192 protein-coding genes (1 of these 192 running past the window's edge) are annotated in these 227495 nt (G+C 68.1%); 113 read left to right on the top strand and 79 right to left on the bottom strand.

Features of this window, described 5'->3' with window-relative positions; genetic code table 11:
• The 5 genes in view from nuoL to AC1RVY_RS16765 are tightly spaced (at most 26 nt apart) and all read left to right on the top strand, a layout consistent with a single transcriptional unit that may run on beyond the window.
• A protein-coding gene (nuoL, locus tag AC1RVY_RS16785) for an NADH-quinone oxidoreductase subunit L (protein ID WP_492807280.1) crosses the window boundary here: on the top strand, nucleotides 1–509 show its end. It extends 1528 nt beyond the left edge of the window; only the last 509 of its 2037 coding nucleotides appear in the window; its start codon lies beyond the left edge, outside the window; the stop codon is at nucleotides 507–509.
• Between the two features lie 12 nt (nucleotides 510–521).
• Nucleotides 522–1997: an NADH-quinone oxidoreductase subunit M gene (locus AC1RVY_RS16780; protein ID WP_492253606.1), complete on the top strand. Its 1476-nt coding sequence runs from the start codon at nucleotides 522–524 to the stop codon at nucleotides 1995–1997.
• A gap of 24 nt (nucleotides 1998–2021) precedes the next feature.
• Nucleotides 2022–3515 carry an NADH-quinone oxidoreductase subunit NuoN gene (gene nuoN, locus AC1RVY_RS16775; RefSeq protein WP_218295506.1) on the top strand — a complete coding sequence of 498 codons (1494 nt, stop codon included), beginning with the start codon at nucleotides 2022–2024 and terminating at the stop codon, nucleotides 3513–3515.
• Between the two features lie 26 nt (nucleotides 3516–3541).
• The gene (locus tag AC1RVY_RS16770) at nucleotides 3542–3847 is read left to right on the top strand and encodes a DUF2818 family protein (RefSeq protein ID WP_218340163.1); all 306 of its coding nucleotides are present in this window, start codon (nucleotides 3542–3544) and stop codon (nucleotides 3845–3847) included.
• Nucleotides 3848–3871: 24 nt separating this feature from the next.
• A complete protein-coding gene (locus AC1RVY_RS16765; RefSeq protein ID WP_218340164.1) occupies nucleotides 3872–4357 on the top strand; it encodes a DUF1178 family protein in 486 nt (161 codons plus the stop codon).
• Nucleotides 4358–4499: 142 nt separating this feature from the next.
• On the opposite strand, the gene AC1RVY_RS16760 is transcribed toward AC1RVY_RS16765, so the two are convergent.
• Nucleotides 4500–6314: an ABC transporter transmembrane domain-containing protein gene (locus AC1RVY_RS16760; protein ID WP_492807278.1), complete on the bottom strand. Its 1815-nt coding sequence runs from the start codon at nucleotides 6312–6314 to the stop codon at nucleotides 4500–4502.
• A gap of 445 nt (nucleotides 6315–6759) precedes the next feature.
• On the opposite strand from AC1RVY_RS16760, the gene AC1RVY_RS16755 reads away from it, so the two are divergent.
• The 5 genes from AC1RVY_RS16755 (at nucleotide 6760) to AC1RVY_RS16735 (ending at nucleotide 11542) form a co-directional block, all read left to right on the top strand.
• Nucleotides 6760–7530, top strand: coding sequence for an ABC transporter ATP-binding protein (locus AC1RVY_RS16755; RefSeq protein ID WP_218295502.1), 771 nt, complete (start codon nucleotides 6760–6762; stop codon nucleotides 7528–7530).
• Nucleotide 7531: 1 nt separating this feature from the next.
• On the top strand, nucleotides 7532–8257 hold the full coding sequence (locus AC1RVY_RS16750; RefSeq protein WP_218340166.1) for an ABC transporter ATP-binding protein: 726 nt from the start codon (nucleotides 7532–7534) through the stop codon (nucleotides 8255–8257).
• A gap of 56 nt (nucleotides 8258–8313) precedes the next feature.
• Nucleotides 8314–9510, top strand: a complete 1197-nt coding sequence (locus AC1RVY_RS16745) for an ABC transporter substrate-binding protein (protein ID WP_218340167.1) — start codon at nucleotides 8314–8316, stop codon at nucleotides 9508–9510.
• A 133-nt stretch (nucleotides 9511–9643) separates the two neighbouring features.
• Nucleotides 9644–10528, top strand: coding sequence for a branched-chain amino acid ABC transporter permease (locus AC1RVY_RS16740; protein WP_218295499.1), 885 nt, complete (start codon nucleotides 9644–9646; stop codon nucleotides 10526–10528).
• A gap of 12 nt (nucleotides 10529–10540) precedes the next feature.
• Complete coding sequence (locus AC1RVY_RS16735; protein ID WP_492807276.1) at nucleotides 10541–11542, top strand: branched-chain amino acid ABC transporter permease; 1002 nt, start codon at nucleotides 10541–10543, stop codon at nucleotides 11540–11542.
• Nucleotides 11543–11592: 50 nt separating this feature from the next.
• Here the strand turns inward: AC1RVY_RS16735 and AC1RVY_RS16730 are convergent, their stop codons facing one another.
• The 6 genes from AC1RVY_RS16730 to AC1RVY_RS16705 all read right to left on the bottom strand — a co-directional run bounded on the left by AC1RVY_RS16730 (nucleotide 11593) and on the right by AC1RVY_RS16705 (nucleotide 21024).
• The gene (locus AC1RVY_RS16730; protein WP_492807275.1) at nucleotides 11593–12765 is read right to left on the bottom strand and encodes a lipocalin-like domain-containing protein; all 1173 of its coding nucleotides are present in this window, start codon (nucleotides 12763–12765) and stop codon (nucleotides 11593–11595) included.
• 20 nt (nucleotides 12766–12785) lie between these two features.
• Nucleotides 12786–13850, bottom strand: coding sequence for a PLP-dependent cysteine synthase family protein (locus tag AC1RVY_RS16725; RefSeq protein ID WP_369642952.1), 1065 nt, complete (start codon nucleotides 13848–13850; stop codon nucleotides 12786–12788).
• 43 nt (nucleotides 13851–13893) lie between these two features.
• Entirely contained in the window at nucleotides 13894–14964 is a 1071-nt protein-coding gene (locus AC1RVY_RS16720; protein ID WP_492807273.1) for a tetratricopeptide repeat-containing glycosyltransferase, read from the bottom strand.
• 1431 nt (nucleotides 14965–16395) lie between these two features.
• Nucleotides 16396–17466, bottom strand: a complete 1071-nt coding sequence (locus AC1RVY_RS16715; RefSeq protein WP_492807272.1) for a hypothetical protein — start codon at nucleotides 17464–17466, stop codon at nucleotides 16396–16398.
• A 26-nt stretch (nucleotides 17467–17492) separates the two neighbouring features.
• Nucleotides 17493–18188, bottom strand: coding sequence for an IPTL-CTERM sorting domain-containing protein (locus AC1RVY_RS16710; protein ID WP_492807270.1), 696 nt, complete (start codon nucleotides 18186–18188; stop codon nucleotides 17493–17495).
• Nucleotides 18189–18357: 169 nt separating this feature from the next.
• Nucleotides 18358–21024: an ABC transporter permease gene (locus AC1RVY_RS16705; RefSeq protein WP_492807269.1), complete on the bottom strand. Its 2667-nt coding sequence runs from the start codon at nucleotides 21022–21024 to the stop codon at nucleotides 18358–18360.
• Between the two features lie 142 nt (nucleotides 21025–21166).
• On the opposite strand from AC1RVY_RS16705, the gene AC1RVY_RS16700 reads away from it, so the two are divergent.
• Nucleotides 21167–22849, top strand: coding sequence for a serine hydrolase (locus AC1RVY_RS16700; RefSeq protein WP_492807267.1), 1683 nt, complete (start codon nucleotides 21167–21169; stop codon nucleotides 22847–22849).
• A 98-nt stretch (nucleotides 22850–22947) separates the two neighbouring features.
• Here AC1RVY_RS16700 and AC1RVY_RS16695 read toward each other — a convergent pair whose 3' ends face one another.
• A complete protein-coding gene (locus AC1RVY_RS16695; RefSeq protein ID WP_369642947.1) occupies nucleotides 22948–24138 on the bottom strand; it encodes a helix-turn-helix transcriptional regulator in 1191 nt (396 codons plus the stop codon).
• Between the two features lie 118 nt (nucleotides 24139–24256).
• Between AC1RVY_RS16695 and AC1RVY_RS16690 the strand changes: the two genes are divergently transcribed.
• The 4 genes from AC1RVY_RS16690 to AC1RVY_RS16675 all read left to right on the top strand — a co-directional run bounded on the left by AC1RVY_RS16690 (nucleotide 24257) and on the right by AC1RVY_RS16675 (nucleotide 29422).
• Nucleotides 24257–24877, top strand: coding sequence for a hypothetical protein (locus tag AC1RVY_RS16690; RefSeq protein WP_369642946.1), 621 nt, complete (start codon nucleotides 24257–24259; stop codon nucleotides 24875–24877).
• 263 nt (nucleotides 24878–25140) lie between these two features.
• Nucleotides 25141–25662 (top strand): hypothetical protein, encoded by a 522-nt coding sequence (locus AC1RVY_RS16685; protein ID WP_369642945.1) that lies wholly within the window; start codon nucleotides 25141–25143, stop codon nucleotides 25660–25662.
• Nucleotides 25663–25691: 29 nt separating this feature from the next.
• Entirely contained in the window at nucleotides 25692–26060 is a 369-nt protein-coding gene (locus tag AC1RVY_RS16680) for a hypothetical protein (RefSeq protein WP_369642944.1), read from the top strand.
• A gap of 1385 nt (nucleotides 26061–27445) precedes the next feature.
• Nucleotides 27446–29422 (top strand): IPTL-CTERM sorting domain-containing protein, encoded by a 1977-nt coding sequence (locus AC1RVY_RS16675; protein WP_492807266.1) that lies wholly within the window; start codon nucleotides 27446–27448, stop codon nucleotides 29420–29422.
• Nucleotides 29423–29530: 108 nt separating this feature from the next.
• Here the strand turns inward: AC1RVY_RS16675 and AC1RVY_RS16670 are convergent, their stop codons facing one another.
• From AC1RVY_RS16670 to AC1RVY_RS16660, 3 genes are read right to left on the bottom strand one after another with little or no spacing between them, the layout of a single operon-like run.
• Nucleotides 29531–30193 (bottom strand): ABC transporter ATP-binding protein, encoded by a 663-nt coding sequence (locus AC1RVY_RS16670; RefSeq protein WP_369642942.1) that lies wholly within the window; start codon nucleotides 30191–30193, stop codon nucleotides 29531–29533.
• Nucleotides 30190–31197, bottom strand: coding sequence for a tRNA (adenosine(37)-N6)-dimethylallyltransferase MiaA (gene miaA, locus AC1RVY_RS16665; RefSeq protein ID WP_492807505.1), 1008 nt, complete (start codon nucleotides 31195–31197; stop codon nucleotides 30190–30192). Before miaA ends, AC1RVY_RS16670 begins: the two co-directional genes overlap by 4 nt.
• A 2-nt stretch (nucleotides 31198–31199) precedes the next feature.
• Complete coding sequence (locus AC1RVY_RS16660; protein WP_218295491.1) at nucleotides 31200–32432, bottom strand: multidrug effflux MFS transporter; 1233 nt, start codon at nucleotides 32430–32432, stop codon at nucleotides 31200–31202.
• A 244-nt stretch (nucleotides 32433–32676) separates the two neighbouring features.
• Between AC1RVY_RS16660 and AC1RVY_RS16655 the strand changes: the two genes are divergently transcribed.
• A complete protein-coding gene (locus tag AC1RVY_RS16655; protein ID WP_492807504.1) occupies nucleotides 32677–33972 on the top strand; it encodes a serine hydrolase domain-containing protein in 1296 nt (431 codons plus the stop codon).
• A gap of 31 nt (nucleotides 33973–34003) precedes the next feature.
• Here AC1RVY_RS16655 and AC1RVY_RS16650 read toward each other — a convergent pair whose 3' ends face one another.
• Both AC1RVY_RS16650 and gdhA read right to left on the bottom strand, forming a co-directional pair.
• Complete coding sequence (locus tag AC1RVY_RS16650) at nucleotides 34004–34837, bottom strand: alpha/beta hydrolase (RefSeq protein ID WP_369642940.1); 834 nt, start codon at nucleotides 34835–34837, stop codon at nucleotides 34004–34006.
• A gap of 138 nt (nucleotides 34838–34975) precedes the next feature.
• Nucleotides 34976–36319, bottom strand: a complete 1344-nt coding sequence (gene gdhA / locus AC1RVY_RS16645) for an NADP-specific glutamate dehydrogenase (RefSeq protein WP_492244087.1) — start codon at nucleotides 36317–36319, stop codon at nucleotides 34976–34978.
• A 244-nt stretch (nucleotides 36320–36563) separates the two neighbouring features.
• Between gdhA and AC1RVY_RS16640 the strand changes: the two genes are divergently transcribed.
• Complete coding sequence (locus tag AC1RVY_RS16640) at nucleotides 36564–37727, top strand: glycerophosphodiester phosphodiesterase (RefSeq protein WP_218295488.1); 1164 nt, start codon at nucleotides 36564–36566, stop codon at nucleotides 37725–37727.
• Between the two features lie 115 nt (nucleotides 37728–37842).
• On the opposite strand, the gene AC1RVY_RS16635 is transcribed toward AC1RVY_RS16640, so the two are convergent.
• The 3 genes from AC1RVY_RS16635 to mutL form a co-directional block, all read right to left on the bottom strand.
• A complete protein-coding gene (locus tag AC1RVY_RS16635; protein WP_492807262.1) occupies nucleotides 37843–38919 on the bottom strand; it encodes a phosphotransferase enzyme family protein in 1077 nt (358 codons plus the stop codon).
• A gap of 122 nt (nucleotides 38920–39041) precedes the next feature.
• The gene (locus tag AC1RVY_RS16630) at nucleotides 39042–39707 is read right to left on the bottom strand and encodes a PA4824 family protein (RefSeq protein ID WP_492807260.1); all 666 of its coding nucleotides are present in this window, start codon (nucleotides 39705–39707) and stop codon (nucleotides 39042–39044) included.
• Between the two features lie 80 nt (nucleotides 39708–39787).
• Nucleotides 39788–41776: a DNA mismatch repair endonuclease MutL gene (gene mutL, locus AC1RVY_RS16625; protein ID WP_492807258.1), complete on the bottom strand. Its 1989-nt coding sequence runs from the start codon at nucleotides 41774–41776 to the stop codon at nucleotides 39788–39790.
• 108 nt (nucleotides 41777–41884) lie between these two features.
• On the opposite strand from mutL, the gene AC1RVY_RS16620 reads away from it, so the two are divergent.
• The gene (locus AC1RVY_RS16620) at nucleotides 41885–42535 is read left to right on the top strand and encodes a DedA family protein (RefSeq protein ID WP_218295484.1); all 651 of its coding nucleotides are present in this window, start codon (nucleotides 41885–41887) and stop codon (nucleotides 42533–42535) included.
• 132 nt (nucleotides 42536–42667) lie between these two features.
• Here the strand turns inward: AC1RVY_RS16620 and AC1RVY_RS16615 are convergent, their stop codons facing one another.
• A complete protein-coding gene (locus AC1RVY_RS16615; protein WP_218295483.1) occupies nucleotides 42668–42907 on the bottom strand; it encodes a YMGG-like glycine zipper-containing protein in 240 nt (79 codons plus the stop codon).
• 304 nt (nucleotides 42908–43211) lie between these two features.
• Here AC1RVY_RS16615 and AC1RVY_RS16610 point away from each other — a divergent pair, with 304 nt between their 5' ends.
• Nucleotides 43212–44777: a methyl-accepting chemotaxis protein gene (locus AC1RVY_RS16610; protein ID WP_492807256.1), complete on the top strand. Its 1566-nt coding sequence runs from the start codon at nucleotides 43212–43214 to the stop codon at nucleotides 44775–44777.
• A 229-nt stretch (nucleotides 44778–45006) separates the two neighbouring features.
• Here the strand turns inward: AC1RVY_RS16610 and AC1RVY_RS16605 are convergent, their stop codons facing one another.
• The 3 genes from AC1RVY_RS16605 to tsaE all read right to left on the bottom strand — a co-directional run bounded on the left by AC1RVY_RS16605 (nucleotide 45007) and on the right by tsaE (nucleotide 47477).
• Nucleotides 45007–45345, bottom strand: a complete 339-nt coding sequence (locus AC1RVY_RS16605; RefSeq protein ID WP_218295481.1) for a cupin domain-containing protein — start codon at nucleotides 45343–45345, stop codon at nucleotides 45007–45009.
• A gap of 115 nt (nucleotides 45346–45460) precedes the next feature.
• Complete coding sequence (locus AC1RVY_RS16600) at nucleotides 45461–46888, bottom strand: N-acetylmuramoyl-L-alanine amidase (RefSeq protein WP_492807255.1); 1428 nt, start codon at nucleotides 46886–46888, stop codon at nucleotides 45461–45463.
• 61 nt (nucleotides 46889–46949) lie between these two features.
• A complete protein-coding gene (gene tsaE / locus AC1RVY_RS16595; RefSeq protein ID WP_492807253.1) occupies nucleotides 46950–47477 on the bottom strand; it encodes a tRNA (adenosine(37)-N6)-threonylcarbamoyltransferase complex ATPase subunit type 1 TsaE in 528 nt (175 codons plus the stop codon).
• Nucleotides 47478–47489: 12 nt separating this feature from the next.
• Here tsaE and queG point away from each other — a divergent pair, with 12 nt between their 5' ends.
• A complete protein-coding gene (gene queG / locus AC1RVY_RS16590; protein ID WP_492244081.1) occupies nucleotides 47490–48539 on the top strand; it encodes a tRNA epoxyqueuosine(34) reductase QueG in 1050 nt (349 codons plus the stop codon).
• A gap of 78 nt (nucleotides 48540–48617) precedes the next feature.
• On the opposite strand, the gene AC1RVY_RS16585 is transcribed toward queG, so the two are convergent.
• On the bottom strand, nucleotides 48618–49304 hold the full coding sequence (locus AC1RVY_RS16585; RefSeq protein ID WP_492807251.1) for a GDSL-type esterase/lipase family protein: 687 nt from the start codon (nucleotides 49302–49304) through the stop codon (nucleotides 48618–48620).
• Entirely contained in the window at nucleotides 49301–50206 is a 906-nt protein-coding gene (locus tag AC1RVY_RS16580; protein WP_218295476.1) for an AEC family transporter, read from the bottom strand. Before AC1RVY_RS16580 ends, AC1RVY_RS16585 begins: the two co-directional genes overlap by 4 nt.
• Nucleotides 50207–50329: 123 nt before the next feature.
• Here AC1RVY_RS16580 and AC1RVY_RS16575 point away from each other — a divergent pair, with 123 nt between their 5' ends.
• From AC1RVY_RS16575 to AC1RVY_RS16565, 3 genes are all read left to right on the top strand, one after another.
• On the top strand, nucleotides 50330–51295 hold the full coding sequence (locus AC1RVY_RS16575) for a tripartite tricarboxylate transporter substrate binding protein BugE (protein WP_218295475.1): 966 nt from the start codon (nucleotides 50330–50332) through the stop codon (nucleotides 51293–51295).
• Nucleotides 51296–51358: 63 nt separating this feature from the next.
• Nucleotides 51359–52258 carry a site-specific tyrosine recombinase XerD gene (gene xerD / locus AC1RVY_RS16570; RefSeq protein ID WP_492253594.1) on the top strand — a complete coding sequence of 300 codons (900 nt, stop codon included), beginning with the start codon at nucleotides 51359–51361 and terminating at the stop codon, nucleotides 52256–52258.
• Between the two features lie 57 nt (nucleotides 52259–52315).
• Nucleotides 52316–53278: a Bug family tripartite tricarboxylate transporter substrate binding protein gene (locus tag AC1RVY_RS16565; RefSeq protein WP_218295473.1), complete on the top strand. Its 963-nt coding sequence runs from the start codon at nucleotides 52316–52318 to the stop codon at nucleotides 53276–53278.
• Between the two features lie 320 nt (nucleotides 53279–53598).
• Here AC1RVY_RS16565 and AC1RVY_RS16560 read toward each other — a convergent pair whose 3' ends face one another.
• From AC1RVY_RS16560 to AC1RVY_RS16550, 3 genes are all read right to left on the bottom strand, one after another.
• On the bottom strand, nucleotides 53599–54879 hold the full coding sequence (locus AC1RVY_RS16560; protein WP_218295472.1) for an EAL and HDOD domain-containing protein: 1281 nt from the start codon (nucleotides 54877–54879) through the stop codon (nucleotides 53599–53601).
• A 165-nt stretch (nucleotides 54880–55044) separates the two neighbouring features.
• Nucleotides 55045–56310: an EAL and HDOD domain-containing protein gene (locus tag AC1RVY_RS16555; RefSeq protein ID WP_218340185.1), complete on the bottom strand. Its 1266-nt coding sequence runs from the start codon at nucleotides 56308–56310 to the stop codon at nucleotides 55045–55047.
• A 91-nt stretch (nucleotides 56311–56401) separates the two neighbouring features.
• Nucleotides 56402–57205: a ferritin-like domain-containing protein gene (locus AC1RVY_RS16550; protein WP_218295470.1), complete on the bottom strand. Its 804-nt coding sequence runs from the start codon at nucleotides 57203–57205 to the stop codon at nucleotides 56402–56404.
• A gap of 95 nt (nucleotides 57206–57300) precedes the next feature.
• Here AC1RVY_RS16550 and AC1RVY_RS16545 point away from each other — a divergent pair, with 95 nt between their 5' ends.
• The 3 genes from AC1RVY_RS16545 (at nucleotide 57301) to AC1RVY_RS16535 (ending at nucleotide 59500) form a co-directional block, all read left to right on the top strand.
• The gene (locus AC1RVY_RS16545; RefSeq protein WP_218340187.1) at nucleotides 57301–57825 is read left to right on the top strand and encodes a gamma carbonic anhydrase family protein; all 525 of its coding nucleotides are present in this window, start codon (nucleotides 57301–57303) and stop codon (nucleotides 57823–57825) included.
• 26 nt (nucleotides 57826–57851) lie between these two features.
• The gene (gene hslO, locus AC1RVY_RS16540; protein WP_218295468.1) at nucleotides 57852–58847 is read left to right on the top strand and encodes an Hsp33 family molecular chaperone HslO; all 996 of its coding nucleotides are present in this window, start codon (nucleotides 57852–57854) and stop codon (nucleotides 58845–58847) included.
• 164 nt (nucleotides 58848–59011) lie between these two features.
• A complete protein-coding gene (locus AC1RVY_RS16535) occupies nucleotides 59012–59500 on the top strand; it encodes a CZB domain-containing protein (RefSeq protein WP_369642929.1) in 489 nt (162 codons plus the stop codon).
• Nucleotides 59501–59520: 20 nt separating this feature from the next.
• Here AC1RVY_RS16535 and AC1RVY_RS16530 read toward each other — a convergent pair whose 3' ends face one another.
• The 6 genes from AC1RVY_RS16530 to pyrG form a co-directional block, all read right to left on the bottom strand.
• Nucleotides 59521–60075: a hypothetical protein gene (locus tag AC1RVY_RS16530; protein ID WP_492253592.1), complete on the bottom strand. Its 555-nt coding sequence runs from the start codon at nucleotides 60073–60075 to the stop codon at nucleotides 59521–59523.
• A 53-nt stretch (nucleotides 60076–60128) separates the two neighbouring features.
• Nucleotides 60129–60407, bottom strand: coding sequence for a septum formation initiator family protein (locus tag AC1RVY_RS16525; protein ID WP_218295465.1), 279 nt, complete (start codon nucleotides 60405–60407; stop codon nucleotides 60129–60131).
• A 104-nt stretch (nucleotides 60408–60511) separates the two neighbouring features.
• Nucleotides 60512–61798 carry a phosphopyruvate hydratase gene (gene eno, locus AC1RVY_RS16520; protein WP_218295464.1) on the bottom strand — a complete coding sequence of 429 codons (1287 nt, stop codon included), beginning with the start codon at nucleotides 61796–61798 and terminating at the stop codon, nucleotides 60512–60514.
• A 183-nt stretch (nucleotides 61799–61981) separates the two neighbouring features.
• Entirely contained in the window at nucleotides 61982–62272 is a 291-nt protein-coding gene (locus tag AC1RVY_RS16515; protein WP_492807245.1) for a DUF1330 domain-containing protein, read from the bottom strand.
• A gap of 3 nt (nucleotides 62273–62275) precedes the next feature.
• A complete protein-coding gene (gene kdsA, locus AC1RVY_RS16510) occupies nucleotides 62276–63133 on the bottom strand; it encodes a 3-deoxy-8-phosphooctulonate synthase (RefSeq protein ID WP_492253591.1) in 858 nt (285 codons plus the stop codon).
• Nucleotides 63134–63143: 10 nt separating this feature from the next.
• On the bottom strand, nucleotides 63144–64802 hold the full coding sequence (pyrG, locus tag AC1RVY_RS16505; protein WP_492253590.1) for a CTP synthase: 1659 nt from the start codon (nucleotides 64800–64802) through the stop codon (nucleotides 63144–63146).
• 91 nt (nucleotides 64803–64893) lie between these two features.
• Between pyrG and coaBC the strand changes: the two genes are divergently transcribed.
• From coaBC to AC1RVY_RS16485, 4 genes are all read left to right on the top strand, one after another.
• Nucleotides 64894–66117 (top strand): bifunctional phosphopantothenoylcysteine decarboxylase/phosphopantothenate--cysteine ligase CoaBC, encoded by a 1224-nt coding sequence (coaBC, locus tag AC1RVY_RS16500; RefSeq protein ID WP_492807243.1) that lies wholly within the window; start codon nucleotides 64894–64896, stop codon nucleotides 66115–66117.
• 22 nt (nucleotides 66118–66139) lie between these two features.
• Nucleotides 66140–66604: a hypothetical protein gene (locus tag AC1RVY_RS16495; RefSeq protein ID WP_492253589.1), complete on the top strand. Its 465-nt coding sequence runs from the start codon at nucleotides 66140–66142 to the stop codon at nucleotides 66602–66604.
• Entirely contained in the window at nucleotides 66604–67050 is a 447-nt protein-coding gene (gene dut, locus AC1RVY_RS16490) for a dUTP diphosphatase (protein ID WP_218295459.1), read from the top strand. Before AC1RVY_RS16495 ends, dut begins: the two co-directional genes overlap by 1 nt.
• A gap of 192 nt (nucleotides 67051–67242) precedes the next feature.
• Nucleotides 67243–67749, top strand: coding sequence for an outer membrane lipoprotein (locus AC1RVY_RS16485; RefSeq protein WP_218340193.1), 507 nt, complete (start codon nucleotides 67243–67245; stop codon nucleotides 67747–67749).
• A 71-nt stretch (nucleotides 67750–67820) separates the two neighbouring features.
• On the opposite strand, the gene AC1RVY_RS16480 is transcribed toward AC1RVY_RS16485, so the two are convergent.
• Nucleotides 67821–68345, bottom strand: coding sequence for an FKBP-type peptidyl-prolyl cis-trans isomerase (locus AC1RVY_RS16480; protein WP_218295457.1), 525 nt, complete (start codon nucleotides 68343–68345; stop codon nucleotides 67821–67823).
• A 53-nt stretch (nucleotides 68346–68398) separates the two neighbouring features.
• On the opposite strand from AC1RVY_RS16480, the gene AC1RVY_RS16475 reads away from it, so the two are divergent.
• From AC1RVY_RS16475 to AC1RVY_RS16465, 3 genes are all read left to right on the top strand, one after another.
• Nucleotides 68399–69529, top strand: coding sequence for a cupin domain-containing protein (locus AC1RVY_RS16475; RefSeq protein ID WP_218340194.1), 1131 nt, complete (start codon nucleotides 68399–68401; stop codon nucleotides 69527–69529).
• 31 nt (nucleotides 69530–69560) lie between these two features.
• On the top strand, nucleotides 69561–70082 hold the full coding sequence (locus AC1RVY_RS16470) for a hypothetical protein (protein WP_218340195.1): 522 nt from the start codon (nucleotides 69561–69563) through the stop codon (nucleotides 70080–70082).
• Nucleotides 70083–70283: 201 nt separating this feature from the next.
• Nucleotides 70284–70547: a hypothetical protein gene (locus tag AC1RVY_RS16465; RefSeq protein ID WP_218295454.1), complete on the top strand. Its 264-nt coding sequence runs from the start codon at nucleotides 70284–70286 to the stop codon at nucleotides 70545–70547.
• 153 nt (nucleotides 70548–70700) lie between these two features.
• Here AC1RVY_RS16465 and AC1RVY_RS16460 read toward each other — a convergent pair whose 3' ends face one another.
• From AC1RVY_RS16460 to AC1RVY_RS16435, 6 genes are all read right to left on the bottom strand, one after another.
• Complete coding sequence (locus AC1RVY_RS16460) at nucleotides 70701–71492, bottom strand: MBL fold metallo-hydrolase (RefSeq protein ID WP_218340196.1); 792 nt, start codon at nucleotides 71490–71492, stop codon at nucleotides 70701–70703.
• A gap of 104 nt (nucleotides 71493–71596) precedes the next feature.
• Nucleotides 71597–72691 carry an NlpB/DapX family lipoprotein gene (gene bamC, locus AC1RVY_RS16455; RefSeq protein ID WP_369642921.1) on the bottom strand — a complete coding sequence of 365 codons (1095 nt, stop codon included), beginning with the start codon at nucleotides 72689–72691 and terminating at the stop codon, nucleotides 71597–71599.
• Nucleotides 72692–72736: 45 nt separating this feature from the next.
• Nucleotides 72737–73633, bottom strand: a complete 897-nt coding sequence (gene dapA / locus AC1RVY_RS16450; RefSeq protein WP_218295451.1) for a 4-hydroxy-tetrahydrodipicolinate synthase — start codon at nucleotides 73631–73633, stop codon at nucleotides 72737–72739.
• 30 nt (nucleotides 73634–73663) lie between these two features.
• Entirely contained in the window at nucleotides 73664–74218 is a 555-nt protein-coding gene (locus tag AC1RVY_RS16445) for a class I SAM-dependent methyltransferase (RefSeq protein WP_218340198.1), read from the bottom strand.
• Between the two features lie 80 nt (nucleotides 74219–74298).
• On the bottom strand, nucleotides 74299–74469 hold the full coding sequence (locus tag AC1RVY_RS16440; RefSeq protein WP_492244071.1) for a hypothetical protein: 171 nt from the start codon (nucleotides 74467–74469) through the stop codon (nucleotides 74299–74301).
• Between the two features lie 27 nt (nucleotides 74470–74496).
• Entirely contained in the window at nucleotides 74497–75714 is a 1218-nt protein-coding gene (locus AC1RVY_RS16435) for an MFS transporter (protein ID WP_218295449.1), read from the bottom strand.
• Nucleotides 75715–75954: 240 nt separating this feature from the next.
• Between AC1RVY_RS16435 and AC1RVY_RS16430 the strand changes: the two genes are divergently transcribed.
• The 4 genes from AC1RVY_RS16430 (at nucleotide 75955) to AC1RVY_RS16415 (ending at nucleotide 82391) form a co-directional block, all read left to right on the top strand.
• Nucleotides 75955–77940 carry a DNA topoisomerase IV subunit B gene (locus AC1RVY_RS16430; RefSeq protein WP_492807238.1) on the top strand — a complete coding sequence of 662 codons (1986 nt, stop codon included), beginning with the start codon at nucleotides 75955–75957 and terminating at the stop codon, nucleotides 77938–77940.
• Between the two features lie 90 nt (nucleotides 77941–78030).
• Nucleotides 78031–78816 (top strand): lytic transglycosylase domain-containing protein, encoded by a 786-nt coding sequence (locus AC1RVY_RS16425; protein ID WP_492253584.1) that lies wholly within the window; start codon nucleotides 78031–78033, stop codon nucleotides 78814–78816.
• Nucleotides 78813–81170, top strand: coding sequence for a DNA topoisomerase IV subunit A (parC, locus tag AC1RVY_RS16420; protein ID WP_218340201.1), 2358 nt, complete (start codon nucleotides 78813–78815; stop codon nucleotides 81168–81170). The genes AC1RVY_RS16425 and parC overlap by 4 nt, the downstream gene beginning before the upstream one ends.
• Nucleotides 81171–81287: 117 nt before the next feature.
• Nucleotides 81288–82391: a DNA glycosylase AlkZ-like family protein gene (locus AC1RVY_RS16415; protein ID WP_218340202.1), complete on the top strand. Its 1104-nt coding sequence runs from the start codon at nucleotides 81288–81290 to the stop codon at nucleotides 82389–82391.
• A 29-nt stretch (nucleotides 82392–82420) separates the two neighbouring features.
• Here the strand turns inward: AC1RVY_RS16415 and AC1RVY_RS16410 are convergent, their stop codons facing one another.
• A complete protein-coding gene (locus tag AC1RVY_RS16410) occupies nucleotides 82421–82804 on the bottom strand; it encodes a hypothetical protein (protein WP_369642914.1) in 384 nt (127 codons plus the stop codon).
• Nucleotides 82805–83221: 417 nt separating this feature from the next.
• On the opposite strand from AC1RVY_RS16410, the gene AC1RVY_RS16405 reads away from it, so the two are divergent.
• Nucleotides 83222–85000, top strand: a complete 1779-nt coding sequence (locus AC1RVY_RS16405) for a methyl-accepting chemotaxis protein (RefSeq protein ID WP_492244066.1) — start codon at nucleotides 83222–83224, stop codon at nucleotides 84998–85000.
• A gap of 113 nt (nucleotides 85001–85113) precedes the next feature.
• Here AC1RVY_RS16405 and AC1RVY_RS16400 read toward each other — a convergent pair whose 3' ends face one another.
• The 5 genes from AC1RVY_RS16400 to AC1RVY_RS16380 all read right to left on the bottom strand — a co-directional run bounded on the left by AC1RVY_RS16400 (nucleotide 85114) and on the right by AC1RVY_RS16380 (nucleotide 91435).
• Nucleotides 85114–85995, bottom strand: coding sequence for a LysR family transcriptional regulator (locus AC1RVY_RS16400; RefSeq protein WP_218295443.1), 882 nt, complete (start codon nucleotides 85993–85995; stop codon nucleotides 85114–85116).
• 21 nt (nucleotides 85996–86016) lie between these two features.
• Nucleotides 86017–87102 (bottom strand): ABC transporter ATP-binding protein, encoded by a 1086-nt coding sequence (locus AC1RVY_RS16395; RefSeq protein WP_218295442.1) that lies wholly within the window; start codon nucleotides 87100–87102, stop codon nucleotides 86017–86019.
• 131 nt (nucleotides 87103–87233) lie between these two features.
• Nucleotides 87234–88319 (bottom strand): ABC transporter ATP-binding protein, encoded by a 1086-nt coding sequence (locus AC1RVY_RS16390; RefSeq protein ID WP_218295441.1) that lies wholly within the window; start codon nucleotides 88317–88319, stop codon nucleotides 87234–87236.
• 34 nt (nucleotides 88320–88353) lie between these two features.
• Nucleotides 88354–90105: an ABC transporter permease gene (locus AC1RVY_RS16385; RefSeq protein ID WP_492807235.1), complete on the bottom strand. Its 1752-nt coding sequence runs from the start codon at nucleotides 90103–90105 to the stop codon at nucleotides 88354–88356.
• A 10-nt stretch (nucleotides 90106–90115) separates the two neighbouring features.
• A complete protein-coding gene (locus tag AC1RVY_RS16380) occupies nucleotides 90116–91435 on the bottom strand; it encodes an ABC transporter substrate-binding protein (RefSeq protein WP_218295808.1) in 1320 nt (439 codons plus the stop codon).
• A 375-nt stretch (nucleotides 91436–91810) separates the two neighbouring features.
• Between AC1RVY_RS16380 and AC1RVY_RS16375 the strand changes: the two genes are divergently transcribed.
• The 4 genes from AC1RVY_RS16375 to eno (AC1RVY_RS16360) all read left to right on the top strand — a co-directional run bounded on the left by AC1RVY_RS16375 (nucleotide 91811) and on the right by eno (AC1RVY_RS16360) (nucleotide 96462).
• Nucleotides 91811–92515, top strand: a complete 705-nt coding sequence (locus AC1RVY_RS16375; RefSeq protein ID WP_218340205.1) for an acid phosphatase — start codon at nucleotides 91811–91813, stop codon at nucleotides 92513–92515.
• A gap of 149 nt (nucleotides 92516–92664) precedes the next feature.
• Nucleotides 92665–93627, top strand: coding sequence for a porin (locus AC1RVY_RS16370; protein ID WP_369642911.1), 963 nt, complete (start codon nucleotides 92665–92667; stop codon nucleotides 93625–93627).
• Nucleotides 93628–93706: 79 nt separating this feature from the next.
• Nucleotides 93707–95164 (top strand): pyruvate kinase, encoded by a 1458-nt coding sequence (gene pyk, locus AC1RVY_RS16365; RefSeq protein ID WP_492807233.1) that lies wholly within the window; start codon nucleotides 93707–93709, stop codon nucleotides 95162–95164.
• Nucleotides 95165–95169: 5 nt separating this feature from the next.
• Nucleotides 95170–96462 carry a phosphopyruvate hydratase gene (eno, locus tag AC1RVY_RS16360; RefSeq protein ID WP_492807231.1) on the top strand — a complete coding sequence of 431 codons (1293 nt, stop codon included), beginning with the start codon at nucleotides 95170–95172 and terminating at the stop codon, nucleotides 96460–96462.
• Nucleotides 96463–96511: 49 nt separating this feature from the next.
• Here the strand turns inward: eno (AC1RVY_RS16360) and AC1RVY_RS16355 are convergent, their stop codons facing one another.
• Nucleotides 96512–96976 (bottom strand): RidA family protein, encoded by a 465-nt coding sequence (locus AC1RVY_RS16355; RefSeq protein WP_218295435.1) that lies wholly within the window; start codon nucleotides 96974–96976, stop codon nucleotides 96512–96514.
• Between the two features lie 156 nt (nucleotides 96977–97132).
• Between AC1RVY_RS16355 and AC1RVY_RS16350 the strand changes: the two genes are divergently transcribed.
• From AC1RVY_RS16350 to AC1RVY_RS16340, 3 genes are all read left to right on the top strand, one after another.
• A complete protein-coding gene (locus AC1RVY_RS16350) occupies nucleotides 97133–99682 on the top strand; it encodes a DNA internalization-related competence protein ComEC/Rec2 (protein ID WP_492807229.1) in 2550 nt (849 codons plus the stop codon).
• 116 nt (nucleotides 99683–99798) lie between these two features.
• Nucleotides 99799–101310, top strand: a complete 1512-nt coding sequence (locus AC1RVY_RS16345; protein ID WP_218295433.1) for a circularly permuted type 2 ATP-grasp protein — start codon at nucleotides 99799–99801, stop codon at nucleotides 101308–101310.
• A 1-nt stretch (nucleotide 101311) separates the two neighbouring features.
• Nucleotides 101312–102271 (top strand): alpha-E domain-containing protein, encoded by a 960-nt coding sequence (locus AC1RVY_RS16340; RefSeq protein ID WP_218295432.1) that lies wholly within the window; start codon nucleotides 101312–101314, stop codon nucleotides 102269–102271.
• A 54-nt stretch (nucleotides 102272–102325) separates the two neighbouring features.
• Here the strand turns inward: AC1RVY_RS16340 and AC1RVY_RS16335 are convergent, their stop codons facing one another.
• Nucleotides 102326–103288 (bottom strand): LysR family transcriptional regulator, encoded by a 963-nt coding sequence (locus tag AC1RVY_RS16335; RefSeq protein ID WP_492807227.1) that lies wholly within the window; start codon nucleotides 103286–103288, stop codon nucleotides 102326–102328.
• Nucleotides 103289–103370: 82 nt separating this feature from the next.
• Between AC1RVY_RS16335 and AC1RVY_RS16330 the strand changes: the two genes are divergently transcribed.
• Nucleotides 103371–104294: a carbon-nitrogen hydrolase family protein gene (locus AC1RVY_RS16330; protein WP_492244061.1), complete on the top strand. Its 924-nt coding sequence runs from the start codon at nucleotides 103371–103373 to the stop codon at nucleotides 104292–104294.
• 49 nt (nucleotides 104295–104343) lie between these two features.
• A complete protein-coding gene (locus tag AC1RVY_RS16325) occupies nucleotides 104344–105543 on the top strand; it encodes a trans-sulfuration enzyme family protein (RefSeq protein ID WP_492807225.1) in 1200 nt (399 codons plus the stop codon).
• A gap of 12 nt (nucleotides 105544–105555) precedes the next feature.
• Here AC1RVY_RS16325 and AC1RVY_RS16320 read toward each other — a convergent pair whose 3' ends face one another.
• Nucleotides 105556–105891, bottom strand: a complete 336-nt coding sequence (locus tag AC1RVY_RS16320; RefSeq protein WP_218295428.1) for a VF530 family protein — start codon at nucleotides 105889–105891, stop codon at nucleotides 105556–105558.
• Nucleotides 105892–105922: 31 nt separating this feature from the next.
• Nucleotides 105923–106840, bottom strand: a complete 918-nt coding sequence (locus AC1RVY_RS16315) for a LysR family transcriptional regulator (protein WP_218295427.1) — start codon at nucleotides 106838–106840, stop codon at nucleotides 105923–105925.
• Between the two features lie 186 nt (nucleotides 106841–107026).
• Between AC1RVY_RS16315 and AC1RVY_RS16310 the strand changes: the two genes are divergently transcribed.
• From AC1RVY_RS16310 to AC1RVY_RS16275, 8 genes are all read left to right on the top strand, one after another.
• The gene (locus tag AC1RVY_RS16310) at nucleotides 107027–107929 is read left to right on the top strand and encodes an alpha/beta hydrolase (protein WP_492807223.1); all 903 of its coding nucleotides are present in this window, start codon (nucleotides 107027–107029) and stop codon (nucleotides 107927–107929) included.
• 447 nt (nucleotides 107930–108376) lie between these two features.
• Complete coding sequence (locus AC1RVY_RS16305; protein WP_218295425.1) at nucleotides 108377–109633, top strand: efflux RND transporter periplasmic adaptor subunit; 1257 nt, start codon at nucleotides 108377–108379, stop codon at nucleotides 109631–109633.
• A 28-nt stretch (nucleotides 109634–109661) separates the two neighbouring features.
• Nucleotides 109662–112895: an efflux RND transporter permease subunit gene (locus AC1RVY_RS16300; protein ID WP_492807221.1), complete on the top strand. Its 3234-nt coding sequence runs from the start codon at nucleotides 109662–109664 to the stop codon at nucleotides 112893–112895.
• 91 nt (nucleotides 112896–112986) lie between these two features.
• Entirely contained in the window at nucleotides 112987–114483 is a 1497-nt protein-coding gene (locus AC1RVY_RS16295; RefSeq protein ID WP_492807219.1) for an efflux transporter outer membrane subunit, read from the top strand.
• Between the two features lie 208 nt (nucleotides 114484–114691).
• Nucleotides 114692–116128 carry an NAD-dependent succinate-semialdehyde dehydrogenase gene (locus AC1RVY_RS16290; RefSeq protein ID WP_218295422.1) on the top strand — a complete coding sequence of 479 codons (1437 nt, stop codon included), beginning with the start codon at nucleotides 114692–114694 and terminating at the stop codon, nucleotides 116126–116128.
• A gap of 235 nt (nucleotides 116129–116363) precedes the next feature.
• Nucleotides 116364–116924, top strand: a complete 561-nt coding sequence (locus tag AC1RVY_RS16285; protein ID WP_492807217.1) for a MarR family winged helix-turn-helix transcriptional regulator — start codon at nucleotides 116364–116366, stop codon at nucleotides 116922–116924.
• Complete coding sequence (locus AC1RVY_RS16280; protein WP_492807215.1) at nucleotides 116921–117604, top strand: GNAT family N-acetyltransferase; 684 nt, start codon at nucleotides 116921–116923, stop codon at nucleotides 117602–117604. The genes AC1RVY_RS16285 and AC1RVY_RS16280 overlap by 4 nt, the downstream gene beginning before the upstream one ends.
• Before the next feature lie 230 nt (nucleotides 117605–117834).
• On the top strand, nucleotides 117835–118026 hold the full coding sequence (locus AC1RVY_RS16275) for a hypothetical protein (protein WP_492807213.1): 192 nt from the start codon (nucleotides 117835–117837) through the stop codon (nucleotides 118024–118026).
• 109 nt (nucleotides 118027–118135) lie between these two features.
• On the opposite strand, the gene AC1RVY_RS16270 is transcribed toward AC1RVY_RS16275, so the two are convergent.
• The 6 genes from AC1RVY_RS16270 to AC1RVY_RS16245 all read right to left on the bottom strand — a co-directional run bounded on the left by AC1RVY_RS16270 (nucleotide 118136) and on the right by AC1RVY_RS16245 (nucleotide 127519).
• A complete protein-coding gene (locus AC1RVY_RS16270; protein ID WP_492807212.1) occupies nucleotides 118136–120313 on the bottom strand; it encodes a TonB-dependent siderophore receptor in 2178 nt (725 codons plus the stop codon).
• Nucleotides 120314–120419: 106 nt separating this feature from the next.
• Complete coding sequence (locus tag AC1RVY_RS16265) at nucleotides 120420–122549, bottom strand: TonB-dependent siderophore receptor (protein WP_492807210.1); 2130 nt, start codon at nucleotides 122547–122549, stop codon at nucleotides 120420–120422.
• Between the two features lie 258 nt (nucleotides 122550–122807).
• A complete protein-coding gene (locus AC1RVY_RS16260) occupies nucleotides 122808–123542 on the bottom strand; it encodes a TonB-dependent receptor (protein ID WP_492807208.1) in 735 nt (244 codons plus the stop codon).
• Between the two features lie 217 nt (nucleotides 123543–123759).
• A complete protein-coding gene (locus AC1RVY_RS16255) occupies nucleotides 123760–126000 on the bottom strand; it encodes a TonB-dependent receptor (protein ID WP_492807206.1) in 2241 nt (746 codons plus the stop codon).
• A gap of 35 nt (nucleotides 126001–126035) precedes the next feature.
• Nucleotides 126036–126314, bottom strand: coding sequence for a hypothetical protein (locus tag AC1RVY_RS16250; RefSeq protein WP_492807204.1), 279 nt, complete (start codon nucleotides 126312–126314; stop codon nucleotides 126036–126038).
• Nucleotides 126311–127519, bottom strand: a complete 1209-nt coding sequence (locus tag AC1RVY_RS16245) for a PepSY-associated TM helix domain-containing protein (protein ID WP_492807202.1) — start codon at nucleotides 127517–127519, stop codon at nucleotides 126311–126313. Before AC1RVY_RS16245 ends, AC1RVY_RS16250 begins: the two co-directional genes overlap by 4 nt.
• A gap of 469 nt (nucleotides 127520–127988) precedes the next feature.
• Between AC1RVY_RS16245 and AC1RVY_RS16240 the strand changes: the two genes are divergently transcribed.
• Entirely contained in the window at nucleotides 127989–128537 is a 549-nt protein-coding gene (locus AC1RVY_RS16240) for a hypothetical protein (protein WP_492807200.1), read from the top strand.
• A gap of 54 nt (nucleotides 128538–128591) precedes the next feature.
• Here AC1RVY_RS16240 and AC1RVY_RS16235 read toward each other — a convergent pair whose 3' ends face one another.
• The 7 genes from AC1RVY_RS16235 to AC1RVY_RS16205 form a co-directional block, all read right to left on the bottom strand.
• The gene (locus AC1RVY_RS16235; protein ID WP_492807198.1) at nucleotides 128592–130721 is read right to left on the bottom strand and encodes a TonB-dependent siderophore receptor; all 2130 of its coding nucleotides are present in this window, start codon (nucleotides 130719–130721) and stop codon (nucleotides 128592–128594) included.
• Between the two features lie 113 nt (nucleotides 130722–130834).
• Nucleotides 130835–132994 carry a TonB-dependent receptor gene (locus AC1RVY_RS16230; protein WP_492807196.1) on the bottom strand — a complete coding sequence of 720 codons (2160 nt, stop codon included), beginning with the start codon at nucleotides 132992–132994 and terminating at the stop codon, nucleotides 130835–130837.
• Nucleotides 132995–133167: 173 nt separating this feature from the next.
• On the bottom strand, nucleotides 133168–133500 hold the full coding sequence (locus AC1RVY_RS16225; protein WP_218295410.1) for a DUF3325 domain-containing protein: 333 nt from the start codon (nucleotides 133498–133500) through the stop codon (nucleotides 133168–133170).
• A 3-nt stretch (nucleotides 133501–133503) separates the two neighbouring features.
• The gene (locus AC1RVY_RS16220) at nucleotides 133504–135279 is read right to left on the bottom strand and encodes a PepSY-associated TM helix domain-containing protein (RefSeq protein WP_492807503.1); all 1776 of its coding nucleotides are present in this window, start codon (nucleotides 135277–135279) and stop codon (nucleotides 133504–133506) included.
• 47 nt (nucleotides 135280–135326) lie between these two features.
• The gene (locus AC1RVY_RS16215) at nucleotides 135327–135635 is read right to left on the bottom strand and encodes a DUF3649 domain-containing protein (protein WP_492807194.1); all 309 of its coding nucleotides are present in this window, start codon (nucleotides 135633–135635) and stop codon (nucleotides 135327–135329) included.
• A 483-nt stretch (nucleotides 135636–136118) separates the two neighbouring features.
• Nucleotides 136119–136595 carry a bacterioferritin gene (bfr, locus tag AC1RVY_RS16210; RefSeq protein ID WP_218295408.1) on the bottom strand — a complete coding sequence of 159 codons (477 nt, stop codon included), beginning with the start codon at nucleotides 136593–136595 and terminating at the stop codon, nucleotides 136119–136121.
• Between the two features lie 267 nt (nucleotides 136596–136862).
• Nucleotides 136863–137666, bottom strand: coding sequence for an FTR1 family protein (locus AC1RVY_RS16205; RefSeq protein WP_492807192.1), 804 nt, complete (start codon nucleotides 137664–137666; stop codon nucleotides 136863–136865).
• Nucleotides 137667–138011: 345 nt separating this feature from the next.
• Between AC1RVY_RS16205 and ahpC the strand changes: the two genes are divergently transcribed.
• The 14 genes from ahpC to AC1RVY_RS16135 all read left to right on the top strand — a co-directional run bounded on the left by ahpC (nucleotide 138012) and on the right by AC1RVY_RS16135 (nucleotide 154414).
• Complete coding sequence (gene ahpC, locus AC1RVY_RS16200; protein ID WP_218340229.1) at nucleotides 138012–138587, top strand: alkyl hydroperoxide reductase subunit C; 576 nt, start codon at nucleotides 138012–138014, stop codon at nucleotides 138585–138587.
• A 176-nt stretch (nucleotides 138588–138763) separates the two neighbouring features.
• Nucleotides 138764–140380, top strand: coding sequence for an alkyl hydroperoxide reductase subunit F (gene ahpF, locus AC1RVY_RS16195; RefSeq protein WP_492807190.1), 1617 nt, complete (start codon nucleotides 138764–138766; stop codon nucleotides 140378–140380).
• Between the two features lie 360 nt (nucleotides 140381–140740).
• Complete coding sequence (locus AC1RVY_RS16190; RefSeq protein ID WP_492807502.1) at nucleotides 140741–142951, top strand: TonB-dependent hemoglobin/transferrin/lactoferrin family receptor; 2211 nt, start codon at nucleotides 140741–140743, stop codon at nucleotides 142949–142951.
• A 47-nt stretch (nucleotides 142952–142998) separates the two neighbouring features.
• Nucleotides 142999–143355, top strand: coding sequence for a hypothetical protein (locus tag AC1RVY_RS16185; RefSeq protein WP_369642890.1), 357 nt, complete (start codon nucleotides 142999–143001; stop codon nucleotides 143353–143355).
• A complete protein-coding gene (locus AC1RVY_RS16180; RefSeq protein ID WP_492807188.1) occupies nucleotides 143352–144485 on the top strand; it encodes a hemin-degrading factor in 1134 nt (377 codons plus the stop codon). The genes AC1RVY_RS16185 and AC1RVY_RS16180 overlap by 4 nt, the downstream gene beginning before the upstream one ends.
• Nucleotides 144475–145359: a heme/hemin ABC transporter substrate-binding protein gene (locus tag AC1RVY_RS16175; RefSeq protein WP_492807187.1), complete on the top strand. Its 885-nt coding sequence runs from the start codon at nucleotides 144475–144477 to the stop codon at nucleotides 145357–145359. Before AC1RVY_RS16180 ends, AC1RVY_RS16175 begins: the two co-directional genes overlap by 11 nt.
• Complete coding sequence (locus tag AC1RVY_RS16170; RefSeq protein ID WP_492807185.1) at nucleotides 145356–146438, top strand: FecCD family ABC transporter permease; 1083 nt, start codon at nucleotides 145356–145358, stop codon at nucleotides 146436–146438. The genes AC1RVY_RS16175 and AC1RVY_RS16170 overlap by 4 nt, the downstream gene beginning before the upstream one ends.
• On the top strand, nucleotides 146435–147247 hold the full coding sequence (locus tag AC1RVY_RS16165) for a heme ABC transporter ATP-binding protein (RefSeq protein WP_492807184.1): 813 nt from the start codon (nucleotides 146435–146437) through the stop codon (nucleotides 147245–147247). The genes AC1RVY_RS16170 and AC1RVY_RS16165 overlap by 4 nt, the downstream gene beginning before the upstream one ends.
• A gap of 112 nt (nucleotides 147248–147359) precedes the next feature.
• A complete protein-coding gene (locus AC1RVY_RS16160; RefSeq protein WP_255594722.1) occupies nucleotides 147360–147737 on the top strand; it encodes a hypothetical protein in 378 nt (125 codons plus the stop codon).
• A 186-nt stretch (nucleotides 147738–147923) separates the two neighbouring features.
• Complete coding sequence (locus tag AC1RVY_RS16155) at nucleotides 147924–149138, top strand: TolC family protein (RefSeq protein WP_492807501.1); 1215 nt, start codon at nucleotides 147924–147926, stop codon at nucleotides 149136–149138.
• A gap of 37 nt (nucleotides 149139–149175) precedes the next feature.
• Nucleotides 149176–149733 (top strand): hypothetical protein, encoded by a 558-nt coding sequence (locus tag AC1RVY_RS16150; protein WP_492807182.1) that lies wholly within the window; start codon nucleotides 149176–149178, stop codon nucleotides 149731–149733.
• A complete protein-coding gene (locus AC1RVY_RS16145) occupies nucleotides 149730–150851 on the top strand; it encodes an efflux RND transporter periplasmic adaptor subunit (RefSeq protein WP_369642883.1) in 1122 nt (373 codons plus the stop codon). The genes AC1RVY_RS16150 and AC1RVY_RS16145 overlap by 4 nt, the downstream gene beginning before the upstream one ends.
• 13 nt (nucleotides 150852–150864) lie before the next feature.
• Nucleotides 150865–153984: an efflux RND transporter permease subunit gene (locus AC1RVY_RS16140; RefSeq protein WP_492807180.1), complete on the top strand. Its 3120-nt coding sequence runs from the start codon at nucleotides 150865–150867 to the stop codon at nucleotides 153982–153984.
• Nucleotides 153985–154024: 40 nt separating this feature from the next.
• A complete protein-coding gene (locus AC1RVY_RS16135) occupies nucleotides 154025–154414 on the top strand; it encodes a hypothetical protein (protein WP_492807179.1) in 390 nt (129 codons plus the stop codon).
• An 80-nt stretch (nucleotides 154415–154494) separates the two neighbouring features.
• Here the strand turns inward: AC1RVY_RS16135 and AC1RVY_RS16130 are convergent, their stop codons facing one another.
• Nucleotides 154495–154716 (bottom strand): hypothetical protein, encoded by a 222-nt coding sequence (locus AC1RVY_RS16130; RefSeq protein ID WP_369642881.1) that lies wholly within the window; start codon nucleotides 154714–154716, stop codon nucleotides 154495–154497.
• Nucleotides 154717–154935: 219 nt separating this feature from the next.
• On the bottom strand, nucleotides 154936–155757 hold the full coding sequence (gene ppsR / locus AC1RVY_RS16125) for a posphoenolpyruvate synthetase regulatory kinase/phosphorylase PpsR (RefSeq protein WP_218295395.1): 822 nt from the start codon (nucleotides 155755–155757) through the stop codon (nucleotides 154936–154938).
• A 196-nt stretch (nucleotides 155758–155953) separates the two neighbouring features.
• Between ppsR and ppsA the strand changes: the two genes are divergently transcribed.
• From ppsA to AC1RVY_RS16105, 4 genes are all read left to right on the top strand, one after another.
• On the top strand, nucleotides 155954–158344 hold the full coding sequence (gene ppsA / locus AC1RVY_RS16120) for a phosphoenolpyruvate synthase (RefSeq protein WP_492807177.1): 2391 nt from the start codon (nucleotides 155954–155956) through the stop codon (nucleotides 158342–158344).
• Between the two features lie 195 nt (nucleotides 158345–158539).
• Nucleotides 158540–158872 carry a DUF4212 domain-containing protein gene (locus tag AC1RVY_RS16115; protein WP_369642880.1) on the top strand — a complete coding sequence of 111 codons (333 nt, stop codon included), beginning with the start codon at nucleotides 158540–158542 and terminating at the stop codon, nucleotides 158870–158872.
• Nucleotides 158873–158874: 2 nt separating this feature from the next.
• Nucleotides 158875–160965 carry a VC_2705 family sodium/solute symporter gene (locus AC1RVY_RS16110; RefSeq protein WP_218295392.1) on the top strand — a complete coding sequence of 697 codons (2091 nt, stop codon included), beginning with the start codon at nucleotides 158875–158877 and terminating at the stop codon, nucleotides 160963–160965.
• A gap of 189 nt (nucleotides 160966–161154) precedes the next feature.
• Nucleotides 161155–161664 carry a hypothetical protein gene (locus AC1RVY_RS16105; protein ID WP_218295391.1) on the top strand — a complete coding sequence of 170 codons (510 nt, stop codon included), beginning with the start codon at nucleotides 161155–161157 and terminating at the stop codon, nucleotides 161662–161664.
• A gap of 167 nt (nucleotides 161665–161831) precedes the next feature.
• Here AC1RVY_RS16105 and AC1RVY_RS16100 read toward each other — a convergent pair whose 3' ends face one another.
• From AC1RVY_RS16100 to AC1RVY_RS16090, 3 genes are all read right to left on the bottom strand, one after another.
• Complete coding sequence (locus tag AC1RVY_RS16100) at nucleotides 161832–162191, bottom strand: FKBP-type peptidyl-prolyl cis-trans isomerase (RefSeq protein WP_218295390.1); 360 nt, start codon at nucleotides 162189–162191, stop codon at nucleotides 161832–161834.
• A gap of 132 nt (nucleotides 162192–162323) precedes the next feature.
• Nucleotides 162324–162632, bottom strand: a complete 309-nt coding sequence (locus AC1RVY_RS16095; RefSeq protein WP_218295389.1) for a winged helix-turn-helix transcriptional regulator — start codon at nucleotides 162630–162632, stop codon at nucleotides 162324–162326.
• A 202-nt stretch (nucleotides 162633–162834) separates the two neighbouring features.
• Nucleotides 162835–163740: a LysR family transcriptional regulator gene (locus tag AC1RVY_RS16090; RefSeq protein ID WP_218295388.1), complete on the bottom strand. Its 906-nt coding sequence runs from the start codon at nucleotides 163738–163740 to the stop codon at nucleotides 162835–162837.
• A gap of 174 nt (nucleotides 163741–163914) precedes the next feature.
• On the opposite strand from AC1RVY_RS16090, the gene AC1RVY_RS16085 reads away from it, so the two are divergent.
• The 3 genes from AC1RVY_RS16085 to AC1RVY_RS16075 all read left to right on the top strand — a co-directional run bounded on the left by AC1RVY_RS16085 (nucleotide 163915) and on the right by AC1RVY_RS16075 (nucleotide 167249).
• On the top strand, nucleotides 163915–164856 hold the full coding sequence (locus AC1RVY_RS16085; protein ID WP_492244247.1) for a hydroxymethylglutaryl-CoA lyase: 942 nt from the start codon (nucleotides 163915–163917) through the stop codon (nucleotides 164854–164856).
• A 62-nt stretch (nucleotides 164857–164918) separates the two neighbouring features.
• On the top strand, nucleotides 164919–166163 hold the full coding sequence (locus tag AC1RVY_RS16080) for a CaiB/BaiF CoA transferase family protein (protein ID WP_492807176.1): 1245 nt from the start codon (nucleotides 164919–164921) through the stop codon (nucleotides 166161–166163).
• Between the two features lie 69 nt (nucleotides 166164–166232).
• A complete protein-coding gene (locus tag AC1RVY_RS16075; protein ID WP_218295387.1) occupies nucleotides 166233–167249 on the top strand; it encodes a tripartite tricarboxylate transporter substrate binding protein in 1017 nt (338 codons plus the stop codon).
• A gap of 207 nt (nucleotides 167250–167456) precedes the next feature.
• Here AC1RVY_RS16075 and AC1RVY_RS16070 read toward each other — a convergent pair whose 3' ends face one another.
• From AC1RVY_RS16070 to dnaG, 4 genes are all read right to left on the bottom strand, one after another.
• On the bottom strand, nucleotides 167457–169037 hold the full coding sequence (locus AC1RVY_RS16070; RefSeq protein ID WP_492807173.1) for a methyl-accepting chemotaxis protein: 1581 nt from the start codon (nucleotides 169035–169037) through the stop codon (nucleotides 167457–167459).
• A 217-nt stretch (nucleotides 169038–169254) separates the two neighbouring features.
• Nucleotides 169255–170292, bottom strand: a complete 1038-nt coding sequence (locus tag AC1RVY_RS16065; protein ID WP_492807172.1) for a Bug family tripartite tricarboxylate transporter substrate binding protein — start codon at nucleotides 170290–170292, stop codon at nucleotides 169255–169257.
• 260 nt (nucleotides 170293–170552) lie between these two features.
• Nucleotides 170553–172922, bottom strand: coding sequence for an RNA polymerase sigma factor RpoD (gene rpoD / locus AC1RVY_RS16060; protein WP_492807170.1), 2370 nt, complete (start codon nucleotides 172920–172922; stop codon nucleotides 170553–170555).
• A gap of 259 nt (nucleotides 172923–173181) precedes the next feature.
• Nucleotides 173182–175260, bottom strand: a complete 2079-nt coding sequence (dnaG, locus tag AC1RVY_RS16055; RefSeq protein ID WP_492807168.1) for a DNA primase — start codon at nucleotides 175258–175260, stop codon at nucleotides 173182–173184.
• 87 nt (nucleotides 175261–175347) lie between these two features.
• Between dnaG and AC1RVY_RS16050 the strand changes: the two genes are divergently transcribed.
• The 3 genes from AC1RVY_RS16050 to AC1RVY_RS16040 are packed head-to-tail and all read left to right on the top strand — an operon-like array spanning nucleotide 175348 to nucleotide 179806.
• A complete protein-coding gene (locus tag AC1RVY_RS16050; RefSeq protein ID WP_492807167.1) occupies nucleotides 175348–176424 on the top strand; it encodes an ABC transporter substrate-binding protein in 1077 nt (358 codons plus the stop codon).
• 15 nt (nucleotides 176425–176439) lie between these two features.
• Entirely contained in the window at nucleotides 176440–178098 is a 1659-nt protein-coding gene (locus tag AC1RVY_RS16045) for a diguanylate cyclase domain-containing protein (protein WP_492266996.1), read from the top strand.
• A gap of 49 nt (nucleotides 178099–178147) precedes the next feature.
• Entirely contained in the window at nucleotides 178148–179806 is a 1659-nt protein-coding gene (locus AC1RVY_RS16040) for an acyl-CoA synthetase (RefSeq protein WP_492807164.1), read from the top strand.
• A 9-nt stretch (nucleotides 179807–179815) separates the two neighbouring features.
• Here the strand turns inward: AC1RVY_RS16040 and AC1RVY_RS16035 are convergent, their stop codons facing one another.
• The 3 genes from AC1RVY_RS16035 to AC1RVY_RS16025 all read right to left on the bottom strand — a co-directional run bounded on the left by AC1RVY_RS16035 (nucleotide 179816) and on the right by AC1RVY_RS16025 (nucleotide 181671).
• The gene (locus tag AC1RVY_RS16035; RefSeq protein ID WP_218295380.1) at nucleotides 179816–180079 is read right to left on the bottom strand and encodes a hypothetical protein; all 264 of its coding nucleotides are present in this window, start codon (nucleotides 180077–180079) and stop codon (nucleotides 179816–179818) included.
• Nucleotides 180076–180573 carry a hypothetical protein gene (locus AC1RVY_RS16030; RefSeq protein WP_492807163.1) on the bottom strand — a complete coding sequence of 166 codons (498 nt, stop codon included), beginning with the start codon at nucleotides 180571–180573 and terminating at the stop codon, nucleotides 180076–180078. The genes AC1RVY_RS16035 and AC1RVY_RS16030 overlap by 4 nt, the downstream gene beginning before the upstream one ends.
• 210 nt (nucleotides 180574–180783) lie before the next feature.
• Nucleotides 180784–181671 carry a helix-turn-helix transcriptional regulator gene (locus AC1RVY_RS16025; RefSeq protein WP_492253543.1) on the bottom strand — a complete coding sequence of 296 codons (888 nt, stop codon included), beginning with the start codon at nucleotides 181669–181671 and terminating at the stop codon, nucleotides 180784–180786.
• A gap of 150 nt (nucleotides 181672–181821) precedes the next feature.
• Between AC1RVY_RS16025 and AC1RVY_RS16020 the strand changes: the two genes are divergently transcribed.
• Nucleotides 181822–182388, top strand: coding sequence for a carboxymuconolactone decarboxylase family protein (locus tag AC1RVY_RS16020; RefSeq protein WP_218340249.1), 567 nt, complete (start codon nucleotides 181822–181824; stop codon nucleotides 182386–182388).
• A gap of 21 nt (nucleotides 182389–182409) precedes the next feature.
• On the opposite strand, the gene AC1RVY_RS16015 is transcribed toward AC1RVY_RS16020, so the two are convergent.
• On the bottom strand, nucleotides 182410–183339 hold the full coding sequence (locus tag AC1RVY_RS16015; RefSeq protein WP_492807160.1) for a LysR substrate-binding domain-containing protein: 930 nt from the start codon (nucleotides 183337–183339) through the stop codon (nucleotides 182410–182412).
• Between the two features lie 92 nt (nucleotides 183340–183431).
• On the opposite strand from AC1RVY_RS16015, the gene AC1RVY_RS16010 reads away from it, so the two are divergent.
• Nucleotides 183432–184073, top strand: coding sequence for a pyridoxamine 5'-phosphate oxidase family protein (locus tag AC1RVY_RS16010; RefSeq protein WP_492244029.1), 642 nt, complete (start codon nucleotides 183432–183434; stop codon nucleotides 184071–184073).
• Nucleotides 184074–184100: 27 nt separating this feature from the next.
• Here the strand turns inward: AC1RVY_RS16010 and AC1RVY_RS16005 are convergent, their stop codons facing one another.
• Entirely contained in the window at nucleotides 184101–185078 is a 978-nt protein-coding gene (locus AC1RVY_RS16005) for a LysR substrate-binding domain-containing protein (RefSeq protein WP_492807158.1), read from the bottom strand.
• Between the two features lie 184 nt (nucleotides 185079–185262).
• Between AC1RVY_RS16005 and AC1RVY_RS16000 the strand changes: the two genes are divergently transcribed.
• The 8 genes from AC1RVY_RS16000 (at nucleotide 185263) to AC1RVY_RS15965 (ending at nucleotide 198001) form a co-directional block, all read left to right on the top strand.
• The gene (locus tag AC1RVY_RS16000; RefSeq protein ID WP_492807156.1) at nucleotides 185263–186018 is read left to right on the top strand and encodes a sulfite exporter TauE/SafE family protein; all 756 of its coding nucleotides are present in this window, start codon (nucleotides 185263–185265) and stop codon (nucleotides 186016–186018) included.
• Nucleotides 186019–186179: 161 nt separating this feature from the next.
• On the top strand, nucleotides 186180–186617 hold the full coding sequence (locus AC1RVY_RS15995) for a cupin domain-containing protein (RefSeq protein ID WP_255591121.1): 438 nt from the start codon (nucleotides 186180–186182) through the stop codon (nucleotides 186615–186617).
• Between the two features lie 143 nt (nucleotides 186618–186760).
• Nucleotides 186761–190606, top strand: coding sequence for an ATP-binding protein (locus tag AC1RVY_RS15990; RefSeq protein ID WP_492807155.1), 3846 nt, complete (start codon nucleotides 186761–186763; stop codon nucleotides 190604–190606).
• A gap of 153 nt (nucleotides 190607–190759) precedes the next feature.
• Nucleotides 190760–191848 carry a DUF8740 domain-containing protein gene (locus tag AC1RVY_RS15985; RefSeq protein ID WP_492807153.1) on the top strand — a complete coding sequence of 363 codons (1089 nt, stop codon included), beginning with the start codon at nucleotides 190760–190762 and terminating at the stop codon, nucleotides 191846–191848.
• Nucleotides 191849–191870: 22 nt separating this feature from the next.
• Nucleotides 191871–192473 (top strand): phage tail protein, encoded by a 603-nt coding sequence (locus AC1RVY_RS15980; protein ID WP_255591122.1) that lies wholly within the window; start codon nucleotides 191871–191873, stop codon nucleotides 192471–192473.
• An 8-nt stretch (nucleotides 192474–192481) separates the two neighbouring features.
• Nucleotides 192482–193090, top strand: a complete 609-nt coding sequence (locus AC1RVY_RS15975; protein ID WP_492244023.1) for a phage tail protein — start codon at nucleotides 192482–192484, stop codon at nucleotides 193088–193090.
• A 17-nt stretch (nucleotides 193091–193107) separates the two neighbouring features.
• Entirely contained in the window at nucleotides 193108–193677 is a 570-nt protein-coding gene (locus AC1RVY_RS15970; protein WP_492807151.1) for an Ig domain-containing protein, read from the top strand.
• Between the two features lie 271 nt (nucleotides 193678–193948).
• The gene (locus AC1RVY_RS15965; RefSeq protein ID WP_492807149.1) at nucleotides 193949–198001 is read left to right on the top strand and encodes an IPTL-CTERM sorting domain-containing protein; all 4053 of its coding nucleotides are present in this window, start codon (nucleotides 193949–193951) and stop codon (nucleotides 197999–198001) included.
• A gap of 9 nt (nucleotides 198002–198010) precedes the next feature.
• Here the strand turns inward: AC1RVY_RS15965 and AC1RVY_RS15960 are convergent, their stop codons facing one another.
• From AC1RVY_RS15960 to AC1RVY_RS15945, 4 genes are all read right to left on the bottom strand, one after another.
• The gene (locus AC1RVY_RS15960) at nucleotides 198011–199849 is read right to left on the bottom strand and encodes a gamma-glutamyltransferase family protein (RefSeq protein ID WP_218340256.1); all 1839 of its coding nucleotides are present in this window, start codon (nucleotides 199847–199849) and stop codon (nucleotides 198011–198013) included.
• A gap of 157 nt (nucleotides 199850–200006) precedes the next feature.
• Nucleotides 200007–201539: an alkaline phosphatase D family protein gene (locus AC1RVY_RS15955; RefSeq protein ID WP_492807148.1), complete on the bottom strand. Its 1533-nt coding sequence runs from the start codon at nucleotides 201537–201539 to the stop codon at nucleotides 200007–200009.
• Between the two features lie 204 nt (nucleotides 201540–201743).
• On the bottom strand, nucleotides 201744–203291 hold the full coding sequence (locus AC1RVY_RS15950; protein ID WP_218295365.1) for a GGDEF domain-containing protein: 1548 nt from the start codon (nucleotides 203289–203291) through the stop codon (nucleotides 201744–201746).
• 106 nt (nucleotides 203292–203397) lie between these two features.
• Nucleotides 203398–204372 (bottom strand): NADPH:quinone oxidoreductase family protein, encoded by a 975-nt coding sequence (locus AC1RVY_RS15945; protein ID WP_492807146.1) that lies wholly within the window; start codon nucleotides 204370–204372, stop codon nucleotides 203398–203400.
• A 146-nt stretch (nucleotides 204373–204518) separates the two neighbouring features.
• On the opposite strand from AC1RVY_RS15945, the gene surE reads away from it, so the two are divergent.
• From surE to AC1RVY_RS15830, 23 genes are all read left to right on the top strand, one after another.
• Nucleotides 204519–205307 carry a 5'/3'-nucleotidase SurE gene (surE, locus tag AC1RVY_RS15940; RefSeq protein WP_218295363.1) on the top strand — a complete coding sequence of 263 codons (789 nt, stop codon included), beginning with the start codon at nucleotides 204519–204521 and terminating at the stop codon, nucleotides 205305–205307.
• Nucleotides 205307–206074 (top strand): protein-L-isoaspartate(D-aspartate) O-methyltransferase, encoded by a 768-nt coding sequence (locus AC1RVY_RS15935; RefSeq protein WP_492244018.1) that lies wholly within the window; start codon nucleotides 205307–205309, stop codon nucleotides 206072–206074. The genes surE and AC1RVY_RS15935 overlap by 1 nt, the downstream gene beginning before the upstream one ends.
• A 12-nt stretch (nucleotides 206075–206086) precedes the next feature.
• Nucleotides 206087–207007, top strand: a complete 921-nt coding sequence (locus tag AC1RVY_RS15930) for a peptidoglycan DD-metalloendopeptidase family protein (protein ID WP_218295361.1) — start codon at nucleotides 206087–206089, stop codon at nucleotides 207005–207007.
• Between the two features lie 38 nt (nucleotides 207008–207045).
• Nucleotides 207046–208053 carry an RluA family pseudouridine synthase gene (locus AC1RVY_RS15925; protein ID WP_492807499.1) on the top strand — a complete coding sequence of 336 codons (1008 nt, stop codon included), beginning with the start codon at nucleotides 207046–207048 and terminating at the stop codon, nucleotides 208051–208053.
• A 147-nt stretch (nucleotides 208054–208200) separates the two neighbouring features.
• Nucleotides 208201–208953, top strand: coding sequence for an SMC-Scp complex subunit ScpB (gene scpB, locus AC1RVY_RS15920; RefSeq protein ID WP_492807143.1), 753 nt, complete (start codon nucleotides 208201–208203; stop codon nucleotides 208951–208953).
• Complete coding sequence (locus tag AC1RVY_RS15915; RefSeq protein WP_492807141.1) at nucleotides 208953–210554, top strand: pseudouridine synthase; 1602 nt, start codon at nucleotides 208953–208955, stop codon at nucleotides 210552–210554. The genes scpB and AC1RVY_RS15915 overlap by 1 nt, the downstream gene beginning before the upstream one ends.
• Before the next feature lie 92 nt (nucleotides 210555–210646).
• On the top strand, nucleotides 210647–211072 hold the full coding sequence (gene ndk / locus AC1RVY_RS15910; protein ID WP_008905954.1) for a nucleoside-diphosphate kinase: 426 nt from the start codon (nucleotides 210647–210649) through the stop codon (nucleotides 211070–211072).
• Between the two features lie 87 nt (nucleotides 211073–211159).
• On the top strand, nucleotides 211160–212284 hold the full coding sequence (gene rlmN, locus AC1RVY_RS15905) for a dual-specificity RNA methyltransferase RlmN (protein WP_218340260.1): 1125 nt from the start codon (nucleotides 211160–211162) through the stop codon (nucleotides 212282–212284).
• 36 nt (nucleotides 212285–212320) lie between these two features.
• Complete coding sequence (gene pilW / locus AC1RVY_RS15900) at nucleotides 212321–213154, top strand: type IV pilus biogenesis/stability protein PilW (RefSeq protein WP_218295357.1); 834 nt, start codon at nucleotides 212321–212323, stop codon at nucleotides 213152–213154.
• Nucleotides 213147–214058 carry a helix-turn-helix domain-containing protein gene (locus AC1RVY_RS15895; protein WP_492807139.1) on the top strand — a complete coding sequence of 304 codons (912 nt, stop codon included), beginning with the start codon at nucleotides 213147–213149 and terminating at the stop codon, nucleotides 214056–214058. The genes pilW and AC1RVY_RS15895 overlap by 8 nt, the downstream gene beginning before the upstream one ends.
• Nucleotides 214059–214078: 20 nt before the next feature.
• Nucleotides 214079–215338 (top strand): flavodoxin-dependent (E)-4-hydroxy-3-methylbut-2-enyl-diphosphate synthase, encoded by a 1260-nt coding sequence (gene ispG / locus AC1RVY_RS15890; protein ID WP_492807497.1) that lies wholly within the window; start codon nucleotides 214079–214081, stop codon nucleotides 215336–215338.
• A gap of 153 nt (nucleotides 215339–215491) precedes the next feature.
• Nucleotides 215492–216757 (top strand): histidine--tRNA ligase, encoded by a 1266-nt coding sequence (hisS, locus tag AC1RVY_RS15885; protein ID WP_218295795.1) that lies wholly within the window; start codon nucleotides 215492–215494, stop codon nucleotides 216755–216757.
• Nucleotides 216758–216771: 14 nt separating this feature from the next.
• Nucleotides 216772–217458 (top strand): YfgM family protein, encoded by a 687-nt coding sequence (locus AC1RVY_RS15880; RefSeq protein ID WP_492807136.1) that lies wholly within the window; start codon nucleotides 216772–216774, stop codon nucleotides 217456–217458.
• 41 nt (nucleotides 217459–217499) lie between these two features.
• Nucleotides 217500–218627: an outer membrane protein assembly factor BamB gene (bamB, locus tag AC1RVY_RS15875; protein WP_492807495.1), complete on the top strand. Its 1128-nt coding sequence runs from the start codon at nucleotides 217500–217502 to the stop codon at nucleotides 218625–218627.
• Between the two features lie 13 nt (nucleotides 218628–218640).
• Entirely contained in the window at nucleotides 218641–219984 is a 1344-nt protein-coding gene (gene der, locus AC1RVY_RS15870; RefSeq protein WP_492807135.1) for a ribosome biogenesis GTPase Der, read from the top strand.
• Between the two features lie 105 nt (nucleotides 219985–220089).
• On the top strand, nucleotides 220090–220344 hold the full coding sequence (gene hfq, locus AC1RVY_RS15865) for an RNA chaperone Hfq (protein WP_218295353.1): 255 nt from the start codon (nucleotides 220090–220092) through the stop codon (nucleotides 220342–220344).
• Nucleotides 220345–220413: 69 nt separating this feature from the next.
• Nucleotides 220414–221583, top strand: a complete 1170-nt coding sequence (hflX, locus tag AC1RVY_RS15860) for a GTPase HflX (RefSeq protein ID WP_492807133.1) — start codon at nucleotides 220414–220416, stop codon at nucleotides 221581–221583.
• 54 nt (nucleotides 221584–221637) lie between these two features.
• Complete coding sequence (gene hflK, locus AC1RVY_RS15855) at nucleotides 221638–223011, top strand: FtsH protease activity modulator HflK (RefSeq protein WP_492807131.1); 1374 nt, start codon at nucleotides 221638–221640, stop codon at nucleotides 223009–223011.
• Between the two features lie 9 nt (nucleotides 223012–223020).
• A complete protein-coding gene (gene hflC / locus AC1RVY_RS15850) occupies nucleotides 223021–223932 on the top strand; it encodes a protease modulator HflC (protein WP_218295350.1) in 912 nt (303 codons plus the stop codon).
• 34 nt (nucleotides 223933–223966) lie between these two features.
• Nucleotides 223967–224149: a DUF2065 domain-containing protein gene (locus tag AC1RVY_RS15845; protein WP_492253525.1), complete on the top strand. Its 183-nt coding sequence runs from the start codon at nucleotides 223967–223969 to the stop codon at nucleotides 224147–224149.
• Nucleotides 224150–224238: 89 nt separating this feature from the next.
• Complete coding sequence (locus tag AC1RVY_RS15840) at nucleotides 224239–225387, top strand: ATP phosphoribosyltransferase regulatory subunit (protein ID WP_218295348.1); 1149 nt, start codon at nucleotides 224239–224241, stop codon at nucleotides 225385–225387.
• A gap of 27 nt (nucleotides 225388–225414) precedes the next feature.
• The gene (locus AC1RVY_RS15835; RefSeq protein ID WP_492807129.1) at nucleotides 225415–226791 is read left to right on the top strand and encodes an adenylosuccinate synthase; all 1377 of its coding nucleotides are present in this window, start codon (nucleotides 225415–225417) and stop codon (nucleotides 226789–226791) included.
• A gap of 47 nt (nucleotides 226792–226838) precedes the next feature.
• The gene (locus tag AC1RVY_RS15830; protein ID WP_369642849.1) at nucleotides 226839–227363 is read left to right on the top strand and encodes a phosphoribosyltransferase; all 525 of its coding nucleotides are present in this window, start codon (nucleotides 226839–226841) and stop codon (nucleotides 227361–227363) included.
• The last annotated feature ends 132 nt before the right edge of the window (nucleotides 227364–227495 follow it).

Below are 227495 nucleotides of genomic sequence, written 5' to 3'. Positions count from 1 at the left end.
TGCTGTTCGGCGACTTCTTTAAGAACGTGATCTTTGTCGATGCGGTCAAGCATCCGGCCATGGCGAAACTGGCTGAAATTTTCCACGGTCCGGTGGCCATGGCGGTGCACGGACTGCAGACCGCGCCGTTCTGGCTGGCGCTCGCTGGCGTGGTTGCTTCGTACTACATGTACATGATCAACCCCGCGCTGCCGGCCGGCATCAAGGCCCGCGTGCAGCCCCTGTACATGCTGCTGGAAAACAAGTACTACCTCGACTGGATCAACGAGAACATCCTGGCCCGCGGCGCGCGTGCCCTGGGCGTCGGCCTGTGGAAGGGTGGCGATCAGGCCATCATCGACGGGGCCCTCGTGAATGGCTCCTGGAAGCTGGTGCGCGGGGTTTCCGGCATCGTCCGCTGGATGCAGTCGGGCTTCATCTTCCACTATGCGCTGGTGATGATTCTGGGTGTCTTCGCATTGATGACCTGGTTTGTCTGGGGCGATGCTTTCTTGCAGCTCATCAAATAAGGAAAACAACAAATGGGTCTGTTGAGTCTTGCAATCTGGACACCGATTGCCTTCGGTGTGCTGCTGCTGGCCATTGGGCGGGATGAGCATGCCCGCGCGGTGCGGTGGCTGGCGCTGGTCGGGGCCGTGATCGGCTTCCTGGTGACTTTGCCCCTGTACGATGGCTTCAAGCTGGGCACGGCGGCGATGCAGTTTGTCGAGAAGGCCGCCTGGATCGAGCGCTTCAATGTCCACTACCACCTGGGCGTGGATGGCATTTCGTTCTGGTTCGTGCCGCTGACGGCTTTCATCACCGTCATCGTGGTGGTGGCTTCCTGGGAATCCATCACCGAGCGCGTGAACCAGTACATGGGCGCGTTCCTGATCCTGTCAGGCCTCATGGTCGGAGTGTTCACGGCGCTGGACGGCATGCTGTTCTACGTGTTCTTCGAAGCCACGCTGATCCCCATGTACCTGATCATCGGGATCTGGGGCGGCCCCAACAAGATCTACGCGGCGTTCAAGTTCTTCCTGTACACGCTGCTTGGCTCGCTGCTGATGCTGATCGCGCTGATCTTCCTGTACAACCAGTCGGGTGGCAGCTTCGACATCGCGACGTGGCACCAGCTGCCATTGAGCGGCCGCGCGCAGACGCTGCTGTTCTTCGCCTTCTTCGCGGCCTTCGCCGTGAAGGTGCCCATGTGGCCAGTGCATACCTGGCTGCCCGATGTGCACGTGGAAGCCCCCACCGGCGGCTCGGCCGTGCTGGCCGCCATCATGCTCAAGCTCGGCGCCTACGGTTTCCTGCGGTTTTCGATGCCCATCGCTCCCGACGCTTCGCGCGAATGGGCGTGGCTGATGATCGCGCTGTCGCTGATCGCGGTGATCTATGTGGGCCTGGTGGCCATGGTCCAGAAGGACATGAAGAAGCTGGTGGCCTACTCGTCGGTGGCGCACATGGGCTTCGTGACCCTGGGTTTTTTCATCTTCAACGACCTGGGCGTCTCCGGCGGCCTGGTGCAGATGATTGCCCACGGCTTCGTCTCGGGTGCCATGTTCCTGTCCATCGGCGTGCTGTACGACCGCGTGCACTCGCGTGAAATCGCGGCCTACGGCGGCGTGGTCAACACCATGCCCAACTTCACGGCCTTCGCGCTGCTGTTCGCCATGGCCAACTGCGGCCTTCCGGGCACCGCCGGTTTCGTCGGCGAATGGATGGTGATCCTGGGGGCCGTCAAGGCCAACTTCTGGATCGGCATGGCAGCCGCCACGGCGTTGATTTTTGGCGCCGCCTACACGCTGTGGATGTTCAAGCGGGTGTACCTGGGACCTGTCGGCAACGACAACGTCAAGGGCCTCACCGATATCGACAGCCGCGAGTTCCTGGTGCTTGCACTGCTGGGCATCGCCGTGCTGGCCATGGGCTTGTACCCGCGCCCCTTCACCGATGTGATGGACACCTCGGTGGCCGAACTGCTCAAGCATGTCGCGCTGTCCAAGCTGAACTGACCAGACTGAACTGAGAGATTCGAGATGATTGACAACATCAGCTGGCTCGCGATTTACCCCGAAATCGTGCTATTGACCATGGCCTGCGTGATTGCGCTGGTCGATCTGGGCGTGCACAGCGCACGCCGCACGGGCACCTATGTGCTGACCCTGCTCACGCTGGCCGTGGTGGCGGCATTGCAGGCCATGTACGCCAGCAGCGGCAACACCTTCTACGGCTTTGGCAACATGGTGGTCAGCGACGCCATGGGCAACTGGCTCAAGTGCTTCGCCACCGTGGCGATGATGATCACGCTGGTCTACGGCCGTCCCTATGCGGCGGACCGCGGCATGATGCGCGGCGGCGAGATGTTCACGCTGTCGATGTTTGCGCTGCTGGGCATGTTCATCATGATCTCGGGCAACAACTTCCTGGTGATCTACCTGGGCCTGGAACTCCTGACCCTGTCGAGCTACGCCCTGGTGGCCTTGCGCCGCGACAACGCCACGGCGACGGAAGCGGCGATGAAGTACTTCGTGCTCGGCGCCATGGCCAGCGGTTTCCTGCTGTACGGCCTGTCCATGATCTACGGTGCCACGGGTTCGCTCGACATCGGCCAGGTGTTCAAGGCGGTCAATTCGGGCCAGATCCGCCATCAGGTGCTGGTCTTCGGCCTGGTGTTCGTGGTGGCTGGCCTGGCTTTCAAGCTGGGCGTGGTGCCGTTCCACATGTGGATTCCCGACGTGTACCAGGGTGCCCCCACGGCCGTCACGCTCATGATCGGTGGCGCGCCCAAGCTGGCAGCCTTCGCGATCACGATCCGCCTGCTGGTGGACGGCCTGCTGCCCCTGGCCATCGACTGGCAGCAGATGCTCGCGGTGCTGGCCATCGGCTCGCTGCTCGTGGGCAACCTGGCCGCCATCGCGCAGACCAACCTCAAGCGCATGCTGGCCTACTCCACGATCTCGCAGATGGGCTTCGTGCTGCTGGGCCTGATGTCGGGTGTGGTGAATGGCAATGTGGATGCTACGGCCGTCGAGAACGCCTACAGCGCCTCCATGTTCTATGTGGTGACCTATGTGCTCACCACGCTGGCCGCGTTCGGCGTGATCCTGCTGCTGGCGCGCGAGGGCTTCGAGAGCGAAGAAATCTCGGACTTTGCGGGCCTGAACCAGCGCAGCCCCCTGTATGCGGGCGTGATGGCGGTCTGCCTGTTCTCCATGGCCGGCATTCCCCCGCTGGTGGGTTTCTACGCCAAGCTGGCGGTGCTGCAGGCGCTGGTGGCCTCCGGCCAGGGCCTGTACATCGCGATGGCGGTGTTCGCCGTGATGATGTCGCTGATTGGCGCCTTCTACTACCTGCGGGTGGTGAAGGTCATGTACTTCGACGCTCCGCTGACGGCTTCGAACGTATCGGCGCCCGTGGACGTGCGCGTGGTACTGACGCTCAACGGTGCACTTCTTCTGGTGCTGGGCCTTCTGCCCGGCGGTCTGATGGCGCTGTGCGCGGACGCTGTCGTGCGCGCGCTGGCGACCTGAGCGCCTCGCCGCTCTCGTTCGTTCCTGTGTCTCTTACCGGGTCCGTCTGGCTGGTCATCGTGGCGGCCTTCATCGCCGCCAACCTGCCGTTTGTGAACCACCGCTGGCTGGTGGTGGGGCCCGTTGCCGGGCAGCGCAAGCCGCTCGTAGGCCGGCTGGCTGAGCTCCTCCTGCTGTATGTCCTGGTCGGCGGCCTCGCGCTCTTGCTGGAGCGCCGCGCAGGGCAGATCGCGCCGCAAGGCTGGGAGTTCTATGCCATCACCGGGACGCTGTTTCTCACGCTGGCCTTTCCAGGTTTTGTCTACCGGTACCTGCTGCGCCGCCACGGGTGACGGCCGGCGCGTTCAGGTGTTGCCATGAAGGTGCTTGATCTCCAATGCCGGCTCGGCCATGTCTTTGAAGGCTGGTTCGGATCGGAGGATGATTTCCAGGGCCAGAAGCAGCGCGGGCTGGTGCAATGCCCCCTGTGCGCGGACGCCCACATTGAAAAGCGCCTGAGCGCTCCGCGCTTGAATCTGGGCGCGCGAGATCCAGCCGTCGCCACACCCACCGTGACAACGCCGTCTCCCGTGCCCGGAGCCGGAGGGGCGCCGGCCGATGCCGGCGTGCTTGCGCCCGCGCTGCAGGCCGCCTGGCTGGAACTGGCTCGCAAGATCGTCGCCAGCACCGAGGATGTGGGAGGGCGTTTTGCCCAGGAAGCCCGCCGCATGCACCATGGCGAGGTGCAGGAGCGTGCGATTCGTGGTCAGGCCACCCCCGACGAGGCCCTGGAGTTGCTGGAGGAGGGCATTGCCGTCCTGCCCCTGGCATTGCCCGCGGCGTCCAAGGAAACCCTTCAATAGCCTTCCCGGCGCTGCCTGGCCGCCAATATGTTGTGGCCATTTTGGTCGCAAACGCTTGATGCGCAAGCGCAATAAGCTATTGTATTTATAGCGATTTCCCGAAGCCTGTGAAGCTCCGCCCGTGCCCCCGGGGCGCCCGGTGCTACACCGTGAACTGCAATGCCGCCAGGCGGGCATAGACGCCGCCTTGCGCCAGCAGGGCCGTGTGGGTGCCCTGCTCGACGATGCGCCCATGGTCCAGTACCACGATGCGGTCCGCGTTCTGCACGGTGGCCAGCCGGTGGGCGATGACCAGCGTGGTGCGACGGCCTGTGTGGCGCTGCATGGCGGTGTCCAGTGCCGCCTGGACCATGCGCTCGCTCTCGGCGTCCAGCGCGCTGGTGGCCTCGTCCAGCAGCAGCAGTGGCGGGTTCTTGAGCATGGCCCTGGCGATGGCAATGCGCTGGCGCTGGCCGCCTGACAGGCGCACGCCGCGCTCTCCCAGGAAGGTGGCATACCCTTGCGGCAGCGCGGTGATGAAGTCGTGCGCGAACGCGGCGCGCGTGGCGGCCACCACCTCCTCGTCCGTCGCGTCGGGGCGCCCGTAGCGGATGTTGTCCATCGCGGAGGCCGAGAAAATCACCGCGTCCTGTGGCACGGTGCCCGTGTGCGAGCGCAGGGCCTTGAGCCGCAGCGTGCGGATATCCACGCCATTGAGACGGATGCGCCCCTGCGGGACGCCGTCGGCATCGGAGTCCACGTCGTAAAAGCGCTGCAGCAGCTGGAACACGGTGGTCTTGCCCGCGCCGCTGGCGCCCACCAGCGCCACCGTTTCGCCGGGCGCCAGGCGCAGGGAAAAGTCGTGCAGGGCGGGTTGATCGGGGCGCGAGGGGTAGTGGAACTGCACCTGCTCGAACTCCACCTCCAGGCCGCGTTCGGAGAGCGGAAGTTCCTGGGGCTCGTCCGGGTCCGCCACGGGGGAGCGGCTCCCCAGTAGCTCCATCAGCCGCTCCGTGGCGCCCGCGGCGCGCAGCAGGTCGCCGTAGACCTCGCCCAGCACTGCCACGGCGCCGGCCAGCAGGATCACGTACACCACGGTCTGCCCCAGATGGCCTGCAGTCATCTTGCCCGCCAGCACGGCCTCCGTGCCGCGGTACAGGCCCCACAGCAGCAGCGCGGCGTTGGCAATGATGATGAAGGCCACCAGAAGGGCCCGGGCACGGGTGCGCTTGATGGCGACCTGGAACGCATTTTCGGTGGCCTGCATGAAGCGGGCGGACTCGCGGGGCTCGGCCGCGTAGCTCTGCACCACCGGCACGGCGTTGAGCACTTCCGCCGCGATGGCGCTCGAGTCCGCCACCCGGTCCTGGCTGTCGCGCGACAGGCGCCGCACCCTGCGCCCGATCCACATGGTGGGCAGCACCACCAGCACCACGGCCAGCAGCACGACCGACATGACATAGGGATTGGTCCACACCAGCATGGCCAGCGCGCCCACGCCCATGACGGCATTGCGCAGGCCCATGGACAAGGACGAACCGACCACGGTCTGGACGAGCGTCGTGTCGGCGGTCAGGCGCGACAGCACTTCCCCGGTCTGCGTGGTTTCAAAAAACTGGGGGCTTTGGCGCAGCACATGGCTGTACACGGCGTCGCGCAGGTCCGCGGTCACGCGCTCGCCCAGCCAGCTCACCATGTAGAAGCGCGCGGCGGAGAACACCCCCAGCGCCACGGCCACGGCGAACAGGGCCTCGAAATGGTTGCGCAGCGCCATGGTCTGGGCCCCCTTGTCCGCGCTGACAAGGCCGCCGTCCACCAGGTTGCGCAAGGCCAGTGGAAACGCCAGGGTGGCGAGGGCCGCGAGCACCAGGAACACCACCGACAACGCGATGCGGGCCCGGTACGGCCGCAAAAATGGAAGCAGGCCTGTCAGGGAGCGGGGCGCCCCGCGGGCGGGTTGGGAAGGGGTGGAAGCCATGGATGCAGTGTAGGTTCCCATCCCCGGTCCCCGCACGCGGCGGGGCAATCTCCAAGGCCACGGGAGTGTTTGCCAGAAGCGCGCCGGGCGGCGGGGGGCTGCCCATCCGCAGCCCTGCGGGGCCCCCGACGCTGCAGGTGTAAGTAAAAAGTCAGTGTCTTGCCGGACCGCGCCTGCCGGACAGAACCCTCGCCATGGGGCCTGCCGAGACGGCCAGGGCGGCAAAAAGCGCGATGGCGGAAGGGCGGGTGCCTCGCCCTGGACGGAGGCGGCGCGCATGCGCTTGCCTGGTGCGCCAGAAGGCATAGGCGTTTATACATAGGCATTAGTCCCAGTATCTACCGCAGGGTAGGGGGGCATACGATGCACTGCGACAAAAACGCACGCATGAAGTCCTTGCCGCAAGGCTTCTTCCCCCAGCACCCAACGGAGCGACCCAGGCGCAATGAGCGACGTCATTCTTGAAACCCACAGCCTGACCAAAGAGTTCAAGGGCTTCACCGCCGTCAGCGATGTGAACCTGGCCGTGCGCCGGGGTTCCATCCATGCGCTGATCGGTCCCAATGGCGCAGGCAAGACCACATGCTTCAACCTGCTGACAAAATTCCTCACGCCCACGTCGGGCACCATCCGTTTCAACGGGCACGACATCACCCGTGAGCAACCCGCGCAGATCGCCCGGCGCGGCGTCATCCGCTCGTTCCAGATCTCGGCCGTGTTCCCGCACCTCACGCTGATGGAGAACGTGCGCCTGGGCCTGCAGCGCAAGCTGGGTACCTCATTTCACTTCTGGCGCAGCGAGCGCACCCTGCACCAGCTGGACGACCGGGCCATGCAGCTGCTGACCGAGGTGGGCCTGGAGGATCTTGCCGACGAGGTCACAGTGAACCTGCCGTACGGCCGCAAGCGCGCGCTGGAGATCGCCACCACGCTGGCCATGGAGCCCGAACTCATGCTGCTGGACGAACCCACGCAGGGCATGGGCCACGAGGACGTGGACCGCGTCACCCAGCTCATCAAGAAAGTCTCGGCCGGCCGCACCATCCTGATGGTGGAACACAACATGAAGGTGGTCTCCACCATCGCCGACCGCATCACGGTGCTGCAGCGCGGCGCCGTGCTGGCCGAAGGCCCGTACGCCGAGGTGTCCAACAACCCGCAAGTGATGGAAGCCTACATGGGCACCACCGATGGCCAACTGCAGGGAGCACATTGAGATGGCGACCACCGCATCCAAGACCCCTGCCCTTGAAATCAGCAACCTCGAGGCCTGGTACGGCGAGTCGCACGTGCTGCATGGCGTGGACATCGTCGTGCAACCCGGCGAGGTGGTCACGCTGCTGGGGCGCAACGGCGCGGGCCGCACCACCACCATGCGCGCGATCATGGGGCTGACCGGCGCGCGCAAGGGCTCGGTCAAGATCAACGGCGTCGAGACGATCCACATGCCCACGCACCGCATCGCCCACCTGGGCGTGGGCTACTGCCCGGAAGAGCGCGGCATCTTCTCCAGCCTGTCGTGCGAGGAAAACCTGCTGCTGCCGCCGGCGCTGAAGACCGGCACGCCCGGCATGTCGGTGCAGGAGATCTACGCCATGTTTCCCAACCTGGCCGAACGCAGGAACAGCCAGGGCACGCGCCTGTCGGGCGGCGAGCAGCAGATGCTGGCCGTGGCCCGCATCCTGCGCACGGGGGCCAACCTGCTGCTGCTGGACGAGATTTCCGAAGGCCTGGCGCCTGTCATCGTGCAGGCGCTGGCCCGCATGATCACCATGCTGCGCGAAAAGGGCTACACGGTGGTCATGGTGGAGCAGAACTTCCGCTTCGCCGCGCCGCTGGCCGACCGCTTCTACGTCATGGAGCACGGCCGCATCGTCGAGAAGTTCGGTGCGTCCGAGCTTGAGGCAAAGATGCCCGTGCTCACCGAACTGCTGGGCGTCTGAGCTGTCCAGGTGACCTCTTTCCCGTTTTCTTCCACCACACCCACAGGAGACAATCCATGAAGAACAAACTCAAAGTGCTGGCATTGATGCTGGGCGCAGCGGGCCTGGCCACCTCGGCCGCGCACGCGCAGGACAAGGTCAAGATCGGCTTCATCACCGACATGTCCAGCCTGTACGCCGACGTGGAGGGCAAGAACGGGGCCGTGGCCATCCAGATGGCCATCGACGACTTCGGCGGCAAGGTGCTGGGCATGCCCATCGAGCTGCTCACCGCGGACCACCAGAACAAGGCCGACATCGCGGCGTCCAAGGCGCGCGAGTGGATCGACACCCAGGGCCTGACCATGCTGTTTGGCGGCACCAATTCCGGCACGGCCCTCGCGTCCGCCAAGGTGGCCGCCGAGAAGAAGCGCGTGTACATCAACAACGGCGCCGCATCCTCCGCACTGACCAACGAGCAATGCAGCCCCTACACGGTGCACTACGCCTACGACACCGTGGCGCTGGCCAAGGGCACGGGTTCGGCCATCGTGGACACCGGGGGCAAGTCGTGGTACTTCCTCACCGCCGACTATGCATTCGGCCATGCGCTGGAGGCCGACACCAGCACGGTGGTCAAGGCCAAGGGCGGCACCGTGGTGGGCACCGTGCGCCATCCGCTCAACGCGTCGGACTTCTCGTCGTTCCTGCTGCAGGCGCAGAACTCCAAGGCGCAGATCCTGGGCTTGGCCAATGCCGGTGGCGACACCATCAACGCCATCAAGGCCGCCAAGGAATTCGGCATCGGCAAGAGCATGAAGCTCGCGGGCCTGCTGATCTTCATCAGCGACGTGCACAGCCTGGGGCTGCGCAACACCGAAGGCCTGCAGTTCACCACCAGCTGGTACTGGGACCTGAACGACGACACGCGCAAGTTCGCCGCACGCTTCTTTGAAAAGACCAAGCGCATGCCCGGCGAGATCCAGGCCGCCGACTACTCCGCCACCATGAACTACCTCAAGGCCGTGGAAGCAGCCAAGAGCATCGATGCCGACAAGGTCATGACGACCTGGCGCGGCATGAAGATGAACGACTTCTTCGCGTCTGGCCAGCTGCGTCCCGATGGCCGCTACGTGCATGACATGTACCTCATGGAAGTGAAGAAACCCGCCGAATCCACCAAGCCATGGGACTACTACAAGCTCATCAAGAAGCTGCCGGGCGACACGGTGTTCACCACCAAGGCAGAGAGCAAGTGCGCGCTCTGGAAGTAAACCGCTGAGAAAGAAAGAAGGCCCCGGGTGCGCGTGCGCGCGCCCAGGGCCGGTCCGGTGGCCCTCAGGGGCCTGCCCGACACCCTCTTTCCTCCCGACCTGAACCGTTCACCCCCACCTGCAGCTGCCTCCCATGGAAATCTTTGGTGTCTCATTGCCGGGCCTGTTGAGCCAGCTCCTCCTGGGGCTGGTCAACGGCTCGTTCTATGCCATTCTCAGCCTGGGGCTGGCCGTGATCTTCGGCCTGCTCAACGTCATCAACTTCGCCCACGGGGCGCTGTTCATGACGGGAGCCCTGATGACCTGGATGGCGATGAATTACTTCGGCATCAACTACTGGTGGATGCTGGTGCTGGCACCGCTGGCGGTGGGGTTGTTCGGGGTGCTGATCGAGCGCCTGCTGCTGCGCTGGATCTACAAGCTCGATCACCTGTACGGCCTGCTGCTCACGCTGGGCCTCACGCTGCTGATCGAGGGGGTGTTCCGCTCGATCTATGGCGTCTCCGGACTGGGGTATGACACGCCCGAGCTGCTGGAGGGCGCGACCAACCTGGGTTTCATGATCATGCCCAACTACCGCGCCTGGGTGGTGGTGGCCTCGGTGGTCGTGTGCCTGGCCACCTGGTACGTGATCGAGAAGACCAAGCTCGGCGCGTACCTGCGCGCCGGCACCGAGAACCCGCGCCTGGTGGAGGCCTTCGGCATCAACGTGCCGGTGATGGTGACGCTGACCTATGCCTTCGGTGCCGCGCTGGCCGCGTTTGCCGGCGTGCTGGCGGCGCCGGTCTACCAGGTCACGCCGCTCATGGGGCAGAACCTCATCATCGTGGTCTTCGCCGTGGTGGTGATTGGCGGCATGGGCTCCATCATGGGCTCCATCCTCACCGGGCTGGGCCTGGGTGTCATCGAGGGCTTCACCAAGGTGTTCTACCCCGAAGCGTCTTCCACCGTGGTGTTCGTCATCATGGTCATCGTTCTCCTCATCCGCCCCGCCGGCCTGTTCGGCAAAGAAAAATAAGGGGCCGTCCGCATGAATACCAAGAACCTTGCCTCCATCGGCTACGGCCTGCTGCTGCTGGCCCTGATCGCCGCGCCCTTCCTTGGCGCCTATCCCGTCTTCGTGATGAAGCTGATGTGCTTCGCGCTGTTCGCTTCCGCGTTCAACCTGCTGCTGGGCTACACCGGCCTGCTGTCATTCGGCCATGCCGCCTTCCTCGGGGGCGCCGCCTACGTGGCCGGCCACGCCATCAAGGTCTGGGGCCTCACGCCCGAGATCGGTCTGCTGCTGGGCACGGCCGGTGGTGCGCTGCTGGGCCTGCTGTTCGGCTGGCTGGCCATCCGCCGCCAGGGCATCTACTTCTCGATGATCACGCTGGCACTGGCGCAGATGTTGTTCTTCGCCTGCCTGCAGGCGCCGTTCACCGGGGGCGAGGACGGGCTGCAGGGCGTGCCGCGCGGCAAGCTGTTTGGCATCATCAGCCTGCAGAGCGACCTGGTCATGTACTACGTGGCGTTGGTGATCGTGGTGCTGGCGTTCCTCGTCATCGTGCGCACCATCCATTCGCCGTTCGGCCAGGTGCTCAAGGGCATCAAGGAGAACGAGCCTCGCGCCATCTCGCTGGGCTACGACACGCACCGCTTCAAGCTGCTGGCCTTCGTGCTGTCGGCGGCGCTGGCAGGCCTTGCCGGTTCGCTCAAGACGCTGGTGCTGGGTTTCGCCACGCTGTCCGACGTGCACTGGACGGCTTCGGGCCAGGTCATCCTGATGACGCTCGTGGGGGGGCTGGGCACCCTGTCGGGCCCGCTGATCGGCTCGGCCGTGGTGGTGTTGCTGGAGAACAAGATCGGCGAATTCGGCAACCTGCTCGCTGCGCTGACCAGCGTGGAGTGGTTCAAGACCCTGGGCGAATCCGTCACCATGGTCACAGGGCTGATCTTCGTCGTCTGCGTGCTAGCCTTCCGCCGCGGCATCATGGGCGAGATCATCGCGTGGCTGGCGCAGCGCCGCGCGGGCAACTCCGCCAAGCACTGAGGCGATACGGCCGCCTCTGGCGGCCCTCCCATCCCCAGCCGCTGCCGCCGTCACAGGCGCAGCGGTTTTGCATATCCGGTCATCTCCAGGTAGCCCCGGCCCACGGGCAGGCCTGCGTGGTCCACCAGCTCGGACAAGCCTTCCCAGTAGATCGCGCCCGTCGATCCGCTGCTGTCCAGCTCCTGGTTGTCCAGCACGGTGCGCACTTCAAATACGCCAGCGGGTGTTTGCACCCGCCATTGCACCGGATAGCGCGCGCCGCTGCGCGGGCTGCTCCACCACCGCTGCGGCGTGAACACCACGGACCGCGCGTCGAATGCCTGCACGGGCTGCCCTGGCGCGCGCAGCGATCCCCCCGCCCACAGCGCCGAGCCATCGGCACGCCGCAGGCGGAACGCGGTGAGCGCGCTGCCATCGTGCAGGTTCATCCCGATCCAGTCCCAGCCCTGGGCTTCGGGGTGCAGCAGGGCCTCGCTCCATTCGTGGTCCATCCAGGCGCGGCCGGTGCCGGGTGTGACATCCAGGCGGCGGCCCCCCACCGTCAGGTGGCCGCTGACCGCCAGCTGCGGCTGGCTGTAGTAGTAGCTGGCCTGCGCCGCGCCAGGCCCCTTGCGCGACAGGCCTTGCTGGCCCTGCAGCAGCACGGGCTGGGTGCTGTCGAACTGCAGCTCCAGGCCGAATTCACTGCCTGCGATCCGCGCCGTGTAGCGGCTGAGCGCCAGGTGGGGCTTGCCGTGCGCCATGTCGCTGCGCTCCAGCGTCCAGTCCTGCAGCCGGATGCGGGTATTGGCCTCGCTGGCCTGCGCCACGCCAAAACCCGTGCGTGCGATGCGCTGGTCGTGCACCAGACGCTGGCCCTGCACGTCCGTGACGGCGGCATGCGCGAACAGCAGCTGCTTGGCGGCAAACGCGGACTGCAGTGGCTGCGTGGCGTCCACCCGTGACCGAAAGAACGTGAGCTGAAATCCCCAGGGCTGGCCCCGCGCCTGCACATGCCCCGTGATGTACCACCACTCGGTGCGCAGCTCCGGGTGGCTGCCATGGTCACGCGGAAAGGCCAGCGTGCGTGCCGGCAGGGCGGATGCCGGACCGGGCAGCCAGCCCGCCGCCCCTCCCGCCAGCGCCATGCCCAGCGGCAGCTGCCTGGCCAGCCACTGGCGGCGCGTGGCAGCGGGGCCGGTGAATGGCCCGGCAGGGCCCGGGGACAGGGCGGTGGAGGGCATGGTGCAGTGCGTGGCTGGCATCAGCCGATCAGGCCATCTACCTTCTGCTGCGCTGCCGAGCAATCGCCGAACGTGCGGTCCACCCATTCGGTGTCGAAATAAGTGGGTAAATACCGCTCGCCCGCATCACACAGCAGCGACAGGATGGAGCCGCGCTCGCCCCGCTCGCGCATCTCGCTGGCCAGCGTGAGCATGGCCACAAAGTTGGTGCCGGTGGACGGCCCCACGCGCCGCCCCAGTAGCTGCGACAGTGCGCGCATGGCGGCAATGGATTCGCAGTCCGTCACATCGACCATGCGGTCCACCAGCGTGCGGATGAAGCTCGGCTCCACCCGTGGGCGCCCAATGCCTTCAATGCGGGATCCTGGCGCCGTCAGCTGCGCATCGCCCGTGCGGTGGTAGGCACTGAACACCGAACCCGCCGGGTCGGCCACGCACACCTGCGTGGCATGGCGCTGGTAGCGTACATAGCGGCCAATGGTGGCGCTGGTGCCGCCCGTGCCCGCGCCCACCACAATCCAGCGCGGTACCGAGTGCGGCTCGCGCGCCATCTGCGTGAACATGCTCTCGGCAATGTTGTTGTTGCCGCGCCAGTCTGTCGCGCGCTCGGCATAGGTGAACTGGTCCATGTAGTGGCCGCCCGTCTCCTCGGCAATCGCATGGGCCGCCTCATACACCGCTCCCGCGCTGTCCACAAAATGGCAACGCCCGCCATGGAACTCGATCTGCGCGACCTTCTCGGGCGAGGTGCTGCGCGGCATCACCGCCACAAACGGCAGCCCCAGCAGCCGCGCAAAGTAGGCTTCGCTCACCGCAGTGGAGCCGCTGGACGACTCGACGATGGTCGAGCCTTCACGCACCCAGCCGTTGCACAGTGCATACAAGAAAAGCGACCGCGCCAGCCGGTGCTTCAGGCTGCCCGTGGGGTGGGTGGATTCGTCCTTGAGGTACAGGTCAATGCCATGCGCGGCAAACGCGGGCAGCCGCAGCGGGATCAGGTGCGTGTCGGCGCTGCGCTGGTAGTCGGCTTCGATGCGGGCGATGGCTTCGTGGAGCCAGCGGGAAGGAGGGGAGAGAGTCTGCATGCGAGCATTGTCGCAGCGCCTCCAGCCTGGGCCGCAGAGATGGTCACAGACCGTAGAAAACCTGATTTGCTTCGATGCGTTGGGCTTGGTCCGCCGGGTATCGGCGCTCGGCCAGCAGCCGCTGCAGCGCAGCACGACCCAGGTCTCGGTGGGGGGTGTAGAAGGCGCTGACGGCCAGCTCATCCAGTGCACGCCATGTGTACACCTGTGTATCCACAAAAAGAATGTCCGCAGGTTGCGGAATCTGTGATGCCTGCAGGGCAAACACGGTGGCCAGTGCATGTTCGGCCCGTTCGCGGTGATAGCGGGCCAGTTCGCAAAGGGGCTCAGCCCTCTGCGGGCGGGCCGCGTAGGCAGCCAGATAAGCATCGCGCACGGTGGCGGGTGGGGCCTGGTTGCGCTCATGCAGCACGGCGATCTGGAACAGGGCATACCAGCGCTCTTCGTCCCATCCCCCCATGTCGACCCGGCGCTGGTACCACAGCAGGCTGGGCTCGATCTTCCCGGCATCGCGGCAGCTCTGGGCAAGGTAGAACACATTGCGCGTGTTCGTGGGGTCGTCCCGCACGGCCTGTTCCAGCAGCGCCATGTCACGCAGATAGGTCTCGGGGTCGCGCGCGCGGGCGCCATCGTGAGACACATGGATGACCGGTCCCTGCAGCGTCTGCCAGGGGCCGTGCTGCGCGGCGGTCAGGTACTCGTGCAGCACACCCTCCCAGCGCCAGCCGATGCGGGTGGCCACCAGGCTGTTGCGCTGGTATTCCCAGCCGTCCATGTGGCAGGTCAGGGTGTATCCATCGGCCGTGAGTTCGGGCCAGGTGAACTGCGGCGGCACACGCAGCTGCTCATCGGCATCGATGAACAGCAGATAGGCCCCATGGGGGCGCGCCAGTTCGAGCGCCTCGTTGCGGTTGTGCGCGAAGTTCTTCCAGGGCCGTTCGTGCAGCGTGCCAGGCACGTCCTGCATGAACGCGCGGATGAGGTCCTGCGTGCCGTCGGTGGAGCCCGTGTCCACAATGACCCAGTGGTCCACCCAGGGCTTGACCGAGCCGAGGCACCGGGCGATGACCGGGGCCTCGTTCTTAACAATCATGTTGAGGACGACGCGAGGCATATGTCTTTAGCGAGGGCTTTGGAACCTGGGTGTGTATCCCCCGTACTGCGAGCAGCCCCTGGTGTCCAGCCTGCGCGCAGTTCGGGAGAGGCGCAGGCTGTCGTCCGCCAGGGTTCTGTGTCGCAATCCTACTTGGAGGCGAATGATCAGGAAGTGCGATATGGCATCTTTTTTGGGCTTGGCACAGGCCGATGCAAACCTCCTGAATCACTCGCAGCGCATGGCGTCGATTGCGACTCCTTCAATCGCGTTTCTATCGGATGTAAATCCGCCAACGCTGGCCCTGCTCATATGCCACGCAGGATCGTTAGTAGGCAGAGGGCCGCAGCTGCACTGGTGCAAGCGGCCCGCCGGTGTGTTGCTCATGGAGGAACTCAGTCCCGTGGATGCTCCATTCTTGTACAGCGTAAGCGTGGCTGAGGCCAGCGCATCCTACTGGCAGATTGCATAGGCTTGCGCTGACAGTGCACCCCAAATTGAGTATTCACACGTCCATTTGTCGGCCGCAGAGGGGTAGCCACCTCCAAAATAGCTGCCGCTGGCCCCTGCGGTAGCGCGGCAGCCCCCGCTAACCACTGTTTTTCCTGCTGAGCAAGTTGCGGTCACCGCGACTTGGTCACCTCCTGCTGGATCGCCCACGCCGCCGAAGGACCAATTGTCGCTGTTGGAGACAGTGGTCAGTGTCACTGTTCCTGCCCCGGTGGCGCCAGTGGCCCCAATGGGGCCTGTGGGACCTACAGGGCCTTGAATCCCCTGGACGCCTTGTGGTCCGGGCACGGCGCTGTCGGCCCCTGTTGGACCGATGGGGCCCATGGCTCCCATGGCTCCTGTGGCTCCAGCAGGTCCTGTCGAGCCGGTCGCACCAGTAGCTCCTGCCCCGGTAGCGCCAGTTGCACCCGTGGCGCCCGTGGGTCCCGCCGCTCCCGTCACACCGGTCGCACCGGCAGCACCCGTGACCCCCGTGGGCCCTGTCACTCCGATCGCTCCGGTGGGGCCCGTGGGGCCGGTGGCGCCAGTCGCCCCGGTGCCGATGCCCCCTGCGCAGGGCCCCAGGCGGCCGGTGGGCCCGTCAAAGCAGGTGAGATTGTTGTTGGGCGTCGCGCCGAGCAGGCCAGGGGCCCGCACTTCGCCGCCGTCCTGCACGCGAAAGTGCTCCTGGGTGCCGATGGAGTTCTTGATCACGAACCCGCCGCCGCTGGGCACGGTGGCGGAGATGTCGGCGGCCAGGGCCGTGGGGCTGTGCAGGGCGTAGGCTGTGCCCAGGGCGACAAGAAGTGGCTGGTATCTGAGCTTCATGGCAGGCGGGAGTAAGAGGTGGAGATTCGTGAGGCGCCATGGACCTTTGGAGGCCGACACCCTACCGTGTGCTGGGGGACTTCACTGATGGAACGCTTCTATGAACCGCCTGTCTTGTCTGCGTGCTCGTGGCACTCAGGGCGTGAACGAAAGTGGTGCTGCTATGCTGGCCGGCAGCCCCACGGCGGCGGGCGCGACCAAGGTCAGCGGGAACATGTGCTGGGTAGAGACCGACGAATTGCAAGCCCCCGACACGTTGTCCTCGATGGAGGCCACGGTGATACCCAGCGTGGCCTGCGAAACGGGAGTGGCCAGGCCATTGGCGTCAGGGTTGGCCAGGGTGTAGAGCTGCCCTGTCGTGCGGTAGACCACGGTTTTCGCAAAACGCTGGTTGCCCGAAGTGCCCCCACTGCCACCATACGGCGTGCCCGTGCAGTCGCTAGAAGTGAAGTAGATGGAAGATTCGTTCTGAATCGTCCCATTGAAGCGCAGCTTGACGTAGTGTTTTGTGGAGGTCAGGAAGGCCACATAGGACTGGCTGCTCACCGACACGTCGATGACGGTGCCAAGGTTGGCGCCGTTGCTGTCTTGAACCACTACGCCACCGCTCGATGCGCCGGCAGCTCCCGTGGCGCCGGTCGCACCCGTGGGGCCTGTGGCGCCTTGAATCCCTGGAGTCCCCTGGATGCCCTGTGGCCCGGGCACCACGCTGTTTGCTCCGGTGGGGCCGACCGGGCCTTGGATCCCCTGGATGCCCTGGGGGCCAGGCACGGCGCTGTCCGCTCCGGTGGCTCCGGTGGGGCCAGCGGCACCCGTGGGGCCGGTGGTGCCCGTCGGCCCTGTTGCGCCCGTGGCGCCAGTGGCTCCTGCCCCGGTGGCGCCGGTTGCACCGGCAGGTCCCGTGGGCCCGGTGGCACCAGTCGCCCCGGTACCGATGCCCCCTGCACAGGGCCCCAGGCGGCCGGTGGGCCCGTCAAAGCAGGTGAGATTGTTGTTGGGCGTCGCGCCGAGCAGGCCAGGGGCCCGCACTTCGCCGCTGTCCTGCACGCGGAAGCGTTCCTGGGTGCCCGTGGAGTTCTTGATCACGAACCCGCCGCCGCTGGGCACGGTGGCGGAGATGTCGGCGGCCAGGGCCGTGGGGCTGTGCGCGGCGTAGACGGCGCCCAGGGCAACGATCAGAGGCAGGGAGTGGAAGCGGTATTTCATTGTGTGGTGTTCCTGGCCTCAATCAATCAAATGCGCTGCGCTGCGCGGCTGCGGCGGTGCTGCCAGAAGGCCGCCATGCCCATCAACAGTGCCAGCAGCATCAGGCCATACTCGCTCAGCGTGGGGATGCTGGTGGCAACCGCTGCGCCACCGATCTGCACGTTGCCTGCCACGGAGGCGAAGCTCTGGTTCACCGTGGCGCCGGGGGCCAGGTTGATGACTGCCGTGCCGCCGCCCGAGGAGACCAGCTGGATGTTCTGCCCCGGGGCGCCCTGCAGCGTCAGGGTGCCGAGCACGGTGATGTTGGTGCCTGCGGGGATGACAAAGGTGCGGCCTGTGGCGCTGGACAGGGTCAGGTTCTGGAAGACCATGGTGCCTGACAGCTGGCTGGTGTTGCCGGTGCAGCCGTCCGTGAGGGCCACCGTGCCATTCCCGGCGTTGAAGGTGCCGGTGCTGCTCAGGTCACCGCCCACCGCGAGCACGCCGGAGCCTCCGTTGAAGGTGCCGGTGCCTGCCACATTGAGGTTGCTGGTGGTCGAGAACTGGCCCGCGATGATGTTCAGCGAGCCCTCCACCTCCACGGAGAGGCACCCCAAGTCCATGGAGCCACCCGGCACGTCGAACGAACCTCCGGAAGGAATGATGAGTTGTGCCCAGGCGGGTGCGGCCAGGCCACAGCAAAGCATGGCCATGGCGGCCAGTTGGCGGACTATCGATTTCATGGATCTCCCTCTGCGTCTGCACCCTTGAACCAAGAGCTCGGCGCATCTGATGTTGGCGGGACTGGCTGCGATCCGGCACTGGACCGGGGCTGGCGAATCCCGAGGCGCTTGTTTGATGGTGGATGATCATCAATATTTGCAATGATTGCAAACAATATTTAACAGTCGGCTACCAGTCTTCCTTTACCGCCAGAACGGCATCCCTTCCCGCCGCGGCGCGTCCAGCGAGCCACGCCGTGAGGGTGCCGGATGCGGCCACGGCCATGCACAGGGCGCCCAGCCGTCCCACCGGAACCGCCAGGTCCATGGTCCAGTGAAAGCTCTGCGGGTTGACCACGTGCACCAGGACCACCGACACGGCCAGGCCCAGCAGCAGGCCCGCCATCGCGCCCACACCCGTCCAGGCGGCGCCTTCGCCGGCCACCACGGCCAGGATCTGGCGGCGCGTGAGGCCCAGGTGCGCGAGCAGGCCGAACTCCTTGCGGCGCGCCAGGATCTGGGCACTGAAGCTGGCGGCCACGCCAAAGAGTCCGATGCCGATCGCCACCGCCTGCAGCCAGTAGGTGACCGCGAAGCTGCGGTCGAAGATGCGCAGCGAGCGCGCGCGGATCGTGCCGGAGGAGACGAACTCCAGCAGCGCCGCCGGCTGCAAGTCAGCCAGGGGCGCGGCGTCCGCCGCACCCGCCCTCCGGGGTTCGCCGGCATGCGCCGCGGCCACGGCCTGGATGGATTCCTGCAAGGCCTGCAGATCGGCCCCTTCACGGGGCCACAGGGCCAGATCGCTGGTGCGGGCATCACCGGTCAGGCGCAGCCAGACCGCACGGTCCATCACCACTGCGCCCGATTGCCGGGCATAGTCGCGCCAGACGCCTGCTATATAAAAGATAGCTTCCTGCGCTTTATCACCAAGGGCGGGAGGGCTGAAAGCCCTGGAGAGGGCTGGCCATTCCATGCCCGGGCGCATGCCATACAGGTCCACCACCGCCTCGCTCACGTACACCCCGGTGTACCCCGCGGGCACGGGCAGCGCATCGCCCACCAGGGGCAGCTGGCGCGCGGGATCATTGCCCAGCGGGCGGCTGATGACCGTGAGCGCGGGACGGGCGGCATCGAGCTGCAGCGGACTGGCCCGCAGGGGTTGAACGCGCTCCAGCCCGGGCAGCTGGGCGACCGCCTCCGCAAAGCCGGCGGGCAGCAGCGCGGCGTCGCTGCCCGGGGCGTTGATGGCCGGGCGCACATACAGGGGCGAGGGCAGCACCGCGTCCAGCCACTGCGTGACCGAGCCGCGAAAGCTCGACACCATCACCGTCAGCGCGACCGCCAGGCTCAGGCTGGCCACCACGCCCCCCACGGCGATGGCCGCCGTGCCGCGCATGCGCCGCGCGCGCTCCACCGCCAGCAATGGCAGGGCATGGCGTGCGGCCAGCGGCTGCAGGCGGCGCAGCAGCCAGGCCATGCCCCAGGGCAGCAGGGCAATGCCGCCGACGAGCAGCAGGCCGATGGCCGCATAGGCCGCCAGCGGTATGCCAAAAACAGGTGGCGCCATAGCCAGCAGCGCACCCGTTGCGGTCAAGATGAGTCCCATCGCGCCATTGGCGGATTGCCGGGATGCCGTGCCCAGGCCCTTGAGCGTCTGCGCGGGCGGCAGCGCCTGCGCGGCACGCGCGGGCCACCAGCCACCCACCAGCGCGGCCACCACGCCCAGGGCGCCATAGGCCAGGGCCGCCGAGGCGCTCCATTGCAGCGCGGGCTGCACGCCCGCGAAGTAGCCGCCGCCCAGGTCGCCGCCCAGCAGCCGCAGCGCGGCGGCGGCCAGGGCCGAGCCCAGTGCGATGCCGGCGGCGCTGCCCACCAGCCCCAGCGTGGCAGACTCGGCCAGGACCAGCCACAGGCGCTGGCGCGGCGTTGCGCCCAGCACGGCCAGCAGCGCGAACTGCGGCGCGCGCTGCGCCACGCTGAGCGCCAGCACCGAGAACACCAGGAACGCCCCCGTGAACAGCGCCACCAGCGCCAGCACGGTGAGGTTCACCCGGTAGGCGCGCGAGAGGTTGCCGATGCGCTGGGCCGCGTCGCCTGGCTGGGCGAACACCACATCGGCGGGCCAGCCCGGCAGGGCGCGCACGGCCTGCTCCCAGGCGCTGCGGTCCGTGCCGGGCTGCAGCTGGATGTCGATGCGGCTCAACTGCCCCGTGCGGCCAAACAGGTCCTGCGCGGCGCCGATGTCCATCACCGCCAAGGGGGCGCCGCCGGCCGCCACCGTACCGGCCACGTGCACCGTCCACTGCCGCAGGCCGGCCTGCAGCAACAGCCGCGGCGCAGGGCCGGTGGGGATTGCTGGCAGCCCCAGCGCCTGGAGCGCGGCGGCGTTGAGGAACACCGTGGCGGGGGCGAAGACCGCGAGGCGATCGGCGCCCGGCCACGGCCGGGGCATCAGCGCGGGCGCCATCGTGGGCACCAGCAGCGCATCGGCGCCCAGCACCCGCAGCGGCGTGCCGGGCGGCGGGGGCGCTGGCGGCGCTTCGGCATCCTGCCGCACGGCGGCCCGTGCCACCGCCGCCAGCTCCAGCAGCGGACTGGCCCGCGCCACCTGAGGATGGGTGGCGAGCTGTCCGTACAACGCCTCGGGCAGGCTGCCCTGCATGGCGCGCAGCTCCAGGTCGGGCTGGCCGTTGACCGCCCGCACCGCCTGCGAGAACTCGTCCAGCGCGGACGCATTGATCACATGCACCGCAAAGGCCAGCGCCACGCCCAGCATCACCGCGGTCACGGCCGCGGCGCTGCGCCAGGGATGGTGGCGCAGATCCTGCCAGGAGAAGGTGCGAAGCAGTGCGAGCATGGCGGGATTGTGCGGCCTGGCCTTGCGCGAACGCATTGAAAAGGATCCGGGAACACCGCGCCCTTAAGCTGGCCCACAGCCAGCGCATGCGACCATGCCGCCATGGCACCCGCCCCGTGGTGCCGTTCAGGGAGGCGATGGAATGGCATGCTGTGATGGAACCCTTCTCCCGGCGCCCCGCCTGGCGCGGCACATCCTCGCCTCGGGAGTGTTGTGGATGGCGCTGGCGGGACATGCCGCCCCGCCGCCAGGCTTCGACTGGTCGGGACCCGCGGACACCATGGCCGCTGCCGCGCTGGGCCCGTTGCGCGGCGCCGCCGAAGTGGGGGTGTGGCACGGTGGCCAGGCCCGTTTCGGCACGGCCCGCAACCGTGTGGCAGAGGCACCTGCCCAGGCGCTGTTCGAGGTGGGCTCGATCAGCAAGGTGTTCACCGGCCTGCTGCTGGCGCAGGCCGTGGAGCGCGGCGACATGGCGCTGGACGACACGCTGGGCGGGCTGCTCAATGGCACGCCCGCACTGGCGCCGGCCTTGCCCGTCCCGGTGGCCGCCATCACCCTGCGCCAGCTGGTCACGCACACCTCCTGCCTGCCACGCCTGCCGGCGGACTTCCGCCGCGATTCGGACGCCGCCAACCCCTATCTGCGCTACGACCGCCCCCGCCTGTGGCAGACCTTGGCCGATGCACGCCTGGCGCAGTCGCCGCCGTGCGCGGGCGTGTACAGCAACCTTGGCTTTGCGGTGCTGGGCGAGGTGCTGGCGCAGCGCTATGGCCAGCCCTGGGCCACGCTCGTGCACGAGCGCATCACCGGCCCGCTGGGCATGCAGGACACGGTGCAGTCGCTGGGCGGCAAGGCGCCGCGCCTGGCTGCGCCACATGAAGGCGAGACGCCGGTGTCGGTGTGGGAGTTCGATGCCTTTGCCGGTGCGGGGGCCCTGCGCTCCACGGCGGCCGACATGCTGGTGTTCAGCCGCGCGCTGCTGGCCGGCGCGCGGGGGCCCCTGGGCCCGGCGGCCGAGCGCCTGTTCACGCCGCTGGCGGACCACGACGGCGGCCAGATCGGCTACGCCATCATGCTGCGCGAGCGCGACGGGCTGCGCACCTGGCTGCATGGCGGCGGCACGGGGGGCTTTCGCAGCGTATGGCTGCTGGCACCCGACCGGGGCGAGGCGGTGATCGCCCTGGTGGCCAACGCACGGGCCGCGCAGCAGGATGTGATGACGCCGCTGCTGGCGCTGCGCTACCCCGTGCCGCCCGGCCAGCCCGCCACCGACGCGGTCGCGTTGGCGCCGTACGAAGGGGTCTACCGCGCGTCGCCTGCGGTGGCCCTGAGCCTGGCCCTGGTGGATGGCCAGCTGCAGCTGCGGCCCACTGGCGGTGTGTTCGAGCCGCTGCAGGTGCTGGGGCCCGACGCCTTCACGCAGCCCGCATCGGGCCGGCAGCTGCGCTTCGAGCGCGACAAGGAAGGGCGGCCCGCGGTGCTGCGCTACACGCGTTTTGGCGCGCGCTTGACGGCCCTGCGCGCGGAGGAACCGCTGGTTGGCCTTGCGCCGCCACAGTCGGACGAGGTGCTGGCCCCGTACCTGGGTCGCTACCGCCTGCGCGGCGGCAATGTGCTGGATGTGCAGGCCACGGGTGGCCGCCTGCAGGTGCGCCTGGGCTCCCAACCGCGCTACACGGTGTACCCGCTTCCCGGCCAGCAGGACCGGTTTGCGTACGACGCGGTGCGGGCGGAACTGGAGTTCGAGCGTTATTCCAGCGGCGAGGTGCGTGCCGTGGTGCTGCACCAGAACGGGCGCTTCCGCGCGCCCCGCCTCGAACCGTGATGCGGGTGTTGCGGGTCAGCCGCTCGCGCTGATGCCGTCGCTGCGCAGCCGCAGCGCGTCGGTGAGACCCACCGCGCTGCCGAGGGAACTCGTTTTCGTCAAATCAGATCGCCCTGGCCCGCGTCCCAGCGCAGCATGGCAGGGCCTGTGAGGATTGTGCGCACGAAGTCCGCCTGACGTCCCGTACCTACTTTGGTGGCGGCAGTCTTGAACTGGCTGCGGGCGGTGTGGATGGAGATGCCACGTAGGTCTGCATACTCCTTTAGCGATAGGCCATTGGTCAGAGCTTGTGCAAGCTGCGCCTCGGCTGCGCTGAGACTATAGAAGGTGCGTAGTACATCCACTGGCGCCTTTGCCGGACTAGCAGGATCACTGATAAATGCTGCGCCGGCTGCCTGCTCGCCAAACGGCGACGACCAGCGCGGTAGCGGTGCCACCATCACCTGCAATTGCGCACCAAGGTTGCCCCGCAGTCGCAACGCACGACCGGCATCTAGCGCCGTGCCGCGTCCTGTTGCAACTGCCAGGCGCAGGGCGCGCTGCAGCAGCGCGTCGTCGCTGGCGGCGCTTGCGCTTAACGTGCCTTGGGCATCGAACCGTAGTAGGCCCGTGGCACGTGCCAGGGCATGCGCCTGGCTGTTGGCATGCAGCACACGGGCCTGCCCGTCAATCAATACCGCGCCCATTGGCAGATTCTCTAGCACCGCTACCGATGCGTGAGCCAGCGCCTCGGCACGATGCAAGCGCCGATGCAGGGCGAATGCTGTCTGCAGATGGGGTACCAGCATGCGCAGGCGGGTTTCCTCAGCCTCGGTATAGGGGCCGCAACGCTTGCTACGCACCGCCGTCACGTTGAAAGAGCGTTGCGCACGTTTTTCTACCACTGCTGCCAGCGTATAGAACAGGTCCTGTGGCCGCAGCCAGTCGGTATGCCATTCGGTGCGTGGCAGACGTGCGTCAGGATAGAACTTGGAGCCGTTGACCAACTGCCCCTCATGGTGCAAGCGCTCGTCTTCCGTCCAGACGTTGGTACGGCAGTAGTGGGTAGAAAAGCTCTGCATGAAGTCTTCCCCGATCCCATGGTGGGCCGCCAGCGACGCAGATGCGCCCGTTACTTCCACCGATCGATCGGAGAAATCCTGCCCAAAGATCATCGTTGCCTGCGAAGAGAACTCTGCCGCGAACCGAATCAGAAACTCCTGCCAACGGCTGGCATCAAGCGCAGCGTCATAGACACAGCGGATCAGCCCTGGCATGCCGATGTCGTCGCAGCTATAGGTGGTGAGCATGCGCTGTTTTGTGGTGTGTTTTTCGCCAAGTGTGCCGGTTCATCCATCTGGGGGATGTCGGGAAATGTACGTATGGATACAAACAGCAACGTTATCTACGTAAATCATGGAGCGCTGTATGCTTGTACCCAATACCCCACGCTTTCTTCTTATGTCAGAGACCAGCCGCGTATGCCGGTTGGCCGTGATGGTTGGCCTGATGGCCTCGCTGGCCGCCTGCGGCGGGGGCGATAGTTCCAGCAGCGTTGGATCTGGTGGCGGCAGCAGCACAGGTAGCGGAGGGGGGGCGAATGGCGGCTGCAACTATCCGGACAAAATCACTGCGGCCGAGCGCCAGCAGTCCAACGCCTGTGGCATCCAGGTGTCAGGCGCCTACGGTGCGGCAGACGCCCGCCTGCAGCAAATCATCCAAGCTTGCCAATTGGGCCAGAAAGCGGCGGCGGATGCGGACTATGCGGGGCCATACGCCAAGCTCGTGCAATTTGCGCGCGACAATGCCAAGGCACTGAACTGCGGCGGTGACAACGGCCCCACTCTGCCCAACCCCTCCACGCAGACGTACTACAACTTCTGCGCCAAAACCACTTCCAGTATGAAATACGGCAGTTGCTTTGGGCCGGTTTACAAGGACGCAGGTGGATGCGGCTCGGGCGAGTACGCTTCCTATACGTACATGAGCCAATTCAGCAGCGCTAGCGCTTGCATCACGGCCCGCGACAAGTGGCTTAACGCGCGCTGAGCAGCATGCCGTCCTTGTCGCGAAGTCTGCAACGGCTGCCCGCCGTTGCGTTGGCGCTCACACTGGCTATCCCCGTGGCAGCTTACCTTGCTTTGGGGACTGACCCTGGAGTTGAAGCCCTGGGTGGCTCTGCCCGGCAACAGGCGGCGAAGGCTGAGTGGCCTCCAACTTCATTGGTGCCACTCGTAGCGGTCTCCGCCCCTGAGCAGGGTACCTTTGTGCGTAGCGCGGCCATCGGCAATCGCGCGGCAGGGGGATCGCACTTGCTGGATGAGTTGCTGGACCACTCCCGTCTGCAAGCTCACTGGCTGGAATCCCACGGCTTCACGCGCGGCAGCGCGGCGCTGCAGCGTCTGCACGGCCTGCTGGACGGCCGGGCGACCTTATGGGCGGGTGCCGCCACGCCCGTCGCTTTCGGCCCGCAAGGCGGCACATCCACATTGCCTGCGGGCGAGGTGCCCGTGCTGTCGCACCACGAGCGCTACGTCGAAGCCGCCGTGCCGCCGAACCTTCTGGGCGGCGACTCTGTGATCCTGCGCTGGCGCAATGCCAGCAACAATGAAGTGATCGACCTATCGACCCAGGCCCTTCCCTCCGGCGCGAACGAGGCCGTGCCCGTGTGGATGCACTCCTCGGTGGACTGGCCGCCTGGCCGCTATCGCGTGGAGGTCATTGCGCCCAATCCCGACCTGTCACTGCTGGCCGCGGGCGAGTTCGAGATCGCCGCACCAGGTGCAGCGATCACGCCCTTTGCCTTCCATGGGCAAGCGAATAGGGCGCCGTAGACGATTTAAGCCAAAAAGAGGTATTCACCATGAAAACAATCATTGCAGTTGTTTTACTGTTCGTCGGCATAAGTGCACATGCCAAGAACCCAGGAGAAAGCGCGATGCACTGCATTGAAGCGAAATCAGGTAATGGGGAGGTGATCTTCGTGAACAACTGCGGCGAAAAGGTGTTTGTGATTTATTGCGGTGACTTGAAATACGCCAAAAAGAGATGCGGCGATGGATCCAATGGCGGTTACTACACCCATTCCCAGAATATCGCCGCAGGTGCGGAGGGGAAAATCCATATCCAAGGCCGTTACAGATATTTTTCGTGCAAAGGATCCATCGGTTTTGGCAACGGCGGAACCTACCGCGAAACGGGAACAGACAGTGTCGAATGTCTGGAGCGCTGAGGTTGTGCCGAGTTCCATGGCCTCTGCTGGCATGGTCAGGGGCGGGCATCCCATATTCGCGAGGTTCGGGGTTTGCAGCGATTGTTTGCGATTTGTGAGCGTTTCTTCGCAACCCACTACTCCCGGAGGAAACTGGCAGCCCACCCGGGCGGCTCGTTCGCGCCACAGGTGTGCTACCACGACGTGCACGCTCAGCTCCTTTCCTGCATTTACAGGGTAACGGGCGAGCGGAAGTTGGTGGAAGACAGCGAAAGGCGTGCGGGATTTTCGATGGCCTGCTCAAGGCGGCCAGTGGATATTTCAAGCCATTGTGCTGCACTGGCCCCACGTTCAATCCTTGGCAGGTGATGGTTCCCGGTCCCTGGGGAGTGTTTTTTACATTCTTCATTTTTTTGTAAATTAATATCAAAATGAGAGCTTCTATTGATTTTTCTGTGAGCGCGGGGCACCAAACACGTATTAAATCTCCAGAAGTCTCGAGGCTGGCGCGCTGGATACGGATGCCACTGTTATCCAGCCTGCTGGCGCTAATGGCGTGGCCTGCGGGGGCGGCGATGGGGTGGGTGCCAGCCAGTACCGGAATCACGAACCAGGCCATCATTGCGTTGGCGGTCGATCCGGCGACGCCAACGAAGATCTATGCGGGAACGGGAGACGGGATTTTTAAAACCGTTGATGGCGGAGCGAATTGGACATCCGCTAGCGTAGGCCTTCCTGTAGGGAGCTGGGTGAACAACGTCGCGGCCCTGGCCGTGGATCCCTTCAACGCGGCCATTGTCTATGCCGGTACTGCCAGCGCAAACAGCACGGGCGCTTACAAAAGTACGAATAGCGGAGCGAGTTGGACTCAGATCAACAATGGGTACCCAGGCACCCGTGTGCTCTCTATCGCGATGGACCCTGTCACTCCCAACGCCCTCTACATGGGTACGGATTTGGGGATATTCAAAAGCGTTGATGGTGGGGCAGCATGGTGGAGCGTCTATGGCGTCAGCAATGCGTGGACCGTTGTTGTGGACCCTGTGACTCCGGCGACGGTTTATGCCGCGGCGTATGAAGGGGGCCTTTTCAAAAGCACCAATAGCGGCGCGAGCTGGACAGCCATCGGTAGCGGCATGGGCAGCGCTTCGCTGTACGTGTACAGCTTGACCATCGACCCAAATAGTCCTGCCACAATTTACGCTGGTACGCAGACCGGCGGCGTATTCAAAAGCGTGAATGGAGGGGCAACTTGGGTTGCGATGAACACTGGAATCAGCTCTACCCATGTGCTAGAAACTCTTGTGAGCCCTCTTGAGCCTGCAACGCTTTTTGCCGGAACGGCTTATCAAGGCTTCAATAAGAGCGTGGATGGAGGGGCCAACTGGGTGACCTTCAACGGTGGCTTGAATAATTCCAACGAGCGTTCGATCAACGCCATGGTGCTGGCCAGCACACCCCAGCGTACAACGATCTATGTTGGAACGAGTGGCGGAGTCTTTCGAAGTGCAACGGAACCCGATGCTCCTGCGGGGCCGGTTGCCACACATGGCGATAGCCAGGCCACCGTCACCTGGGCGGCCCCTGCGGACAACGGCAGTGCCATCACCGGCTACACCGTCACGGCGGTGCAAGACAACAGCAGGCAATGCACACCCAGCCCTGCCACGGACACGAGTTGCACCGTCACCGGCTTGACCAATGGCACAGCCTATACCTTCACGGTAACGGCGACCAATGCCATGGGCACGGGCAGCGCATCGGTCGCTTCTGCGCCTGTGACGCCTGTGGGCGTGCCCGCAGCCCCCGCAGGGGTTACAGCGACCCCCGGCGCGCCTGGCAGCGGCCAAGTCACGCTGAACTGGCTGCTGTCCGCTCCCAACGGCAGTGCCATCACCGAGTATGTCGCCACCATCAACGGAGGCCCTGTGCAGACATCGTGCGGCACGGCCATACCTTGCACTTTGTCGGGTCTGGCTAATGCCACGCAGTACAGCTTTACCGTTCATGCCATCAACGGCGTGGGGCCGGGTGCGGCGTCGGTTGCCAGCACCGCCGTGTGGCTGCAGGGCACGCAGGCCATCAACTTCCCCGCACAGGCAGGCCAGACCTACGTGCCGGGCGGCAACTTCGCCATCAACCCGCTGGCCAACGCCACGTCGGGTCTGGCCGTGGTTTATGTTGGGAGCCAAACTCCAAGCGTGTGCACGGTGTCGGGCACTGTCGTCACCATGGTTGGCGCAGGCACTTGCACGATCATGGCCAATCAGGCTGGCAATTCAGCCTGGACCGCCGCGCCGCTGGCCACGCAAAACGTCGCCATCGGCCCAGGCGCGAATGCCATCGTCTTCCCCGCACAGGCGAATCAGGTTTTTGTCCCGGGCGGCAGCTTCGCCATCAGCCCGGCGGCCACCGGCCGTTCCAGCGCGGCGGTGGTCTACACCAGCCTGGCGCCGGGCGTGTGCTCGGTGGTGGGCAGCTCGGTGACGATGGTGGGCGCGGGCATGTGCACCCTGGCCGCCAACCAGGCGGGCGATGCGAACTGGGGCGCGGCGCCCCAGGGTACGCAGGGCGTGCAGATCGCCGCCACGGTTCCCGGCGCCCCGGCATCCGCCACGGCCACGCCGGGCAACGGCCAGGCTGTGGTGGACTGGACGGCCCCCGCCGCCACGGGCGGAGGCATCACGCAGCACAGCGTGACGGCCCCGGGCACCGCGGGTTGCACGGCCGCGTGGCCCGCCACCAGCTGCACCGTGCCGGGCCTGACCAACGGGGCGACCTACACCTTCAGCGTGAGTGCCGAGAACGGCGCGGGGGCCGGCGCCCCGGCGGTTGCGCCGCCGGTCACGCCGCTGGCGGACAGCAAGGCGTTCTCCGCGCCGTCGCTCACGGGCAGCGGCACGGTGGGCGTAGCGGTATCGGGCGGCGGCGCCACCTGCGCCTTCGAGCGCGTGCAGGTGCTGCAGGCCAGCAGCGCCAGCACCGCGCCGCCCGCCAACGTGCAGTTTCCGTACGGGTTGCTGGACTTCGTGCTCGCGGGCTGCAACCAGTCGAACGTGGCCGTCACCATCACCTACCCCGGCCCGTTGCCGCAAGGCGCGCAGTACTGGAAGCTCTCGGGCGGCGCCTGGGCGCCCTATGGCGGTGCCACGGCGGCAGTGGGCTCCACCACGGCCACGCTGGTGCTGGCGGATGGTGGCCAGGGCGACGACGACGGTCAGTCCAACGGCCGTATCGTGGACCCCGGACAGGTGGGGGTGGTGGCCGCCCTGCCGCCGGACCCGTCTGGCGTGGCGGCCATCCCCACGCTGTCGGAATGGGGGCTGGTGTTGCTGGCGGCGCTGGTCGGGGGGCTGGGGGTTCGGCGGCGGCTGTGGGAGTAGCCGGTCGGTGCCACGCCGTCCCCGCGCCGGCGCTGTTGGGGGCAGCGACTTAAATAGGTATCAAACGAACTGGCATCCAGCCATTGCTGGGCAAGCGCAAGCAGCTCGTCAATTGATAGCGTTTTCGGCCATGCCGTGCGCCGTCAGCCGCAGCACCCGGTCGGCGCGGGCCGCAGCGGCGTCCGAATGCGTGACCAGTACCAGCGACGCCCCATGCCCGCGCGTCTGCGCGAGCAGCAGGTCCATCACGCGGGCGGCGGTGGTGGGGTCGAGGTTGCCGGTGGGTTCGTCGGCCAGCAGCAGGGCGGGGCGATGGACCAGCGCGCGGGCGATGGCCACGCGCTGCAGCTGCCCGCCGCTCAGTTGTTGCGGCAGGCGCGCGCCCAGTGCGCCCATGTCGACGGCGTCCAGCATCTGCTGAACACGCGCCGGGTCGTTGCGGCCCAGCAGCATCAGCGGCAGGGCCACGTTCTGCGCCACGTCCAGGTGCGGCAGCACGTGGAAGGCCTGGAAGACAAAGCCCACGTGGGCGCGGCGCCACAGGGCGCGCCCCGTGTCGTCGAGCTCGCCCAGGTCGGTGGTGCCGTGGGTGATGCGGCCGGTGTCCCAGCTATCCAGCCCGGCCAGGCAGTTGAGCAGGGTGGACTTGCCCACGCCCGAGTCGCCCACGATGGCCACGAATTCGCCGGGCGCCACGGTGAACTGCACTTGGGCGAAGACCGGCGTGTCGCCGTAGCGCTTGCCCAGCTGTTCGGCGCGCAGCAGCGTCATGGCGCGGCCTGCTCGCGCTGCGCGAGCCGCCGCAGCACGGCCTGCACGAGCCGGGCCGTGGCGTCGGGCTGGTCGCACGCAATGGTGTGGCGCCCCGGCATGCCGCGCAGCCAGGTGATCTGGCGCTTGGCGAGCTGGCGCGTGGCGGCAATGCCGCGCTCGCGCAGGTGGGCCAGGTTCAGGGGCGTGCCGGGTGCGCGGGTGGCCTGGAAGTCCAGCTCTTCCCACGCCTGGCGGTAGCCCACGCAGCGCATGGAGGGCAGGTCCGGATGCAGGTCGCCGCGTGCGCGCAAGGTCCGCACTTCGTCGAGGAAACCTCCAGCGAGCATGGCGTCAAAGCGCTGGGCAATGCGGGCGTGGAGCCAGGCGCGGTCCTCCGGTTCCAAGGAAAAGAGGGCTGTAGCGCTTGCTGGATCTGCGCCTGAAGCTCTCTTTTTTGTAGTGTGAAAGCTCGACAGGGGCTGGCCGGAGACATGCCACACCTCCAGCGCGCGCTGGATGCGCTGGCTGTCGGCAGGCGCCAGGCGGGCGGCGGTCACGGGGTCGACCGCCGCCAGTTCCGCATGCAGCGCGGGCCAGCCCAGTTCGGTGGCCCGCGCTTCGATCCGCGCGCGCACGGCGGGGTCGGCGGCGGGCATGTCGTCGATGCCGTCGAACAGCGCCTTGAAGTACAGCATGGTGCCGCCCACCAGCAGGGGCAGCGCGCCGCGCGCGCGGATCTCGCCGATGAGCCGCGCCGCGTCCTGCACGAACTCGGCCGCGCTGTAGGCCTGCAGCGGGTCGCGGATGTCGATGAGGTGGTGCGGCGCGGCGGCGCGTTCCTCGGGGGCGGGCTTGGCGGTGCCGATGTCCATGCCCCGGTAGACGAGGGCGGAGTCGACGCTGATGATCTCCACCGGCACGCCCTGGCTGCCCAGCACGGCGGCCAGCGCGAGCGCGCCCGCCGTCTTGCCGGAAGCCGTGGGACCTGCCAGGGCGATGGCGGGCAGCAGGGGCTCGGGCAGGGTCACGCGCGGGCTCCGAACTTCTGCACCAGCGTCCACGAGATGAGCGCCAGCGCGGCCGACCAGAACCAGATGCCGTTGACGAGGGGCCACACGGTGCCGTCCAGGCGCGCGCCCAGCCAGCCGCCGATGGCAAAGGCGGCCAGCATCATCATGAAACCATTGAGCGCCGACGCCACGCCCGCCGCCTGCGGAAACGGGCCGACAGCGCCGCTTTGCCCGCAGGGCTGGTGGATGCCGTGGCCCAGCATGAAGAGATAGAAGGGCAAGGTCAGCGCCCAGGGCTGGTGCCAGCCCAGGTGCGCCACCAGCGCCATCAGCGTGCCGCCGCTGATGCTCAGTGCCCCCGCGATGGCCACCGTGCGCTGCAGGCCGAAGCGGGCCAGCAGGCTGCGGCACAGGAAGGTGCCGCCAAAGTAGGCCAGGCAGGCAGACGCCATGGTCCAGCCGTACTGCGTGCGGGTGAGGCCCAGCACGTCGATATAGACGAACGAAGAGGCTGCCAGGAAGGTGAACAGGCCGCCGTAGGTGGCCGTGGTCTGCAGCGAGAACGCCCAGAAGGTGGGGTGGCGCAGCACCTGCATCCAGGTGCCCAGCAGCACACGGGGCTGCAGTGCCTGCGGGTTGCGCCGCGCCAGGGTCTCGGGCATGCGCAGCGCCACCAGGGCCAGCGTGACGACGGCATACACCGTGAGCGCCAGCAGCGCCGCGCGCCAGCCCAGCCATTCGCTGAGCAGCCCGCCCATGGGCGCGCAGATGCAGGCCACGATGCCCAGCCCCGTGAGCGCCTTGGACATGGCGCGCGCGCCGTCGAGCGGCGTGTACAGGTCGCGCACGATGGCCCGCGCGCACATCACCACCGCGCCCATCGCGGCGCCCTGGGCGATGCGCCACACAATGAGCAGCGCCATGGTGGGTGCAAATGCGCTGCCCAGCGATGCCAGGGTGTAGATGCCGAGCCCCGCCAGCAGGATGGGCCTGCGTCCGAAGCGGTCCGACAGCGGCCCCCATACCATCTGCGAGCAGCCAAACGCCAGCAGCAGGCCGCTGAGCGTGAGCTGCGCGGCCGCCATGGGTGCGCCCAGGCTGCGCGTGAGGGCGGGCAGGGCGGGCAGGTACAGGTCGGTGGTGACGGGCTGGATGGAGAGCAGCAGCGCGAGCACCAGGATGGCCAGGCCGGGCTGGATGGAGGCGGAAGCAGCCGTGGGCACGGCGGTGGCGGAGGGGGCAGACATATCTGTCTGAGGGTACCAGATGGGGCATGGGCGCCTTGCCGGGCGGGGCTTGTGAGAGATGGTGAGAGTTGGTGTGTGACGCGCGTCGCGCGGGTGACAGGGCGCGAGGCCGGTGGCGCAGCACCATGGTGGTGCGGCTGGCCGGATCCAGGCCGCCGCACAACAACACACAACACAACAAGCCAGGAGACATCCCATGCACAAGATCACAACCCGCCGAGGGTCCCAGGGCTGGCGCCCCGCCATGACCACCCGGCTGCGCAGTGCGCTGGCGCTGGCCGCCCTGGGCACCGCCCTGGCCGCCCAGGCCCAGGCTCCGGCCCTGCCCGCGCCAGAGAGCGTGACGCTGGACAAGCTGGGCTACATGACCACCTTCCCGCCCGAGGGCGCGCAGCGTGTGGACCTGAGCAATTCCTTCAAGTACCCCCAAATGCGCTGGGCGCTGCAGCACCTGCGCGAGCTGCAGCCCACGCACAACATCCGCCGGGGTGGGGCGGCTGCATCGGCCCTGCCTGCAGACCCCAAGCCCCTGGGCGGCGTGGTGTTTGATGACGACAAGGGGCAGCCCATCACGGTGGACCAGTGGCTCACCCGCACCTACACCGATGCGCTGGTGGTGGTGCACAAGGGCCGCGTGGTGTACGAGCGCTACGACAACCAGATGAAGCCGTACACGCCGCACCTGCTGTTCTCGGTCACCAAGTCGTTCACCGGCCTCATGGCCGCGCAACTGGCGCACGAGGGCAAGATCGACCCCAGCGCGCTGGTCACCAAATATGTGCCCGAGCTGGCCGACTCGGCCTGGGGCGACATGAAGGTGCGCGAGGTGATGGACATGACGGGTGCCGTGCGTTTCCGCGAGGTCTACACCGACCCCGCCACCGAAATTTTTGGCTACAGCTGGTCCAGCGGCATGCTGCCACGCCCGCCGGGCTACCAGGGGCCGACCACTGTGTATGACTTCCTGAAGACGCTCAAGAAGGAAGGCGAACACGGCGCGGGTTTTGTGTACCGCACCGTGCATTCCGAGGTGCTGGGCTGGATCGTTTCGCGCGCCACCGGCAAGCACTGGGCCGAACTGATGAGCGAGAACATCTGGCAGAAACTGGGCATGGAAGAAGACGCCCACGTGATGGTGGACAGCGCGGGCACGCCGCTGCAGGGCGCAGGGCTCAATGCCACGGCGCGCGACCTGGCGCGGTTTGGCGAAATGCTGCGCCTGCGCGGCAGCTACAACGGCCAGAAGATTTTTGACAAGGCCGTGATCGACGATACCGCCAAAGGCGGTGACCGCGAGAAGTTCAAGATGGGCGGCATGGCGTTTCGCCCCGGCTACAGCTACCGCAACCAGTGGTGGGTGCTGCACAACGCCGATGGCGCCTGGGAGGCCGCAGGCATCCATGGCCAGTTCATCCATGTGAACCCGGCTGCCGAGATGGTGGTGGTCAAGCTCTCGTCGCACCCGGTGGCGGGCGCGGGCTTCACCCACCCGCTCACGCTCAAGGCCTGGGCGGCACTGGCGCAGGCGGTGCGGCGCTGAGGTTGCAGCGCCTGAGCTTCGGCCTTGGCGCTTACTTCAGCTTGAAGAGGGCCACCATGGCCTCGCGGTAGAGGCCCTGGCCCACGGCGTTGGTGGTGTGGTGCGATCCACCCTCCACGAGCACAAACCGCTTGGGCTCGGCCGCCGCCTCGTACAGCTTGCGGCCCAGGCTGGGCAGGATGAGGCTGTCTTCGCTGCCATGCACCACGAGCAGGGGCGAGCCGATTTCGGAGACCTTGCGCACGGATTCGAAACGCTGGGTGATGAGGGCCGACACGGGCAGCCACCCCCATTTGAAGGTGCTGACCACCTCGGGGATGCTCGTGAACGTGCCTTCGACGATGGTGCCCTGCTCGTCGGGGACCTGGCGGGCCAGGTCGATGGCGATGGCCCCGCCCAGCGAGTGCCCGAAGATGTAGCGCGGCGTGCCCGGCGCCTGGCGGGCGAGCCAGTCCCAGGCGGCGCGGGCGTCCTCGCCGGCCGTGACCTCGGAAGGCAGCGCGGCGCTGCTCTGGCCGAACCCCCGGTAGTCGATGGCGAGCACCGAGAACCCCAGTTCCTGCATGCGGCGCATGCGGCCGGACGAGCCCGCCACGTTCCAGCGCGCCCCGTGCAGGTACAGCATCACGGGGGCGTCCGCGCGCGCATGGGCCAGCCACAGGCCGTGCAGCCGGCCAGGCTGGCCGGTGGCCTCGGACTGGAAATCGATCCACACGTCCTGCATGTCCTCGGTGGACTGGGGGCCGCCCCAGCTGCGGTCGCTGGGCTGGAAGATCCACTCGCGCTGCTTGGCGTCGAGGGTCGCGCAGCCCGCCGAGACGGCGATGGCCAGCGCCAGGGAGATCAGGAGGGGGGTGCGTTTCATGGAAAGGAGAGAGTCGCCATCGTGCCGGAAAGTTCTCGCACGGAAAGCAGGGTTTGTGCCCACCTTCCCGCAGAGCCCGCCAACTGCCCGGCAACTGCCCTTCTTTTCACCGCTTCTGAAACGCTTCCCGAAGAAAGGTCAGACCACGCCCTGCGCCAGCATCGCGTCGGCCACCTTGACGAAGCCTGCGATATTGGCGCCGTCCACGTAGCTCACGCTGCCGTCGCTGCGCTTGCCATAGTGCAGGCACGCGGCATGGATGCCCTGCATGATCTGCAGCAGCCGCGCATCGACCTCTTCGCGGGGCCACGACAGGCGGGCGGCGTTCTGGCTCATCTCCAGGCCCGAGGTCGCCACGCCGCCGGCGTTGCTGGCCTTGCCGGGGGCGTAGAGCACGCCTGCCGCCTCGAAGGCCTTGGCGGCATCGATGGTGGAAGGCATGTTGGCGCCTTCCGCCACGCAGACCACGCCGTTCCTGATCAGGGTGGCGGCGTCCTGGGCGTCCAGCTCGTTCTGCGTGGCGCAGGGCAGGGCCACGTCCACGGGCACGTGCCAGGGGCGCACACCGGCCTCGAAGCGGGAGCCCGTGCGGGCTGCGTAGTCGCTCACGCGGCCATACAGATGGTTCTTCACCTCCATCAGCTCGGCCAGCTTCTGCGGGGTGAAACCGTCCTCGTCCACGATGGTGCCGCTCGAATCCGACACGGTGACCACCTTGGCGCCCAGCTGCAGGGCCTTTTCGACCGCGTACTGCGCCACGTTGCCCGATCCCGAGACCGAGACGCGCATGCCGTCGAGCGAGCGGCCCCGGGATTTGAGCATCTCCTGCGCGAAATACACGGTGCCATAGCCCGTGGCCTCGGGGCGGATCAGCGATCCGCCGAACGACAGGCCCTTGCCGGTGAACACGCAGTCCGCCCGGTTGCTGAGCTTCTTCATCATGCCCGCCATGAAGCCCACCTCGCGGCCGCCCACGCCGATGTCGCCCGCCGGCACGTCGGTGTCGGCACCCACGTGGCGGAACAGCTCGGAGACGAAGGCCTGGCAAAAACGCATGACTTCACCGGGGCTCTTTCCCTTGGGGTCGAAGTCGGAGCCGCCCTTGCCGCCGCCCATGGGCAGCGTGGTCAGCGCGTTCTTGAAGGTCTGCTCGAACGCCAGGAACTTGAGCACCGACAGGTTCACCGAGGGGTGAAAGCGCAGGCCGCCCTTGTAGGGGCCGATCGCCATGCTGTGCTGGATGCGGTAGCCGCGGTTGACCTGCACGGTGCCATGGTCGTCCACCCACGACACGCGGAACATCACGATGCGCTCGGGCTCGACGAGCCGCTCCAGCAGGCCATGCTCGGCATAGCGGGGGTGCTGGGCGATGAACGGCCACAGGCTTTCCATGACTTCAGTGACGGCCTGCAGGAATTCGGGCTGACCCGGATTGCGGTGGGCCACGTGGGAAAGGAAGCTGCCTGCGGACTCGTATTTCATGTTCAAAAAGCTTTCTGCGTCAAAAAGCAGGCAATGGCGCGCTGCAACATCGAATTATGTTCAAAAGTTATACGTTTATGCGCATGCCTATGCACAATGGTGGGGAATGTGGCGGGTGAGTTGCCATATGTTGGTGCGGCGGGGGGCTGGCGTGGGCTGTCACCGGCGCGCAAAACGGGAGTCATCGCCTTGTCACAGGCGGCGGCCACAGTTCGGCGGTTCTAAACACAACGAGGAGAAGAGCATGCACATTCCTGGTGCGAAGTTGGGTGCGCTGGCCTTGCTGGCCACGCTGGCGGCCTGCGGCGGCAACGATGACAACCCCTATCCCACGCTGAATGGCGACAAGCCGCTCGTGATCGGCCACCGGGGGGCCGCCGGTTACCTGCCCGACCACACGCTCGAGGGCTACAAGCGGGCCATCGACATGGGCGCCGACTTCATCGAACCCGACCTGGTGGCCACCAAGGACGGCGTGCTCGTGGCGCGCCACGAACCCAACATCACCGGCACCACCGATGTGTCCACCCGCGCCGAGTTCGCGGGCCGCAAGACCAAGAAGATGGTGGACGGCGTGGAGGAAGAGGGCTGGTTCGTGTCGGATTTCACCCTGGCCGAGATCAAGACCCTGCGCGCCGTCCAGCCCCTGTCGGACCGCGACCAGTCGCACAACGGCAAGTACCAAATCCCCACCCTGGAAGAAGTGCTGGACCTCGCCAAGAACGAAGGCGCCAAGGCCGGCCGCACCGTGGGCGTGTACCCCGAGACCAAGCACCCCACCTTCCATGCCAAGCTGGGCCTGCCGCTGGAAGACCGCCTGCTCGCCACGCTGGCCAAGTACGGCTACACCGCCAAGAGCTCGCCGGTCATCGTGCAGTCGTTCGAGGTGTCCAACCTCAAGTACCTGCGCACCAAGACGCAGATCCGCCTGGTGCAGCTGGTGGACGCGAACGACGTGAACCCCGACGGCAGCATGGACCTGACCGCCCCCTACGACAAGCCCTACGACTTTGCCGTGGCCGGCGACGCGCGCACCTTCGCCAGCCTGCTCACCCCCGCGGGCCTCAAGGAGGTCAAGACCTATGCCGACGGCATCGGCCCCTGGAAGCCGTACCTCATCCCCTCCAAGCAGGTGGACGCCAACAAGGACGGCAAGGCCGATGACCTCAATGGCGACGGCAAGATCGACGAACGCGACCGCGTGATGATGGCGCCCACCGATGTGGTGAAGAATGCCCACGCCGCGGGCCTGATGGTGCACCCCTACACCTTCCGCAGCGAGGCCAAGCGCCTGGCCTCGGACTTCAAGGGCGACCCCAAGGCCGAGTACAAGCTGTTCTACAACCTGGGTGTGGACGGCGTGTTCAGCGACTTCCCGGACACGGCCAAGGCGGCGCGGGACAACTGATCCGCCAACGGCCACGGGCCCTGGCCCGGTGCCAGGCTGAAACCACACGACAAGGCCCGCCGCCGCGGGCCTTGTCCTGGGCGGAGGGCCAGGGCGCCCTGGCGGGCCCCAGCGTTCAATGCGCCTGTGCGGCGGGCGCGGCCACGGCCGGTGCCGCAGCCACCAGCCCCTCGGCGGTCGGCAGGTCCATCCATGCCTGCATCAGCGGGATCTGCTTGCGCAGCCAGTGGGTGGGCATGGCCTGGGTGCCCCACACGGGGATACGGCCCGCGTATTCGCCCATCACCCAGAACTGGCGCACCGCCAGGCAGGGCGCAATGGCCGCCAGATCCTGCGGCGGTACGGGGCGCACGCCGGTGTAGCCCGCCAGGTAGCGCTGCCAGCGTTCCCGCAGGGCGGCGGACAGGGGTGTTTCCAGGCTGCGCGGCAGCAGCACCCACAGGAACACGCTCAGCTCGTAGGCCAGCAGGCCCGGACCCGCATCGTCGAAGTCGAAGAAGGCTGCCACGCGGCTGCTTTCGTCTCCCTGCCCGGGTCCGTCGCTCATGAAGTTGTTGCTGCCATGGCAGTCGCCGTGGCAGTGCACGCGGGTGAGGTCGGGCCATGCGGCAAAGCGCTGGCGCAGCCCGCCCGCCAGCGCGGCAAACTCGCGTCCCAGCGCCGCGTCCACCGTGGGGGCGGCGAGCATGCGTTCCAGCGATGCATCGAGCAGCAGGGAGAGGTCCAGCGTGTAGCGGCTTGGCGGGCCGTGGTAGTCCTGTGCGGCGTTGTGCATCCGGGCCAGCCCCCGGCCGGTGGCCTCGATGTCCACCAGCGACTCGCCGGGGGGATCTCCCGCCAGAAAGTCGAACAGGAGCAGCGCGCGGCCACCCTCTGGCAGGGCGAGCGCCACGCTGAAGCTTCCATCGGCCGCCGGCAGCGGGGCGGCGACCGGGATACCCCCGCGCCGCAGGTGCGTGAGCAGGGCGGTCTCGTAGGCGATGTTCGGCGCGCCGCGCGGCCTCTCGGCGCACAGGCGTGCGATGGCGTGCTGGCCGCTGGCAAAGCGCACTTCGTACACCTGGTTGAAGCCGCGCCGCAGCAGCACGCAGTGCTCCACGGGACCGAGCGCCCAGCCGGCCGCCACGGCCCGGGCAATGGCGTCGCCCGTGGGGGTGGTTTGTGCGATGGACTGGGCGTCGAAGGCCATCATGGGCAGGGTCCTTGGGGGCAGGGCGGCCGATTCTGCCGGCAAAGCCGCGCTCCGTGCCTTAAGGCCAGCCAAAGAAGCACCTCGGCGCCCGCCTCGGGGGGCGCGAGATCGCGGGCCGGCTCCTAGAACCCCAGCGCGAATCCCACGCTCAGCCAGGTGCGCCCCTGCTGGCGGCCGATCGTGGCGTCCAGCTGCCGGCCGGGCGCCCATTCCCACCGGGCACCGGTCTGGAAGGTGGGCGCGCCGTGCTGGGTGCCAAAGGCTTCCAGATGGGGGGTGACTGCGCCCCAGCCGTGCTCCACCGATGCCCCCCAGGTGGCCCGCCAGGATTGCCCGCGTTCCCGCTGGCTGCCCAGGTTGGCGTTGATCACGCCCCAGGGCGCCGCGCAGGTGCCGATGAGGTTCAGCGCCACCAGGCTGCCGGCGGTTTGTCCGGGGCTCTGGCGCCGGTGGGTGATGCCCGCGCTGCTGCCCGCGTTGCAGCCCTGTTCCTGTGCCGGGCTCCACAGCCATTTGGCCTGCAGGCCTTGCAGGGTATGGCGCTCGTCCCGGTCGCGGGCCAGCAGCGCGCCCAGCTCCCATCCCTCGACAGGGGTGAATGCCGGGGCTGCGTAGACGGTGCCATGCTGGCCGCGCCCGCCTTCCCACCACACTTCGATGTGGCCGTGGCCTGCCTCGTCCACGCCGGCGTCGTCCACCGACAGGGGGCGCCCCGCATGGGCGGGCAAAGCCACCAGGCACAGGGCGGCAGCGGCCAGCAGCAGGTGCGGGGCGGTGGGGTCGGTCATGGGCGGCGCGGTGACAGGGCGATGGCTGGAGGACGGGGCTCGGGCGATGTCGCAGGCGGTGGTGGTGCCGGCCGCTGGGGCTAGCGCCCGCGCAGGAACAGCGCGTCCAGCTCTTTCATAGACAGCTGCCGCCACGTTGGCCGCCCGTGGTTGCACTGGTCGCTGCGGTCGGTGGTTTCCATCTGGCGCAGCAGCGCGTTCATCTCGTCGATGGTCAGGCGCCGGTTGGCTCGCACCGCGCCGTGGCAGGCCATGGTGCCCAGGATCTCGTTGCGGGCGCGCTGCACCACGGTGGTGGCGTCGTGCGCGGCCAGTTCGGCCAGCACGCTGCGGGCCAGTTCCACCGGGTCGCCCTGGGCCAGGGTGGTGGGCACGGCGCGCACGGCCAGCGTCTTGGGCGAGAAGGGCACCACTTCCATGCCCAGCATGGCCAGCACCTCGGCGGATGCCTCGGCCGTGGCCACTTCCTCGGGCGTGGCGGCGAAGGTGGCCGGGATCAGCAGCGGCTGGCTGGCGATGCGGGCGTCGCCATCCACCTGGGCCTTGAGGCGCTCGTAGACGATGCGCTCGTGGGCGGCGTGCATGTCCACGATGACCATGCCCTGGGCGTTCTCGGCCAGGATGTACACGCCATGCAGCTGGGCCACCGCGCGGCCCAGGGGCCAGGTGGTCTCGCTGCCGGCGGGGGCAGCCGCAGGGCCGTTGCCGTGCGGGGCATCGGCCGTGCCCGGCAGGGGCTGCGATGGCGCCGCGGTGGGCAACACGGCGGCTGGCGCTTCATGGCCCATGGGCCCGGTCTCCCTCCGGGGGCCCCACAGCGCCTGCAGGTCCGCCACGTGGTGGCCACGATCTTCAAATTTGATAGCTGACTGCGCTTTCCAGTGAAGGGCTGGAGGCTGATTGGGCCTGAAGTCCTCGGTGGGGCCCTGCGCCGTGGCGCCCGCGTCTGGCGCGGCTGCCCCCGCAGCAGCCGCAGCGACGGCCGCGAGCGCGGCGGCGCGCGGTGCGGCCAGCGCGTTTTCCACGGCATGGCGCACGGCCTGGTGCACCTCGCGGCTGTCCCGAAAGCGCACCTCGATCTTGGTGGGGTGCACGTTCACGTCCACGCGGGCCGGGTCGATCTCGACATACAGCGCATAGATGGGCTGCTTGTGGCCGTGCAGCACATCCTCGTACGCGCTGCGGGCGGCATGGGTGAGTACCTTGTCGCGCACGAAGCGGCCGTTCACGTAGCAGTACTGGTGGTCGGGGCGCGAGCGGGCGGCGTCGGGCAGGCCCGCGCGGCCTGTGACGGTGACGGGGCCCACGCGGTGCTGCACGGCCACGGATTGCGTGACGAAGTCCTCGCCCAGCACGTCGGACAGGCGGCGGGCCAGCGCGTCCTGGGCATCCCCCTGTCCGGGCACGAAGGTGGCGCGCCACTGCTCCACCAGCTTGCCTTCGTGCCAGATGGCAAAGCCCACATCCGGCCGCGCGAGCGCGTGGCGCCGCACCGATTCGATGCAGTGTGCGAGTTCGGTGGCGTCGGTCTTCAGGAACTTGCGGCGCGCGGGGGTGGAGAAGAACAGCTCCTTCACCTCCACCGTGGTGCCGGTGCTGCGCGCGGCCGGGCGCAGCTCGCCGCTGCGTGCGTCCAGCAGGAAGGCATTGGGTTGCGCCGCCGGGCGCGAGAGCAGGGCCATCTCCGACACCGAGGCAATGGCGGCCAGCGCCTCGCCCCGAAAGCCCATGGTGGCCACGGTCTCCAGGTCGTTCAGGCTGGTGATCTTGCTGGTGGCATGGCGGCGCAGCGCCACGGGCAATTCTGCGTGTGGAATGCCCCCGCCGTCGTCTTCCACGGTGATCAGGCGCACGCCGCCAGCCGACAGGCGCACGGTGATCTGCGTGGCGCCCGCGTCCAGCGCGTTGTCCACCAGTTCGCGCACCACGGAAGCGGGGCGCTCGACCACCTCGCCGGCGGCGATCTGGCTGATGAGCTCATCGGGCAGGTCGCGGATGGGGCGCCGGGCCGTGGCGATGGGGGTGGTGGCGGGCTGCGCCGCCGCGAGGAGGGGAGTGGTGTCGTTCACCCGTGGGATTTTAGGGCGGGGGCCGCGCAGGGGTATCGGGCCGGGGCGGGGCCCGATGGGGATAATGCGCCCACCTTTTTGCTGCCCGGCGTCCGGCCTCGCCCTTCCATGGAACTTGTCACTTTTCTCATCGACTTCATCCTGCACGTGGACAAGTACCTGGAGGCCTTCGTACAGGCCTACGGCATGTGGGTGTACGCCCTGCTGTTCGCCATCGTGTTCGTCGAGACAGGGCTGGTGGTGATGCCGTTCCTGCCGGGCGATTCGCTGCTGTTCATCGTGGGCGCGCTGTGCGGCGCGGGGATGATGAGCTTTCCGCTGGCCTGCGCGGTGCTGCTGGCGGCGGCCATCCTGGGCGACCAGTGCAACTACTCGCTGGGCCGCTACTTCGGGCCCAAGGTGTTCCAGTGGGAAAACTCGCGCTGGTTCAACCGCCGTGCGTTCAACCAGGCGCATGACTTTTACGAGCGCTATGGCGGCATCACCATCGTGATCGCGCGCTTCATGCCCTTCATCCGCACCTTCGCGCCGTTCGTGGCGGGTGTGGCGGAGATGGGCCGCGCCAAGTTCACCGCGTTCAACGTGGGGGGCGCGCTCCTGTGGGTCCTGGGCATCTGCTCGGCGGGGTATTTCTTTGGCAACTTTGCCTGGGTCAAGGAGAACCTGGACAAGATCATCTGGGCCATGATCTTCATCCCCGGCCTGATCGCCATCTTTGGTGCCTGGCGCGCCGGGCGGCAGGCCAGGACCGCACCTTGACCTTGAATCAACGGGTGCTATGAAAAAAGAAGCTGCCAGCGCTTGTGTGACAAGCGCTGGCAGCTTCTTTTATGCAGAACTCACCGGCAGCCCGGTTCGGCCGCAGGGGAGGTTGCCCGGCGGCCGGGAGGATCAGCGGCGATAAGGCCGGCGCTGATCGCGGTCCTCGCCGATCTCATGGCCGATCAGGGCGCCGGCGGCGGCACCGCCAATCGTGCCTGCGGGGCCGCCGAAGACGGCATTGCCGGCGACACCACCGACCACGGCGCCCACGCCGGTGCCCACCTGTGCGCTGGTGGGGTTCGAAGCGCAACCACCCAGTGCCAGGGCTGCGGTACAGGTGGTCGCAAGAAGGATGTGACGGATTTTCATGGCAAGAGTCCTTTGTGAATGGAATCAGGCCTGGGAGTCCGGCTGCGGCTGCAGACGGGCTGGACCTGTGGCTTCACTATCCGTCGCCCGGCGGGCCCCCCGCGTAGGCAGCCGTGGGATGCCGCTGTAGGACATGCGACCTCATGGGGGACGCCCGCCGCGTTGCCAAGTGCCGGCGGTTCCCGTGGTGCGCGGGCATCACGTTCCCCCTGGGGCGGGTTTACGTGGCATCGCCGGTGGTTGCCAACCGGCGGGCGGCACCAGATCATTTCTAATGCAATCCATTCGTATAAGGACACACACCATGGACCCTCAAACATCCCGCACGGGCCCGCAGCTGACGGTGGCGCAACAGATCGGCCTGATCGTGGGTGTGGCCGTCCTGGCGCTCGTGCTCATCCTGGCGTTGAGCCTGGTGCGCGTGCAGCACCTGGGCAGGACGGTGGACGGCCTGGCCAATGAGCAGGTCGAACGCCTGCAGCTGGCCCTGCGCTGGCGCAGCAACATCGCGGTCAACTCCACGCGGGTGTTCTCGGTGGTGCAGTCCGAAGGCGACGACCTGCAGAACTTCTTCAAGGACCTGATCGCCACCACCACGGCCGACACGTCCAAGGTTCAAAAGCGCTACAGCGAGCTGGAAACCAGCCCCGAAGGCCTGCGCATCCAGGAGGAGCTGGCGGCGGTGCGCACGCCGTACCTCGCCACGCGCGACAAGGCCCTGGCACTCAAGAAGGCAGGCGACATGGCACAGGCCAAGTCGTTTGCCATGTCCACCTTCGTGCCGGTGGTCAACCAGTACAACGCGGTCGCGGACAAGATGGTGGAATACCAGATCCAGCGGTCGGCCGACCAGGCCGCCGAGGCCGCGGGCCTGATCGGCTCCTACCGCGCCGCCGTGCTGGCGGCGGGCATCGCGGGGCTGGCGCTGCTGGTGCTGCTGTCCTGGGTGGTGGTGCGGCGCATCCGCCGCTCGCTGGGCGAGGTGGCCGCGGTGGCCCGGCGCATCGGCGAGGGCGACCTGTCGCGGCCCATCCACGCGCAGGGGCGCGGCGAGGTGGCGCAGATGATGCAGGCCATGGAAACCATGCAGGCATCGCTGGTGCGCATCGTGGGCGACGTGCGCCACAGCAGCGACTCCATCGCCACCGGCTCCAGCGAGATCGCCTCGGGCAATGCCGACCTGAGCCAGCGCACCGAGGAGCAGGCCAGCAACCTCGAGCAGACGGCCGCGTCCATGGAGCAGATCACCAGCACCGTGAAGAACAACGCCGACACCGCGCAGCGCGCCGCCGTGCTGGCGGGCGCGGCATCGGCCGCGGCGGTGAAGGGGGGCGAGGTGGTGGGCCAGGTGGTGGCCACCATGCAGGACATCTCGGCCGCGTCGCGCAAGATCACCGACATCATCGCGGTGATCGACGGCATCGCGTTCCAGACCAACATCCTGGCGCTGAACGCGGCGGTGGAGGCGGCGCGCGCGGGCGAGCAGGGGCGCGGCTTCGCCGTGGTGGCCAGCGAGGTGCGCAGCCTGGCGCAGCGCTCGGCCTCCGCGGCCAAGGAGATCAAGGCGCTCATCAGCGACAGCGTGCAGAAGGTGGAAAACGGCACCCAGTTGGTGGGGGATGCCGGCCACAGCATGGAAGACATCGTCGCGCAGGTCCAGCGGGTGAGCGACCTGATTGGCGAGATCTCCAGCGCCACGGGCGAGCAGACCATCGGCATCAGCCAGGTCGGCGAGGCGGTGACGCAGCTCGACCAGGTCACGCAGCAGAACGCCGCGCTGGTGGAGCAGAGCGCCGCCGCCGCCGACAGCCTCAAGCACCAGGCGGCGCGGCTTGCGGAGGTCGTGAGCGTGTTCCGCCTGGAGCGGTGAGGCGAACCCCCTCTGAGTCGATTCGCGCCTCGGCCCTCAGCCCCTCTCTCGCCTCGCCGTGCGAGCCGGGAGGGAGATGCTGCCAGCGTATGCAAGCGAAGCGCCGCATGCGCGGCCGGGCGGCCCTTGCGCGGGGCGCACTCGCGCTGGCTGCGCCAGCTGCATTCGTCGCCGGTGGCGCACGGCCCGATGAATAGTGGCTACGCCAAAACAGGGATCTGAAAAAACCTCAGCGCCCACCCGCCAGCAGGCACAGGGTGACCAGCAGGGACGCGTGCTCCACCGCCTTGAGCGAATGCAGCGCGCGCGGCGCCAGGTGCACGAAGTCGCCGGGATGCAGTTGCTGGATGCCGTCCTCGCTGACGAACTCGACCACGCCCTCGATGCACTGCACCGTGGCCTCGCCGGGGGTCTGGTGTTCCTTCATGGATTTGCCCACGGGGAGCACGACGCGCATGACTTCGAGCTGGCCGGCCTTCAGGATGGCGGTGGTGATGGCCTCGGGCAGGCGGTCGCCCAGGGGGCGCACGCTGACGATCTGGCCGGATTGGGCGTGGGGCAGTGCCATGGCGTTTCTCCTTCCGTCCTCCCCGGTGCGTGCCGGTGTGCAGGAAGCACATGCCTGCACGCCGGGGCGTGGGTGATGAAGGCTACTTTGCCTGCACTTGGCGGTCCGCGCAAGGCTAGACGGAACGGCTGCGCGCCAGTGGCGGGTTCTTGGCGAAGTAGCGCGTGATGCCGCGCATCAGCGCGTCGGCCAGCTGCTCCTGGTAGGCGCTGCTGCGCAGGCGCTTTTCCTCGTCGGGGTTGCTGATGAAGGCGGTTTCCACCAGCACGCTGGGGATGTCGGGGGCCTTGAGCACCGCGAAGCCCGCCTGCTCCACGCGCGGCTTGTGCAGCTTGGCCATGCCGCCGATCTCGCCCAGCAGCACGGAGCCGAGCTTGAGGCTGTCGTTGATCTGCGCGGTGGTGCTCATGTCGAGCAGCGCGCGCTGCACGTGCTGGTCCTTGGACTGCACGTTGATGCCCCCCACCAGGTCGGCCTGGTTCTCCTTGTTGGCCAGCCAGCGCGCGGCGGTGCTGGAGGCGCCGCCCTGGCTCAGCGCGAACACGCTGGCGCCGCGCGCGGCCGGCGTGGTGAAGGCATCGGCGTGGATGCTCACGAACAGGTCGGCCTGCACGCGCCGGGCCTTCTGCACGCGCGTGCCCAGGGGCACGAAGTAGTCGCCGTCGCGCGTGAGGAAGGCGCGCATGGGATTGCCACCCACGGTGGTGGCGTTGATGCGGTCGCGCAGCAGGTGGGCCACGCGCAGCACCACGTCCTTCTCGCGCGTGCCCGAGGGGCCGATGGCGCCCGGGTCCTCGCCGCCGTGGCCGGGGTCGAGCGCGACGATGATGATGCGGTCGGTGTGCGTGGATGTGGCCCGGTTGCCCGGCGGGCGCGTGGTTTCGGCCGGGGCCGCCACCACCGGGGGCGCCGCCACGGGCGGGTGCTCTGCCGGGACGGGGCGGGTGGTGCGCTGCGCGATGAGGTCGCCGAGCGGGTCGTGCTCGGCGGGCGGCGTGGGGGCTTTGGGGGTGGCGGCGGCCGTGGCCACGGGGGCATCGCGCAGGCGCTCCGCGATGAGGGCCTCCAGCGGGTCCACCGGCGCGGCGGGGTAAAGGTCGAACACCAGGCGGTGCCGGTACGCCGCCACGGGGGGCAGCGTGAACACCTGCGGCATGGCGGGCTGCTTGAGGTCCACCACCAGGCGCACCACCCCGGGCGCGTTCTGCCCCACGCGGATGCCCGCGATGTTGGGGTCGTCCGGCTTGACCTTGGCGACCAGTTCGCGCAGCTCGGGGCTGAGGTCGATGCCCTCGATGTCCACCGCCAGGCGCGGCGGCGTGGTCACGAAGAACTGCTTGGCCACCAGCGCGCCGTCGGACTCGATGGTCACGCGCGAGTATTCGGGCGCGGGCCAGACGCGCACGGCCAGGATGGTGGCGCCGCGCGCGATCTGCTGCGTGCCCAGCAGCAGCACGAGGCTGCCCGCCTGCAGCACGGCCCGGCGCGAAGCCACGCCCCGGGCTGCGGCCTGGGGCGTGCCGCTGGCGCTGCCGGGGCTCATCGCGGGCCTCCCGTGCGGGGCGCGCGGGGGCAGGCCGGGGTCGGTGCGGCCGATGGGCGGCTCATGGGTTCAGCAGCCCTTGCAGCATGTGGCGGCCGTTGGCGGTTTGGGCGTGCACCGTGATCTTCCTTTCGGTGTCGTCAATTGCTTCAATGTGTATAGCAAGGTCCGCAGGCGGCGTAAGCGCTGCAGCCTTTTCCGGCCATTCTGCCACCTTGAGCCCCGGGTTGGCAAAAATGTCCCTGAAGCCCGCGTCCTCCCATTCGCGCGGATCGTCGAAGCGGTAGAAATCAAAGTGCCAGATCGCCAGGCCCGGGGCCTCGTGTGGCTCCACCACGGCGTAGGTGGGGCTCTTGATCCGGCCCTGCACGCCCAGGGCGCGCAGCAGGTGGCGCACCAGCGTGGTCTTGCCCGCGCCCAGGTCGCCGTGCAGCGTGACGAAGGCGTTGGACAGCCCCGGCTGCGCGGCCAGGCGCTGCGCGAAGGCGGCGGTGTCATCCTCGCTGCGCCAGGTGAAGGGGGGGGCGGGTTCGGCCGGGGCGGCCGTGCCGCTTCCTACAATCTGGCCGGTATGTGGTGCAACAGTCAACTCGTTCCTCAAATGCAGGAGTGGGCCCGCGAACTGGGATTTTCCCAAATCGGCGTGGCGGGGGTGGACTTGTCCGCCGCAGAGCCCGGCCTTTCGGCCTGGCTGGCGCAGGGCTTCCATGGTGACATGCATTACATGGCATCGCACGGCATGAGGCGCGCGCGCCCGGCCGAACTGGTGCCCGGCACCGTGAGCGTGATCACGGCACGCATGGATTATTTGCCGCGCGATACGGGCACGGGTGCGTCCGGCGGCTGGCAGGCTTTCGAACTGGGGCGCCTGGCCCGCCCGCAGGAAGGGATCGTCTCGGTCTATGCCCGGGGGCGCGACTACCACAAGGTGCTGCGCGCCCGCCTGCAAAAACTCAGCGACCGCATCGCCGAGGCCATCGGCCCCTTCGGCCACCGCGTATTCACCGATTCCGCGCCGGTGCTGGAGGCCGAGCTGGCCTCGCGCAGCGGCCAGGGCTGGCGCGGCAAGCACACCCTGGTGCTCAACCGCGAGGCGGGCTCGATGTTCTTCCTGGGCGAGATCTACGTGGACATGGCGTTGCCTGAAAGCGCCCCGGTCACCGCGCACTGCGGCAGCTGCAGCGCCTGCATCGACATCTGCCCCACGCAGGCCATCATCGCGCCGCACCGGCTCGATGCGCGGCGCTGCATCTCGTACCTGACCATCGAGCACGCGGGGCCCATCCCGCTGGAACTGCGGCCGCTCATGGGCAACCGCATCTACGGCTGCGACGACTGCCAGCTCATCTGCCCCTGGAACAAGTTCGCGCAGGCCAGCCGGCTGCCCGACTTCGACGAGCGCAAGGGCCTGGCGGGCCAGCAGCTGGCGCACCTGTTCGCATGGGACGAGGCCACCTTCCTGCGCATGACCGAAGGCGGCCCCATCCGCCGCATTGGCCACGAGCGCTGGCTGCGCAACGTGGCCGTGGCGCTGGGCAATGCGCTGCGGGCCACGGGCGATGGCGCGGTGCGTGCGGCGCTGCAGTCCCGTGCCCAGGAGCCCAGTGAACTCGTGCGCGAACATGTGGCCTGGGCGCTGGATTTTGAATGAAAGTAGGCTCTAGCGCTTGATAATTAAGCGCTGGCAGCTATCAAAAAATGAGTATTCAGGCCGAGGCTCTGTGTGGCTTTACCGCGCCAGCAGCCCGGCGTCCCTGAGCGTTTCCACCAGCCCTTGCGCAAACCGCTCGTAGCCGGCCGCATTGGCGTGGATCTGGTCGGACCGCAGGCGGGCGTCGGACAGCACGCCGGACCAGCCTTTGCTGTGCAGTGGAATCTTCAGCTCGGTCGCCACTTCTTCGTACAGCGCGTGATCGCCCAGCCGGCCGGTGGAGGCCGCCAAGAGAGACAGCTCGGGCACGGCCACCAGCAGCACCTGGGCGCCGCTGGCGCGCGCCTCCGTACAGATGCGCACGATGTTGGCGCGGGTGGTGCTGGCGCTCTGGCGGCGCAGAAAGTCGTTGCCGCCGATGCCCACGATCACCAGCGCGGGCTGGTGCGATTGCAGCAGCGCCGGCAGGCGTTCGAGCGCCTGGGCCGAGGTGTCGCCCGACACGCCGGCGTTGACCACTTTCCAGCCCGTCAGGCGCGCCAGCACGGCAGGGTAGGCGGTGTCGGCCGATGCGCCCACGCCGGAGGTCAGCGAATCACCCAGCGCCAGCACCGTGGCGCCGGTGGGCACCGCCTGCGCGCGCGGGGCCTTGCGCCCGCAGCCCGCCAGCGGCACAAGCGCCACGGCCGCCACGCCCGCCATCAACGCGCGGCGGCGTGCTTGGACCAGGGCGGCGGAACGCAGGGCAGGGTGTGGATCGGTCATCGCAGAAATCCCAGGGCAAACGGCAGGCTGACCATGCCCAGCAGGGTCGATAGCGTGACCAGCCCCGCCACGTACGGTCCGTTGTAGCCCATGCGCGCCGCCAGCACATAGCAGGTGGAGGCGGTGGGCAGCGCGGAGAAGGCGAGCAGCATGGTGGTCTGCACCGGGTTCAGCCCAAAGAGGCGCGCCATGCCGAACGCGAGCAGCGGCTGCAGCAGGTGCCGGATGGACAGCACCGCCACGCTCAGCGCCTTGCCGCGCGTGAGCAGGCCAAACTGCAGGCCCGCGCCCGCGGCCATCAGCCCCAGCGCCAGCGATGCCGCGCTGATGCGGCCCACCGTGGGCGCGGCCCAGTCGGGAATCCTGAAGCCCAGCAGGTTGGCCACCAGCCCCGATACCGTGGCGACGATCAGCGGGTTGCGCACCAGCTCCCGCGCGAAGCTGTGCTGGCCGTGCCGCGCCATCGGCCACACGGCCGCCACGTTGAACAGCGGCACGCACACGCCGATCAGCACGGCGATCATGAGCAGGCCCTCGGAGCCCGCCAGGCGCTCGGCAATGGCCAGGCCAATGAACGAGTTGAAGCGGAACGCGACCTGGGCACTGGCGGCATGGTCGCGCGCGTCGATGCGCCGGCCCAGCCAGGGCCAGTGCGGCAGGCTGTAGGCCAGCGCGATCCCGATCAGGCCGGAGATCAGCCCGGCGGCGATCAGCCCCGATGCGGCGCCGATGTCCACCGGGCTCTTGACGATGGACTGGAACAGCAGCACGGGGAACAGCAGGTAGTACACCAGGCTCTCCACCGGCTGCCATACCGAGCGGTTCAGGGCGGTGTAGCGGCAGATGAGGTAGCCGCACAGGATGAGGGAGAAGTCGGGAAGCAGGAGCTGGGCGTAATTCACGCACGGAGAATACTTGATCCGTGTCGTGTTCTGCGGGTTAGCCCTTATGTGGAATCCGCAGGCTGCCAGGACACCGGTTGCGCATACCATCCAGGCTGTCTGTCACCCATGAAGGAGAACTCAATGCATCGTCGTCAATGGCTCGCGCTGACCGTACTGGCTGCCGCCGCAGGGTCCGCTGCCGCCCAGGGCTACCCCAACAAGGTCATCAAGCTGCAGGTGCCCTTCGCACCCGGCGGCACCACCGACATCATTGCGCGCGTGATCGCCGACCCGCTGGGCAAGGCCCTGGGCCAATCCGTGATCGTGGAAAACAAGGCCGGTGGCGGCGGCATCGTGGGCGCGGCCGAAACCGCCCGTTCGGCGCCGGATGGCTACACGCTGGGCGTGGCCACCGTGTCCACCACGGCGGCCAATCCCGCCATCAACCCCAAGACGCCGTACAACCCGCTGACGGACTTCACGCCCATCATCAACATCGCGGCCACGCCCAACATCATTGCGGTGCACCCCAGCTTCCCCGCCAAGGACTACAAGGCGTTCGTGGCCGAGATCAAGAAGTCGCCCGGCAAGTATTCGTACTCCTCGTCCGGCACGGGCGGCATCGGCCACCTGCAGATGGAGCTGTACAAGAACCTCTCGGGCACCTTCGTGACGCACATCCCCTACCGCGGCGCGGGCCCCGCCCTGAATGACACGGTGGCCGGCCAGGTGCCCATGATTTTCGACAACCTGCCCTCGGCGCTGCCCTTCATCAAGGAAAACCGCCTGGTGCCCATCGTGGTCGCCGCGCCGCAGCGCGTTGCCGCCCTGCCCAACGTGCCCACGTTCAAGGAAATGGGCCTGGAGCCCGTGAACCGCATGGCGTACTACGGCATCGTGGGCCCCAAGGGCCTGTCCAAGGAGGTGGTGGACAAGGTCAACGCCGCCGTGCGCAAGGCGCTGGAAGATCCGGCCGTGAAGAAGCGCATCGAAGACACCGGCTCCATCGTGCTGGGCAACACGCCCGAGCAGTTCGCCGAGCAGATCAAGGCGGAATTCGCCGTGTACAAGGACGTGGTGGTCAAGCAGAAACTGGCGCTCGAATAATTCCGTGCGCACTCCAGAAGCCGCCCGCGCCCGGGCGGCTTTTTTACGTGCTATCGTTTTTGGATGCTTGCCCCCAGCCTGAACGCGATCGATGCCTTTGTGGATGCCCTGTGGCTGGAGGACGGCCTTTCGCGCAACACGCTGGCGGCCTACCGCCGCGACCTGACGCTGTACGCGCAGTGGCTGGCCGCGCAGCAACCCGCCCTGGCGCTGGACGGCACGGCCGAACACCACCTGCAGGGCTACTTCGCGGCGCGCCACGCCGAGACCCGCGCCACGTCGGCCAACCGGCGCCTCACCGTGCTCAGGCGCTACTTTCACTGGGCGCTGCGCGAGCGGCGGATCGCCGCCGACCCCACGGTGCGGCTCACCGCCGCGCGCCAGCCCCTGCGCGTGCCCAAGACCTTGTCGCAGGCGCAGGTGGAGGCACTGCTCGCGGCGCCGGACCTGGGCAACCCCCTGGGACTGCGCGACCGCACCATGCTGGAGCTGATGTACGCCAGCGGCCTGCGCGTGACCGAACTGGTCACGCTCAAGACCTTCCAGCTGGGCCTGAACGAAGGCGTGCTGCGGGTGATGGGCAAGGGCAGCAAGGAGCGGCTGGTGCCGTTTGGCGAAGAGGCGCGGCAGTGGCTGGAACGCTACCTGCGGGAATCGCGTGGCGAGATCCTTGCGGGCCAGCAGACCGACGACCTGTTCGTGACCCAGCGCGGCAGCGGCATGACCCGCGTGATGTTCTGGGTCATCGTCAAGAAGTGGGCGGCCGTCGCCGGCATCACCGCGCCGCTCTCGCCGCACACGCTGCGGCACGCGTTCGCCACGCACCTGCTCAACCATGGCGCCGACCTGCGCGTGGTGCAGCTGCTGCTGGGGCATGCGGACATTTCCACGACCACCATCTACACCCACGTGGCGCGGGAGCGGCTCAAGTCGCTGCACGCGCAGCACCATCCACGCGGCTAGCGCAGCAGGCAGACAGGCCGCGTGACCGACCCCCTCGATACCAACCAGGAGACATGCATGAAAAAAATGATTGCCGGCGCGCTGCTGCTGGGCGCCGCCACCCTGTCCATGGCGCAGGCCTGGCCCGCGGCCAAGCCCATCCGGCTCATCGTGGGCTACCCGCCAGGGGGCGGCATCGACTTTGCCGCGCGCACCGTGCAGGTGCCGCTGCAGGAAGCGCTCAAGCAGCAGATCGTGGTGGACTACAAGCCGGGCGCGGGCGGCATGCTGGCCGCCACGGAGCTCACGCGCGCGGCGCCGGACGGCTACACCATCCTGCTGGCCAATACCGGCCCTTTCGCCATCGCGCCCTACCTGCAGCGCAAGATGCCCTATGACCCGCTCAAGCAGTTCAGCTACATCGGCCAGATCAGCCAGGGCAGCTACATCGCGGTGACCCGGCTGGACCACCCGGCCAAGGACCTCAAGGAATGGGTGGCCTGGGCCAAGGCCAACGCCGGCAAGGTGAACTTCGCCTCGGGCGGCGCGGGCACGTCCACCCACCTCAATGGCGAGCTCATGAACCAGGCCACCGGGCTGGACGTGACGCACGTGCCATACAAGGGCAGTGCGCCCGCGGTGCAGGATCTGATCGGCGGCCAGACGCAACTGCTCATCGACGCGGGTACGGTGCTGCTGCCCCAGATCAAGGGCGGCAAGCTCAAGGCGCTGGCCGTGACCGGCCCCCGGCGCGATCCACAGCTGCCCGATGTGCCCACGGTCGGTGAGCTGGGCTTCGCGGCGATGGAGTCCGTGGGCTTCCAGGGCCTGGTGGGGCCGGCCGGCATGCCCAGGGACACCGTGGACAGGCTGGCCGCCGAACTGGCGAAGGTGCTGGCGCAGGCCGACGTGAAAGCCAAGTTCGCGTCCACGGGGTCCGAAGTGCATTCGCTGGGCCCTGTGGAGTTCTTCAGCTTCGTGAAGGGCGAGAACGAGAAATGGGCCAAGCTCATCCGCGAGCGCAAGCTCGAACTCGATTGATGGATTCTCCTGCCGCCCGAGGGCGCGGTCTTTTCAGCACCTGAAGGCAAGGCGGGCAGGCTCCAGCCGCTGGCGGTGGGAGCGCCCGCACGGCCCGATCTGCCGTCGCCGGTTGGCATCCATGTCCCCGCGCAGGCGCCTTCCGCCATCCTGGCCCTGGGGGACATCCGCCGCAAGCTGGATGCCGCCGGCAACGCGCGCACCCTCCGCATGGCGGGCATCCGGGGGCACAATTGACCGGTATGACAACGCAGCGGGCCCTGGATGACCAGGGCCCGGGTGTGCGAATGCCGGGCCAAGGGGCCCCGCGACGGCGTGCCTCAGTCTTCGTTGAGGCTCTCGGCCCAGGTCAGGGCCTGCAGGTGGGCCCAGTTGACCTGGCGGTTGGACAGGTGCAGCGCGTCGGCCGCCTTGGCAAAGGCCACCTCATCGCCGCTCTCGCAGGCCTTGGTCAGCTCCAGGAAGGGCGCGAACACGCCGCTGCCGCGCAGCAGCGCGTCCATCACCGGTTCGGGCAGGGCCACGGATTCCAGCGCCTTATCGAGCGGCACGCCCAGCATGGTGTCGAGCAGGGAGAACACGCCCACCACGAAGGCGTTGTCGCATTCCTCGGGCGGCAGCAGTTCGGCGGCCAGCAGCTCCATCAGGCGGCCGCGCACCACGGCGGTCTGGCCCACCGCCGGTGGCACGCCGCCCGCGCGCGAGGTGGTCATCAGGAGGGCCGCCCAGCGGAACAGCTTCTTGAGGCCGAGGATCATCACCGCGTGGCGGAACGAGGTGATCTCGCACGAGAGCCCGAAGCCCGAGGAGTTGATGAAGCGCAGCAGGTTGAAGGACAGCGTGGGGTCCTTCTTGAGCAGGTCCTCGATCTCGGCGGTGGTGGCCTGCTTGCGCACCAGGTTGAGGAGCTGGATGATGGTGGCCTGCGAAGGGCGGATCGTCGTGGCCTTCACGAGCGACGGCTGGGCGAACCAGAAGCCCTGGAACAGCTTGACGCCCAGGCCCCGCATCAGTTCGTACTGTTCGGCGGTCTCCACTTTTTCGGCCACCAGCGTGGCCTTGCTGTGGGTGGTGGAAAACTTGACCAGCGGCCCCGCCAGTTCGGGCTTGAAGGCCATCATGTCCAGCTTGATGAAAGCGGCCAGCGGCAGCCAGCTGGTGTAGGCGCGGCGCAGCGCCTGCTGGTCGAAGGCCAGGCGAAAGCCGCGGGTGCGCAGGGCCTCCAGGGTGGGCACCCGGCCTTCGATTTCCTCGGGGGTGGCCGTGTCGTGCAGCGGCGGTACTTCCAGCACCACCTTTTCGGGGTGGATCAGTTCCAGGTGGCCGCCGGAAAGGCTGTCGTGGGTGCAGTTGATGAACACCGTCTTCTTGCCGACCAGGGCTTCGGTGCCGGCGTACGACAGGGCGTTGAAGAGCAGCGCGGCATCGCTGGCCGCCGTGTGGGAGTCCGAGGCCGTGGACCGGTCGAACAGCTCGTAGCCATAGACGGCGCGGGATTCGTCCACGATGGCCTGTCGCGCAATGATGGCAATGTTCTCATCCACGGGTTCAACCGCGGGTGAATCAGCTTGCGGGGCGTCTTGTTCAGGTGTGCTCGACATGGGGTCCGCGGTGGTGAAGGGCTGGGGTCTGCACTGATTCTAGACCGGCATGCCACGTCGCGAACTGGCCGCGCGGATTTAGATGGCGGCCAAGGCGGCTGCGGCCAGCGTGCCCCGTGCGGCCCCGCAGGCCGCGCGGCGGGGGCGTGGGACGCGAACCGGGGCTCAGTCCGCAAGCTGGTCCGCCCAGGCCAGGGCCTGCAGGTGCGCGAAGTTGATCTGCTGGCTGGTGAGGTGCAGCAAGCCGGCCGTGCGGTCGAACACCACGTCGTCGCTGGATTCGCAGGCTTCGGCCAGCGTGAGCAGGTCTCCGAGGAATCCTTCGCGACGCAGCAGCGCCGCCGCCACGGGCTCGGGCACGTTGAGCAGCCCCAGCGCGGATTCCATGGGCATGGACAGCATCACGTCGAGCAGCGAGAAGATGCCCACCACGAAGGCCTGGTCGGCTTCCTCGGGGGGCAGGGTTTCCAGGGCCAGCAGCTCCATCAGGCGGCCGCGCACCACGGCGGTCTGGCCGACGGAGGAGGGGGTGCCACTGGTGCGCGACGCGGTGAGCAGCAGCGCCGCCCAGCGGAACAGTTTCTTGAGGCCCATGAGCATCACGGCCTGGCGGAAGGAGGTGATCTCGCGCGACAGGCCGAATCCCGCGGAGTTGATCAGGCGCATCAGGTTGAAGGCCAGGCCCGCGTCCTTCTTGAGCACTTCCTCGATGTCGTCCGTGCTGGCCTGCTTGCGCACCTGGTTGATGAGCTCGATGATGCTCGCCTGCGAGGGCGTGAGCAGCTTGGCCTCGACCAGGGCTGGGCGCGCGAACCAGTAGCCCTGGAACATCTGCACGCCCTGGCTGGACACCATGTCGTACTGCTGGGCGGTTTCCACCTTCTCGGCGATCAGCTCGGCCTGGCAGTGGCGGCCTGCGTAGCTGATGAGCACGGCCAGCTGGTCGGGCGCCAGCACCGACAGGTCGAGCTTGATGTAGTCGGCCAGCGGCAGCCAGGGGGCATAGGCCGACTGCAGCACCGTGTGGTTGAACGCCAGGTGGAAGCCGCGCTCGCGCAGTTCGGCCAGAATGGGCATGCGCGTGGCGACCTCTTCGGCGGCGGTGTGGCCCAGGGGCGGAATCTCCAGCACCACCTTGTCGGGGTCCACCAGTTCGAGGTGGCCGCCGGAGAGGCTCTCGTGCGTGCAGTTGACGAAGATGAGCTTCTTGCCCACCAGCTCTTCGGTGCCCGCGTGCGAGAGTGCGGTGAAGACCAGGATGACGTCGGTGGCGGCCGTGTGCGCCGCGCCGCTGCGCGAGCGGTTGAACAGCTCGTAGCCGACCACCACCTGCTGCGCGTTGACGATGGCCTGCCGCGCGATCATCGCGACCGAGGACTGGGTGCCGGGGGGCGGGGCGAGGGAGGCCCCAGGGGCGGAGAGTGAAGTCATGGTCAGAGGTTCGGGTGAGTGTGTTGCCGCTTCAGCGGCCGCAGGCGCCGCGGATTGTAGGAGCCATCGCATGTCGGCGCATGGTGGTGGATCAGACCTGTTGCAGCCACCGCAGCTCGGCGTCGGTAAAGCCGGCGCTGCGGCGCGCTTTTTCATTGAACGGGGGTTTCAGGCGGGGGGCCTCGTATTGCCTGACCAGGGCGCCATAGTGGGTTTCAGGGTCCACGCCCCGGCGCTCGCACAGCCAGCGGTACCAGTGGTTGCCGATGGCCACGTGGCCGACCTCCTCGCGCAGGATGGTGTCGAGAATCTCCACGGCGGCCAGCGCATCGGGCGTGCCCACCTGGCGCAGCTTGGCCTGGATCTGCGGCGTGGCGTCCAGGCCGCGCGCCTCCAGCGTGCGTGGCACCAGCGCCATGCGCGCCAGGATGTCGTGCCGCGTCTTCTCGCACATCGTCCACAGGCCTTGGTGGGCCGGGAAGTCGCCGTAGTCGTGCCCCTGGCCGCGAAGGTGGTCGCGCAGCAGGCGGAAATGCTGTGCCTCCTCGCCCGCCACGCGCATCCAGTCGGTGTAGTAGGCGCGGGGCATGCCGTCGAAACGCCAGACCGCGTCCAGCGCCAGGTTGATGGCATTGAATTCGATGTGCGCGATGGCATGGATGAGGACTGCGCGCCCCTCGGCCGTCGCGGGCGAGCGGCGGGCCACCTGCGTGTGGCGCAGCAGCAGGGGCCGCTCCGGCCGGCCGGGCAGGGCCGCGGGATCCAGCGGGGCCTCAGGGGCTTTGTCTGCTATGGAAAGAATAGCTGCTTGCGATTGCAGATCAAGCGCTGCGGCCGCTTTTTGTTCAGGGTCTGCAAGGCACAAAACCTGCAATGCACGGTGGCGAAGCTCCATCCTTACAATTCTAGGCCCTGCCACCCGGAACACTGCACACGCTTTGTAACCATTGGCAGGCCCGGTTCCGGCCTTCATTTTTCTGGAGTGTTTGCATGGCGATTTACGAACTCGACGGCGTGGCGCCGCAGCTGGCGGCTTCGGCCTGGGTGGCGGAAGGCGCCCAGGTCATGGGAAACGTCGTTCTTGGCGAGGATGCCAGTGTCTGGTTTGGGACGGTGGTGCGTGGCGACACCGAAAGCATCACCATCGGCGCGGGCTCGAATATCCAGGACGCGAGCGTGCTGCATGCCGACATCGGCAAGCCGCTGGTCATCGGCGAGCGCGTGACGGTGGGCCACCAGGTCATGCTGCACGGCTGCACCATCGGCGACGAGTCGCTGATCGGCATCGGGGCCATCGTGCTCAACGGCGCCAAGATTGGCAGGCACTGCCTGGTGGGCGCGGGCGCCCTGGTGACCGAGGGCAAGGAGTTTCCCGATGGTTCCATGATCATCGGCAGCCCGGCCAAGGCCGTGCGCGAACTCACGCCCGAGCAGATCGAGGGCCTGCGCCAGAGCGCCCAGCACTACATCGACAACGCGCGCCGCTTTCAGCGCGGCCTGCACAAAATCGGCTGAACGCCGACCCTTTCTGGAACCCTTGCGTGTCTGAACTCCACAAGTTTCTCTTCGACGGCCTGCCAGTGCGCGGCATGATCGTGCGCCTGACCGATGCCTGGACCGAGATCCTGCGCCGCCGCGCGGGCAATACCGGCACCGGTGCCTACCCCGCCCCGGTGAGCGAGCTGCTGGGCGAGATGGCCGCCGCCGGCGTGCTGATGCAGTCCAACATCAAGTTCAACGGCGCGCTGGTGCTGCAGGTGTTTGGCGACGGCCCCGTGAAGCTGGCCGTGGCCGAGGTGCAGTCGGACCTGAGCCTGCGCGCCACCGCCACGGTCAACAGCGAGGTGCCCGAGGGCGCGCCCCTGAGCCAGATGGTGAACGTGGGCGGCGGTGGCCGCTGCGCCATCACGCTCGACCCCAAGGACCGCCACCCCGGCCAGCAGCCCTACCAGGGCGTGGTGCCGCTGTATGGCGACCGGCACGAGAAGCTGGAACGCCTGTCGGATGTGCTGCAGCACTACATGCTGCAGTCCGAGCAGCTGGACACCATCCTGGTCCTGGGCGCGAACGAACAGGTGGCCGCGGGCCTGCTGATCCAGCGCATGCCGATCAAGGGCGAGGGCAACCTGGCCGAGGGCCTGACCCACCGCGAGAACGAAGACCAGATCGGCCACAACGAGGACTACAACCGCATCGCGCACCTGGCTGCCAGCCTGACGCGCGAGGAACTGCTGACCCTGGACGTGGACACCATCCTGCGCCGCCTGTTCTGGGAGGAAAAGCTGCTGCGCTTCGAGCCCCAGCAGGGTGCCAGCGGCCCGCGTTTTGCCTGCACCTGCAGCCGTGAGCGCGTGAGCAACATGCTGCGCAACCTGGGCAGCGAAGAGGCCGAGAGCATCCTGTCCGAGCGCGACGACATCGAGGTCGGCTGCGAATTCTGCGGCCAGCAGTACCGTTTCGACGCCGTGGACGCCGCGCAGATCTTCGTGCCGCCGTCCTCCAGCCAGCCGCCCGGGCCGAGCGGGATCCTGCAGTAGCCCGCCGCGCCGGCTGACCATCGTTGACAATCGCCCGCCGCCATCGCGCCTAAGATCGGCGCTCTCCACACGGCCCCGGGCGTTGCCGCCCGCGATGTCCGCCGGTCGCCGCGCACTTGGGGTGCGCGTGCGCCGCCTGTCCGTGTGGCGCAGCAAGAGGGGCTATGGATTTTTTTCGTCGTGTATTTGGCGCCCGCGGGCGGGAGGCCGGGCCGTCGCTGGAGCTGTGCGACAGCGGCAGCGCAGGGGCACAGGATTCGCAACGCGCGGACACCGTGCTCGCAGCCCTCGACATCGACGCAGCCATCAATGCCCACGAACGCTGGAAGGCGCACCTCATGGACTACCTCGAAGGGCGCACCACCCAGGGCCTGGACCCTTCGGAGGTGCGACGCGGCGACCGTGGCGCGCTGGGGCGGTGGCTCCATGGCGTGGGCGGTGAACTGCTGGGCGACCAGCCCGCCTATGCCGTGCTGATGGCGCGCCACCAGTATTTTCACGAACAGGCCGCAATGCTGGTGGCACTGGCCCAGCAGGGCGAATGGGACAAGGCCGTGCAGGTGCTCAACGGCGGATACCGCTACGGCTCCAGCCAGGTCGTGCTGCTCCTCAAGGAACTCAAGCGTGGCCTGGTGCAGCAGCCACTGCCCTGACGGAATGGCCGGATGGCGGGTCAGGCGCCGCGGGCGTTCCGGCCGGTCAGGGCGGTGAACAGGCGGTGCTCGCACTCCGGATCGCTGCACTTCTCGCAGTTCCAGGCGCGCAGGCGTGCCGTGCGCGCGGGCCGAGCAGCCGGTGTGGGGGCAGAAGTGCTACCGGTGGTCCACAGACTGGCGTCCGGAGCCATGTTTTTGATGGCGTTCAGCGCATTGGCGAGCCGCTGATCGCCATGGCCATACACCACCTGATAGCCCATCTCCCGCTGGGCGAGGTCCGTGCGCAGGCGCGCATCGGCGGCTTCCTGTTCGGGCCGGTCGCGCGCGGGGCAGGGCAGATCGAGCCCCATCAGCAGCACGTGGCGGGTGGCATCGGCCTGGCCCGGGGAGTGCAGGCCGCCCAGGTCGTGGCTCCACAGAATGCGCACCGCCCCGGGGGGCAGGTGTTCCTGCAGCGCGGCGGCCAGCGCCTGCGCGCCGGTGCCGGGCGCGCCGAGCAGGACAACGAGGGTGGGCTGGGACGGCACGATGACAGGAGGGCGAGAGGTGGAGATGTGGAGAGGAGGGGGCACCCCCCTGTCCAAGGCCGGGGCCGGGGCCGGGATAGCGCCGCGGTGGCCGCGGCTCAGCGCGGCGTGAACTGCACGTAGACCTCGTTGGGCTTGACCATGCCCAGCTCGCTGCGTGCCTTTTCTTCCACCATGTCGAGCCCTTCCTTGAGGTCATGCACCTCGGAGGACAAGCGTTCGTTGGCCTGCCGGGCCTGGTCGTTGGCCGCCTTCTGCACGTCGATCTGCCGCTGCATCTCGTTGACGCGCGGCACGCTGCCCCGCCCGAGCCAGAGCTGGGCGTGCAGTGCTGCGAGCAAGGCCAGCAGGATGACGGGAACAATGCGGGAGACCATCGCTTACCCCTTGGCGTGGGGTTTTGCCACCGGGCCGCCCCAAGGCAACACGCGGCCCCCTGGGGAGGCAGGGAGCCACAGGCAGTGGGCGACCGTGGGGGCCATTACTTCAGGTTATAGAACGCAGCGCGGCCGGGGTAGTGCGCGATCTCGCCCAGGTCTTCCTCGATGCGCAGCAGCTGGTTGTACTTGGCGATCCGGTCCGAACGCGACAGCGAGCCGGTCTTGATCTGGCCCGCATTCGTGCCCACGGCGATGTCGGCGATGGTGCTGTCTTCGGTTTCGCCCGAGCGGTGCGAGATCACGGCGGTGTAGCCGGCGCGCTTGGCCATCTCGATGGCGGCGAAGGTTTCGGTCAGCGTGCCGATCTGGTTGATCTTGATCAGGATCGAGTTGGCGATGCGCTTGTCGATGCCTTCCTTCAGGATCTTGGTGTTGGTCACGAACAGGTCGTCGCCCACCAGCTGCACCTTGTCGCCCAGGCGTTCGGTCAGGTGCTTCCAGCCATCCCAGTCGCCTTCGTGCATGCCGTCTTCGATGCTGATGATGGGGTACTTGTCCACCCAGGCCGCCAGCATGTCGGTCCATTGCTGGGCGGTGAGCTTCAGGCCGCCTTCGCCTTCGAGCACATACATGCCGTCCTTGTAGAACTCGCTCGCGGCGCAGTCCAGGCCCAGGGCGATCTGCTCGCCCGCCGTGTAGCCAGCGGCTTCGATGGCTTGCAGGATGAGGCGGATGGCCGCTTCGTGGTTCTCGACGCTGGGGGCAAAGCCGCCTTCGTCGCCCACGGCGGTGCTCATGCCCTTGTCGTGGATGATCTTCTTGAGAGCGTGGAACACCTCGGCGCCCCAGCGCACGGCTTCGCGGAAGGTCGGTGCGCCCACGGGGATGATCATGAACTCCTGCAGGTCCAGGCTGTTGTTGGCGTGCGCGCCGCCGTTGATCACGTTCATCATGGGCACGGGCAACTGCACGCTGCCCATGCCGCCCAGGTAGCGGTACAGCGGCAGGCCGGACTCTTCGGCGGCGGCGCGGGCCACGGCCATGGAGACCGCCAGCATGGCATTGGCGCCCAGGCGGCTCTTGTTCTCGGTGCCGTCGAGGTCGATCAGGGTCTTGTCCAGGAAGGCCTGTTCGGAGGCATCCAGGCCCAACACGGCTTCGCTGATCTCGGTGTTGATGTGCTCCACGGCCTTGAGCACGCCCTTGCCCAGGTAGCGGCTCTTGTCGCCATCGCGCATTTCAATGGCTTCGCGGCTGCCGGTGGACGCACCGGAAGGCACGGCGGCACGGCCCATCACGCCCGATTCCAGCAGCACGTCGCATTCGACGGTGGGGTTGCCGCGGCTGTCCAGCACTTCGCGGCCTACGATGTCAACAATGGCACTCATGATTTTCCTTGAGGTTTTTGAAATTCATTCAGACGGGCGGGACGGGCTTTGCTTGTTCAGGCCAAATGGCAAAATGGCCGCTTGGGCGCGTCTGTAGTCATTTTATGCTACTGATTTGATAGTGAATCAGCCTGCAGGTACGAACCGGGTACAACCCGACCGGCGTGAGCTGGCCGCCGCGTATCAGACGCCCTCGACGCACACCATGCGCATGATGGCGGCGCCTTCGCGGGCGGCCTTGGCTTGCTGGTATTCGGGTGTGTCGTAGAAGGCGCGCGCGGCCTCGAAGCTGGGGAACTTGAGCAGCACGGTGCGGCCGGGGTTCCAGTCGCCCTCCAGCACTTCCACCTTGCCGCCGCGAATGCACACCTCGGCGCCATGCGCTTGCATGGCCACGGTGCTCCACTTTTTGTACTCTTCGTACTGCTCAGGGTTGGTGACGGTGACGGATGCGATGACGTAACCACTGCTCATGTCTCAGGCTCCAAAGTTGTTTTCGAGGAATCCATTTTTCTTGGTGATGTCGTCCAGCGCCACCAAGGTCTCCAGCAGCGCCTTCATGTGCTTCAAAGGCACAGCATTGGGGCCGTCCGACCAGGCCTCGGCGGGCCGGGGGTGGGTTTCCATGAAAAGGCCCGCCACGCCCACGGCCACGCCCGCGCGGGCCAGCACCGGCACCATGTCGCGCGCACCACCGCTCACGGCGCCCAGGCCGCCGGGCTTCTGTACCGAGTGGGTCACGTCGAACACCACCGGCGCGCCGGAGTTGCGCATCTCGGCCAGGCTGGTCATGTCGGCCACGAGGTTGTTGTAGCCAAAGCTCACGCCGCGCTCGCAGGCCAGGAAGCGGTCTTCCGAGAGGCCGGCTTCCTGCGCGGCCGCGCGGGCCTTGTCGATGACGTTCTTCATGTCCCAGGGCGCGAGGAACTGGCCCTTCTTGATGTTCACCGGCTTGCCGGACTGCGCCACCGCGCGGATGAAGTCGGTCTGGCGGCAGAGAAAGGCCGGGGTTTGCAGCACGTCCACCACGCTGGCCACCTCGGCCACGTGCGAGGTGTCGTGCACATCGGTCAGGATGGGCAGCTGCAACTGGCGGCGCACTTCATCGAGGATCTTCAGGCCCGCCTCCAGCCCCACGCCGCGCTTGCTGGTGCCGGAGGAGCGGTTGGCCTTGTCGAACGAGCCCTTGTAGATCAAGGGGATGCCCAGCGCCGTGCAGATCTCCTTGAGCTGGCCCGCGACGTCCAGCGACATCTGCTGGCCTTCGATGGAGCAGGTGCCCGCGATCAGGAAAAAGCGCTGGTCCAGGCCAACATTGAATCCGCACAGCTGCATAGGTCTCCAATCAGGCTTTAGTAGCCGCTTGCTGGTGTTCGACGGCCGCCTTGATGAAGGCGTTGAACAGCGGGTGGCCGTTCCACGGCGTCGACTTGAACTCGGGGTGGAACTGCACGCCGATGAACCAGGGGTGCACGTTGTTCGGCAGCTCCACGATCTCGGTGAGCTGCTCGCGCTGGGTCAGCGCGGAGATCACGAGGCCCGCCTTGCGCAGCTGGTCCAGGTAGTTCACGTTGGCTTCGTAGCGGTGGCGGTGGCGCTCGGTCACCACGTCGCCATAGATGCTGTGGGCCAGTGTGTTGGCCGACACGTCGGAGCTTTGTGCGCCCAGGCGCATGGTGCCGCCCAGGTCGGAGTTCTCGTCGCGCTTCTTGATGGTGCCGTCGGCGTCCTTCCACTCGGTGATCAGGGCGATCACGGGGTGGGGGGTGGTGGCGTCGAACTCGGTGCTGTTGGCGTTGACCAGGCCCGCCACGTGCCGGGCGTACTCGATGGTCGCGACCTGCATGCCCAGGCAGATGCCCAGATAGGGCACCTTGTGCTCGCGGGCGAACTGGGCGGTGGCGATCTTGCCTTCCACGCCCCGCACGCCGAACCCGCCGGGCACCAGGATGGCGTCGTACTTGGCGAGCTTGGCGGCGGCATCGGCGCCATCGATGGTCTCCGAGTCGACGTGGTCGATCTTCACGCGCACATGGTTGCGCATGCCGGCGTGGCGCAGGGCCTCGTTGACGGACTTGTAGCTGTCCGACAGGTCGACGTACTTGCCCACCATCGCGATGGTGACTTCGCCCTGCGGGTGCTCGGTTTCATGCACCAGGTCGTCCCAGCGCTTGAGGCTGGTGGGCGGCGTGTTCAGGCGCAGCTTGTCGCAGATCAGGCCGTCGAGGCCCTGCTCGTGCAGCATGCGCGGCACCTTGTAGATGGTGTCCACGTCCCACATGCTGATCACGCCCCACTCGGGCACGTTGGTGAACAGCGAGATCTTGGCGCGCTCTTCCTCGGGAATGCGGCGGTCGGCGCGGCACAGCAGGGCGTCGGCCTGGATGCCGATCTCGCGCAGCTTCTGCACGGTGTGCTGGGTGGGCTTGGTCTTGAGCTCGCCGGCTGCTGCGATCCAGGGCAGGTAGGTCAGGTGCACGAACGCCGCATTGTTGGGGCCCATGCGCAGGCTCATCTGGCGCACGGCTTCCAGGAACGGCAGCGACTCGATGTCGCCCACCGTGCCGCCGATCTCGACGATGGCCACGTCCACGGCATCGGGCGTGCCGATGCCGGCGCCGCGCTTGATGAATTCCTGGATCTCGTTGGTGACGTGCGGGATGACCTGCACGGTCTTGCCCAGGTAGTCGCCGCGGCGTTCCTTCTCCAGCACGGACTGGTAAATCTTGCCCGTGGTGAAGTTGTTGGTTTTCTTCATGCGCGTTTCGATGAAACGCTCATAGTGGCCCAGATCCAGGTCGGTTTCTGCGCCGTCGTCGGTCACGAAAACCTCGCCGTGCTGGAACGGCGACATGGTGCCCGGATCTACGTTGATGTAGGGGTCAAGCTTGATGAGGGTGACTTTGAGTCCCCGCGATTCGAGGATCGCGGCAAGGGAGGCTGAGGCGATTCCCTTACCGAGGGAAGACACCACACCGCCGGTGACGAAGACAAATTTGGTCATGTCTTTTTTGGTGGTGGGAAATTGGGATTATAGATGGCGCCCCGGCGACACCCCTGCCGGCAGGGACACCCCCGTCTGCTAAATTCGCCGCATGAATGAGCTTGCTGGCAAACACATTGTTCTGGGTCTGAGCGGGGGCGTGGCTTGCTACAAGGCAGCCGATCTGTGCCGCCAGCTCATCAAGGAGGGCGCCACCGTGCAGGTGGTGATGACCGAGGCGGCCGCGCAATTCATCACGCCGGTGACCATGCAGGCCCTGTCGGGGCGGCCCGTCTACGGCTCGCAGTGGGATGCGCGCGAGCCCAACAACATGCCGCACATCAACCTCAGCCGCGAGGCCGATGCGATCCTGATCGCGCCCTGCAGCGCCGATTTCATCGCGCGGCTGGTGCAGGGCCGGGCCGACGAGTTGCTGAGCCTGCTGTGCCTGGCACGCCCCATCGACCGCGTGCCGCTGCTGCTGGCCCCAGCCATGAACCGCGAGATGTGGGCCCACCCCGCCACAGCGCGCAACCTGGCCCAGGTGGCCAGGGACGGCGCCCGCGTGCTGGGCGTGGGCAATGGCGACCAGGCCTGCGGAGAAACCGGCGACGGCCGCATGCTGGAGCCTTCAGAGCTGCTCGAGGAGCTGGTTGCCTTCTTCGCGCCCAAGGTGCTGGCGGGGCGCAAGGTGCTGGTCACCGCTGGACCGACCTTCGAAGCCATCGATCCGGTGCGCGGCATCACCAACCTCTCCAGCGGCAAGATGGGCTTTGCCATCGCCCGCGCGGCGCGCGAAGCGGGGGGCGATGTCACGCTCGTGGCCGGTCCCGTGCATCTGCCCACGCCGCGCGGGGTGCAGCGCCTGAATGTCCAGTCTGCACAGGAAATGCTGGCAGCGGTTGAAGGGCAAGCGCACGACGCTTCTATTTTCATAGCAACGGCGGCGGTGGCAGACTGGCGGCCTGCTGCGCCGTCCACACAGAAGATCAAGAAAGACGGCTCCGGCCAGACCCCCACCCTGGGCTTTGTGGAGAACCCCGACATCCTGGCGGGCGTGGCGCGGTCGCCGCGTGCGCAGGCGGGCAAGCTGTACTGCGTGGGATTTGCCGCCGAGAGCCACGATCTCCTGGCCCATGCCACGGCCAAGCGTGCGCGCAAGGGGGTGCCGCTGCTGGTGGGCAATATCGGGCCCGCCACCTTCGGACAGGACGACAATGCCCTGCTGCTCGTGGATGCCGATGGGCACCGCGAGCTGCCCCGCGCATCCAAGCGGGTGCTGGCGCGGCAGCTCATCGAGGACATCGCGGCGCGGTTGCCGCCATCGGATTCGTGACGTTCGTTTCCCCGGAGGTTGTATGAAAACTGGCTCCACCAAGCCTGAATGGGATACTCCGCCCGACGGCGACTTTGCGCGCTATGTGGAGCGGCTGACCGCGCCGGCCCCGTCCAGGACGGCGCAGGTCCTCTCTCCGGGGGCCACCGGCCCTGCACCACCGGTGTCCGCGGGCGGCTCCCGGTCGACCCCCCGCGCCGGTCCGCCCGATCTCGCGCAGGCGCTCGGGCCCCTGATGGGCGTGCTGCGAACCGTGCGCGTGGTGCTGTTGCTGCTCATCGCCGCGCAGGGGATCGTGCTGTTCCTGTTCAGCCAGGGGTCCTTGGCCGGCCTGGTCGCCATGGCGGCCATCTGGTGGGCGCTGGGCTGGCTGATGGATGCGGCGCCCAGGGCCATTTCATCCCCAGGCGCCGCGCCAGGCGTGCAACCATTGCAAGAGCGACTGCGGCAAGTGGCCCAGCAGCGCAAGACAGGAAAGAAGAAGTAGTGAAGATCGATGTCAAGATTCTGGACCCGCGCATGGCGGATCAACTCCCCTCCTATGCCACGCCCGGCAGCGCGGGCCTGGACCTGCGGGCCTGCCTGGACGCGCCGCTGACCCTGCAGCCGAACGCATGGCAGCTGGTACCCACGGGCATCTCCGTGTACATCAAGGACCCGGGATATGCCGCGCTCATCCTGCCGCGCTCGGGCCTCGGCCACAAGCACGGCATCGTGCTGGGCAACCTTGTCGGATTGATCGACAGCGACTACCAGGGCCAGCTCATGGTGAGCGCCTGGAACCGCAGCGGCACGGCATTCACGCTGGAGCCGATGGAGCGGCTGGCGCAACTGGTGATCGTGCCGGTGGTGCAGGCGCAGTTCAACGTGGTGGCCGAGTTCGCGGCGACCCAGCGGGGAGAGGGCGGCTACGGGTCCACCGGCAAGGCCTGAAGGGGCGGGTCCCTCTGGCCTGGGAGCTGGCGCCTGTCAGACACGGCTTACTTTTCGAAGGGTCTGTTACGGACAGGGCCTCAGCCCCTTGTCCACGCGACAAGACCCTTGCGCGTTGTTCCAATCAAGGCATGCGTACCCGGACCGGATTGTCGGACCATGCGCCAGCCCCTGACTTTAGGAGATTGAAAAATGCTGCAATTTAAGCGTTCGTTTGCCATTGTGGGCGCCGTTGTCCTCGTGGGATCCCTGGCGGCCTGCGGCCACAACCGGTCGGCCCCCCAGCCCCAGTATTCGGGAGGCTATTCGGGCGGATACCAGTCTGCGCCCGCCTACCCGAACAACCCGGCGGGCACCGAGTATGGCCGTGTGTCGAACATCGAAGTGCTGCAGGGCCGCTCGCAAGGGCAGACCTCGGGCGCAGGCGCCGTGCTGGGCGCGGTCGTGGGCGGGGTCCTGGGCAACCAGATCGGCAAGGGTTCCGGCCGCGCGGCGGCCACTGGCGTGGGCATCCTGGGCGGTGCCGTGGCAGGCAATGCCATCGAAGGCCGCAACAACAGCCAGGAATATGCCCAGGGCTATCGGCTCTCTGTCCAGCTGGACCAGGGCGGCTATCGTGCCTACGACGTGAGCAGTCCGGGCGATCTGCGCATCGGCGACCGCGTGCGCCTCTACAACGGCCAGATTTCGCGCCTGTAAACCGAACCCCCCAGCCGCCACCGCGGGAATCCTGAGCTGTTCAGGATTCCCGGCCTGGCTCACCCGCTCAATCAATGCAGCAGGGAGCCGCCGGGCGCCTGCGGCTGTACCCGAAAGAAGCCGGTGCCCGCGGTGCCCCGGCCAATCTCATCTTCCGTGGCTTCGCGCACGGCCTGCACCGTCAGCTGCAGCCGCAGGGCGATGCCCGCGAGCGGGTGGTTGCCGTCCAGAACCACGTGCTCTGGATAGATCTCCGTCACGGTGTACAGCCCGCTGCGCGGTGCATCGGGGTTGCAGCCCTCCGGCAGGGCCATTCCGTCAAACGTCATCCCTTCTTCCAGCTCCGCCGGAAACAGGGACCGGGGTTCCAGAAAAAGCAGTTGATCGTTGAAGTCGCCAAAAGCGTCCTCGGGTTCCAGGTGCAGAGCCAGCGTGGCCCCCGGGCCGTGGCCTTGCAGGGCTTCCTCGATGCGCGGCAGCAGGTCGTCGCCCCCTACCAGGAACTCCACGGGGTCATCGAGAACATCCAGTTCTTCGCCAAGGGTGTCTTTGAGCGTCCAGGTCAGTGCGACCACGCATTGTTGGGTAATTTCCATAGGAGAATTGTCGCAGTTTGACCAATGCCTCCGCAAAGGGGCGCCACTCTCCCATGGATATTCAGCAACCCCTTTCCCTGCTCGGCGGCATGACCCCCGCGCAATTCATGCGCCGCCACTGGCAGAAGAAGCCTTTGCTGGTGCGGCAGGCCATCGCGCAGTTTTCGCCGCCTGTACTGCGTGCCGAGCTTTTTGCGCTGGCTTCCCAGGAGGGGGTGGAGTCCCGCCTGGTGCAGTTGGCCAAGGGCGCCTGGAAGCTGCGCCACGGACCGTTCAACCGCCGCGCCCTGCCGGCGCTGCAGCAGCCCGACTGGACCCTGCTCGTGCAAGGTGTGGACCTGCACAACGACGCGGTGCACGCGCTGATGCAGCAGTTCCGTTTTGTGCCCGAGGCGCGCCTGGACGATCTCATGATCAGCTATGCCGCCGACGGCGGGGGCGTGGGTCCGCATTTCGACAGTTATGACGTCTTTCTGCTGCAGGCCCACGGAAAGCGGCGCTGGCGCATTGGCCGCCAGAAGGACTTGTCGCTGCGCGATGACATTCCGCTGAAGGTGCTGGCCCACTTCGAGCCGGAAGAGGAGTTCGTTCTCGAGCCTGGCGACATGCTCTACCTGCCGCCCCGCTATGCGCACGACGGCATCGCCGAAGGCGAATGCATGACTTATTCGATAGGCTTTCGGGCGCCGGCCCGTGCCGAGCTCGCGCAGGAGCTGCTGGTGCGTCTGGCGGAGGATGCAGGCGATGAAGAGGGCAGTCCCTTGCTGTACCGCGATGCGCAGCAGGCGGCGGTTGCCCAGCCCGGCGCCATTCCAGCGGGGCTGCACGATTTCGCGCGGACCGCTCTGGCCCGCGCCTTGGCGCAACCCCTGGTGCTGGAGCGTGCGCTCGGGGAATATCTGACCGAGCCCAAGCCCAGCGTGTGGTTCGAGCCCGGGGACGCGGGCGTGATGCTGGAAGGCGTGCGCCTGGATCGCCGCAGCCGCATGATGTATGACGCCCACCACGTGTTCATCAACGGCGAAAGCTACCGTGCCGCGGGCCGCGACGCGACGCTGATGCGCCGCCTGGCGGACGAACGCCAACTGACTGCCCGCGAACTCGCGCGCGCGAGCGACGATGCGCTCGAGCTGCTGTCGTCCTGGTGCGATGCCGGCTGGGCGCATGCATGGGCTGAAGGCTGAAAAGACTGGTGTATCCCAAGGAGACGCTCCCATGACCGAGGCTTCCTCCACCCCCGCGGATCCGCTGCGTGAACTGCCGTCCGGGCGGTTCAGCGGCCGTGAGGCGTTTCAGCAACTGGTGCGCGACGCGATGGCCACGGCCGCACGCGACGGGTGGCCGGAAATCGTGATCAGCGACGCGAACTTCCACGACTGGCCGCTGGGTGAGCGCAGCGTGGCAGAAGCCCTTCAGCACTGGGCGCACGGGAGCCGGCGCTTGACGATGCTGGCGTGCAGCTATGACGATGTGGTTCGCCGCCACGCCCGTTTTGTGCGCTGGCGTGGTACCTGGGACCACATCATCACGTGCCGCCGCAGCCCCGCGGCGGACCCGCTCGATATCCCCAGCGCGTTGTGGTCCCCGCAGTGGGTGCTGCAGCGCCTGGACCCCGAGCGGTGCGTGGGCGTCACGGGCAGCGAACCCGATCGGCGGGTGCTGCTGCGCGAGAATCTCAACGAGTGGGTGCGTGGCAAGAGTTCGCCCGGTTTTCCCGCCTCGACCCTGGGTCTGTAGATGAAATACCTGCTTTGCGCCGTGTCAATGGGGTGTAAAGCTTTCGTCAGTGTTAGTCAGTATTGACTAAATACCAATATAATTAGCGGCTGCGCCGAAAAGGTGCAAGCCAAAGCGCATTGTGCCGACGCGTTCCGAGGCTTCCAGGAGCCCGACGCCGCGGCTTTTCAAGATTCTGTCTGTCCAACTAGGAAAATCGAAATGAAGAACTCTCTCGTTCTGGCCGCCCTGATCGCTGCTGCAGCACTCGCCGCTTGTGGCAAGAAGGAAGAACCCGCTCCAGCACCAGCACCTGCTGCCGTGGAAGCACCAGCTCCTGCACCCGCACCTGCTCCTGCCGCCTCCGATGCAGCTCCTGCTGCTTCCGACGCCGCTTCGGCTGCCGCTGCACCTGCTGCTGACGCTGCCAAGGCTGCTGCCGACGCTGCTGCCACCGCTGCCGCTGGCGCTTCCGCAGCCAAGTAATTTGCTGCAGGCCCTGGCTGGTTGCAAGACCAGCCACTGCCCGAAGGCCCCGCACTGCAAGGTCGGGGCTTTTTCTTTTCCGGGCGCGGAACGTGTTTTTGTGGTGCGCCGTCCGTGGGGGGGCGGGCGGGGTAGCCGGTGGGCGCGCTCGTGTCAGATCGGCGCCTGCGCTACCGGCAGCCATGCCGTGCCCGCCGTGGGGCAGGCCACGGCGATGGCCTCCACGGGCCAGTCCATGGCAGGGGCCAGCGCCTCACGTGCGATGGAGGGCGCATTGTTCTTGGCGCTCAGGTGGGCCGCCACCACCGTCCGCAGGCCCGGATGGCGGACGGCGCGAAGGATGTCCGCCGTGACCCGGTTGGCCAGGTGGCCGAAGGGGCCGCCTACGCGGCGCTTCAGAAAGAGGGGGTAGCGGGATGCCGCCAGCAGCGCGGGGTCGTGATTGGCTTCGATCATCAGCGCGTGGCAGCCCTCGAGCTGCTGCAGCACATGCTCGCTGGCATGGCCCAGGTCGGTCAGCACCCCCAGGTGGGCGGCGCCGTCGGAGCAGCGCAGCTGCAGCGGCTCGCGGGCGTCATGCGGCACGGTGAAGGGCCGGGCCTCGAACGTGCCCAGGTCGATCGGTGCCATGTCGTGCGCGACGCGCAGCATGTCGCCAAAGTCCGGCTGGCCCAGGGCGGCGTAGGTGCCCTGGCTCATCCAGACGGGAATGCCGTAGCGCAGGGCCACGGCCTGCGCGCAGCCGATGTGGTCGGAATGTTCGTGGGTGATGAAAACCGCGTCCAGGTCCTCGATCTGCAGCTGCGCCTGCGCCAGCCGGCCCTGCAGTTGCCGGATGCCGAAGCCGCAGTCGATCAGGAGGCGGCGCACCTGCGTGTCGCAGCGGCCTTCCACCACGGTGGCATTGCCGGTGCTGCCGCTCCCCAGGTTCTTGAAACGCAGCATGGAGGGCGAGGATATTGCGCCGTGCCGCGGGGCGGACCGGGGCCGGTCCTCGCGGACTCCGCGCAGCACGCACGCAGACGCGTGCCGCGCGGCGATGCGGCGGGTTACTTGAGGTCGTCCGCGATCACGCGCACGATGCGCTCGGCGTTGGCCGAGGACTCGGGGGCGCCTGCTTCGTTGAGTACCGACACGGTGGTGGATTCGCCCTGGCTGCGCACGACGATGCGGTACTTGAGCGGGGGCGTGGCCGACGAAGAGCCGCTGAACAGCTTGCCGAAGAACCCTGGTTCCTTCTTGTCGGCGTTGGGCGCCACATAGCGGACGAAGTAGGTGCCTTCATTGCGGTTGCGGTCTTCGACCGTGAAGCCGGTGCGGTCCAGCGCCAGGCCCACGCGGCGCCATGCGCGGTCAAAGCCTTCGTCCAGCTGGACCACGGGCTTGTTGTCCACGGTGGCCATGCGAGCGGATTGCGTGCGCAGGGCGGGGGCTGCCACCACGGCCTTGGACTGTTCCTGGCTCACGCCCAGCTTGACCATCAGGCGGCGCAGGAATTCGGTTTCAAGCTCCGGGTCCGACGGGCGGGGCTGCCAGACGGTGTTGTCCTTGGTCTGCGTGCCATACACCTCGATCATGCCCCGGTGGGTGATGTAGATCTCGGTGCCGCCATTGGCATTGCGCTCCAGGCGGGTGCGGAATTTGTCGCGCTCGCCGGTGGAATACAGCGAATCCAGGAGCTTGCCGATGGTGGAGCGGATGAAGTCCTGTGGCAGCTTGGCGCGGTTCTCGGCCCAGTCGGTTTCCATGATGCCGACGTTGGGCTCGGCCTGGGCCAGGTTGAAGCCGCTTTCCTGCCAGAAGTCGCGCACGGGCTCCCAGAGCTTGTCCGCCGGGCGGTTGACCACCAGCCAGCGCTGGTTGCCATCGCGCTCGATGCGCACGTCGCCCAGTTGCATGGCGGCGGCGTTGGCGGTGCCCGAGGGCTGCGCGGCCTGGCCGGCCTGCATGGCGGCCGCCGAGACGGGGCCGCCGGGTACGGCATAGCGCGAATCGCGCGACAGCTGCGTCAGGTCGGGCGGAACCTCCAGGGTCGAGCCCTTGGCGGCGCTCTTGTAGTCGATCTTGTCGCCCTCCAGGGCGGCGCAGGCGGACAGGGCCATGGCAAGGGCCAGCAGGCTCAGGCGGGTGGTAGCAGCTTTCACGCGGAAATCCTTGGAGAGTGTCTCGGGGAGCGGGCGCAGCCCGGATTAGATCAGGCCGCTGGTGCGCAGCGCGGATTCGACCACAGCCTCGTTGCTGCTGGCCAGCGGTGTCATGGGCAGGCGCATGGTGCCACCACACAGGCCCATGCGGGCCACGGCCCACTTGACCGGGATGGGGTTGGCTTCGACAAACAGGTTCTTGTGCACGGGCATCAGCTGGAACTGGATCTGCATCGCGCGCTGCACATTGCCTGCCAGCGCTGCCACGCACAGCTCGTGCATGAGGCGCGGCGCCACGTTGGCCGTCACGCTGATGTTGCCGTGGCCGCCGCACAGCATGAGCGCCACGGCGGTCGGGTCGTCGCCCGAATACACGGCGAAGCCCTTGGGCACATCGCGGATGAGCCACTGCGCACGCTCGATGTTGCCGGTGGCTTCCTTGATGCCGATGATGCCGGGCACCTGGGCCAGGCGCAGCACGGTGTCGTGCTGCATATCGGCCACCGAGCGGCCGGGCACGTTGTACAGCACGATGGGCAGGTCGCCCGTGGCTTCGGCGATCGCCTTGAAATGCTGGAACTGGCCCTCTTGCGTGGGCTTGTTGTAGTAGGGCACGACCTGCAGCTGGCTGTCGGCCCCGACGCCGCGCGCGAACTTGGCCAGTTCGATGGCTTCGGCGGTGGAGTTGGCGCCGCAGCCCGCCATGATGGGCACGCGCTTGGCGGATTGCTCGACGGCCACGCGGATGATTTCGCAGTGTTCTTCGACATTGACGGTGGGCGATTCGCCCGTGGTGCCCACCACACCGATGCAGTCGGTGCCTTCGGCGATGTGCCAGTCGATCAGTTTGCGCAGGGCCGGGTAGTCCACGCTACCGTCCTCGTGCATGGGGGTGACGAGGGCGACGATGCTGCCGGTAAGGGGGACGGAGGAAGAGGTCATGTCCGCAGTGGTAAACGGTAAAAGGGCATTCTAACTAGGCGGCATGGCCAAAAGATTCCGCGAGGGGCCGCCAGCGTGCGGGAGTTCCCGCACGGCCGTGATGCGTTGCACGAAACGGTCGGGGTTTTGCAGGAAGCCGTCCTCGTAGGCCACGGTGCGCAGCCCGGCGCAGGCGCTCAGCAATTCCCCGGGCGCCAGCAGGAATTCCGGCCGCGCAGGGCGGCCCACGGTGCCGTTGCCGTGCGCAAAGGTTTCGTAGATCAGCACGCCACCCGGTGCGACGCTCTCCACCAGGGTGGCCAGCAGGGGCCGCCACAGGTAGTTGGTGACGACCACGGCGCCAAACCGGCGGCCCGCCAGCGGCCATGGGCCGTTCTCGATGTCGGCCAGGACGAGTTCCCCCAGCCCCTCGCAGGCGGCCAGGGCCTCGGCAGAGCGGTCCACCCCCACCACGGGGTGGCCCAGGCCATGCAGCCAGCGCAGGTGGCGCCCGGCGCCGCAGGCCACGTCGAGCACCGTGCTGCCCGGCGCGATCAGGTGGGACCAGCGGCGGACCCAGTCGGAAGCGGCTTCGTTACCGTGCATTTGCTATTGAAAATATAGCTATCAGCGCTTATTCATCAAGCGCTGGCGGCCAAAAAGATTTGAAAGTGGATGGCGCGGGCTCAGAAACACGCCCACATCTGGTCGGCCAGCATCACCATGAAGTCCGGCACCGTGTACATGCCAAACACCGCCAGGCACAGCACCACGGCAACTGTCCAGGCCAGCCAGCGCCAGGCCCGTGGCATGCCGTGGCCGGGCGAGGTCGAGGGGGCGCTGCTGGCGGTGGACATGGGGATGTTCGGATGCAAGGGCCGTGTTCAGGCGGGCTGGGCGGCGCCGCGCGGGATGGGGCTTTCCCGGACCGGCAGGTTCACCAGCCCGGCAAACACCCCCAGCGCGATGGCGATGTACCAGACGATATCGTAGCTGCCCGTGGCGTCATACAGATAGCCGCCCAGCCACACGCCCAGGAAGCTGCCGATCTGGTGGCTGAAGAACACGAAGCCGCCCAGCATCGACAGGTGCTGCACGCCAAAGATCTGCGCGATGGTGGCGTTGGTGGGCGGGATGGTGGACAGCCACAGCGTGCCCATCACGGCCGAGAACACATACACCGACAGCGGCGACAGCGGCACGAGCAGGAACACGGTGATCACCGCCGCGCGGGCAAAGTAGATGAAGGCCAGGATGAACCGCTTGGGCATGCGCTGGCCGAGGGTGCCGGCCACGTAGGTGCCCAGCACGTTGAACAGGCCGATCAGCGCCAGCGCGTAGCTGGCCACCTGGGGCGACAGGCCGTGGTCCTTCAGGTAGCTGGGCATGTGCACCCCGATGAACACCACCTGGAAGCCGCACACGAAATAACCGGCCATCAGCAGGTTGAAGCTCGGGTAGCGGAACGCCTCGCCCAGCGCCTGCACGATGGTCTGCTCGCGCTTGGGCGGCGCGGCGCCCTTGAAGCCCGGCTCCCGCAGGCCAAAGGCCAGCGGCACGATGAGCAGTACGGCCATCGACAAGGCCAGCAGCGCCTGCTGCCAACCCAGTCCGGCGATCAGCCAGCCCTCCACGGGCACCATGAGGAACTGGCCGAACGAACCTGCGGCCGCCGCCACGCCCATGGCCCAGGACCTGCGCTCCGGCGCGATCTGGCGGCCCAGCACACCGTAGATCACGGCGTAGGTGGTGCCCGCCTGCGCGGCGCCGATCAGTACGCCGGCCGTCAACGCAAACAGGGTGGTCGTGGGCGACAGCGCCATGCCCGCCAAACCCAGGCCATAGAGCACCGCGCCGCCGATGAGCACGCGGAACGCCCCGAACCGGTCTGCCGCCATGCCCGCAAAGATGCCGATCAGGCCCCAGGACAGGTTCTGGATGGCGATGGCCAGCGCGAACGACTGGCGGGTCCAGCCCATCTCCTGCGTGATGGGCAGGAGCCAGAGCCCGAACCCATGGCGGATGCCCATGGACAGGGTCACGATGGCCGCGCCGCACGCGAGCACCTGGAACATGGACAGTTTGGGAGGATTCATATGCATGCGCAGGAATGTAGCGAGATTGGGCGAAACGCGCTGATACACCGGGGACCAATACAGTTGGCAGCGGGGTCGCCGCCAGGCCTGCTGCGCGGGACCGTCCTTTGTGTTGCAACCCGCCCCCAGCCACTCTGTCTGCCGCCGCCGCCCCCGGGCCTGGGGGGCCCGGAGCACGCTGCCAGTGTTGTCATGACTGTTTTTTCATCCAGCTATTGCGCTGCTGCCGCACTACAATCCGCCGCTATGTCTGCCAAACCGTCTTCCGTGTCCACCAGTAGTGACTATTCCGAAGGGTCGATCCGCGTGCTCAAGGGCCTGGAGCCCGTCAAGCAGCGCCCGGGCATGTACACCCGCACCGACAACCCCCTGCACATCATCCAGGAGGTGCTGGACAACGCCGCCGACGAGGCGCTGGCCGGCCATGGCAAGAAGATCAAGGTCACGCTGCACGCCGACGGCTCGGTGAGCATCGAGGACGACGGGCGCGGCATCCCCTTCGGCATGCACCCCGAGGAAAACGCGCCGGTGATCGAGCTGGTCTTCACCCGCCTGCACGCGGGCGGCAAGTTCGACAAGGGCAAGGGCGGTGCCTACAGCTTCTCGGGCGGCCTGCACGGCGTGGGCGTGAGCGTGACCAACGCGCTGGCCACCCGCCTGGAAGTGAGCAGCCACCGCGAAGGCAAGGTCGCCCGGCTGGTGTTTTCGGCCGGCGATGTGGTCGAGCCCCTGGTGACCCGCGCGCTGGAAGCGGGCGAGCGCAAGCAGGGCACGACCGTGCGCGCCTGGCCTGATGCCAAGTATTTCGAGTCGAGCGCGCTGCCCATGGGCGAGCTCACCCACCTCTTGCGCAGCAAGGCGGTGCTCATGCCCGGCGTGTCCGTGACCCTGGTCAACGAGAAGACGCGCGACACCCAGACCTGGCAGTACAAGGGTGGCCTGCGCGACTACCTGATGCAGACGCTCAGCGGCGACCCGGTGATCCCGCTCTTCGAGGGCGAAGGCTATGCCGACCGCAACAACGAGAGTTTTGCCGAGGGCGAGGGCGCCTCCTGGTGCGTGGCCTTCACCGAAGACGGCCAGCCCATGCGCGAGAGCTACGTCAACCTGATTCCCACCAGCGCTGGCGGCACGCACGAAAGTGGCCTGCGCGACGGCCTGTTCAACGCCGTCAAGAGCTTCATCGAACTGCACAGCCTGCTGCCCAAGGGCGTCAAGCTGCTGCCCGAAGACGTGTTCGCCCGTGCCAGCTACGTGCTCTCGGCCAAGGTGCTCGATCCTCAGTTCCAGGGCCAGATCAAGGAGCGGCTGAACTCGCGCGACGCGGTGCGCCTGGTCAGCGGCTTCGTGCGCCCGGCGCTGGAGCTCTGGCTCAACCAGCACGTGGACTACGGCAAGAAGCTGGCAGAACTCGCCATCAAGGCCGCGCAGACGCGCCAGAAGGCCGGCCAGAAGGTCGAAAAGCGCAAGGGCTCGGGCGTGGCCGTGCTGCCCGGCAAGCTCACCGACTGCGAAAGCCGCGACATCGCCCACAACGAAGTCTTCCTGGTCGAGGGCGACTCCGCCGGCGGCAGCGCCAAGATGGGCCGTGACAAGGAAAGCCAGGCCATCCTGCCGCTGCGCGGCAAGGTGCTCAACACCTGGGAGGTGGAGCGCGACCGCCTGTTCGCCAACAACGAGATCCACGACATCTCGGTGGCCATCGGCGTGGACCCGCACGGCCCGAACGACACGCCCGACCTCACGGGCCTGCGCTATGGCAAGGTCTGCATCCTGTCGGACGCCGATGTGGACGGCTCGCACATCCAGGTGCTGCTGCTCACGCTGTTCTTCCGCCACTTCCCCAAGCTCATCGAGACCGGCCACATCTACGTGGCGCGCCCCCCGCTGTTCCGCGTGGACGTGCCCGCGCGCGGCAAGAAGCCCGCCGCCAAGATGTATGCGCTGGACGACGGCGAGCTCACCGCCATCCTCGACAAGTGCGCCAAGGACGGCGTGGCCCGCGAGAAGTGCCAGATCAGCCGCTTCAAGGGCCTGGGCGAGATGAACGCCGAGCAGCTGTGGGAAACCACGCTCAATCCCGACACCCGCCGCCTGCTGCCGGTGCAACTGGGCGACATGGACTTCGCCGCCACCGAAGGCCTGATCACCAAGCTCATGGGCAAGGGCGAGGCGGCCTCGCGGCGCGAGCTGATGGAACTGCACGGCGATGCGGTCGAGATCGACATCTGACCGGACCCGCCACCCACGGTGTCTGTGATGAAGAATCCACACAAAAACAGGCTCTTGCGCTTGTATTTATTGGGCTTGCTGCTATGTTTTATGCAGCAATCGGCCCAGGCGGACCTGTGGGCGCACGTGGACGAGCGGGGCGTGACGCATTTCGCCGCCGAGCAGGTGGACACGCGCTACCAGCTGTTTTTTCGTGGCAATGATTTCGACTCGACCCGCGACGCCCCGGCCAACGCACCGCCCATGCCCTACGCGCTGCCTGCGGCCGGTGCGCGCTTGCTGGCCTTTTTTGACATCGCGCCCGACTACAAGCGCGTCAAGCACCACCTGCGCGCCGCCGCCAGCAAGCACGGCGTGGACTACGAATTGCTGCAGGCCGTGATCGCCACGGAATCCGGCTTCGACGCCACGGCCGTGTCGCCCAGGGGCGCCGTCGGGCTCATGCAGGTGATGCCCGCCACGGCCAGCCGTTTTGGCGTGAGCGCGGATGCCAGGCGCTCGGTGGAGCAGAAGCTGGCCGACCCGGCCGTGAACGTGCCCACCGGCACGCGCTACCTGCGCCACCTGCTGGACCTGTTCCCCGGCCGCATGGACCTGGCCGTGGCCGCCTACAACGCCGGTGAAGGCGCGGTGCAAAAGGCGGGCAACCAGATTCCGGCCTTCAAGGAAACGCAGAACTATGTGCGCACCGTGCTGGGCCTGTACGCCCAGCTCAAGCCGCCAGCGCCGGTGCTGGCGCAGCGCGCCGTGCCCGGCCGCGTGCGCATGGAGCTTTCGGGGGGCGCGCAGAACCGGGGCAACCTGCCGCCCACCCGCGTGGCGCAGACGCAAAGCGCCCCCCAGAACGTGAACCCAGAAACTGTACCCAACGAATGAGCGACCAACCCACTCTCGATTTCACCACCGCCGGCGATGACGGAGGCGACTCCCTGGGCCTGGCGGGCTATGCCCAGCGCGCCTATCTGGAATACGCGCTGTCGGTCGTCAAGGGCCGTGCGCTGCCCGACGTGTGCGACGGCCTCAAGCCCGTGCAGCGGCGCATTCTGTATTCGATGGACCGCATGGGCCTGGGCTACAGCGGCCCCACGCGCAACACGGCGGCCAAGCCGGTCAAGAGCGCCCGCGTGGTGGGCGACGTGCTGGGCCGCTTCCATCCGCACGGCGACCAGTCGGCCTACGACGCCCTGGTGCGCATGGCGCAGGACTTTGCCCAGCGCTATCCGCTGATCGACGGCCAGGGCAACTTCGGCAGCCGCGACGGCGATGGCGCCGCGGCCATGCGCTACACCGAGGCGCGCCTGTCGCGCATCACCAGCCTGCTGCTCGACGAGATCGACGAGGGCACGGTCGATTTCATGCCCAACTACGACGGCAGCACGGAGGAGCCGCGCCAGCTGCCCGCGCGGTTGCCGTTCGCGCTGCTCAACGGCGCCAGCGGCATCGCCGTGGGCCTGGCCACCGAGATCCCGAGCCACAACCTGCGCGAGATCGCCGATGCCTGCATTGCGCTCATCAAGACACCTTCGCTCAGCGCCGAAGACCTGCTGGCCCTGGTGCCCGGGCCCGACTACCCGGGTGGCGGGCAGATCATCAGCGCTGCGTCCGACATCGCCGACGCCTACCGCACCGGCCGCGGCAGCCTCAAGGTGCGTGCGCGCTGGAAGATCGAGGAACTCGCGCGCGGCCAGTGGCAGCTGGTGGTCAACGAGCTGCCCCCGGGCGTGAGCTCGCAGAAGGTGCTCGAGGAGATCGAGGAAATCACCAACCCCAAGGTCAAGGCCGGCAAGAAGGCGCTGAGCCAGGACCAGACCCAGCTCAAGGCCAGCATGCTGGCCGTGCTGGACGTGGTGCGCGACGAGTCGAGCAAGGACGCGCCGGTGCGCCTGGTGTTCGAGCCCAAGACCGGCAAGACGCCGCAGCAGGAGCTGGTCACCGCGCTCCTGGCCCACACCAGCCTGGAGACCTCGGCGCCGATCAACCTGACCATGGTGGGCCTGGACGGCCGGCCGGTGCAGAAGTCGCTGCGCCTGATGCTGGAGGAGTGGATCTCCTTCCGCCAGGGCACCATCACCCGCCGCTCGCAGCACCGCCTGGGCAAGGTGCTGGACCGCATCCACATCCTCGAGGGGCGGCAGACCGTGCTGCTCAACATCGACGAGGTGATCGCCATCATCCGTGCGGCCGAGGATCCCAAGGCCGCGCTGATCGCGCGCTTCAGCCTCAGCGATCGCCAGGCCGAGGACATCCTTGAAATCCGCCTGCGCCAGCTCGCGCGGCTCGAAGCCATCAAGATCGAGCAGGAGCTCAAGGAACTGCGCGAAAGCCAGGGCAAGCTCGAGGACATCCTGAACAACCCGGGTTCGCTGCGCCGCCTGATGGTCAAGGAGATCGAGGCCGACGCCAAGACCTTCGCCGACGCGCGCCGCACGCTGATCCAGGCCGAGAAGAAGGCCGTGGCCGAGGTCAAGGTGGTGGACGAGCCCGTGACCGTGGTGGTCTCGCAAAAAGGCTGGGTGCGCGCGCGCACCGGCCATGGCCACGAGGCGGCGAGCTTCGCCTTCAAGGCCGGCGACGGCCTGTACCGCACCTTCGAGTGCCGCACGGTGGATACCCTGCTGGCCTTCGGCAGCAATGGCCGGGTGTACTCGGTGCCGGTGTCGGTGCTGCCCGGCGCGCGCGGCGACGGCCAGCCCGTGACCACGCTGATCGAGCTCGAGTCGGGCACGCAGCTCCTGCACTACTTCGCCGGGCCGGCCAGTGCCAGCCTGCTGCTGTCCAACTCGGGCGGCTATGGCTTCCTGGCCTCGGTGGAGAACATGGTCTCGCGCCAGAAGGGCGGCAAGGCCTTCCTCACGCTGGGCGAGGGCGAGACCGTGTGCCCCCCTTCGCATGCGGCGGGCAGCACCGGCGGCCAGCCGCTCGCGCCGGCCACGCACGTGGCCTGCGCCTCGGCGGGCGGGCGCATCCTGACCTTCGAGATCACCGAGCTCAAGACCATGGCCAATGGCGGCCGTGGCCTGATGCTGATCGACCTGGAGGCCAAGGACACGCTGGCCGGTGCCGCGGCCTACACGCGCAGCATCCGCATCGAGGGCATCGGCCGGGGTGGCAAGGAGCGCGAGGAGACCCTGGAGATCCGCTCGCTCAACAACGCCCGGGCCGCGCGCGGGCGCAAGGGCAAGGCGGCCGACCTGGGCTTCAAGCCTGCGGCCGTGGCGCGCGTGGAGTAACAGCGTGTTCAATGCCTTCTGGGAGGTTGCATTGGAGTGCAATCGCCCGATTTCACTCCAACCCTTGGGTCAAGGTACTTGTGCGACTCCAAAAAGACGTTGAACACGCTCCAAGCGATGGCGCGCTCACCCACGCTGGATGAGCTGCGCCGCTACGCGATTGCACGCAGCCTGTTCAAGCCACTGACGCTGCCCGGCGCGATCCGCAAGCTTGGTTTTGTGCAGGCCGACCCGATGCGGGCGCCCGCGCGGGCGCAGGACCTGATCCTGCGCATGCGGGTGCGCGGCTACCGCGCCGGTGACCTGGAGCGCCGCTACGAACGGCTGGGCATCGAGGAAGACGCCTTCGTCAACTACGGCTTCGTGTCGCGCGACATGCTGGCGCTGCTGCACCCGCGCACGCCGCGCCGGCCCTGGGATGCGGCCACCACCGGGCGCGCGCGCGAGGTGCTGGCCTTCGTGCAGGAGCGGGGCGTGGTGCACCCGCGCGAGGTCAGCGAGGCGTTTGCGCACCATGGCCGCGTGGCGGGCTATTGGGGCGGAGAGCTCAACGCGAGCACCCGCCTGCTGGATGCCATGCACCACCACGGCTGGCTGCGGGTATGCCGCCGCGAATCGGGCACCCGGGTGTATGCGCCGGTGGAGCACCCCGGGCAGGATGCCAGCCCCGCCGCCCGCATGGCGCGTGCCGAAGCCCTGGTTGACCGCATCGTGGCCCTGTATGCGCCGCTGCCCGCGCCCAGCCTGGGCTACCTCGTCACTTTGCTGCGGTACGGCGCCCCACAACTGGCGGCCGAAGCGCGCGCGGTGGCCAAGGCCGCGCAGTCGCGCTACGGCCATGCGGTGGTCGACGGCACGGCGTGGTTCTGGCCCGCGCAGGAGAACCCGGCATCGCGCCGCCACCAGCCGGACGCGGGCGTGCGGCTGCTGGCACCGTTTGATCCCGTGGTCTGGGACCGCCGCCGCTTCGAGATGCTGTGGGGCTGGGCGTACCGGTTCGAGGCGTATGTGCCCGCCTCCAGGCGCACCATGGGCCACTATGCGTTGCCCGTGCTGTGGGGCGAACAGATGGTGGGCTGGGCCAACCTGCGCATGGAGCGCGGGCAACTGCGGCACGCGCTGGGTTTTGTGGCGGGCCGCCCGCCCCGCGGCGCGGTTTTTCGGCGCGCGCTGGACGAAGAGCTGGCGCGCTTCGAAACCTTCCTGGGCGCCGGGGCCTGACGGCCTGCTGCCGTGCCTGGATCAGCGCTTCAGCATTTGCCCGCGGCTTTGCTGAGCGCGTTGCAGGAGGCCGGGGCGGCTGCAGGTGCCGCCGCCTTGCCCGCCATCGGCGTGCAGATGGCATCCGAATTCGGCGTCTGTCCGAACGACATGGCTTTCTGGAACCCCGTGGCGGAGTACATGTAGCACTGGTAGGTGGCGCCGTCGGTGGTCTTGGCGGTGTAGTTGATGCGTCCGCCGGTTTCTTCGCTCTTGTGGGTGATGGTGAAGGCGCCCACCTGGCGGCCTATGGCCGCCGAGGTGCGCTGTTCCAGGCCCTCCTGGCTGATGGTGGCGGCGCATCCGGACAGGCCCAGTGCGATCAGGAAGGGGGCGCCGAGTTGCGCGCGGCGGAACGTGCGGGAGGTTGTCATGTGATGGTGGCCTTGGGAGATGGATTCGGGCCAGTTTGACGGCTGCGCCGCCGCGCGTGAACCCGACCACGGTAGGGTTGCCATGCCGGTCCGTGAAAGACCGGTGTTGATCCTGCCGCCGGCTTGGCGGCAAAGCGGCCCGTGCGTGCAGCCCAGTGCGTGGGCCTCGCCCATTGCCAGCTATCTCGCAGACTGCCCGATTCGCCGCCCTGGAAGGGCCGGGTGGCTGGGCCAGGTGGCACCCGGGCGCCCCTGTTGCCCTGAGCCCTTGCGCAGCGTGGTTCGGGGCTGCAATGCGGGGCCTTGCCGTGCAGCGCGGGCCCTGGGGATGACCCTCATGCATCAGGCCCGGGTTTGTGCAATGGTGTAACAGCGTGCAAATATCTGCGCGCCAACACAAGGCTGCAGGAGAACACCATGCCCAAGCGATTCCGGATGGCCCATAAACTCTGGATGGCGGTCTTGCTGATCGTGGTGCTGCTGGCGGCGGTGGTGGGGTTTTCCGGCTATCGCTCGGCCAAGGTGCAGGCCGAGGCGGACATGATGACCAAGGACATGGAGGCGCGTGTGCAGGCGGCGCTGCGCTGGTCCGGCCTCACCGAGACCAATGCGGCGCGCACGCAGGCGCTGATCGTGAGCAGCGACACCGCCGTCGAGGCCGAGTTCAAGGACCTGATCGCGGCGACTTCCGCGCAGATCAGCGAGGTGCAGAAATCGCTCGAATCCATGGCGCTGTCCGAAGCCGACAAGGCGCAGATGGCCAAGATCGCCGCCGCCCGCAAGACGATGACGGACCTGCGCGGCCAGGCCCGCAAGCTCAAGGGCGATGGCCAGCAGGACCAGGCGGTGGTGCTGGTCAAGCAGTCGTACAACCCGGCCGTGGCCGCCTACCTGCAGACACTGCGGGACTTCGTGCAGCAGCAGCAACAGACCGCCGAGGTCCGGCAGCGGGAGATGGCCGCGTCGCGCATGCTCACCGTGAAGATCGCTGCCGTGGCCGTGGGCCTGCTGCTGCTGGCCATCGTCGTGGGCGCCTACTACCTGATCGGCAGCATCCAGCGGCCGCTGGAGCAGGCCAGCGGGCTGGCCGAGCGCATCGCGGGTGGCGATCTGAGCATGCAGGAATCCGTGACCCGGGGCGATGAGTTCGGTGACCTGCTGCGCTCGCTTTACACCATGAGCAGCGCCCTGGGCCGGATGGTGCACCAGGTGCGCCAGAGCACCGACAGCATCGCCATCGCCAGCGCCGAGATCGCCACCGGCAACCATGACCTGTCGTCCCGCACGGAGCAGACCTCCAGCAACCTGCAGCAAACAGCCGCGGCCATGGAGCAGTTCACGAGCACCATCCAGCAAAGCGCGGGCAGCGCGCAGCAGGCCAGCAGCCTCGCGGCGGGCGCCACGGGCGTGGCGCGCCGTGGCGGCGAGGTCGTGACCCAGGTGGTGGTCACCATGCAGGACATCAACCACAGCAGCAAGAAGATCGCCGACATCATCGGCGTGATCGACGGCATCGCGTTCCAGACCAACATCCTGGCGCTCAACGCGGCGGTGGAGGCGGCGCGCGCGGGCGAGCAGGGGCGTGGCTTCGCCGTGGTGGCCAGCGAGGTGCGCAGCCTGGCGCAGCGCAGTGCCGAGGCCGCCAAGGAAATCAAGCAGCTCATCAGCGCATCGGTGGAAAAAGTGGAGGCGGGCTCGCGGCTGGTGACCGATGCCGGCACCACCATGACCGACATCGTGCAGTCGGTGCAGCGCGTGACGGACATGATTGGCGAGATCACCGCCGCCTCCTCGGAGCAGAGCGCCGGGGTCTCGCAGGTCAACCAGGCGATTGGCAACCTGGACCAGATGACCCAGCAGAACGCGGCGCTGGTGGAGGAGAGCGCCGCCGCCGCGCAGAGCCTGCGGGAGCAGGCGGACCAGCTGGCGCAGGTGGTGTCGATGTTCAAGGTGAATGCCGCCAGCCATGGACCGGCGCAGGCGGCCATTGGCGCCGCCCGTGCCGCGGCCGCCCAGCGGGCGCCCCTGCCCGCGGCTTCCGCTACGGCACCGCGGCCTCCCTCCGCAGCCCCGGCGGCCAAAGCGGCCCACCGGCCGGCGGCGGCCAAGGCGCAGGCGGCGCCTGCCGTGTCCGGGCCTTCCAGCCGCAAGCCGGCGGTGGCCCAAGGGTCTGAAGAGGAATGGGAGTCTTTCTGACCCCTGCTGCCTGTGTGCGGTGATTGGGCCGCCGCGGGGCATGCCGCGCGGCCGGGCCACTCGATCTGGCTGTCCAGCATTGCGGGCACGGGCAGCGCGGCGTTCCCGCCCGCCTATTGATTCCAGACCCCGCGGATCATCGACGTCAGCGCCACCGTGAGCGGATCGCTGGCCCCTTCCGCCGAGGTGACGAGATAGAGTTTTGCATCAAGCTGCGCAGGCCCCCAGATCATCCAGTCCTGGCGCTCGCTGCCCCGGACTGCGACCTCTTCGCGCAGCAGCGCGCACCCGCTGCCAGCGCGCACATAGGCGTCCAGCCCGCTGGTTTCCTCTGCCTGCATGACAATGCGCGGCGCCAGGCCCTGGCGCTCGAACAGTGCCCGCATCAACTGGTGGATGTGGGAGTCGGCCAGGCCGTCGACCCAGGGCAGTTCGGCCAGCGTGCGCCACCCGCCCCGCTGCACGGACTCGCTCATCCGCACAGGCACCGCCACCCGGTAGGTCACCGAACGCAAGGCGACCCATTGCAGGTCGCGCGGCGGATTGGCGTCGATGAAGTAGCCCGCGGAAAGTGTGCCGGCGCGGATGAGGTCCAGCAATTGCAGCGATGAGTAGCTGCGCGTGCGCAGCTCCACCAGGGGCAGTGCCTGGTGCACGCTGGCGGCCATCTCGCCCAGCCGCAGGAAGTCGGCAGGCTCGCTGGGCAGGCCGAAGTCAATGCGTCCCGTCAGCTCGCCGCGCAGCTGCCGGGCCACCGAACTCAGTTCGCTGCCCGCGGCCAGCAACGCCTCTGCCTTGGGCAGCAGCAGTTCACCGGTGCGCGTGAGCGTGAGCCGGCCGGCGCTGCGGTCGAACAGGGTCACGCCCAGGCTCTGCTCCAGGCTCTTGAGTTGTCCGGTGACCGCCGGCTGGGTGACGTGCAGTGCTTCGGCCGCCTTGGTGACGTTGCCGATGCGCGCGACGGTGACAAAGGCCCGGACTTGATAGAGTTCCATCGCTCACACGCTGCGCACGGCTCATCTGCTGTACAGGCGGACCAGGGAGGGATCGATGCCGACCGACACCGCACCGCCGGCCGGAAATTTCGACAGGCCTGCGTGGTGTGGCTGGTCGATGACCACGGCATGCGGGCCGACCTGCACCTGGTAGCGCGCAAATGCACCGTGGAACTCGACCGTCTCGACCATGCCTGGCAGCCACACGAAGCGCGCGTCGAGCCGCGCGTCCGCCACGTCGAGCCGGATGGTCTGCGGCCGGATGGCCACGATGACGCGGCGGCCATCCTCGGGCACCGCATCGGAGCTGATCACGATCTCGCCCCAGCCCGGGACGTCAAGGGAAACGGCGTTTCCGCGGCTGCAGCGGACGGTTCCCTCCAGCATGTTCATGGTGCCGACAAAGCCGGCGACGAACGGGGTGGCGGGGTAGTCGTAGAGCGCGATCGGGGTGCCGATCTGCTGCACACGCCCGTTGTTCAGGACGGCAATCCGGTCGGCGCTGGTCATTGCTTCTTCCTGGTCGTGTGTCACAAAAATCGTGGTGATGCCCAGCCGCCGCTGCAGCTTGAGCAGTTCCTGGCGCATCTGCACGCGCAGTGAACGGTCGAGGTTGGACAGGGGCTCGTCGAGCAGCAGCACCTGGGGCTGGGTTACCAGCGTGCGCGCCAGCGCGACCCGCTGCTGCTGGCCGCCCGACAGCTGGCTCGGGTTGCGGTGGGCGAAGGCGCCCAGTTCCACCTGGTCGAGCACCTCCGACACGCGCTGCTCGATCACCTTGCCGGGAAGCCTTCGCTCCACCAGCCCGAAGGCGACGTTCTCCCGCACGTTCAAGTGGGGCCACAAGGCGTAGTTCTGGAACACCACGCCCACGCGCCGCTCCCATGCGGGCTCGGTGGTGAGTTCCCGCCCGTCGATGACAAGCCGCCCGGCCTGGTGCTGGAGAAAGCCCGCGATGACGCGCAGCAGGGTGGACTTGCCGGAGCCGGAGGGCCCCAGCAGCGCGAAGAACTCGCCCGGCTCGATCTCCAGCGTCACGCCGTCCAGCACCACGACGCTGCCGTAGGAGAGCTGCAGTTGCTCACATCTGACACTGACCCTGTTCATGCGCGCTGCTGTTCCTGATGTCTGGCGGTTGCACAAGCCATTGCCACGAGTGTCGTTGCGATGGCCGCTTCTACGCATCGGGACTAATGCCCGGTAGGGAAAGGCCCCGGGGGTTGAGCCGGGGGCTTGATTCAGGCAGGCAGCAGCCGTGTCTGCGCCGGCTCCAGGCCAATGCCCACGGGGCTGCCGGCCACGAACTTGGATGCGCCCAGGTGGTGCGGCTGGTCCACGGCCACGGACTGCGTCCCCACCCGGACCTGGTAGCGCGTGGCCTCGCCCAGGAACTCGCTGGATTCGACGATGCCGTTCATCCAGACGTAGCGCATGTCACTGCGCGCCGCCGCGGCATCGATCTGCAGCGCATGCGGCCGGAAGCTGAGTACCGCCCGTCCGCTGGCCGGGGCATGGCCGTGCGCGGGCACCTGCAGCCGTCCCACACCCTCGATGTCGAGGGTGACGTCATGCCCGTCGCGGGCTTGCACCGTGCCCTGCAGCAGGTTCATGGTGCCGACGAAGCCGGCCACGAACTCGTTGGCAGGCAGGTCGTACAGGTCCTGGGGCGTGCCCACCTGCTGCACCACGCCCTTGTCGAGCACCGCCATGCGGTCGGCCGTGGTCATGGCCTCTTCCTGGTCGTGCGTGACGAAGATGGTGGTGATGCCCAGGCGGCGCTGCAGCTGCAGCAGTTCCTGGCGCATCTGCACGCGCAGCGACTTGTCCAGGTTGGACAGGGGCTCGTCCAGCAGCAGCACCTGCGGCTCGATCACGATGGTGCGCGCCAGCGCCACGCGCTGCTGCTGCCCGCCGGACAGCTGGCCCGGCCGGCGCCGGGCAAAGCGCTCCAGGCCCACGGTGGCCAGCGCGGCCTCGACCTTGCGGACCTGCTCGGCCTTGGAGACCCGGCGCTCCACCAGGCCGAAGGCCACGTTGTCCCAGACGCTCAGGTGCGGCCACAGCGCATAGCTCTGGAATACCATGCCCACGTTGCGTTGCCAGGGCGCCATCCCGGTGACGTCGCGCCCGTCGATCAGCAGCTCTCCGTGCTGGTGCTGGTTGAAGCCGGCGATCAGGCGCAGCAGGGTGGACTTGCCGGAACCGGACGGCCCCAGCAGCGCAAAGAACTCGCCCGGCCTGATCTCCATGTGGATGTCCTTCAGGACTTCGTTGCTGCCATAGGCCAGGCGGATGCCGCGGCATTGGACACTGATTTTTTTCATGGTGCTTGTCTCCAATCGGGGGGAAGGGCAGGGCTCAGGTGCGTACCGGAGCAACTTCTGCGGGAAGGATGGGCAGGGGAGGCAGGTCTTCATCGACCGGCCGCTGCTTCAGGCGGCTGCCGGTGCGCTCCACGATCACGTGGGAGGCATAGGTGCCAATCGCGACGACCGCGATCGCCAGAACGCCCAGTGCCGCGCCAGGGCCACGGCCGGCGATGCTCTGCATGTACAGGTAGATGCCATAGCTCATGGGCGCCTGCGACTGCGAGGAGGTCAGCAGGATGGTGGCCGACAGCTCGACCGCCGCCGTGATGAAACTGGTGACGAAGCCAGCCAGGATCCCGCCCGCCATCAGCGGCACGACGACGCGCCGGATGGTGCGCATCTTGGTCGCGCCGAGGCTTTCGGCGGCCTCCTCCAGCGAAATGTGTACCTGCTGCAGCGCGGCGACGCAAGAGCGCAGGGCATAGGGCAGCCGGCGCACGGCATAGGCAATCATGATCACCACCCAGGTGCTGGTGAGCAGCACGTCGGTGCCTGGCACCAGGACACCCTTGAAGAAACGCAGGTAGCCGATCGCCAGCACCAGCCCCGGCACGGCCAGCGCCGCCGTGGCGATCCAGTCCAGCCACTGGCGGGCCGGCAACCGGGTGCGCATGATCAGATAGGCGATGGTCGTGCCCAGCAGCACGTCGATGCCGGCCGCCATGCCGCAGTACAGCAGGGTGTTGGAGATCATGCCGCCAGCGTCCTGGAACACGGTGGCGTAGTGGGCCGCCGTGAAGCCGTCGGGCAGCGGGGCGAAGCTCCACACGGAGGCGAACGACAGCAGCAGCACGCCGATGTGAGGGGACAGCGTCAGCAGCAGGATGAAGCCGATCCACGCGTAAGCCAGCGCCGTGCCCAGCGGGGAAAGCCTGCGGCGCTGGATGGCGCCGCCGCCCTTTTGCGTGGTCGCATAGTCCTTGCCCTTGAGCACGCGGGCCGACAGCGCCATGGCCGCGATCGAGAAGGCAATCATCAGCACGCTGATGACGTAGCCCAGCGGGTCGTCGATGCCCACCTGGGTGATGCGCAGGTAGGCCTGCGGCGCCAGCATGTTGGTGGTGCCCAGCACCAGCGGCGTGCCCAGGTCGTCGAACACCTTGACGAACACCAGCGACGCCCCCGCCACGAAGCCGGGCATCGCCAGCGGGAAGATGACCCGGCGGAACAGGCGCCAGCCGCGGCAGCCCAGGTTCAACGCCGCCTCCTCCATGGCGCCATCGATGTTCCGCAGCGCCAGCGTCAGGTTCATGAGGATGAAGGGGAAGTAATGCAGCGCCTCGACGAAGATCACGCCGTTGAGGCCGTCCATGATCGGAACCGTGAAACCCAGGTGCTGCTCGAGCAGCAGGTTCACCGTGCCCGAGCGGCCGAAGATCAGCTGCATCGCCACCGCGCCGACGAAGGGCGGCATGATCAGCGGCAGCACCCCCAGGGTCTGGATCAGCAGCGCGCCGCGGAACTCGAAGCGCACCGTGAAATAGGCCAGCGGCACGGCGATCAGCGCCGCCGCGATCGTGGCCATGGTGGCGACGTAGAGGCTGTTCCAGAAAGCCTCGGTCATCAGCGGCTGGTGGAAGAAGGCCGCGAAATGGCCCAGGGTCAGGCTGCCGTCGGCGTTGACGAAGGCCGAGAAGAACACCCAGGCGACGGGCAGCACCAGGAACAGCAGCAGGAAGGCCAGCACCAGGCCGGCCGCCAGCCAGGCGCCCGGCCGGGCCAGATGGAAGATGCGCGACATGAGTGGTCCTTTACTTGGCAAGGGCCCGGGCTTCTTCGGCGAGCTGGCGCGCCATCCGGTAGTTGTCGAGCGCCTTGCTGTTCCAGCCGCCTTCGGTGGCCGTCACCTCCCTGTTGGTGTCCGCGTTCTTCTTGTTGGACGTGAACAGGTTCAGGAACGCCGGGTCCTTGGCCATGGCCTCGGTCACGGGGGGCGTGAAGGCCAGTTCGCGCGCCCGCCTGACGCGGTTGGCGGCCTCGGTGTTGGGTTTTCCGGCCAGGGCTGCCTCGGCCTGGTGGATGGCCAGCGTGGCCGCCTGCAGTTCCTTGTGGCGGAAGGTGATCACCTGGTCGAACAGGGCGGTCACCACGTAGTAGCGCGCGGCGGACAGCTCGGGGTCGAACTTCACCTTGGCGCGCTTGGCGACCTCGAAGGCGTTGGGGTAGCCGGCGGGCATTTTCATCTTGTCCGGCGGCAGCACCGGCAGGCGCGCCAGCTGCGGGAGCGTGAGCAGTTCCTGTCCTTCCCTGGACAGGGCGAAGCTGATGAAGCGCCGCGCCTCGGCCGGGTTCTTGCCCCCGCTGATGAGCGCAATGTTGGCTGGCACCACCGCGGTGACCGACGGGTAGGCGAACTCCACCGGAAAGCCCGAATACTTGCCGCTCAGGCCGAAGAAGTCGATCACCAGGCCGATGCCGAACTGTCCGTTGTTGACGCCGTCGGGCACGCCGAAGCTGCGTTCGGTGATCGCGGCCGAGTTGCCGGCAATCTGCAGCACCTGGTTCCAGCCCTTGTCCCAGCCCTCGCCCTGCAGGATGGCCTCGATCGTCAAGTGCGTCGTGCCCGAGCGGGAGGGCGAGCTCAGGGCCACGTGGCTGTGGTAGACCGGCTTGGTCAGGTCCGCCCACTCGGCGGGCGTGGGAAGCTTCTTGGCCGCGAGGTAGCGGGTGTTCCACATCAGCCCATAGCCCCCCAGGGCCTGGCCCAGGTAGAAGCCGTCCGGATCGTTGATGGGATAGCCGGCGATGTCCTTGGGCACCGCGGGATTGGCGAGGTCCGGAATGCGCTCGAGCAGCTTGCCCTTGCCCAGCACCTCGAACGCATCGGGCGCCGACGCCCAGAACACTTCGGGGCGCTGCCCCGCGCTGAGTTCGCGCACATAGGCCACGCCGGCGGTGGTGCTCTTGTTGAGGATTTCCAGCTTGATGTCGGGATGGGCCTTTTCGAAGGCGGTCTTGTAGGCCTGGGTCAGTTCCTTGGGAAAGGAGGTCACCACCGAGACGGTGCCGGCCTGGGCCCCGGCGGCGAGCAGGAATGCCGCCAACGCGGCAGTTTTGAGAATGGGGCGGATTGTCACGGATGTCTCCTTCAACGTTATGCGCGGCGGGTGCCGACAGGTCTTCTTGGGTCGGGTGAATGCTCCGCCAAAACCGGCAAGCGCGTCCAATCAGACTTTGTGATGCGCATCATCAAGCCGTGCATGCGCCTGGTGGTGCCGGGCGGCGGGCCTGCCGGGGGACATCCGGGAAAGTCCCAGGCCGGCGCGCCCTGCCGGGGGGGCGCCACAGGCGCGTTGCCTCCCGCGAGGCCACGCTGATCCTGGGCATCAGAAATGGTGATTGGATTCCCGCCAGCGCATTCCGTAGGCTTCGCCCGGCTCGATATGGCACGGGCCCCACGGCCTGCCACCGCATCGGCGTATCCATACCCACCACTGGAGACCTCCATGAAGATGAACAAGCTATTGCTCAGCGTCTGCTTTTCGTTGCTGGCACTGACTGGCAACGCTGCCCTGGCCAAGGGCGAGGCGCCTGCTGTCTACCTCGATGCCGCGCAACTCGATTCCACCCGCTTCATGGCGCCGCCCCCACCCGCGGAGGTGGCGGGCAAGGAGATCGAGTTGATGCTCGAACTGCAGCGATTGCGGACACCCGAACAGGCGGCCAGGTCGGTGGCCGATCTGGAGCAGAGCGTGTTCCGGTTTGCCGATGTCATGGGCCCCAAGTTCACGGAGCAGGGCCTGCCCCTGGTCGCTGCCTTCTTCAAGCGGCTGTACAAGACCGAGAGCGGCTTCAACAAGCAAGGCAAGGAGCTCTGGAAGCGCGAACGTCCGCCCGTGGTGGACAAGCGCCTGCAACCGGTGGCCAAGTACTCGCACAGCGGCTCGTATCCGAGCGGCCACGCCGCCTTCGGTTTCCTGACCGGCATGGCGCTGGCGGACATGGTGCCCGAGTGGCGTCCGCAGATCCTGGCGCGCGCCAGGGAGTTTGGCGACAACCGGGTGCTGGGCGGGGTGCACTACCCCAGCGACGTGGAGGCCGGCAGGCAACTGGCCGTGCTGATCGCCGCATTGGCGCCGCAAAACCCCAGCTACCGCGCCGACTTCGAGGCCGCGAAGGCTGAACTGCGCCGGGTGCTCGAACTGCCCTGAGCGCCGGCCGCCCACATCGCCGCCGCTGCGATCCCCGCAGCGTCCCCCCCCGCCACACCGCGCCACCACCGCCGTCGATCTGCATGCACACCGCATGCAGTGGCGCAGCGCGCCCGGCGTGGCTTCACAAGACCCCAAGGATTTCCACCATGCACAGCAACATCCACAAGTCACTCCTCCTCGCCGCCGCGCTCGGTGCCACCGCCGTGCCCGCGCAGGCCCAGTCCTCCAACCTCACGCTGTCCGGCAAGCTGGACCTCGGGATCGGCAAGAACATCGGCGCCACGTCCAGTGAAATGCTGGACGGGGCGGGCAGCCGCCTGGCCTTTCGCGGCCAGGAGGACCTGGGCGGGGGCTGGCACGCCGCCTTCGGGCTGGAGCACCGTTTCTCGCCGGACACGGGCCAACCCGCCAATCCGAACATCTTCTGGCAGGGCTACTCGACCCTGGGCATCGGGCACGCCGCCTGGGGCACGGTCAACCTGGGCCGCCAGTACACCGCCGCCTACTCCACGGTGCAGAACGTGATCGATCCCTGGGGCGGCGACACCGTGGCCCAGCTGCGCACCGCATGGCGTGGCGGCATCTCGAAGACCCGTGTCTCCGACTCCGTGCGCTATGACTTGCGGCGCAAGGACCTGCACATCGCGGTCTCGTCCGCCGAGGCCCAGCAGGAGGCTTCCAACGCGGGGCCCCGCCGTCCGTTCTCGGTCGGGGCCAACACCCACGTCGGCCCGGTGCTGCTGGCCATCGGCTGGGAAGACCCCGCCCATGCGGACGACCACCTGCTGAGCCTGGGCGCGGCCTACAAGGTCGGCCAGGCCCGGCTGGCCCTCGGCCTGGCCCGGGGCGTGACGACCCGCAATGACGACTTCAAGTCCATGCTGCTGGGCGTGACCTACGGGGTGGGGGTGGGTGAAATCAAGGCCGGCTTCGTCACTGCCAAGACGCGCAAGCCGGATGGTTCGCTGCGTTCGGAAGCCCGCAAGTTCGGCATCGGCTACTTCCACCACCTGTCCAGGCGGACCTTCCTGTACACCAACGTGGCCCGCGACAGCAAGGCGGCCACGGAGAAGCTCGGCTACGACGTCGGTCTCCAGCACAACTTCTGAGCGTCAAGGGCCGGCACTGCCCGCAAGGGCGCTGCCGGCCAGCCGCCGGATTCCGCAACCCTTCCAGGAAGCTTTACCCATGACCACGCTTGCCGTCTACCCCTTGAGCGGGGCCGCCGCCTCGCGCCGCGACCGCCGCGCCAAGATCGTCGCCACCCTGGGCCCGTCCAGTTCCGACGCCGCCACGATCCGGGCCCTGTTCGACGCCGGGGCCGATGTGTTCCGCCTGAACTTCAGCCACGGAAGCCATGCCCAGCACCGCGCCAGCCTGGAGATGATCCGGCGGATCGAACAGGAGCGTGGCCGGCCGATCGCCATCCTGCAGGATCTGCAGGGCCCCAAGCTGCGCGTCGGCACGTTCGCCGATGGTCCAGTCGAGCTGCGGGCCGGTGCGCGCTTCAGGCTCGACCTGGAAGACCGCCCCGGGGACGCCAGCCGGGCGCCACTGCCGCACCCCGAGATCTTCGCGGCCCTGGTCGCCGGTACGGACCTGCTGCTCGACGACGGCAAGCTGCGGCTGCGCGTGACGGCCTGCGGCCCCGGGTTCGCGGACACCGTGGTCATGGCGGGCGGGACCCTGTCCGAGCGCAAGGGGGTCAACGTGCCCTCGGTGCTGCTGCCGATCTCGGCGCTCACGCCCAAGGACCGGGCCGACCTGGCGTTTGGCCTGTCGCTGGGGGTGGATTGGGTGGCGCTGTCCTTCGTCCAGCGCCCCGAGGACCTGGACGAAGTCCATGCCATCGTGCAAGGGCGCGCCGGTGTGCTGGCCAAGCTGGAGAAACCGGCGGGGATCGACGCCCTGGACGCGATCATCGCGCGGGCCGACGCGATCATGGTCGCGCGCGGCGACATGGGGGTGGAGCTGCCGGCAGAGCAGGTGCCGCGCATCCAGAAGCGCATCGTCGGCGCCTGCCGCGCCGCCGGCAAGCCGGTCATCGTCGCCACGCAGATGCTGGACTCCATGGTCCATGCGCCGGTGCCGACACGCGCCGAGGCCTCCGATGTGGCGACGGCCGTCTACGAGGGCAGCGATGCCGTCATGCTGTCGGCCGAGTCGGCCTCTGGCCGCTACCCGCGCGAGGCGGTCGCGATGATGGGCCGCATCATCCGCGAGGTGGAGTCCGATCCGCACTACCGCGAGATCGTGGAAGCCTCGTCGCGCGCGCTGGACGGCGGCGTGGCCGATGTCATTTGCCAATGCCTGCGCACGGCGGCGGCACTGCTGCCCATGGCCGCCATCGTGACCTACTCGCGCTCAGGGGCGACGGCGCTGCGTGCGGCGCGGGAGCGGCCGGCCGCTGCCGTGCTCAGCATCACCCCGGACATGCACATCGCCCGCCGCCTGGCGCTGGCCTGGGGCATCCACTCGGTCCATGCCGATGCGCCGGTCAGCGGCGTGCCCGAGCTCGTCGAGCAGGCCCGCCGCGTGGCGCGCCAGGAGGGCATTGCCCGGGACGGTGACCAGCTGTGCATCGCCGCCGGTACGCCCTTCGGCGTCGTGGGCAGCACCAACTTCATCCACATCGCAAAGGCTTGAGCACCATGACAGCCATCAAGGACATTCACGGCATCGAGATCCTGGACTCCCGGGGCCACCCCACGGTGGCGGCCACGGTCGTGCTCCAGGACGGCAGCAGCGGCTTTGCGGCCGTGCCTTCCGGGGCCTCCACCGGGTCGCGCGAGGCGGTCGAGCTGCGCGACAGGGACATGCGGCGCTATGGCGGAAGGGGTGTCGCCCTGGCGGTGTCGCACGTCAATGGCGAACTGCGCCAGGCGTTGCGCGGCATGGACGCCAGCGACCAGGGGGCACTGGACCGGCACATGATCGCGCTGGATGGCAGTGCGGACAAATCACGCCTGGGTGCCAATGCGATCCTGGCGGTTTCGCTGGCGGCCGCCAAGGCCCGGGCCGTGCAGCGCAAGCAGCCGCTGTACCGCGCGCTCGCCACTGGCGGCGTGGCGCCCCAGCTGCCGGTGCCGATGATGAACATCATCAATGGCGGGGCGCATGCCGACAACAACGTGGACATCCAGGAGTTCATGATCCTGCCCGTGCAGGCGCCCAGCTTCAAGGAGGCCTTGCGCCAGGGCGCCGAGGTGTTCCATGCGCTCAGGAGCCTGCTCAAGGCACAGGGCAGGACCACCGCGGTGGGCGACGAGGGCGGCTTCGCGCCCGACCTGCCCTCCAACGCCGCCGCGCTGGACATGATCCTGGCGGCCATCGAAACGACCGGGCTGCGCGCGGGCAAGGACATCTGGCTCGGCCTGGACGTCGCCAGTTCCGAGCTTTTGCACGAGGGCCGCTACGAGCTGGCTGGGGAGCACAAGGCCTACACGCCGGCCGAGTTCGTCGACTACCTGGCGCAACTGGTCGCGCACTACCCCATCCTGTCCATCGAGGATGGCCTGGCCGAGAGCGACTGGGAGGGCTGGGGGCTGCTCACGCGCAGGCTCGGCCAGCATGTTCAGCTGGTGGGCGACGACCTGTTTGTCACCAACACCGCGATCCTGGAGCGCGGCATTTCCGACGGCGCGGCCAACGCCATCCTCATCAAGCCCAACCAGATCGGCACCCTCAGCGAGACGCTGGCCGCCATCGACATGGCGGCGCGCGCCGGGTTCTCGGCCGTCGTGTCGCACCGCTCGGGAGAAACCGAAGACGTCACGATCGCAGACCTGGCCGTTGCCACCCGCGCGCGCCAGATCAAGACCGGCTCGCTGTGCCGTTCCGACCGCGTCGCCAAGTACAACCGCCTGCTGGCGATCGAGGAAGAGCTGGGCAGCGCGGGTGTCTATGCGGGCGCCGGGGCTTTCCCCGTGCCGGTTCGACCTTGACCGCGAAGCGCCTGCACGCAGGGGCGCTTCGCCCGCTGTCCGCCGGGGCTCAGCCCTGTCCCAGTTCGGCGATCAACTCGATTTCCACGCAGGCACCCATGGGGATCTGCGCCACACCGAAGGCGCTGCGGGCATGGACGCCGTTTTCGCCAAAGACCTGGCCCAGCAGCTCGCTGGCGCCGTTGGTCACCAGATGCTGTTCGGTGTAGTCGCCCGTGGAGTTCACCAGGCTCATCAGCTTGACGATGCGCCGCACGCGGGTGAGGTCGCCGCCGCAGGCCGCCTGCAGGGTGCCCAGCAGGTCGATGGCCACCGCGCGGGCAGCCTGCTTGCCTTCGTCGGTGCCGATGTCGCGGCCGAACTGCGCCACCCAGGGCTTGCCGTCCTTGCGCGCGATGTGGCCGCTCAGGAACACGAGATTGCCCGTCTGCACGTAGGGCACGTAGGCGGCCGCGGGCACCGACACGGGGGGCAGGGTGATGTTGAGTTCCTTCAGCTTGTCGTAAACGCTCATGGTCTTCCTCGGTATGAAGTCAGTGAAAGGGATGGTGGGACGGCCGGTGCGGCGCTGCCGGCCATGCTGGCGGCACCGGGGGTGGCCGCGAGTGTTACACAGCCCGGTGCGCGGAATCCAGCGGCAGCGGCCCTGGCGCCGCATTAGCATCAGCCCATGCTCGCCATAAGCACCACTAATGCGATTGCGCCAGCCCCCGCGGGCACGGTCGGCGCGGGCGCCGCGGCCCCCGTGCCCTGGCTGGTGCCCGCATTGTTGCTGGGAGCGGTATCGGGTGCTGCGCTGCAGTTGCAGCAGCCCGCGCTGTGGCCCGCGGCCGCCTATGCGGCGCTGCTGGTGGTGGCATGCGCGCTGGGGTGGCGCGCGCGCGCGGTCCACGGGCGCCCTCGTGCGGCGGCGGGGCGCGGGGCCCGCGCGGCGGCCACCGTGCTCGCGCTGTGCGCCGGCGCGCTGGCGATGTTCGCGGGGGCCGGGCTGCGGGCCGTGGACTACATGGAAGAAGGCCTGGCGCCCGCGCTGGAAGGGCAGGACATCCGTGTCACCGGCGTGGTGGCCGCCATGCCGCAGGCCAACGAGGCCGGAACCCGGCTGCGCATGGACGTGGAGGCCGCGCGCCTGAACGGCTCCCCCGTGGCCCTGCCCACGCGCATCGAGGTGGCCTGGTACGGGGGGCCGTTCCTTGATCCCGGTGGAGCGGTGGACCTGCAGCGCCAGCCGCCCGCCTTGAAGGCGGGTGACCGCTGGGCGCTGACGGTGCGGCTGAAGGCTCCGCACGGGCTGCGCAACCCGCACGGGTTTGACTACGAACTGTGGATGTGGGAGCAGGGGGTGCAGGCCACGGGCTATGTGCGCGCGAGCCCCAGGGATGAGCCTCCGGTGCATCTGCAATCGACCTGGCGGCATCCCGTGGAGCGGCTGCGGCAATCCGTGCGCGACGCGATCCTGGACCGTCTGGCCCGCGACGTGCACGGCGACGACCCCGCCCGCGCACGCATCGCGGGCGTGGTGGCGGCTTTGGTGACGGGTGACCAGCGTGCCATCGACCGTGCCGACTGGGACGTGTTCCGCGCCACGGGCGTCGCGCACCTCATGAGCATTTCGGGCCTTCACATCACGCTGTTCGCATGGCTGGCCGCGCTGGCGGTGGGGGCGTTGTGGCGAAGGCCCACGCGGCTGTGCCTGGCGGTGCCCGCGCCGTCCGCCGCGCTGGCCGCCGGGGTGGCGCTGGCCGCGGCGTACGCCATTTTCAGCGGCTGGGGCGTGCCTGCGCAACGCACGGTGACCATGCTGGGCGCCATCGCCCTGCTGCAGCTGTGCGGCCGCCGCTGGCCGTGGCCGCAGGTGTGGCTGCTGGCGTGCGCGGCCGTGGTGGTGGCGGACCCCTGGGCGCTCGCGCAGGCAGGCTTCTGGCTCAGCTTTGTCGCCGTGGGTATCTTGTTTGCTACTAATTCAGTAGCTGATGGCGCTTATCCATCAAGCGCCAGGCAGCGTTTTCATGCCTTGGTGCGCGAGCAGTGGGTGGTGACGCTGGCCCTCACGCCCCTGACCCTGCTGCTGTTCGGCCAGGTGTCCGTGGTGGGCTTTGCCGCCAATCTGGTGGCGATTCCCTGGGTCACCCTGGTGGTCACTCCGCTGGCACTGGGCGGGGTGCTGTGGCCGCCGCTCTGGAGCCTGGCCGCCTTCGGCCTGCAGCCGCTGGCGGTACTGCTGCAATGGCTGGCGCAGTGGCCCTGGGCCGTGCTCCACATGCCCGCGGCGCCGCTGTGGGCCGGCGTGCTGGCCGTGGCCGGGGGGGCGCTTCTGGCCGCGAGGTTGCCCTGGCGTCTGCGGTGGCTGGCCCTTCCGCTGCTGTGGCCCGCGCTGTGCTGGCAGCCCGCGCGGCCGGCGGCGGGACAGTTCGAATTGCTGGCGGCGGACATCGGCCAGGGCAATGCGGTGCTGGTGCGCACCGCGACCCACACCCTGCTGTACGACGCAGGGCCGCGTTTCAGCCGCGAAAGCGACGCGGGCCACCGCGTGCTGGTGCCGCTGCTGCGGGCGCTGGGCGAGCGCGTGGACGTGCTCATGCTCAGCCACCGCGATGCCGACCACACAGGCGGCGCGGCGGCGGTGCTGGCCCAGCAGCCGGGGGCCGAACTCACTGGTTCGATCGAGGCTGAGCACATGCTGCAGGCACTGCGCCCCGTCAGGCCCTGCGTGGCGGGCCAGCGGTGGACATGGGATGGCGTGTCTTTCGAGGTGCTGCACCCGGGGGCGCAAGACGCCGCCGCGCCCACCGCCCGGCCCAACGCGCTCAGTTGCGTGCTGCGCATCGCGGCCGCCGCAGAAAAAGGGGAAAGGGGCTCCGTCGCGCTGCTGGCCGGTGACATCGAGGCCGCCCAGGAGCAGGCCCTGCTGGCGCGGGGCGCCGCGGTGCAGGCCGACGTGCTGCTCGTGCCCCACCACGGGAGCAAGACCTCGTCCTCGCCGGCGTTTCTGGAGGCCGTGGCACCGCGCACTGCTTTGGTGCAGGCGGGCTACCGCAACCGCTTTGGCCACCCTGCGGCCGAGGTGCTGCAGCGCTACCGGGAGCGGGGGATCCGCGTGGTGGAGTCGTCCCGCTGCGGGGCTGCCGCGTGGTCGTCGGCGCAACCCGCGCGGGTGGCGTGTGAACGCGACGTCGGCGCGCGGTACTGGCAGCATCGCATGGCACCGTGGCCGGAGTGATCTGCGGGCGCGGCGGGTCCGCCGGTCTGCCGATGCACGGGGCCCCGGAAAGATTTTGAGCTGGTTCGGGGAGTGCGGGCGTACAACTTGCTATCCTGACAGCAGGAGGCCAGTTCATGCAGAAATTTGACGAGATGTACGCCATGCTGCCTTTCGATGGCAGCGATGTGCGGGAGCACTACAAGCGCTATGCGCAGTGGTTGAACAAACAGCCCCCTGACGTGATGCAGGCCCGCCGGGCCGAGGCCGAGATGATCTTCCGGCGCGTGGGCATCACCTTTGCCGTCTACGGCGCCAAGGATGAGGGCGGGGCGGGCAACGAGCGGCTGATCCCGTTCGACCTGATTCCCCGCATCATCCCGGCCCACGAGTGGAGCAGCATGCAGCAGGGGCTGGTGCAGCGGGTCACGGCCCTCAACCGCTTCATCCACGACGTGTACCACGGCCAGGACATCATCCGCGCCGGCATCGTGCCCGCCGATCTCATCCTCAACAATGCCCAGTACCGGCCGGAGATGGCCGGCGTGCAGGTGCCCAAGAACATCTACGCGCACATCGCCGGCATCGATATCGTGCGCGCCCCCAATGCACAGGGCGAGGGCGAGTACTACGTGCTGGAGGACAACCTGCGCGTGCCCAGCGGCGTGAGCTACATGCTCGAGAACCGCAAGATGATGATGCGGCTCTTCCCCGAGCTGTTCAGCCTGCACAAGGTGGCGCCGGTGGCGCATTACCCCGACATGCTGCTGGAGACCCTGCGCGCCAGCGCGCCCGCCACGGCCGACGAGCCCACGGTGGTGGTCCTGACACCCGGCATGCACAACAGCGCGTACTTCGAGCATGCCTTCCTGGCCCAGCAGATGGGCGTGGAGCTGGTCGAAGGGCAGGACCTCGTGGTCAAGGACAAGTTCGTCTACATGCGCACCACGCGCGGCCTGCAGCGGGTGGACGTGATCTACCGCCGCGTGGACGACGACTTCCTCGACCCGCAGGTGTTCCGCCGCAACTCCACGCTGGGCTGCCACGGCCTCATGGAGGCGTACCGCGCCGGCAATGTCGGCATCTGCAATGCGGTGGGCACGGGCGTGGCCGACGACAAGTCGGTCTACCCCTACGTGCCCGAGATGATCCGCTTCTACCTGGGCCAGGAGCCCATCCTGAAGAATGTGCCCACCTGGATGTGCCGCAAGCAGGACGACCTGCAGCACGTGCTGGCGAACCTGAAGGACCTGGTGGTCAAGGAAGTGCACGGCGCGGGCGGCTACGGCATGCTCATCGGCCCGGCGGCCACGCAGGCCGAGATCGAGGACTTCCGCCGCGCGCTGCTGGCCAACCCGGCAGGCTACATCGCGCAGCCCACGCTCAGCCTGTCCAGCTGCCCCACCTACGTGGAGAGCGGCATCGCGCCGCGCCACATCGACCTGCGCCCCTTCGTGCTCAGCGGCCGCGAGGTGCAGATGGTGGCGGGGGGGCTCACGCGCGTCGCGCTGCAGGAGGGTTCGCTGGTGGTGAATTCCTCGCAGGGCGGCGGGACAAAGGACACCTGGGTGCTGGGGGAGCACACCGCCGCGCCGGCGCTGCAGTCGCAATCCATGGGCGGCATGACGCAATCACAGGGAGGATTCTGAAATGCTGAGCCGCACCGCCGACCATCTGTTCTGGATGTCCAGGTACACCGAAAGGGCGGAAAACACCGCCCGCATGCTCAACGTGAGCTACGAAACCTCGCTGCTGCCCCAGTCCGCCGACGTGGCGCAGGAAGGCTGGGAAGGGCTGCTGTCCATCAGCGAGCTGATCCCGGCCTATGCCGCCAAGCATGGCAAGGTCACGCCGCAGCGCGTGCTCGAGTTCATGGTGCGCGACGGCGACAACCCCTCGTCCATCCTCTCGTGCCTGCGTGCCGCCCGCGAAAATGCGCGGGCCGTGCGTGGCGCCCTCACCACCGAGGTGTGGGAGACGCAGAACCAGACCTGGCTGGAACTGCACCGCCAGCTCGAAGGCAGCGCCTTCGAACGGGATCCGGGGCAGTTCTTCGAATGGGTGAAGTACCGCTCGCACCTGTCGCGCGGCGTGGTGCTAGGCACCATGCTGCAGGACGAGGCTTTTCATTTCCTGCGCATGGGCACCTTCCTGGAGCGGGCGGACAACACCGCGCGCCTGCTGGACGTGAAGTTCCATGCGGTGAAGAACGACTTCTTCGGCCGGGCCAGCGAGCGCAACCAGGAGAACGACTTCTACCATTGGAGCGCCATCCTGCGCAGCGTCTCGGCCTTCGAGGTCTACCGCAAGGTCTACCGCGACGTGATCACCCCCGGCCGCGTGGCCGACCTGCTGATCCTGCGCCGCGACATGCCCCGCTCGCTGCACGCCTGCCTGCGCGAAGTGGTGGACAACCTGGGCGTCGTGGCCAATCAGCAGTCGGCTGAAACGCAGCGCCGCGCGGGCCGCCTGCTGGCCGACCTGCAATATGGCCGCATCGACGAAATCCTGTCGACAGGGCTGCACGCGTTCCTCACGCAGTTCCTTGACCGGGTCAACGACCTGGGAGGGGGCATCAGCCGCGACTTCCTGGTGACCACGGGCGACTGAGCCGGCGCGGTACCGAAAGAAACCCCGCACGGCAGGCGGGCGCAGGCCGGGGGCTCAGGCCCCCGTGGCAGCAGATCCCTGGGGCCACTGCTGCGCCACGATGGTGCGGACATGCGCCACCGCCGAATCGCGGAGCGCATCGGTGCGCCAGCCGAGCTCGATGGCATAGCGCGGCATGGCGATCGGGCAGGGCAGAACCTGCAGGCCGGTCATCCGCGCGATTGCCTGGGCCGCATGCGCGGGCAGCGTGGCGACCGCGCGGGTTCCCGCCAGCAGGTAGGGCAGGGCGGCGAAATGCGTGGTGGATGCAATCACACGGCGCTTGTGGCCCGTGGCGGCCAGCACCTCGTCCACCACGCCGATGAAGCCGCCCGACGAGATGAGCACATGCTCGCGGTGCACGTAGTCCTCCACGCTCAGGCCGGGCGGGGCTGCGCCGCCGCGCCGCTTGCCCGTCCTGGCGACGGGGCCCGGCGCCACTGCGTCGATGAGGCAGGCGTACCCCCCTTCGCCCAGCGCCTGGTGGCTGAGCCAGCGTGTGGCGAATCCGCCGGCCGTGATCGCCAGGTCGATCTCGCGCGCCATGAGCATCTCGGCCACGATCTGGCTGTGCGTCTGCCGAAAGGCCAGGCGCAGGCCGGGCGCGTGCTGCGCCACGGCCCTCACCAGCGCCTGGCCCATCGCGATCTCGAAATCATCCGACATGCCGATCACCACGGACCGCCCCTGATAGCGCGTCTGGGGCGTGGAGCCCAGGGCGAGGCTCTCCCTGCATTTGTTCAGCGCTTCGCTGATCACGGGCTTGAGCTCCTGCGCGCGCAGCGTGGGCGCCAGGCCACGGCCAGTGCGGGTGAACAGCGGGTCGCCATATACATGGCGCAGCCGTGCCAGCGCCGCGCTCACGGCCGACTGGGTCACGCCCAGCCGCAGCGCCGCGCGCGTGGCCCCACCTTCCTCGTGCAAGGCCTCGAAGACGCGCAGGCCGTTGAGATCAAATCCGATATCAATATTATTCATATCACTAAGCAACGGTGGCGGATTGATTCATCTTAGGGCTTTGGCAACACTGGGGGACCTCTTTCTCCCAAGGACTTCCACCATGCCCCTCACGACCGTTGCCGCCCTGCAGATCGGCTCTTCCCCCGCGGGTACCGCGCAGACGCTGGCCGATGTGCTCGCCCATGAGGCCGATATCCAGGCATCGGGCGTGCGGCTGGTGGTCATGCCCGAGGCCCTGCTGGGCGGCTACCCCAAGGGCGAGATCTTTGGCACGCGCCTGGGCTATCGCCTGCCGGAAGGGCGTGAGGCCTTCGCCCGGTACCACGCCAGCGCCATCGACGTGCCAGGGCCCGAGACGCAGGCACTGGCCGGCCTGTCGGCACGCACCGGCGCCACGCTCGTGCTCGGCGTGATCGAGCGCGCGGGCAGCACGCTGTACTGCACTGCCCTGTACTTCGACCCGGTGGAGGGGCTGGTGGCCAGGCACCGCAAGCTGATGCCCACCGGCACCGAGCGGCTGATATGGGGCATGGGAGATGGCTCCACCCTGCCGGTCGTCGAATCGGCCGCGGGCCGCGTGGGCGGCGTGATCTGCTGGGAGAACCACATGCCGCTGCTGCGCACCGCCATGTACGCGCAGGGTGTGCAGATCTGGTGCGCGCCCACGGTGGACGAACGCGACATCTGGCAGTGCTCCATGCGCCACATCGCGCACGAGGGGCGCTGCTTCGTGATCAGCGCCTGCCAGGTGCAGCCGTCGCCGCGCGAGCTGGGGGTGGAGGCGCCGGGGTGGGAGCCGGATCGGCCGCTCATCCGCGGCAACAGCGTGATCGTCGGGCCGCTGGGCGACGTGCTGGCGGGTCCGCTGCAGGGCCGGACAGGCTTGCTCACCGCGCAGATCGATGTGGAGGAGCTGGTGCGCGCGCGCTATGACTTCGATGTGGTCGGCCACTATGCACGGCCGGATATCTTCAATCTGCAGGTCGACCGCCGCGCCAGGCACACCGTGGCGTTCACCGACTGAGCGCGCGGCCAAGGCCCGCAGTGAGAGTGCCAGGAAAGCCGCATACGCCATGACCACACAGATTCCCCCCACCCCCGATCCATCACACGCCTGGGGTTTCCGCACCCTTGCGGTCCATGCGGGCCAGGCACCCGATCCCGGCACGGGGGCCATCGCGACACCCATCGTCGCAACCTCGGCCTTTGCCTATGACGATTTTGATGCGGGCGTGAGCCGCTTCAATGGCGATGCGCCTGGCTACGTCTACAGCCGATTCGCCAACCCGACCGTCGCCGCCTTCGAGCGCAAGATGGCCCTGCTGGAAGGTGCCCCCGCCGCCGTCGGGTTCGCCAGCGGCATGGCGGCCATCAGCGCGAGCCTGATCGGCCTGCTCTCGGCGGGCGATACCGTCGCCTGCGTCGGCACGCTCTATGGCGGCACCGATGGCGTGATGCGCACGCTGCTGCCGCGCCTGGGCATCGGCGTGCGGCATTTCGCCACCGTGGAGGGTTTGCGGGAGGGCCTCCCCACGGGCACGCGCATCGTCTACGTGGAGACGCCCAGCAACCCGACGCTGGAAGTGACCGACCTGGAGCAGGTGGCGCAGGTGGCCCGGCGGGCGGGCGCGATCAGCATCGCCGACAACACCTTCGCCACGCCTTACCTCACCCGGCCACGGGCGCTGGGCATCGATGTGGTGGTGCATTCGGCGACCAAGTTCATCAGTGGCCACGGCGACGCCACCGGCGGAGCGGCCGTCGGCTCCGTGGAGCTGATGAATGCGATTCGTTCGGCGGGCATGGGCCAGCTGGGCGGGTGCCTCAGCCCGCACGAGGCGGCGATGCTGCTGCGCGGGCTCAAGACGCTGCCGCTGCGCCTGCAGGCCGCCTGCGCATCGGCGCATGCGCTGGCCCACGGCCTTAACCGCCATCCCGCGGTGGAGCGCGTGTATTACCCCGGCCTGGGCGACCATCCCGGGCACGCGGTGGCGGCGCGCCAGATGCGCCACTTCGGCAGCATTCTGGCGTTCGACCTGCGGGGCGGGCGCGAGGCCGCGCGGCACTTCCTCGACCGCTTGTGCATCGTGACCCAGGCCGTGTCCGTGGGCGATGCCGATTCGCTGGCCTGCCACCCCGCATCCACCACCCACCGCGGCATGCCCGAGGCCGTGCGGCGCGCCAACGGGGTGTCGGATGCGCTGGTGCGCATGAGCATCGGCATCGAGGATGTGCAGGACCTCCAGGCCGACGTGGTGCAGGCGCTGGGCTGACGCCGGCGGCTGCTACTCCTGGGCGTTGCGCTTTTGGTCGCGCAGCATGAAGAGGTACAGGCTTTCGACCTTCTCGCGCGCCCACGGCGTCTTGCGCAGGAATTTCAGGCTGGAGCCCACGCTGGGGTCGCTCTGGAAACAGCGGATGGGGATTTGCCGGCCGAGTTCATCCCAGCCAAAGTAGTCGGCCAGCCCGACCACCATGGCTTCCAGGGTCACGCCGTGCAGGGGGTTGCGCGGCTGCCTGGCGGGGGCTTGGGGTGTGGACGCCGGCGCGCCGGCGGGTGCTGCTGTGGGCGCGGGGGCTTCCTGGGTCGCGGGGTCTGGGCGGGGCTCGGTGGCGTTCATGGACCCAAGCATAAGGCCGCGGGCGGCGGGGTCAAGCAACCCGCTGGAGTCCGGTTTCACGCTGGCACAGCTCTGCCGCCCAGTCCACGAAGGCCCGCACCTTCGCGCTCAGGTGCCGGTTGGGGGGGTACACCACATACACGGGCAGCAGCGGCTGGGTCCACTCCGGCAGCAGCCGCACCAGCGTACCGTCTTGCAGGTGCCGCTCGGCCTGGTAGCTCGTGATCTGGCCGATCCCGAGGCCCGCCACGATGGAGGTCACGTAGGCATTGCTCTCGTTGACGCTCAGCTGGTAGGGGCCCGTGATGTCGATGGACTCGTCGCCCTTGCGGAACTCCAGCGGGTAGTGCCGGCCGGTCTGGGGGGAAAAGTAGATCACGCTGGCGTGCTTTTCCTCGATCTCCAGCGGGTGGGCGGGCGAGCCCTTGCGCGACACGTAGTCGGGCGAGGCCACCGTGATGAATTCCAGGTTGCCGATGCGCCGGGCCACCAGCGACTGGTCGCTGAGCTCGCCCCCGCGGATCACGCAGTCCACGTTGTCGCCGATCAGGTCCACGATGCGGTCGCTCACCCCCAGGTCCAGCTGGATGTCGGGGTAGCGGGCATGGAACTCCGCCAGGTGCGGGATGATGAGCAATTGCGCCATGGACGTTCCGACGTCGATGCGCAGGCGCCCGCGTGGATTCGCGCGCGCGTTGGTCATGCTGGCCTCGATGTCGTCCAGATCGGTCAGCAGGCGCACCGTGCGGTCGTAGTAGGCGGCGCCGTCCGGCGTCACCGTCACACGCCGGGTGGTGCGGTTGAGCAGCTTCACGCGCAGGCGCTCCTCCAGCGCCTGCACATGCTTGGTCACGGTGGCTTTGGGCAGCGAGAGCGAATCCGCCGCCCGGGTAAACGTGCCGGCCTCCACCACCCGCACGAATATGCGCATGGCCTGTATCTGGTCCATGGCTTCTCCTTGAATCTGGAACTACAGCACCCACCAGTGGGTGCTGAGGAATTCTCACACGCGCGCCACCCCGTGATTGTTGAGCTTTTGGAAACAGTGCGGTGGTGTTTGGCCTGTTTATCCCGAAGGCACAAGCTACTACATTTGACCCATCGTTCACCTACCTTCACCCACTGGGTACATGCCATGCAGCCCGACCAACCGTCTTCGCCATCCTCCACACCGCAGTCTGCCGCAGCGCCCGCCAAGGCAGCCCGTGCGCCTGGGTTCGCTTCCAAGGCGGCGGCGTCCGTGTGCTCCGACGCCACCATCGAGGTGACCAAGGGGCAGGACGTGGCGGTGCGCATGTACGGCCGCAAGAAGGCCGGACAGGCCTCGCCCGTGGTGGTGCATTTTCATGGCGGGGCCTTCGTGTCGGGGGATCTCGACAACGGCTGCACCGTGGCGTCCCTGCTGGAGGGCGTGGGGGCCGTGGTGGTTTCCGTGGCCTACCCGCTCACTCCGTTTCCGCAGCCCGTGGACACGGGCTATGACGTGCTCAAGTGGGTGCACCGCAACCGGGTCAAGCTCGGCGGGCAGGGCGCCCTGGTCTATCTGGCCGGGGAAGAGGCGGGCGGCAACCTGGCTGCCGCCGTGGGCCTGATGGCGCGGGACCAGTCGCACCCGCCGCTGGCCGGGCAGATTCTCCTGTCCCCCATGCTCGACCCCTGTGTGGGCACGGCCTCGTTGCGCGAAGCCACGGGCAACGCCACGGGCTGCAAGTGGACGGAAGGCTGGCGCAATTTCCTGCGCTGCCCCCGCGATGCCGAGCACCCCTATGCCGTGCCGGCGTCCGCGCACCGGCTCTCGGGCCTGCCGCCCACCCTCGTGCTGGTGGGGGACACCGACCCCATGCACGACGAGGCACTGGCCTACGCCGCGCGGCTGGAGGCTGCGGGCCTGCAGGTTACGCGCCACGTGTTCTCCAAGACCGCCCAGTGGCCCGATGCGCTGCTGCAGACCGGCCAGCACGAATGTCCGTGCGCCGCGGGCGCCCAGGACCAGTTCCGGATGTTCTTTGAGGCCACCCGATGTCCGGTGCCCTCCTGAAGACCCTGGCCCCAGAAAGTCATTGACCTCAACTTAAGTTGAGGTTCGATACTTCGGCCTCTCAACAATCCATTTGCATTCTTTGCACTGATTTTCCGGCCTGGCGTGCCGGAGGGAGAGGCTTTGCCCGCGCATGCCTCCCCCCTGTGCCCGACGCCACTGATTTGAACGACACGGAGGAAAGAAAACACCATGAGCACACCCATCCTTTTGCCCGCCGGCTGCGGCGGCTGTCACACCACCCAGCGCCAAAGCGTCTGTTGACGTGCAAGCGCCCATGGGCCCGCGCGCTGCGTTCCGGGCTTGACCTTCTCACCGTGTCATTGCCCAGATTCGCACCTGCGCCGCCGCACTGACACCTGCCTGCACCAGTGCACTGACACCTGCTGCGGCAGAAAACCTTCCATGGCGTGCCCGCGAAGGCCGCCCTTATGACCGAAAGTGACCATGAACTCCAATCCTCTCTCCCACAAGAGCCGCCCGCTGGGCCTGGCCACCCTGGCCACCGCCGTGACGGCCGCCGTGGCCGCCGCCATCCTTGTTTTCCAGGCGCCCGTGGCGCAGGCCGATGGCACCCCTGCGGCGCCACCGGCCATGCCCGTGTCGGTGGCTGCCGTGCTGCAAAAGGACATCGCCCTGTGGGACGAGTTCTCCGGCCGGCTCGAAGCCGTGCAGCGTGTGGACGTGCGGCCGCGCGTCTCGGGTGCCGTGCAGGCCGTGCACTTCCGTGAAGGCTCGCTGGTGAAGCAGGGTGATCTGCTCGTGACCGTGGACCCGGCACCCTACGCCGCCGAGGTGGACCGCGCTGAGGCGCAGGTGGTGGCCGCGCAGGCCCGCGTGTCGTACACCCGCAGCGAAATGGAGCGGGCCACGCGCCTGCTCGAAGAGCGCGCCATTGCCCAGCGCGAGCACGACGAACGCCTGAACGCGCAGCGCGAGGCCGATGCCAACCTGCGCGCCGCCCAGGCCGCGCTGCAGACCGCCAGGCTGAACCTCGGCTACACCCAGGTGCGCGCCCCGGTGGCGGGCCGTGTGGGCCGCATCGAAGTCACCGTGGGCAACCTGGTGGCCGCCGGTGCGGGCGCCCCCGTGCTGACCACGCTGGTGTCCGTGAGCCCCATCTACGCGAGCTTCGATACCGACGAGCAGATCGTGGTGAAGGCCCTGGCGGACCTGCAAAGCGGCCAGCGCGGCCACAGCGCGCGCCAGCTCATCGAGCGCATTCCCGTGCAGATGGGCACCGGCACCACGGGCGGCACGCCGCATGCCGGCCGCCTGCAGCTCATCGACAACCAGGTCGATGCCAAGAGCGGCACGGTGCGTGTGCGCGCGGTGTTCGACAACGAAGACGGCGCCTTGATGCCCGGCCAGTTCGCGCGCATCCGCATGGGCCAGGCCCGCAACACGCAGGCACTGCTCATCAACGAGCGTGCCGTGGGCACCGACCAGAACAAGAAGTTCGTGATGGTGGTGGGCGAGGGCAACAAGGCCGAGTACCGCGAGGTCACCCTGGGCGCGCCGATTGACGGCCTGCGCGTGGTCACCTCGGGCCTCAAGGCGGGCGAGAACATCGTCGTCAACGGCCTGCAGCGCGTGCGCCCCGGTGCCGTGGTGGCACCCCAGCCCGTGCCCATGACCGCGAAGGCCGAGATTGCGGGTGATCGCAAGGAAGCCAAGAACAACAGCAAGTCGCCCGCCGCCTGAGCGGGAGCGACGCAAGGAATTTGCATCCATGAATCTATCCCGCTTCTTCATCGACCGCCCCATCTTTGCGGGGGTGCTGTCGGTGCTCATCTTCCTCGGAGGGCTCATCGCATTGCGCGGTCTGCCCATCTCCGAATACCCTGAAGTCGCGCCGCCCTCCGTGGTGGTGCGCGCACAGTACCCCGGCGCCAACCCCAAGGTGATCGCCGAGACCGTGGCCACGCCGCTGGAGGAATCCATCAACGGCGTGGAAGGCATGCTCTACATGGGCAGCCAGGCCACCACCGACGGCGTGATGACGCTCACGGTGACGTTCCAGTTGGGCACCGACCCCGACAAGGCACAGCAGCTGGTGCAAAACCGCGTCTCGCAGGCCGAGCCGCGCCTGCCCGAGGAAGTGCGCCGCCTGGGCGTCACCACCGTGAAGAGCGCGCCGGACCTGACCATGGTGGTCCACCTGGTCTCGCCCAACAACCGCTATGACATCGACTACCTGCGCAACTACGCGGTGCTCAATGTGAAGGACCGGCTCGCCCGCATTGGCGGCGTGGGCCAGGTGCAGATCTTCGGCGGCGGCGACTACTCCATGCGTGTGTGGCTCGACCCGCAGAAGGTCGCGCAGCGCGGCCTCTCGGCCAGCGACGTGGTGACCGCCATCCGCGGCCAGAACGTGCAGGCCGCCGCCGGCGTGGTGGGCGCATCGCCCGGCCTGCCGGGCGTGGACCTGCAACTGTCCATCAATGCGCAGGGCCGCCTGCAGACCGAAGAAGAGTTCGGCGACATCATCGTCAAGACCGGTGCCGACGGCGCGGTGACGCGCCTGCGCGACATCGCCCGCCTGGAGCTCGGTGCGGCCGACTACTCGCTGCGCTCGTTGCTCAACAACGACCCGGCCGTGGGCATGGGCGTGTTCCAGGCGCCGGGCTCCAACGCGCTCGACATCTCGGCCAACGTGCGCAAGACCATGGACGAGATCCAGAAGAACATGCCCGAAGGCGTGGAGTACCGCATTGCCTACGACCCCACGCAGTTCGTGCGTGCCTCGATAAAGTCCGTGATCCACACGCTGCTCGAAGCCATCGCCCTCGTGGTGCTGGTAGTGATCCTGTTCCTGCAGACCTGGCGCGCCTCCATCATCCCGCTGCTGGCCGTGCCGGTGTCGGTGGTGGGCACGTTCGCGGTGCTGCACCTGCTGGGATTCTCGATCAATGCGCTGTCGCTCTTCGGCCTGGTGCTGGCCATCGGCATCGTGGTGGATGACGCCATCGTGGTGGTAGAGAACGTCGAGCGCAACATCGAGGCGGGCCTGACCCCGCGCGAGGCCACCTACCGCGCCATGCGTGAGGTGTCCGGCCCCATCATCGCCATCGCACTGGTGCTGGTGGCGGTGTTCGTGCCGCTGGCTTTCATCAGCGGTCTCACGGGGCAGTTCTACCGCCAGTTCGCGGTCACGATCGCGATCTCCACGGTGATCTCGGCGATCAACTCGCTGACCCTGTCGCCCGCACTCAGTGCATTGCTGCTCAAGGGCCACAACGAGCCCAAGGATGCGCTCACGCGCGGCATGGACAAGGTGTTCGGTGGCCTGTTCCGGGGCTTCAACCGCCTGTTCCATCGCGGCTCCGAGGCCTACAGCGGCGGCGTCAAGCGCGTCATTGGCCGCAAGGCACTGATGTTCGTGATCTACCTGGCACTGGTGGGTGCCACGGTGGGGCTGTTCAAGATCGTGCCCGGCGGCTTCGTGCCCGCGCAGGACAAGCAGTACCTGATCGGCTTTGCCCAGCTGCCCGACGGCGCCACGCTGGACCGCACCGAGAACGTGATCCGCCGCATGGGCGAGATCATGAAGGAGAACCCGAACGTCGAAGACGCGATCGCCTTCCCGGGTCTGTCGATCAACGGCTTCACCAACAGCTCGAACTCGGGCATCGTGTTCGCCACGCTCAAGCCCTTTGCCGAGCGCACCCGCGCCGACCAGAGCGGCGGCGCCGTGGCAGGGCAGCTGAACCAGGCGTTCGGCGGCATCCAGGATGCGTTCATCGCCATGTTCCCGCCGCCCCCGGTGGCGGGGCTGGGCACCACGGGTGGCTTCAAGCTGCAGATCGAAGACCGCGCCTCGCTGGGCTACGAAGCCATGGATGGCGCCGTGAAGGCCTTCATGGCCAAGGCCTACCAGACGCCCGAACTGGCCGGCCTGTTCACGAGCTGGCAGGTCAACGTGCCGCAGCTGTACGCCAACATCGACCGCACCAAGGCGCGCCAGCTGGGCGTGCCCGTGACGGATGTGTTCGACACGCTGCAGATCTACCTGGGCAGCCTGTACGCCAACGACTTCAACCAGTTCGGACGCACCTACAGCGTGCGCGTGCAGGCCGATGCGGCCTACCGCGCGCGGGCTGAAGACGTGGGCCTGCTCAAGGTGCGCTCTGCCACCGGCGAGATGGTGCCCCTGTCGGCGCTGATGAAAATGGAGCCGAGCTTCGGCCCCGAGCGTGCCATGCGCTACAACGGCTACCTGGCCGCGGACATCAACGGCGGCCCTGCACCCGGCTACTCGTCGGGCCAGGCCCAGGCCGCCATCGAGCGCATTGCCGCAGAGACGCTGCCCCAGGGCATCACCTTCGAGTGGACCGAGCTGACCTACCAGGAAATCCTGGCCGGCAACTCCGCCGTGCTGGTGTTCCCGCTGGCCATCCTGCTGGTGTTCCTGGTGCTGGCCGCGCAGTACGAAAGCCTGACGCTGCCCATTGCCATCATCCTGATCGTGCCCATGGGCCTGCTGGCGGCGATGACGGGCGTGTGGCTCAGCAAGGGCGACAACAACGTGTTCACGCAGATCGGGCTCATCGTGCTGGTGGGGCTGTCGGCCAAGAACGCCATCCTGATCGTGGAGTTTGCGCGCGAGCTGGAGTTTGCCGGGCGCACGCCCATACAGGCCGCCATCGAGGCCAGCCGCCTGCGGCTGCGCCCCATCCTGATGACCTCGCTGGCCTTCGTGATGGGGGTGCTGCCCCTGGTGCTGTCCACCGGTGCGGGCGCCGAGATGCGCAGCGCCATGGGCGTGGCGGTGTTCGCCGGGATGATCGGGGTGACGGCCTTCGGCCTGTTCCTCACGCCCGTGTTCTACGTGCTGCTGCGCAAGCTGGCAGGCAACCGTCCGCTGGTGGAGCATGGCGCGCATGTGGCGCCCATCTCGCACACCCCGGGCAGCGGCGGCATCGCCCACCCCGTGCTGGCCGCGCCCCGCAAGGAGCACGAATGATGCACACGACCACAACGACCTTTGTGGCCCTGGACGCTCGCGCCACGCTGCCGGATGCAGCGGGTGTATTCGATGGGGCCGGAGACCAAGCATGACCGATTCGTTATTGAAGAACTCCCCTGACGTTGCCCCGGCGGTGCGCAAGCGCAGCCTGCTGGCGCCCCTGGCCGCCGCCCTGGTGCTGGCCGGCTGCATGACGCAGCCCGTGGCCCCCGCGCCGCATGCGGGCGTGCCCGTGCCCACCCGCTTCACCGCCGGCGGCGACACGCTGCCCACGGCACCCTGGACGGTCGCCGCCCCCGCCGAGGCGCAGCCGCGCGGCGAATGGTGGCTGGGCTTTCAAGACCCGGTGTTGGCCGACCTGGTGCAGCGTGCGGGCACGGCCAATACCAGCATCCAGCAGGCCGCCGCGCGGCTGGCCGAGGCGCGCTCGCTGCTGCGCTCTGCCGACGCCGCCCGCTCGGTGCAGGTGGGCGCCTCGGCCGGCGTGGCGCGCCAGGCAGGCGCTGCCACCACCGGCAGCGCGGCACCCGCCACGCTGGGCACGGCGGGGCTCAACGCCTCCTACGAGCTGGACCTGTTCGGCCGCCTCTCGCAAACCAGCGACGCCGCGCGCCTGGACGCCGACACGCGCGAAGCCTTGCTGCAAAGCACGCGCCTCATGGTGCAGGCCGATGTGGCGCAAACCTATCTGCAACTGCGCGCCGTGCAGGCCGAGCAGGTGCTGGTGCAGGAGAGCCTGTCCGCCTACGAAGGCACGCTGCGCCTCACGCAGCGCCGCCTGCAGGCGGGCGACGTGGCTGAACTGGACGTGGCCCGCGTGCAGACCGAAGTGGCCGCCACGGAGTCCGACGCCCTGGCCCTGCAGCGCCAGCAGGCCCTGCTGACCAACGCCCTGGCCGTGCTGGCGGGCGAGGTGGCCAGCGGCTTTGTGCTGGCCCCCGCCACGGGCGACGCGGCGCTGCCGGTGATCCCGCCCGGCGTGCCCGGCACCGTGCTGGCCCGCCGCCCCGATGTGTCGGCCGCCCAGACCGCCGTGCTGGCCGCGCAGGCCCGCGTGGGCGTGGCGCAGAAGGCGTGGTTCCCGGCCGTCACGCTCACGGGCAACGCGGGGCATGCATCGCCGGAGCTGGGTGATTTGTTCAAGTGGTCCGCCCGCGCCTGGGGTGTGGGTGCGCTGCTGTCGCTGCCGATCTTTGACGGCGGCCAGCGCGATGCGCAGATCGAGGGGGCGAAGGCCCGGCTCGAAGCCGCGCTGGCCGACCACCGGGGCCAGGTGCTCAATGCCTTCCGCGACGTGGAGGACCAGTTGACTTCGCTGCGCCTGTTGTCCGGCCAGGCCGAGGCCCAGGCGCGAGCGGTGACCGCCGCGCGCCGTGCGACGCAACTGTCGGACGCGCGGTACCGCAACGGCCTGGTGAGCCAGCTCGAACTGCTGGACGCCCGCCGCAGCGAGCTGCGCAACCGCCGCCAGGCATTGCAGGTGCGCACGGCGCAATACGTGGCCACGGTGGGCCTCATCCGGGCGCTGGGGGGTGGCTGGGGTGGGGAGGCAACCGCCCAGGTCGCCGCCACGTCCGCGCAGTAGGTGCAAGCGGGGGGCGGCGGCGCGCCCTGCGCGTGGCCGCCGCAAGGGTGGCCCACGGCCGCCAATAGCCAGCTCCGCGGGGCGGGGTTGCACGGCCTTGTCTGCGGGGCGGCGCGCGGGGGCCTATAGTGTCCGGTTTTCCGTCTGGTCCGGCCCGCGCCGGGCCCGAGGTTGTCCGTACCACCGTTTTGTCATCAGGAGCCTTTGCATGAGCTACCCCAGCACCCAACTTTTCATTGCCGGTCAATGGCAGGATGCCGCCGATGGCAAGACCATCGCGGTGTTCAATCCGGCCACCGGCCAGGAAATCGGCCGCGTGGCCCATGCCGGCAAGGCCGACCTGGACCTGGCGCTCGCCGCCGCGCAAAAGGGATTCGAGGCCTGGCGCGACATGCCCGCCGCCGAACGCGCCAAGACCATGCGCCGCGCCGCCGCGCTGATGCGCGAGCGCGCCGAGGCGATTGCGGCCGTCATGGTGCAGGAGCAGGGCAAGCCCCTGGCCGAAGCTAAGGTCGAGACCATGGCTTCGGCCGACATCATCGAATGGTTCGCCGACGAATCCCTGCGCGTGTACGGCCGCATCGTGCCCTCGCGCAACCTCAAGGCCACGCAGATGGTGCTCAAGGACCCGGTGGGCCCCGTGGCGGCCTTCACGCCCTGGAACTTCCCCATCAACCAGGTCGTGCGCAAGCTCGCCGCCGCGCTGGCCGCGGGCTGCTCCATCCTGGTGAAGGCCCCCGAGGAAACCCCCGCCAGCCCGGCCGAGCTGATCCGCGCGTTTGCCGATGCCGGCGTGCCCGCGGGCACCGTGGGCCTGGTGTATGGCGACCCGGCTGAAATCTCCAGCTATCTCATTCCGCACCCGGTCATCCGCAAGGTCACGTTCACGGGTTCCACGCCCGTGGGCAAGCAGCTGGCGGCGCTGGCCGGCAAGCACATGAAGCGCGTGACCATGGAGCTGGGCGGCCATGCCCCCGTGATCGTGGCCGAAGACGCCGACCTGGAGCTGGCCATCAAGATCGGGAGCGGCGCCAAGTTCCGCAACGCGGGCCAGGTCTGCATCTCGCCCACCCGCTACCTGGTGCACGAGAGCATCCGTGCCGAGTTCGTCGCGGCCTTCGCCAAGTACGCCCAGGGCCTGAAAGTGGGCGACGGCCTGGCCGCCGGCACGCAGATGGGCCCGCTGGCCAACCCGCGCCGCATCACCGCCATGGCCGACCTGCTGGCCGACGCGGTGCAGCAGGGCGCCAAGGTGCTGGCCGGTGGCGAGCGCATCGGCACCGAAGGCAACTTCTTCCAGCCCACCGTGCTCAACGACGTGCCGCTGTCCGCCCGCATCGTCAACGAAGAACCCTTCGGCCCCGTGGCGGCCGTGCGCGGCTTCGAGAAGATCGAGGACGCGATCGCCGAGGCCAACCGCCTGCCGTTCGGCCTGGCCGGCTATGCCTTCACCACCTCGCTGAAGAACGCCCACCTGCTGGCGCAGCGGCTGGAAGTGGGCATGCTGTGGATCAACCAGGCTGCTGCTCCTGCCGCAGAGCTGCCGTTCGGCGGCTTGAAGGATTCGGGCTACGGCTCCGAAGGCGGCCCGGAGGCCATCGAGGCACACATGAACACGCGCCTGGTGTCGATCATGAACGTGTAAAGGCACACCCCTCCAGGCAGTGCGTATTCGTGCGTGCCTCCTGCGCCAGAGATGCGCAAGGGCCTGCAGGCAGTCTCTCGGGAGTTTTCCGCGAGCCTGCCGCAGGCCCTTTGTGTTTTGCTGCGGCACGCACGGGCTGCTCCCTGACGACAGGATGCACAACAGGCCTGTGCGAAGAAACAGGTTGACGGTGTCCGTAAAAAACATATCATGATATATATCTAGGTGATTGAATATGATCGAAGACGTCGTCAAGGAGCTTGGCTTTCTCACCCTCGGCACGCGCCTCAAGCGCATCGGCGAGGCGCTGCAGGCGCAGACCCAGGCCCTGCTGACCGAGCATGGCATTGGCATGCCTGCGGCGCACTTCCCGCTGCTTGCGGCGCTGGACTGGCATGGCCCGCTGGGTGTGGGCGGGTTGAGCCAGGCCGTGGGCGTGAGCCAGCCCGTGGTCACGCGTTCTCTCAAGGGGTTGGAAGAGAGTGGCCTTGTCGTGTCCGAAGCGGTGGAAGGCGACCGGCGCGTGCGCCGCGTGGCGCTCAGCCCAGAGGGGCACGCCCTGGTCCAGCGCGCCCAGCGCGAGGTGTGGCCCCTGATCGAGGCCTCGGTGGCTCAGGTATGTGCATCGCTTGAAGGCCCTTTGCTGCGGCAACTCGCGGAGCTGGAGGTGGGCCTGCAGCGCACCTCGCTGCTGCAGCGCTCGGCTGCCGTCATCGCGAGCGAACCGGCCAAACGCAAGCGCAAGACCCGTCCCCGGCACACCCGCAAAAAAAAGATCCAGGAGCCCCCACGATGACCACCACCAACCCCTTTGACCGGCCCGTCTGGGCATCCCTGGCCTATGCACCTGTCCTTGCCGAAGGCGGCGACCAGGCCCGGCGCTACCGGCGCGATGTCAACCTGTTTGCATCCGCCCGGGACGACAGCGACGATGCCAGCGTGGCGGCCCTGGCCCCTTTGGTCGCCGAGGGCGAGACCGTGTTCGTTCTGCAAGCCCGGCCCGCCCCGGTGCCCCCCGGCCTGCAGGCCCTGCGCCGCGCCGAGGGCGTGCAGATGCTGGCCACCCAGGCGATTGCGCCAGAGCTGGGCAAGGAAGATATCGTGGAACTGTGCGACGCCGATGCCTCCGAGATGCTGGCCCTGGCGCAACTGACCGAGCCTGGCCCGTTCCTCCCCAGCACCCACACCATGGGCCGCTTCATCGGCATCCGCGTGGGCGGCCGACTGGCGGCCATGGCTGGCGAGCGCATGCGCTTTGCGGGCGGCACCGAGGTGAGCGGCGTCTGCACCCACCCGGACTTTCGCGGCCATGGCTTTGCACGGCGGCTGTCATCCGTGGTGGCGCATGCGATCCAGCAGCGGGGCGATCAGGCGTTTCTGCATGCATGGGCGACGAACACGGCGGCGATTGCCTTGTATGAAAGCCTGGGGTTTCGCGTCCGCACCGGGGTGCATGTGGTGGTGCTGGGGCGGTGAGGAGACTTCAGACAAGCAGCGTGGTGAGGCCAAGCCTGTTCCAGAGAGGAGGATGCTTTCCATTCTTCTCTTGCGGAGGCATCCGCCCATGCTGTTGACGCGACTGCTTGGCCCATTGTGGGCTTTGTCCTGCGCATTCCCGCCATGGCGGACATGGAGAAAGAAAGCCACAGCACCCGTGGTGGACTTCTCTTTTCTTTGCTTTTCTGCCGCCCGATGCCGAGCGGGTGATGGCGGGTTTTGATGACACGGCCCGGCAGCAGCGGTTGGTGCAGCACTGCAATGCGGACAAGGTGGTGTTTGCAATGCACGGCGGCGTGAAGTACCAGCGCAAGGCGGAGGTGTTCAAGACCCAGGCCGGCGTCGAAGCCCAGCTGATCTGGCTGGCTCTGCGCAACGAAAAAGCCCCGGCTCACGGATGAACCGGGGCTTTGCCGCTTACTCCTATTTCGATAGCTAAAACCGCTTATCCATAGAGCGGAGAAACCCATTCTGGCTTGAATTTCTTCAAGCCAGAATCTTCCCACGGCCTCAGAACCGGTACGTCGACGTCAACGTGTACGTCCGTGCCTGCCCGTAGAAGCAATCCCCCCGCGCCAGGCACTGCGTGATGTGCACCTTGTCCGCGAGGTTGACCACGTTGAAGGCCACGCGCCAGTCGCCGGCGTCGTACGCCACCATCGCATCGGCCAGGGTTGCGGCCGGCGTGCTGATGGCGCTGGTGCCGCTCCACTGCGAGCCGGTGTAGCGCACGCCGGCGCCCACGGTCCAGCCGCTGCGGCCCTCGCTGGCGAAGCGGTGGCTCAGCCACGCCGATGCGGTGTGTTTGGGCACACTGGCCACGGGAGTACCCTGGTCGCCGGCGTTGCTGCGGCTGATCTTGGCATCGGTAAACGCGTAGCCCAGGGTGAAGTCCCACTGGCGGGCCAGGCTGGCCTGCACTTCGGCTTCAAAGCCCCGGACCTTGACTTCGCCGATCTGCAGGCTGTTGAGCGGGTTGCCGGGGTCGTTGGTCTTGCGGTTCTTCTCGCGCAGCTGGTAGACCGCCGCGAAGGCGCTGATGCCCTGGCCGGCGGGTTGCCATTTCACGCCGGCCTCCCACTGCTCGCCGCGTTGGGGCTTGAAGGCCGTGCCGTACGCGTCCACGCCGCCCAGCGGCTGGAACGACTCGGAATAGCCCGCGTAAGGTGCCCAGCCGCCGTCCATCTGGTAGGTGAAGCCCGCACGCTTGGTCCAGGCCTTGTCATCCACCGCGGCCGCGGGGCGGCCCACGGTGTCGGTCTGGGCGCTGTCGTGGCGAAGGCCCAGCGTGGCGGTCCAGCGGTCCCACTTGATCTGGTCCTGCAGGTAAAAGCCCAGCTGCTTTTGCACCACGTTCGGTTGTCGCACCAGCTGCGCCGCAGTGGGCGGCGTGAAGTTGCCGTACACCGGGTTGTACACGTCGATGGCCGGTGCCACGGCGCGCCAGGCCTGCTGGCCGGTGTGGTTGCGCTGCACGTCCAGGCCCGCGAGCAGGGTGTGGTCGGCGTTGCCGGTCTTGAGCTCGCCTTCGAGCTGCGTGTCGATCAGCAGCATGCGGCCGGTGTTGATGTTCCACACCGCGTCGCGCACGACGGTGCGGGCGTCGCTGTTGAACACGGGGCGCGCGGGGCGCCCCGTGGCGGCGTTGGCGGTGAAGCTGGTGTAGATGGTGCGGTAGTCCACCTCGCTCACGGTGCGGCGCAGGTTCTGGCGCACGGTCCAGTCGGCGTTCAGGCGGTGGCTGAAGAGGTAGCCCCAGGAGTTGTTGGTGGTGTCAAACGCGTCCCAGCCCGGCTCGCCGATGAAGGTGTTGCGCGGGATCTGGCCGTAGCGGCTGGCCAGCTGCGTGCCCTGCCACGGGAAGAAGCCAATGAGCGATCCGCTCTGGTCCTTCTGGTGCAGCGCCTGCAGCGTGAGCGAGGTGTCGGCGCTGGGCTTCCAGGTGAGCGAGGGCGCGAACACCAGGCGGTCGTCGTCCACATGGTCCACCTGCGTGCCGCTGTCGCGGCCCACGGCCACCAGGCGGTAGAGCCACTGGCCGTCCTGGTCGAGCGCACCGGTCAGGTCGGCGGCGATCTGCTTGCGGGCGTTGTTGCCCAGCTGCAGCTGCACCTCGCGTTGCGTTTCTGCCTGCGGGCGTTTGCTGGTGAGGTTGAGCACGCCACCCACGCTGCCCTGGCCGTACAGCACCGAGGTCGGCCCGCGCAGAAACTCCACCCGCTCCAGCGTGTAGGGGTCGGGCCGGCTGGTGTTGTAGGTGCCGTAGGTGCGCAGCAGGCCGTCCTGGTACTGCGACACGGTGCCGCCCCGTGCGGAGAAGCTGTCGACGCGGCTGTCGAAGTAGTTCGACACCGCCCCGGCCGTGTATGCCGTGACCTGGCGCAGCGTCTGCACGCCCTGGGCCTCGATCTGGTCGCGCGTGATCACGCTGATGGCCTGTGGGGTCTCGATGAGGGGCGTGTCGGTCTTGGTGGCGCTCAGTGCGCGTTTGGCGACGAAGCCGCTGACCGGTGCGGTGGGGCTTTCTTGTTCGCTGCCCGCGCTCACGGTGACGGGGGCCAGGGCCTTTTCGGCGGTGGGGGCGGCCGTGCCTTCGGCGGTGGCCTGCTGGGCGTGGGCGGCGCCGCACAGGGCGAGCAATGCGGCCTGCGCGATGGCGGTGCGGCAGGCGGTGGTGCCAGGTCTCATGGTGCTGTTTCTCCGATGGTTGAAAACTTGTGCGGCCCGAGGCGCAAGGCTTGCGCGCTGGCCTGCGGGCAGGTGGTGGGTCGAGCGGGGGGGGAATCGCTTGCGGTCAGAACGTGTAGTCCAGCGACACCTGCACCGTGCGCGGCTGGCCGGGCACCACGGTGCCAAAGCCGGCGGCCGTGGCCGTGCCGTCCAGGTAGTAGCGGCGGTTGCCCGCGTTCTTCAGGTTGGCCTGCAGCCGCACGCCGCCCGCGAACTGGTAGCCCACGACCAGGTCGACCACGGTGAAGCCCGGCAGGCGCCACTTGTTGTCGTTGGCGGTGAACTTGTCGCCCTGGTGCACCAGGCCGCCGCCGACCCACAGGCCGGGCAGTTGCGGCAGGCGGTACTGCGTCCACAGCGATGCGTTGCGGCGCGTGGCCAGCGCGACGCGGTTGCCCACGTTGGCACCGGCGGTGGTGTCGGACAGCACCTTGGGGTCGTGGAAGCTCGCATTAGCCGTCACCGTCCAGCCGGGGGTGATGCGGCCTTGCAGCTCCAGCTCGATGCCCTTGATGCGCTGGCGGGCGGTCAGCACCGAGTAGCCCGGGTGCTGCGGGTCGGTGGCGGGCGCGTTGGTCAGCTCCAGCTCGAAGGCCGACACCGTGGTCATCAAGCGCTGGTCCAGCCATTCCTGCTTCCAGCCCACCTCCAGCTGCTTGCCCTCCGACGGCGGCGCGGAGCGGTCGCCCCACAGCAGCGTGCTGGTGTTGGCCTGGAACGAGCGCGCATGGCTCGCGTAGAGCATGCTGCCGGGGCGGGGCTCCCAGCTGATCGCCGCGTTCGGCTGTGTCTTGCTCAGGTCGGTGGCGGGCGTGGAGTACGCGTCCTTGAAGCGGTCGTGGCGCAGGCCCAGCAGCAGGCCGAAGTCGCCCAGCACCATGCGGTCCTGCACGAACACGCCGGTGTTGCGCGCGTCCGAGGACAGCCGGGACACGCCGGTGGACGCTGCGGGTGGCACCAGGCCCGTCACCGGGTTGTAGAGGTCGACGGCACCCAGGTTGCCGGTGGCGCGCGCGCCGTACACGCCCTGGATGGTGCGCCAGTCCACGCCGGCCAGCAGGGTGTGTTGCACCGGGCCGGTCTGCACCTTGGCGCGCAGCTCGGCCAGCGCGGTGTCCGACGTGTATTCCTGCCCGGGTGCCAGCCAGTAGCCGCGCGGGACCCGGCCGTTGGCCGCAGGGCCCATGGGCGAGGGCAGGTTCACGTTGCGGTTCGTCTCGTTGCGCGACAGGTGCACGCGGCCCTGCAGCCCATCGGTGAAGCGGTGCTCCAGTTCGGTGGAGTAAAAGCGCATGCGGCCGTCGGTGGTCAGCCACGGCTCGCCGTAGAACGCGCTCACCGGCAGCACGTCGGCGCTGCGCGGGTTCTTGGGGTTGGGCACCGCCAGGCCCACGGTGGAGACGCCGTCGATGCCCTGGTATTCGGCCTGCGCGCGCCAGACGGTGTCGGGCGTGATCTGCCACTCCACGCTGCCGGCGATGCCCTGCTTGCGCGGGGTGTTGCCGTCCACGAAGCTGCCGCCCCGGCTGGCGCCGCCATCGAGCCGGTAGCGCAGCGTGCCGTCGGCGTTGAGCGGGCCGGTGAGGTCGAACTCCGCATGGCGCCAGCCGTCGCTGCCCACGCCGACCTTCACGTTGCGCAGCGCCTCGGCCTGGGGCCGCTTGCTCACGTAGTTGACGAGGCCGCCGGGCGCGACCTGGCCGAACTCCAGCGCGGCAGGGCCCTTGATGACCTCGACCCGCTCGATGTTGAACAGTGGCGGGTCCAGCAGGTGGACGAACTTGGCGCCGTCGCGCAGGAAGTTGAAGGTGTTGTTGGCCCACAGCCCCCGGATGGAGAACTGCGAGTACGAGCCGTAGTACTCGCTGCGCATGGACACGCCCGAAGCGTTGCGCAGCACGTCGCGCTCGGTGGTGGCCATCTGCTGCTCCATCAGCGCGTTGTCGATCACGCTCACCGAGCGGGGTGTCTCCAGCACCGACAGGCCCAGGCGCGAGCTGCTCTGGGCGCGCCGTGCGGGCGTGGCGGCCGCGCCCGCGGTCGAATCGACCACATCCACCTGGCGCATCGATGGCGCCGCTGTGGGCGGGGCGGCGGGGTCTGGCGCCGCGCCGGTTTGTGCCAGGGCTGTACTGCACAGGGCCAGCAGGGCGGCGTGGGCCACGGCGGTGCGCAAAAAGTTCGGTTGGATCATGATGCTATGTTTTTAATAGCTTCTAGCGCTTGTATATCTAGCGTTAGGTGGCAATTTGATGCTGAAAAGTGGGCGTGAAGCGGCCCACATGAACCCGCTGGCGTCATCGGCTGGCTCTGGCAGGAAGTCGGACCGTCTGGGGTCGCGCGGCGACGGCTCCGCGCGGCGCGGCCCAGGTGCGGTGGTGCCGGATGGGCTGTATCGGGCTGCGCCGCCGCCCGGCGCAGCGGTTATGGGGCGTGGTGCGGTCGATGTGGCTCAGTGGGTTTTGGGGGGCGCGGGCAGGGCGGGCGACGCCATGCCGTCGGCCAGCACGAAGGTCAGCGTGGTCACGTAGCTGGCTTCGCCGTATTTCTCGCCCTGGGCTTCGCCGGGGGTCTTGTCGCTGTGCTTGACCTCGGCCACGTACTGGCCCTTCCAGGGGGTGACGAAGGTCACGGTGCCGTCTTCAGCCGCCTCGGCCTCGCGCGTCCAGCCCGAGGGGGCTGCCAGCTGCACCTTGGCCTTGGGCAGCGGCGCGCCCTTGTAGACCACCTTGAACTCGCCGGGCTTGCCGGTGGGCACCAGGTCCAGCGGCGCGGTGGGCGCCACGGCTTGCGTCAGGCCCGCCACCCAGCGGGCCGAGGGCTGCCAGTACATCGCGGGCAGGTTGCGCTTGCTGCGGTCGATCAGCGGGTAGGTGGCGGCGGCGAACAGCGTGTCGGGCGTGCCGGCCACGGTGTAGTGGAAGCCGTCCTTGCCCAGCTGGCCGTCCACGCGTTGCGCAACGGTGCCGGTGCGCTGCTCGAGCGCGGGCACGCCCTTGAACTTGTCCAGCGAGCCTGGCGAGGTCTCGCGCAGGTTCTCGTTGAACTCGCCAAAGTGCAGGCGGGCCTGGCCGCCGGCATTTTCCAGCCACACCTGGTGGGCGTGGGCGGTGGTGACGGCGGTGAGGGATGCACAGGCGAGCAGGGCGGCAAGCACGGGGGCCTTGCGGCGCAGGGACGAGGACATGGCAGTTTCCTTTCGGTGGTTTCAACAAAAATCGGCAAGCACGCAGCACTCCGCGCCCCGCGCTTTGCGGGGGCGGCATCTGTGTGCGAAAGGGTGGCTGCCTACGCCCGGTGGTCAGGCGCTGGGTGGCTGTGCGGCGGTGTGCAGGGTGCGGCGTCCGGATGAACGCGCCGCTGGGGCAAGGGGCTGTGGTGCAGGGTGGGGAGAGCCGGTGGCGTCAGAAGTCCACGCCCACGCTGACCGACAGCGTGCGCGGCGCACCCACCACCAGGTAGCCCGCGCCGGGGTAGCCGCCCGACGATGCCCAGTAGTTGCGGTTGGTGAGGTTGTCCACGCGGGCACGCAGCGTCACGAGGCGGCCTTGCACCTCGGTCAGGTAGCGCACGCCCACATCCAGGCGGTTCCAGCCGGGCACGCTGATGGTGTTGGTGGCGTTGGCGTACACCGAGCCGGTGTGCACCAGGCGGCCGTCCAGCGCCAGGCCGTTCACGCCCGGCACATCCCACTCGGCGCCGATGTTGGCCTGCAGCCTGGGCACGCCGATCACGCGGCGGCCGTCGGTGCTGGCGGTGCCCGTGTTCAGCTGCTTGGCGTCGAGCCAGGTCAGGCCGCCCAGCAGGCGCAGGCCCTTGGTGGCCTCGCCCTGCACGGCCAGCTCGATGCCCTGGTGGCGGTCCTTGCCGTTGCTGCGGAAGATGTTGTCGCTGCCCACGTAGGCGCGCGGCTTGGTGGTGGAGAACAGCGCCACGCTGCCGCCAAAGCGGCCGCCGTCGAATTTCACGCCCACTTCCTTTTGCTTGGCGACATAGGGCGACAGCATCTCGCCACGGTTGGCGGCGGTGGAAGGCGCGGTCGCGCCCTGGCTCAGGCCTTCCACGTAGTTGCCGTACAGCGACAGGCTCTTGTCCAGCTTGTAGACGGCCGCCAGCAGCGGGCTGGTGCGGCTCTGGTTGTAGCGGTCGGTCTCGGCCGCCGTGCCGTAGGCGTAGTTGGCGATCTCGATGGTCTGGTGGCGCAGGCCGCCGGTGAGCAGCAGGCGCTTGTCCAGCAGCGACACCGTGTCGCCGATGGCAAAGCTGGTCAGGCGCGTGCTGCCGGTGCGGCGCGGGTCGGCCAGGTCGCCGCCCCGGAAGGCACCTGCGCTGAAGCCCGGCAGCGGGCTGTACACGGGGTTGTAGAGGTTGGTGGCCTGCGTGTTGGCAAAGTCCATCGCGTAGGCGTTCTTCTTGTCCGCGCTGAAGTGCGATGCCACCACCACCCATTCGTGGCCCACGCTGCCGGTCTGCAGCTTGCCGCGCAGTCCCAGCTCGCCGGTGTTCACGCTGTCCTTGCGGGTGTTGTCGAAGCGGTAGGTAGAGCCCGCGCCGGTGCTGCTGTCGCTCACCGTCAGGTTGGCCAGCGAGTTGGCCTCGGAGCTGCGGCGCGCGCCAGCAGCGGCCCAGCCGGTCACGTCCTGCGTGAGGTCCCACTCGCCGCGCAGCGTGCCGAAGGTGTCGCGCTCGTTGGAGTAGGTCCAGGGCTGGGCGAAGTTGGTGCCGCCGTCCGGTGCCGTGGGCATTTGCGTGGCGGTGGCGCCCAGCGTCACGTTGGTGCGGGTGCTCTTGAGCTTGTGGTCCTGCCAGCCGATGTCGCCCGACAGGCGCACGTCGCGGCTGCGCCAGTCCAGCCCCACGGCCGCCAGGCCGAGCTTGACGTCTTCATGGTCCACGGCCGAGCCGCCGTTGTGGGTGGCCGCATTCACGCGGATGCCCGTGTTGCCGTCGGGACCGAAGCGGCGCGCGATGTCGGCCGCCAGCTGCGTCTGCCCGCCGCTGGAGACGCCGAAGGTCACGCGGTTCAAAGGCTCGTTGGGCGCGCGCTTGGGCAGCAGGTTGATCGAGCCGCCGATGCCGCCGCCATTGGGGCTGGCACCGCTCAAGAAGGCCGATGCGCCGCGCAGCACTTCCACGCGCTCGAACAGCTCGGTGGCGATGTACTGGCGCGGCAGCAGGCTGTACAGGCCGTTGTAGGCCGTGTCGTCCGAATCGAGGATGAAGCCTCGGATGAAGTACGCCTCCTGGAAGTTGCCGAAGCCGCGCGCCACGCGCACCGTGGGGTCGCTTTGCAGCACGTCGCCCACGCTGCGGGCGTGGCGGTCCTGGATGAACTCGTTGGTGTAGCTGGTGATGGAGAACGGCGTGTCCATCGCGTCCTTGGTGCCCAGCACGCCGGCACGCCCGCCGCGCGCCACCTGGCCGCCAGCGTAGGCGGGCGACAGGCCTTGCGCCGATGCGTCGGCACTGGCGTTCACCGTCACGGTGGACAGCGCCTTGCCTTCCGCCGGGGTGGTTGGCGCAGCCTGCTGGGCCAGCACGGCAGGCGCAGCCAGCGCGAGCATCACGGCGGCGGCAATGGCCACCGGCGTGGCGGCAAAAATGGGGCGCAGCGGGGCGGGCTGGAAGGATGTGGCGGGGCGCATGGTCGTGGTGTAAAAAGTGAAGTTGAAGGGGGGTGTCAGCGCGGGGCCGAAGCGGTGTCGCTGCTGCGCATGTCGGTATCTGCAGGGTCGCCAGCGCGGCCTGGGGTGGCCTGCGGGGCAGGTGTGGAACGGTGGGCACGCTGTGCAAAAGGCCACGAGAACCATCCCATCACCGCCACCGGAACGCCCAGGCCCACCCATGACCACCAGTCGCCCCAGGTGTCGGACACCAGGGCGGTGATCAGGCCCGTGGTGGTGAGCACGCCCATCACGATGGGCCAGCCCCACAGCGACCAGAACGGGTTCGGCTTCATGCGCGGCCCTCCGTGCGCGGCAGCGGGCTGCCGGTGCGTACTGAAGCGGCAGCGGTGGTGGGCAGGCCGGTGGGCACTGGCGCGTTGGTGGCCGCCGTGGCGTTGCCCGCCTGCACGCCCTTGCGCAGCCACAGGTACAGTCCGCTGCCCAGCACGACGATGGTCGCGATGTCGAGCAGCGCCCAGATGATCTTCATCGGCATGCCGCCGTAGTCGCCAAAGTGCAGCGGCTGCGAGACCAGCAGCGCCGTGAGGTACCAGGGCAACTGCGGCGCGGCAGTGACCTGGGCTGTGCGCGCGTCCACCATCACGGGCTGCAGCAGGCGCGAGGTCAGCGGTTCCTTGCCGCGCAGGAAGAAGGTGTTGTGGTGGGGGCTGGAGAACGCGGTGCCCGGGAAGGCGATGAACGACAGCTTCATCTCCGGCGCGTGCGCCTGGGCCGCCTGCAGGGACTGCTGCAGCGGGCCGCGCTCGGCCACGGGCACGGTGGGCTGGCCTTCGTAGGGCTTGAGCAGGACGGACAGCTGGTCGTACTGCCAGTACTTGATCATCAGGTCCGCCCAGGTATTGATCATGCCCGTGGCGCCCACCACGAGGGCCCACACCAGGGTGACGATGCCCAGCAGGTTGTGCAGGTCGAGCCACTTGACGCGGGTGGACCGGTCCCGGCGCACCTCTCCGAAAGCCAGCTTGCGCATGAACGGCGCGTACAGCACCACGCCGGTGACGATGGCCACCAGCAGCAGCAAGCCCATGAACCCCAGGAACAGCTTGCCCGCCAGGCCCGCGAACAGGTCCACATGCAGGCGGAACATGATGTACATGAAACCCTGGTCCACCGGCCGCTGCGACAGCACGGCGGCCGTGCGCGCGTCCACCGCGATCGACTTGAAATCCTCGGTCGGCGCGGGCGTGGGCGTGAGGGTGACGAACCACAGCGCGTCGTCGTCCTCGGGCTGCGAGGCGAACTGCACCACGCGCTCGGGGTGCAGGGCCTGCGCGGCGGCCAGCACCTTGTCCAGGCTGGCGCGCGGCGTGTGGGCGGGCATGGGGGGCGCCTCGACCTCGGTGCCCAGCAGGTGGCCGATCTCGTGGTGAAAGATAAGCGGCAGGCCCGTGAGGCACAGCAGCAGCATGAAGACGGTGCACACCAGGCTGGACCACTTGTGGGTCCAGCTCCAGCGGCGCAAGGCGGTGGGGCTCATGGCGGGTTCGGAAGATAGGGGCGCGGTGCCCGCGCGCGCGCCCGGTCCCCGCGCGGCGAGCACGGGCGACGCGGCGGTGGAGATGCCACCCAGGTGGCAAAAGCAGGGGCGAATGAAGTCAAGCCAGGCAACCCGGAAACGTCGAAGGGGCGGTGGGTGCTGGCTGCAGCCGGCTGCGGGGCGCGGGCTGTGGCTTGCGGATACCTAATTTTACATTGCAAATGGGAATTATTCCTATTGTGAGGATGCGCGGGGCGCCGCGTTGTCTGGGATGAGCAACACCCGGTGGCGGGTGGGCGCGGGCAGGGGGCGCCCGCCCGTGGCATCGCGTGCAGTGCCCCGGCGCACTGGCGTTGGCCGAGCCGCCAAAGTGCTTGCGTGGCTATAGTGCGCGGGCGTGCCCGAACGGGTGCGTGACCGTCGCCACTACAACACTTGGCCTTCCGGCCATCAAAAGACACTTTCATCCATGAAACATTGCCTTGCCCTTTGCGCCATCGCGCTGGCTGGCTGCGCTTCGCAGTACCACCCCCAACCCACCGCCGACAGCGCCACGCTGAAGATCGTCGGCAACAACGCCCACTTCTTCACCGAGGCGTACGAGAACGAAGACTGCGTGCCCCACAAGGACGGCATCCGTCTGGCGACCTTCACCGGGATGACGAAGGACGTGGAGAACCCTTCCGTGGGCAAGACGGTGCAGATTCCGGCCGGCAAGCCGTTCGTGCTCTCGCACTACTACATCGATGCGCGCGTGGCCCAGAACCGGATCTGCCGGGTGACCGTGGCCTTCGTACCCGAGCGTGGCCAGAGCTACCAGACATACTTCCATGTGGAGCCGGACGTGAGCAGCTGCGATACCTTGGTGTCCGCCAGTACCGGCAGCCCGTCCATGAACGTGCCATCGTTCAAGTACGGCCGCAACCTGTGCGTGAGCGGCGAGAACCACGGGCCCGTCGCGCGCAAGGCCACACGGCTCGACTGGAAGGTGAACCTGCAGCGCGCTCCCGCACGCTGAGGCGCGGCAGCCGGCGGGCCCGGGCAGGCCCGCTGGCGGTAGCCCGCTTCCCCGTCAGTACCGCGCCTTGAGCGCCACCGTCACGCGGCGTGGCTCGCCATAGAAGTTCTGGCGCGACACGCCGGATACCTTCTCGTAGTAGGTCTTGTCCAGCAGGTTGTCCACCGACAGGTTCAACGACAGGTGGTCGTTGATCTGGTAGCCCACCTGCGCGTTGAACACCGCGTAGCCGGGCGCGTTGATGCGCAGCGCGCCGCTTTGCGCGAAGAACGCGCTGCGGTAGGACATGCCTCCGCCCACGCTGAAGCCGCGCAGCGCCGGGCTGGTGAAGGCATAGCGGGTGAACAGGTTCACGCTGTGGCGCGGCGTGATGGGGCTGAACACCTGGCCCTGCTGGGCGACGGGCGCCTTCAGGTAGCGGGTGTCGTTGTAGGCGTAGCCCGCCACGATGTCCCAGCCGGGCTGTGGCTGGCCGCTGACCTCGGTCTCGAAGCCCTGCGCGCGCACCTTGCCGCCGGCGATCGATGCGTTGGTCACCACCGGGTCGGCGACAGCGCGGTTCTCGTCGATGATGCGGAACAGCGCTGCATGGGCCTGCAGGCGCTTTTGCAGGAACTCGCCCTTGACACCCAGCTCGACCTGCTTGCCCGTGCGCGGGTCGAGCAGTTGCTTGGCCGCGGTGAGCTGGGTTTGCACCACGAAGGTTTCGGCGTAGCTGGCGTAGCCGGTGTACTGCGGGTGGAAGTCCCACATCAGCGCGATGGAAGGCACGAACTGGCGGCCGGGATCGGCCGATGCGGTGACCGCGCCGGTACTGGTGCTGCGCGTCACCACTTCGGCCCACGAGAGGCGCCCCCCCGCGAGCAGCTTGACGGTGTCGGCCAGGCTGACCTGGGCCTGCCCGTACAGCGCGTTCTCGCGGCGGGTGACGATGGAGGTGAAGCCCTTGAGCGTGATGTCGGGGTACGCCAGGTCGTAGTTGGGCCGCAGCAGGTTGAAGGGCAGGGTCGGCCCGTAGATGTAGTTGCCGTCCCAGGTCCTGCCTTCGTTGTGGCTGGCGCCCACCAGCAGCTTGTGGGTGCGGCCCGCCACCTGCACCGGCGTGGTCAGGAAGGCGTCGTAGTTGCGGGTGCGCACGTGGAAGTCTCCGTCCACGGTTTCCATGGTGAAGCTGCCGTCGGCGGCCAGGGCACTGTTGGCCCGGGCCGAGCGGTAGAAGGCCGTGCGGTCGATGTCCCGCGCGGACAGGCGCACCACGCCGCCGCCGGCCAGGCGGTGCTCCAGCTCGGCGAAAACGTCGGTGGTTTCCAGGTCCTGGCGGTTGGCGCGCAGGCCGGCAAAGGAACTGCGGGGCAGGTCGGCCAGGCGGCCATCGGCATAGGTGGGCAGGCCCTGGTCGATGGCGGCGCGCACGCGCTGCTGCGCCGCGCCCACCGACACGGTGGTGGACGGGGCGATGTCCCATTCCAGCGTGCCGTAGCCCAGGCGCTTGTTGTTGAACAGCGTGTCGATGTGGCTGTCGCGGTCTTCCACCACGGCCACGGCGCGCGCGCGGATCGTGCCTTCGGCGTTGAGGCCGCCGCCCACGTCCACCGTGCCGCGGCGCAGGCCGAACGAGCCCACCGCCGCATCGGCACCGATGGCCAGTTTGGACGGGGCGCGCTTGCGCACCAGGTTGACGGTGCCGCCGGGTTCGCTCGCGCCCTGCAGCAGGCCGGCCGGGCCGCGCAGCACTTCGATGCGGTCGTACATGGCCGTATCGAGCGTGCTGTAGTTGCCTTGCGGAATGGGCACACCGTCGAGCTGGATGGCGCCCAGGTCGAAGCCGCGCGACTGGAACGAGTTGTAGTTGCCCGCGCCGTCCAGCCGCGTGATGGTCATGCCAGTGCTCAGCTTGATCGCGTCTTCCACCTTGGTGAGGTTGCGGTCGTCGAGCTGCTGGCGCGTGACCACGCTGATGGACTGGGGCGTCTCGCGCGGCGTCTGCTGCAGCTTGCCCACGCTGACTTCGCGGGCGGTGTACTGGCCGCTGCCCTCGGTGGTGGCGCCGTCCGCGCCGTCGGTCACCTTGACCTCGGGCAATGCGGCGGTGGCGGCAGGGGTGGGGGCTGTCTGTGCCTGGGCCTGGGCTGTGGCCAGCGTGGCCAGCAGCGAGGCCGCCAGGGCCAATGGGTGCATGCGCATGGTGCTTCTCCTCCTCGATGTTGCTATGAATTGAGTAGCTGCCAGCGCTTTTCCATCAAGCGCTGGTGGCGTAAAAGGCTTTGAATTTGCTGGCGGCGCCTGCATGTGCCGTGTCAGAACCGCGTGCGCAGCGTCACCTGCAGTGCGCGGGGCGAGCCGGGCAGGATCAGGTTGTCGTTGCTGCCGTGGGCCGACACGTAGTACTTGCGGTTGGCCAGGTTCTTCACGTTCACGTCCACATCCCACTGGCCCACCGTGTACTGCAGGGCGGCGTCCAGCGTGGTGTAGCCGGGCAGGGTGACCAGGTTGGTCAGCGAGGTGAAGCGCGCACCCACGTAGTTCACGCCGCCGCCCACGCGCAGGCCGTGGCCCAGGTCCTTCATGGCCCATACGAACGCGGAGTTGCGCGGCGTGAGTGCAGCCACCTTGCCCTGCGCCGCGATGGCCGCCGTGGGCAACTGCAGGGTGCTGGTGGTGGCCAGCGACCGGGTCATGCGGCCATCGAGCCATGCATAGCCGGCGCTCATGTCCCAGCGGTCGGGCAGGCGGCCATTGGCGGTCAGCTCCAGGCCGTTGGTGCGCTGCGTGCCCACGTTGATCTGGCGCGACGGGTTGGTTGGGTCGGTGTTCTTGATGTTGGTGCGCTCGAGGTTGAAGAGCGCGCCGGTGAAGTTCAGCCGGCCGTCCAGCACGTCGAGCTTGACGCCGATCTCCTTGTTCTCGGTGATCTCGGGCTCGGCGCCGGTGTTGTTGGCGGCCAGTGCGAAGGTCTCGGCCGAGGGCTGGAACGACTTGCTGTACGACACGTAGTACGACAGCGCATCGCTGGGCTGCCACACCAGGCCTGCGCGGGGGCTGAACTTCTTGTCGGTGCGCGACAGGCCCGCGAGCTTGCGGTCGAACGTGGTCTCCTGCCCGAACACGTCGTAGCGGGCGCCCACCAGCGCCTTCCACTGGGGCGCCAGCGTGATCTGGTTTTGCCAGTACAGCGCGGCGGTGTCCTGCGTGGTGTGGCTGGGGATGGCGCCGTCGGCCGCAAAGCTGGCGGCCGGGATGGCGGGGGCAGGGCGGTTGCCGGGGTTGAAGATCGGCACGCGGTCGGCGCCGCCCGAGACGGACTCGGCGCGCTTCTTTTGCTGGCCCAGCTCCACGCCCATCAGCCATTCCTGCTGGAAGCCGCCCAGCCGGTTGCGCCAGGTGACGTCGGTCTGGTTGAAGAAGCCTTTTTCGTCGCGCAGGACGAACGAGCGCGTGCGGCCCACGGTCAGGTTCACCGGGTCGGTGGTGCCGCCGGGCAGGGTGTTGTAGCGGTCCAGCGCGTAGTCGTACAGGCGCGTGACGTTGCGCACCGACCAGTCGTCGTTGAAGCGGTGGTTCAGCGTGGCCGCGAACGACTGCATGGTGCTGGTGGTGGTGTCGTCCTGCGCGGCATTGCTGGAGCCGTAGTACGTGCGGGGCGATACGTTGACGGGGCGGCCGTTGAGCGCGGGAATGCCAAAGTCCGTCAGGCGCTGGTCGCGGGCGTGGGTGTACTGCAGCAGCAGGTCGGTTTGCGCCGCGAGCTTGAGCGCGAGCGACGGCGCGAAGTTGTGGCGCTTGACGAACTGCTGGTCGCGGTAGCTGCCCGAGTCCTCCACCGCGGCGTTGATGCGAAAGGCCGCGGTGTCGCTGATGCCCACATTCACATCGGCCGTGGCGCGGCGGTAGTCGAAGCTGCCCAGGCCCAGCGAGGCCTCGCCCGAGGTCTCGCCGAACCTGGGCTTCTTGGTCACGCGGTTGATCAGGCCGCCCGACGAGCCGCGCCCGTACAGCACGGCGGCGGGGCCCTTGAGCACCTCCACCCGCTCGATGTCGGCCAGGTCGCGGAAGTACAGGGCATCGTCGCGCACGCCGTCGACAAACTGGTCGGCGATGGCCGTGAAGCCGCGGATCACCACCTGGTCGCGCTGCCCGTCGCCGTGGCTCATGGCCACGCCGGGCACGTTGCGCAGCACGTCTTCCATCGACCGCGCGCCCTGGTCGCGCATGAGCTGCTCGGGCACCACGTTCACGGCCTGGGGCACGTCGCGCAGCGGCGCACTGCCCTTGGTGGCCGAGGTGCTGGCGGCGGGCGAGTAGCCGTCGTCCCCCGTGGTGGACTGCACCGTGACCTCGCCCAGCGTCTGCGGTGCGGTGGCCGGCGGCGGGCTCTGCGCCCACGCGGCGCTGCAAAGCGCGGCGAGCAGGGCAGCCGACAGGGGTCTGAGCGTGTGGGACTGGCGGATGGCGTGCATGGTTTTCCTTGAGCGTGTGCGCAGCGCAGATGAAGACGGCAACCCCGCACCCCGTGCCTGGCGCGGGCCGGTGGTCGGCCCTTGGCTGGGAGGTGTGCGAAGCGTGAAAAGGGGTGCGGGTGGTGGCGGTAACGTTCAGGGGCGGAGGTCTGGCGGGCGGGCGGCGGTGTTCGTCACCAGCCCCAGGCCCACGCGAGCAGGCCGCCCGCCAGGGCCGCGCCCGCCAAGGCCGGGGCGCGCCGGGGTTGCCAGGTCATGGTGGCCGTCACGGCCACCGCCGCCACGGAGAGCGCGACGGTCCAGGCGGTGATGCCCAGCGAGGCTGGGGTCTCGCCCGAGGGGCGGGCCGCCAGCCACAGCGACAGCAGCAGCACCAGCCACCCGGCGCGGCGCAGGTGCAGCAGGCGGCGCTCCGTGCCTTCCCGGCCCAGCGCGTCTTCATGGTGGCGGTCCATGCCCAGTGCGATGGCGGACCACGCCGCGAAACACAGCAGAAAAGCGGACATGGATCAGGCCCCCGAGGTCGAGACGTCGGGCGTTGCCGACAGCGCCGGTGCAGCGGGCTGTGGGGCGGATGCGCTGGCAGCGGCGGCGTGGCGCAATGCCTTGGACACAGCGGCCTTGCCCTTGCGCACGCGCCCCGGGCGCAGCCGCCAGGACAGCCAGCCCAGCAGCAGGCCCGTGGCCAGGAACGACAGGTCCATGCTCGCCCAGATCCATTCGCCCGCGGGCAGCGTGACGCCCAGGTGGGTGTGGGTGGTCAGCGCATTGATCAGCGGCAGGGCCGTCCACACGGCACCCGCAGCGCCCAGCGGCACCGACCAGCCCATGCGGCTGGGGCGCACTACAGCGCACGCCAGCGCCCACAGCAGCGCGATGCCCCAGGCGCTGAAGAACCAGGCCAGCTCGGTGTCCGCCCGGCCCTCGATGCCCACGGAGATCAGGCGGTTGGAGGCCACGTACACGCCGCAGGCCAGCGGCAGGCCTGCCAGCGTGGCGATATTGATGGCGGCCACCAGGCGCTCGCCGAAGGGTGCCTTGGTGCGCGCTGCAGGGGCGGCTGCGCCCTGGCGGCCGGCTTTCGTCTGCGACAGGGCGCTGCGCTTGACGGTCCACAGCACCATGCCCGTGGCGATCATCAGGCTGCCCAGCACGCCAAAGCCGAACAGGGCCCAGCGCATGCCCACGTCGGCAAAGCGCGCCAGGTGCAGCCCGTACAGCACGCCATAGGTCTTGGCGGCGGGGCCCGTGGGGTCGGCCTGGTCCAGCCACTGGCCGGTGGTAGCGTCGAACAAAAGGCGCGGCGGGCGGTACTGCAGGCGGTCGCCCTCGTGGCGGGTGACTTCGACCACGGCGCGGCCCTTGGCATCGCGGCGCGCCTGCAGGCTGCCGATGCGCCCGCCGTCCCAGCGGGTGCGTGCTTCGGTCAGGATGGGCTGCAGCGCGATGGCGGGCAGGGGCTCCACCTTGTCGTTTGCGCCGCGGCGGGGGCGGCTCTCGGCCTTCTCGCCCTGCAGGTCGGCAAAGTACGCGTTGGAGTCCACGCCTTTTTCATTCTTGTACGTGGTGGCGATGCCGGCGGGCATGTACAGCGTGTGGAAGATCATCAGCCCGCTGAAGGTGATCATCAGGTAGAACGGCAGCACCAGCACGCCGGTGACATTGTGCGCATCCAGCCAGGCGCGCTGCCCGCCCTTGGTGGGGCGGAAGGTGAAGAAGTCCTTGAAGATGCGGCGGTGCGTGATCACGCCCGTGATCAGCGCGACGAACATCAGCATCGTGGCCACGCCCACCACCCAGCGGCCTTCGAGGGTCCAGCGGCCCTTCTGGGCCGTGCGCAGCTCGAAGTGAAAGCGGTAGAAGAAGTCGCCGCCCATGGTCTGGCGCGCCTCGATGGCCTCGCCGGTTTGCGGGTTCATGCGCAGCGTCTCGAACCGGCCGTTGCCGGTGCCGCGCCACAGCAGGTTGACGGCCGGGTCGCGCTCGTCGGGCAGGTGCATGATCCACTGCGTGACCTCGGGCGACTTGCGCTGCAATGCGTCCAGCGACTTCTGGGCCACCTGCGCATCCGCCGCGGGCAGGCCGTGCATCTCGGGGCGCATCCACAGGTTGAACTCGTTCTTGAAGAACGACAGCGTGCCGGTGAGGAAGATCGCAAACAGCAGCCAGCCCAGGATCAGCCCGGCCCAGGTGTGCAGCCACGACATCGCCTGGCGAAAGCCTTCTCGGTCGTTGGGTGTCCTGGCGGCTTTGGCCTTGGCGTTGACCGGGGCAGCCGTGGGCATGCCCGCTGCCATGTCTGCGGACGCGTCGGGTGTCAGTGTGGTGGCGTTCATGCGGCGGCCTTCATCCATTGCGGCGCCATGGCGCAGGCGCCCAGTACCAGCGCGGGCAGCAGGGTGCCTGCCCATGCACCGAGGGCGGTGCGGGCATAGAAAGCCCAGCCCGCGGCCATGGCGTAGGCCAGCCAGGCCAGCATGGTGGCCGTGAGCACGGCCTCGACCAGCGGCATGAACTGCGCCAGCCCCTGCGACAACGCGGCCGCGAACCCCGCCGCCAGCGCATAGCCGCCTCCGATGGCCGCCACGGCGCGGGAGGTGATGGCCAGCCGGTAGCGCCAGTCGACACGCGCGGTCTTCATGGCGTGCCAGCCGGGGCGCGGCTGTCAGCAGGTGATCCGGGCGATCGGAAAGAAGCGGAGGCCCCGGGCAGGCAGGGGCTGGCGGTGCGGCGCAGCATCAGGAAGGCTCCAGGCAGGTTTGGACACAACAAACGTACAAACGCTGGCTGCAGCGGGGCAGGGCCCGGCTGACTGGCTGGCTAGGTATTCAGGGAATCAATCACGGCACCCGGGCGCAACGCGCACTCCATGCCATCAGGTCTGGGGAAGAGGTGGGCAGGGAAGGGCGGGCGCCGGTCGTAAGAACGCATTCTACTTTTGTTGAGAAGCATTCGCATTCATTGCGGCACAACTTTGGCGGCTTTGATGTGCAGTTGCAACATCCTGTGACTGCAGGGCGATGCGGCCCTGCCTTCGCGCGGACACAAAAAAACGGGCCAGGGCCCGTTTTTCTGATTTCTTCGTTGGTGGTTTTTTCGTGGAGCGCTCTGGTGAACTCTTGCTTCAGTCCGCGTCGCCCATCTGCGACTGCAGATAGTTCTGCAGGCCGACCTTGTCAATCAGGTCGATCTGGGTTTCGATGAAGTCGATGTGCTCTTCCGTGTCATCCAGGATCTTTTGCAGGAGGTCGCGCGAGACGTAGTCACGCACGCTTTCGCAATGGGCCATGCCTTCCTTGATGGTGGCCTGGGCGCCTTGTTCGGAGCGCAGGTCGCAGGCCAGGATCTCTGGCACGTCTTCACCGACCTGGAGCTTGGCGAGGTCCTGCAGGTTGGGCAGGCCGTCGAGCATGAAGATGCGGTCCATCAGCCAGTCGGCATGCTTCATCTCGCCGATGGATTCGGAGTACTCCTTCTTGGCCAGCTTGTCGAAGCCCCAGTGCTTGAGCATGCGGTAGTGCAGGAAGTACTGGTTGATGGCCGTGAGCTCGTTCTTGAGCTGGGCCTGCAGATGGCCAATGACCTGTGCGTCACCTTTCATGGGGACTCCTTATTGTGTTGATTCCGCTCGATTGTCGTGACCTGCGTCAGCAGGCGCAAGGCAATCCCCTGCGGGGGCGCACGGGGTGCGTGTGATGCTGAGTTGTGTTCGCATTTCCGCGCGGGTGGACCGTGCGCCGAGCGCGGACGGGGCGGGCTTCGTGCGCGGCGCCATGCCGCTTCCCGCCAAAAAAGAGGCCCTGGGTGTGATGACCCAGGGCCCCGGTGCATCGCCGGGCCGCGCGTGGCGGCCTGGCCTGCCAGCGGGCTACAGCGCCTTGGCGGACGGGCGCGCTGGCGTGGCCGTGGGCTGCCCGGCGCGCTGCTGGTCGCGCCGGTGCGCAATGCCCAGCCACAGCGTGGGGACCAGCACCAGGGCCAGCGAGATCGCCTGGGCCACCGTGCCTTCGGCCAGATCCTCGGTGGCGGCATGCCACCAGGCGTTGTCGATGCCCGGAATCAGCGCGCCTTCGGTGAATTCATGGAAGGCATAGACCACGAGCTGGACCGCGAACACCGCCATGAACCACGAGGTCACGCGGAAGAAGCGGCCCAGGTTCACCGCACGGCCGTAGCGCGTCCAGGCCCATGCAATGGCGATGGCCAGGGCCAGGCCGGCGATGCCGCCCCAGGCCATGTAGCCCAGCTCGGCGCTGCGGGCCAGCGCGGCCAGCATCGTGGCGGTCTCCACGCCTTCGCGGCCCACCATGAACAGCGAGAACAGAAACACGGCCAGGGCGGCGCGCGGGCCCTCCAGCACGCTGGCGCGGTCGATGCGCTGGGCGATCTCCTGTCCCATGCCTTTGCCGGCGCTGCGCATGTGCACCACGCACCAGGCGACGGCGGCCGCGGCCACCAGGGCCATCACCCCCTCGGCCGCGGGTGACAGCGCGCCCACCTGCGACAGCACCCAGCCCAGCACCAGCGACAGCAGCACCGCCACCACGACACCGGCGCGCAGTGGCAGCAGCAGCGCCAGGCGCCCGGTCTTGCGCAGATACAAGGTGGCGATGGCCACGACAAGCAGGGCTTCAAGCCCCTCGCGGAAACAGATCAAGAGGGTCTGGAACATGGCGGATTCGGTTCTTTGCTATGAGTTTATGAGCTGCTTGCGCTTTTCCATCCAGCGCGCGGGGGCCGGTGGGGCCACGCCCGACGTGAGCCGTGCGGAGATGGATGTGCCTTGCGCCCCTGGAGCAGATCATAAATTCAACTGAGAATGAGTTGTATTTGAATATTTGACAAGGCGCAATGGTTGGGCATGTTCCCCTGTGGACCGGGGGTGGAGGATCTTCCGGTTTCAGTCTCGATGTATAGTTATTGGCAATTGATTTGATCTAATCAATTAATTGGATTGATGGCCCGGAAAGGCCTAGACTTCAGTCCTGTTCACTCAACCACCAACAAGGAAACAGCAATGTCCCTGATCAATACGCAAGTTCAGCCGTTCAAGACCACCGCTTTCGTCAACCGCAATGGCAAGGGTGAATTCATCGACCTGACCGAAGCCGACCTGAAGGGCAAGTGGTCCGTGCTGATCTTCATGCCCGCAGCCTTCACCTTCAACTGCCCTACCGAAATCGAAGACGCCGCCGAGCACTACGCAGAGTTCCAGAAGGCTGGCACCGAGGTCTACATCGTCACGACCGACACGCACTTCTCGCACAAGGTGTGGCACGAAACCTCGCCCGCCGTGGGCAAGGCAAAGTTCCCCCTGGTCGGCGACCCTACGCACCAGCTGACCAACGCGTTTGGCGTGCACATCCCTGAAGAAGGCCTGGCACTGCGCGGCACGTTCGTGGTCAACCCCGACGGCATCATCAAGACGTCCGAAATCCACTCCAACGAGATCGCCCGCGACGTGAAGGAAACCGTGCGCAAGCTCAAGGCTGCCCAGTACACCGCCGCCCACCCCGGTGAAGTCTGCCCCGCCAAGTGGAACGACGGCGCCAAGACCCTGGCTCCTTCGCTGGACCTGGTCGGCAAGATCTGAGCGGACACTGATTCGGCGGAGCGCTGCGGGCGCTCCCCAGCCGGACAGCGCCATGGCGCACGCGCGCCATGCCGTCCGGCTTTTTTACGCCTTTTTCACCTACCTTTGCGGTGCCGGGCTTGCCACAAGCAGCCCCAGCCCCCACCCTGCAAGTCACAACTCGAAAGGACACCACCATGCTCGACGAACAACTCAAGACCCAGCTTTCCGCCTACCTGGAGCGCGTGACGCAGCCGTTCGAACTGGTGGCTTCCCTGGACGACAGCGAAACCGCCCGCGAGATGCGCGAGCTGCTGACGACCATCCAATCCCTGCGCAGCGACAAGATCACGCTGCGCACCGACGGCAACGACGCGCGCAAGCCCTCGTTCAGCCTGCAGCGCGTGGGCAGCACGAATTCGCTGCGTTTTGCCGGCCTGCCCCTGGGCCACGAATTCACCTCGCTGGTGCTGGCCCTGCTGTGGACCGGCGGCCACCCGCCCAAGGTCGAGCCCGAGGTGATCGAGCAGATCGCCGCGCTCGACGGTGACTTCAACTTCGAGGTCTACATGAGCCTGACCTGCCACAACTGCCCGGACGTGGTGCAGGCGCTGTCGCTCATGGCCATCGTCAACCCCAAGATCAAGACCACCGTGATCGAAGGTGGCGCCTTCCAGCAGGAAGTGGCCGACCGCGAGATCATGGCCGTGCCCATGGTGTTCATGAACGGCCAGGTGTTCGCCTCGGGCCGCATGTCGGTCGAGGAGATCGTGGCCAAGCTCGACACCGGCGCCGCCGCCCGTGACGCGGCCAAGCTGTCGGCCAAGGCACCGTACGACGTGCTCATCGTCGGCGGCGGCCCCGCCGGCGCCGCGGCCGCCGTGTACGCCGCCCGCAAGGGCATCCGCACCGGCGTGGCGGCCGAGCGCTTCGGCGGCCAGGTCAACGACACGCTGGCCATCGAGAACTACATCTCCGTGCTGGAAACCGACGGACCCAAGTTCGCCGCCGCGCTAGAAGCCCACACCCGTGCCTACGACGTGGACATCATGAACCTGCAGCGCGCCGACCAGCTGATCCCCGCGGCCCAGCCCGGCGGCCTGATCGGTGTGAAGCTGGCCAACGGCGCCACCTTGCAATCGAAGACGGTGATCCTGTCCACCGGCGCGCGCTGGCGCAACGTCAACGTGCCCGGCGAAGCCGAATACAAGAACAAGGGCGTGGCCTACTGCCCGCACTGCGACGGCCCGCTGTTCAAGGGCAAGCGCGTGTCGGTCATCGGCGGCGGCAACTCGGGTGTCGAGGCTGCCATCGACCTGGCCGGCATCGTGGCCCATGTCACGCTGGTGGAGTTCGCCGACCAGCTCAAGGCGGACGCCGTGCTGGTCAACAAGCTCAAGAGCCTGCACAACGTGACCATCCACACCAACGCGCAGACCACCGAGATCACCGGCACCGACGGCAAGGTCAACGGCCTCAAGTACAAGGACCGCGCCACGGGCGTGGAGCACCTGGTGCAGCTCGAAGGCGTGTTCGTGCAGATCGGCCTGGTGCCCAACACCGAATGGCTCAAGGGCACGGTGGAGCTGTCCAGGTTCGGCGAGATCATCGTCGACTCACACGGCCGCACCAACCTGCCCGGCGTGTTCGCGGCGGGGGACTGCACCACGGTGCCGTTCAAGCAGATCGTGATCGCTGCGGGCGATGGGTCGAAGGCCGCGCTGAGCGCATTCGACCACCTGATCCGCATGCCGGTGGTGGCGGCCGCGCCAGCGGGTGCCCCGGCTGCGGAAACGGTGGCGGAAACCGTTTGATGTTTGATTGAAAATGGCCTGCAGCGCTTGATGGTAAAGCGCTGGAAGCTATCAATAGATGAGCGACCGGCTGTGTTGTGCGGCCGGTCGCTTTTTTTCGTGGGCCCGCCGTGTCTTGGGGAGCGGCTGGTGCCTTGTGGTTGTAAATCTGGTTACGTATTGAGAATTATTCTCATATAATTCACCCCATCAGCCAGCCACAACGGCCCTTTCTGCTGCCCGCAGAAGCCAGGACCGTCTGCATGGAGCCAGCTCTGTATTCGTTGTCGTTTCAGAGAAGGACTCCCCTCCGTGGCGCAGGCATTCCGTACCCCTCCGTTTTCTTCCCGGCGCGCACAGGCGCACCCCTCCGATCAATGGCTGCAAGGCCGTCTGCGGTCGCTCACGTGGCTGGTGGCCTGTGCATGCGCCGCCATCGGCAGCGCGCATGCGCAGGATGTGGCGCAACTGATCGCTGCCGGCCCGGCGCTCAAGGAGGTGGTCATCAGCGGCTCGCGCAGCGAGCAGGACCGCGACGAGTTGCCCATGAGCATCGACGTGATCAACGCGCAGGCCATCGAGGAAGGCCAGGTGCGCGACATCCGTGATGTGGCGCGTGAACTGCCCAACGTGTCCGTCACCCGCTCGCCCGCGCGCTTCACGCTGGCCAGCGGCTCCACGGGGCGCGAGCAGAACGCGGGCTTCAACATCCGCGGCCTGGACGGCAACCGCGTGCTGATGATGGTGGACGGGATCCGCCTGCCGCGCAGCTACGTCTTCAGCGCCAACGCCTTCGGGCGCGACTACCTGGACATCGGCCTGCTGCAGCGCATCGAGGTCGTGCGCGGCGCCACGTCGGCGCTGTACGGGTCGGACGGCATGGCGGGCCTGGTCAACTTCATCACGGCCGAACCATCGGCCTTCCTCGATGGCGACAAGCGCATCGGCGGGCGTGTGAGCGTGGGCTACGACGGCGACGACCACGGCAAGCGCGTGGGCGCCACGGTGGCGGGCCGGGCGGGCGACACGGTGCAGTGGCTGCTGGGCGGTAACGTCACGCGCGCCAGCGACCTCGACAACATGGGTACCAACAGCGCGGCCAATGCCGACCGCACCCGCCCCAACCCGCAAAAGGACCAAAGCGGCGCGCTGCTGGGCAAGGTCATCCTCACGCCCGGCGGCGGCCAGCGCCATGTGTTCACGCTGGAGCATGTGGACAAGACCTCCGACTACGAGCTGCTGACCGCGCGCTCCAAGCCGCCGCTGGCCGCCACGTCCGTGCTGGGCTCAACCTCGTTCACCGACATGCAGCGCAGCCGCGCGACGTGGGATGGTGCGTGGCGCGTGAACTCGGCGTTGGCCGACGACCTGAAGGCGACGCTGAGTTTTCAGGACTCGCATTCGCGCGAATACGTCACCGAAGACCGCAACACCGCTGCCGACCGCGTGCGCGACGTGACCTACGACGAGCGCACCTGGCAGGCCAACCTGCAGGGCAGCAAGGTGCTGCGTTCGGGCGCTGGCGGCCTGGTGCAGAAGATCACCTACGGCTTCGACTACACGTCCGCCAAGGTCGAGAACCTGCAGACCGGCGTGACCCCGCCGGTGGGCGAGACCTTCCCGCTCAAGCGCTTTCCGGACACCACAGAGACCAGTGCCGCCCTGTACGTGCAGGACGAGTTCGTGACCGGTCCCTGGAGCATCACCCCGGGCGTGCGCTTCGACACCTTCCGCATCAAGGCCGACCAGGCGGGCTTCGGCGCGCAGGCCGTGTCCCTGTCGGGCAACGCCACCTCGCCCAAGTTCGGCGTGCTCTACCGCGCCAGCGAGCAGTGGAGCGTGTTCGGCAACTACGCGGCGGGCTTCCGTGCGCCCAATGCGGGCCAGGTCAACGCCTTCTTCGAGAACCCGGTCAGCAACTACCGCACGGTGCCCAACGCCAACCTCAAGCCCGAAAAGAGCCAGAACTTCGAGCTGGGCGTGCGCGGCCGGCTGGACGCGCTGTCGGTCGAAGCTGCAGCGTTCACGGGCCGCTACAAGGACTTCATCGAAGACCTGCGCCAGGTCGGCGGCACCGGTGCGCCGGGCAACCCGCTGGTGTTCCAGTCGGTCAACATCGGCCGCGTCAAGCTCAACGGCTTCGAGGTCAAGGGCGACATGCGCTGGGGCCAGTGGGCAGGCGGACAATGGACATCGCCATTCAGCTACGGCCAGACGCGCGGGCGCGATACCGCCACCGGCAGGCCGGTGAACACGGTGGACCCATCGCGCCTGTCTGCCGGCCTGCGCTACGACACCGGCCACTGGATGGCGCGCCTGGATGCCACCCACGCCGCCGCCAAGAAGGCCAGCGACGTGGCCGTGGCCACGGGCAGCACGCAGTACCTCACGCCGTCGTACACGGTGCTCGACCTGTCGGGCCAATGGCGCATCCGCAAGGACCTGCGCCTGAACCTCGGCATCTACAACCTGACCGACAGGAAGCACTGGCGCTGGGCCGACGTGCGCGGCCTGGCAGCCAACGCCAACTTCATCGACGCCTACAGCCAGCCCGGCCGCTCCGTGCGGGTGTCGCTGGTGGCGGACTTCTGAGCACCCACGTGAACACGTTCCAAGGCCACCCATCAAGGAGAACACCCATGAGCCACGTTCCCGATCCTTCCAATGCCTCCGAGGCCAGCGCCCACTGCGACGAGGAGTACAGCCTGCCGTGCGCCGAGGCGCTGCTGGCCGGCACGCTCGCCCTGATGACGGGCTACGTGCAGGCCTGCTGCGACACCCACCGCGACGCCATGGGCCGCAAGATATCGGCCAACCTGCAGATGCTGGCCGACGCCGACGGCTTCACCGCTCACTTCCGCACGGTGGTCTGGAGCCTGCAGGGCCGTTGGGAACAGCAGTGCAAGGCGCGCCAGGACACCGCCGCCAGCGCCGCACTGGTGGCCGCAGAGCAGCGCCGCGTGTTGTGGCACACCGCGCCGGAGGCCGTGCAATGAGCCGCGCCGTGACGAACACCCCGGGCACTCCGGCCTCCGCGCCCCTGGCCGCACCCGACATTCGCGCGCAGTTCGCCACCGCACGTGCTGCCGGCAAGCGCGCCAAGGAGGCGGCCGAGAGCCTGGGGCTCTCGGAAGGCGCTGCGGTGGCGGCCCACGCGGGCGAGCACGGCCACCCGCTCAAGGCCGTGCCGCTGCAGGGTTCGTGGCTGGAGATGCTGCAGGCGCTCGAGGCCTGCGGCCCCTTGATGGCCCTCACGCGCAATGAAGGCGTGGTGCATGAGAAGACCGGCATTTACACCAACGTGTCGGCCACAGGCCCGGTGGGCATCGCGCTGGGCGAAGACATCGATCTGCGCCTGTTCTTCGCGCAGTGGCATGCTGGCTTTGCCGTGACCGAGCTGGCCAACGACCCCGCCAGGCCGCCGTTGCGCAGCCTGCAGTTCTACAACGCCAGCGGCCGCGCCGTGCACAAGATCTTTACCCGCGAAGCGACCGACCTGGCGGCGTTCGATGCGGTGGTGAACCGCTTCGCGCAGCCCAGCGCGGGCTATGTGTTCGGCAAGGCGCCCGCGCCGGAAGCGGTGCGGCCCGATGCCGACATCGACGCCGACGGTCTGCGCGAGGCCTGGGGTGCCATGCAGGACACACACGAGTTCTTCGGCCTGACCAGGAAATTCGGCGTGGAGCGTCAGCAGAGCTTTCGCCTGGTCGAAGGCCAGTTCGCGTGGCGCGCGGAACCGCAAGCGGTATCGCGCCTGCTGGACGAGGCCGCGGTGGACGGCCTGCCCATCATGGTGTTCGTGGGCAGCGGCGGTTGCATCCAGATCCACACCGGGCCGGTGCGCAACATAAAGCCGCTCGACACACCGCACGCCCAGTGGATCAACGTGCTGGACGCAGGCTTCAACCTGCACCTGCGCACCGACGTGGTGGCCAGCGTGTGGGTGGTGGAAAAGCCGACGGCCGATGGCGTCGTCACCTCCGTCGAGGCGTTCGACCACGCGGGCGAGCTGATGGCCATGTTCTTCGGTGCGCGCAAGCCCGGCAAGCCCGAGCTGCAGGGCTGGCGCGACCTGGTGGCGCGGCTGCCGCAGGCGCAGCAGGACGAGGTGGTCCATGCTGCGTGATGGCCTGACCGACGCGGCGCGCAGGCAGCTGCTGCGCGGCATGGCAGCGCTGCCGCTGCTGTCTGTGGTGGGCGCGGAGCGCGCAGTCGCGGCCAGCCCGGCGCGCATCGTCTCGCTGGGCGGTGCGTTGACCGAGGTGGTCTACCTGCTGGGCGCGCAAGGCCAGCTGGTGGGCACCGACACCACCAGCCTGTTCCCCGAGGCCGCGCTCAAGACCGCCAAGGTCGGCTACATGCGCCAGCTGTCGGCCGAGGGGCTGCTGTCCCTCAAGCCCGACGCCGTGGTGGGCACCACCGAAGCCGGCCCGCCCGTGGTGCTGGACCAGGTGCGCAGCGCCGGGGTGCGGGTGGAGCTGGTCAAGGCCGACCACACCTGGGACGAAGTGCAGCGCAAGGTGGCCACCGTGGGCCGCGTGGCCGGCCGCGAGCGCGCGGCCACGGCCCTGCAGGCGGACCTGGATGCGCAGTGGGCGGCGGTGCACAAGCTGGTGGCCGCGTCCGCGCGCCGCCCGCGCGCGATCTTCATCCTGTCGCACGGCGGCAGCCCCATGGTGGCGGGCACCGGCACGGCGGCCGATGCGCTGATCCGCTTTGCGGGCGGCACCAACGCCATCACGCAGTTCGCGGGCTACCGGCCGCTCACGGCCGAGGCCATGGCCAGCGCCGCGCCCGAGGTGCTGCTCAACAGCACGCAGGGCATCGAGGCGCTGGGCGGCGAGGCCGCGTTCTGGCAGCGGCCGGAACTGGCGCTCACGCCCGCTTTCCGCCACAAGGCCCTGGTGACGATGGAGGCCAGCCAGCTGCTGGGCTTTGGTCCGCGCCTGCCCGGGGCCGTGCGCGAGGTGCACACCCGCATGCAGGCGATCACGGCGTGAGCGGCCTGTCCGTGGCGCAGCCGGGTGCGCGCTGGACCGCGGGGCGCCTGTCGCCCCGCACCGCGCTGACCGTGGGCTCGGCACTGGTGGTGCTGGCCTTGGCCTGGGCCAGCACCCAGGGCGCGTACGCCATCGCGCCCGCCCAGCTGTGGCAGGTGCTGCTGCAGGCCGTGGGGCTGGCGCCTTCTGCCGAACAGGCACCGGAGTACCTGGTGTTCATCAACATCCGGCTGCCACGCCTGTTGATGGGCGTGGCGGCCGGGGCGGGCCTGGGGCTGGCGGGTGCGCTGATGCAGGGGCTGTTTCGCAACCCGCTGGCCGACCCCGGCCTGGTCGGCGTGAGCAGCGGCGCCGCGCTGGCTGCTGCGCTCACCATCGTGCTCGGCATGCACTGGCTGCCCGACATGCCGCGCACGCTGGGCAGTTGGTCGCTGGTGACCATGGCCTTTGGCGGTGGCCTGGTGGTCACGGCGCTGATCTATGGGCTGGCGCAAGCCGATGGCGCCACGCGCATGGGGCTGATGCTGCTGGCGGGCGTGGCGGTCAATGCGCTGGCGCTGGCGGGGCTGGGCTACCTCAACTTCATCTCCACCGACGAGCAACTGCGCAACATCCAGATGTGGCTGCTGGGCAGCCTGGGCGGAGCGCGCTGGAGCGCCGTGGCGCTGGTGGGCACCATCGTGGCGGTGGCCTGCGGCCTGGGCCTGGCGCTGGCGCGCCCGCTCAACGCGATTGCGCTGGGCGAGGCGCAGGCCGCGCTGCTGGGCGTGCCGGTGGAGCGCACCAAGCGCCTGGCGGTGCTGGTGACGGCGCTCGCCGTGGGGGCCGTCACGGCGGCCACCGGCATCATCGGCTTCATCGGCCTGGTGGCGCCGCACTGGGTGCGCCTGGTGGCCGGGCCGGATCACCGCGTGGTGCTGCCGGGATCGGCCCTGCTGGGCGCCGCGCTGGTGCTGGCGGCCGACGTCGTGGCGCGCACCATCGTCAAGCCGGCGGAGCTGCCGCTGGGCGTGCTCACCGCCTTCATCGGTGTGCCCTTGTTCCTGGCCATGCTGCGCCAATTCAGGAGCAAGGTATGAGAGCAGGCCCGCTCCATCCCGGCGATCCGCTGGTGTGCGATCAATTGGCGGTGGGCCTGCCCGGCCTGCCGCTGCTGGCGACCGTGCATGCGCGCCTGGCGCCTGGCCGCTTCACCGCCATCCTGGGGCCGAATGGCGCGGGCAAATCCACGCTGCTGTCCATGCTGTCGGGCCAGCGCGCGCCGCGCTCGGGCTCGGTCAGCCTGAGGGGCCGGGCGCTCACTGCGGTTGGTGCCTTGGAGCTGGCGCGCCTGCGCGCCGTGCTGCCGCAAGAGACGGCGGTGGCCTTCGACTTCACGGTGCAGGAGGTGGTGGAGATGGGCCGCTTTCCGCACCGCCAGTCGCCCAGCCGGAACGAGGCGCGCATCGCCCGCGATGCCATGGAGGCCACCGGCGTGGTCCACCTGGCGGCGCGCGGCGTGAACACCTTGTCGGGCGGCGAGCGGGCCCGCGCCCACCTGGCCCGGGCGCTGGCGCAGATCTGGGAGCCCCGGCCCGATGGCGCCACGCGCTGGCTGCTGCTCGACGAGCCCACCGCCGCGCTCGACCTGGCGCACCAGCACCAGGCCATGGCCCTGGTGCGCCGCTGGGCGGTGGAGCAGGGCATCGGCGTGGTGGCGGTGCTGCACGACCTGAACCTGGCGCTGCGCTATGCGCACGACGTGGTGCTGATGGGGGCCGGGCGCTGCGACGTGGGGCCCGTGGGGCAAACGCTGGACGCGGCGGCGATCGCGCGCGTGTGGGGTGTGGAGTGTTCCGAAGTGCGCGCCAGCGACGGCACGCCGCAGTTTCTCGTGGCGGCCGGATGAAGCCGACATGACGATTTGGTCATCTGCTCCCGTCTTGCCCTTGGTCGCATGGGGATATGCACGGTTGCGCATGCTGCACCGCGCCATCTTGTCACTAGAATGCGCGCACACCATGCGCCGCCTGCTCCTCGTCTTTTTGCTGCTGTTCATGCCGCTCCAGTCCATCTGGGCGGCTGCATCGCCGTATTGCGGGCACGAGGCAGCGCCGCAGGCATCGCACTTTGGCCACCATGTGCACGAGCACCGGGCCGATGTGCCGGCCGAGCCATCCCATGCCAGCGAAACTCAGGACCACAAGGCCCTGGCCACCACCGGCACGGCCGACATGGACTGCCATGCCTGCCACGGCGTGGGCAGCGGCATGGCGCTGAGCGCGGGTGCCCAGGCCATCGTGGTCTCGGTCGCCCGCCCTGTTTCCCAGGTGGCACCTGCCTGGGTGCATCCACCACTCTCGCGCCCCGAACGTCCCAACTGGTCCGTCCTCGCCTGAGCGGCGAGGCGGGGCACCGGGTAGCCCCTTCCTGACGATTCCACGCAGCTCTCGCGGGCGGCGGCGGCGCGTGCTTGTGCGCCGGACATCGTCGTGCCTTGCCGATTTCAACCCCGTGGCCCCCCGCCATTGCAGAGGAATCGGATGCAACGAACGAGAAGAACGAACCACACACCACGGCTGTGCATGGCGGCCGTGGTCCTGGGGTGGGCGCTGGCCGGCAGTGCTGCGCTGGCCCAGACGCCGGCACCACCGCTCACGCTCAAGGCCTTGTTCGACAGGGCCTGGGAGCGCCAGCCCGAGGCGCAGTCGGCCGCGCTGCGGCGCGAATCGGCACAGGCCGCACGCAGCGGTGCATCGTCCTGGACGGCCGAGCCCGCCGCGCTGGAGCTGCAGGCCAAGACCGACCGCCCCGGCAGCAACCAGGGCAACCGCGAAGTGGAGATGGGCGTGGCCCTGCCGCTGTGGCTGCCCGGCGAGCGCGCCCGCAAGGCCGCGCTGGGCGATGCCGAGATCAAGGCCGTGGAAAGCCGCCGCCTGGCCGCGCAGCTGCAATTGGCCGCAACCGTGCGCGAGGCCTGGTGGACCCTGCAGCGCGCGCAGGCAGAACTGGGCCTGGCGCAGGACCGGCTGCACAACGCGCAGCGCCTGGCGGCCGACGTGGCGCGGCGCTTCCAGGCCGGAGACATGTCGCGTGCCGACCAGGCCCAGGCCGATGGTGCCGTGGCCCAGGCCGAAGCCGCGGTGGCCGAGGCCACGGGCGCACGCGATGTGGCCCAGGCAGCCCTGGCGGCATGGGGCGGTAACGGGGTGCTGGCCGACGGTGCCGAGCCCGAGGCCGAAGCGCTGCCAGCAGCCGGCCTGCCCACCGACCACCCGGCGGTGGCGGACTGGAACGACCAGGCCGCGGTGGCGCGCCGCGCCGCCGACCTGGCCGCCGTGCAGACCCGTGCCAACCCCGAGCTGACCGTGGCCGCCACGCGCGGGCGCGAGCAGGCCGGCGAGCGCTATCTGCAAAGCTTCACGGTCGGCGTGCGCGTGCCCCTGGGCGGTGGGGACCGGGCGCGCGCCAAGGAGACAGCGGCCCGTGCCGACGCGCTGGACGCCGAGGTGCGCGCCCGCGCCGAGCAGGACCGCCTGGCCGCCGACCTGGCCGCGGCCACGGCCCGCGTGAAAGCCACGCAAGCCCAGCGCGACGCCATGGCCCGCCATGCGGCACTGGCCCGCGATACGCGCGGTTTCGTCGACAAGGCCTTCCGCCTGGGCGAAGCCGACTGGCCCACGCGCCTGCGCGTGGAGCTGGAAGCCGTGCAGGCCGAGCGCCAGCTGGCGCGTGCCCGCATCGATGCGGCGGCCGCCGTATCCACCCTGCGCCAGGCCCTGGGCCTGTTGCCGCAGTGAGCGCCCTATCCATCCCGACACCCTGTTTGTGATCACCATGCAACTCCTTTCTCTTCCTTCCGCGCTGGCCCTGGCCTTGGTGCTGGGCCTGGCGCCTTCGTGGGCACTGGCTGGCGATGGCCATGACCATGGCGAAGCCCCCGCCGCCGCAGCCGGCCCTGCGATACCGCGCTTTGCCGCCACCTCCGACCTGTTCGAGCTGGTGGGCGTGCTCGACGGGCAAAAACTGGCGCTCTACTTGGACCATGCGGGCGACAACAGCCCGGTCAGGGAGGCCCAGCTGGAGATCGACATCGCCGGCACGCGCGTGCCCGTGACCCGCGTGGCCGACGGCGAGTTCCAGGCCGCGCTGACCGCACCGCTGGCCGAGGGGGTGAGCCCCGTCACCGCCACCGTGGTGGCCGGCCAAGACACCGACCTGCTGGCCGGCGAGATCGACGTGCACGCCGCGGCCCAGGCCCACGCCGAGCCCACGGGCCGGCGCAACGCGCTGGTCGCCAGTGCCGTGGCCGCCGTGCTGGCAGCCCTGGCCCTGGCGTGGGGCCTGCGGCGTGGCCGCGCCGCGCGCGCCCAGCGCCTGGGAGGTGCAGCATGAAGCGCCTGACCTCTCTCCATTCCGTCGTGGCCCTGGCGATGGCCGCTGCGCTGTGCGCCCCGCTGGTGGCGCGTGCCGGTGAAGGCCATGACCATGGCGACGCGCCCGCGGCGGCCGACGGCAACGGCCCCAAACGCCAGCCCGATGGCAGCGTCTTCCTGCCCAAGCCTGCGCAGCGCCAACTGGGCGTGCGCACCCTGGTGGCCGCCGAGGGCCGGCACCCCAAGGCCTTCGAGCTGGCCGGCACGGTGGTCATGGACCCCAACGCTGGCGGCAAGGTGCAGGCCGCGCTGGCCGGCCGGCTGGAGGCCGGGCCCAAGGGCCTGCCCGGCGTGGGCCAGGCGGTGCGCAAGGGGGAGGTGCTGGCCTATGTGGTGCCCACGGCGGGCGCCATCGAGCGCTCCAACCAGTTGGCCCAGCAGGCCGAGTTGCGTGCTGCACGCGACCTGGCGGCACGCCGCGTGGCGCGTTTGAAGGACCTGTCAGACACCGTGCCGCGCAAGGACATCGAGGCGGCCGAGAGCGAGCTGCAAAGCGTCACCCAGCGCTTGGGCGCGGTGGGGGCGGGCCTTTCGACCCGCGATGCGCTGGTGGCGCCCGTCTCGGGTGTCATCGCCTCGGCCAACGCCGTGGCAGGGCAGGTGGTGGATGCGCGCGAACTGGTGTTCGAGGTGGTGGACCCCACGCGCCTGCGCGTCGAAGCCCTGGCTTACGACACGGCGCAGGCCCACAGCGTGGCCGGCGCCGCGCTGGCCGTGGGCGGGCAGCGCGTGCCGCTGCGTTTTCTGGGCGCGGCGCGCAGCCTGCGCGACCAGGCGCTGCCGCTGCAGTTTGCCGGCGACTCGGCCGTGCTCGGTACCTTGGCCCTGGGCCAGCCCGTGCGCGTATTCGTGCAATCCACCGAGCAGGCCGTTGGCGTGCAGGTGCCCGTGGCTTCGCTGCTGCGCAATCCCGCGAACCAGACCATCGTCTGGGTCAAGGAGTCGCCCGAGCGTTTCGTGCCGCGCGTCGTCACCTACGTGCCCCTCGACGGCACCTCGGTGGCCGTGACCTCGGGCCTCAAGGCCGGTGACCGCGTGGCCACGCAGGGCGCCACGCTGATCAACCAGGTCCGTTGAAGGAAACCACGCAATGTTCAAGTGGCTACTCGAAAGCAGCCTGGCCAACCGGCTGCTGGTGCTCATCGCGGCGGGCGTGCTGATGGCCTATGGCGCCTTCACGCTGTCGCGCACGCCGGTGGACGTGTTCCCCGATCTCAACAAGCCCACCGTCACACTGATGACCGAGGCCGGCGGCATGGCCGCCGAGGAGGTGGAGCAGCTCATCACCTTCCCGCTGGAGACGACCATGAACGGCCTGCCCGGCGTGGAGAGCGTGCGCTCCACCTCCAGCGCGGGCCTGTCCTTCATCTACGTCACCTTCGACTGGAGCACGGACATCTTCCGCGCGCGCCAGATGGTGTCCGAGCGCCTCTCGTCCATGGAGGAGGGGTTGCCCGCGGGCGTGACGCCGCGCATGGGGCCCATCAGCTCCATCATGGGCGAGATCATGCAGGTGGCGATCCCCATCGACGTGCAGCGCACCACGCCCATGGCCGTGCGCGAGTACGCCGACTGGGTGCTGCGCCCGCGCCTGCTGGCGATTGCCGGCGTGGCGCAGGTGATTCCCATCGGCGGCGAGGTGCGCCAGTTCCAGGTGCAGCCCAACACGGCGCGCATGGCCGAGCTGGGCATCACGCACGATCAGCTCACGGGGGCGCTCAAGGGCTTCTCGGCCAACACCTCGGGGGGCTTCCTGGAGCTCAACGGGCGCGAGTACTTGATCCGCCACCTGGGCCGCACCTCGCGCCTGGAGGATCTGCAGAACCTGGCGCTCACCGCAAAGAACGGCCAGCCCGTGCTGCTGCGCCAGGTGGCCGAGGTGACCTTCGCCGCCGCCCTCAAGCGCGGCGACGCGGGCTTCGAGGGCAAGCCGGCCGTGATCCTCGGCATCCAGAAGCAGCCCACGGCCGACACCATCGCGCTCACGCGCAGCATCGAGTCGGCGCTGGGTGATTTGAAGAAGTCGCTGCCCGCAGGCATGGAGGCGCCGCGCGTCACCTTCCGCCAGGCAAGCTTCATCGAGGCATCGGTCACCACCCTGCAGGGCAAGCTCATGGGCGCCTCGGTGTTCGTGGCGGTGATTTTGTTCGTGTTCCTGGGCACGCTGCGGCCCACGGTGATCGCGCTCACGGCCATCCCGGTGTCGATCTTCATCACGGCCCTGGTCTTCAAGTACTTCGGCCTGTCCATCAATACCATGACGCTGGGCGGCCTGGCCATTGCCATCGGTGGCCTGGTGGACGATGCGGTGGTGGACGTGGAGAACGTGCTGAGACGCCTGAAGATGGACCGCAGCAAACACCCCCACCACCGGCTGCACCCGCTGGAGGTGGTCAAGCTCGCATCGATGGAGGTGCGCTCGGGCATCCTCTACGCCACGGCCATCATCGTGCTGGTGTTCCTGCCGCTGTTCGCGCTGCCGGGCATCGAGGGGCGGTTGTTCGTGCCGCTGGGCATCGCGTTCATCGTCTCCACCGTGGCTTCGCTGCTGGTGTCGGTCACCGTCACGCCGGTGCTGGCCTTCTACCTGCTGCCGCGCATGAAGAACCTCGACCATGGCGATACCCGCGTGGTGGCTTGGCTCAAGGCGCGCTACCGCGGTGGGCTCACCCGGGTGCTGGCACGTCCGCGCATGGCCATGGCGGTGAGCGGGGTGGCGGTGGTCCTGTCGGTGGCGGCGGTGCCGTTCTTTCCGACGACCTTCTTGCCGCCGTTCAACGAGGGCACGCTGCTCATCGGCATGCGCCTGAACCCGGGCGTGACGCTCGCCGAGTCCACCGCCCTGGCCAGCCAGGCCGAGGTGCTGGTGCGCCAGGTGCCCGAGGTCACGCACGTGGGTCGGCGCAGTGGCCGGGCCGAGCTGGACGAGCATGCCGAGGGCGTGCACGTGAGCGAGCTCGATGTGGGTCTGCTGCCAGCGTCCGAGCTCACACGCAGCATGGCCGAGGTGCAGGCCGACATCCGCAGCCGGCTGGCGCAGATGCCGGCGGCGATCGCCATCGGCCAGCCGATCTCGCACCGCATCGACCACATGCTCTCGGGCGTGCGCTCGCAGATCGCGATCAAGCTCTTCGGCGAGGACCTGGATACCCTGCGCGGCCAGGCCGATGCGCTGCGCGGGCGCCTGGCCAGCATCGACGGCCTGGCCGACCTGGAGGTGGAAAAGCAGGTGCTGGCGCCGCAGATCACCGTGCGCGTGGACCACGCCGCCGCAGCCCAGTACGGCGTGCCCGCGGCCCAGGTGCTGGCCACGTTGCAGGGCCTGGTGGAGGGCGAAAAGGTGACGCAGATCGTGGAGGGCAGCCGCCGCTTTGCGTTGGTGGTGCGCTTGCCCGAGAGCGCGCGCTCGCTCGACGGCCTGGCGCAGATCATGATCGAGACGCCGCGCGGGCGGGTGCCGCTGTCGCGCCTGGCGAGCATCGAGGACGGCGACGGTCCCAACCAGATCAGCCGCGACGATGGCAAGCGCCGCATCGTGCTCTCGGCCAACGCGCAGGGCAGGGCGCTGTCTGACGTGGTGGCCGACATCCGCAAGGTGGTGGGCGATACGCGCCTGCCGGACGGCTACTTCATCACCCTGGGCGGCCAGTTCCAGGCGCAGGAAGAGGCCAGCCGCCTGGTGGGCATGCTCGCCATCGTCTCGCTGGTGCTGATGTTCGTGGTGCTGTACACGCGCTACCGCTCGGCCACGCTGTCGGCGCTGATCATGGCCAACATCCCGCTGGCGCTGGTGGGCGCCGTGCTGGGGCTGTGGATCTCGGGCCAACCGCTGTCGGTGGCGGCGCTGATCGGCTTCATCACGCTGGCGGGCATCTCGGTGCGCAACGGCATCCTGAAGGTGAGCCACTACCTGAACCTGATGCGCGTGGAAGGCGAGAACTTCGACACCGCGATGATCGTGCGCGGCTCGCTGGAGCGCCTGTCCCCTGTGCTCATGACCGCCCTGGTCACGGCCTTTGCGCTGGCGCCGCTGCTGCTGGAGGCCGAGCGCCCCGGCACCGAGATCCTGCACCCGGTGGCGGTGGTGATCTTCTCGGGCCTGATCAGCTCGACCCTGCTCGACACCTTCCTGACCCCGGCCCTGTTCTGGCTGTTCGGCCGCCGCGATGCCGAGCGCCTGCTGGACGACAAGAACGCCGAGGCGTTCTGACCCTGTTCCCTGTTCCCATCCTCCCTTTGAAAGGATCACCATGACAACGAAACATCTTCTCGCCACCCTGGCCCTCGCATTCTGTGGCACTGCCTTTGCGGCAGGCGACCACGCCTACGGGCACGAACACAAGCCGCTGCATGGCGGCATCGTCGTGGAAGCCAATGACATGGACTACGAACTCGTGGCCAAGCCCGACCTCCTCACGCTGCACCTGCGCGACCACGGCAAGCCCGCCCGGACCGAAGGAGTGAACGCCAAGCTCACGCTGCTGAACGGTACTGAAAAATCCGAGGCGATGCTGGTGCCGGCGGGAGAAGGCCGGCTGGAAGCCAAGGGCACGTTCAAGGTGGCCGCGGGCACCAAGGTGGTGGCGCTGGTGGCGCTGCCGGGCAAGAAGCCGGCGAATGTGCGGTTCGCGGTGAAGTAGGCGCGCGCTCATTCAGCGTGCTGCAGGCCGGCGGCATGACCCCGCCAGCTGCTGCGCGTGGATTCGCCCTCAGGGCCGGCCTACTTCCACTGACGTCCATCGCCGGTAGCGCACCCGTAGGGTGGCACGACCCGGGCAAAGCGTTCCTGCAGTTGCGCGCAGCCCTGGCGGTTCAGGGGCGCTGGCGCCCTGGAGTTCAGTTCGAGCCCCACTTCGTCGTAGGGCGAAGTGGCCTTGTGCACGTAGTCGTACCAACGTTTGCCGACGAACAGCACCACCATTGCGGCGGCTGCAAAAGACACCAGGGCACCAGGGCAACGTGAAGGATGCGGGATTTTGACGAGGCTCCGGGGGCGCGATGCCGCACAAAGCGATCCACGCGCAGGGGAGCGGTCGAGGTTAGTGCTCCCAATCGCTCACATATTAATAGCTATCAGATATTGCTGATCAAGCGCTAGAGCCTTTTTTAATCAAGCGACGGGGTGCGACGCGTTCGGCGCACACGCTCGGCGGTTCGCCCCTCAGTACACCAGCCGCTCCGGCCGGATCTCCTGCAGGATGGTCGTGGCGATCTCTTCGATGGACTTGGTGGTGGTGGACAACCACCGGATGCCCGCGCGGCGCATCATGGCCTCGGCTTCGGAGACTTCCATGCGGCAGTTCTCCAGGCTGGCGTAGCGGGAGTTGGGACGGCGCTCCGCGCGGATTTCGGCCAGGCGGTCGGGGCTGATGGTCAGGCCGAAGATCTTGCTGCGAAACGGCACCAGCGCGGGGGGCAACTGGCGGCGCTCGAAGTCTTCGGGGATCAGCGGGTAGTTGGCCGCCTTGAGGCCGCACTGCATGGCCAGATACAGGCTGGTCGGTGTCTTGCCGCTGCGGCTCACGCCCACCAGGATCACGTCGGCACCCGCCAGGTCACGGTTGCTCTGGCCGTCGTCGTGCGCCAGGCTGAAGTTGATGGCCTCGATGCGGTCGGTGTATTCCTTGCTGCGGCTCACGTCGCTGAAGCGGCCGACCCGGTGGTGCGACTTGATGCCCAGTTCTTCTTCCAGCGGGTGCACGAAGGTGCCGAACATGTCCAGCAGCATGCCCTTGCAGCCTTCCTGGATGACCTTGAGCACTTCCATGTTGACAAGGGTGGTGAAGACCACAGGCTTCTTTCCCTCGACCTCGCCCGTGTGGTTGATCTGCCGCACCGCCTGGTGGGCCTTGTCCACGGTGTCGATGAAGGGCAGGCGCACATGGCGCGGCTTCATCTCGAACTGCGCCAAAATGGCATTGCCGAAGGTTTCGGCGGTGATGCCGGTGCCGTCCGAGACGAAAAAAACGGTGCGCGTGTGCATGGAGCAGGGTGCCTTTCAGTACGTCAGCCTGCCGCCAGTGCCGCAGGCCTACAATTGTGACAATTATCCAAATTCTCACCATGCACTTCGTCGGCCCACAACCACAACGACAAAGCCGCTGCCCGTGCATGGCCGCTCGCCCATCGCTCCAAGGGGGCGGGCGCGCAGACCCGGTTTCAACTTCTGGAGCTTTCCCATGTCTGCACTTTTCAGCCCGACCGCCCTGGTCGTACCGTTTGAAAACCTGAGAATGACCGATGTCGAGGCCGTAGGCGGTAAAAACGCCTCCCTCGGCGAGATGATCTCCCAACTGCCCCAGGGCGTGCGGGTGCCCACAGGCTTTGCCACCACGGCGCACGCGTTTCGCCAGTTCCTGGCCCACGACGGCCTGGCCGACAAGATCAGCGCCAAGCTCAAGAGCCTGGACACCGAAGATGTGCGCGCCCTGGCCGCCGTCGGCGCCGAGATCCGTGCCATGGTCGAGGCCCAGCCTTTTCCGGCCGACCTGCAGCAAGCCATTGCCGAAGCATTCGCCACGCTGAGCGCCGGCAACCCCGCCGCCTCGTTCGCGGTGCGCTCGTCCGCCACGGCCGAAGACCTGCCGGACGCATCGTTTGCGGGCCAGCAGGAGACCTTCCTGAACGTGGTGGGCATCGACGACGTGCTGCACAAGATGAAGGAGGTGTTCGCCTCCCTGTACAACGACCGCGCCATCTCCTACCGCGTGCACAAGGGCTTCGAGCACGACGTCGTGGCCCTGTCGGCCGGGGTGCAGCGCATGGTGCGCTCCGACCTGGGCGCGGCCGGCGTGATGTTCACCATCGACACCGAGTCCGGTTTTGAAGACGTGGTGTTCATCACCAGCAGCTACGGCCTGGGCGAGACCGTGGTGCAAGGCGCCGTGAACCCCGACGAGTTCTACGTGCACAAGCCCATGCTTCGTGCCGGCAAGAAGGCCGTGATCCGCCGCAACCTGGGCAGCAAGCTCATCCAGATGGTGTTTTCCACGCCCCAGGAGAAGGCCGCCTCGGGCAAGCTGGTGAAGACCACCGACGTGCCCACCGAGCAGCGCAACCGCTATTCCCTGACCGATGCCGACGTGCAGCAGCTCGCCCAGTATGCGCTGGTCATCGAGCAGCACTATGGCCGCCCGATGGACATCGAATGGGGCAAGGACGGTACCGATGGCCAGCTCTACATCCTGCAGGCACGGCCCGAAACCGTCAAGAGCCAGTCCAAGGGCCAGGCCGAGATGCGCTACAAGCTCAAGGGCCAGGGCACCGTGCTGGCCGAGGGCCGCGCCATTGGCCAGAAGATCGGCACCGGCCCCGTGCGCCTGGTGCACAACATTGCCGAGATGGACAAGGTGCAGCCCGGCGACGTGCTCGTGACCGACATGACCGACCCCAACTGGGAACCCGTGATGAAGCGCGCCAGCGCCATCGTCACCAACCGGGGCGGCCGCACCTGCCACGCCGCCATCATCGCGCGCGAGCTGGGCATTCCGGCCGTGGTGGGCTGCGGTGACGCGACCGAACTGCTGAAAGATGGCACGCTGGTCACCGTGAGCTGCTCCGAGGGCGACACCGGCCGCATCTACGACGGCCTGCTCGAGACCGAGGTCACCGAGGTGCAGCGCGGCGAGATGCCCAGCATCCAAACCAAGATCATGATGAACGTGGGCAACCCCCAGCTGGCCTTCGATTTCTGCCAGCTGCCCAACGAGGGCGTGGGCCTGGCGCGCCTCGAGTTCATCATCAACAACAACATCGGTGTGCACCCCAAGGCCATCCTGGACTACCCGCAGATCGATGCCGACCTGAAGAAGGCCGTGGAGTCCGTGGCCCGGGGCCATGCCAGCCCGCGCGCCTTCTACGTGGACAAGGTGGCCGAAGGCGTGGCCACCATCGCTGCCGCCTTCTATCCCAAGCCGGTGATCGTGCGCCTGTCGGACTTCAAGTCCAACGAGTACAGGAAGCTCATCGGCGGCAGCCGCTACGAGCCCGAGGAAGAAAACCCGATGCTGGGCTTCCGCGGTGCGGCGCGCTACCTGAGCGCTGATTTCGGCGAAGCCTTCGCGATGGAGTGCGAGGCCCTGAAGCGCGTGCGCAACGACATGGGCCTGACCAACGTGCAGGTGATGGTGCCCTTCGTGCGCACGCTGGGCCAGGCCGAGCGCGTGACGCAGCTGCTGGCCCAGCACGGCCTGCAGCGCGGCAAGGACGACCTCAAGGTCATCATGATGTGCGAGGTGCCGAGCAACGCCATCCTGGCCGAGCGTTTCCTGGAGTTCTTCGACGGCTTCTCCATCGGCTCCAACGACCTGACCCAGCTCACCCTGGGCCTGGACCGCGACTCGGGGCTGGAACTGCTGGCGCACGACTTCGACGAGCGCGACCCCGCTGTGCAGCAGCTGATCCACCAGGCCATCAAGGCCTGCCTGGCACAGGGCAAGTACATCGGCATCTGCGGCCAGGGCCCCAGCGACCACCCGGACTTCGCCCAGTGGCTGGCCGCCGAGGGCATCTCGTCGATCTCGCTCAATCCCGACAGCGTGATCGCCACCTGGCAGCAACTGGCAGGCTGACGTGACGCGGCAACCCCCCGGGCGGCCGTGCCGCTTTCCCCTTCTCGCGCGCCACGCGCAGAAGGGGGTGCGCGCCCGGCGCGGCGGGGCGGCACTTGTGCGGGGGGGCCTGTTGTTCGACCTGCCCTCATTGCACGGGCCACGCGTGGCCCGCAGGGCCGTGGATCGCTGAGAGCCTGCGTGAACGACTCCGCCATGCCCCGTCGATCACCATCCGAGGCGGAAATGGCGGGCCCGTTCCCGCCCGATCTGCACGATGTGCGGCACCTGAAACTCAAGGCGGGCCTGCTGCTGCTGTGGGCGCTGGTGTCGTTTGGCGCCACCTACTTCGCCAGGGACCTGCAGTTGCTGGTGTTCGGCGCCTGGCCCCTGGGCTACTGGATCGCGGCACAGGGTGCGGTGCTGGTGTTCATCGGCATCGTGGTGGCCTATGGATGGGCCATGAACCGGTTCGAGCGCCAGGACGCTGAGCGCATTGCGGCCGCTGCGGCCGCATCCCTGGAAGACGCGGCCCGTCCTCCTGGCTGACCATGGCTGAGAACAATTCCTCCGGCGCAGACCGGGCCTACCTGTGGCGGCTGCACCGCATCCTGGCGCTGTATGTGGCGGGCGTGCTGGCCTTCCTGGCGCTGATGACCTGGGCGGAGCACCAGGGGCTCTCGCGCCACTGGATCGGCCCCATCTTCCTGTTCCTCACGGTGATGGTGTACGCGGGCATCGGCGTCTACGGCCGCACCACCGACCCGGAGGAATACTACGTGGCCGGCCGGCGCATTCCGCCCATGTACAACGGCATGGCGGCGGCGGCCGACTGGATGAGCGCCGCGTCGTTCATCAGCCTGTCGGGGGCGCTCTACCTGCAGGGCTTTTCCGGCACGCCGGGGCAGGCGGGGGGCCTCGCCTACCTGCTGGGCTGGACGGGCGGCTTCTGCCTCGTGGCGATGCTGATCGCGCCGCACCTGCGCGCCATGGGCCTGTACACCGTGCCCGATTTTTTCCACGTGCGTTTTGGCGGCCGGTGGCCGCGCGTGATCGCCGCGCTGGCCGCCGTGCTGTGCTCGTTCACCTACGTGGTGGCGCAGATCTACGGCGTGGGGCTGATCGCCTCGCGCCTGACCGGCGTGCAGTTCGAGATCGGCATCATGCTGGGACTGGGCGGCGTGCTGCTGTGCTCGTTCCTGGGCGGCATGCGCGCCATCACGTGGACGCAGGTGGCGCAGTACGTGGTGCTGCTGCTGGCCTTCCTGATCCCGGTGTCCTGGCTGGCCTACAAGCAGCTTGGCAACCCGCTGGCGCCGCTGGTCTATGGCGAGCAGATCAGCAAGATCGCCGATCTGGAGGCGCAACTGCTCGATTCGCCGGCGGAACACCAGGTGGTGCAGACCTACTTGCGGCGCGCCCAGGATTTCGAGGCCCGCCTGAGCGACGTGGAGGGTGCCCTGGAGCGCGAACGCGAGAAGGGGCGCGAGCGCATCCGCGCGCTGCGCACCCAGAACGCCGATGTGGGCCTGATCGTCACGGCCAGCCGCGAGCTGGCGGCCCTGCCGCGCGATGCCGCCGCGGCCCGCGAGCGCTGGACCCGCGAGATGCGCGAGAACTATGAGCGTGCCCGCCCCCTCGGTGGCCTACCCCTGCACAGCCAGGCCTATGTGGGCGACCCGAAGGGTACCCCCGAGGAGCAGCGCGACTACGAGCTGACGCGCCGCAACTTCCTGGCGCTCATGTTCTGCCTGATGGTGGGCACGGCGGGCCTGCCGCACCTGCTCACGCGCTACTACACCTCGCCCACGGTGTCGGCGGCGCGCGCCTCGGTGGCGTGGTCGCTGTTCTTCATCGCCTTGCTGTACCTGAGCGCCCCGGCGCTGGCGGTGCTGGTGAAGTTCGAGGTCATGCAGAACCTGGTGGGCAGCAGCTTCGAGGCCCTTCCCAACTGGATGGCCCAGTGGGCACGCGTGGACAGCTCGCTGCTGTCGGTGGAGGACGTGAACAGCGACGGCATCGTGCAGTTTGGCGAGATCCGGCTCGGGGCCGACCTCATCATGCTGGCCACGCCGGAGCTGGGGGGCCTGCCGTATGTGGTCTCCGGTCTGGTGGCCGCGGGTGGGCTGGCGGCGGCGCTGTCCACCGCCGACGGCCTGCTGCTCACCATCAGCAATGCGCTGGTGCGCGACCTGTATTTCCAGGACACCCAGCGCGAGGCATCGCCCGAGCAGCGTGTGATCCTGAGCAAGTTCGCGCTGCTGGCGGTGGCCTTGTCGGCGGCCTTTGTCGCGGCGCTCAAGCCGTCAGAGATCCTGCCCATGGTGTCGGCGTCGTTCTCCCTGGCCGCATCGGCTTTCGTGCCGGTGATGGTGCTGGGCATCTTCTGGCGCGGCACCACGCGGCAGGGCGCGGTGGCCGGCATGGTGGCGGGGCTGGGCGTGGCGGTGTACTACATGCTTTCGCATGTGTCGGCCATGCGCGCGCTGCCCAGCTGGATGCTGGCGGACGGGCTCTGGTTTGGCATCCAGCCCATCTCGGCCGGCGTGTTCGGCGTGCCGACGGGACTGGTGGTCGCCGTGGTGGTGAGCTGGGTGACGCGGCCCGCGCCCGCCTTGCCGCGCATCCGCTCCGAGATGTAGCGGCGCGGCGGGATTGCGGGTTGCGGCACGGGGCCAGGAGGGGCGCGCCCGCGTTCCGGCCAGCGCTGCCATGGTTATGCGTAAACCCCGATTTTCAATGGTGCACAAACGTGAGAATCTGGCCTGCAGGGGCTCGTGGGGTGGTGGGTGCCCCGCGTCAACCCGCCACCGTTCAGCTCAAGGAGGCTCATGGTTCTCGTCAAAACGCCGGCAGGGCAAGAAGCGCTCAAGGACCGGCACGGCAGTCTCAGTTCGCGCCAGCGTTCGGCCTTCATCCTGTTTGATGGCAAGCGCTCCACGGGCGAGATTCTGGCGGCCACCGCCGCCATGGGAATCACGCAGGACGACGTGCAGGCCATGATCGCCCAGGGGCTGCTGGCGCCGCTGGCGGGGCAGTCCCTGCCTGCCGCAATGGCCGCCAGCCAGCCAGCCCCCGTGGCCGAACCCGCGCCAGCGACGGACCTGGGCACGGTGGCATCGCCGCTGGAGGGCTCGGGGCGCACGCCGAAAGAGCGCTACCAGGCGGCCTACCCGATTGCCACCGAGCTGACCGCCGCCATGGGGCTGCGCGGGTTCCGGCTGAACCTGGCCGTGGAGGGAGCGGGCAGTTTCGAGGACCTGGCGGCGCTGGCACCGAAGATCCGCGAGGCCGTGGGCGACGCGAAGTTCGAGCGGCTGGACAAGGCGCTTTTTGATTGATGGGACACCCCGAGCCGCTCTGTGCCTTTCCTTTCTACGGCACGGCATCCTTGCGCGCGGGCCTGGCCTGGGCTGCGCCCGTGCCAGAGGTGGCGGGCCAGGCGTAAAAAAAGCGGCCCGAAGGCCGCTTTGGTGTCGTGTCGGATGCTGCCGCGCAGGCTGCGCGATCAGCGGCCGACCTTGAGCAGTTCCACATCGAACTTGAGCGTGGCGTTCGGAGGGATCACACCGCCCGCGCCGCGCGCGCCGTAGCCCAGGGCCGCGGGGATGATCAACGTGCGCTTGCCGCCGATCTTCATGCCCTGCACGCCTTCATCCCAGCCCTTGATGACCATGCCGCCGCCCAGCGAGAACTCGAAGGGGTCGTTGCGGTCGTGGCTGGAGTCGAACTTGGCGCCTTGCTCGCCGTTGTTGTAGAGCCAGCCGGTGTAGTGCACCGAAACGTTCTGGCCCTTGGTGGCTTCGGCGCCGTCGCCCACGGTGGTGTCTTCGTATTGCAGTCCGGATGCGGTGGTGGTCAGTGCCATGGATGAAATTCCTTGCTTGCTATTAAAAATATAGCTTCTAGCGCTTGTATGTCATGCGCTAGAAGCTAATTTGGCCCTGTATTTTAACGAGAAGCCCCTTGGCGGGGAACAGACGGGACCGCTGGCCTGTGGTCAGACCTTCTTGGCGCGGCCGGCCACCCAGCGGGTGGCGAAGGCCTGCACGTCCGACAGGCGCTTGAGCAGGTCGGCGCCGGAAGGAGTGACGGTGTAGCCGTCGCTGCCATGGTCCACGAAGCCGGCTTCGCGCAGTTCCTTGATGCGGGTGTTGAGCGTGTTGGGGGTGATGCCCCCCACGCTGTCCTGCAGCAGGCGGAAGGTCTGGGGGTGGCCGTCCTTCAGGGCCCAGAGCACGCGCAGTGCGTAACGGCATTCGAGCCGCTCGAACAACTGGTTGATGGCGGCATTTTCTTTGGAGCTCATGGACGCTTCTCCTCGCGCAAGTGTTGGATCAAGTTTTCATTCGGGTGGGCGAATGCCGGGCCCGCTGATGCGCTGAGACTATAGCGCGGAACCCATTTTGCTACAAGTTTAGTAGCTCAGAACGCACACCACGCATGCGCTACGCCCCAAAAATGACGTGTTACAACTCAAACTGTTGCGATGGGGCCACGGTTGGAGGCGGTCATTCCTGGCGGCCCAGCCCCGCCAGGTGGTGGACCAGCAACTGTGCGGCCGGGGTCAGCATCTGGGCGCTGCGGTAGCAGATGGCGAAGCGCCGCCGGGCCCAGGGATCGCTCAGCGGAATCACGCGCACCGGGGCGGTCTGGGCAAAGGGCAGGGCGACCTCGCGCGGCACGACGCTGATGGCCAGGTTGGCGCGCACCACCCGCAGGGCCGCGTCGAAGTTGGACACCAGCACCCGGTGCGCGAGCATTTTTCCCTCCACGGCCGCGGCGCGCGCCAGCAGCACCTGCACGGCGCTCAGCGCGGGCATGCTCACGAATTCATGGTCCAGCACGTCGGCGAACCGCACGCTGGCGTGCCGGGCCACGGGGTGCGAGGCATGTGCCACCACGGCGAGGTGGTCGTTGCGGTAGCCGCGCGTTTCCAGTCCGGAGAGGTCCGCCGCGTCCCAGCAGATGCCAATGGACGCGCTGCCGTCGCGGATGCCCTGCACCACGTCCGGGCTCACGCGTTCCTCCAGGCTCACCTGGATGTCGCGGTGCGCCGGGTCCTGCAGGAAGGCGGCCACATCGTCGGCCAGCGATTCGGCCATGACCGAGGCCGTGACCAGCATGCGCACGTGGCCCCGGATGCCGGTGGCATAGGCGGCCATGTCACGCTCGATCTGGCCCACGCTGGCGAGCATGGTGCGCGCGTGTTCCAGCAGCGTTTCCCCCGCCGGGGTAGGAATGACGCCGCGCCGCTTGCGCACCAGCAGGGCGGTGCCCACCGTGTCCTCCAGCTGGGCCAGCCGCTTGCTGATGGCCGAACCCACGATGGACTCCTGCTCGGCCACGCGCGCGATGCTGCGCTGCTCGCACACGGCGGCAAACAGGCGCAGGGTCTGCAGGTCGAGATCGCGCATGCAATTGCCTCCGCTTGAAAGACTGTGATGTTCCTTTTGGGAATCATATGGCTTCCGAGATGTATTTTCTGATTCTGTTGGGAATTTCTAGAATCTCCCACGGAACACCAACGAGCTGGAGACAACGCCGTGAACACCCCTTCTTTTTTCCCCGCGACCCGTCCCGCGCCCGGCATGGCGCCCGCGCGGGCCGTGGTGCGCGAAGTGGGCCTGCGCGACGGCCTGCAGAGCATCGCCACCGTGGTGTCCACCGCGCACAAGATCGACTGGCTCGACGCGGCCTATGCCGCGGGCCAGCGTGAGATCGAGGTCGGCTCCTTCGTGCCCGCCCGCCTGCTGCCCCAGCTGGCCGACACCGCCGAGGTGCTGGCCCATGCCAAGACCCTGCCGGGCCTGGTCGCCTCGGTGCTGGTGCCCAACTACAAAGGCGCCGAACGTGCGCTTGAATGCGGCGCCGACCTGATGGTGGTGCCCCTGTCCGCCAGCCATGCCCACAGCCTGGCCAACCTGCGCAAGACACCCGACGACGTGGTGGCCGAGGTGGCGCGCATCCGCGCGCTGCGCGACGCCAGCGGCAGCCGCTGCCTGATCGAAGGCGGCGTGGGTACGGCGTTTGGCTGCACCCTGCAGGGCGAGGTGGCCGAGAGCGAGGTGCTGCGCCTGATGCAGGCCCTGCTGGATGCCGGGGCCGACCATGTGAGCCTGGCCGACACCGTGGGCTATGCCGACCCGGCCTCGGTGGCCCGCCTGTTCGAGAAGGCCCGCGCGCTGGTGGGAGACCGGCTGGCCTGCGCGCACTTTCACGACACGCGCGGCATGGGCCTGGCCAACGTCTACGCGGCCTGGCAGACCGGCATCACCCGCTTTGATGCCTGCCTGGCCGGCATCGGCGGCTGCCCGCACGCGCCGGGCGCCAGCGGCAATGTCACCACCGAAGACCTTGTGTTCATGCTGGAACGCATGGGCGTCGCAACCGGCATCGACGTGGACGCGCTGCTGGCGCTGCGCGAGCGTGTGGCGGGCTGGCTGGCCGGGGAGACCCTGCACGGCACGCTGTGGCAGGCCGGGGTACCGCGCACCGGCGCAGGGACCGTCTCCCTCGCCGCCATCCACTGAGCTCGCCACGAGCTCAACATTGAGCCACCGCCGCGCGCCCTTCCATCCCGTATCGTCGCCCCATGACATCCCACACCGATTCTTCTTCCTCCCCGCTCGCGCCACCCGGCACCTCTGCCCCCCGTGCACTGCCCCTGCAGGGCCTGCGCGTGGTGGAGTTCACCCACATGGTCATGGGCCCCACCTGCGGCATGGTGCTGGCGGACCTCGGGGCCGAGGTCATCAAGGTCGAGCCCGTGGACGGCGACCGCACGCGCCACCTGCTGGGCGCCGGCGCGGGCTTCTTCCCCATGTTCAACCGCAACAAGAAGAGCATCGCGCTGGACCTGCGCAGCCCCGAGGGCCTGGAGGTCGCGCGCAAGCTGGCCGCCTCGGCCGACGTGGTGGCGCAGAACTTCAAGCCGGGCGTGATGGCGAAATACGGGCTGGACCACGCGGCCCTGAGCCCGCTGAACCCGCGCCTGATCTACGTGAATCACACCGGTTTCTTGCCGGGCCCGTATGAGCACCGCACGGCGCTCGACGAGGTGGTGCAGATGATGGGCGGCCTAGCCTACATGACCGGCCGGCCCGGCGACCCGCTGCGCGCGGGCACCAGCGTGAACGACATCATGGGCGGCATGTTCGGCGCCATCGGTGCCATGGCGGCGCTGATGCAGCGCGGCATCACCGGGCGGGGGCAGGAGGTGGATTCGGCGCTGTTCGAGAACAACGTCTTCCTGGTCGGCCAGCACATGATGCAGTACGCCGTCACCGGCCAGCCGGCCGCGCCCATGCCGGACCGCATCTCGTCCTGGGCGCTGTACGACGTGTTCAGCGTGAAGGATGGCGAGCAGATTTTCCTGGCCGCCGTCAGCGATGCGCAATGGATCACCTTTTGCGACGCCATGGGGTTCGCCGACCTCAAGGCCCACCCGCAACTGGCCACGAACAACGACCGGGTGCGCGCCCGTGCCACGCTGATGCCCGACCTGCGCCAGCGCCTGGCCACTTACAGCGCCGCCGAGCTGGCGGCCATCTTTGAAAAGCACGGCCTGCCGTTCGCACCCATTTCGCGGCCCGAGCAGCTCTTTGACGACCCGCACCTCAACGCCACGGGCGGCCTGGCCGACATCACCCTGCCCGATGGCGAGCGGGCGGGGCAGACCGCCCGCACCACGCTGTGCCCGCTGCGCATGGACGGCCAGCGCCTGGGCGTGCGGCTGCAGCCGCCCGTGCTGGGCCAGCACACCGGCGCGCTCATGCAGGAACTGGGCTACACCCCCGCGCAGATCCAGGCGCTGCAGGACAGGCACGCCGTGGCTTGAGCAATGCGCCCGCTGGGGCGCGTGCACCCGCCGGGCGATGGATGAGATCACAACACGGAGACAACCGCCATGCACCACCATCCTTTCATCCACCACCACCCCGCCTGCCCGCCACCGGCGCTGCGCCGGCGCACGGCGCTGGCCGCGTTGGCCGCCGGCCTGGCAGCGCCTTTGCACGCGTGGGCCCAGGCGGCGTCGGAGCGCCCGCTGCGCCTGATCCTGCCCGTGAGCGCCGGTTCGGGCGTGGACGGCCTGGCGCGCGCCTTCGGGCCCGGCCTGGGCAAGTCGCTCGGGCGCGCCGTGGTGATCGAGAACTTCCCCGGAGCGGGGGGCATCACCGGCACCTCGATGATCGTCAAGGCGCCCAGGGACGGCTCGGCACTGGGCATGGTGTCCAACAACCACGTGGTGAACCCCAGCGTCTTCAAGAGCATTCCGTACGATGCCGTCGACGACGTGACGCCCATCACCGTGATCGGTGCGACGCCGTTCGTGCTGGTGGCGCACCCCTCGGTGGCCGCCCGGAACGTGCGCGAACTCATCGCCCTGGCCAAGGCCCAGCCCGGGACCCTGAACTACGGTTCGTCGGGCAACGGGACCATCCTGCACCTCGCGGCCGAGATGTTCGTGCACGAAGCGCAGGTCGACATCAAGCACATCCCCTACCGTGGCATGGGGCCGCTCACGGCCGACGTGCTGGGCGGGCAGATCCAGCTGGCGTTCATCGCGGTGGCCGTGGCGGCGCCGCATGTGAAGGCGGGCACGCTCAAGGCCATCGGCCTGTCGTCCACCACCCGCTCGCCGCTGTTGCCGGATCTGCCCACCATCGCGGAACAGGGCCTGCCGCAGTACGCGCTGGATGGATGGGTCGGCATGGTGGGGCCCGCGGGCCTGCCCAAGGCGGAGACCGAACGGGTCTACCAGGCCGTGCGCGCCACCCTGGGGATGCCCGAGGTGCGCGACGCGCTGCTCGCCCAGGGCTACCTGCTGCAGGCCACAACGCCGGATGCCACGGCTGCGTTCTTCCGCACCGAGGTGGCGCGCATGGCGAGGCTGGTGAAGCAGTCCGGGCTCAAGATAGATTAGTTGGGGAGCCCTCCCTCCGAGGCGCTGCGCGCCTGCGCGGCCCCGGTTGCAGGGGCAATGCGCAGGCCGCTGGACAACGGAGATCCTCCGCCGTGGTCCAGGAAATCCATGGAAACGGGTGTCCGGCGCTTATTGGAAAAGGGCCTATTGCTATACAAAATATAGCAATAGGCGCTTGTTCGACGCCAGTACGTCCCTGTGCGGCATTCAATGCGCCGCAGGTGGCAATGCTAAGGCACGGTGGCTGCCGCGCAGGTGGAACACTTCCACGGCCTCCACCAGCTGGCGGGCCTGGCCGCTCAGGCTGCCGGCCGCCGCCGCGCTTTCTTCCACCAGGGCCGCGTTCTGCTGCGTGGTTTCGTCCATGCGCACGATGGCCTGCGTGACGCGCAGCATGTCGCTGGTCTGCGCAGTGCTGGCCTGGCTGATTTCGTTCATCAGCGCGCTCACGCCCTGGATGGAGGAGACCACCTCCGTCATGGTGCTGCCCGCGTTGCGGGCCAGGTCGGAGCCGGCCTGCACGCGCTCCACGCTGGTCTGGATCAGCTCCTTGATCTCGCGCGCGGCGCTCGCGCTGCGGGTGGCCAGGTTGCGCACCTCGCTGGCCACCACGGCAAAGCCGCGCCCCTGCTCGCCGGCGCGTGCAGCCTCTACGGCGGCGTTGAGCGCCAGGATGTTGGTCTGAAAAGCGATGCTGTCGATGACGCCGATGATGTCGGCAATGCGGCGCGAGCTGTCCTGGATGCCCTGGACCACCGTCACCATCTGTGTCACCACATCGCCTCCGCGCTGGGCCACCGATGCGCCATTGCGGGCCAGCTCGCTCGCGCGCTGTGCGTTGGAGGCGTTCTGCTGCACGGTCGCCTGCAGCTGCTGCATGGACGAGGTGGTTTCGTCCAGCGACGACGCCTGCTCCTCGGTGCGCATGCTCAGGTCCACGTTCCCCTGGGCGATCTCTGCGCTGGCGCTCGCCACGCCCTCGGCGTTGCTGCGCACGCCCGACACCACGTTTTCCAGGTTCTCCTGCATGGTGCGCAGGGCCTCGAGCAACCGCGCGGGTTCGTCCTTGCCATCGACCCGGATGGTCGTGGTCAGGTCGCCCGCAGCCACCTTGTTGGCGACGGAGACGGCCACCCGCAGCGGGCGCACCACCGAGCGCGTGAGCAGCCAGCCCGCGCAGCCGCCCAAGGCCGTGACCAGCGCCAGCGCCACCAGGCTGCTGGCGAGCGCCCGCCGCGCGTTCAGCGCCGCCTGTTCGGCAATGGCCGCGCTGCTGGCGGCCACCTGCTCGCTCAGGGCGGTGAGCAGCCTGGCGGGGCCCTGGTCGATGTCGGCCACGTCGGCATCGCCTGCGGAGGGCACGAAGCCGAGCGACTGGAACACTTCAAAGCCCTTGCGGTAGCCCTGCGCCATCTGCGCGTGGGCCTGTGTGAACTTCTGCAGCGCCGCCTTTTCCTGCGCATCGGTCAGCTGGGGCTCCAGCGCCTTCGCCGCATCGGCCACGCGCTTTTCGCTGGCCTGGAACGCCGCCCAGTGCAGCTCGCGCTTGCGCGAGTCCTCGCCCCGCAGCAGGGTGTTCTTCCACTCCTGCACCTGGGTCTTGAACTCGTTTTCCATGCGGCTTACCGCGCGCTCCTGGGCCACGCGCTCCTGCACCGTGGTCTCGTAGGTTCCCAGGCTGCGGTACAGGGCCGCGATTCCGAACAGCGCGGCCCCCAGCAGGAGGGCGAGCACCAGGCCCAGCGCGGTGGCCATGCGTGCGCCGATGGAGTGGTTGGACATTTTCATCAGCGGCTCCTGGCAATGCGTTTCAGATGAACTGGCTGCGGTGGCAACTGGCATGGCCATGGCCCGAGGCCGCCATGCAAGGGCCGCCCCCGCCGCGCGGGCGGCGCACCTGCTTGCGGGGCCGGGCGTCGCCACTCCAAGCGGTTTGCCGGCGCCGGCCCGCACGGCCCCGAAGGGCGGCCGCTGCGCCGGGGCGCGAAGCGACCCGGGGGTGTCTCTAGGCTTTCAGCTTGAGCAGGTACACCATGACCCGCGCCGTGGTGAGGTCCAGCTCCATGAACTCTGCCAAATCCTTGCCCGTCAGCCAAGAGGGTTCCCAGCGATTGTTCTTGAGCGTGCGCAGCCAGGACTCGTGGGCGGTGGCCGCCTCGACCGCGGCCAGCATCTCGGCCACGCGTGCGGGCGGCACGCCTTTGCCGGTGAACACGCCCCGCCAATTGGCCATGGTCGCGTCCAGTCCCTGCTCACGGAAGGCCGGCAGGCCAAAGGCGCTGCGGCGGGACGATACCCCGATGGCGCGCAGCTTGCCCGCCGCGATGGCGTCGCTGAATTCGCTGTAGCCGGAAAGGCCCATCGCCGCACCGCCGGACACGACGGCGTCCGCCACTTCGGAGCCGCCAGCGAAGGGCTTGTAGACCAGGCCTTCCGGGCTGGCTTTGGACGCGCGGGCCAGCACCCCGGCAAAGATGTGGTCCACGCCCCCCGCGGAGCCTCCGGCCACCGGCACGGCGCGCAGGTCCGCGCGCATGGCTTCGGCCAGGTCCTTGGCGTTCTTGATGGGGGATTTGGCCGCCACCGCCGCCACCAGGTAGTCGCTGGTGAGCCGTGCGAGCGGCTGGATGTGGGTCAGGTCCACGGCGGGTTTCTGCAGGGCCACGGCGCCCACCATCACCATGCCGCCCATCAGCAGGGTGTTGGCGTCGTTGCCGTACTTCTCCGCGTACTTGGCCAGGCCGATGGTCCCGCCCTTGCCGCCGACGTTTTCGTATTCGATCTGGTCTGCCGCACCGACGGCGGCAAGGGCCGCACCCAGCGCCCGGCCCGTCTGGTCCCAGCCACCGCCGGGGTTGGCTGGGATCACGATGCGCAGCGTGGGCGCCAGCCTGGAGGCCTTGGCGGGCGCGCCGCGCGCGCCGGCGGCAGTTGCACCGGCGGCCTGCGCCCAGGCAGGCGCTGCAAGCGATGCGCCGAGCGCGCCCACGGCGCTGGCTGCGGCAGCCTGGGTGAGGATCTGGCGGCGGTTGAAGGATGTCATGCGGTGTCTCGCAAAAAGGTGGCAGGTCGTTGAACGGGCACGTGCAGCGTGCACTGGGATGCCAGGCCCTGCAGCCGGAGAGTGCCGAACTGCATGACAGTCTCCATCAGCAGTATGTAATAGTCGCGTTACAAGCTGTCATTTTGCTGTCGGGAGCATCGGGGTAAACGCGGGGCCGCCCCGCAGAAACGAAAAAGCCCCGCACCGCGATGCGGGGCAGGGCCTTGGGGTGCAGCCAGGGCAGCCGGCTGCCGGGGTGGTTACAGCGAATCGATGAAGCTGCGCAGCTTGTCCGAGCGGCTGGGGTGCTTGAGCTTGCGCAGTGCCTTGGCCTCGATCTGGCGGATGCGTTCGCGGGTCACGTCGAACTGCTTGCCCACTTCTTCCAGCGTGTGGTCGCTGGTCATCTCGATGCCGAAGCGCATGCGCAGCACCTTGGCTTCGCGGGGGGTGAGGCCATCGAGAATGTCCTTGACCACGTCGCGCAGGCCGGCCTGCATGGCGGCTTCGATGGGGGCGGTGTTGGCACCGTCCTCGATGAAGTCGCCCAGGTGGCTGTCGTCGTCGTCGCCGATCGGCGTTTCCATGGAGATCGGCTCCTTGGCGATCTTCATGATCTTGCGGATCTTGTCTTCCGGGATCTCCATCTTCGCGGCCAGGATGGATGCATCGGGCTCGAAGCCGAACTCCTGCAGATGCTGGCGCGAGATGCGGTTCATCTTGTTGATGGTCTCGATCATGTGCACCGGGATGCGGATGGTGCGCGCCTGGTCGGCGATCGAGCGCGTGATGGCCTGGCGGATCCACCACGTGGCGTAGGTCGAGAACTTGTAGCCGCGGCGGTATTCGAACTTGTCCACGGCCTTCATCAGGCCGATGTTGCCTTCCTGGATCAAATCGAGGAACTGCAGGCCACGATTCGTGTACTTCTTGGCGATGGAGATCACGAGGCGCAGGTTGGCCTCGATCATTTCCTTCTTCGCGTCGCGCGAGGTGGCCTCGCCCTCGTTCATGCGTTTGTTGATGTCCTTGAGCTCGGTCAGCGGCACCACCACGCGCGATTGCAGGTCCATCAGCTTTTGCTGCAGTTCCTGCACGGGCGGAATGTTGCGCGCCATCACCGTGCTCCAGGGCTTGCCGGCGGCGGCCTGCTTTTCCACCCACTTCAGGTTCAGCAGGTTGGGCGGGAAGTCCTTAATGAAGGTTTCCTGCGGCATGCCGCACTTGTCCACGATGATGCGGCGCAGCTCGCGCTCCTTCTTGCGCACGTCGTCCACCTGGCCGCGCACCATGTCGCACAGCTTCTCGATGGTCTTGGCGGTGAAGCGGATGGTCATCAACTCGGCCGACAGGGCCTGCTGGGCCTTCACGTACGCAGGAGTGCCGTAGCCTTCCTTGTCGTACACCTTGTGCACTTTTTCAAACAGTTCGCGCAGCTTGTCAAAGCGCTCCAGTGCCTGTTTCTTGAGCTCTTCGAGCTTCTTGGTCAGCGCCTTGGAGCCGCCCTTGCCATCGTCGTCGTCGGCTTCGTCGAATTCGTCGAAGTCTTCCTCGGCCACGTAGTCGTCGGCCTCGTTGGGGTTGGAGAAGCCGTCCACGATGGTGGAGATGACGACCTTGCCTTCGCGGATTTCCTCACCCATGTTGAGGATCTCGGCGATGGTGGCGGGCGATGCGCTGATCGCCTCCATCATGGCCATCAGGCCGCCTTCGATGCGCTTGGCGATCTCGATTTCGCCTTCGCGCGTGAGCAGCTCTACCGTGCCCATTTCGCGCATGTACATGCGCACGGGGTCGGTGGTGCGGCCGAATTCCGAGTCCACGGTGGACAGGGCGGCTTCGGCGGCTTCCTCGGCTTCTTCTTCGCTGGCGCCCGTGGGGGCGTTGTCGGTGATGATCAGCGCCTCGGCATCGGGCGTCTGCTCGTATACGGCCACGCCCAGGTCGTTCAGCGTGGTGATGACGGCTTCGAGGGTTTCGGCATCCACCAGCTTGTCGGGCAAGTGGTCGGAGATTTCGACGTGCGTGAGGTAGCCGCGCGTCTTGCCCAGCTTGATCAGGGTTTTCAGGCGCGAGCGGCGCTTGGCCAGGTCTTCCTCGGACAGGACGGTCTCGTCCAGGCCGAATTCCTTCATCAAGGCGCGTTCCTTCGCCTTGCTGATCTTCATGCGCAGCGGCTTGACCTTCTCGACCGTGGCCGCGGCTTCGGTGGTTTCCTCGACTTCACCTTCCAGGTCCGCTTCGATGTCGGACAGGTCGGTATCATCACCGCTCTCATCGCCGCCGGCCGCAGCCTTGGGCTTGCGGCCCCGCTTGGCGGGCGCCTTGGATTCGGCGGCACCCGCGGCCTTGGCGGGGCGTCCCGGGCGCTTCTTCGGGGTGTCTTCCTCGTCGGATGCGGCAGCCTTGGCGCGGACAGGCTTTTTCTTCAGCAATTCATCGGCGGCTTTTGTCAGCTCGGCAGAACTTTTCACGGGCACGGTTTTAACTTTCTTGGCTGCTGGGGCGGGTGCGGGTGCAGCTTTTTTGGCCGCGGCCTTCGCGGGAGCCTTGGCAGCAGGGGTGGAAACGGCCTTCGCGGCGGTGCCTGGAGCAGACTTGAGCGGCTTCGCGGACTTTTGAGCGGGCATGGGAGAACCTCAGAATCAAAAACGGACACAAAGAAAACGCAAGCGCCACAGATCCCGGCGCGGGTGGCAACGCGAAGCTGAAAATGTCTTCGCGCTTTGAGGGGAGGCCCTCAGGGGCAAGATGTCTGGGCGATCATTTGGTGTGCAGTCCTTGCGATGGTTGGGCTGGTTGTGCGCGTTTGTCACGGTGGCCCGGTTCGGAGGTGCTGCTGTCGCTCTTGCCGCTAACTAACCCTACATTATACCGCTTAGCGGGATTTCAAGCGGCTTTGACAGCCACTCCCAGCAAAACCCTGCGTTTTTGTTCCAGTGCACGGTAGCGCTCCAGGGCGGTCGGGTCCATGGCGGCTTGCAGCATCAGCAGTTTTTGCTGCTCCTCGATGTCTTCGATCTGCATGCGGCTGAGCAGGTCCCGCAGTTCCGTGCGCAGCTCCTGCAGGTCGCCTTCGGTCTGGGCGTGCGAGCCCGTCATCACCTTCACGGCCAGAGCTTCGCACTCGTGATCGCGCAGGCTCTCGCGCAGCACGGCCCAGGCCAGGGGGCCGTGTTCGTGAAACTGCGCCTCCAGCCAGCCAAAAAGCGGGCCGTGGGGAGGCTGCAGCGCACACAGGGTGGCGTGGTCGTCGTGGGTCAGCTCTTCCAGGAAGGCCATGTGCGACAGCAGCAGGCGCGCGGCATGGTCCGTGCGGCTGGCGGTGGGTGTGCGCGGCAGGCGGGGCTGGGGCGGCCAGGGAGAGTCCTTGTCCTTTTTCTTCCAGTTGCCCTTCCAGTCGCCGCCCTTGCGGAACGGGGGCTTGTTGCCATAGCTGCTGCCCTGGCCAGCACTTCCGCCGCTGCCGCCGCCGTAGCCGCCTTGGTATCCGCCGTCGTATCCACTGCCCGGCTCGCCTTGGGGCGGCCACGACCCCCCGTCGGGCGGGGCGTCCCAGGAGGGTGGTTCGTGGTCGTAGGCCGCAGGCGCCTGTCGGGCCGGTGCACTACCTGCGCCGGTATGGCCGCCGTGACCGGAGTGGGAGGACCGCGGTGCCTCGCGCGCCGTGGCCTGGCCCCACAGGTCCGCCAGGTCCTGTGCCTTGAGCTGGGTGAGGTCCGCCAGCTCGCCCAGCACCTGGCGCTTGAGCACGCCGTCGGGCAGGGCCGTCCAGAGCGGCCTTGCGTTGCTGGCCATGTGGGCGCGGCCCTCGGCGGTGGCCAGGTCGCAGCCGTCGCTGGACGATTCGACCAGGAAGCGGCTGAGCGGCACGGCCTCACTCACGTGCTTGGCAAAAGCGTCCGTGCCGTGGGCGCGGATGAAGCTGTCCGGGTCGTGCTCGGCCGGCAGGAACAGGAACTTGATGCTGCGCGTGTCCGTGGCGTGGGGCAGGGCGCCATCGAGCGCCTTGCGCGCGGCGCGCCGGCCGGCGTTGTCTCCGTCGAAGCTGAACACCACCGATTCGGTGAAGCGCAGCAGCTTGTGCACGTGTTCGGGTGTGCAGGCGGTGCCCAGCGTGGCCACCGCGTTCGGAAACCCGAGCTGCGCCAGCGCCACCACGTCCATGTAGCCCTCGGTGACCAGGGCATAGCCTTGCTCGCGGATGGCCGTGCGCGCCTCGAACAGGCCGTACAGTTCGCGGCCCTTGTGGAACACGGGGGTTTCGGGCGAATTGAGGTACTTGGGCTTGTCGTCGCCCAGCACGCGGCCCCCAAAGCCGATGCATTCGCCCTTGACGTTGCGGATGGGGAACATGACCCGGTCGCGGAACCGGTCGTAGCGCTTGCCGCCGTCCTCGTCGTTGACGATGACCAGGCCGCTTTCCTCCAGCAACGGGTCGTCGTACTGCGCGAAGACGCTGGCCAGGCTGCGCCAGCCTTCGGGGGCGTAGCCAAGGCCATACCGCTTGGCCACCGTCCCCGAGACGCCGCGCCCCTTGAAGTAGCCAATGGCGCGCTGGGATTCCCGCAGGTGGCGGCGGTAGGCGTCGGCAGCCTTCTCCAGCACGTCGGTCAGCGTGGCCTGCTTCTGGCGGGCGGCGGCGGCGCGTTCCTTCTCCTGGGGGGAGATGTCGTCGTCCGGCACCGAGAGGCCCACCTGCTGGGCCAGGTCCTGAACGGCCTCGACGAAGCCCATGCCCGCGTGCTCCATGAGGAAGCTGATGGCATTGCCGTTCTTGCCGCAGCCAAAGCAGTGATAGAACTGCTTGGCGGGGCTCACGCTGAACGAGGGGGATTTTTCGCCGTGAAAGGGGCACAGCCCCATGAAATTCGCCCCGCCTTTCTTGAGCTGCACATAGCGGCCCACGATGTCGACCACGTCGACGCGGGCAAGCAGTTCCTGAATGAAAGACTGAGGGATCGTCACGCCGCGTATTGTCCGCGTAAACTGTTTGTTACCAGATATTGCAGAAGCGGGGCTTTCGGCATGGCGGTCACGGCATGGTGGCGGGCAATGGACGCGTCCAGCACTTCGGCGCAGCGGGGGCTGCGGCGCCGGGATGTGGCCGTGCTGCTGCCGCTGGTGCCCGCGCTCCTGTGGCCCACGCCCGCGAGGGCCGCGCCGGTGCTGCGCGTGCTGTCCTGGCCGGGGTATGCCGACCCCGACATCGTGGCCGTTTTCGAGAAGCGCCATGGGGTCAAGGTGGAGGTCACCACCGTCGCCTCCGACGACGTGCTGCGCACCCAGCTGGCCTCTCCCCAAGGGCCCGGTTTCGACCTTGTGGCCGCCAATACCGCCGAAATCGCGCGCCTGGTGGCACGCCGGCTGCTTGCACCGTTGCCTGTGCACAACATTCCCAATGCCGAGCGCCAGCTTCCGCGCTTTCGGCAATTGCATGCGATTGCGGGCATCGCGCAGGGAACGGATGTGTTCGCGATGCCTTACACCTATTCCGAGATGGGGCTGATCTATGACCGCCAGCAGATGGCCGTGCCCCCCAGTTCCATCGCGGTGCTGTGGGACCCGCGCTGGCGGGGGCGTGTGCTGGCATTCGACGGCAGCAGCCACGGGTTCTCCCTGGCGGCCATGTACCGCGGCCTGCCGCCGTTTCACCTGCATGCGGCCCAGTTCGGCCCCCTGGCCAGGGACCTGGTGGCCCTGCGGCGCAACGTGCGTTCGTTCTATAGCCTGCCCGAGGAGTCGCTGGAGCTGTTTCGCAAGCACCGCATTGCCGTCATGCACGCCAACTACGGCCAGCAGCAGCTCAAGCAGCTGCGCGATGCCGGGCTGGACGTGGGCTACGTGGTGCCGCGCGAGGGGGCGCTGGCCTGGCTCGACTGCTGGGCCATCACCCGGCGCTCGACCCAGCCCGCATTGGCCGCCGAGTGGATCAACTACATGCTCGACCCCACGGTGAGCCGCGAGCTGACCCGGCGCCAGGGCCTGGCCAATACGCTCGACGAGCCGCCCGCGCTCTCGGACGACGCCCCCGCCGGGGCCATCGTCTGGCTGGAGCCCGTCGAGGACGAAGCACGCCGCGCGCAACTGTGGCAGCGCATCCTGTCGGGAGACCGGCCCTCCCGGTTCTGACGCATGAAAACCCGCATGAAATGGGGCATTGCGCTGCGGCTGGGAATCCTGCTGGCGTCCTTCAGCGTGTTTGCCGCCGTCCTGGCGGGCTACTACACCTTCGACTCCAGCCGCACGCGCCTGCAGGGGCGGGCCGAGCAGGCGCTGCTGGCCACCACCCAGGTGTTGTCGCGCCACATGCAGGCGGGCTTTGGCACGGTGGCGCGCGACACCGCCTTCCTGGCCAGCGTGGCCGCCATCGAGCAGGACAGGAACGTGCTGGCCGACATGTTCAGGGCCAGCCTGGTGGCGCACCCGAGCTACCAGCAGATCCGTTTCATCGGTGCGCAGGACTACGGCCTGGAGCTGGTGCGCATCGACCGCACGGGGGACGCCTGGCTACGCGCGAGCGAGGGGGAGCTGCAGGAGAAGGCCCATTTCCCCTTCGTCTTCGAAACGCTGGCGCTGGGGCCTGGCGAGGTCTATGTGTCCGAGTTCGGCATCAACCACGAGGGGGCTCCCGATGCCGAGGCCCTGCCCGTGTTCAGCATGGCCTCGCCCGTGGTGCGTGGGGGACAGGTGCGGGGCGTGGTCGTGGTGCGCGTGGCGGCGCACCAGTTCCTGCGCAATTTCAATGATGCGCTGCCCGCCTCCTACAGCTTCTTTCTCAGCAACCGCTGGGGCGATTTCCTGGTGCACCCGGACGCCACCCAGACCTTCGGCTTCGACCGCGGCCAGCGCATCCTGATCCAGGATGCCTTCGGCCCGGTGGGGGCTCTGATCGAGGGCCGCGAGGAACAGGCCGTGCTCAGCCAGCAGGGCCCTGGCGATGACGAGGCGCGTGTCTTCTCGTTCGTGCGCATGCCCTTCGGGCGACCGCAGGAGGGGCGGTCCATGGTGGTGGGGCTCTCCCAGCCCCTTGCCGCCGTGCAGGGCGAGGTGGTGAGCCTGGGGCGCAGCATCTTCAAGATACTGCTGGTGCTGAGCGCCGTGGGCGTGTTGCTGGCGGCCTGGGTGTCGCGCGTGGTCACCCAGCCCCTGAAGGCCATGGTGCGCGCCACGCAGGCCTTTCCGCAGGGCCGCCCGCATGGCGTGCTGCCCGTGCAGCGCGAGGATGAGGTGGGTGAGCTGGCGCGCAGTTTCCAGGACATGGAGCAGCAGATCAGCCGCCAGATGACGGAGCTCAACGCCAGCCGCGACGCCATGGCCCACCTGGCGCACCACGACGCGCTCACGGGCCTGCCCAATCGCCGCATGTTCGAGCAGCGCCTGGCGCAGGCGCTGGAGCTGTCGCGCCGCAGCGGGCGGGACTGCGCGCTGCTGTTTGTGGATCTGGACGATTTCAAGGCCGTCAACGACGCGCGGGGCCATGCCGCGGGCGACCGGGTGCTGCAGGCCGTGGCCCGCACCGTCGTGGGCGCCGTGCGCCAGGCCGACACCGTGGCCCGGCTCGCGGGCGACGAGTTCATCGTGCTGTGCGAGAACGTGGATTGCGAAGATGCGGCGCTGCAGATCGCCGCCAAGCTGGAGCTCGCTTTCGAGAGCCCGCTGCAGATCGACGGCCAGCCGCTGGCCCTGCGCGCCAGCATCGGCGTGAGCCTGTTCCCGCGCGACGCCCAGGACGCGCACACGCTGCTGGCCAGCGCCGACGCGGCGATGTACCGTGTCAAGCAGAGCCGCCGCCGAAGGGTTTGAGTCAGCCTGGGGCGGTAGCCTGTGACCCGTTCACCCACCTTCGCGAGCCATGACCTCCATCTTCGACCAGAACCTGCCCCGCACCGAAGCCAACTTCGCATCCCTGTCACCCCTGTCGTTCATCGAACGCACGGCCGAGGTCTACCCCGACCGCCTGGCCATCGTGCACGGCGACTTGCGCCAGACCTGGAGCCAGACCTATGCCCGCTGCCGCCAGCTGGCCAGCGCCCTGGCGCAGGCAGGCATCGGCAAGAACGACACGGTGGCCGTGATGCTGCCCAACACCCCGCCCATGGTGGAGGCCCACTTTGGCGTGCCCATGGCGGGCGCGGTGCTCAATGCGCTCAACACCCGGCTGGACCCGGAGGCCATTGCCTTCATGCTCGACCACGGCGAGGCCAGGGCGGTGATCGTGGACCCCGAGTTCACCGGCACCATGGCCAAGGCGCTGGCCCTGCGCAGGGGCACCACGCCCATCCGCGTGATCGAGGTCCAGGACGCGCTCTACGGCCCCGCCGCGCAGAGCCTGGGCGGCACGGACTACGAAGCCTTTGTCGCCACGGGCGACCCGGCCTTCGCCTGGAGCCTGCCCGCCGACGAGTGGGACGCCATTGCCCTCAACTACACGTCCGGCACCACGGGCAACCCCAAGGGCGTGGTCTACCACCACCGGGGCGCGGCCAGCAATGCCATCAGCAACGTGCTGGAGTGGGACATGCCCAAGCACGCGGTCTACCTGTGGACCCTGCCCATGTTCCATTGCAACGGCTGGTGCTTTCCCTGGACGGTGGCGGCCCGCGCGGGCGTGAACGTGTGCCTGCGCCGCGTGGACGCGCAGGCCATCTTCGACGCCATCCGCACCCACGGCGTCACGCACTACTGCGGCGCGCCCATCGTGCACGGCCTGCTGGTCAATGCGCCGGATGCGATGAAGGCGGGTGTGCAGAACCTCGCACAAGGGGGCGTCAAGGCCATGGTGGCGGGCGCCGCGCCCCCGGCCTCGATGATCGAGGGCATGGAGAAGATGGGGTTCGATCTGACCCATGTGTACGGCCTGACCGAGGTGTACGGCCCCGCCACCGTGTGCGCCAAGCACGAGGCGTGGGACCAGCTCGACATCGGCGAGCGCGCCCGCCTCAACGCCCGCCAGGGCGTGCGCTACCACCTGGAGCGCGACGTGCGCGTGCTGGACCCGGAGACCATGCTGCCCGTGCCGCAGGACGGCGAAACCATGGGCGAGATCATGTTCAAGGGCAACATCGCCATGAAGGGCTACCTCAAGAACCCCAAGGCCACCGACGAGGCCTTTGCGGGCGGCTGGTTCCACAGCGGCGACCTGGCCGTGCAGTACCCCGACGGCTACATCAAGATCAAGGACCGCAGCAAGGACATCATCATCTCGGGCGGCGAGAACATCTCGTCCATCGAGGTCGAAGACGTGCTCTACCGCCACCCCGACGTGCTGGCCGCCGCCGTGGTGGCCAAGCCCGATGCCAAGTGGGGCGAAACCCCGTGCGCGTTTGTGGAACTCAAGGCGGGGGCCACCACCACGCCCGAAGACATCGTGGCCCACTGCAAGAAGCACCTCGCGGGCTTCAAGGTGCCCCGCGCCGTGGTGTTTGGCGAGCTGCCCAAGACCAGCACGGGCAAGATCCAGAAGTTCGAGCTGCGCAAGCTGGCCGGGTCGGCGGCGGCCATCAACGTCTGATCACACGGCTCAGCCAAAACCGCACGCCAGCGTCTGCCGGCCGCCATCGAGGTTGTATTCGGACTTCCAGTAGTGCCTGTCTTCGATGGCGGTGAACGCCACGCCGGGCCCGGTGGGGTAGGCCGTCGCGAACGGGCGGCGCAGGATCACAAGCAGCTCGCATTGGGGCGGCCAGTCCGCCACTTCGTCGATGACGTTGCCCCGTGCCAGCTCGGCCTCCAGGATCATGCGCAGCGGGGCGGCCAGCGCGGCGGGAATCTGCTGACGGCTCATGCGCGGGGCTGGCTGGCGGCGGCGGGCTGTGCCGACCGTTCGGACGGAGCATCGTCCAGCAGCCGCTGCAATGCCAGCACCTGCCACTGGTGCTCCGGCTCGAAGGCCGAGAGGTCTTGCACCGCATACCCGCCGTACGCGTACACCGTGGCATAGGCCGCGTAGCTGGCGGCCTCCAGTGCCCGGCCCGCGAGCGCGTTGGCCACGGCGTAGGTGGCCGACACGGCGGCATGGGCCGATCCGTCCAGCGACTGCGAGCCCCGGTGGTGCGAGGCCACCTCCTTCATCCGGGCGGCGGCGTTCGCCAGCGTGGCGGCATCCACCGTGCCTGCCGTGAACGCCGCCAGCGTGTCCAGGCCCGCGATGGCCTCGGGGTCTTCCAGCAGATGGCGCACGCGCTCGACACACGCCAGGCCAAACGCCAGGCGCAGAGGCGCGTGGGCCTCGCTGGCCAGGTCGCAGCCGGCAGCCAGTTGCGTGAGCGCTGTGTTCATGGCGTGAGTCCTTTCCGGGGGCTGGGCAGTTCACGGGTGTTTGCTATCAATAAAGTAGCTGATTACGCAATGGGTAAAAGCGCTGGCGCCTGTTTTTACCCAAAAATCCGCCCCGCGGGAAGGCGGCTGGGGCATGGCGGTGGGCGCAGGGCATTGTGGCGTCCCGCGGGCCCTGCGTCGAGCCGGGCTAGGTGGGCCAAGGGGGGGCGGCTATGCCGCGAGGCCTTCCAGCCAGGCGCGTGGCGACATGCCCAGCTTCTGCGCAAACACCCGCGACAGCGCGGACGGGTTGGCATACCCCAGCCCATGGGCGATCGATTTCACGGACCGCCCGCCGCGCAAATGGGCCTGCGCGAGGGTGAGGCGCCAGTGCGCCAGGTAGTCCGCGGGCGTTTCGCCCACCACGGCCTTGAAGCGTGCCGCGAAGGCGCTGCGCGACATGCCGGCCTGCGCGGCCATCTGCTCCAGGCTCCAGGCCTCGCCAGGGGCATCGTGCAGGGCCGTGAGCGTGCGCGCCAGGCGCGGGTCGGCCAGGCCGGTCAGCAGGCCCGGGGGCATCCGCGCCTCCTCGGGGTGGTCGAGCAGCCAGCGCAGCAACTGCAGCAGCACGACTTCAAAGAGCCGGTCGGCCAGCACGCGGTGGCCGCAGCGCAGGCGGTCGGTCTCGGCGAACAGCAAATCCAGCGCCTGCTGCAGGCCCTCGACGCGGGCCAGCGGCAGCAGCACCAGCGGGGGCAGGGCGCGCGCCAGCGGGTGGCTGGCGCCGCCATCGAAGTCCAGTGCCGCGCAGGTGAAGTCCGAGCCCTCCATGGGCGCGTTGTGAAAGAAATGCTCCAGCGGCCGCGCGTAGAACAGCAGGCTGGGCTCGCGCACCTCCAGGCGCTCCGGTGGCCCCGCCAGGGGCTGGTGGGCGACCACCATCTCGCCGCGCCGCAGCACATGCAGAAACCCGCGCCCGGGCGCCGCCGCGAAATGGGTGACGCCGCACAGCGGGCCGGTGTGGAACAGGCGCGCCCGCACCCTGAACCGTTCCAGCAGCGAGGACAGGCGGTCCAGCGGCACGGACGGTGGCGTGAGGCTGCTTTCCGTGGGGTTCATGGTTGTTTTGGATGTATTGGTATGAATGATGGACTATTGATGCCCAATGGTATTCGATGTCGCCAGACACTGCAGGGGTGCTGTGTTCATGCACCCGATGCGGCCAACGCACCGGCTTTCAACCTCCATGCCATTTCCAAGGAAGACACCATGTCCACCATTGCCTCCTCCGCCGCCCGCATTCCCCTTGTCGACCGCTCCACGGCCAGCGGCCCGGCGCGCGCGCTGCTCGACCAGATCCACGGCGCTTTCGGCGCCACACCCAACATGTTCCGCGCGGTGGCCAACTCGCCTGCCGCGCTGCAAAGCATGTGGGGCGCCTTCGGTGCGCTGGGCGGCGGCCAGATCGGCGCCGCGCTGGGCGAGCAGATCGCTGTGGCCGTGGCCAACCGCAATGCCTGCGACTACTGCCTGGCCGCCCACACGGCGCTGGGCCGCAAGGCGGGCGTGAGCGGCGACGATCTGGCCGCCGCGCAGTCGGGCGCATCCGCCGACCCGCGCACCGCCGCGGTGCTGCGCTTCGCGCTCAAGCTGGTCGACGAGCGCGGCCAGGTGGATGCCGCCGATGTGCAGGCGCTGCGCGAGCAGGGCTGGAGCGACGGGCACATCGTGGAGATCGTGGCCCATGTGGCGCTCAACCTGTTCACCAACTACGTGAACGTGGCGCTGGCCGTGCCCGTGGACTTCCCCGGCGTGAAGCTGCGCCCCGCGCGCTGAGCCGAGGGGGCTGCATGCCCCTCACGCCACTGTGCGGGCCGCTTGCAGTTCCTGCTCCAGCCACGCCGCGAAGCGCTGGGCCTGCGGCGATGCCTGGGGCGCCAGGCCGTAGTAGTGGCGCGTGAGCGGCAGGGCCAGCCCCGGCAGCGGGCAGGCCAGGCGGCCCGCCGCCAGGTCCTGCGCCACCAGCGAGGCGGGAGCGAGCGCGAAGCCCAACCCGTCCAGCGCGGCCTGCAGCACGAAATGCAGGTGGTCGAACTGCAACTGGCTCGCCGGTTGCAGGCGCGGGGCGCCCACCTGGCGCTTCCAGTCGTCCCAGTCGCCGGGGCGCGAACACGACCACAGCAACACGTGCGCCGCCAGGTCGGGCGGCGTGCGCACCGGCTGGGCCGCCCACAGCGCGGGTGTGCCCACCACCAGGGCCTGGTCGTGCAAAAAAGGCTGCGGCGTGATCGCGGCCGGCCAGCCCGCCAGCCCCCGGCGGATGGCCACGTCGAACGGAGCGGTGGCGTGGTCGGGCGTGACCGTGCTGGTCACCACGTTGGGCTCGATGTCCGGGCACTGCGCGACGAAACCCGGCAGGCGCGGGATGACCCAGCGCACGGCGAACGAGGGGCGCACGTTGATGGTCACGGTGCGCGGGGCCCCGGGTGTCGCCAGGGCCTGGGCTGCGGCGCCGATCTGCGCCAGGGCGGGCTCCACCTGCGCAAAGAACTGCTGGCCCTGCGGCGTGAGCAGCACCTGCCGCACGCGCCGCTCGAACAGGGCCACGCCCAGGTGGTCTTCCAGCGCGCGGACCTGGCGGCTGATGGCGCTGTGGGTGACATGCAGTTCCATGGCCGCGCGCGTGAAGCTCAGGTGGCGCGCTGCCGCCGCGAAGGCGCGCACCGCATGGAGCGGGGGCAGGCGCTGTGGCGTGGCGGGCGGCATGTGTGCGATTTTGTCACGCATGCCGGGCGGCGATGTCGTTTGTCAGCGGCCGCCGTCGTGCGCACCATCGCCTCTGGCCCTGATCCCCTCCACCTTTTTTTGAACCACCCGCCATGACAGCCACCGCCCCGGCGCAGCCCGACCCCCATGCCATCGACACCCTGGCGCGCCTGGAGGCGCTGCTCGGGCCGCTCAGCGATGCCTCCGTGCACAAGGAGGTGCCCCGCGTCCACCCCGCCTACCGCGCCATGATCGAGGCCTCGCCCTTCGCGGTGCTGGCCACCACCGGCCCCGGGGGGCTCGATGCATCGCCGCGCGGCGATCCGCCGGGCTTCGTGCAACTGCAGGACGACACCACCCTGCTGCTGCCCGAGCGCCGGGGCAACAACCGCGCCGACAGCCTGCGCAACATCCTGGCCGACCCGCGCGTGGCGCTGCTGTTCCTCATCCCCGGCGTGGGCGAAACCCTGCGCGTGAACGGCCGTGCCCGCATCAGCGTGGCGCCTGACCTGCTCGCGCGTTTCGTGGTCAACGGCCAGCCGCCCAAGTGCGTGGTCGTGGTCGAGGTGGAGACCGTGTTCTTCCAGTGCGCGCGTGCCCTCCAGCGCTCGCGCCTGTGGGATGCCGTGCCGCCCGGCACCCCGCGACCGGTGCCCACGCCCGGCGCCATCCTTGCGTCCCTCACGCACGGCGCATTCGATGGCGCGGCGTACGACCAGGAACTGCCGGCGCGGCAGCAGGCGACGCTGTATTGAGAGGATCGGCCGGCCGGACGCGAACCCTCAGGCCTGCTCGGCCGTGAAGGCCGCCGCCGCCCCCCGCAGCGCCTGCGCGAACTGCGCCACCTCGGCATGCTGCGCGTCCCGCAGGCGCTGGAACAGCGTGATGGGCGGCAGCGTCCAGCCAAAGCGGTGCGGCACGATGGCCACGCCGGCGATGCGCACCAGCTCCTGCGCGATGTCGGCCGGCACGATGGAGACAGCCCGCTCGCTGGCCGCCACCAGCTCGCCGATGACCTTGGACGAGAGGCTTTCCACATAAGGCTGCGGCGGCACCACGCCCGCGCGCAGGAAGAAGTCGGTGATCTGCTCGCGCATGGGCGTCTGCCGCGCGCCCAGCACCCAGTCCAGGTCCGCCAGCTCGGCCCAGGCCAGGGGCTTGCGGGCCAGGCGCGCCGACAGGCGGCGGTGGGCGATGAGGCGCGGCTCCTGGTGGTACAGCACCTCGTGCACCAGTCCGTCCATGTCGAGCACGGCGGATGCGCGGCCGATCACGCAGTCGAGTTCGTGCCCGCGCAGGCGCTGCAGCAGGTGGTCGCTGGTGCCTTCGTGGATGCTCACCGTGGCGCGCAGCCCGCGCGGCCGGGTCTGCCCGATGGCCGCGGCCAGCAGGCGGCCCGGCACGAAAGGGATCACGCCGACCTGCAGGTGCGCGGCGCGGCCCGCGCTGGCCGCTTCCATGTCGCGGGCCCAGTGGCCCAGGTCCTGCAGCAGGGTGCGCGCACGGGCCAGCGCCACGGCGCCGAGCGCGGTGGGCACCATGCCGCGCGGGGAGCGCTCGAACAGCGGCGCGCCGAAGATCGCCTCCAGTTCGGCCAGCGCGTGCGTGATGGCGGGCTGGCTCGTGGCCATGTGGTGCGCCACGCGGGTGAGCGTGCCATGCGCCTCGATCTGCTGCAGCAGCACCAGATGACGCACCTTCAGGCGCGAGGCAAGGCGGGCCTGTACGGTCTCCGGATCCAGGGGCGGGGGCGTGGACATCGGGTTTTTGGGGTATTCAGAAAACTGTATGGCTTGATATTAATTGCTGATGCTTTGCTTATGGGAAGTCTCCACAATCCGAAGCGAGCGAGGGAGCGAACAGGCAGGTGGGTGGAGCTGGCGGGAGCGCAGAGGCACCGCCAGTCTCCTTGGGCACGCGGACAACCAGAAGGGGGACAAGGCAATGGATTCAGTGCTGTGGGTGGTGGCCCTGGGGGCCGTGGCGGCGGGCTTCGTGCAGGGCCTGTCGGGCTTTGGCTTTGGCATGGTGGCCATGTCGTTCTGGGCCTGGACGCTGGAGCCGCGCCTGGCGGCCGTGCTGACCGTGTGCGGCGCGCTCACGGGCCAGCTGGTGGCGGCGGCCACGGTGCGCCGGGGTTTTGACCGGGTGCGCCTGCTGCCCTTTGTGCTGGGTGGCCTGGTGGGCATCCCCATCGGGGTGGCCGTATTGCCCCGGCTGGACATGGACGCGTTCAAGGTCATCCTGGGCACGCTGCTGGCGCTGTGGTGCCCGGCGATGCTCATGGCCAAGCAGTTGCCCCGCATCACACGCGGCGGGCGCGTGGCCGACGCGCTGGTGGGCATGGCGGGCGGCGTGATGGGTGGGCTGGGCGGCTTCACCGGCGTGCTGCCCACGCTGTGGTGCACGTTGCGCGGCATGGACAAGGACGTGCAGCGCGCCATCATCCAGAACTTCAACCTGGCCATGCTGCTGGTGACCTTCATCACCTACCTGGCCACCGACCTGGTCACCCGGGAGGCGCTGCCCCTGCTGGCCATCGTGGTGCCGGCGATGCTGGTGCCCACGCTGCTGGGCGCGCGGCTGTACCACGGCATCAGCGACCTGCGTTTCCGCCAGATCGTGCTCGGGCTGCTCACGCTGTCGGGTGTGGCCATGCTGGTGGCGAGTGTGCCCAGGGTGCTGGCGCGGCTGGGGTGAGGGCGCACGCCTTCAGAACCCTGACGGCCCGGCAGCGCAACGGCGCCCAAGGCTCTAACATGCCCTTCGGCACGCGCCTTGCCCATGCGGGCGCGGCCGCCGCGGCGTGTGCCGGGATGACTGACCGGCGCGGCTGCGGCATCCATCCACCGAGGAGACTTATGACAACACACAACAAATCGCTTGCACGGGCTGCGGGCGCCGCCCTGGCTCTGGCCCTGCTGGCCGCGCCGGCCCTGGCCGAGGTGTACGCCAAGGAAGAACTGATCAAGGCCAGCAAGGAGGCCGCCGGCGGCGGCAAGGGCACGCTGATCGGCGAGTACGCGTTCACGCGCGACAAGGCGTCCAGGGACCAAGCCATCAAGGAGATCAGCTGGCTCACGCTGCAGCCGGGCGACTCCATCGGCTACCACAAGCACACGACCAATGAAGACACCTACATCATCGTCTCGGGCCGTGGCACCTTCCGCGACAAGGACGGCCGCGAGGTGCCCGTGAAGCCGGGCGATGTGACCATCGTGCGCAAGGGCGAATCCCATGGTCTGGTCAACACCGGCACCGAGCCGCTGGTGTTCGTGGATGTGATCGCCGAGCAGTGAGGGCGCCGTGGCGCGGCCCCGCGCAGTGACAGGGGCTGGGCGGCGGGGGGCCGGCCGGGCTGCGCGCGGGCGGCACATAGAATGCCGCGGTGCCCGCCAGCGCACCATTCCTTCCCGTCCCCCGCTGCTCCTCTCTTCGCACCTTGACTACCTTCGTGAACGGGCCTCTTTCGCGCGAGCTGGCCATGCGCTTTCTGGGCGGATTCGACATCTCGCGCGGACAGGAGGCAGTGACCGCGTTCCCCTATGACAAGGTCCGCGCACTGCTGGCCTACCTGGCCCTGGAGCCTGGCGAGCACCGCCGCGAGCACCTGGCCGACCTGTTGTGGCCGCAGGTGGATGCCGAGCGGGCCCGCGCCAACCTGCGGGGCTGCCTCTTCGACCTGCGCCGTGCGCTGGGCGAGGCGCAGGCGACGGCGACGGGATCCCCGCCGCTGATCGAAGCGTCCCAGAAAACGCTGCGCCTGCGCGCCGGCGCCGGCTGCCGCCTGGACGTGGCCGATTTCCTCGCGGGCGCCGGCGTGCCCGTGGATGCGCCGGCTTTGCTCGAGCAGCGCGTCGCGCACTACCGGGGGCCCCTGCTGGCGGGGCTGTACCTGCCCGACGCGCCCGAGTTCGAGGCATGGCTGGCCGCGCGGCGCGAAGGGCTGCACCGCCAGGCGCTGGACATGCTGGAGCGGCTGGTGGCGCACCACGAGCTGCAGGGCCACGGCGCGAAGGCGCTGCAGTATGCGCAGCGCGCCATCGAGGTGGACCCGTGGCGCGAGCCCTTGCAGCGCAGCTATCTGCGGCTGCTCGCGCGCCGCAGCCCGTCCGCGGCGCTGACGCACTATGCCGCGTACCGCCGCGCCATCGCGCAGGAGCTGGGGGCCGAGCCCGAGCCACAGACCGTGGCGCTGGTCGAACGCATCGGCGCCGCCGCAGCACCGCAATCCCCGCGGCCCGAGGGCCTGGCGCTGCCGGAACGCCGCCGCCTTGCCGTGCTGGCCTGCGATTTCGAGCCGCGCGACGGCATGGACCCCGAGGACGCCGCCGCCGCGCTGGCGGGGCTGCTGGAGCAGGGCAGCGGGCTTGTTCGCGGGTACGCAGGCCATGTGGTCGCGGCGCAGGGGGGCGAGCTGCTCGCCTTCTTCGGCTACCCCAGCGCGCGCGAGCATGCGCCGCGCGATGCCGCGCAGGCCGCTCTCGCCCTGGTGCAGACGTGGCGTGCCGCGGCCTGCGCGGCGGACCTCGTGCCGCGCGTGGGCCTGCACGCGGGCTGGGCCTTTGTGGCCGAATCCCAAGGCCCGCCCGATGCGGCGGGCACGCTCACCAGGACGGCGCGCCGCATGGCGCAGGCTGCGCCGGCGGGGGGCGTCTTGGCCAGCGCCGCGTTGCGCGGCATCCTGGAGACGCATTTTCAATGGGGCTCTGCCCAGGAGGGCGCGGCGGTGCTGCTGGCCCGAAGGCAGGACATGCGCCGCGGGGATGCGGAGGAGCGCCCCGCCTCTCCCCTGGTCGGGCGGCGCCAGGAGCTGGACAGGCTGCTGGCCGCGTGGGGCGACGCGCAGCGGGGGCGGCAGGTGGGCGTGCTGCTGCGGGCCGATGCCGGCAAGGGCAAGTCCCGCCTGGCGGCGGCCCTGGCCCAGCAGGTCCGGGCCTGTGGCGGCCGGGTCGCCGAAGTGGCCTGCCAGGCCGAGTCGGCCCACATCCCCTATTTTCCCTTTGTCGAGCAGCTGCATCGCCAGATGGGGCTGGACCACGGCACGCCCGCCGATGCGCACCAGGGCGCCGTCCAGGCCGCCGTCCAGGTCCTGCAAGAGCTGGGGACAGAGGCCGCCCTGGCGGAGCTGCCCGTGCTGCTGCACCTGCTGGGCTTGCCCATGGACCCCGGCATTGCCGCCGCTGCGCAGCCCCTGTACCCGGCCCAGCGCAAGGAACGCGAGCAGCACCTGCTGGCGCGGCTGTTCGGCCCCGGCAGCGATGGCCGGCCGCTGCTTCTCGTCGTGGAGGACCTGCACTGGGCCGACCAGGCCACATCGGAGCTGCTCGAGCGCATGCTGGTGCCAGACCGCGATGCTCCCTTGCTCCTGCTGTGCACCACGCGGGCGCAGCCGCATGGACCGCTGGCCGCCAGGCTGGCGGTGCAACTGGAACTGGCGCCGCTGTCGTACCAGTCCATCCGCGCCCTGGTGACGCAGCTGGAGGGCGGCACGCGGCTGGGGGATTCCCAGATGGCGTCCATCGTGGGCCGCGCCGACGGGGTGCCCCTGTACGCCGAGGAACTGGCCCGTGCCGCTCTGGCGGGGGGCGCAGGCCACAGCGAGGTGCCGGCCACGCTGTGGGACGCATTGGCCGCGCGCCTGGATGGAATGGGCCCGGCCAAGCGCATCGCACAGTACGCGGCCTGCATCGGCCGCGACTTCGGAGAGGACCTGCTGCGCGCCATCGCCGGGCCGCAGGACGATGTGGGCGGCGGCCTGGAGGTACTGCAGCACGCGGGGTTGGTGCGGCGGCGGCTCGGCGGGCCGCTGTATTTCCGCCATGCGCTCATCCGCCAGGCCGCCTACGAATCGCTGGCCCAGGCCGAGCGGCGGCGGCTGCACGCCCGGCTGGCCGAGGCGCTGCGCACCGATTTTTCCGAGCGTGTGCGGGCCTATCCCGCAATCCTTGCCCACCACCTGTCCGAATCCATCCATCCCGCCGCTGCGCATGCCTGGTGGGTGGCCGGCACCCAGGCCGCATCGCGCTCGGTGCTGGGGGAGGCCATCCACGACTTCTATGCGGGCCTGGCCGCCGTGCAGGCGCTGCCCGAGGACGACCCGGGCCGCGCGCGCGACGAGCTGCTGCTGCAGGTCGGCCTGGGCACGGCCCTGGTGGGCGCGCAGGGCTATGGCTCCGACGCGGCCAGGGATTGCTTTCACCGCGCCTGGGCGCTCGCCGCCAGCGCGCCGCCGGGCATGGACCTGTTCCCGCTCATGTGGGGGCTGTGGATGGTGGGGCGCCACAGCGAGGACGAGCATCCGCTGGAATACGCCGACCGCCTGGCCCGCATGGCCGAGGGCAGCGCCGACCCGGCGCGGCGCATGGCCGTGGAGTACGCCTACGGCAACAACACCCTGTGGCTGGGCGAGTTCGCGCGCTCGCGGGGGCACCTGGAGGCGGCCATCGGCTGGAGCACGCGGGTGGGCAGTGCCGAATCGATCGCGCGGTTCGGCGAGGACATCGGCATCGCCGCGCGCGCCCTGCTGGCCTGGGTGCACTGGATCGAGGGCGACCTGCCGCGCGCGCGGGCGCTGGCCGATGACAACGTGGCCCTGGCACGCACGCTGGGCCACGCGCACAGCTTCGGCTTTGCGTTCAGCTGCGCCGCCGTGCTCTACCGCCACCTGCGCGATCCGGAGCACGCCGCCGCCCTCAGCGCCGAACTGCTGGCCTACGCGCAGCACCACCGGCTGCTGCTGTGGCAGGCCGCCGCCGCGGCGGTGCTGGGCTGGGCGCAGGCGGTGCAGGGCGATGCCCGCGCGCTGGCCCCCATCCGCGAGGGCCTGGAGGGCGCGCGGCAGGTGTTCCGCGTGATCGAGATCACCTTCATGGCGTTCCTCATCGATGCGCTGCTGCACCTGGGCCGTGGCGCCGAGGCGCTGCCCGCCATCGACGAGGCGCTGCACAAGGCGGCCGCGCACCACGACACGCATTTCGTCGCAGAACTCCTGCGCCTGCGGGGCGATGCCCTGCTGCAGCTGCGGCCGTCCGACACCGTGCCGGCGCTGCGGCTGTACCGCGACGCGCTGGCGCGGTCCGAGGCCTGCGGCGCGGCCCTGTTTGCGCTGCGCAGCGCCACGCGCATCGCACGTCTGCTGGCGGCGCAGGGGGCCTGTGGCGAAGCGGCGGCGCTGCTCGAACCCGCATTGGCTCGCGTCTCGGACCTGCCTGGCAACCCGGATCTGCACGAGGCACGGGAATGCCTGGCGCAGTGCACCGCGGCGGCCGCGGCCATGCGCCCCTGACGGAAGCATCGCGGCGGCCTGCCCCCCGGCGTTTTGTCGCGGGCCCGGTCCAGGGCCGCGATCGCGGCATTCAACGCTCTGTCAACGCCCTGCTTTCCACAATCCGCCCCTTGTCCAAGGTGCCGCGGCGCGGCGTAACAGGGAGGAGGCGGGATGGTCGTGAATGCAGCGAAGAAGGCCGAGGCGGCGTACCCATGGCGTGGCACCGTGCGTGCCGCTGCCATGGCCCTGGCGCTGGGCTGGGGGCTGGCGGCGCAAGGCAGCCATGCGGCGGTGCCCGCCTCCGTCAGCTACCAGGGGCAGCTCACCCAGCCTGGTGGCGGGCCGCTGGCGGGGCCCGTGCAATTGCAGTTCCGGCTCTACGATGCGGCCACGGGCGGCGCGGCGCTGTGGGAGGAGACCCATCCGGCGGTGGCACTGGCGACCGGCGTCTTCAGCGTGCAGCTGGGCAGCATCGCCCCGCTGGCCTTGCCGTTCGACCAGCCGTATTACCTGGGCGTGAGCGTGAACGGCGCCGCCGAGCTGGCGCCGCGCATGCCCCTGTCCAGCGCGCCCTATGCCCTGAGCGCGAAGACCGTCGCCGACGGCGCGGTCACCGCCGCCAAGATCGGCCAGGTGTGCGCCGTGGGCGAGACGCTGCTGCAGACGGCCACTGGCTGGGCCTGCGGCGCGGCCACCGGCCCGCAGGGGCCGGCGGGCGCGGCCGGGCCCATCGGCCCCATCGGCCCGGCCGGTCCCACCGGCGCGGCGGGCGCGCGGGCGCTCATCGCCACCGCCGCCGAGGCTGTTGGCGCCAACTGCGCCACCGGCGGCACGCGGGTGCAGGGTGGCAGCGACGCGAACAGCAACGGCGTGCTGGACGTGGGGGAGGTCTCCGCCACCGCCTACGTCTGCAACGGCGCCCAGGGGCCGCAGGGGCCTGCCGGGCCGCAGGGCCCCGCCGGCCCGGCCGGCGGCGGCGCCGGCAACCTGGTGCACGGCTGCTTCAGCGTGGGGCAGGCCGGCAGCGGCACGGGCTACACCGTGGCCTACGACGGCGGCACCGGCCAGCACCAGATCACCTTCACCACCGCCTTCGCCAGCGCTGGCTACACGCTGGTGCTGGACGCGCGGGCCGCGCCCACGGGCCGCGCGCGCGCCGTGCACCCGGTGGCCAAGGCGGCCGGCGCGGTCACGCTGGCGCTGGGCTGGCTCGACAGCGCCGAGACGGCGCAGCCGGTGTGCTTCATCGCCGCGCAGTGATGCATCAAGAGAACGACATGCCATGAAGAAGAACCACGCTTTTGCTTCCCTGGCCCTGGCGGCCGCCCTGGCCGCCGGCGCATCGCCCGTGATGGCGCAGCAGGAATGCATGATGGGTGAGCTGCGCCTGTTCGCCGGCAACTTCGCGCCCCGCAACTGGGCCCTGGCGCAGGGGCAGATGCTGGCCCTCAACGCCCAGACGGCAGCGCTGTTCAGCATCCTGGGCACCACCTACGGCGGCAACGGATCCTCCACCTTCGCCCTGCCGGACCTGCGCGGGCGCGTGGCGGTCGGCGAGGGGCAAGGGTTCGGACTGACCTACCGCGCGCTGGGGGACCAGTGGGGCGCTGAGACGCACACGCTGACCACCGGCCAGATGCCCCTGCACATCCACGCCCTGAACGTGGCCAGCAATGCCCCGGCCACCACGGGCACCCCCGGTAGCGACAAGGTGTTGGCCGTGGCGCAGAACGCGGGGCTGTATGCCGCCGCGTCGCCGTCGGTGCAGCTGGCCGCCACCAGCGTGGCGTCCGCCGGCAACGGACAGGCGTTCCTGATCCTGCCGCCGAGCCTGGGCATGAACTACATCATCTGCACCGCGGGTGACTTCCCCGTCCGGCCGTGAGCACCGCCATGCAAACACGGCGAACACGGCTGGGCCAGCTCCTGCTGGCCGGCACGGGCCTGCTGGCATGCGCCGGCACCGGCGCGCAGGTGGCCGGCAACTGCCTGCTGGGCGATGTGCGGCTGTTCGCGGGCGACTACGCGCCGGTGGGCTGGATGCTCGCCAACGGCCAGGCCCTGAGCATCACCGACCACAACGCGCTTTTCTCGGTGCTGGGCACCACCTGGGGCGGCGACGGCATGACCCACTTCAACCTGCCCCATCTGGGCAGCCGGATCCCGGTGGGCACGGGCCAGGGACTGGGGCTGGCCACCGACGTCGTCGAAGGCACACACCGGGGCGACGAGCAGATGTGGCTTCAGCACTGGAACCTGCCGCCCCACAGCCACGCGGTGGCGGCGGCGGGCGGCGCGGCCACCAGCGCCACGCCCGCTGCCGGCATGGCGCTGGCCGCGGTGCCGGAGGCGGGCGCCTTCGCGGCGGTCGCGCCCGACACCCGGCTGGCGCCCACGTCGGTGGGGAGCGCGGGCTCCACCCAGCCGTTCGAGAGGCTGCCGCCGTCGCTGGCGCTGAACTACATCATCTGTGTGGGCGGCACGTACCCCACGCGGAACTAGCGGGCAGGGAGCGCGGCATGCCATCCTTTCTTCTCTCCTCGGGCCGCGCGGCTGCTGCGCTCGCCCTGCTGGCTGGCGCCCTGGGGGCGCCGCCCGCAGCGGCCCAGGCCGGCGCCATCGCGGGGCAGGCCGTGGCGGGCCTGTCGTCGGGCGGCGGCGTGGTGCTGCACAGCGGCGCCGTCATTCCTCTGGCCAGCACGCCGGTGCTCACGGGGGGCAGCCTGCCCGGGGGCGTGGCGGGCGTGGCCTACAGCCAGAGCCTGTCGGCCACGGGGGGCACGCCGCCCTACACCTACGCCCTGGCGGCCGGAAGCAGCCTGCCGGCGGGCATGTCCCTGTCCGCGGGAGGCCTGCTGTCGGGCGCCCCCACGGCAGCGGGCCACTACGGCTTTTCGGTGCAGGTCACGGACGCCGCGGCGCAGACGGCCACGGTGACCTATGTGTTCTCGGTGGCCGCCGCGCCCGGTCCAGGCGGGCCCGCGACCCCGGTCGCCGTGCCGCTGGGCGGCCCGTGGGCGGGCACGGTGCTGGCGCTGCTGATGGCCGGGGGCGCGGCCACCGCGCGCCGCCGTCAGCGCAAGGATTGATGCCATTTTGGGCTGCAGCGCTTTACCGCAAAGCGCTGGAAGCTATTAAAAATATAGCAAAACATGCGCGAACCGGTGCCTGCGCTCCCGCGTGCACCCGCCAGGGCGGCGGGCGTTCAACGCTGCGTCAACGCTGCCTGCGAACAATCGCGGCCCAACACGGTGCCGTGCAGCGGCTGAAGGGGGAGGGGATATGGGCGGTTGGAAGGCGGGGTTGCGGATGCGCCGGTGGGTGCTGGGTTGTCTGCTGGCGTGTGCCTGCGGAGGGGCGGTGGCCGATGACCCGGAACCCGGCTTCACCAACTACGCGCAGCTGGCCTCCATCGCGGTGGGCGGTGTCGCCGCGGTTTACCCGCTGGGAGATCTTACCGACGACCCGCTGCGGGTGGCGGTGCCGGGCATCCGCATCGGCCATTGCGCGCCGCAGAGCATCGCGGTGCGGGCCTGGCAGCCCAACTACCAGCCCTATACCGTGCGGGCCCTGGGGCAGACGCTCCACCTGTTCGGCGGCGAGACGGAGGGCGCGCTGTCCGTCCCCCTGGCGTTTGGCGCCAACACGGTGGAGCTGGCGGTGGAGCGGCCCCTGTCGTTCGACTACACCGCCAGGGCCTTCTACACGCTGCAGATCGAGCGCGAGGGGCCGGGCGCCAACGCCGAGCTGGCCGCCCTGGCGCTGTCGGCGGGCATGCTCTCCCCGCCGTTCGATCCGGCCACGCACAGCTACAGCGCCACCGTGCGCGACCGGTCCGTGGCGGTGGTCGCCACGGCGGCGGACTGCCCCGGCCTCACGGTCAACGGCCAGCCGGTGGCCAGCGGCAGCGCATCGCCGGCCATCCCGCTGGCCCTGGGCGCGAACACGGTGACGGTGCAGTCCATGGCTCAGGACGGCACCACCCGCACCTTCGATCTGGCCATCACGCGGCTGGCCAGCGCCAGCGCCGACCTGGACAGCCTCGCCCTGTCCGGCGCCGCGCTCAGTCCGGCCTTCGACAGCGCCGTGACGGGCTACAGCGCCACGGTGCCCTATGCCACCACGGCGGTGTCGCTCACGGCGTCGCCAGCTGCATCCACCGCCACCCTCACCGTCAACGGGGCGTCCTTGGCGGCGGGCGTGCCGCATTCCGTGGCGCTGCAGGCGGGGGCCGCCACGGCGATCGCCGTCGGCGTGCAGTCGGAGGACGGCTTGGCCACCAGGACCTACACCGTGACCGTGGCCCGCGCCGCGCCCGACACCAACGCCCGGCTGGCGGCGCTGGCCCTGTCGGCGGGCACACCGAGCCCGGCGTTCGATCCGGACGTAATGCTCTACACCGCATCGGTGGCCGGCACCGTCAGCGCGGTGACCGTCACGCCCACCCCCGCCTTCGCCGGGGCGTCGGTCACGGTCAACGGCGCGCCCGTGGCGGCCGGGGGCGGCGTGAGCGTGCCGCTCGCGCCCGGCACCAACACCATCGCCGTTCGGGCCACGGCGCAGGACGGCGCTACGCAGCGCACGTACACGCTGCGCGTGGTGCGTGCCAGCCTCGTGAACAGCGCCAGGCTGCTGGGGCTGGCGCTGTCCAGCGGCACGCCCTGGCCGTCGTTCCATCCCGCAATCGCCGCCTACACCGTGCGGGCCGCCAGCGATGCCTCCACGCTCACGGTCACGCCCACGGCGGAGGATGCGACGGCCACCATCCTCGTCCATGGTGGTCCGGTGGTGCCGGGAGAGGCCTCGGCGCCGATTCCCCTGCAGCCCGGCCACAACGCCATCACCATCCAGGTCACCAGCACCGACGGCCTGCAGACCGGCAGCTACACGCTGGACGTGCTGCGCGGACGCACCGACGCGGCGCTGGCCGGGCTGACGCTGTCGGGCGGCAGCCTCAGCCCCGCGTTCGACCCGGACGTGCTGGCCTACAGCGCCAGCGTGCCTTTCGTGATGGCCTCCGTGCGGGTGGGGCTGGCGCTGCCCGATGCCGAGGCCACGGCCCGCGTCGGCGGGCAGATGCTGCGCAGCGGCCATGCCGCCACCGTGGCGCTGGCGCCGGGGCCCAACACCGTGCCGGTGCAGGTCATGTCCAGCGACGGCATGGTGCAGCGCACCTACCTGGTTTCCATCACGCGCCAGGCGCCGCAGGCGGTGCCGCTCGCGCACAACCCGACGGCCTTCGCCGCGCCGCTGTCGTTGCCGCTGGAGGGCACGCAGGCCGTGACGCTCGCGGTGGGCGACGTGGATGGCGATGGGCATGTGGACATCGCCGCGGTGAGCCTGGTCCGGCGGGACATCGCGCTTCTCGCGGGCCGGGGCGATGGCACCTTCGCCGCCGCGCAGTGGTCGCCGGTGGGGTTGGGCGACGGTTTCCTGCTGGCACTGGGCGACTTCCAGGGCGACGGCTGGCTGGACGCGATGGCGGTGGATGGCAGCCACGCCCAGCTGGCCTTGGGCCTGGGCGATGGGCGCTTCAGTGCGCTGTCGCCCCCGCTGGCCTGGCCGCCCGCGGCGGCCGCGGGCGTCGCGGCGCTGGACGTGGACGGCGATGGCCGCCCCGATCTCGTGTCGCCCGGCGCGAACGGCGCTGCCGTGCAGCGCGGCCTGGGCGGCGGCCGCTTCGCGGACGCGCAGCCGGTGGGGAGCCTGGGCTGGGTGCGGTACGTCGTCGGCGGGGACTTCAATGGCGATGGGCGGATCGACCTGGTGCTGGCCAGCGGCGACGGTGCGCTGCAACTGCTGCCGGGCCTGCCCCTGGGCGGTTTCGGCGCGCCTTTCGACGGGACGCTGGGCGTGCCCATGGGCGGGGCGGTTCCGCGCGTGGGCGACCTCGACGGCGACGGGCGCGATGACCTCGTCGTCGCCGTGTCGGTGAACGGCGTGAGCACGGTGTTCGTGCTGCGGGGCCGCCCGGACGGCAGCTTCGAGAACCCCGTGCGCTTCGCCAGCGGCCTGGGGCCCATGATCGGCCAGGAGGTACCGCAGGACGTGGTGGTGGGCGATTTCAACGGCGACGGCCATCCCGACGTCGCCGTGCTCAACGGCAACGGCGGCGCCTTCAATGTCGCCATCCTGGCGGGGCAGGGCGATGGCAGCCTGGCGGCGCCGCAGCTGCATTACGTTCCGTGGCTGCCCTCGCGCATGGCGATGGCCGACCTCGACGGCGACGGCAAGCCCGACCTGGTGATGAACGCGCTGTCGAACCGGGGGGAGGGGCTGAGGGTGCTGCGCAACACCGCGCCCGACCTGGCCCAGGTGGTGCCGTCCAGCGGCACGCTGAGCCCGGCGTTCTCGGGCGCCGTCACCGCCTATGCCGTGCAGTTGCCCGTGGGCGGCCCGGACTTCACGCTCACGCCCTGGCTGGCCTTCGGCACCACCGAGGTGCGCGTCAACGGCGTGCCGGTGGCCAGCGGCAGCGCATCGGCGCCCGTCGCGGTGCCCGCCGGCGGCAGCGCGGTCGTCACGGTGAGCGTGCTGGCGCGCGATGGCGGCACGGCCACCTACACCTTCTCCGCCACGCGCCCCGTGCCCAGCGCGAATGCCCTGCTGGGCGCGCTCACGCTGTCCGCGGGCAGCCTGGGCCCGGCGTTCGATGCCGGCACCCTGCAGTACACGGCGAGCGTGGACCACGCGGTGGCGTCCATCACGCTGACGCCCCTGGCGGCCGAGGCCACGGCCAGCGTGCGGGTCAACGGCGCGCTGGTGGCGCGCGGCAGCGCGTCGGCGCCCATCGCGCTGGCCGTGGGCGACAACCCGGTCACGGTGCTGGTCACGGCGCAGAGCGGTGCCACGCTGTCGTACGTGGTGCGCGTGGTGCGTCCGGCCGCCGCCACCCAGTTCACGGGCGAGGGGCCGGGCGGCGCCGTCACGGCGGGTTTTTCGGGCGGCGGGGCCGGCTGCGGCTTTGCCGCCAGCAGGTTCGTTCCCGCCGCCAGCGTGGCGCCGGCGGCGCCCACGGGCGTGGCCTTTCCGCACGGGCTGTTCGATTTCGCCACCGCCGGGTGCGCGGCAGGGGCCACGCTGCACTTCACCATCACCTATCCCGCGCCGCTGCCGCCCGGCACGCGCTATTGGAAGTGGGGCCCCACGCCCGGCAACGCGGCTGCGCACTGGTACGAGCTGCCCGCCACCATCAGCGGAAACACGGTGCGGTTCAGCATCACCGATGGGGGCCTGGGCGACGATGACTTTGCCCTGGGGCCCAACGGTGCGGTGCGGGATGCGGGAGGCCCCGGCGTGCCCATGGTGTCCGGCGCGACGGCCGTGCCCACGCTGTCGCCCTGGGCCCTGCTGCTGCTGGCGGCCGGTGTGGCGGCCCTGGCGGGGGCCGGCCGGCGGCGCGCGGCACGGTGAGCGCGGGGCTCAGTCCCCCATCACCACGCCCTCGCGCCGCGGGTCGGCGCCGCCCATCCAGAGCTTCTTGCCGTGGGCGTTGCCCAGGGTGATGGCCTGCAGGCCGCTGGTCATGTTCATCTCGCGCACCTCGGCGCCGCGTGCGCGCAGGGCCTCCACCGTGGCGGGCGGGAAGCGCTTTTCCTCCAGCAGCGTGGGCCCGTTCATGGAGCCGAAGTTGGGCAGGTTGATGGCCTGCTGGGGCATCAGGCCCCAGTGGAAGACGCCGTAGAGCGTCTTGGCCGTGTAGTGGATGATGGCCGCGCCGCCGGGGCTGCCGCCGCTCATCAGCAACTCGCCGGTGGCCTTGTCGAACACCAGCGTGGGCGCCATGGACGAGCGCGGGCGCTTGCCGGGCTGCACGCGGTTGGCGATGGGCTGGCCCTGGGCATCGGCGGGCGCGAAGCTGAAGTCGGTGAGCTCGTTGTTGAGCAAAAAGCCCTTGACCATTTGCCGCGCGCCGAACTGGTCTTCGATGGTGGTGGTCATGGCCACCGCGTTGCCGAACGCGTCGACGATGCTGATGTGGCTGGTGCCGTACTCGGGCTGGTCGGGCATGGGCGCGTAGCTGGCCTTCACCGCGCCGGGGTTGCCGGGCTGCGCGACCTTCATGCTCTGTGCGCCGATGAGCTTGGCGCGTTCGGCCAGGTAGGCGGGGGCGAGCAGGCTGCTCCAGCTGCCGGCGGGAGGCTGCACGAAGTCCGGGTCTGCCACGTACTGCGCGCGGTCGGCAAAGGCCAGGCGCGCGGCCTCGGTGTACAGGTGCAGCCAGTCGGCCGAGGGGATACCGTCCTGCAGCGGCTTGGCGGCCGCGTCGGTGTTCTTGAGGATGCCCAGGATCTGCCCGATGGCGATGGCGCCCGAGCTCGGCGGCGGAAAGCCGCAGACGCGGAAGTCCTTGCTGGCGACCTGGTAGTCGTGGCACAGCGCCTCGCGCTTTTTGGGCTGGTAGCCGGCCAGGTCGGCCAGGCTGAGCTTGCCGGGGTTGGTGGGGTGCTTTTGCACCTTGTCGACGATGGCCTGGGCGATCTCGCCCTCGTGCAGGGCCTTGCTGCCTTCGGCGGCGATGCGGCGCAGCACCGCGGCCAGTTCGGGGTTGCGCAGGTTGAAGCCCACGTCCCGCGCGTCGCCGTCGGGCTTGTAGAAGTAGGCGGCGGCGACCGGGTCTTTCTTCAGGTGCGGATCGGCCTGGGCCAGGGTGTTCAGGCGCGCGCTGACCTTGAAGCCGCCCTCGGCCAGGGTGATCGCGGGCTGGAACAGCGTGGCCCAGGGCAGCTTGCCGTGCTGCTTGTGGGCCAGTTCGAGCATGCGCACGGTGCCGGGCACGCCGACCGAGCGGCCGCCCACCACGCCGTCGTAAAACGGCACGGGTTTGCCGTCGGCGCCGAGGAAGAGTTTTTCGTCGGCGGCGGCGGGCGCGGTCTCGCGCCCGTCATAGGCCTCCACCACCTTGCCGCTGCTGTGCAGCAGGAAGGCGCCGCCGCCGATGCCGCTGGACTGCGGCTCGACCAGGGTCAGCACCATCTGCACCGCGATGGCTGCGTCCACGGCCGAGCCCCCGGCCTTGAGGATCTGGTAGCCTGCGTCGGTGGCCAGCGGGTTGGCGGCGGCCACGGCGAATTTCTCGGTGGCCCAGCCGGGTTTTTCGGTGTAGCCCGAGGAGCCTTCGGGCTGGGCCGGCACGGTGTAGGCGAACTGCGAGGGGGCGCTGGCGCAGCCGGCCAGCAGTGCGGCGAGCGCGGCGCAGGTGATCAGGCCAGGGCGCAAGCTGCGGGGGGATGCCGGGGCCGGCGAGACGATGGGGGACATGGGCTTCTCCTTCGTGGCAAGCAAGAAGCGGCCATCGTACGGTGCCCAGCCTGCGCGGGGGCTCGGCGTTACATTGCGCTACAGGCGCACGGTTTGAGGCCTTTTGCGGCTCTGTCTCTTTCTGGATAAGCGCTGATAGCTATCAAAAAATGAGCGTTCACGCCGGCACGGGTCCCGCGCGGCCGTCCTGAACCACGAACCGGGCCAGGGTGCTGGCGCCGCTGTCCGCGCGCATCGGGTCGTCCACCGCGCGCAGGGTGGTGGTCCAGCGCTCGGGCGTGATGTCCGCCAGGCCGTAGCCGCGCAGGTCGCAGCGGGCCAGCAGCACGTGGGGGTTGTGCCGCGCCACGGCGTCCACCTTGTCCTGCGTGGTGCCCGAGCGCGAGCTGATGGAGGTGCCGCAGAACTCGCTGGCGATGACGGGCGAGCCGGGGCGGTCCGCGTCGGCGTGCACGCGGCACACGTAGTTCTGGTGGATGTCGCCGCCCAGCAGCACGGTGTTGCGGGGCGCGTGGCGGGCCACCGATTGCAGCAGGCGTGCGCGGCCTGCGGGGTAGCCGTCCCAGCTGTCGGTGGACACCATGCCCGAGGGGTAGTGACGCGGCGAGAACAGCGTCTGCTGCGCGACCACGCTCCAGTGTGTGGTGTCGCGGGTGGCCGCGTCGCTGGCCAGGCCGGCGTCGAGCCACTGCTCCTGCGCCGCGTCCAGAAAGCTGCGGGCGGGGTCGCCCAGGTCGGCGCACTGGCCGCCGCGCACTGCGCCTGCGCTGGCGGATTCCAGTGTGCGGCAGGCCTGCCAGGTGCGGTACTGGCGGCCGTCCAGCAGGTGGATGTGGGCCAGCCGGCCCCAGCGCAGGCGGCGGTAGACCTGCAGCGCGTCCCACCGGGTGTCGGGGAAGGGCCGGTTCAGGCTGGCCGCGCGCAGCGGCATGTTCTCGTAGAAGGCCTGCCATGCGGCGCCGCGCATCGCCGCAAAGCCGGTGGCGTCGCCCCGGCCTGCGCCGGCGGCGTAGTCGTTCTGCACCTCGTGGTCGTCCCAGGTCACGGCCCAGGGGCAGGCGGCGTGGGCGGCCTGCAGGGCCGGGTCGCTCTTGTGCAGCGCGTACCGGTCTCGGTAGTCGGCCAGCGTGGTGGCCAGCTGGAGGCTGTGGGTGCGCGCCAGGTCGGCCGTGTTCCTGGGCGTGGCGTATTCGTAGATGTAGTCGCCCAGGAACAGCACCAGGTCGGGCTGGTCGGCCGCCAGGTGGCGCCATGCGGCGTAGTGGCCGTGCTCCCAGCGCTGGCAGGAGGCAAATCCCACGCGCAACGCGCCAGGCAGGTCGCCCGGTGCGGGGGCCGTGCGCGTGCGGCCCACCGTGCTCACTGCATCGCCCAGCATGAAGCGGTAGTGGTACCAGCGGTCCGGGGCCAGGCCGCGCAGCTCCACATGCACGCTGTGGCCGAGCTGCGGCAGGGCAGGCGCCTCGCCCTTTTGCACGATCTTCGCAAAGCGCGCATCGTGCGCCACCTCCCACCGCACGGTGTGGGCGGCCTGCACCTGCGCCGCATCGGCCAGCACCAGCCGCGTCCACAGCACCACGCCGTCGGGCGCCGGGTCTCCACTGGCCACGCCCAGCGCGAACGGATTGGCGTGCAGCGACGGCGGGTTGCTCCAAGCCCAATGGGGCAGGCTGGTGGCAGCGGCAGCCATGGCTGCGCGCCGCAGAAAGGACCGTCTTTGCTCTGGGGGCACTGCAGGGTGCGCCTTAGTGCGCTGCGCTCAAAACTGGCGCAGCCCAGGCCAGCGGCCGCCGCGCAAGGGCCGCCAAGCTGCGGATGCGGCGCTTCGCTTGCGTGCGCTGGCGGCGTCCCCGTCCGGGGGAAGGCGCCGAAGGCGACACAGGGGGGCTTCCTTTCATGCCGCCATCACGCGGTTCTTGCCCGAGCGCTTGGCCAGGTACATGGCCTGGTCGGCGCGGCGGATGGTGTCCGCGCTGTCTTCGCTGTCGTGCAGCTGGGCGACCCCGGCGCTGAAGGTGATGAGCACCTTCTCGGAGCCCTGCAGGAAGAAGCGTGTCGTGAGCTCCCGCTGCAGCCGCGTCATGGCGGCCACGCCGCTTTCCACGGGGGTGTCCGGCAGCACCAGCACGAATTCCTCGCCGCCGTAGCGTGCCAGCAGATCCTGGGGGCGCATGACCTCGCGCGTGACCTGCGCCAGGTGCACCAGCGCCGCATCGCCGCCGGAATGCCCCAGTCGGTCGTTGATGGTCTTGAAGTTGTCCACGTCGAGCAGCGAGAGGCACAGCGGAGACCCCAGGCGGCGCGCACGCGCGATTTCGCGCTCGATGGCCTCGTCCAGGCCCTTGCGGTTGAGCGAGCCGGTGAGCGGGTCGTGCCGGGCCTGCTGGCTGGCGCGGTCGAGCTCTTCCTGCAGCTTGGCCACTTCGGCGCGCTTGGCTTCGGTGCGCTCGCGCAGCTCATGGAGCTCGTCGTGCGTGACGCGGCTGTCCAGCGCCATCGCGCGGGTGGCGGTCATCACCTCGTGCAGCACGGGGGCGATCTCCTCCAGCGTGTTGGCCTTGCCGATCAGGTCGGCGCACCGTGCCATCGTGCCCTGGTAGGTGGTGCTGGACGCCGTGATCCGGGCCAGCCGTTCGATGAACGTGGCCAGCATGTCCTTCATCTGCTCCTGGGCCTCGACCGTGCGGGCCTTGGCCTCGGCCTGCTTGAAGATCACGTCCTTGAGCCGGCGCTGCACGTCGTCCAGCCGGCGCAGCGTGAGCGGCGGCGTGGACGCGGCCATGAGCGCCTCGGCCTGGCCGTGCAGCCAGCGGTCTTCCAGGCTGAGCACGGCGATGTTCTCGAACACCATGTGCAGCAGCTCCAGCAGGCTGGCGCGGATGGAGGCCTGCTCCTCGGTGGCGAACGACAGCCTGTAGGTGAAGTTGCCCAGCATGAGCTGCACCGTGGAGATGGGGGGCGCGGGCTCCTTCAGGAAGGTGATGAGCTGCTGCGCCATGTCGATCACGCGGGCATCGTCTTCACCAAGCGCGGGCAGCGTGTTGTCGATGAGGCGCGCCAGCATCTGCGCAAACTCGTCCGGCAGGATGCCTGGCGAGGCAGTGGCCGCGGCCCCGGGGGCCGGCTCCACCGGCGCCGATGCCGCCGTGGCGGGGTTCAGGCCCAGGTTGGCGTAGCCCACCAGCACACTTTGTAGCGAAGTCCAGTCTTTGTTGTTGACGGCGCGTTCGAATTGGCCCAGCAGGCGCTTCTGTGCGGGCGTCTGCCCCGGCAGCACCCTCAGGATGTGCTGCAGGGGGCCTTCGGGAAATGGCTGCGGGCTGCGGACTCCTGCGATCTCGTCATACAGCGCCAGATAGTTGTCGGGCGTCGGGGGAAGGCGCCGGGTGGCCAGCTGCTTGAGCGTCTCGCGCGCGATTTCGGAAGGTGGTCGGTCGGCCATGTGCGGACACCAGTGTCAGGGAGAAGCAGGATGCGCGAGTGTGACACAGCGGCCGGATTCCCGGGGCCTGGATGAAGCCGGGCGGCGCGCCCGGCGGGCCACAGGCTCAGTTCACCATCACCAGCTTGCCCATCACGCCCCGCGAACCCATGTGCGCATAGGCGGCGGGCAGCTCGGCCATGGGCATGGTGCGGTCGATCACGGGCTTGATCTTGCCCTGGGCATACCACTGCGCCAGCTCACCCATCATGGCGGCATTGGCCTTGGGTTCGCGCTTGGCGAAGTCGCCCCAGAACACGCCCACGATGGAGGCACCCTTGAGCAGCGCGAGGTTGAAGGGCAGGGCCGGGATGGGGCCGGAGGCAAACCCCACCACCAGGTAGCGGCCGCGCCAGGCGATGGAGCGGAACGCGGGCTCGGCGAAATCGCCGCCCACCGGGTCGTAGATCACGTCCGGGCCCTTGCCGTCGGTGAGCGCCTTGATGGATTCGCGCAGGTTGTCCTTGCTGTAGTTGATGGTGGCGTCCGCCCCGATGGAGGTGCACAGCGTGCATTTCTCGTCGGTGGAGGCGGCAGCGATCACGCGTGCGCCCATGGCCTTGGCGATCTGGATGGCCGAGGTGCCCACGCCGCCGGCGGCGCCGAGCACCAGCACCGTTTCGCCGGCCTTGAGCTGGGCGCGGTCCACCAGCGCGTGGTACGACGTGGCGTAGATCATGATGAAGGCTGCAGCATCCACGTGCGGGAAGCCGTCGGGCAGGGGCATGCACAGCGCCGCGGGCGCGATCGTGTGGGTGCCGAAACCGCCCGTGCCCGACAGGCAGGCCACGTTCTGGCCCACTTTCAGATGCGTCACGCCGTCGCCCACGGCGGCCACGACGCCCGCGTATTCAGAGCCGGGCACGAAGGGCAGTGGCGGCTTCATCTGGTATTTGTTCTGCACGATGAGCAGGTCGGGGAAGTTCAGGCTGGCTGCCTTGATCTCGATGAGCACCTCGCCCGCCTTGGGCGTGGGCGTGGGCAGTTCGGTCCAGGCCAGGGCGTCGACGCCGACGGGGTTGGTGCAAAGCCAAGCGTGCATGGGAAAAGTCTCCTGTCAATGTGGGACGCATGATAGGCGGGGCCTGCCGGGGCGCGATGTCCCACGAGCGACGGCCTGCGCCTGCGTTGCGCAGGGCAGGGCCCGGGGCACGCCACCTACAATCCGTTGCAACCCCTTCTGCAACCATGAAAATTCTGATTTCCAACGACGACGGCTACCAGGCTCCGGGCATCGTGGCGCTGCACGATGCGCTCAAGACCCTCGACGGGGTGGAGGTCGAGGTGGTCGCGCCAGAGCACAACAACAGCGCCAAGTCCAATGCGCTCACCCTGCATTCGCCGCTGTATGTGCACCAGGCGCACAACGGTTTCCGCTACGTGAACGGCACGCCCGCAGACTGTGTGCACATCGCCCTCACCGGCCTGCTGGGCTACCGGCCCGACCTGGTGGTGTCGGGCATCAACAACGGCGCCAACATGGGCGACGACACCATCTATTCCGGCACCGTGGGCGCGGCGATGGAGGGGTATCTGTTCGGCATCCCCGCCATTGCCTTCTCGCAGGTGGACAAGGGCTGGGGCGAGATCGAGGCGGCCGCGGCCAAGGCGCGCGAGATCGTCGCGCAGATGCGGGCCCAGCGTCTCGTGACAGAGACCCCATGGCTGCTGAATGTGAACATTCCCAACATGCCGCTGGAGGCGCTGCAGCCCCTCAAGCTGTGCCGGTTGGGGCGCCGCCACGCGGCCGAGCGGGTGATCGTGCAGGAAAGCCCCCGGGGCGAGGCGATGTACTGGATCGGCAGCGCGGGGGCGGCCAAGGACGATGCGGAAGGCACGGATTTTCATGCCACGGCGCAAGGCCACGTGTCGATCACTCCGCTGAAGGTGGACCTGACGGACCACGACAACCTGGGCTACTGGGCACAGACCGCGTCCCGCCTTGTGGCAGGCGTGGCCGGGGCGCCGGGACCGTGATGCAGCGCCGCCCCGGATTCCCTGCCAGGTTGCCAGGATCTGGACCTTCTCCCGCCAGGCCCGCCCCGGTCGCTCCGCCCGCGCGCCAGCCGGCGGCGGCGCCGGTGGGGGTGGGGCTGGATTCGGCGGCGGTGCGCGCGCGCATGGTGCACAAGCTGGCGGCCGGAGGCATCACGTCGCCGGCGGTGCTGCACGCCATGGGCACCGTGGAGCGCCATCGTTTTGTCGACAGCGCGCTGGTCAACCAGGCGTATGAGGACACCAGCCTGCCGATTGGCCTTGGGCAGACCATTTCCAAGCCGAACGTCGTGGCCCGCATGTGCGAGCTGCTGCTGGGCGCCGAAGGCGCGCGCGCGGGCGGATTGGGACGTGTGCTGGAGATCGGCACGGGCTGCGGCTACCAGGCGGCCGTGCTGAGCCACCTGGCGCGCGAGGTCTATACCCTGGAGCGCCTGCGGGGCCTGCACGACAAGGCGCGCCACAACCTGCGCCCGTTTCGCCTGGCCAATGTCCACTTGCTGTTCGGGGACGGCATGCTGGGCTACGCCAAGGGCGCGCCTTACGCGGCCATCATCGCCGCCGCGGGCGGGGATGCCGTGCCGCAGGCGTGGTGCGACCAGCTGGCGGTCGGAGGGCGGCTGGTGGCGCCCATGGCGGTGGCAGGCGGGCAGCAGATGTTGCTGGTGATCGACAAAACCCCGCACGGATTGAAACAAAACGTGCTCGAGCCCGTACATTTTGTCCCCCTAAAATCGGGGATTGCCTGAAGGGAAATGCTTATGTTCGTATCGCGTGGTCTTGTGGTTGGGTTTACCGTGGCGCTGGCGGGGCTTGCGCTCACCGGTTGCGGCACCCGGCTGAACAAGGCTCCTGTGGAAGACCGGGGCACATCCTCCTCGTCCTCCGCGCCTCCGCCAGCGGCCCAGCCCGGCGTGGTGGTGGGGACACCCCTCAAGCCGCTGCCCGGCGCGGAAAATGCCGGAAAACCAGGCTACTACACGGTCAAGCCGGGAGATACCCTCATTCGCATCGGCCTGGAGTCGGGCCAGAGCTGGAAAGACATTGCGCGCTGGAACAACCTCGAGAACGCGAATCTGATCGAAGTGGGCCAGGTGCTGCGCGTGGCGCCGCCCGCGCCCGCCTCGCAGGCCGTGGCCGCCGACAGCGGCGTGGTCACCCGCCCGGTGACCTCCTCGACGGTGACGCCCGCCAATCCCGCCAGTGCGGCCGTGCCCCCGGCCAGCGCGGCCAAGCCCGCCACCTCGGCGGCCTCCGGCCCCGTGGTGGCCGTCGCGCCGGCAACGCCGACACCGTCGTCGGGTGCCGCGGAAGACGACATGGCATTCATCTGGCCCGCTCCGGGCTCGCTGATCGCCGGGTTCGACGAGGCGCGCAACAAGGGATACGACATTGCTGGCAAGGCGGGAGACCCCGTCCTGGCCGCCGCCGACGGCCGCGTGGTGTATGCGGGCGCGGGGCTGCGCGGATACGGCAACCTCGTCATCCTCAAGCACAACAACACCTTTCTGACAGCGTACGCGCACAACCAGACCCTGCTCGTCAAGGAGGACCAGTCCGTGCGCAAGGGGCAGAAAATTGCCGAGATGGGCAGCACCGACGCCGACCGCGTCAAGCTGCACTTTGAAATCCGCCGGCAAGGCAAGCCCGTCGACCCGTCGCGCTACCTGCCTGCACGTTGATTTCCGCCGTGGCTTCGCCGCCAATGGGCGCAACGGGCATGGCGCGGGAACCGGCCGGGGCAGCGGATGAGCTGCTGGCCGACGAGTCGGAAGGGCTGGCGGACGAGTCCGGGAGCGAGCTTCGCTCCATGCACATCGGGGCCGGACAGCATGGCGTGCGGCTGGACCGGGCGCTGGTCGATCTGGTGCCCGAGTTTTCCCGCAGCTACCTGCAGCAACTGCTGGCTCAGGGGCTGGTAAGCCTCAATGGCAAGCCGCTTCCCAAGGCGGCAGCGCGCGTGAAGGCGGGCGATCAGGTGGTGCTGGAAATGCGGCCCACGCTGCAGAGCCAGGCCTTCCGGCCTGAGTCCATGTCCATCGACGTGGTGTTCGAGGATGCCCATCTGCTGGTGGTGAACAAGCCCGCCGGCCTGGTGGTGCACCCCGCGCCCGGGAACTGGAGCGGCACCTTGCTCAACGGCCTGCTCGCCCGCGACGAAAAGGCGCTGACCGTGCCGCGCGCGGGCATCGTGCACCGGCTCGACAAGGACACCAGCGGGCTGATGGTCGTTGCCCGCGACCGCGCCACCATGGACGCGCTGGTCGCATTGATTGCCGGGCGCAAGGTGCAGCGGCAGTACGTGGCCATGGCCCACGGCGCATGGTCGGGTCCCAAGATCCGCACGGTGGACGCTCCCATTGGCCGGGATCCGCGCAACCGCCTGCGCATGGCGGTCGTCGACCTGGCGACCCATGCGGGCAAGCTTGCGCGCACCGACATCCGGTGGCTCGCTGGCGTGGACGAGGGCTGCTGGGTGCAATGCACCCTGCATACGGGCCGCACGCACCAGATCCGCGTGCACATGGCGTCCTTGCGGCATCCGTTGGTGGGGGATGGCCTGTATGGCGGCGCGCCGGTCGGTAGCCTGCAGCGGCAGGCGCTGCATGCCTACCGCCTGGCCTTCTCGCACCCTGTGACCGGCGAGGCGCTGGAATTCCGGGCGCCGGTGCCGCAGGACATCTGCCAGGCCCTCTCGTCATGGGGGCTGGGCTACAATGCGCCCTGACGGCCAGACTGGCCCCAGCCCGAAGACGGAATCCCGCCGGGCTCTTGCGTCGCGCCAGCACCCTTGCACAGCGCGCCATTGATTGCCCCCTGCTGTTGATGTGACACCCGTTGCAACGCGTGGCACTTTTCCAGGAATCGCTGAACCATGAACACGGTGGATGCCAAAAGGGTCCTCGAAACTGCGTTGATCTGCGCGCAGCAGCCTGTGCCTTTGCGCGAGCTGCGGGTGCTGTTCCATGACGCGCTGGGGTCGGACACGCTCAAGGTATTGCTGCAGGAGCTGCAGCTGGAATGGACGCAGCGTGGCGTGGAGCTGGTTCAGGTGGCTACGGGCTGGCGTTTCCAGAGCCGGCCCGAGATGCGCGAGTACCTCGACCGGCTGCACCCCGAAAAGCCGCCGCGCTATTCGAGGGCCACCATGGAAACCTTGGCGATCATTGCGTATCGCCAGCCGGTGACGCGGGGTGATATCGAGGACATCCGGGGGGTGACGGTCAACAGCCTGATCGTCAAGCAGCTGGAAGACAGGGGCTGGGTCGAGGTCATCGGCCACCGGGAAACGGTGGGGCGTCCGGCGCTGTTTGCGACCACGCGGCAGTTTCTGGATGACATGGGGCTGCAGTCGCTGGACCAGTTGCCGGTGCTGGATGACCCCACCGGCAATGCCAATGTCCTGGAGGCCATGGCCGCTGCCGCCCAAGGGGTGATAGAGCCGGAGCCCGAACCGGCAGCGGAGCTGGTCGCTGCGCCATCGGAGCCCGGCCCGGGCCAACAGCCGCCAGAACCGGGCGCGGCGCCGGATGCGGTGCTGTCCGTGGAAGACTTTTTTCAGAATGCGGAGACGGATCTCCGCGACGACGATGCCGATACCCCGGGTGGTATCCAGGGAAATATTTGATGAACGATTCGACCCCCGAAATGCCGGCTGATCTGCCGGAGGCTGCGCCTGCGCAGGCGGCTGCGGCGCCGAAGAAACCTGCTGCCAAGCGCGCCCCGCGCAAGAAGGCGGTGCCGGTGGCTGTGGTTGCCGAGGAGCAAAGTGCTGCTGGCGACGCCATCGCTTCGGCGGCCCCCGAGGCCGTTTCTGAGGTGGAGCCCGTGACAGCTGCGGAGTTGTCGCCCGAGGCGCTCTCCTCGTCGCAGGTGGTTGCAGGGCCCGAGGCCGAGGCTGCGGCGGCGCATGCGGAAGGCTCTGAGTCTGTGGGCCAGCCAGGGCAGGGCGGCCGCAGGAACCAGGGCCAGCCCGGCGGCAGGCCGCCCCAACGCCCCGAAGGTGCCGGGCGCGACAGGCGCAAGGCGGCGCCGGCGGTGGATGGCTATCAGTTCGAGGATGTGGTGTCGGGCCGCTTCGATGAGGATGATGCGTCGGCCGACGCCGTTCCCGCCAAGCGCGTATTGCTGCCCCAGGTGGAAACGCCCAAGCTTCACAAGGTGCTGGCCCAGGCGGGGCTGGGGTCGCGGCTGGAGATGGAGCAGCTCATTCTGGAAGGGCGCATCTCCGTGAACAACGAGCCTGCCCATATCGGACAGCGCATCCAGTTCGGAGACCAGGTCAAGGTCAACGGCAAGCCCATCCGCTACCGGATCGACCCGCCGCCCGCGCGCGTGATCGCGTACCACAAGCCGGTGGGCGAAGTGGTGACCCATGACGACCCCCAGAACCGGCCCACCGTCTTTCGCAAGCTGCCCCGGCTCATGCAGGGCAAGTGGCAGTCTGTCGGGCGCCTGGATCTGAACACCGAAGGCCTGCTGCTGTTTACCAGCTCCGGCGAACTTGCCAACAAGCTCATGCACCCGCGTTTTGGCTTGGAGCGCGAGTACGCCGTGCGGGTGCTGGGCGCCTTGAGCAACGAAGAAAAGCAGAAGCTGCTGGATGGCGTGCGCCTGGACGATGGCATGGCATCCTTTGGATCGATCGAGGATGGCGGCGGCGAAGGCTCCAACTGCTGGTACCGGGTCACCATTTCCGAAGGGCGCAACCGCGAGGTGCGCCGGATGCTGGAGTCTGTGGGACATGCGGTCAGCCGGCTGATCCGTATCCGGTACGGCGCCATGGTGCTGCCGCGCGGGCTCAAGCGCGGCGCCTGGCTGGAACTCGATGAGAGTGACATCCGCGCCCTGGTCCAGGCCGCCGGTGCCGGACGGCCGGAGGCTCCGGCCGAAGGCCGGTTGGAAGAGGGGCCGGGTGCGGGCGGGCGCGGCGGCAACAAGCGCAACCGGGGGCGCAACGGGCCCCGCGTGGGCGACGGCCCGCGCCGCGACATGTCGCAGGGGGCGCCGGGCGGCCCCCGCGGCCAGAAACCCCGCCGTGACAATGGACAACAAGGTCAGGCCCGCGGCAACAATGCCGGCGGCGGTGACCGCCAGCGCGGGGCGGCACAGCCGGATCCGATGAAGACCTCGGTGGGCTATATCGGCATGGACAGCCTCTCGCGGCACCGCCAGGACAAGCGGCGCCCCGGCGGAGGCGGCCCTCGCCGCGGGGGCGGCGGGCGCTGAGCGCACGCTGCGCCGGTCTGCCCGGTTAGAATCGAAGGCTTTGTCCAGTGGGCAAACGAATTACAGCAACATCATCCATTCAGGAAATCAACATGGCAATCGAACGCACCCTCTCCATCATCAAGCCCGACGCAGTGGCCAAGAATGTCATCGGTCAGATCTATGCACGCTTTGAAGCTGCCGGCCTCAAGGTCGTGGCTGCACGCATGGCCCACCTGTCGCGCCTGGAAGCCGAGCAGTTCTACGCCGTGCACAAGGAGCGTCCTTTCTTCAAGGACCTGGTGGACTTCATGATCTCCGGCCCCGTGATGATCCAGGCCCTGGAAGGTGAAAACGCGATTCTGAAGAACCGCGAACTCATGGGCGCCACGGACCCCAAGAAGGCAGAAGCCGGCACCATCCGCGCCGACTTCGCTGACAGCATCGATGCCAATGCAGTGCATGGTTCCGACGCAGCTGAAACCGCCCAGGCAGAAGTGGCCTTCTTCTTCCCCGGCCTGAACATCTACTCGCGCTGATATGGTGCTCCCCATGCCTGTTCCCGCAATCGTGGGACACCTGCGCCATGGGGACGACCGCGCTCGGCCCGTCACTGGGAGGGCGCGATGACCACCACCAACCTGCTGGAATTTGACCTCGACGGCCTGGCTGCTTTCTGCCAGCAACTGGGCGAAAAGCGGTTTCGCGCCACCCAGCTGTTTCGCTGGATCCACCAGCGCGGCGCCAGCGACTTTGACGCCATGAGCGATCTGGCCAAGGCCCTGCGCGACAAGCTCAGGGGTTGCGCCCGTGTCGAGGCCTTGCCAGTCATCTCCGAGCATGTTTCCTCGGACGGCACGGTGAAGTGGCTGTTCGACGTGGGGGATGGCAACGCGGTGGAAGCCGTCTTCATTCCTGAGGATGACCGCGGAACGCTGTGTATTTCCTCCCAGGCCGGCTGTGCCGTGGGGTGCCGCTTTTGCTCCACGGGGCATCAGGGTTTCAGCAGGAATCTGACCACGGGCGAGATCGTCGCGCAGTTGTGGTTTGCAGAGCATTCCTTGCGCAAACGCCTCAAGTCCGAAGATCGGGTGATCTCGAACGTCGTGATGATGGGGATGGGCGAGCCGCTGCAGAACTACTCGGCGCTCGTGCCCGCCTTGCGTGTCATGCTCGATGACCATGGGTATGGTCTGTCGCGGCGGCGGGTGACGGTATCCACGTCGGGCGTGGTCCCCATGATGGACCGCCTCTCGCAGGATTGCCCGGTGGCCCTGGCCGTGTCTTTGCATGCGCCCAACGATCCGCTGCGGGACAATCTGGTACCGCTCAATCGCAAGTATCCGATCGAAGAGCTGCTGGAGGCCTGCAACCGCTATCTGGCGCACGCACCGCGTGATTTCATCACTTTTGAATACTGCATGCTCGATGGCGTCAATGACCAGCTGGAGCATGCGCAGCAGCTGATCGAACTGGTCAAGCCCGCCCGCGGCGCAGGGGTGCGCTGCAAATTCAATCTCATTCCCTTCAATCCATTTCCCGCATCGGGGCTGTTGCGATCTGCGCAAAATCAGGTGGTTGCATTTGCGAAGGTCCTGAGCGATGCAGGTATTGTCACAACGGTGCGCAAGACCCGGGGAGATGATATCGACGCGGCCTGTGGCCAGCTCGCGGGAGATGTCAAGGATCGCACACGGGCCGCTGAGCGCATGGCAAAGCAGCGGACAATCGTGCTCAAACCGGTGACTTGATCAGCAAGCAATCGGCATACTTCAAGGAGGCTCTACATGGTGGGATTGGTTGGAAGCTGGCAGCAACTTGGCCGCTGGACACTCACGGCATGTGGCGTGCTCGCATGCATGTCCGTACTGCAGGGGTGTGCGACCAACAACAGCATGTCCACCGTGGATACCAATGCGGGATTGGTCACTCCGTCCGATGAGCCTGAAACGCGGCGCCGTGCCCGCATCCGCCTGGAGCTTGCATCCAACTATTTCGAGAACGGCCAGACGGCCGTGGCGCTTGATGAAGTCAAGCAGGCGCTGGCGGCCGATCCCACGTATTCCGACGCCTTCAACCTGCGCGGCCTCATCTACATGCGGCTGAACGATTTTGCGCAGGCGGACGACAGTTTTCGCAGGGCGCTGGCGCTCAGGGGGAACGATCCCAACCTGTTGCACAACTACGGCTGGTTGCTCTGTCAGCAGCAGAAGTACGCAGAAGCGGACCAGCAATTCGGGCGGGCGCTGGCCAATCCTTCCTACACCGCGCGCAGCAAGACACTCATGGCACGCGGGCTTTGCCAGTCGGGGGCCGGTCAGTTCGCCGAAGCCGAGCAGTCACTGCTCAAGGCCTATGAACTGGATGCCGCCAACCCCGTGGTGGGCTACCACCTGGCTGCGCTTTTGTTGCGGCGCAACGAGCTGACCCGCGCCCAGTTCTATATCCGGCGGCTGAACAACAGCCAGTTTGCCAACTCCGAATCGCTGTGGCTCGGAATCAAGGTGGAGCGTGGCCTGGGTGACTCCGTGGCCATGAAGCAGCTGGCGGAACAGTTGCGCAAGCGTTTCCCGGATTCGCGGGAACTGGGGGCATACGAGCGTGGGGCTTTCAATGAGTGAGGTTCTGGAGAGTGGTGGAATGACGGCGGGTGGATTGCTCAGGGAAGCGCGGCAGGCATCCGGCATGCACATTGCCGCCTTGGCCGTGGCGCTGAAGGTGCCGGTCAGCAAGCTGGAGGCGCTGGAGGCCGACAACTACGAGGCGCTGCCTGATACGGTGTTTGTGCGGGCGCTGGCATCCAGCATCTGCAGGACACTCAAGCTCGATCCTGCGCCCGTCCTGTCGCTGTTGCCGCAGAGCAAGAGTCCGCGTCTGGCCACGGACAGTGCCGGTCTCAATGCACCCGTGAAGGGCGGTTCTGGCAAGTCGTCTTCGTCCTCGGCGTCCTTTTCGGGATCCACTTCGCGGTCCGTCACCTTGGTGGTGCTGGCGCTGCTGGTGGGAGCTCTCGTCCTTGTTTTCTTTCCCCGCCAGCAGGACGGGGCGACGAGCACGACGGGCACAGCGCAGGCACCTGCCCCGGTGACGGCCGCTCCTTCGGTCATCGCGGAACCTCAGGCCAGCCCCGCACCCACAGAAGTATCGAGTGCCGCGACCGGCGTTGCCGAGCGCAAGCCGGAGAGCCCCGCGCCAGTTGCGGCGGGGCGCCCCGATGCAGCCGCGCCCGCGGCTGCCAATGGTGTTGCATCGGCCCCGGTGGCGGCCGCCAGCGCAGCCGCCCCCCCCGCAGGTGCGCTGGTGCTGCGCGCGCGCAGTGAATCCTGGGTGCAGGTGCGGGACTCCGCAGGCGCGGTAGCGCTGCAGCGCAATCTGGTCGCGGGCGAGTCGGTGTCGGTCGCCGGGTCGATGCCTTTGGCGGTTGTCATCGGACGCGCGGACGTGACGGAGGTCTTCGTGCGCGGCAAGCCTTTCGACCTGACGACTGTGTCGCGTGAAAACGTTGCTCGCTTCGAGGTGAAATAGTGGAACAGGTATCTGGTGATATGGGGCCCATTGCGATTGCATCCCCTTTGCCTCGGCGCTCACGCCAAGCCAGGATCGTGTGGGGATCCCGTGTCGTGACGGTGGGCGGCGATGCGCCCGTGCGCGTGCAATCCATGACAAATACCGATACGGTGGACGCCATCGGCACGGCCATACAGGTCAAGGAGCTGGCGCAGGCGGGTTCGGAGTTCGTGCGGATTACCGTGAATACCCCCGAGGCCGCGGCGGCGGTGCCCTATATCCGGGAACAGCTGGACCGGATGGGGGAAAGTGTGCCGCTCGTGGGGGACTTTCACTACAACGGGCACCGGCTGCTCACGGATTTTCCCGATTGCGCACAGGCGCTGTCCAAGTACCGCATCAATCCGGGCAATGTCGGCAAGGGTGACAAGAGGGACCGGCAGTTTGGCCAGATGATCGATGCCGCCATGCGGTGGAACAAGGCGGTGCGCATCGGGGTGAATTGGGGCAGTCTCGATCAGGATCTGCTGGTGGACCTGATGGACGCCAACAGCCGCCGGTCCTCGCCCTGGGAGGCGCGCCAGGTCATGTATGAGGCGCTCATCACGTCGGCCATCGAGTCCGCTCGCCGGGCCGAGCAGATGGGGCTGGATGGCAATCAGATCATCCTGTCGTGCAAGGTCAGTGGGGTGCAGGATCTGATTTCCGTCTATCGTGAGCTCGCACGCCGCTGCGACTATGCGCTGCATCTGGGGCTGACGGAAGCGGGCATGGGAACCAAGGGCACGGTGGCGTCGGCAGCCGCGCTGTCGGTTCTGCTGCAAGAAGGCATCGGCGATACCATTCGCGTGTCCCTGACGCCCCAGCCCGGGGAGGCGCGCACGCAGGAGGTGGTGGTCGCCTCCGAGATATTGCAGGCGTTGGGTCTGCGTATGTTTGTCCCCAGCGTCACGGCATGCCCGGGCTGTGGCCGCACCACAAGCACGACCTTTCAGGACCTGGCCAAGCAGATCGACGATTTTCTGCGTGCCCAGATGCCCGTATGGCGGGTTCGTTATCCCGGCGTCGAGAATCTGCGCGTCGCCGTGATGGGGTGCATCGTCAACGGTCCTGGCGAAAGCAAGCACGCAGACATCGGCATCAGCCTGCCCGGTACGGGTGAGGCGCCTGCGGCCCCTGTGTTCATTGATGGCGAAAAGGCCCTGACTCTGCGCGGCGAGAACATTGCCAATGAGTTCCATCAGATCGTCGAGCAGTACATTGAAAAGCGTTTCGGTGCCGCGGTTCCCGCCGCCTGACCCGCTGCATCCGCGCCGACAGCCCTTGCTCAGCCCCCGCAGTGGGGCCGCAAGGAAGCTCTCTCAAAATAATTGGATAAGAAAAGAACAGCTGTGAGTAACGAAAAAAGCGCCACCTCGCCCAAGCCGGAAAAGCTGGTGGCCGTGAAAGGCATGAATGACATCCTGCCTCCCGAATCTGCCCGCTGGGAGTGGCTGGAGGCCAAGGTCCGGGGCCTGATGGCGCGCTACGCCTACCGCAATATCCGCACACCGATCGTCGAGCCCACGCCGCTTTTTGTGCGGGGGCTCGGCGAGGTGACCGATATTGTTGAAAAAGAGATGTACTCGTTCGAGGACCGTCTCAATGGCGAGCACCTGACCCTGCGCCCCGAGGCGACGGCAGGCGTCGTGCGCGCCGTGGCCGAGCATTCCATGCTGTACGACGGGGGCAAGCGCCTGTACTACATGGGGCCCATGTTCCGCCACGAGCGTCCGCAGCGCGGGCGGTATCGCCAGTTCCATCAGATTGGCGCCGAGGCGCTGGGTTTTCCGGGCGCCGAAGTCGACGCGGAACTGATTTTGCTGGCCCAGGCGCTGTGGCGTGAACTGGGGCTTCAGAATGTGCGGCTGGAGCTCAACAGCCTGGGCGAGCCCCATGAACGCAAGGCCCATCGTGCTGCGCTGATCTCGTACCTCGAGCAGCATGCCGATGTGCTGGACGAAGAAGCACGCCGGCGCTTGCACAGCAACCCCCTGCGCATTCTGGATACCAAGAACCCCGCCATGCAGGCCATCGTGGAGGCCGCACCTCGGTTGATCGATTTCCTGGGGCCAGAGTCGCTCGCGCATTTCGACGCAGTGAAGTCCATCCTGAGTGCCAATGGCGTCGCATGGACCGTCAATCCGCGCCTTGTCAGGGGCATGGACTACTACAACCTGACCGTGTTCGAGTTCGTCACCGACCAATTGGGCTCGCAGGGCACGATCTGTGGCGGCGGCCGTTACGACTACCTGATCGGTCAGATTGGTGGCAAGGCTGCGCCAGCGGTGGGCTGGGCGCTGGGGGTTGAGCGTGTGCTCGAACTCCTCAAGGAGCAGGCCAGCGCATTGCCGGCGCTGGCTCCCGATGTGTATGCGGTGATTCCCTCGGCGGCGGCGTTGCCGGTGGCGGTTGCGGCCATCGAGCGCCTGCGGCAGCTCGGCGTCAGTGTGCAGATGCATGCTGCGCCCGCAGGCGGTGAAGGAATGGGCAGCATGAAGTCCCAGTTCAAGAAGGCAGATGCGAGCGGCGCGCTGCATGCACTGGTCTTTGGCGACGATGAGCTCTCCCGAGGGATGGTTGTTGTCAAGTCCTTGCGCGATGGTGTCGGAGCGCAGGCCGAACAACCGCTGGACTCCCTGGTCGAATGGGTGTCCCACCTACAATCCAACCGCTAAACAGAACATATTCCATGGCAAATCACCTAGATCTCGAAGAACAAGAACAGCTTGACCAGCTCAAGCATTTCTGGAACACCTGGGGCACGCTCATCAGTTCGGTACTGATTCTGGTGGCGGGCTCCCTGGTTGCGTGGAACGGATACCAGTATTGGCAAAACCGCCAGGCGAGCCAGGCCGCGGCGCTCTTTGATGCCGTGGATGTGGCTGCCCGGACGGGGGATCAAGCGCGCATGGCGCAGGCGTTTGCCGACCTCAAGGCCAAGTATTCGGGCACTACGCAGGCCAGCCAGGCCGGCCTCGCGCTCGCCAAGACGATGGTGGATGCCCGCAATGCCGATGGCGCGAAAGAAGCGCTGGCCTGGGTGGCCGCCCAGTCCGGGGATGATGGCCTCAAGGCGCTGGCCAGGTTGCGCTTGGCCAGCGTGCTGATGGACCAGAAAAACTACGATGAGGCGCTCAAGCAGGTGTCTGGCAGCACTCCCCTTGAGTTTGAAGCGGTGTTCGCAGATCGCAAGGGTGATATCTATTCCCTGCAGGGCAAGCGCACAGAGGCGATCGCGGAGTATGCGAAGGCGTACAAGGCCTTCGAGGAGAGTGTGGAGTATCGGCGCCTCGTGGAAATCAAGCTTGGTGCCCTGGGGGTCTCGCCGCAGGGTATCGCGGTGGCTGCGGCTGCTCCTGTGGAAGGGGTGAAATAACCATGGCGTTCAATCGTGCAAACAACACGCCGGGCGGGCGGATGCTGCTGCGTGGCGTTTCGTTCGCGGTGCTGGTCGCCACGTTGGCCGGGTGTTCGCTGTGGAGTGGCAGCAGCTCCAAACCCGTACCTGCCGATCTGGGGGCCAATGTCGCTGTCCTGGGTGTGCGGCAGGCATGGACAGCGCGCATCGGCAATGTCGGAGGATTTCCGCTGGAGGTTCACTCCGCAGGCAATGTGGTGACCGTGGCATCCGCTGACGGCGTGGTGGCTGCGATCGATGCGCGCACCGGTGGAGACGTATGGCGCACCGCACTGGCCGAGCCCTTGTCCGCGGGTGTGGGAAGCGATGGAAAGTCTGCGGCTGTCGTGTCCCGCAGCAACACGTTGATTGTTCTGGATGCCGGCCGTGAGCGGTGGCGGCAATCCCTGGCTGCGCAGGTATTCACGCCCCCCCTGGTTGCTGGCGGGCGTGTCTTTGTGCTGTCGACGGATCGGTCGCTGGCCGCCTACGATGCTGTGACGGGGCGCAAGCTCTGGAGCCAGCAGCGCCCTGGAGACCCCTTGGTTTTGCGCCAAGCCGGCGTGCTCCTGGCTGTGGGAGATACCTTGGTGGCGGGTTTTGCCGGCCGCCTTCTGGGCTTGAACCCGGACAACGGCAGCGTTCGCTGGGAGGCGCCGCTGGCGAGCTCGCGCGGTACCAATGATGTCGAACGCCTGGTGGAACTGGTCGGCCGTACCAGCCGGGTAGGGGACTCCGTCTGTGCACGGGCCTTCCAGTCGGCTGTGGGTTGCGTCAATACGGCCAGAGGCGCGGTGGCCTGGACGCAGCCGGCCAGTGGAGCCGATGGAGTGCACGGCGATGGCGAAGCGCTGTTCGGGGCCGAGGGCAATGGCACGGTGATTGCATGGCGCCGCAGCGACGGCTCACGCCTGTGGGCGACGGACAGGCTCAAGCACCGCAAACTGACAGCGCCTTTGCTGCTGGGACGCTCGGTGGTGGTCGGGGACGATGCAGGCCTCGTTCATCTGCTTTCCCGTGCGGACGGTTCTCCGCTTAACCGCATTGCCACCGATGCATCCGGCATAGCTGCGGCGCCCGCTGTCGCTGCCGATACGCTGGTGGTGGTCACGCGAAACGGTGGCGTCTACGGATTCCGTCCTGATTGATGGATCTTATTCAATGAAGCCAGTTATCGCCCTCGTCGGGCGTCCGAATGTCGGCAAGTCCACGCTTTTCAACCGTCTGACCAAGTCTCGCGACGCCATCGTGGCGGATTTCGCCGGGCTGACGCGGGACCGGCATTACGGCAATGGCAAGCAAGGCAAGCACGAGTACATCGTCATCGATACAGGGGGCTTCGAGCCTGATGCATCGAGTGGCATCTACAAGGAGATGGCCAAGCAGACGCAGCAGGCCGTTGCCGAGGCGGATGTGGTCATCTTCGTGGTCGATGCACGTGCCGGCGTTTCTGCGCAGGACCATGACATTGCAAACTACCTGCGCCGTCTTGGCAAACCCTGTGTGCTGGTCGCCAACAAGGCGGAGGGCATGCTGGAAGGTGTGCAGCTGGCAGAGTTTTATGAGCTGGGGCTGGGCGAGGTGTATCCCGTGTCCGCGGCGCATGGGCAGGGTATCCGCAGTCTGGTTGATATCGCCCTGGAACCCCTGCAGCTTCCTGAACCGGACGACTCCGAGGCCGGCTCCGACAAGAGCGTCATCAAGCTTGCCGTCGCAGGGCGGCCCAATGTCGGTAAATCGACGCTGATCAACACCTGGCTTGGCGAGGAGCGCCTTGTCGCGTTTGACATGCCGGGCACGACCCGGGATGCCATCACCGTGCCATTCGAGCGCAATGGCCAACGCTTCGAGCTGGTCGATACGGCGGGGTTGCGCCGCAAGGGCAAGGTGTTTGAGGCGATCGAGAAATTCTCGGTCGTGAAGACCCTCCAGGCCATTGAATCGGCCAACGTGGTTCTGCTGCTGCTGGACGCGACCCAGGGGGTCACGGATCAGGATGCGCACATCGCAGGCTACATCCTTGAAAGCGGCAGGGCCGTGGTGGTGGCTGTCAACAAATGGGATGCCGTGGACGACTACCAGCGCCAGTTGCTGGAGCGGTCCATCGAGACCCGGCTCGCCTTTCTGAAGTTTGCCTCGATGCATTTCATTTCCGCCAAGAAGCGGCAGGGGCTGGGGCCGCTGTGGACGTCGATCGCCCAGGCGCACAAGGCGGCAACCTGCAAAATGTCCACGCCGGTGCTTACACGCCTGCTCCTGGAGGCTGTGCAGTTCCAAAGTCCCAAGCGGGCAGGCATGTTCCGCCCCAAGATGCGGTATGCACACCAGGGGGGCATGAACCCGCCGGTGATCGTGATCCATGGCAATTCGCTCGAACATGTCACCGATGCCTACAAGCGCTTCCTGGAAGGACGCTTCCGCAAAGAGTTTGATCTGGTGGGCACGCCGCTGCGGATAGAAATGAAAACCTCCCACAATCCTTTTGCCGACAAGGACGAGGCCTGATCCAAAGGCTGGAGCCCTGAAGGGCCATGCACTACCAGCCCGATTTGCCCTTCGGGCTGTGGTAAGGTGCTGGTTTACAACAACATTTTGAACACGGAGAATATCGTGAGCAATAAAGGCCAGCTTTTGCAAGATCCCTTCCTCAACGCGCTGCGTCGGGAGCATGTTCCTGTATCCATCTATCTGGTGAATGGAATCAAGCTGCAGGGGCAGATCGAGTCATTCGACCAGTATGTGGTGTTGCTGCGCAATACAGTGACCCAGATGGTTTACAAGCACGCTATTTCCACCATCGTGCCAGGTCGCGCCGTCAATTTTTCCACCGCCGACACCCCTGATGCAGATAGCAGCAACGCTTGAGTTGTTGTTTCTGAACCGGTCTTCGCTTCTTGCACGGATGGTGCGAGAAGGCCATCTGATTTGCATGCGATGACATCTTCGCGCGTGGACGGCACCCCGGTGCTGCTGGTGGGGGTGGACTTTGGTTTTCCCCATTTTGATGGCGATCTCGAGGAATTGGGCCTGCTCGCACAGACGGCGGGCATGAACCCGGTTGGCCGCCTGACATGCAAACGCAAGGCCCCGGACGCGGCCTTGTTTGTCGGAAGTGGCAAGGCAGACGAAATTCGCACTGCGGCACAGATGCACGGTGCGGTTGAGGTGCTGTTCGATCAATCGCTCAGCCCGGCCCAGCAACGTAACCTGGAGCGTCACCTTGAGCTTCCAGTCAACGACCGCACGCTGCTGATTCTGGAGATTTTTGCCCAGCGCGCCCGCAGCCATGAGGGCAAGCTTCAGGTGGAGCTCGCGCGACTGCAGTACCTCAGTACCCGCCTCGTGCGTCGATGGTCTCACCTGGAGCGTCAGACGGGTGGGATTGGCGCACGTGGTGGCCCTGGCGAGAAGCAGATTGAACTCGACCGCCGGATGATTGGCGACGCCGTCAAGCGCACCCGCGAGCGTCTTGTCAAGGTCAAGCGGCAGCGGTCCACCCAGAGGCGGCAACGGGAGCGGCGCGACACCTTCAATATTTCATTGGTCGGCTACACCAATGCGGGCAAGTCCACCTTGTTCAATGCGTTGGTGAAGGCCCGTGCCTATGCCGCAGACCAACTGTTTGCCACGCTGGACACGACAACGCGCCAACTGTATCTGGGCGCTGCAGGACGATCGGTGTCCCTCTCCGATACGGTGGGATTCATTCGCGACCTGCCCCATGGCCTGGTGGATGCATTCCAGGCGACGTTGCAGGAGGCCATTGATGCGGATCTGCTGCTTCATGTGGTGGATGCCTCCAATCCGGGTTTTCCGGAGCAGATGGCGCAGGTCCAGAAAGTGCTGCATGAGATCGGGGCTGCGGATATTCCTCAGATACTGGTGTTCAACAAGCTGGATGCGCTGCAGGCGGAGCAACGTCCCCCGCTTCTGGAGGATCAGTACGATGTGGACGGGCAATTGTTCCAGCGCCTGTTCGTGAGCGCGCGCTCCAGCGAAGGGCTGGACACGCTTCGCCAGGCGCTTGCATCCAGGGTGGTGATTGCGGCTCAAGAAGGCATGACCCCTGGTGTCGCCATTGAATTGCCAGGGTCCGAGCCCTGATTGGGCACAATGCCAGCATTACCGATGCCATCCAGAGAACCAGAGACTTTGCGCATGAATTTCCAAAATCGCACCCTACGCTGGACTTCGCTGCCAGCACGTATTCGGGGCATGTTCAACCTGAACGATCCCCGGTGGGGACGCGGCGAAGACAACAAGTCCGATGATGGCGCACGCCCAGAGGACCGCCCCGTTCCCCCGCCTTCGGGAAACCGGGGGGGTGACCAGCGCCCGGGCAATGGGCAGCCGCCGGATCTCGACGAACTGTGGCGCGACCTGAATCGGAAGCTGGGCGGATTGTTCGGGTCCAAGAACGGTGGCGGGCGCGGGCCGGGCAACGGTGGCGGTTCGGGCGGCGGGTTCCAACCCGACATGAAGAGCGCAGGCGTTGGTGTGGGGCTGATCGCCGGGATTGTGTTTGTCATCTGGATGGGGACAGGGTTCTTCATCGTCCAGGAAGGCCAGCAGGCCGTGATCACTCAGTTTGGCAAGTACAAGAGTACGGTGGGCGCGGGTTTCAACTGGCGATTGCCATACCCCATCGAGCGCCACGAGCTTGTTTTCGTGACCCAGATTCGCTCCGCCGACGTGGGCCGGGACAGCGTCATCAAGAGCACCGGCCTGCGCGAGTCGGCCATGCTCACCGAAGACGAGAACATCGTCGAGATCAAGTTTGCCGTGCAGTACCGCTTGAGTGATGCACGCGCCTGGCTGTTTGAAAGCAAGAATCCGTCGGATGCAGTGGTACAGGCCGCCGAAACGGCGGTTCGCGAAGTGGTAGGAAAGATGCGCATGGATACGGCCCTGGCCGAAGAGCGTGACCAGATTGCACCGCGGGTCCGTGCGCTCATGCAAACCATTCTTGACCGCTACAAGGTCGGTGTCGAAGTTGTTGGAATCAACCTGCAGCAGGGGGGGGTGCGTCCACCTGAACAGGTGCAGGCGTCGTTTGACGATGTGCTGAAAGCAGGGCAGGAGCGCGAGCGGGCCAAGAACGAAGCGCAGGCATACGCCAATGATGTCATCCCGCGTGCAGTGGGCTCTGCGTCGCGCTTGAATGAGGAGGCGGCAGCTTACAAGGCGCGGATTGTTGCGCAGGCGCAAGGCGATGCGCAACGCTTCTCTTCCATTCTGGCGGAATACCAAAAATCGCCTCAGGTGACCCGTGACCGCATGTACCTGGAGGCCATGCAGCAGATTTACGGCAATGTGACCAAAGTGCTGGTCGAGTCGCGCCAGGGCTCCAATCTGCTGTATCTGCCCCTGGACAAGATCATGCAAGGCGTGGCGAGCGGAGCAGGGCCTCTGGATGCTCCGGCTGCCGCTGCGCCCGCGCCGGCGGTGGTGCCTGCCGTGCCTTCGTCCACTTTTTCGAATGACCCCCGAGCGCGTGACAGCAGTCGCACACGCGATCGTGAATCTCGCTAGGAGCTGCTCGTGAACAGAGTCGGATTTATTGCATCTACCCTCCTGGTGGTGCTGGCCCTCATGAGCTCCATGCTTTTCGTGGTGGACCAGCGCCAGTTTGGCGTGCTCTACGCGCTGGGGCAGATCAAGGAAGTGATTACCGAGCCGGGCTTGAATTTCAAGCTGCCGCCGCCTTTCCAGAACGTGTCGTATATCGACAAGCGTCTTCTGACGCTGGACAGCAGCGATACAGAACCCATGCTGACGGCTGAAAAACAGCGTGTGGTCATCGACTGGTATGTGCGCTGGCGCATCTCCGAACCCACGGAGTACATCCGCAATGTGGGGTTGGACGAAAGCGCCGGGGCCATGCAGCTCAATCGGGTGGTGCGCAATGCCTTTCAGGAGGAAATCAACAAGCGCACTGTCAAGGAACTGCTGTCTCTCAAACGCGAGGCGCTGATGGCAGATGTCAAGCGCGAAGTGCTCGAGACCGTTCGCGGGGCCAAGCCCTGGGGTGTGGACGTGGTGGATGTGCGCATCACCCGCGTCGACTACGTGGAAGCCATCACGGAATCGGTCTACCGGCGCATGGAGGCTGAGCGTAAGCGTGTCGCCAATGAACTGCGCTCCACGGGGGCGGCCGAGGGGGAAAAAATTCGGGCGGATGCAGATCGTCAGCGTGAGATAGCGATTGCCAATGCCTACCGCGATGCCCAGAAGATCAAGGGTGAAGGCGATGCTGAAGCAGCGCGCATCTACGCCGAGGCTTTTGGCCGGGACCCACAGTTTGCCCAGTTCTACCGCAGCCTGGAGGCATACAAGTCCAGCTTCAACAAGAAGACCGACGTGATGGTCCTCGATCCTTCGTCTTCGGAATTCTTCAAGACTTTCCGAGGCGGAACCTCGGCCACGGCGCCTGCTGCCGCGGCACGCAAGTGAGTTCCCCCGCCCTGGTTGTTGGTAGCTTGCCGCAGTGACTTTTGACAGCCTTTGGACGGCTCTGGCCCTCGTGCTGGTGATTGAAGGGCTATTGCCCTTCCTATCGCCACAGGGCTGGCGGCGTGCGGTCTCCCAGATTGCACTGCTGCAGGATGGCCAGATACGTTTTTTCGCATTGCTGGCCATCGTTGCCGGTGTTGCCATGCTGTGGTTCTGACCTGGGCTTGGAGTCCTGGCGGTGGAGTCTCTCGGGCCTTCGCTCTCCTCCCGGTAGAATCACGGTTTTAACAGCCTCCCCTTTTCTCCATGTCTGCTTGGGTCCTTCCGGATCACATTGCCGATGTCTTGCCGTCCGAAGCGCGGCACATCGAAGAATTGCGTCGCGGGCTGCTTGATACAGCCCGTTGTTATGGCTATGAGCTGGTGATGCCTCCTTTGCTGGAGCATCTCGAATCCTTGCTGACAGGTACTGGCGAGGCGCTCGACCTCCAGACTTTCAAGCTGGTGGATCAGCTCTCCGGGCGTTCCATGGGGCTGCGGGCGGACACCACCCCCCAAGTGGCCCGCATCGATGCGCACCTGCTCAATCGCAAGGGGGTTGCTCGGCTGTGCTATTGCGGCCCCGTACTGCACACCCGGCCTGACCGTCCCCATGCTACACGCGAGCCCCTGCAGTTCGGTGCGGAGATATACGGGCATGCCGGGCTGGAGGCGGACCTCGAGGCTTTGCAGTTGGCCCGGGAGTGCCTGCGGGTTGCGGACGTTCGTGGCACGACGATCGACCTGGGGGACGTGCGGATTGTGCGCAGCCTGCTGGCTGGCGTGCCGCTGAATGCCCAGGTGTTGAGTGCCATCCATGCCGCGCTGGCTGCCAAGGACGCTGGCGAATTGGTGTCTTTGACCCGCGCTTTCCCCGAGAAGTCTCGCAAAGGTTTGCTGGCGCTGCTGCAGCTGTATGGAGATCAGGCTGTGTTGGATGAGGCTGAAAAAGCGCTCAAGCACTTTCCCGACATTCCCCTGCTGCTATCAAATTTGAAATGGCTTGCTACCCGGTTGGAGGGGGCTACCGTGACGTTTGATCTGGCCGATTTGCGTGGCTATGCGTATTACAGCGGTGCACGTTTCGCGATCTATGCACCGGGTGCAAGCGATGCGTTGGTCCGAGGCGGGCGCTATGACGAAGTGGGGGCCGTGTTCGGCAGAAACCGCCCCGCGGCAGGGTTCAGCTTGGATCTCAAGCAGGTGGTCGGCGTAGTGTCGCCGCGTGCGTTGAAGGCGGCGATCCGGGCCCCATGGGAGGAGTCCGATGAGGTCAATGCGGCCATCGCCAAACTCCGCAAGGCGGGTGAGACGGTGGTCTGCGTTCTGCCGGGGCATGAGAGCGAAGTGGACGAGTTCCACTGCGACCGGGAACTGGTGCAGGTTGCGGGCCGGTGGGTCGTGCAGGCTGTTTGAGCAATTGAAAATTGAATTGGGTTTGAGATGAAAGCAACCAAAGGTCGCAATGTAGTGGTGGTCGGGACCCAGTGGGGTGACGAAGGCAAGGGCAAACTGGTTGATTGGCTGACAGAGAGTGCCCAAGGCGTGGTCCGTTTTCAAGGCGGGCACAACGCTGGCCATACGCTGGTGATCAATGGGGTCAAGACTGCGTTGCACTTGATTCCCAGCGGCATCATGCGACCCGGGGTGAAGTGCTACATCGGCAACGGCGTCGTGCTGTCGGCTGCCAAACTGTTCGAGGAAATCGAAGGCCTTGAGAAGGCGGGTGTCGAAGTGCGGTCACGCCTGCGCATCAGCGAGGCCTGTCCCTTGATCCTTCCTTTCCATGCTGCCATTGACGTGGCGCGTGAAGCCGCGCGCGAGCAGGGCGGTACGGAGAAGATTGGAACAACAGGGCGGGGTATTGGTCCCGCGTACGAAGACAAGATTGCCCGCCGCGCACTGCGGGTGCAGGACCTGAAATACCCAGAGCGGTTTGCAGCCAAGCTGCGCGAGTTGCTGGACCTGCACAACCATACCCTCACGACGTACCTCCGCTCCGGTTCGTTCGTGTTTGGTGATGCGCTCAAGCCGTACATCCAGGATGGCAAGGTTCAGTTTGACGTGGTCTATGCAGAGGCGATGCGCCATGCCGAATTGCTCAAGCCCATGATGGCCGATGTGTCGCGTGAATTGAACGATGCCCACCGCGAAGGCGCCAATCTCCTGTTCGAAGGTGCACAAGGTACGTTGCTGGATGTGGACCATGGCACCTATCCCTATGTCACATCCAGCAACTGCGTGGCCGGCAACGCAGCGGCGGGATCCGGCGTGGGGCCTGGCATGCTGCATTACATTCTTGGCATCACCAAAGCGTATTGCACCCGTGTGGGCGGGGGGCCATTTCCCACCGAGCTGGACTGGGAAGTGCCAGGTACGCCGGGTTACCACATGAGCACGGTGGGCGCTGAAAAGGGCGTGACTACTGGACGCAGCCGCCGCTGCGGCTGGTTTGATGCCGCATTGCTCAAGCGCAGTGCGCAGGTCAATGGCCTCTCTGGCTTGTGCATCACCAAGCTGGACGTTCTGGATGGCCTCGAAGAACTGTTGCTTTGCACGGGATATGAGCTCGATGGCGAACGCATTGATCTGTTGCCCATGGGGGCCGAAGACATCGCCCGCTGCACCCCTATCTACGAGACATTGTCAGGGTGGAGTGACTCCACCGTTGGTGTGACCGACTATGCCAAGCTCCCGGAAAGTGCCCGACGCTACCTGGAGCGCATCGAGCAGGTGACAGGTGTGCCGATCGACATGATTTCTACTAGTCCGGATCGGGATCACACCATCATGATGCGCCATCCCTATGTCGCTGGCTGATTGCCTTTGACCCTCGCCTCTACAGCTATACATCCAGGAGCCATTTCATGTTGACCGAAGACGGCAAACACCTCTATGTCAGTTATGACGAGTATCACAGCCTCATCGAGAAGCTGGCCCTCAAGGTGCATCAGTCGGGATGGAAGTTCGACACGATCCTGTGTCTTGCACGGGGCGGGTTGCGTCCCGGCGATATCCTGAGTCGTATCTTCGACAAGCCCCTGGCCATCATGTCCACCAGTTCCTACCGTGCCGAAGCCGGCACGGTGCAGGGTCATCTGGATATCGCTCGCTTCATCACCACTCCCAAGGGTGAGATCGCCGGTAAGGTGCTGCTGGTCGATGATCTTGCGGACTCCGGCCACACTCTGCATGCCGTGATCAATATGTTGAAGACCAACTATGCTCCGATCACCGAACTGCGCAGTGCGGTGATCTGGACGAAGGGCCTGTCTACGTTCTCTGCGGACTACTCTGTGGAATTTCTGCCGACAAACCCCTGGATTCATCAGCCCTTTGAAGGCTATGACAGCCTGAGCCCCGACAAGTTGCTGGAGAAGTGGCGTGTGTAGAGAGGGCTGCGAATTCTGAAATTTCACGGACTTTCTTCTGCCTCTCTGAAATTGGTGCTATAGTCGAGGGCTTCGCTACTGAGGCGGTGCTGCAGAGATGCGGGGCGCTGGAGGTTCGGGTGATGATGGGGT

This window comes from Acidovorax sp. GW821-FHT11A03, assembly GCF_058809075.1.
The sequence above is the reverse complement of the archived record's forward strand: the minus strand, read 5'-3'. Positions and strand labels throughout refer to the sequence as shown.

Coding starts and splice junctions, on each gene's coding strand:
- AC1RVY_RS16780 (WP_492253606.1), top strand. CDS start 522: ATGGGTCTGTTGAGTCTTGCAATCTGGACACCGATTGCCTTCGGTGTG.
- nuoN (WP_218295506.1), top strand. CDS start 2,022: ATGATTGACAACATCAGCTGGCTCGCGATTTACCCCGAAATCGTGCTA.
- AC1RVY_RS16765 (WP_218340164.1), top strand. CDS start 3,872: ATGAAGGTGCTTGATCTCCAATGCCGGCTCGGCCATGTCTTTGAAGGC.
- AC1RVY_RS16760 (WP_492807278.1), bottom strand. CDS start 6,314: ATGGCTTCCACCCCTTCCCAACCCGCCCGCGGGGCGCCCCGCTCCCTG.
- AC1RVY_RS16755 (WP_218295502.1), top strand. CDS start 6,760: ATGAGCGACGTCATTCTTGAAACCCACAGCCTGACCAAAGAGTTCAAG.
- AC1RVY_RS16750 (WP_218340166.1), top strand. CDS start 7,532: ATGGCGACCACCGCATCCAAGACCCCTGCCCTTGAAATCAGCAACCTC.
- AC1RVY_RS16745 (WP_218340167.1), top strand. CDS start 8,314: ATGAAGAACAAACTCAAAGTGCTGGCATTGATGCTGGGCGCAGCGGGC.
- AC1RVY_RS16740 (WP_218295499.1), top strand. CDS start 9,644: ATGGAAATCTTTGGTGTCTCATTGCCGGGCCTGTTGAGCCAGCTCCTC.
- AC1RVY_RS16735 (WP_492807276.1), top strand. CDS start 10,541: ATGAATACCAAGAACCTTGCCTCCATCGGCTACGGCCTGCTGCTGCTG.
- AC1RVY_RS16730 (WP_492807275.1), bottom strand. CDS start 12,765: ATGCCCTCCACCGCCCTGTCCCCGGGCCCTGCCGGGCCATTCACCGGC.
- AC1RVY_RS16725 (WP_369642952.1), bottom strand. CDS start 13,850: ATGCAGACTCTCTCCCCTCCTTCCCGCTGGCTCCACGAAGCCATCGCC.
- AC1RVY_RS16720 (WP_492807273.1), bottom strand. CDS start 14,964: ATGCCTCGCGTCGTCCTCAACATGATTGTTAAGAACGAGGCCCCGGTC.
- AC1RVY_RS16715 (WP_492807272.1), bottom strand. CDS start 17,466: ATGAAATACCGCTTCCACTCCCTGCCTCTGATCGTTGCCCTGGGCGCC.
- AC1RVY_RS16710 (WP_492807270.1), bottom strand. CDS start 18,188: ATGAAATCGATAGTCCGCCAACTGGCCGCCATGGCCATGCTTTGCTGT.
- AC1RVY_RS16705 (WP_492807269.1), bottom strand. CDS start 21,024: ATGCTCGCACTGCTTCGCACCTTCTCCTGGCAGGATCTGCGCCACCAT.
- AC1RVY_RS16700 (WP_492807267.1), top strand. CDS start 21,167: ATGGCATGCTGTGATGGAACCCTTCTCCCGGCGCCCCGCCTGGCGCGG.
- AC1RVY_RS16695 (WP_369642947.1), bottom strand. CDS start 24,138: ATGCTCACCACCTATAGCTGCGACGACATCGGCATGCCAGGGCTGATC.
- AC1RVY_RS16690 (WP_369642946.1), top strand. CDS start 24,257: ATGCTTGTACCCAATACCCCACGCTTTCTTCTTATGTCAGAGACCAGC.
- AC1RVY_RS16680 (WP_369642944.1), top strand. CDS start 25,692: ATGAAAACAATCATTGCAGTTGTTTTACTGTTCGTCGGCATAAGTGCA.
- AC1RVY_RS16670 (WP_369642942.1), bottom strand. CDS start 30,193: ATGACGCTGCTGCGCGCCGAACAGCTGGGCAAGCGCTACGGCGACACG.
- AC1RVY_RS16660 (WP_218295491.1), bottom strand. CDS start 32,432: ATGTCTGCCCCCTCCGCCACCGCCGTGCCCACGGCTGCTTCCGCCTCC.
- AC1RVY_RS16655 (WP_492807504.1), top strand. CDS start 32,677: ATGACCACCCGGCTGCGCAGTGCGCTGGCGCTGGCCGCCCTGGGCACC.
- AC1RVY_RS16650 (WP_369642940.1), bottom strand. CDS start 34,837: ATGAAACGCACCCCCCTCCTGATCTCCCTGGCGCTGGCCATCGCCGTC.
- gdhA (WP_492244087.1), bottom strand. CDS start 36,319: ATGAAATACGAGTCCGCAGGCAGCTTCCTTTCCCACGTGGCCCACCGC.
- AC1RVY_RS16640 (WP_218295488.1), top strand. CDS start 36,564: ATGCACATTCCTGGTGCGAAGTTGGGTGCGCTGGCCTTGCTGGCCACG.
- AC1RVY_RS16635 (WP_492807262.1), bottom strand. CDS start 38,919: ATGATGGCCTTCGACGCCCAGTCCATCGCACAAACCACCCCCACGGGC.
- AC1RVY_RS16630 (WP_492807260.1), bottom strand. CDS start 39,707: ATGACCGACCCCACCGCCCCGCACCTGCTGCTGGCCGCTGCCGCCCTG.
- AC1RVY_RS16620 (WP_218295484.1), top strand. CDS start 41,885: ATGGAACTTGTCACTTTTCTCATCGACTTCATCCTGCACGTGGACAAG.
- AC1RVY_RS16615 (WP_218295483.1), bottom strand. CDS start 42,907: ATGAAAATCCGTCACATCCTTCTTGCGACCACCTGTACCGCAGCCCTG.
- AC1RVY_RS16610 (WP_492807256.1), top strand. CDS start 43,212: ATGGACCCTCAAACATCCCGCACGGGCCCGCAGCTGACGGTGGCGCAA.
- AC1RVY_RS16605 (WP_218295481.1), bottom strand. CDS start 45,345: ATGGCACTGCCCCACGCCCAATCCGGCCAGATCGTCAGCGTGCGCCCC.
- AC1RVY_RS16600 (WP_492807255.1), bottom strand. CDS start 46,888: ATGAGCCCCGGCAGCGCCAGCGGCACGCCCCAGGCCGCAGCCCGGGGC.
- queG (WP_492244081.1), top strand. CDS start 47,490: ATGCAGGAGTGGGCCCGCGAACTGGGATTTTCCCAAATCGGCGTGGCG.
- AC1RVY_RS16585 (WP_492807251.1), bottom strand. CDS start 49,304: ATGACCGATCCACACCCTGCCCTGCGTTCCGCCGCCCTGGTCCAAGCA.
- AC1RVY_RS16575 (WP_218295475.1), top strand. CDS start 50,330: ATGCATCGTCGTCAATGGCTCGCGCTGACCGTACTGGCTGCCGCCGCA.
- xerD (WP_492253594.1), top strand. CDS start 51,359: ATGCTTGCCCCCAGCCTGAACGCGATCGATGCCTTTGTGGATGCCCTG.
- AC1RVY_RS16565 (WP_218295473.1), top strand. CDS start 52,316: ATGAAAAAAATGATTGCCGGCGCGCTGCTGCTGGGCGCCGCCACCCTG.
- AC1RVY_RS16560 (WP_218295472.1), bottom strand. CDS start 54,879: ATGTCGAGCACACCTGAACAAGACGCCCCGCAAGCTGATTCACCCGCG.
- AC1RVY_RS16555 (WP_218340185.1), bottom strand. CDS start 56,310: ATGACTTCACTCTCCGCCCCTGGGGCCTCCCTCGCCCCGCCCCCCGGC.
- AC1RVY_RS16550 (WP_218295470.1), bottom strand. CDS start 57,205: ATGGAGCTTCGCCACCGTGCATTGCAGGTTTTGTGCCTTGCAGACCCT.
- AC1RVY_RS16545 (WP_218340187.1), top strand. CDS start 57,301: ATGGCGATTTACGAACTCGACGGCGTGGCGCCGCAGCTGGCGGCTTCG.
- AC1RVY_RS16535 (WP_369642929.1), top strand. CDS start 59,012: ATGGATTTTTTTCGTCGTGTATTTGGCGCCCGCGGGCGGGAGGCCGGG.
- AC1RVY_RS16525 (WP_218295465.1), bottom strand. CDS start 60,407: ATGGTCTCCCGCATTGTTCCCGTCATCCTGCTGGCCTTGCTCGCAGCA.
- eno (WP_218295464.1), bottom strand. CDS start 61,798: ATGAGTGCCATTGTTGACATCGTAGGCCGCGAAGTGCTGGACAGCCGC.
- AC1RVY_RS16515 (WP_492807245.1), bottom strand. CDS start 62,272: ATGAGCAGTGGTTACGTCATCGCATCCGTCACCGTCACCAACCCTGAG.
- kdsA (WP_492253591.1), bottom strand. CDS start 63,133: ATGCAGCTGTGCGGATTCAATGTTGGCCTGGACCAGCGCTTTTTCCTG.
- pyrG (WP_492253590.1), bottom strand. CDS start 64,802: ATGACCAAATTTGTCTTCGTCACCGGCGGTGTGGTGTCTTCCCTCGGT.
- coaBC (WP_492807243.1), top strand. CDS start 64,894: ATGAATGAGCTTGCTGGCAAACACATTGTTCTGGGTCTGAGCGGGGGC.
- AC1RVY_RS16495 (WP_492253589.1), top strand. CDS start 66,140: ATGAAAACTGGCTCCACCAAGCCTGAATGGGATACTCCGCCCGACGGC.
- AC1RVY_RS16485 (WP_218340193.1), top strand. CDS start 67,243: ATGCTGCAATTTAAGCGTTCGTTTGCCATTGTGGGCGCCGTTGTCCTC.
- AC1RVY_RS16480 (WP_218295457.1), bottom strand. CDS start 68,345: ATGGAAATTACCCAACAATGCGTGGTCGCACTGACCTGGACGCTCAAA.
- AC1RVY_RS16475 (WP_218340194.1), top strand. CDS start 68,399: ATGGATATTCAGCAACCCCTTTCCCTGCTCGGCGGCATGACCCCCGCG.
- AC1RVY_RS16470 (WP_218340195.1), top strand. CDS start 69,561: ATGACCGAGGCTTCCTCCACCCCCGCGGATCCGCTGCGTGAACTGCCG.
- AC1RVY_RS16465 (WP_218295454.1), top strand. CDS start 70,284: ATGAAGAACTCTCTCGTTCTGGCCGCCCTGATCGCTGCTGCAGCACTC.
- AC1RVY_RS16460 (WP_218340196.1), bottom strand. CDS start 71,492: ATGCTGCGTTTCAAGAACCTGGGGAGCGGCAGCACCGGCAATGCCACC.
- dapA (WP_218295451.1), bottom strand. CDS start 73,633: ATGACCTCTTCCTCCGTCCCCCTTACCGGCAGCATCGTCGCCCTCGTC.
- AC1RVY_RS16445 (WP_218340198.1), bottom strand. CDS start 74,218: ATGCACGGTAACGAAGCCGCTTCCGACTGGGTCCGCCGCTGGTCCCAC.
- AC1RVY_RS16440 (WP_492244071.1), bottom strand. CDS start 74,469: ATGTCCACCGCCAGCAGCGCCCCCTCGACCTCGCCCGGCCACGGCATG.
- AC1RVY_RS16435 (WP_218295449.1), bottom strand. CDS start 75,714: ATGCATATGAATCCTCCCAAACTGTCCATGTTCCAGGTGCTCGCGTGC.
- AC1RVY_RS16430 (WP_492807238.1), top strand. CDS start 75,955: ATGTCTGCCAAACCGTCTTCCGTGTCCACCAGTAGTGACTATTCCGAA.
- AC1RVY_RS16425 (WP_492253584.1), top strand. CDS start 78,031: ATGCAGCAATCGGCCCAGGCGGACCTGTGGGCGCACGTGGACGAGCGG.
- parC (WP_218340201.1), top strand. CDS start 78,813: ATGAGCGACCAACCCACTCTCGATTTCACCACCGCCGGCGATGACGGA.
- AC1RVY_RS16415 (WP_218340202.1), top strand. CDS start 81,288: ATGGCGCGCTCACCCACGCTGGATGAGCTGCGCCGCTACGCGATTGCA.
- AC1RVY_RS16410 (WP_369642914.1), bottom strand. CDS start 82,804: ATGACAACCTCCCGCACGTTCCGCCGCGCGCAACTCGGCGCCCCCTTC.
- AC1RVY_RS16405 (WP_492244066.1), top strand. CDS start 83,222: ATGCCCAAGCGATTCCGGATGGCCCATAAACTCTGGATGGCGGTCTTG.
- AC1RVY_RS16400 (WP_218295443.1), bottom strand. CDS start 85,995: ATGGAACTCTATCAAGTCCGGGCCTTTGTCACCGTCGCGCGCATCGGC.
- AC1RVY_RS16395 (WP_218295442.1), bottom strand. CDS start 87,102: ATGAACAGGGTCAGTGTCAGATGTGAGCAACTGCAGCTCTCCTACGGC.
- AC1RVY_RS16390 (WP_218295441.1), bottom strand. CDS start 88,319: ATGAAAAAAATCAGTGTCCAATGCCGCGGCATCCGCCTGGCCTATGGC.
- AC1RVY_RS16385 (WP_492807235.1), bottom strand. CDS start 90,105: ATGTCGCGCATCTTCCATCTGGCCCGGCCGGGCGCCTGGCTGGCGGCC.
- AC1RVY_RS16375 (WP_218340205.1), top strand. CDS start 91,811: ATGAAGATGAACAAGCTATTGCTCAGCGTCTGCTTTTCGTTGCTGGCA.
- AC1RVY_RS16370 (WP_369642911.1), top strand. CDS start 92,665: ATGCACAGCAACATCCACAAGTCACTCCTCCTCGCCGCCGCGCTCGGT.
- pyk (WP_492807233.1), top strand. CDS start 93,707: ATGACCACGCTTGCCGTCTACCCCTTGAGCGGGGCCGCCGCCTCGCGC.
- eno (WP_492807231.1), top strand. CDS start 95,170: ATGACAGCCATCAAGGACATTCACGGCATCGAGATCCTGGACTCCCGG.
- AC1RVY_RS16355 (WP_218295435.1), bottom strand. CDS start 96,976: ATGAGCGTTTACGACAAGCTGAAGGAACTCAACATCACCCTGCCCCCC.
- AC1RVY_RS16350 (WP_492807229.1), top strand. CDS start 97,133: ATGCTCGCCATAAGCACCACTAATGCGATTGCGCCAGCCCCCGCGGGC.
- AC1RVY_RS16345 (WP_218295433.1), top strand. CDS start 99,799: ATGCAGAAATTTGACGAGATGTACGCCATGCTGCCTTTCGATGGCAGC.
- AC1RVY_RS16340 (WP_218295432.1), top strand. CDS start 101,312: ATGCTGAGCCGCACCGCCGACCATCTGTTCTGGATGTCCAGGTACACC.
- AC1RVY_RS16335 (WP_492807227.1), bottom strand. CDS start 103,288: ATGAATAATATTGATATCGGATTTGATCTCAACGGCCTGCGCGTCTTC.
- AC1RVY_RS16330 (WP_492244061.1), top strand. CDS start 103,371: ATGCCCCTCACGACCGTTGCCGCCCTGCAGATCGGCTCTTCCCCCGCG.
- AC1RVY_RS16325 (WP_492807225.1), top strand. CDS start 104,344: ATGACCACACAGATTCCCCCCACCCCCGATCCATCACACGCCTGGGGT.
- AC1RVY_RS16320 (WP_218295428.1), bottom strand. CDS start 105,891: ATGAACGCCACCGAGCCCCGCCCAGACCCCGCGACCCAGGAAGCCCCC.
- AC1RVY_RS16315 (WP_218295427.1), bottom strand. CDS start 106,840: ATGGACCAGATACAGGCCATGCGCATATTCGTGCGGGTGGTGGAGGCC.
- AC1RVY_RS16310 (WP_492807223.1), top strand. CDS start 107,027: ATGCAGCCCGACCAACCGTCTTCGCCATCCTCCACACCGCAGTCTGCC.
- AC1RVY_RS16305 (WP_218295425.1), top strand. CDS start 108,377: ATGAACTCCAATCCTCTCTCCCACAAGAGCCGCCCGCTGGGCCTGGCC.
- AC1RVY_RS16300 (WP_492807221.1), top strand. CDS start 109,662: ATGAATCTATCCCGCTTCTTCATCGACCGCCCCATCTTTGCGGGGGTG.
- AC1RVY_RS16295 (WP_492807219.1), top strand. CDS start 112,987: ATGACCGATTCGTTATTGAAGAACTCCCCTGACGTTGCCCCGGCGGTG.
- AC1RVY_RS16290 (WP_218295422.1), top strand. CDS start 114,692: ATGAGCTACCCCAGCACCCAACTTTTCATTGCCGGTCAATGGCAGGAT.
- AC1RVY_RS16285 (WP_492807217.1), top strand. CDS start 116,364: ATGATCGAAGACGTCGTCAAGGAGCTTGGCTTTCTCACCCTCGGCACG.
- AC1RVY_RS16280 (WP_492807215.1), top strand. CDS start 116,921: ATGACCACCACCAACCCCTTTGACCGGCCCGTCTGGGCATCCCTGGCC.
- AC1RVY_RS16275 (WP_492807213.1), top strand. CDS start 117,835: ATGGCGGGTTTTGATGACACGGCCCGGCAGCAGCGGTTGGTGCAGCAC.
- AC1RVY_RS16270 (WP_492807212.1), bottom strand. CDS start 120,313: ATGAGACCTGGCACCACCGCCTGCCGCACCGCCATCGCGCAGGCCGCA.
- AC1RVY_RS16265 (WP_492807210.1), bottom strand. CDS start 122,549: ATGATCCAACCGAACTTTTTGCGCACCGCCGTGGCCCACGCCGCCCTG.
- AC1RVY_RS16260 (WP_492807208.1), bottom strand. CDS start 123,542: ATGTCCTCGTCCCTGCGCCGCAAGGCCCCCGTGCTTGCCGCCCTGCTC.
- AC1RVY_RS16255 (WP_492807206.1), bottom strand. CDS start 126,000: ATGCGCCCCGCCACATCCTTCCAGCCCGCCCCGCTGCGCCCCATTTTT.
- AC1RVY_RS16250 (WP_492807204.1), bottom strand. CDS start 126,314: ATGAAGCCGAACCCGTTCTGGTCGCTGTGGGGCTGGCCCATCGTGATG.
- AC1RVY_RS16245 (WP_492807202.1), bottom strand. CDS start 127,519: ATGAGCCCCACCGCCTTGCGCCGCTGGAGCTGGACCCACAAGTGGTCC.
- AC1RVY_RS16240 (WP_492807200.1), top strand. CDS start 127,989: ATGAAACATTGCCTTGCCCTTTGCGCCATCGCGCTGGCTGGCTGCGCT.
- AC1RVY_RS16235 (WP_492807198.1), bottom strand. CDS start 130,721: ATGCGCATGCACCCATTGGCCCTGGCGGCCTCGCTGCTGGCCACGCTG.
- AC1RVY_RS16230 (WP_492807196.1), bottom strand. CDS start 132,994: ATGCACGCCATCCGCCAGTCCCACACGCTCAGACCCCTGTCGGCTGCC.
- AC1RVY_RS16225 (WP_218295410.1), bottom strand. CDS start 133,500: ATGTCCGCTTTTCTGCTGTGTTTCGCGGCGTGGTCCGCCATCGCACTG.
- AC1RVY_RS16220 (WP_492807503.1), bottom strand. CDS start 135,279: ATGCCCACGGCTGCCCCGGTCAACGCCAAGGCCAAAGCCGCCAGGACA.
- AC1RVY_RS16215 (WP_492807194.1), bottom strand. CDS start 135,635: ATGAAGACCGCGCGTGTCGACTGGCGCTACCGGCTGGCCATCACCTCC.
- bfr (WP_218295408.1), bottom strand. CDS start 136,595: ATGAAAGGTGACGCACAGGTCATTGGCCATCTGCAGGCCCAGCTCAAG.
- AC1RVY_RS16205 (WP_492807192.1), bottom strand. CDS start 137,666: ATGTTCCAGACCCTCTTGATCTGTTTCCGCGAGGGGCTTGAAGCCCTG.
- ahpC (WP_218340229.1), top strand. CDS start 138,012: ATGTCCCTGATCAATACGCAAGTTCAGCCGTTCAAGACCACCGCTTTC.
- ahpF (WP_492807190.1), top strand. CDS start 138,764: ATGCTCGACGAACAACTCAAGACCCAGCTTTCCGCCTACCTGGAGCGC.
- AC1RVY_RS16185 (WP_369642890.1), top strand. CDS start 142,999: ATGAGCCACGTTCCCGATCCTTCCAATGCCTCCGAGGCCAGCGCCCAC.
- AC1RVY_RS16180 (WP_492807188.1), top strand. CDS start 143,352: ATGAGCCGCGCCGTGACGAACACCCCGGGCACTCCGGCCTCCGCGCCC.
- AC1RVY_RS16175 (WP_492807187.1), top strand. CDS start 144,475: ATGCTGCGTGATGGCCTGACCGACGCGGCGCGCAGGCAGCTGCTGCGC.
- AC1RVY_RS16165 (WP_492807184.1), top strand. CDS start 146,435: ATGAGAGCAGGCCCGCTCCATCCCGGCGATCCGCTGGTGTGCGATCAA.
- AC1RVY_RS16160 (WP_255594722.1), top strand. CDS start 147,360: ATGCGCCGCCTGCTCCTCGTCTTTTTGCTGCTGTTCATGCCGCTCCAG.
- AC1RVY_RS16155 (WP_492807501.1), top strand. CDS start 147,924: ATGGCGGCCGTGGTCCTGGGGTGGGCGCTGGCCGGCAGTGCTGCGCTG.
- AC1RVY_RS16150 (WP_492807182.1), top strand. CDS start 149,176: ATGCAACTCCTTTCTCTTCCTTCCGCGCTGGCCCTGGCCTTGGTGCTG.
- AC1RVY_RS16145 (WP_369642883.1), top strand. CDS start 149,730: ATGAAGCGCCTGACCTCTCTCCATTCCGTCGTGGCCCTGGCGATGGCC.
- AC1RVY_RS16140 (WP_492807180.1), top strand. CDS start 150,865: ATGTTCAAGTGGCTACTCGAAAGCAGCCTGGCCAACCGGCTGCTGGTG.
- AC1RVY_RS16135 (WP_492807179.1), top strand. CDS start 154,025: ATGACAACGAAACATCTTCTCGCCACCCTGGCCCTCGCATTCTGTGGC.
- ppsR (WP_218295395.1), bottom strand. CDS start 155,757: ATGCACACGCGCACCGTTTTTTTCGTCTCGGACGGCACCGGCATCACC.
- ppsA (WP_492807177.1), top strand. CDS start 155,954: ATGTCTGCACTTTTCAGCCCGACCGCCCTGGTCGTACCGTTTGAAAAC.
- AC1RVY_RS16115 (WP_369642880.1), top strand. CDS start 158,540: ATGCCCCGTCGATCACCATCCGAGGCGGAAATGGCGGGCCCGTTCCCG.
- AC1RVY_RS16110 (WP_218295392.1), top strand. CDS start 158,875: ATGGCTGAGAACAATTCCTCCGGCGCAGACCGGGCCTACCTGTGGCGG.
- AC1RVY_RS16105 (WP_218295391.1), top strand. CDS start 161,155: ATGGTTCTCGTCAAAACGCCGGCAGGGCAAGAAGCGCTCAAGGACCGG.
- AC1RVY_RS16100 (WP_218295390.1), bottom strand. CDS start 162,191: ATGGCACTGACCACCACCGCATCCGGACTGCAATACGAAGACACCACC.
- AC1RVY_RS16095 (WP_218295389.1), bottom strand. CDS start 162,632: ATGAGCTCCAAAGAAAATGCCGCCATCAACCAGTTGTTCGAGCGGCTC.
- AC1RVY_RS16090 (WP_218295388.1), bottom strand. CDS start 163,740: ATGCGCGATCTCGACCTGCAGACCCTGCGCCTGTTTGCCGCCGTGTGC.
- AC1RVY_RS16085 (WP_492244247.1), top strand. CDS start 163,915: ATGGCGCCCGCGCGGGCCGTGGTGCGCGAAGTGGGCCTGCGCGACGGC.
- AC1RVY_RS16080 (WP_492807176.1), top strand. CDS start 164,919: ATGACATCCCACACCGATTCTTCTTCCTCCCCGCTCGCGCCACCCGGC.
- AC1RVY_RS16075 (WP_218295387.1), top strand. CDS start 166,233: ATGCACCACCATCCTTTCATCCACCACCACCCCGCCTGCCCGCCACCG.
- AC1RVY_RS16070 (WP_492807173.1), bottom strand. CDS start 169,037: ATGAAAATGTCCAACCACTCCATCGGCGCACGCATGGCCACCGCGCTG.
- AC1RVY_RS16065 (WP_492807172.1), bottom strand. CDS start 170,292: ATGACATCCTTCAACCGCCGCCAGATCCTCACCCAGGCTGCCGCAGCC.
- rpoD (WP_492807170.1), bottom strand. CDS start 172,922: ATGCCCGCTCAAAAGTCCGCGAAGCCGCTCAAGTCTGCTCCAGGCACC.
- AC1RVY_RS16050 (WP_492807167.1), top strand. CDS start 175,348: ATGGACGCGTCCAGCACTTCGGCGCAGCGGGGGCTGCGGCGCCGGGAT.
- AC1RVY_RS16045 (WP_492266996.1), top strand. CDS start 176,440: ATGAAATGGGGCATTGCGCTGCGGCTGGGAATCCTGCTGGCGTCCTTC.
- AC1RVY_RS16040 (WP_492807164.1), top strand. CDS start 178,148: ATGACCTCCATCTTCGACCAGAACCTGCCCCGCACCGAAGCCAACTTC.
- AC1RVY_RS16035 (WP_218295380.1), bottom strand. CDS start 180,079: ATGAGCCGTCAGCAGATTCCCGCCGCGCTGGCCGCCCCGCTGCGCATG.
- AC1RVY_RS16030 (WP_492807163.1), bottom strand. CDS start 180,573: ATGAACACAGCGCTCACGCAACTGGCTGCCGGCTGCGACCTGGCCAGC.
- AC1RVY_RS16025 (WP_492253543.1), bottom strand. CDS start 181,671: ATGAACCCCACGGAAAGCAGCCTCACGCCACCGTCCGTGCCGCTGGAC.
- AC1RVY_RS16020 (WP_218340249.1), top strand. CDS start 181,822: ATGTCCACCATTGCCTCCTCCGCCGCCCGCATTCCCCTTGTCGACCGC.
- AC1RVY_RS16015 (WP_492807160.1), bottom strand. CDS start 183,339: ATGCGTGACAAAATCGCACACATGCCGCCCGCCACGCCACAGCGCCTG.
- AC1RVY_RS16010 (WP_492244029.1), top strand. CDS start 183,432: ATGACAGCCACCGCCCCGGCGCAGCCCGACCCCCATGCCATCGACACC.
- AC1RVY_RS16005 (WP_492807158.1), bottom strand. CDS start 185,078: ATGTCCACGCCCCCGCCCCTGGATCCGGAGACCGTACAGGCCCGCCTT.
- AC1RVY_RS16000 (WP_492807156.1), top strand. CDS start 185,263: ATGGATTCAGTGCTGTGGGTGGTGGCCCTGGGGGCCGTGGCGGCGGGC.
- AC1RVY_RS15995 (WP_255591121.1), top strand. CDS start 186,180: ATGACAACACACAACAAATCGCTTGCACGGGCTGCGGGCGCCGCCCTG.
- AC1RVY_RS15985 (WP_492807153.1), top strand. CDS start 190,760: ATGGTCGTGAATGCAGCGAAGAAGGCCGAGGCGGCGTACCCATGGCGT.
- AC1RVY_RS15980 (WP_255591122.1), top strand. CDS start 191,871: ATGAAGAAGAACCACGCTTTTGCTTCCCTGGCCCTGGCGGCCGCCCTG.
- AC1RVY_RS15975 (WP_492244023.1), top strand. CDS start 192,482: ATGCAAACACGGCGAACACGGCTGGGCCAGCTCCTGCTGGCCGGCACG.
- AC1RVY_RS15970 (WP_492807151.1), top strand. CDS start 193,108: ATGCCATCCTTTCTTCTCTCCTCGGGCCGCGCGGCTGCTGCGCTCGCC.
- AC1RVY_RS15960 (WP_218340256.1), bottom strand. CDS start 199,849: ATGTCCCCCATCGTCTCGCCGGCCCCGGCATCCCCCCGCAGCTTGCGC.
- AC1RVY_RS15955 (WP_492807148.1), bottom strand. CDS start 201,539: ATGGCTGCCGCTGCCACCAGCCTGCCCCATTGGGCTTGGAGCAACCCG.
- AC1RVY_RS15950 (WP_218295365.1), bottom strand. CDS start 203,291: ATGGCCGACCGACCACCTTCCGAAATCGCGCGCGAGACGCTCAAGCAG.
- AC1RVY_RS15945 (WP_492807146.1), bottom strand. CDS start 204,372: ATGCACGCTTGGCTTTGCACCAACCCCGTCGGCGTCGACGCCCTGGCC.
- surE (WP_218295363.1), top strand. CDS start 204,519: ATGAAAATTCTGATTTCCAACGACGACGGCTACCAGGCTCCGGGCATC.
- AC1RVY_RS15935 (WP_492244018.1), top strand. CDS start 205,307: ATGCAGCGCCGCCCCGGATTCCCTGCCAGGTTGCCAGGATCTGGACCT.
- AC1RVY_RS15930 (WP_218295361.1), top strand. CDS start 206,087: ATGTTCGTATCGCGTGGTCTTGTGGTTGGGTTTACCGTGGCGCTGGCG.
- AC1RVY_RS15925 (WP_492807499.1), top strand. CDS start 207,046: ATGGCGCGGGAACCGGCCGGGGCAGCGGATGAGCTGCTGGCCGACGAG.
- scpB (WP_492807143.1), top strand. CDS start 208,201: ATGAACACGGTGGATGCCAAAAGGGTCCTCGAAACTGCGTTGATCTGC.
- AC1RVY_RS15915 (WP_492807141.1), top strand. CDS start 208,953: ATGAACGATTCGACCCCCGAAATGCCGGCTGATCTGCCGGAGGCTGCG.
- ndk (WP_008905954.1), top strand. CDS start 210,647: ATGGCAATCGAACGCACCCTCTCCATCATCAAGCCCGACGCAGTGGCC.
- rlmN (WP_218340260.1), top strand. CDS start 211,160: ATGACCACCACCAACCTGCTGGAATTTGACCTCGACGGCCTGGCTGCT.
- pilW (WP_218295357.1), top strand. CDS start 212,321: ATGGTGGGATTGGTTGGAAGCTGGCAGCAACTTGGCCGCTGGACACTC.
- AC1RVY_RS15895 (WP_492807139.1), top strand. CDS start 213,147: ATGAGTGAGGTTCTGGAGAGTGGTGGAATGACGGCGGGTGGATTGCTC.
- ispG (WP_492807497.1), top strand. CDS start 214,079: ATGGGGCCCATTGCGATTGCATCCCCTTTGCCTCGGCGCTCACGCCAA.
- hisS (WP_218295795.1), top strand. CDS start 215,492: ATGAATGACATCCTGCCTCCCGAATCTGCCCGCTGGGAGTGGCTGGAG.
- AC1RVY_RS15880 (WP_492807136.1), top strand. CDS start 216,772: ATGGCAAATCACCTAGATCTCGAAGAACAAGAACAGCTTGACCAGCTC.
- bamB (WP_492807495.1), top strand. CDS start 217,500: ATGCTGCTGCGTGGCGTTTCGTTCGCGGTGCTGGTCGCCACGTTGGCC.
- der (WP_492807135.1), top strand. CDS start 218,641: ATGAAGCCAGTTATCGCCCTCGTCGGGCGTCCGAATGTCGGCAAGTCC.
- hflX (WP_492807133.1), top strand. CDS start 220,414: ATGACATCTTCGCGCGTGGACGGCACCCCGGTGCTGCTGGTGGGGGTG.
- hflK (WP_492807131.1), top strand. CDS start 221,638: ATGAATTTCCAAAATCGCACCCTACGCTGGACTTCGCTGCCAGCACGT.
- AC1RVY_RS15840 (WP_218295348.1), top strand. CDS start 224,239: ATGTCTGCTTGGGTCCTTCCGGATCACATTGCCGATGTCTTGCCGTCC.
- AC1RVY_RS15835 (WP_492807129.1), top strand. CDS start 225,415: ATGAAAGCAACCAAAGGTCGCAATGTAGTGGTGGTCGGGACCCAGTGG.
- AC1RVY_RS15830 (WP_369642849.1), top strand. CDS start 226,839: ATGTTGACCGAAGACGGCAAACACCTCTATGTCAGTTATGACGAGTAT.